Here is a 230,686-nt window from a genome sequence, read left to right as displayed (position 1 = left end):
CAGTGGACGTCATGGCCCGGGGCGCCGGCATGTCGTGCGCGGCCGCTCGGAAGAAGGCATCGACAAGACCGTGGAGCTGACCTTCCACGAGCGTCATCCGGGGCTGGCGGTGCTGCGCACGCGCTACCGCAATGGCGGCCAGACGCCGCTTGAGATCGCCGGGTGGCGCAACGCGGCGCATGCGATGGCCGACGCCGGTGACGGCTTCTGGAGTTTCTCTGGCGCCACGCATACCGACCGTCGCGACTGGGTGCAGCCGCTGACCGAAGGCTTCGCGCAGCGCAATACGCTGGCGATGGATTCCTCCGACTACGGCGGCGGCACGCCGGTCGCCAACATCTGGCGCCGCGACGTGGGGCTGGCAGTGGGCCATGTCGAGCCCAAGCCGCGGTTGCTCGATCTGCCGGTGGCGCGCGAGGCCGACGGCGGGGCGCGCATCGCGATCGAAAGCACGCGCGCCGCCACGCTGGCACCGGGCGAGACGCTGGAGAGCGACCGCTGCTTTGTGGCCGTCCATACCGGCGACTACTTCGGCGTGCTGCAGCACTACAGCCGCTGGATGGCCGACGAAGGCATCGCGGCGCCGGAGGTCCCGGCCTCGGCGTTCGCGCCGATCTGGTGTGCCTGGGGCTATGAGCGCGACTTCACCACCGAACAAGTGCTGGGCACCTTGCCGAAGGTGAAAGAGCTGGGCCTGGAGTGGGTGGTGCTCGACGACGGCTGGCAGACCAACGAGGGCGACTGGCAGATCGACACGCGCAAGTTCCCGCGCGGTGAGGCGGACATGATCGCCTTCGTGCAGGCGATCAAGGCCCAGGGCCTGCGCCCGCGGCTGTGGCTGGCGCCGCTGGCCGCCGATCCGGGCAGCGAAGTCCTTTACCGCCACACCGACATGCTGTTGCTCGACCGCGATGGCGCCAGCCAGAACGTGACCTGGTGGAACGCCTTCACCCAGTGCCCGGGCTATCAGCCGACGGTGGATTTCTACGTGGCGCTGGTCACCAAGATCATCGGCGAATGGGGCTTCGAGGGCCTCAAGCTCGACGGCCAGCATCTCAATGCGGTTGCGCCTTGCTACAACCCCGCGCACCACCACGCCGACCCGATGGAATCGTGCGAAGCGGTCGCGACATTCTGGCAGGCGATCTACGATGCCGCGCACGCGGCCAACCCCGATGCGGTAGTCGAGCTGTGCCCCTGCGGCACCGCGTTCGCGTTCCACAACCTGCCGGCAACCGATCAGTACCCCTCGTCCGATCCGCTGTCGTCGTGGCAGGTGCGCCACAAGGGCAAAACGATCAAGGCATTGATCGGCAAGCGCGGCAGCTACGCCGGCGATCACGTCGAACTGGCCGACGGCGGCGCGGATTTCGCGTCCAGCGTCGGCATCGGTGCGGTGATCTCGACCAAGTTCACATGGCCGGCGGACATCCCCGAGCCGAAGCTGGACATGCCGCCGGGCGGGCTGGTGCTGGGCGCCGAGAAGGAAGCCTTGTGGCGCAAGTGGATCGACCTGTATCGCGCGCACATGCTGCCCAAGGGCGACTATCTGGGCACGCTGTACGACATCGGCTTCGACCGGCCCGAGACCCATGTCATCGGCAAGGACGGCGCGCTGTACTACGCGTTCTACGCCGAGCGCTGGGACGGTCCGCTGCAGTTGCGTGGGCTCGGCCGGGGCCGCTACCGGGTGCGCAATCTGTTCGACGGGACTGAGCTTGGCACGGTCGACGCACGCAGCGACACCTTGGCCTCGGTGCCGTTCGAGACCTTCGCGCTGCTGCAGGCCACGCCGGACGGCGCGGCATGAGCGCGGTCGCCGCAGCGGTGCCCGGTGGCCGCGCCTGGCTGGGCTTTGCGATGGCCACGGTGGTGCTGTGGGGCGTGTGGGGCGCGCTGTCGGGCCTGACCGCCAGCCCCGCCTTTCCCGAAACGCTGGTCTACTGCGTGTGGGCGCTGACGATGGTGCCGCCGGCGCTGTTCGTGCTGTGGCGCAACGGCTGGCGCGTGGACCGCAGTCCGCGGGCGATCGTCTACGGGCTGCTGATCGGTCTGCTCGGCGCCGGTGGGCAGATGCTGCTGTTCAAGGCGCTGGCCGGCGGACCGGCGTACTTCATCTTCCCGATCATCTCGCTGTCGCCGGTGATCACGATCGCGCTGTCGTTCACGCTGCTGCGCGAGCGCACCACGCGGGTCGGCGCGGTCGGCGTGGTGCTCGCGCTGCTGGCGTTGCCGCTGCTGGATCTGTCGCTGGGCAGCGCGGAAGGCGAGGGCGTGGGCTGGTTCGTGCTGTCGCTGTTGATCATGCTCGCCTGGGGCGTGCAGGCCTACTTCATGAAGCGTGCCAACACCGTCGTGCGCGCGGAGAGCATCTTCTTCTACATGATGATCGGCGCTCTGGCGCTGGTGCCGGTGGCCTGGCGGATGACCGACTTCGGCCAACCGATCGCTACCGGCCTGCAGGGGCCGTGGCTGGTTGCCGCGATCCAGGTGCTCAATGCGATCGGCGCGCTGTGTCTGGTCTATGCGTTCCGCTACGGCAAGGCGATCGTCGTCGCGCCGTTGACCAATGCCGGCGGTCCTTTGATCACCGCCGCGCTGTCGCTGCTGCTGGCCGGCGTGGTGCCGGGCCCGCTGAAGCTGGTCGGGCTGGCGATGGCGCTGGTCGCCTCGGTGCTGCTGGCGCTCGAGCCCGAACGCCCGACCCCGGCCGACTGACGCCCTTTTCCAACGACACGAGGACCGCGATGCACGCTCTGCTCGAGCTGGTTGCCCGCCATCGGCGTGGCGACGCCGCCGGCATCACCTCCATCTGCTGCGCCCATCCCCTGGTGCTGGAGGCCGCGCTGCGCCATGCCCAGCGTCACGCCCTGCCGCTGGTGCTGGTCGAGGCGACCTGCAACCAAGTCAACCAGGACGGCGGCTACACCGGCATGACCCCGGCCGACTTCGTCGCTTTCGTTGGCGGCATTGCCGAGCGGGTTGGCATGGACCCGGCGCGCATCGCGCTTGGCGGCGATCACCTGGGCCCCAATCCCTGGACCGCGCTCGACGCCGAGGCGGCGATGGCCAAGGCCGAGACGATGGTCGCCGCCTACGTCGCCGCAGGCTTTCGCAAACTCCACCTCGATTGCTCGATGGCCTGCGCCGACGATCCGGTGCCATTGCCCGAGGCGACGATCGTCGAACGCGCGGTGCGGCTGTGCCGCGCGGCCGAGGCCGCCTATGCGCAGGCCGGCGGCGAGCCGCCGGTCTATGTGATCGGCACCGAAGTGCCGGTGCCCGGCGGCGCGACCGAGGCCATCGAGGGCCTGGCGGTGACCGCGCCCGAGGCCGCGCTGGCGACGATCGACGCTCACCGGGATGCATTCGCAGCCGCCGGCCTGCAGGCGGCGTGGACGCGGGTGATCGCCTCGGTGGTGCAGCCGGGCGTGGAGTTCGACCACCACCAGGTCATCGACTACGTGCCGGCCGCCGCGTGCGCGCTCAGCGCCGCGATCGAGCAGGTCCCGGGCCTGGTGTTCGAGGCGCATTCGACCGACTACCAGACTCCCGATGCACTGGCCGCGCTGGTGCACGATCACTTCGCGATCCTCAAGGTCGGCCCCGGCCTGACCTTCGCGCTGCGCGAGGCGCTGTGGGCGCTGGATGCGATCGAGCGCGAGTGGATCGCCCCGGACCGGCGTGCGCAGTTGCGCGAGACCGCATTGGCCCGGATGCGCGCGCAGCCCGGTCACTGGCAGCGCTACTACCACGCCCAGGGCGATGCACTGACTATCGACCTGCAGTACAGCCTCAGCGATCGCATCCGCTACTACTGGCCGGATCCTGCGATCGAGGCGGCCTGCCAGCAGTTGTTCGCCAACCTGCGCCAGAGCCCGCCGCCGATGCCGCTGGTCGGCCAGTACCTGCCGCAGGCGCTGCGCGCGCTGCGTGCCGACCGCGCATCACTCGATCCCGCCGCCCTCGTGATGGCCCACATCGCCATCGCCCTCGACGACTACCGCCATGCCTGCGTCCCCGATGCCCAGCCCTGAACACCTCGGCCTGCCCGAATCCGACCTGGCCGCCAGCGGCGCGCTGTGGACCGCGCGCGAAATCGAGCAGCAGCCGCGCATGCTCCTGCGTACCCATGCGCTGGTCGCCGAGATGGCCGAATCGCTCGCCGCCTTCATCGCGCCGGTGTCGGGCGACCCGACGGCGCGGGTGATCCTGACCGGCGCCGGCACCTCGGCCTACATCGGCGAATGCCTGGCGCCGTGGCTCGACCGCACACTCGCCGCGCGCGTCGATGCGGTGCCCACGACCGACCTGGTCAGCGCGCCGCAGCTGTATCTCGATCCGGATCGCCCGCTGCTGCTGGTGTCGTTCGGGCGCTCGGGCAACAGCCCCGAGAGCGTCGCGGCGGTGGAACTGGCCGAGGCGCTGGTCGGCGAGGTGCGCCACCTGGTGGTGACCTGCAATGCTGACGGGGCGCTGGGGCGGGTCGCGGTGCGGCAGTCGATGACGCTGCTGCTGCCACCGGAAACCCACGATGTCAGCTTCGCGATGACCTCGAGCTTCAGTTGCATGATGCTCGCGACGCTGGCCGCGCTGTGCGGGCCGCACACATTGGAGACGCGTGTGCACGCGATCGCCGCTGCGACCGAGGGCGTGCTGCAGCAGGCGCGCGGGCTGACCCAGGAATTGGCGCTGTGCGGGTTCGAGCGCGTGGTGTATCTCGGCAGCGCGCTGTTCAAGGGCCTGGCGCGCGAGGCTGCGCTCAAGCTGGGCGAACTGAGCAATGGCGCCATCGCGACCTGCTTCGAATCGCCGATGGGCTTCCGCCACGGCCCCAAGACCTTCGTCACCGCGCGCACGCTGGTGGTGGTGTTCGTGTCCAACGACCCGCTGACCCGGCGCTACGATCTCGACCTGCTCAACGAGCTGCGCAGCGACGGCGTGGCCGCCCGCGTGATCGAAGTCACCGCCGCCGCGCCGCATGGTCCGGCGCGCGATGCGGTGCGCGTGACCGGGCTCGAACGCACCCACGATCTCGACCTGCTGTGGCCCTATGTCGCCGTGGCGCAACTGTTCGCCTTCCACGCCTCGCGGGCGCTGGGCGTGCGGCCCGACAGCCCGAACGCACAGGGCACGGTGAACCGGGTCGTGCAAGGCGTGCGCCTGTACCCGCTGGTGCCATGAGCGGCGCGTCCTACTACCTGGGCGTCGATGGCGGCGGCACCAAGACCCGCTTCGTGCTGCTCGATGGCGAAGGCGGCGTGCGCGCCGAGGTCCAGCGCGGCACGGCCTATCACCCGCAGATCGGCCTCGATGGCGTGCGTGCGTTGCTGGCCGACGGCATCGACGCGGTCACCCGGCAGGCGCAGGCGACACCGGACGGGATCGCCTATGCCTTCTTCGGTCTGCCGGCGCATGGCGAGGACGCCGCGGCCACGCCGCAGCTCGATGCGATGCCCGAGGCACTGCTCGGCCATCGGCGCTATCGCTGCGACAACGACATGGTCTGCGGCTGGGCGGGATCGCTGGCCTGCGCGGACGGCATCAACATCGTCGCGGGTACCGGCTCGATCGCCTACGGCCAGCGGCAGGGGCGCCAGGCGCGGGCCGGCGGCTGGGGTGAGGTGTTCTCCGACGAGGGCTCGGCGTACTGGATCGCGATCCAGGGCCTCAATGCCTTCTCGCGCATGAGCGATGGCCGACTGCCGCGCGGGCCCTTGCATGCAGCCCTGCGTGCGCATTTCGATCTCGCCGACGACCTCGATCTGTGCGCGCGGGTGTACGGCGCGCAGGCGTTGACGCGCGACCGGATCGCGCAGTTGTCGCTGCAGGTCGCCCAAGCAGCTGAGGCGGGCGACGCGGTGGCGCGCGCGATCTTCGAGCGGGCGGGGCAGGAACTGGCGGCGATCGTCGATGCGGTGCGCCGCGCGCTCGAATTCGGCGATGACGCCCAGGTGCCCGTGACCTGCTCAGGCGGTGCCTTCGGTGCGGGGGCGCTGCTGCAGGCGCCGCTGGCGGCGGCCTTGCAGGCCACCGGTGTCGGCTTCGAGCTGCGGGCACCACGTTACGCGCCGCATCACGGTGCGGCGCTGTACGCGATGCGGCTGGCCGGGCATCCGCTGCCCGGCACGATCGCGGCCGCCTGAGCCGGCGGTCGCGCCGGTCAGCCGCGCAGGCGCAGCAACTGCGCCTGCAGTGTCTCGACCTGGGCGCGCAGTTGCGCGTTCTCGCGTTCGAGCGCATCGACGCGCCGCTGCAATGCGCGCGCGTCGGGGGCGGTCTCGCCCTCGGCGGTCTCGCCATCCTCACCTTCGCGGGGGGCGCGCGGGCGCTTCTTTGCATCGCGGGCACGCTTGGCGGCCTGCTTGAGCTCGGCCTTGCCGGCCTGCGCCGCGCTGCGTTGCTCGTCCTCGGGCAGGCTGGCGACCGCGGCTGCGGCACTGATCGAGATCTCGCCGGCCTTCAGCGCTTCGACCACCTCGGGTGTCGCCTGGGCGTGGATGCGCTCGATCATCATGACCTGGTTGGCGCTGAGCCTGGCTTCGCGCGCCAGATCGGCGCGGGTGGCGGGCACGGGCGTGTCGTCCCACGGCGGGCGGTCGTCGTCTTCGGGCGCGGCGGTGGCCGCCTCGTCGTTTGCAGGTGGCGGCGCTTCGAGCCGGGCCTGCTGGCGCGCCTCCAGGATCGTGCGCTTGCGCAGCGCGAGCACGCCGCGCTGGTAGTCCGACACGCTGCGCCGGCCCAGGTGCTGCTCGATCATCCACAGATGGACATCGTCCATCGACTTGAAACGGGTGTTCTGCACGGTCTCGAAGGGAATCCCGTGCTTCTGGCAGATGCCGTAACGGTTGTGGCCGTCGACGAGCACGTTGCCCCACAGCACCAGCGCATCGCGGCAGCCCTCGGCGAGCAGACTGCGCTCGAGCGCCTCGTGCTCGTCGGGCGTCAGCGGATCGATGTAGGCCTTCAGGGCGTCGACGACGACGATGTTCATGCGGCTCCGGGGGCGACGGGGGGCGCGCATTGTAGGCGGCGTGGCCGGCGCCGGGCAGCGGCTGCCTTCGCGCGGGCGGTGCGGGGCCGGCATGACGCACCGCGCCGCGGTGCCTGGGTATGCTCGTCGGCGTGCCGAGCCCAGGATCTGCGCCGCCAATGACGCCGTCTTCCCGCGACCCGTACCCCGACGCGCTGCGCGCTGGCGCCTTGCTGCTGGTCGTGTTCGGGCACTGGATCGCAACCTTGCCGCGCATGGCCGACGGCATGCTGGTCGACACCGACCACCTGCTCGCGGCCTGGGACGCGGCCGGCTGGCTGACCTGGATCGTGCAGGTCGTGCCGCTGTTCGTGTTCGTCTCGGCGGCGGTCAGTGCCGACAGCGTGGCCCGGCGGGCGGCGCAGGGCACGCAGGTGCAATGGTGGGCGGGCCGGGCGCTGGGTCTGGCGCGGCCGACGCTGACCTACCTGGGGGTGCTCGCCGCGATCGCGGTGCTCGCCTGGCTGTCGGGCGGTCATCTGCTGGCGGTGTTCGACCGCTCGCTGACGATCCACCTGTGGTTCCTGTTGATGCTGCTCAGCGTGCAGGCGCTGCTGCCGTGGTGCCTGCGCCTGGATGCGCGCCTGGGCCTGGGCGCGGTCGCCGGGCTGGTCCTCGTGGCCGGCGTTCTCGACATGGTCCGCGCCGGGGCGACATCGGCCGGTGCGCTGCGCACACTCGGTCAGCTGGCGACCGAGCGGCCGGCCGGCATCGCCTGGCTCAACATGCTGGTGGTGTGGCTGATTCCGCAGCAGTTGGGCATCGCGTGGAAGCGCGGGCGCTTCCGCGGCCCGGCGACCGGTGCCGGCCTGCTGCTGCTCGGCGCGGCCTGGCTGGCGCTGGCGATCGCTGTCGGCTATCCGGTCGCGATGGTCGGCGTGACGCTGGCCGGCAACAACATGCTGCCGCCCACGCTGGCGCTGATCGGGGTGATGTGGCTGCAGGTGGGCCTGGTGCTGCTGTGCGAGCCGCTGGCGCGGCGGGTGCTCAGCGGCCGTGCGCCGGCCAGGGCGATCGCGGTGCTCGGCGCACTCGGCATGCCGCTGTACCTGTGGCACAAGCTCGCCGAACTGCCGGCCGCCTGGCTGGGCGAGCGATTGGGATTGCCGATCGATGCCGGACTGCCCGGCGAGGCGGGCTTCTGGCTCGGACGTGCAGGCTGGATCGCGCTGTGCCTGGCGATGGTCGCACCGCTGATCGCGCTGGTCGTACGTTTCGAGCTGCGGCGCGACCGTGATGTGGCGGCGACCGATCGACGCGTCGATGTGATGCTCGGCGGCGTGGCGCTGTATGCCGGCCTGGGCGCTGCGCTGGCATTGGGCGCGTGGCCGGGCGCCGCGATCGGGGCGGTTGCGGTGGCCCTGGCATCGTGGCGCCTACGGCGGCGCGGCGACCGGCATTGACGGCGGCTCAGCGGGCGGGCGCGTCGCCGATCGCGGCCGGCGGCGCCCGATGCGCGGCCAGGCACGTGACCACGCTCAGCGCCACCAGCACGAACGCGATGGCTTCCAGCAATGTGGGCAGGCGGCGTTCCCAGACAAAGCCGTAGAGCAGGGCGAACAGCGTCTCGAACAGGATCATCTGGCCGACCAGGGTCAGCGGCAGCAGCCGACTCATGCGGTTCCACAATGCGTTGCCGACCATCGACGCCAGCAAAGCCACGCCGGCCGACACCCCGATCAGCAAGGCCCAGGCCGAGGGCGGGTGCGGCACGCGGGGAGGGCCCAGGCCAGTGGCAGCAGTAGCGCAGTCAAGCCGCAGGTGACCACGCCGGTGAGCAGGTTCCACTCGTGGACGCTGACGTGCTGCAGCCGCGCCAGCCAGCGCGCATTGTTCACCGCAAAGCACGTCCAGGCGGCCAGCGCGCCCACGCCGCACGCCAGCCCCAGCAACTGCCGACCGACGGTGTCCGCCGCCGGCATCGCCAGGGCCTGCCAGCCGATGCACAGCACGCCGGCCGCAGCCAACAACAGCGACGGCGCAAGCCGGCGCAACGGCACGGCGCCTCGGTCGCGGCTGCCGACCAAGGTGACTGCGACCGGCAGGAAGCCGATGACCAACGAGGTCATCGCGATGCCACCCAACTGCACTGCGCTTGCCAGCAGCAGGTAGTAGAGGACGTTGCCGGTGAATGCCAGCCAGACCAGGCCGCGCCATTCCTTGCGGCCGAGCAGGCCCACCAGCCGCGTCCAGTGCGGTGCGATCAGCAGGATCGAGAACAGGCCATAGAACAGGTAGCGGCCGATGGTCAGGTCCAGCGGCCGGAAGTCGCGTACCAGTGCCGGGGCCAGGAAGACCAGGCCCCACAGCGCGCCTGCGCCGATGCCGCAGGCGACGCCGGCGAGGGTGTTGTGTCGGGGGCGGGTGTGCAGCGTGTCCATGCGCGGCACGATAGGCGCGATCGGTAACGCCGTCTTGACTTGGTCTCGCGTCGTTCTGGGCCGGGACTCGTGTCCGTCAGCCGCGCGTCTGGCGGCGCAGTTGCGCGGGCGTTTGACCGTCCGCGCGCCGCATCGCGCGGGTCAGCGCGCTCTGGTCGGCGTAACCGCAGCAGTAGGCGACCTCGGCGATCGGCAGCGCGGTGCGCACGAGCAGGTCGCGGGCCCGCCCGAGCCGCAGGGCCGACAGCCAGGCACGTGGCGTGGTGCCCAGTTCCTGCTGGAACAGCGCATGCACACGACTGGCGCTCATGCCGAGCTGGGCGGCCATCGTCTGGGCGGTCCAGGCATGCGCCGGCTGTGCCTCGACTCTCGCCAGCAATGGCGCAAGCCGGGCGCGCGGCCGCGGTGGCTCGCCGATCAGGGTGTCGAGCAACAGCGGGATCCACAGCCGGAGGCGATGCGCGGACACGCTGCCGCGCAGGGTCAGCGCTTCCATGTAGTCGACGAGGCTGCGCGCTTCGGGGGCCAGCGCGACATAGGGCCGACGCGCCAGACAATCGGCGATCCGTGGGTCGAGGTCGCCGGCGTGCAGGTCGAGAATGATCGAGCGGTTCGCGGCGTCGCTGATCTGGTCGTGCCGGGCGCCGGCCTCGACGAAGGCGCCGAGACTGCGATTGAGCCGGGCCCCGGCCCCGGCGATGTCCATGTGCAGTTGGCCGTCGAGTGGCAGCACCACCTGCGCGAAATCGTGGCGATCGACCTGACTGTCCGCGCCGTAGGAGCGGATGGCAATCGGCAGGGTGGGAGCGGGGAGGGCCATGGGGATGCGGAAGGCGGGACGGGCCGATGCTAGCGCAGGGGCCCGGCACGATGCAGGCTGGACGGCATGCGGGTTGGTGACCCTGCGGGGCGCGACAGGGACCTGTGCACGGCGCGATCGTCGTCCTTGCGGTACGACATGAACGGGGCAGAGGACGGCGGGTGCGCAGAAAGTGCCGTGGCGCCGGCGCGCGGCTTCACCGCCTGCGGCGGGCATGACGCCCAGCATCGCGTTTCCTGTCCTGCTATGGAGTGCGACCATGAATCTTCGTCCGACCCTGCTGGTGGCTTCGCTCGCGTTCGCGCTGTCGGCATGCGGCGACCGCGCCGCCGATGATCACCAGGCTGCCGCCACACCGGGCACCCCGCCTGCTGCCGGGCCGACCACCGACGACAGCGCGGCCATGGGCACCGGCCCGGCCGACACGATGGCCCCAGGCGATGCCCAGACTGGGACCGGTGCCGCGACTGCATTGGCACCGGCGGATCGCAAGGCGCTGCTGGCAGTGATCGAGGTCGATCGGCACGAGATCGCAGCCGCGCAGGATGCGCTGAAGAAGGGCGTCGGCGAGCGCGCGCGTGCGTACGCCGAGCAATTGCGCACCGACCACGAGCGCAGCATGCAGACCACCCAGGCGATGCTCGACGGCAAAAGCGAGAGCGCAAGCGCATCCCCGCAGCCGGCGGCATCCGACGACCCGGCGCTGACCGCCGAGCGTCGTCAGCACGACACCGAGCGCCAGCGTCTGGAGGGACTCGATGGCGAGGCCTTCGAGACTGCGTGGATCGACGCGATGGTCAAGGGCCACCAGGCCGCGCTGGACAAGCTCGATCGCGAGCTGATCCCGCAGGCCAGTGCCGGCGATGTGCGCAGCCACCTGGAGAGCACGCGCAAGACGATCGCCGGCCACCTCGAGCAGGCCCAGGCGCTGCAGAAGCCCGCGTCCTGAGTTCAACTCGCCATGAGGGGGCAATGCGTGCCGTGCCCACCCAGCCCTCCACCCGCAAAGGGCGCAATGCCGCGCGGGCGGGGAGGGCTCGTACGTACAGTCGCTACCGCCCGCGCGTGCGGGGAAAGGACTGGTAAGCCGGGTAATGAACTCCCCCGCTTGCGGGGGAAGGAGCTCGCAAGCACATCGCGACGGCCGCGCTTGCGCAGAAAGGACTGGCAAGCATCGGGAGTGCCTCCCCCGCCTGCGGGGGAGGTCGGCGCGCCTGGCGCGCCGGGTGGGGGTGAGGCTTTACGCCTCTGGCGCGAACAAGTCATCTTGCGGCGGTGCAGGCGCGCTGTAGTCCAGTCGTCCGTCGACGATGCGCGCGGCTGCGGTCCAGGGATGCGGCTGCGATTTGCCCGGTCCCATCAGATGCACCACCTCCCAACCGCGGGCCTTGAAGTCGTCGGCGATCAGGCTGCGATGGCAACTCCACCACATCGCCTCGGCGCACATGCAGGCGGTGCGCTGCGTATGCGCGAGCGCCATCAGCCGCGTGCGCGCCTGCGCATACTCGGCGGTGTCCATGTAATCGGCGTAGCCACGAAAACTCGCGTTGCGCCAGGCCGTGTGCGGCGAATCGGCAAGCGCCTGCCGACGGCCACCCAGTTCGGGCATCGGCACGAAGACGATGCCGGCCTCGGGCAGGCTATGCGCGAGCGATTGCGCGGAAAAATGCGGATGGCGGCGCGAGCCGGGATGGCGACGGACGTCGACCAGCGCGGTGATGCCGTCGGCGCGCAACATGTCGATGAAGACCTCGATCGGCCGTGTCGAATGGCCGATCGTCCACAACTGAGGTGTGTGCATGCAGGCAGGCTAGCGCGTGTCGTGTGGAGCCGTGCTCAAGCCGTCGGCCCGTCGGCCGCTAACGACAGGCAACCCGCAGGTTTTTTTCGGAGGGCCGGATGGACATCCGCCGCTACCACCACGACCACGGCGAGATCGCCGCCCAGATCGATGCGCTGCGTGCGCTCGCCCATGCCGGCGTCGCCGACAACGCCGAAGCGATCTCCAGCCACATCATCGCCTTCGCCAGTCGCGTCAAGTTCCATCTCGCGGCCGAGGATCAGGTGCTCTATCCCACGCTCGCGCGCGCCGGCGATCCGGCGGTCGCGGCGATGGGCGCGCATTACCAGCAGGAGATGCAGGGGATCGCCGCCGAATTTGCCGAGTTCGTCGGCCAGTGGCGCGTGCCGTCCCGGGTCAAGGCCGACCCGGAGGGCTTCCGTGCCGGCGCCAACACGGTGCTGCGCGGCCTGTTCGAGCGGCTGCAGCGCGAGAACCGCGAGCTCTACCCGGCCGCCGAGCGGGTCTAAGGTCGGCGGTCGTCCGCGCCTTGCGTCGGCCCGTCCTGACGCCCCCGGTCCGCCTGCAGATAACCCGATAGCAGCCGTGTGAGTTCCGCGTCCAGGGTGATCGCGAACGCCGGGGGCGCATGTCCTTCGAGCAGTGCCCGGATCGGCCCGAGCAGGACGTTCAGGACGAAGACGGCAGTGGCCGTCGGATCGGCAATGCGGGCGTCGGGCGCGGTCGCGAGCATCTGCGCGATCGCCGCCACACTCCGTGCCTGCGTGCGCGCAACGAGTTCGATACCGCCGTGTTCGGCGGCGACGGCATACAGCGCCCTGGACTCAGCGGGATTGCGTAGTTTCGCGGCAACGATCGCGGTCACCAGCGCGCCGGCCATGTCCGCGACGGGCGAACCGCGTTTCGCATCGCATGCGCGCTGCACCGCGTCCGCGACGCCGTCAAGATGACGGGTGAGCACATCGGCGAGCAGCGCATCGCGATTGGGGTAGTACTGGTAGAGGCTGCCGACAGACATGCCGGCCCGTTCGGCGACGCGGGTCGTGGTGCAACGCGCCAGCCCCTCGCGCGTCAAAACCTGAATCGTGGCGACGTGCAGCGCATCGACGGTCGCGGTCGACCGGCGCTGGACCGGGCGTTTGCGAGGGGCGAGCGGGTCAGCGGCGGTCGCCATCGAATGCGAATTCCAAAGCTGAAGGAGTCTTCAGATACTACCGCGGTCCCCACACGCGAGGTTCGTCATGTCCCAGTCCCATACCGCCGGCACATTCCGCCTGGGGGATCGATCTGTGAAGCGGCTGGGCTACGGCGCGATGCAACTCGCCGGCCCCGGCGTGTTCGGTCCGCCCAAGGACCCCGCCGCGGCAGTGGCCGTGCTGCGCGAGGCGGTCGCCCTGGGCGTCGACCATATCGACACCAGCGATTTCTACGGCCCGCATGTCACCAACCGGATCATCCGCGAGGCACTGCACCCGTATCCCGACGACCTGACGATCGTGACCAAGATCGGCGCCCGCCGCGGCGACGACGCCTCCTGGCTGCCCGCGTTCTCGGCCGATGCGCTGACCCAGGCGGTGCACGACAACTTGCGCAACCTCGGCCTCGACGTGCTCGACGTGGTGAACCTCAGGATCATGCTGTCCGCGCACGGCCCGGCGGAAGGCTCGATCGAGGCACCGCTCGCGGTGCTGGCCGATCTGCAGCGGCAAGGGCTGGTGCGGCATATCGGCCTGAGCAACGTCACCGCGACCCAGGTGGCGCAGGCGCGCGGAATGGTCGAGGTGGTGTGCGTGCAGAACCTCTACAACATCGCGCACCGTGACGACGATGCGCTGATCGACGCGCTGGCCGCCGACGGTATCGCCTACGTGCCGTTCTTCCCACTGGGCGGATTCACGCCGCTGCAGTCCTCGACCCTGTCGGCGGTCGCCGATACGCTGGGCGCGACGCCGATGCAGGTCGCGCTGGCCTGGTTGCTGCGCCGCGCGCCGAATCTGCTGTTGATTCCCGGCACCTCATCGGTCGCGCACCTGCGCGAAAACCTGGCTGCCGCGGACCTGGTGCTGCCGGCCGCTGCGGTCGCGACCCTCGACGGCATCGCCGCCGGTTCGGCGTAGCGCATCAGGTCGGGCGGGCCGGTCAGCGTCGCCTGGCCAGCCAGCGGTCGAGCTGCCCGGCGAACGCTTGGCGATCGCGGGCGTGAAACGCGGCCGGCCCGCCGGTCTGTACGCCGGCGCCGCGCAGTTCGTCCATGAAGTCGCGGATCGACAGGCGCTCGGCGATGCTGTCGGATGTGAACGGCTGGCCGCGCGGGTCGATGGCCTGGGCGCCCAGCGCGAGCACGCGGGCGGCCAGCGGGATGTCCTGGGTCACCACCAGATCGCCGGCCCTCACGCGGGTGACGATGGCATCGTCAGCGGCATCGGGGCCGCCTTCGACCTGAAGCGCGCGCACGTGGCGCGAGGGTGGGCGCAGCCACTGGTTGGCGACCAGCGTGGCCGCGACCTGGGCGCGTTCGGCGGCGCGAAACAGAATGTCCTTGACCGGGCCCGGACAGGCGTCGGCATCGACCCAGATCCGCACGGGATCCGCGGCCGGCGCGGTCACTCGGCGGCGTCGGGCGTGGCCGGCGTGTCGCTGCGGCTCGCGTCGCGCTCGGCGCGCTTCTTGGCGTCCTTCTCGTCTTTCTTCTTCTTCTTGGCGAGTTCGCGCTGACGTTTTTCGAACGAATAGTTGGGCTTTGCCATGGGGCCTTCGTGGTTGGACGAGCCCCCAGTGTACCGCCCCGCCCAAAGCCGGGGTCAGAGTGCACTTCTCGCTCAACGAAAAATGCACTCTGACCCCGGTTCTGAGTGGGTGCGCTGATCGGTCGCAGCCGGGCGGCAGGGCCGGGCCGGCAAATGAATGGGCGACTGTCTATGATGGGCGCGTTCATGTCCCCGGCTGCCGGGGCATGGACAGGGCACACCGCTCGCAGGGGCACCTTGATCGAGATCAAGGTAGAGCGACATCACGGGCGCCTAACATTCTTCTATCCAAGAAAGGGGGCGGCGAATGCACGCCATGACTGAAACCTATAATGACAAAGTAGTCCGCCAGTTCGCGGTGATGACCGTGGTCTGGGGCATCGTGGGCATGCTGGTGGGGGTGATCATCGCCGCCCAGCTTTACGCGCCTGCGCTGAATCTCGACATCCCGTGGCTGAGCTACGGCCGTCTGCGTCCGCTGCACACCAATGCGGTGATCTTCGCGTTCGGTGGCTGTGCGCTGTTTGCGACCAGCCTGCACGTGGTCCAGCGCACCTGCCATGTGCGGTTGCTGTCCGACAAGCTGGCCGCCTTCGTGTTCTGGGGCTGGCAGGCGGTCATCGTCGCTGCGGCGATCACCCTGCCGCTGGGTCTGACCCAGGGCAAGGAGTACGCCGAGCTCGAGTGGCCGATCGACCTGCTGATCACCGTGGTCTGGGTCGCCTACGCGGTGCTCTACCTGGGCACGATCGCCAAGCGCCGGGTCAAGCACATCTATGTGGCCAACTGGTTCTTCGCGGCGTTCATCATCGCCGTGGCCCTGTTGCACATCGTCAACAACATCGCGATCCCGGTCGGCCCGCTGAAGTCCTATCCGGTCTACAGCGGCGCGGTCGATGCGATGGTGCAGTGGTGGTACGGCCACAACGCGGTCGGCTTCTTCCTGACCGCCGGCTTCCTGGGCATGATGTACTACTACGTGCCCAAGCAGGCCGGCCGGCCGATCTACTCCTACCGGTTGTCGATCGTGCACTTCTGGGCGCTGATCGCGGTCTATATGTGGGCCGGCCCGCACCATCTGCAGTACACCGCGCTGCCCGACTGGGCGCAGTCGCTGGGCATGGTGTTCTCGCTGATCCTGCTGGCGCCCAGCTGGGGCGGTGCGATCAACGGCGTGATGACGCTCTCGGGCGTGTGGCACAAGCTGCGCACCGATCCGATCCTCAAGTTCCTGATCGTCGCGATCTCGTTCTACATGATCGCCACGTTCGAGGGGCCGATGATGTCGATCAAGACCGTCAACTCGCTCTCGCACTACACCGACTGGACCGTGGGCCACGTGCACGCCGGTGCGCTGGGCTGGGTGGCGATGATCTCGATCGGCTCGATCTACGCGCTGATGCCGCGCCTGCTGGGCCTCAAGGAGATGTACTCGACCAAGTGGATCGACCTGCATTTCTGGCTGCACACCGTGGGCGTGGTGCTCTATATCGCCTCGATGTGGATCGCCGGCGTCATGCAGGGTCTGATGTGGCGCGCCACCAATGAGGACGGCACGCTGACCTACAGCTTCGTCGAGGGTCTCAGTGCGACCTACCCGTACTACCTGGTGCGCCTGCTGGGCGGCATCGTGGTCCTGTCGGGCATGTTGCTGATGGCCTTCAACTTCTGGAAGACCTACAGGCAGAGCCAGGTCGTCACGGCGGACCAGCCGGTGCTTCCGCCCGACGTCTCCCACAACCCCGCCCCGGTGGCCGCACAGGTCTCCGCAGGAGGCCAGGCATGAGTGGCGAAAACAAGAACGCGCACGAGAAAGTCGAGAAGAACGTCGGCTTGATGGCGGTGCTGATTGCGGTGGCGGTGTCGTTCGGCGGTCTGGCCGAGATCGTGCCGCTGATGTACCAGGCCGAGGCGATCGAGCCGCTGCCGGGGGTGGAACCGTACCCCGCGCTGGAGCTGGCTGGGCGTGACGTATACGTCCGCGAGGGTTGCTACAACTGCCACTCGCAGATGGTGCGGACGCTGCGCTTCGAGTCCGAGCGCTACGGCCATTACTCGCTGGCCGGCGAATCGGTCTACGACCGGCCGTTCCAGTGGGGCAGCAAGCGTACCGGGCCGGATCTGGCCCGCGTCGGTGGCCGCTACTCCGACGACTGGCACCGGGTGCATCTGAACAACCCACGCGACGTGGTGCCCGAGTCGAACATGCCGGCGTACTCGTGGCTGGCCAAGGCCACGCTGGACGGCGAGCAGGTCAGCCGCCGCATGCGCGCGCTGCAGCGCCTGGGCGATCCCTACTCGGACGAGCAGGTGGCGCAGGCTGCCGAGGACGTCTCGGGCAAGACCGAACTCGATGCCGTGGTCGCTTATCTGCAGGGCCTCGGTCGCCACGCCCCCAAGGGAGGGGACAGCCAATGATTTCCGGAATCGTCACCGCGATCCTGCTGCTGTGCTTCATCAGCGGCTGGGTCTGGGCGTGGAGCCCGAAGCGCAAAACCGAATTCGAGGCAGCCGCGCAACTGCCGCTGGACGATGACGAGGAGCAGGGGTCATGAGCAACGCTTGGTCGTGGTATGTCATCGCCATCGTGGCGTTGAACATCGTCGGCTGCGTCTGGTTGTTGATCTGGACATCGCGGCGCCGCCCCGGCGACCCGAAGCCCGATGACACCAGCCATGTCTGGGACGGCGATATCACCGAGTACAACAAGCCGCTGCCCAAGTGGTGGATCAACCTGTTCTACCTGACGGTGGTGTTCGCGATCGGCTACCTGATCTGGTATCCGGGCCTGGGCAACTTCGCAGGCACCAGCGGCTGGACCTCGGCGCGCGAGCACGATGCCGACAAGGCCCGTCGCGACGCACAACTCGAGGAGACCTTCGGTGCATTCGCCGGCAAGCCCCTCGAGCAGTTGGCCGGCGACCCGCGGGCGATGGACCTGGGCCGTTCGATCTTCGTCAACACCTGTGCGGCCTGCCATGGCTCGACTGCGCAGGGCGCACCCGGCTACCCGAACCTGACCGACGATGTCTGGAACTGGGGCGGTGAGCCGGAGCGGATCCTGGAGACGGTGCTCGATGGCCGCCAGGGCATCATGCCGCCGCTGGGGTCGGTGCTGGCCGGGATCGGCGGCGATGTCGCGGTGACCCAGACGGCCGCCTACGTGCGGGCGCTGCGTTCGCCCGACCTGGAGCAGACGCTGAGCACCGACTACATGGCGGCGCGCGGCGAGCAGCACTTCCAGGGCCTGTGCGTGGCTTGCCACGGTGTCGACGGCAAGGGTAACCAGGCGTTGGGCGCTCCGAACCTGACGGCGCGCAACACCCTCTATCCGAACACGCTCGAGAGCATCCGCCAGACGATCAACGAGGGCCGGCACGGGGTCATGCCCGCGCATCGCGAGCTGCTGGGCGAGACCCGTTCGCGCCTGGTTGCAGCCTACGTCTGGTCGTTGTCCAATAAGCCGGCAGCGGACACCACGGCACGCCAATGACGGATTTCACGGAACCGCGCTTCGACCACCCGCCACGTCCGCTGGCGCAGCGGGTGGGCGCGATTCTGTGGCCGAGCTTCTTCGCGGCGGGCGTGTGCACCATGGTGTTCTTCGCCTTCGTCGATCCCCTCGCGCTTCGCGACATGACCTTCCCGGATCTGTCGATGTCGCGCGAGCTTGGATACACCCTCGGATTCTTCATGTTCTGGCTGGCGACTGCGGCCTCCAGTCTGTTCACATGGATCCTTCTGCGGCCTGCGAGCCGCTTCAACCGACCGTTGTCGCCGGACTGAGCCGGCGGCAACCCTCGGCGTGGCGCGGCCCGTTGCGCGCTGCGACAACGGGTCGCATTCCGACGCCCTGAACGGGGCGGACAATAGCGTTCATCACCGAACGCTCACGTCGGTCGCACCCCTATCGGTAGCCAGATGAATCGCATCCAGCCCAAGTTCCCCTCGTCCTTCGTCCCGCTGCCGGGAGCGACGACGTGAAGGGGTCGATTCCGCTCGAAGTCGTCGATGACGGCGGTTCTGTCTACCAGAGCGAGCGCAAGGTCTATCCGCGCGATGTATCGGGCCGGCTCAACCGGCTGCGCGTGGCGGCGGTGGTCTGGCTGCTGGGCATGTTCTACGTGTTCCCCTGGCTGCGCTGGGACGGGCGCCAGGCGGTGCTGTTCGATCTGCCGGCGCGCAAGTTCCATGTCTTCGGCCTGACCTTCTGGCCGCAGGACTTCCTGTTTCTGGCGTTGCTGCTGATCATCGCGGCGCTGGCGCTGTTTTTCTTCACCGCGCTCGCCGGGCGCCTGTTCTGTGGCTATGCCTGCCCGCAGACGGTGTGGACCGAAGTGTTCCTGTGGATGGAGCGCTGGACCGAAGGCGATCGCTCCAAGCGAATGAAGCTCGACGCCGGCCCCTGGACCGGCGAGAAGGTCATGCGCAAGGGCGGCAAGCACCTGATCTGGGCGGTGTTCGCGCTGTGGACCGGCTTCACCTTCGTCGGCTTCTTCACCCCGATCACCGACCTGGGCGCGCGCGCGATGACGCTGTCGTGGGGCGGCTGGGAAACGTTCTGGGTGCTGTTCTACGCCTTGGCCACCTGGGGCAATGCCGGCTTCCTGCGCGAGCAGGTCTGCAAGTACATGTGCCCCTATGCGCGCTTCCAGAGCGCGATGTTCGACCGCAATACCCTGATCATCGCCTACGACCCGATGCGCGGCGAACCGCGCGGTCCGCGCAAGCGTGGCCTGGGCAGTGTGCTTGAGCGCGGCCGAGGCCTGCTCGACAAGCTGGTTGCCTACGACTACGTGTTCCGCGCCGGGCGCCACCCGTCGGCCGCCAGCCAGAACGCGCAGGCACGCGGCACCATCACCTGGGACGGCGACCTGGGCGCGATCGAACCGTTGCCCAAGTTCGCCCCCGAGGCGCTGGGCGACTGCATCGACTGCACGATCTGCGTGCAGGTCTGTCCGACCGGCATCGACATCCGCAACGGGCTGCAGTACGAGTGCATCGCCTGCGGTGCCTGCATCGACGCCTGCGACAGCGTCATGGACAAGATGGGCTATCCGCGTGGGTTGATCCGCTACTCCACGCAGAATGCGATCGACGGCAAGGCCACCAAGGTGCTGCGCCCGCGCATCTTCGTCTACGGCGCGCTGCTGGTCGCGCTGTGCGTGGCCTGGGCGGTCGGCGTGGGCACCCGCAGCGACCTGATCGTGGAAGTGCTGCGCGACCGCAATGCGCTTTACCGTGAAGCCGGCGACGGCAGCACCGAAAACGCCTACACGCTCAAGCTGGTCAACAAGTCCGACGCGGCGCGCGAGTTCCGCATCCTGGTCGAATCCGCGACGCCGGGCATCGAACTGCGCGACAATGCCCAGGCCGTGCCGGCGCGTGCGGAAGAGGTGGTCTCGTTCCCGCTGGTGCTGGTGGCACCTGAGGGCGTGCGGGGGCGCCACGAGGTGCGATTCGTCGTCGAGGACGACGACGGCACGCGCAAGACAGTCGACAGCAGCTTCTTTGGACCGATGTGATGAATGACAACAAGCGCCCGCTGTGGCGGATCCCGGTGATGTGGCTGGTCATCGGCCTGCCGCTGGCCTCCATCGTCGCCGGCGTGGGGCTGTTGATCGTCGCCACCCGCACCGGCGGCGACGATGTCGTCAACGACGAGGTCCGCCGCGTCTCGCAGATCCAGACCACCGATCTGGGCCCGGACGCGAAGGCGCGGCAACTGGGGCTGAGCGCGATCGTGCGGATCGACGAGACGATGGTCGAGGCGATCCCGGCAACGGGCGAGTTCCCGCGCGAGGCGAACTTGCGGCTGCTCCTGCAGCATCCGACCCAGTCGGAGGACGACCTGACGCTGGAGTTGGCACCGACGGAGACCGGGTGGCGCTCGACCACGCCGATCGATGACGGCCACGACTGGATCGTGCAGCTGGCACCCGCCGACGGCACCTGGCGCCTGCAAGGACGCCTGCCCAAGCAGCAGCACGCCGCCCGCCTGGCGCCGTCGCTGCAGCCCTGATGCAGACGTGAACGCCGCTGCGCATCCCGCGCCCGCGGGCTGCTTCCATTGTGGCGAACCACTGACCGCGCATGCGGTGCAGGCGGCGATCGACGGCGCCACGCAGGCGTTCTGTTGCGATGGCTGCGCGGCCGCGGCGCAGTGGATCCGCCACGCCGATCTCGGCGATTACTACCGCCTGCGCAGTGCGATGCCGGCGCCGGTCGGCAACGAGGCGATCGACTTCGGAATCTGGGATCGCGAGGATCTGCTGCGCGAGCACGCCAACCCGGTGCCCGGTGGACGCGCGCTCACGCTGCTGACCGACGGCATGCGCTGCGCCGCATGTGCGTGGCTGATCGACCGCGCATTGCGCCGCGAGGATGGCGTGCTCGACGTCACCGCCAACGCGGTGACCGGCCGCATCCGCATCGCCTGGGACCCGGCGCGCACGGCGCTGTCGCAAGTGCTGCAGCGGCTGGCCGCGCTCGGTTATCGCCCGTACCTGGCCGGCGGTGAGGCGCGCGAGCGCGCTCGGGTACGCGAGCGCCGGCGCTGGCTGCTGCGTCTGGGCATTGCCGGGCTGGGCACGTTGCAGGCGATGATGTTCGCCGAAGCCCTGTACCTGGACTTCGACCAGCAGATGCCGCTGGCCACGCGCGACTTCTTCCGCTGGATCACCTTCCTGGTGTCGACCCCGGTGGTGTTCTACGCCGGCTGGCCATTCCTGGCGGGCATGGCGCGCGAACTGCGCCAGCGCCACGTCGGCATGGACACGCTGATCGCGACCTCGACCCTGCTGGCCTATCTGGCCAGCCTGTGGGAAACGATCCGCGGCGGCACCCACGTCTGGTACGACGCGGCGGTGATGTTCGTGTTCCTGCTGCTGGCCGCGCGCATGCTCGAGCAACGTGCGCGCAACGTCGCCACCGCCCAGGTCGATGCGCTGGCGCGCGCGCGGCCGTCGCTGGCGGTGCGCGAGCGCGCCGACGGCGCACGCGAGTCGGTGCCGGCTGCCGAGCTCGTTGCCGGCGACATCGTCTGTGTCGCGGCCGGCGATGTCCTGCCCGCCGATGGCGTGCTGCTCGATGGCGAGGCGGTGTTCGAGGAATCGCTGCTGACCGGCGAGTCGGCGCCGGTGCGCCGCATCGCCGGCGAGGCGCTCTACGCCGGTACGGTCTGCCGCGAGTGGCCGGTGCGTGTGCGGGTGACCTGCACCGGCGTCGATACGCGGCTGTCGCAGCTGACCCGGCTCGTCGAACAGGCGCAGTCGCACCGGCCGCGTCTGGCGCGTCTGGCCGATGGCATCGGCAGCCGCTTCGTCGCCAGTCTGCTGCTGACCGCGCTGGCGGTGTACGTGGGCTGGCGCATCCATGACCCGGCGCGTGCGTTCGAGGTCACGCTGGCGCTGCTGGTGGTCAGCTGCCCCTGTGCGCTGTCGCTGGCGGTGCCCACGGCGCTGGCCACGGCGCACGGCGCACTGGCCCGGCTCGGCGTGCTGGCGACCCGGGCCGATGCGCTGGAGACGCTCGCCAGCGCCACCGATATGGTCTTCGACAAGACCGGCACATTGACCGACACGCGCCCCGAGCTCGACGAGGCGACCGGCTTCGACGGCTTCGATCCGGCGCATGCACTGCGGATCGCGGCCGCGCTCGAACGCGATGCCAATCATCCGATTGCCCAGGCCTTCGCGCACGTTGCTGCCGATGCCGCCGCCGACGCGATGGTGGTGGTGCCGGGGCAGGGCGTGGAGGGGAGCGTCGAGGGTGTGCGCTGGCGGTTGGGCCAGGCGGCGTTCGCCGCCGGGCGCGCAGACGATGGCGCGCTATGGCTCGGCGACGGCCACCGCGCGATGGCGCGGTTCACGCTGCGCGAACACGTGCGCGAGGACGCGGCCGCCGCGTTGCAGGGCCTGCGCGAACTGGGTCTGGCGCTGCATCTGGCCAGTGGCGATGCGCAGGCACCGGTCACCGCGCTGGCCGCGCGGCTGGGCATCGACGACGCGCATGCGCGCCAGACGCCGGAGGACAAGCTGGCGCGGGTCCGGGCGCTGCAGGCCGAGGGCCGCACCGTGGCAATGATCGGCGACGGCCTCAACGATGCGCCGGTGCTGGCCGGCGCCGACGTCTCGATCGCGATGGGCGAGGGCGCGTCCTTGGCCCAGCGCGCCGCCGACCTGGTCACCACCGGGCCGACCCTGCGCCGCATTCCGGCGACGATCGCGGTGGCGCGGCGCGCCCGGCGGGTGATCCGGCAGAATCTGGGGTGGGCGCTGGTCTACAACCTGCTGGCGATCCCGGTGGCCGCGGCCGGACTGGTGACGCCGTGGCTGGCGGCGCTGGGCATGGCATTGTCGTCGCTGCTCGTCACCGCCAATGCGCTGCGCTTGACCCGGGTGCCGGCGACCGGAGAACCGAGATGAGAAGTCTGCTGCTGTTGGTCCCGATCAGCCTGGTGCTGCTTGGCATCGCGATCGCCGCCTTCGTCTGGGCGGTCAGGCGCGGGCAGTTCGATGACATGGACACTCCGGCGCTCGACATCCTGGTCGACGATGACGGCCGCGACGAGGCCGGGCACCTCCGGGGCGCGCGGCCCACGGACGCGCCGCCGCCGCCGCAGGATCGGCCGCGTGCCGATTGACTGGCTGGTGGTGCTGGCCGCGCTGACCAGCGGCCTGCTGGGCGGTCTGCACTGCGCGGCGATGTGCGGCGGCATCGCGACCGGCTTCTCGGCTGCGTCGCCGGCCGGCGGCTGGCCGCATGCGCTGCAGGTCAACCTGGGCCGCGTGGGCGGCTATGTGCTGGCCGGTGCGATCGTCGGTGGCTTCGGCCACGGTCTGGTCGGCGTGTTCGGCAATCCGTGGATCGGCTTCGGGCTGCGCATGCTGCTGGGCGTGGCGCTGGTGCTGGTCGCGCTGCGGCTGTTCGGGCGCGGCGGCTTCGACCTGCTGCGGCGGCCGGGCGCCCGCCTGTGGGCGTGGTTGCAGCCACTGCAGCGGCGCCTGTTGCCGGCGGAGACGGCGCCGCGCCGGATCGCGTTGGGAATGCTGTGGGGCTGGCTGCCCTGCGGGCTCAGCCTGAGCCTGCTGACGGTGGCCTGGATGCAGGCCAGCGTGCCGGGCGGCGCGCTGACGATGGCCGCCTTCGGCCTGGGCACGCTGCCGGTGATGTTGCCGCTGACCTGGTCGGGCCAGCGCATGGGCCGGTGGCTGCAGCGCCCGCGGCTGCGCGCGCTGGCAGCGTCACTGGTACTGGCGGCCGGCGTGTTGACGCTGGCCGGGCCGTGGTTGATGCAGGTGCCGGCCTTGCATGGACCGCTGTCGGCGATGGGCTGCATGCCCCCGCCGCTGTAGCGGCGACCCGCTGGCAACGTCAGCGTCCGAACGGCGGCACCGGCCCGGCGGGCACGATGCCGGTCGGATTGATCTGCCGGTGGCTCTGGTAGTAGTGCCGCTTGATGTGGTCGAAGTCGACCGTCGGTGCGACCGCCGGGTGGCGGTACAGCCGTTGGGTGTAGGCGAGCAGGGCGGGGTAGTCGATCAGCCGCCGCAGGTTGCACTTGAAGTGGCCGTGGTAGACCGCGTCGAAGCGCAGCAGCGTGGTGAACAGCCGCCAGTCGGCCTCGGTTAGCGTGTGGCCGCACAGGAACGGCTCGCCCGACAGCCGCAACTCCAGCCAGTCGAGGGTCGCGAACACCGCCTCGACGGCCTCGTCGTAGGCCGCCTGTTGAGTTGCGAAGCCCGCCTTGTAGACACCGTTGTTGAGTCCGTCGTAGATGCGCGCATTGACCGCGTCGATCTCCTCGCGTAGATCGGGCGGGTAGTAGTCACCCTCGGCCGCGCCGATCTCGTCGAAGGCGCTGTTGAACATGCGGATGATGTCGGCCGACTCGTTGCTGACGATCGTGGCGCGCTGGGTGTCCCACAGCACCGGCACGCTGACCCGCCCGGTGTAGCGCGGGTCGGCGGCGGTGTAGAGCTGCCACACCGTGTCCACGCCGTTGACCCGGTCGGGCACGACACCCGGTCCCTGCGCGAAGGTCCAACCGTCGTCGGCCATCAGCCAGTGGGTGACCGACAGCCCAATCATGCCCTGCAGGCCCTTGAGTTCGCGGAACAGGGTCGTGCGGTGCGCCCAAGGGCAGGCGCGTGCCACGTAGAGGTGGTAGCGGCCAGGCTGCGCGGCGAACCCGCCTTCGCCAGTGGGACCGGCGCGGCCGTCGGCGGTGATCCAGTTGCGGAACTGCGTCTGCGGCCGGGCCAGGCGTCCATCGCCATCGACCAGTCCGTCGTCGTCGCGATGCCAGCGGCCTTCGATCAGCATGCCCATCGTGCGGCGTCTCCAAGCGGTGAGGCCTGCAGTGTGCCGGCTGCGGCATCAAGCGCGCGTGCCCTGAAGCGCGGCGACCCGCGCTTGACGCCTCCATGCGCAGACTGCATGTCCGCCACCACGAGCCCACCGATGCATAGTCCGCCGCAGAACCCGCACGACCTCTCGCGTCACGACATCCCCGGCATTCTGGCGACGATCGATGCGGAGGTGCGCGCGCGCTTCGATGCGCGTGAGGGCAAGGTCGCCGATTACATCCCGGCGCTGGCCTCGGTGCCGCGCGAGCGCTTCGGCATGGCGGTCGCCACGCTCGATGGCGATGTCTACAGCGTCGGCGATGCCCAGGTCCCGTTCTCGATCCAGAGCATCTCCAAGGTGCATACACTCACGCTCGGCCTCGACGCGGCGGGCGATGCGCTGTGGAAGCGGGTCGGACGCGAGCCCTCGGGGGATCCGTTCAACTCGCTGATCCAGCTCGAACACGAATGCGGCATCCCGCGCAATCCCTTCATCAATGCCGGTGCGCTGGTCGTGGCCGATGTGCTGCTGTCGCGCTACGACGATCCGGAGGCGGCGCTGCTAGCGTTCATGCGCGAGCGTTCGGGCAACGCCGAGGTCGGCCGCGACGAGGAGATCTGGACCTCGGAGCGCCGCAGCGGCTATCGCAACATCGCACTGGCGAATTTCATCCGCAGCTTCGGCAACATCGACAACGAGGTCGACGCCGTGCTCGACCTGTACTTCTTCCAGTGCGCGCTGCGCATGAACTGTGTGGATCTGGCGCGCAGCGTGCGCTACCTGGCCGGCCGCGGCGTGTGTCCGGGCACCGGCACGCGCGTGACCAGCGTCGAGCGCAGCACGCGCATCAATGCGGTGATGATGACCTGCGGCACCTACGACGCTGCGGGCGAGTTCGCCTTCCACGTCGGCCTGCCGGCCAAGAGCGGCGTCGGCGGCGGCATCGTCGCAGTGGTGCCCAATGTGCTCAGCCTGTGCGTCTGGTCGCCGCCGCTCGACGACAAGGGCAACTCGCTGCTCGGCGCATACGCGCTGCACCGCTTCACGCGGATGACCGGGCTGTCGGTGTTCTAGGACATCGCGCGCACCGCCCGCGGACGGTGCGCGCGTTTGCAATCACGGGCTCTGGTAGTAGACGTCGTCGATGAACAGGTCGACCGGCTGGCCGGGCGCATCGCCGGCGAGCATGAAGAACTGCTTGACCGCGTGCAGGTCGAGGTCATGGAACGCCGAGAACGGAATGCTGACTTCGTGCCAGGCGCCGTCGCGGACCAGGCCGTACTGCTGGCCGCCCGGCGCGAAGGGAATCCAGCTGTCGCCGAATGACGTGTTGATGCCGACGCGGAACGGCGCCTGGCTGGCGGTGCGCATGCGGAACTTCAAGCTGCCGCCGACGTAGGCGCTCATGTTGCGCACTTCGGTGATGATACCCAGCCCGAACCAGTTGCCCGGGTTGGCGCGGAACGCCATCAGTTCATTGCCCTCGAACGGTGCGGCGGCGATCGGGGTGAGGTTGTTCCACAGGAACAGGTCGGTGTTGCTGCCGAAATCCAGCGCGCCGGCCAGGCCGCTGCGCTCGGTGTACACGCCGAACTGCCCGGCCGGCGTGGCGTTGTTGCTGCCCAGGTACAACTCGCTGTCGGGATGGTCCTGGTAGAGCCGGATCCAGTCGACCTCCATGCGGCCGGGCAGCGGCGCGGTGACGTCCTGCGGGGTGTGCACGCCGGTGTAGGTGCCGCCGACGGCGATGTTGAGCAGCAGGAAGTGCGGGGCGTGGAACTCGTGCACCTGCGGCCCTTCGACATCGGAGATGTCGAACTCGAAGTACTGCTGGCCGTCGATCGAGACGCGGATGAAATTCGGGTCCCAGGTCAGCTTGTAGATATGGAAGTCGTCATGCAGCGCGACCGGGCTGTTGTAGACCGTGGCGTGCGAGGCGTACGAGCCGTTGTAGTCCCAGTGCACGGCAGCACCGATCCGGCGATTGGCCATGCCATCGGCGATCGCCTGTGCCGAGCCGGCCTCCATCATGTCGATCTCGCCGCGCGCCGGCCACACGCCCACCGCGCCGAGCATCCAGTAGGCCGGCCACACGCCGTTGCCGGCCTCGGGGATCTTGATCCGCGCCTCGAGCGTGCCGTACTTGAACTGCACACGCCCCTCGGTCTTGAGCCGCGCCGAGGTAAACGGGCTGCCGTCGAAGTTCTCGCGCCGCGCCTCGATGATCAGGCGGCCGTTCTCGATGCGCGCGTTTTCCGAGCGGCTGGTGTAGTACTGCATTTCAGAATTGCCCCAGCCGCACAGGCCGATCTGGCACCCCGTGCCCACATCGTAGGTCCAGGTGTTGCCATCGATCGACGGGCCGTCGAAGTTTTCCTGCCAGACGGGGGTCTGGGCATGGGCGGCAGGGGCGAACGTGGCGGCTGCGCCCAGGCAGGCGACGAGCGGCAGAGCGAACAGGCGTACGCGATCCATGACGGACTCCTTGCATTCGAAAGGGGAACGGCGCGGTGGGGACGGCCGACATCGAGCCTGCGTGTGCTTGACAGCGCTGTCAGCCAACTTGCATCCGGGATGTCGCGTTCCGCGATCGGGGTCACGGATTGGCGTTTGTGTCGGGTGAAATCTCCATCGCGCATGGGGCGAACATGTTGCGCGGCAGCACACAGATGCGCCGATGCCTACGTTTTTGGACACATGGCGCACCGACGCGCACAGCGCGCTGCACGTCGCGCATGCAGCCAGCTAAGCTGGGCGATCCGACTTCCGCCCCTTGCCCCCCAATGCCGATTCGTCTGTGGTTGCTGTGTTGCGGACTGCTCGCCGGATGCGCCGGCAGCACTGCGCTGCGCGACCCGTCGCCGGCGCAGGAGACCGTCTTGCCTACGACCCCGTCCATCTCCGAGACCGCATTCGCTGTACCCAGCGGCTATCCCGCCGCCGTCGCCGCGGCGGCAGCGGCGGTGCCGCCCGCACTGCCTGATGTCGACGGTTTGCGGCTGGGCCGCTATGCCGGCATCGAGGCGCTGCTGGTGGAGACGCCGCTGGCGACGGCTGCGATCGCGCTGCACGGCGGGCATCTGTTGTCGTATGTGCCGGCCGGGCAGGAGGACGCGCTGTGGCTGTCGCCGTCGGTCAAGCCACTGCCGGACGCGATCCGTGGCGGTACGCCCGTGGTGTGGCCGTACTTCGGCCGGCAGGGGCAGACCGGCGAGGTGCCGGCGCACGGATTCGTGCGCACGGTGCGCTGGCGGGTGCTCGCGGCCGCGCGCGCCGACGACGGCAGCGTCGCCATCGAACTGGCACCGCCGGATTTCCCGGAGCTGGGGCTGCAGCTGCGGATGACGCTGCGCATCGGCCAGGCGCTGGAACAGACGCTGACGACCACCAACACCGGCCCGCGTCCGGTTGCGATCACGCAGGCGCTGCACACCTACTTCCGTGTCTCCGATGTCGCCCAGGTCCGTGTCCGCGGGCTCGACGGCCTGACCTATCTCGACAAGAACGACGGCTACGCCGCGCATGTGCAGGCCGGAGACTGGCGGTTCGACGATCCCCGCGACCCCGGTCGTAGCGACTACATCTACGTCGATGCGCGGGGGCGCTACATCCTCGACGACCCGGGCCTGGGCCGCAGGATCGCGCTCGACGTCGCCGGCAGCCGGTCGCTGGTGGTCTGGAACCCGGGCGCGACGGCCGCCGCACGCATGGACGACATCGGTCAGGCCTGGCGCGGGTTTCTGTGTCTGGAGGCGGCCAATGCCGGGCCCGATGTCGTCGCGCTGGCGCCCGGTGCCACGCACCGGCTGACACAGACGGTGCGTGTGCTCGCTGGAGGCTGAGTACGCGGGTGACCAATGGCCGGGGCGCGGTCGCAGCGTGCCCGGTATGCTTGGCAGTCGGCCGCCCGGCACTCGCCGTTGACGGCTTTCCGACCGTGTTTCGATGGAGATCGCGCTTGAAGAAGACCCTGCTGTCCGCGGCGACCGCCGTGGCGATGACGATGGCGGCCACCGCCGCTGCCCACGACCACCGCTGTCTCGAGGAGACCTGCACGCTGCAGGCGTTGTTCGCGAGCGAGCCAAGCGCCGGCGGCACCTCCGCCTCGGGCGCTCCCGTCGCTGCGCAGCGCATGGGCACCTGGGGCATCGACACCGCGGGCATGGACACCTCGGTGCGGCCGGGCGAGGACTTCTTCGGCTACGTGAGCGGCAACTGGGCCAAGACCACGCAGATCCCGTCCGACAAGTCGAGCTATGGCGCGTTCCTGGTGCTGCGCGATCTGTCGGAGGCGCGCGTGCGTCAGCTGGTCGAGGGTTACGACGCGGCCGACACCGCGCATCCCGACCGCGCCAAGGTCGCCACGCTGTATGCGGGCTTCATGGACCAGGCTGCGATCGAGGCGCTGGGCGCGCAGCCGCTCGCGCCCAAGCTCGCCGCGATCCGCGCCGCCGGCGACAAGGACGCGCTGGCCCGGCTGATGGGTCAGAGCCAGGGCGACTTCGGTCGCAGCTTCTTCGGCCTGGGCGTGTCCGACGACCAACGCGACCCCGACCGCTACACGCTGTACATGAGCCAGTCGGGCCTGGGCCTGGGTGATCGCGAGATGTACCTGCGCGAGGCCTTCGCGCCGCAGCGCGAGCGCTACCAGGCCTATATCGCGCAGATGCTCGAACTGGGTGGCTGGGCGGATCCGCAGCGCAATGCCGAAGCGATCCTCGCGCTGGAGACCAAGATCGCCGAGGCGCACTGGACCCGCGCCGAGAGCCGCGACCGCGACAAGACCTACAACCCCGTCGAGCTGTCGGCTTTCGCGACCACCGCGCCGGGCTTCCCGTGGGCGACATATTTCGCCGCCGCCGGCGTGCCGCAGGCGCCGCGTGCGGTCGTGCGCCAGAGCACCGCGATTCCGAAGCTGGCCGCGATCTTCGGCCAGACCGACGTCGCCACGCTGCAGGCCTGGCAGGCGTTCCACACCATCGACAATGCCGCGCCGCTGCTGTCGAAGGCGTTCTCCGATGCGCGCTTCGAGTTCCGCAACAAGTTCCTGTCCGGCCAGCCCGAGGAGCAGGAGCGCTGGAAGCGCGGCGTGGCATTCGCCGAGAACACCATGGGCGAGGCGATCGGCCGCGACTATGTCGCGCTGTACTTCCCGGCCGATGCCAAGGCCAAGATGGACGCGCTGGTCGCCAACGTGAAGGTGGCGATGGGCGCGCGGCTCGAGCAGCTCGACTGGATGGGCCCGGCGACCAAGGCCGAGGCGCGCAGGAAGCTCGACGGGTTCGGCCTGAAGATCGGGCACCCGGATCAGTGGCGCGACTACAGCGGCCTGGTGGTCGAGCCCGGGGACGTGTTCGGCAATGCCGAGCGCTCGATGGCGTTCGAGTGGGATTACCGCCGCAACCGCTTGGGCAAGGAGGTCGACAAGGGCGAGTGGGGCATGACCCCGCAGACGGTCAACGCCTACTACAACTCGGTCAAGAACGAGATCGTGTTTCCGGCCGCGATCCTGCAGCCGCCGTTCTTCGATCCCGAGGCCGATCCGGCGGTCAACTACGGCGCGATCGGCGGGGTGATCGGCCACGAGATCATCCACGGCTTCGACGACCAGGGCCGCAAGTCCGACGGCGAGGGCGTGCTGCGCGACTGGTGGACGGCCGAGGACGCGGCCAAGTTCGAAGCGCAGGCGGCCAAGCTCGGCGCGCAGTACGAGGCCTACACCTTCCCGCAGCTGCCGGGCATGCACATCAACGGCAAGGTCGCGATGGGCGAGAACATCGGTGACCTGGGCGGTATCACGATCGCGCTGGAGGCCTACCGTCGTTCGCTGGACGGCAAGCCGGCGCCTGAGATCGACGGCTTCAGCGGCGAGCAGCGGCTGTTCATGGGCTGGGCGCAGGTGTGGCGCACGCTGTGGCGTGACGATGCACTGCGCCAGCAGCTGGTCAACGGCACTCACTCGCCGGGCCACATCCGCGCCTTCGCACCGCTGCGCAACGTCGATGCGTGGTACGACGCATTCGACGTGCGCGAGGGCGATGCACTGTGGATCGCGCCCGAGGACCGCGTGCGGATCTGGTGACCGCCCGCCCGCAGTGACGGACCCCAAGCCGCCGGACGATCCCCGGCGGCTTTTTCGTGTGCGGCTTTGGTCGCCAAAGTCCCGGCCCCCACCCGCCGCCTTCGGCGTCGACCTCCACCCGCAAGCGGCGGAGGTGGTGCGTCACCCGACGCGCGCAGCGATCCGATCGAGGCTGGGAAAAGCCCTCCCCGCGTGCGGGGGAGGGTTGGGTGGGGGCCGCAGGTCGATGCGATGGCGTTCGGCTTTGGTCGCCAAAGCCCCCGCCCGCCGCCTTCGTCGACCTCCACCCGCAAGCGGGGGAGGTGGTGTGCCACCCGACGCGCGCAGCGATCCGATCGAGACCCGGAGAAGCCCTCGTGGGGGGAAGCGGTTGGCCTTCCGACGCGTCAGGCGAGCAGCAGCACCGCGCCGATGATCACGCCCGATGCGAACAGCAGCATCAGGCAGTAGCCCATGATGTCTTTGATCTTCAGTCCTGCGATCGCCAGCAGCGGCAGCGCGAAGAATGGCTGCAGCATGCTCGTCCACGCATCGCCCCAGGCGACCGCCATTGCCACGCGCGCAAGGTCGGCGTCGAGCGCCTGCGCGGCGGGCACCATCACCGGCGCCTGCACGGCCCACTGGCCGCCGCCGGACGGCACGAACATGTTGATCAGGCCGGCGGACAGGAACGTCCACAGCGGCAGCGTCGACGCGCTTGCGAACGAGACGAACCACTCCGACAGCGTCGTGGCCAGCCCCGAGCCGACCAGGATCGCCATGATCCCGGCGTAGAACGGGAACTGCACCACGATGCCGGCACCGCCCTTGATCGCTTCCTGCAGTGCGGCGAGCAATCGGGCGGGCGTGCGATGCAGCACGATGCCCAGCATCAGGAAACCATAGTTGACGATGTTGAGATTGAGACCGCCGCCGGTGGCGAAGTGGTCGACCAGGTAGACCAGGCCCGCCGCACCGATCGCCAGCGACAGAAGCCAGCCGTGCTCGAGACGCACTGCCGGCGTGGCGTCGTGCGCCAGTGCGGGCGGCGCGGGGTCGTCGGGCGGCGAGAAGAGCACCGCATCGTGTTCGTTGGGCGTCATCGCACGGTTGATCAGTGGCACCGCGATCGCCAGCAGCGCGACGATCATCAGGTTGAACGGCGCGAAGATCGTCTCGCTGGTCGGGATCAGTCCCATCGTCTCCTGGAGGAAGTGGCCCTCGGTCGCAATCGTCAACGGGATCGATCCCGACAGACCGCCATGCCACACGAGGAAACCGGAGTAGGCACTGGCGACCAGCAGGCGGTAATCCACGCGCACATGGCGGGCGACCTCGCGTGCGAACAGTGCCCCGATCACCAGCCCGAAGCCCCAGTTGATCCAGTTGGCAACCAGCGCCACCAGCGTGACGACCACGATCGCATTGCGCGGCGTGCGGCAGCGCGAGGCCAGCGCAGTGAGCATCCGCGCGACGGGCGGGGTGCGGGCGAGGATGAAGCCGGTCACCAACACCAGCAGCATCTGCATCGAGAAACCGAGCAGCTCCCAGAAGCCGTTGCCCCAATGGCGCACGAGCTCCAGGGGCGCTGTGCGTTCGATCGCGAGCGCGGCCGCAGCGGCGATCGCGGTGAAGATCAGGACGAAGACGTAGGCATCGGGCAGGTAGCGTTCGACCAGGCGAACGGACAGGCGCGTGGCGCGCTGGAACATGCGGGCGACTCCGGAACACGGAAAAGCCGCCGACGATACCCTGGGAATGCGATGCGAGGCGTTGGGACGATGGTCGTAGCCGGCGGGTCGCCGCCGTTGCGATGGCCGCGGCGCCGTCGCTCGGCGCCGCAAGCCAATGGTGCTCAGCCGTGCACGCGGAACCGCACCGCGTCGTCGATGAAATCCTTGTCGCCGAACGGCGCTTCGTTCGAGCCGAACGGCATCTGCGCGCGCAGCGTCCAGCTTGCCGGCAGCGACCACTGCGCAGCCGCGGCAGCATCGGGCAGTGGGTTGTAATGCTGCAGGCTGGCGCCGATGCCGGCATTGGCGAGCGCGGTCCAGACCGAGAACTGCGCCATCGCACTCGCGTGCTCGGACCACACCGGGAAGTTGTCCGCATAGAGCGGGAACTGCTGCTGCAGACCGCGGACCACGTCCTGGTCCTCGTAGAACAGCACCGTGCCGGCGCCGGCGGCGAAGCTGTCGATCTTCGCCTCGGTGGCGGCGAAGCCGTCGGCCGGGACGATGGCGCGCAGCGCGTCCTTGACGATGTCCCAGAAGGTCTGGCTCTGATCGCCGAACAGGATCACCGCCCGCGAGCTCTGCGAGTTGAACGACGACGGGCTCAGGCGCACGGCCTCCTGGATCAGCTCGGTGGTCGCCTGCTGCGAGATCGGCAGCGTACGCCCGAGGCTGTACTGGCTGCGGCGACGACGCGAGGCTTCAAGGAACGGATTGTTGGACATGCTGGGCTTTCCTGGTTGAGAGAGAGACGGGCCGCAATGCGGCAACCGGGAAAGTGTGGCGTCAGTGGCGCGCGGCGGTAGCGCGGGGGACGGAAAGGATCGTTTCAGGCACAAAAAAGCCGGCATCCCTGAAGGCATGCCGGCTCGTCTGACGGATGGGGAAGGCTCAGCGATACACGCGATCGCAGCGCGTCTCGACGATGCGGTCGCCGCGGCTTTCCTGACGGTTGCCCTGGACGTTGCGGCCGATCGCACCACCGGCCACGGCACCGCCGACAGTCGCGAGCTTGCGGCCATTGCCGCCGCCGATCTGGTTGCCGATCAGGCCACCGATGACCGCGCCCGCGGCCGTGCCACCAATGCGATTGGGGTCGGAGCTGTTGCGTTGGACTTCGACGTCCTTGCAGACCACGCGGCTGCCGTCGTTGAAACGGCGCCCTTCGTCCTGCGGGCCGTAGTGCTGGGCGTGGGCGGTTCCGGCCGCAGCCAGCGAAAACAGGCCGAGACAGGCAAGTGTGCGCAACGTGTGCATGACGATCTCCACGGGGGTGATGTCGCGATGCTTGCAGCGCACGGGGCAACCGCACATGAAATTCGGCGTCTGGTGGCGTCGCGGTTCAGCCGCGGGCGCGTCGCGTGACGCCCGCGTCGTCGCTTAGGCGTATTGCATCTTGCGGCCCATACCGCCGTCGACGATGACATGCTGTCCAGTCACGAAGCCTGATGCGGGTGAGAGCAGATACACCGCGAGCGCAGCGACATCCTCCGGGGTGCCGACCCGCCCGACCGGATGCTGGGCGTGGTCACGCTTGGACAGCTTCGGACGACGGCGCGCCGCGGGGCGCTGCCAAGCGTCGGTCGCGATCCAGCCGGGGCTGATCGCATTGACACGGACGCGTGGCCCTTCGCTGATCGCCAAGGCATGGGTCAAGGCCACCACGCCGCCCTTGGCGGCGGCGTAGGCTTCGGTGTGGGCTTCGGACTGGAGTACGCGACTGGAGGCGATCGACACGATCGCGCCCTGTCGCGCGCGCAGCGCAGGCAGGGCGTACTTGCAGCACAGGAACGCGCCGGTGAGGTGCGCATCGATGAATCGCTGCCACTGCGACAGCGGCAGGCGTGCCAGGTCCGTCACGTGCGGATTGGCTGGGCCAGCATTGTTGACCAGGCCGTCGAGGCCTTTCATGCGCGCGATGGCCTTGGCGAAGAAACCGCGCACCGACGCCTCGCGAGCGACATCGAGCGGGAAGAAGCAGGCCCGATCGCCGACATCCCACTCGGCCAGGCAGGCGGCACCGGCGTCGCGGTTCAGGTCGCCGATCGCCACGCGACCGCCGGCACCGAGCACGGCCTGGGCGATTGCGCGACCGATGCCTTGCGCGCCGCCGGTGATCGCGACCACGCGGTCGCGCAATGGCGACGGCTCGAGCGGCACCACGGGCGGGGTCAGGGACATGGCGGCTTCCACGGCGAGATCGGCCGCAGGGTCGCACGCCCGGCATCGCGGCCGGGTGCAGGCCTCAGCCGCCGCGGGCCTTCTTCGGTGCGCTGGCGGCGGCCTTCGGCGCTTCGGCGTCGACGCGCATCAGCGTGCGGGTGACGCCCAGCACTTCGATCCGGCCGCCGGCCGCGCGAAAGCGCGCCAGGTCGGCTGCGATCCGGTCGCTGGTCACGCTCGCGCCGCGGTCGCCGGGCTTGCGCGGGCCGGCGAACAGATGGCCGGTGCTCGACGCCGTGGTCGGGGTGGCCGCTGCGGCCGGGGCTGCTGTCTTCTTGGTACGGGACATCGAACGCTCCTTTCAGTACATCGCCAGGGGGATGCCGCGTCGTCCGCGGTCTTCGTAGTCGTCGCGGACCGAGCGGCAGTAGGGGCCTGCCATCTCGAAACGCCGGCAGATCTCCGGTCGGGTGTCGTAGATCGAACAGCACATCCGCGCCGGATCGATGGCCACGCACCAGCCTTCCTCGTCGCGGGCCATCACCTGCAGGCCGGCCTCGGTGACGTCGACGAATCGGGCGGGCACATCGTCGTCGCTCTGCAGCACCACCGTCAGCCGGCAGCAGACCGCGTCGCAGCGCGCGCAGTCGATACTCGACACGGTCATCGGCCCAGGACCGGGCGGCGGATCGGGGACGGTGTGAATGGGGTAGGGACGCAGCGGGTCATCACGCTTCCTGGGGAGCGTCGCCCAGAGCGGGCGGTCACACATGGGGGAAGCGAGGCGGCGGCCAGGGCGGTCGCGCGGGACGCACGGATGGGCCAGGGGCCCGGCGCCTAGCATAACACCGCCCGGCTGTGGAGCCGTTGGCAGCGGGTCGGGCGGTTCAGGAACGCCGGTTCGTGTAGCTGGCGTTGCCCAGACCGGTGCCGATCGTCAGCACGCCCCAGCGGCGCACACCGGTCATGCGTGGGCGCTCGCTCAAGCCCTGAACGACAGCGTCGTTGTGCAAGCGTACCAGGGGCGTGCGGCCGCCAATCCGGTCCAGGTGCGCCTGCAAGGCGTCGGCCACCCGGAAATCGGCGGCCTCCCAGTTGCCGGGCAGATTGTGCGCGCCGTGGAGGATGGCGCCGTCGTGCGCGATTTCGCCCGGACAGGCGACCCCGACGAATGGGGCCAATCGCAGACCGCGCGTGCGGGCGTGGGCGATCAGGCCGTTGAGCATCGCCGCGATCCGGGTCATCGCGGTCTCGCGATCGGGGGCGTCATTGGCATGCCGCCACTGCGTGCGCTCGATCACCTGCGCGCGACTGCCGTCCTCGCGTTGCTCCAGGCGCGGGGCGACCAGGCCACAACGGATGTTGGTGCCGCCGATATCGACCGCGAGGAACGCGTCATAGTGCTGGATCCGCGCGGGCGCCAACGGCACCCAGCCCAGCAGGCCGGCATCGTCGCCATCGTGGCGCAGCAGGGTCAGGTCAACACCGGCGCGCGCGAGCTTGAGCAGGCGCGCGGCACGGCGCACCGACAACGCGCCGGTGCGGTTGCCCGGGAAGCCGCCGCCGATGACGATGCGCTTGACGCCGTCCCATTCGGGCTGCGCGAGGAAGCAACGGATCACGCCCGCCAGTCGCTCGGCGTGGTCTTCGATCGCGGCGTGGACCAGATGCGCCGCGTCGGGGTCGCCGCCGACCAGCACCAGGTCGATCTCCTTCTTGCCGATCGCGTCGGTTGGCGTGCGTCCGAAAGGATCACGGCCGCCGGTGAAATGGTGGCGGCGGCGCTGGTCGAGCAGGGCGCGGAACGCGCGCTGGCTGGCGCGGTCGCCGATGAAGCCCTCGCCCTCGGCATCGCGCAAGGCCAGGTTGCAGCTGTCGATCGTCAGCCCGGGCAGATGGGCGGCGGCGTGGCGGTTGCGATCGTCGCGTGGGCGGGCCATCGGGTCGGGTCGGCCGGACAGAGGCGCACATCGTGCCTGGCATCGTGTCGCGCGGCGTGACGATGGCGCGCCGGCGCAGCGCGCCTAGAATGGCGCCCCCTGCGTGATCGTCCTGCCATGTCCCAGCCCGCTGCCGCCATCGATAGGCCCCTCGACCAGACCGGTGCACGGGCTTGTGCACTGATGGCGCTGGCAAGCTTGGCAACCTTCGGTGCGAGCGCGCTCGCGTTGCACGGCCTGCGCCCCGACCTCGATCCGGTGCACAGCCAGATGAGCCTGTATCTGATCGGCAACTGGGGCCCGCTGCTGCAGGCGGCCTATGTCGTGCTCGCGATCGGGATGGCTGCACTCGGCTGGGGGCTGTGGCAGGCGAGCAGCGAGGGCGCGCGCAGCACCGCGCCGCTGCTGCTGTTCGCGCTGGGTGGCGCGTCGCTGGCGACGACCGCCTACGCCTGGATGGACCTGCCCGGCATCGACAGCACGCTCGAAGGCCTGATCCATGGCGTCTCGGCGCAGGGCGCGTTCCTGTTCGCGACCGCCGGCATGGTGCTGCAGGCGTTGCGCCTGCGCGGCGATGTCGCCTGGCGGACGACCGCGCGCTGGGCGCTGCCGTGGGCCTTGCTGTGTTTCGCATCGATCTGGGTGTTGGCGCTTTGGCGCGACGCACCGCGTGGGCTCGCCCAGAAGACCGTGGTGGTGTTGATCCTGGGCTGGCTGGCCGCCGTCTCGACGGCGTTGTGGCGCAGAGCGGCCGCTTCCCGTGGCGGGGCGTGTTCACGCCAGCCGCACTCCCCCGGTCACAGACTGCGGTCCGCCGACGCGACGAATGCCACGTCGTGCAATTACCGACGTATGGAGAACGACATGATCAAGTGGGCCATTATTTTCGCCGTCATCGGCCTGATCGCAGGTGCCCTTGGGTTCACCGGCGTCGCCGGTGCCTCGATGGGCATTGCCAAGTTCCTGTTCTGGGCAGCGATCATCATCGCCGTCGTGCTGTTCGTGCTCGGCCTGACGGTCGCCAAGAAAGTGACGAGTTGACGACGCTCTCGAGCGCAGCGCCACGACCGCCGGCTTGCCGGCGGTTTTTTTATGTCCATCCCAAACGCGGGCGGGTCTTCGCCGTCAGAAACCGGGGTCAGAGTGCAATTCGCCTTGCGAAATTGCACTCTGACCCCGGTTTTGGGTGCGTCGACGACGCGCCTTTTTTGGCAAGCCGAATCGAGTGGAGCACGTTCGATACTCAAGCCACGTTGACGCGGGCGCGGCTAGGGTGGGCGTCACCGCTTGCCCCACCGAGGATGTCCGTGGAACCGACTGTGCACCCTTTCTCCGAACTCTTCGTCCAGCTCGGGCTGCCCGATGACGAAGCGTCGATCCGCGCCTTCATCGCCCGCCATGCGCCTTTGCCCGACGACATGCGACTGGAGGAAGCGCCGTTCTGGACGCCCGCGCAGGCGCAGTTGCTGCGCGAGGAGCGACTCGAGGATGCAGACTGGATCGTGGTCATCGACCAGCTCAATGTCGCGATGCACGCGACACCCGACCCATGAGGCGGCCCGGCCGGGCGTTGCTGACGCTGTTGACGACCGCGTTCGCTGCGTGCGCTGCGCAAGCCACCGACGTCGCGCCCGTCGCAGCGCGCACGGTTGCCTTTGTCGGTGTGGATGTGCTGCCGATGGATCGCGATCGGCGGCTCGACGACCACACGGTGGTGGTGCGCGACGGTCGCATCGTCGAGGTGGCGCCGTCGGCGCAGGTGCGCGTGCCGGCCGATGCCCAGCGGATCGACGGCACGGGCCGGGTGCTGATGCCGGGCCTTGCGGAGATGCATGGGCACGTGCCCGGCGCAGATCGGCCGCAGGAGGTCGAGGACACGCTGCTGCTGTATCTGGCCAACGGCGTGACGCTGGTGCGCAACATGTCCGGCGATCCGTCGCATCCGGCGTTGCGGTCGCGGATCGAAGCGGGTGAGGTGGCCGGGCCGACGCTCGTGGTCGCCAGCCCCTGGCTCCGTGGCGAGAACGCCGCGGCGGTCGAGGCGGAGGTGCGGGCGCATCATGCTGCGGGCGCGCAATTGATCAAGCTCGGCAGCATCCCCGCCGATGCCTATCCGGCCATGGCGCGCACAGCCGACATGCTGGGCGTGCCGTTCGCCGGGCACATCCCGTCCGGGGTCGGACTTGTGGCTGCGCTCGAGGCTGGCCAGGCGTCGATCGATCATCTCGATCGCTACGTCGAATTTCTGGTCCCCGGTGCGCCGATCACCGATACCCAGGCCGGCTGGTTCGGCAGCGCCTGGATCGACCGTGTGGACCCGACGCGCATCGACGAGGCCGTCAGCCGCACGGTCGCGGCCGGCACCTGGAACGTGCCGACGTTGAGCCTGGTCGAGCACATGGCCTCGACCGAGGCGCCCGAACGCATGATCGCGTGGCCGGAGATGCGCTACATGCCGGCCACCGAGCGCGCGCGCTGGCTGCGCGCCAAGCGCGAGTACGCCCAGCGCCCGGACTTCCAGCCCGAGGCGGCCGCACGACTGGTGGTCTTGCGTCGGCAATTGCTCAAGGCGTTGCACGATGGCGGGGCGCCGATCGCGCTGGGATCGGATGCGCCGCAGTTCTTCAATGTGCCCGGGTTTTCGCTCCATCGCGAGATGACCATGATGCAGGCCGCAGGCCTGACGCCCTACGAGGTGCTGGTCACCGGCACCCGCAATCCGGCACGCGCACTCGGCACGCCGGAGGCCTTCGGCACGATCGAGGTGGGGCGACGCGCCGACCTGGTGCTGCTCGAGGGTGATCCGCGCGAGGACCTGGCGCACGCACGCGTTCCGGTCGGCGTGATGGCGCGCGGTCAGTGGTGGCCGCGCGCGCGACTGCAGGCGTCTCTGGAGGCCATCGCGGCACGCAACGGACCCGATTGAACGCGGTCGCCCCGCATGCCAGCTGCATGCGGGGCGATGGCACGCACGCGGCGCGATCCGCAGCTCAACCCCGTCTGCCGGGAGGCGCGGGGATCAGGGCGTGCCCGGCGTCCCGGTGCATACCCGGTCGGGATGGCCGCTGCGTAGCAGGATCGCGTCGTTCGCGCCGCGGGTCCACAGCACGGTGCCCTGTTCGTCGGCGTATCGGGCGCCTTGCATCGCCGGGTCGCTCTCGGTGCGCAGCACCACATGGGTACCGTCAATGGCCACGCTGGCCTGACCGCGGCCATCGAAGGTCGCATCGACCGGCGTGCCCTCGCAGTCGTAGTGCACCACGCGTGCAATGGGCGCAGCGTCGGTGGACGGCGTTTCGGGATCCGGCGGCGTCATCGCACCGGAGGACGCATCGGTTGCAGGCGGCGGCACGGTGTCGTCGGCTGGCGCCTGTGCAGGCGAGCAGCCGGCGAGGGCGAAACCCAGGACTGCGATGAGCAGGGGTGGGGCGTGGCGCATGATCGTCTCCTTGCGTGTGGACACCTGGGACGGACATGGGGGAGGCGCGTTCGCAGGCTACCCGTCCCCTGCGCGCCGGGTGTGAAGGCCGCGTGGACACCCGGTCAGCCGGCGGTCTCTACCGATGTCCGACAGGTCTGCGCCGGCAGGCCGTCGACGGTGATGTCGGCCTCGTCCGCCCCCTTGGTCCACAGCACATTGCCGTCGTCGTCCGCATAGCGGGCACCGCTTGCGGCCGGCGTCGTGCGCAAGGTCAGGGTGCGGCCGTCCAGCTGCATCAGCGCGGTGTCGCCGTCGTCTTCGTAGGCGACGGTATAGGTGCGGTCGTCGCAGTGGTAGCTGACCGTCGATGGCGGCGCGCCCTCCGCTTCGCGGGCGGCGAGCGAGCCGGTGGGGGTGGTGCCTCCATCGCCGCAGGGGCGGGGGGCGGCGAGGCGGGATTGGCGGGCGTCTGGTCGACGCGGTCGTTCGAACAGGCGGCAAGGGCCAATCCAAGCAGGGCGACGGGCAGGGCGGCGTGGCGCATGGCGAGTCCTCGTTCGTGGTCGAACGCCGCCGGGCGCACCCGGTGACGTGCCGCCATCGTGGACCGGCCCACGTCAATGCCAGGTGCGCAGGGGCCTCGATGGCGTCGTGACCGGATGCGAACATCCTGGCCTGCACCCTCTGTGGCCACCCTGACGAGGCAACCCATGCGCACACATCGTGCTTTCGCCTGTTCCCTCGCGCTGTGCGCGGTGTCGCTGGCCGCCTGCCAGCCGAGCGGCGAGACTGCCGCACGTTCCGACCCATCGGCGGCGACCGAAGACGTCGGCGAACGCGCCGAGGTCGCGGCCGTGGAGGGGGATGTCGTCGTATCGACCAACGAGCCGTTCTGGCAGGCCCGGATCGAAGGCGACACGGTCTTGGTCACCGGCATCGACGGGCCGGCACGCCGGTTCGCGAACGCGTCGTCGTCGATGACCGCGGATGGTCGGCGCATCGAGGCCCGGGACGACGCAGGCGAGGTGGTCCTCATCGTCCGCCGCATGCGCTGCGAGGACGACATGTCCGGCGCACGGTTTCCGCTGACGGCGTTGCTGACGCTCGACGGCGACGGTCCCCACCACGGATGCGCGCGGCCGGCATCGATGCCGCCACCGCAGCCGACCGACGCCGCAGCGCCGTAACCGCCCGATGTCGAACGAGGATGGTCGGGGCAATGGTTGACGCGGCGTGTCGGCGCGAATGCGCCGGTGCGATCGGCCGGCACCGGTGCGCAGCCTGTTCGACGCGTGTGTCGCCTTTCGCTTGAGCCGGTTGCGCAATGGCAGGTCGCCCGCCGCGCGCCTGCGTGTTCAGGCGCTGCCGATCTGCTCGATCGCGACGATGTCGCCGACCCAGACGTAGTGCGGCACCGTCGGGTCTTCCAGGTCGTCGAGCCGCAACCGCGCATTGTGACCTTCGTCGCCGTCGGCGGTGCGGAACGTTTCCAGGGTCGGTCGTACCGACACCACGCCTTCGACCTGCATGCCGTCGGTCAAGGTCACCTGGACGATGGCCTCATCGTGAAGCAGGGCGATGTTGCGTTCGAGCGCATCGATCTCGGTGCGCGCGACGTGGATGCGCGGCGGCGTCTGGCTCATTGCAAACCTCCGGTCGGGAGGCCGCATGATGCCGCAGCGCCAGGCCAACGGCGGGTGAGGACGGCCTGCTTCAGCGCTCGGGTTCGAGCGGTTCGCGCAACAGGCGGTCGTACTCGCTGCGGATGACCTCGTAGCACTCGCAGGCGCGGTCAAGCAGCGAGGCCGGCTCGAGCACCTGGATCAGCCCCCGGCTATAGCGGATGCAGCCTTCGTCCTGCAGCCGGCGTGCGGCTTCGGTCACGCCCTCGCGGCGCACGCCCAGCAGGTGCGCGATCTGCTCCTGGGTCATCTTGATCTCGGTGGTGCCGATGCGATCGTTGACCAGCAACAGCCAGCGCGACAGCTGGCGGTCCACCGTGTGGTGGCGATTGCAGACCCCGGTCATCGCCGTCTGCGTCAGCAGCGCCTGCATGTAGCGCAGAATGATGGCCTGGAACGCGCCGCCGAGCTGGAACTCGCGCTGCGCGGCCTCGGCCCGGAGCGCAAGCGCTTCTCCACCGACCTGGACCACTGCGCGCAACGGCACGCTGCGTGCGCCGGCCAGCAGGCCGGCGCCGACCACGCCCTCGTTGCCGATCATCGCCACTTCGCTGGTGTCGCCGTTTTCCAGTGCGTACAGGATCGAGACGATGCCCTCGCGGGGGAAATACAGCGTGGAGCGGCTTGCGCCCGCCTCGTGCAGGACCTTGCCCACCGGCAGCTCGACCAGCTGCAAATCCTTGCCCATGCGATCGCAGACCTCCGGCGGCAGGTCCTGAAGCAGTCCATTGAGCGGCGCCCAGGGCGCATTCCTGTTCATGCGGTGCACTTGGATCCGAAGCATTCAGTAAACGATGGATTCTCGTTGCTGAATGGGGTGTCGTATGTGCGAAACCGCGCATACGCAGGCTGAATACGTTCGGTAACGCACAGACCCGCCGCACGCAAGCTTGCAGGCTCGAGGCGGGCTGCCGCGGATGGTGTGGTCTCGGGGATCGCGGACGACAGGAGCGTCGCATGGGCACCGATGATGTCGAACTGTGTTGCATCTATGGACAGATGGCGCGCGAGTACCTGGGCACAGTGCCTTGGGAGGACTGCGCCGCGCGCCTGGAGGCTGGTTGGTTGCGCTTGCGCCACGACGACAGCGTGGCCTGGGACGAGGCCGAACCGTTGATCCGCGCCTTCTGGGAACTCGCCGATTGAGTGTCTGCCTGCCATGGCAACGTACTGTCCGGGTGACATGGGTCTGGTCACATCGAGGTGTTCACCGCGATGTGTTCACGTATGCGTGAGCGCCGGCGCGTTAGCGTCAGCTGTCATTCGCTCGTAAGGACGGACGATGGCACAGATCCGGATCGGCGGCTACGAAGGCCCCGCAGGCGGTTGGGGCTCGGTCCAGTCGCTGGCGCGGCACGGCCTGGGTCCCGACGCCCCCAGTGTCGAAGGCGCGCGCCAGTTGGCGCGGCAGAACAAGGTTGACGGCTTTGCCTGCGTCAGCTGCTCTTGGGCCAAGCCTGCCCAGGCGCACGCCTTCGAATTCTGTGAGAACGGCGCCAAGGCGACGATGTGGGAACTCGACGAAGCGCGCGCCGACGCTGCGTTCTTCGAGGCCCACTCGCTGTCCGAACTGCGGCAGTGGGCCGACTACGACCTCGAAGCGCAAGGCCGATTGGTCGAGCCGATGTGCTACGACGCGCAACGCGATCGCTATGTGCCGATCTCGTGGGAAGACGCCTTCGCGCTGATCGGGCGCGAGCTGTGCGCGCTCGAACCCGAGCGTGTGGTGTTCTACGCGTCCGGCCGTGCGTCGCTGGAGACCTCGTACATGTACGGGTTGCTGGCGCGTGTCTACGGCAACAACAACCTGCCCGACAGCTCCAATATGTGCCACGAAAGCACGTCGGTGGGACTGCCCAGAAGCATCGGCGTGCCGGTGGGCACGGTGTTGCTGGACGACTTCGAGCATTGCGATTGCATCCTATCGTTCGGCCAGAATGTCGGCGTCAACAGTCCGCGCATGCTGCATCCGTTGCAGGACGCCAGCCGGCGCGGCGCGGAGATCATCACCTTCAATCCGCTGTACGAGCGCGGCTGGGAGCGGTTCACCAATCCGCAGGAGCCGTTGGCGATGGCGACCGGCCAGTCGACGCGGATCAGTAACGCCTACTTCCAGGTGCGGGCCGGCGGCGACCTGTCGGTGCTGCAGGGCATCGCCAAGGCCGTGCTGGCGCTCGACGATGCCGCGGTGGCGGCCGGCGAGGCGCGCGTGCTCGACGTGGACTTCATCGCCGAGCACACGCATGGCTTCGAGGCGTTCGCAGCGTCGCTGCGCGCCAGCGACTGGGCGGAGCTGGAGCGCGAATCGGGCCTGTCGCGGGCCGACATGGAAGCCGTCGCCGGTGTCTATGCGCGGGCCAAGGCCACCATCCTGGTCTACGGCATGGGCCTGACCCAGCATCGCCACGGCGTCGACAACGTCCGCATGCTGTGCAACCTCGCCTTGATGCGCGGCAATGTCGGCCGCCCGGGCGCCGGCATCTGCCCGGTGCGCGGTCACTCCAACGTCCAAGGCCAGCGCACGGTCGGTATCTCCGAAAAGCCCGAGCTGGTACCGCTCGACCGCCTGGAGGCGCAGTACGGGTTCCAGGCGCCGCGCAAGAAAGGCCGCGATACGGTCTCGACCGTCGAGGGCATTCTCGACGGCTCGGTCCATGCATTCATCGGGCTGGGCGGCAACTTCGCACGGGCCGCACCCGAGACCGGGCCGCTAGAGGCGCACTGGGGCAACATGGCGCTGACCGTGCAGGTGGCCACCAAGCTCAACCGCAGCCATTTGCTGTGCGGGCGTACCGCGCTGTTGCTGCCGTGCCTGGGCAGGCTCGAGCAAGATGTGCAGGCGAGCGGGCCGCAGCGGGTCACTGTCGAGGACAGCACCACTTGCATCCACGGCTCGCTGGGCACCAGTCGTCCGGCCAGTCCGCATCTGCGCTCGGAACCGGCGATCGTCGCCGGCATCGCGCTGGCGACGGTCGCCGATCGATCGCAGGTGCCCTGGCAGGCCTGGGTGGACGACTACGCCAAGATCCGCGACGCGATCGAGGCGACCTATCCCGAGCAGTTCCCGGATTTCAATGCGCGGCTGCACGTGCCCGGCGGTTTCCCGCGTCCGGTCGCGGCGCGCGAGCGGCGCTGGCAGACCGAAAGCGGCAAGGCCGAGTTCCATGTGCCGGAGGTGCTGTCGGCGACCGGCTTCGAGGATCGTGCCGGGCGCTACCGGCTGCTGACGGTCCGCAGCAACGACCAGTTCAACACCACGGTCTACGGCTATCGCGACCGGTTCCGCGGGATCGAGGGCACGCGCCGCGTTGTGCTGATGAATGCCGACGACATCCGTGCGCTCGGCATCGAGGAGGGCGAGCAGATCGCGCTGGTCACCGATGTCGACGATGGTGTGCGCCGCGAAGTCGGCGGCCTGCGCGTGGTGCCGTATCTGATTCCGTCCGGGTGCATCGCCGCCTACTATCCCGAATGCAATCCGCTGATCCCGGTCGCCCACCACGCGATCGACAGCCACGTGCCGGCCGCGAAATCGGTGCCGGTCCGGATCGTGCGCGGACGCAGCGATGCGCCGGTGCCCGCCGGCCCGGCCCCGGAATGATTGGTTGTCGTTGAGGCGGTGCGCGCCGCACGGTCCTGCCACCGTGCGGCGTGCGGCTTTTAGAGCATCGCCAGTTCGGCGTTGCCGAGCGTGCGGCCGTAATGGCGACGCAGACGCAGCTTGCGCTCGAGGTCGTCGAGGATCGCGCCGCTGAAGTCCAGGCCGGTCAGCTCTTCGACCATGTTGATCCCGCCCGGCGTGTCGACGTTCACTTCCATCAACTTGTTGCCGACGATGTCCAAGCCGACAAAGTACATGCCGTCACGGATCAACTTCGGTGCGACCAGCTCGGCCAGGCGCAACGCGTCGGCATCGGGCACCGCCATCTCGTACTTGCCGCCGGCGCTGATGTTGCTGCGTGCATCGCCGCTGTCGTTGTAGCGGCGGATGCAGGCATAGGTTCCATCGACCTCCAGCGGGCGGCCGTTGAGCATCAGCAAGCGCAGGTCGCCGTTCTTGGCGCCGGGCAGGTATTCCTGCGCGATCGCGTAGCCGTCGCGGGTCACCGCATCGATCATCTGGTTGAGGTTGCCGGCGCCGTTGCCGTCGACGACGAATACGCCCTGGCCGCCAGATCCCTGCAACGGCTTGATCACGCCGCAGCCGTCGTGGGCGGCGAGGAAGGCCTTGATCTCCTCGGCGTCGCGGCTGATGCAGGTGACCGGGCGTACGTCCTCGGGGAAATGCTGGAAATAGGTCTTGTTGGACGCGTCGGTCAGGTGCGTGGGGTCGTTGACGACGAGCACATCGTGCAGCGCCACCAACTGAGCGAACAGCAGCGCGCTGCTCGGCGCCCATGGGCGTTCGACCAGTTCTTCGGCCGGGTCGCTGCGCAGCATCAGCACATCCAGGTCCTGCACCGAGATCCGTTCGGTCTGACGCTCGGGACCCTGGAGGTCGGCGAGCAGCGCACGATCATCTTCGTAGCGTTCCAGGCGCGGAATGCGTGCGCAGGCGCGGATGGTGCCGCCAGCATCGTAAGTGAAGTCGCCCAGGCCGATCAGCGCGACCCGATGGCCGCGATGGACCGCCTGACGCGCGAGGCGAATGGTGGTGTAGTTGTCCTGCTCGGTGTCGACGTCGTTGACGACGAAGCCCAATCGCATCGGGGCGTGCTCGCTGGCGCTCATGGTGTGGGTTCCGGGGGGCGGTGGGTCTGATGGAGGCATTCGACCGGCGTGCGGCGGCATGCGTCGAGACGGGCGGAAAAATCGTCGGCCGCGGCGTAGCGCGGCAGCAGTGCGGGCGGCACCACCCAGCCGTCATCGACCAGGCTCTCGAGCAGCTCCAATTGCGACAGGGCGAACTTGCCCAGGAACAGCGCATCGAACTCGCCGTCTGCGGCCAAATACGCCAACAGGTCGCGCACCCCGCGCAGATAGACCGCGTCCTTGGTCAGTCCGCCGCCGCGGCGCGCACGCAGTGCGACATCGAAGGCATCGTCGGTCGGCAGCGCATGGTGGGTATGCAGCCGGTCGAAGATCGCCGGCAGGCCCTCGCCGTTGGCGGCCATCGCTGCGGCGACCACACGGGCGGCGAGCACGCGCAGGCGTTCGCCGGGCAGGTAGCCGGCGAGAAACTCCGCCAGGACGCCCAGGCCTTCCTGGGTCGGGTCGTACTGCGCCAGCCCGACCTGCAATTGACGCAGCGCCTGCTGCTGGCCGTTGTGACGGGTCACGACATGCGTGCCGATTTCGTGCTGGATCAAGGGATCGACGCGCGCGTGCGGCAGACGGATGTTGCCGTCGATGTAGAACGTGCCATGGGACACCATCAGCATCGAGCTGATGTCGGTGTCGACCACGACCTCGATGTGGAAATCGGGCGCTTGCGCGCGATACCAGTCGATCTCCGCCTCCACCGCCGCGCGCACTTCGTCGATCCCGGCATCGGCGACCAGCGGCTCGCCGGCCGGCACGTCGGCGAGGATGCGTCGGGCCAAGTCCAGCAGATCGGACTCGACGTCGCCGAACAGGGCGATGCTGGCCGCGATGAAGTCCGGCTGGTCGCGCGCCTGGACCAGGTCGATCATCCGGCTGAGTTCGCGCTGCTTCTCGGCCAGCAGAGCCTGCAGGGCGGGCGGCGCGACCTCGCCGATCGGGAGGGTATCGAGCATGCGGCGGGCGGCCGCCAGATCGGTTTCCAGATCGACGTAACGCAGTTGCGGCTCGATCATCCGACCGGTGGCGTCGAACTGGCGCCACAAGGCCTCGCCGTCGAGCGGCGACAGGGCGATCAGCCAGTCGATTTGCGCGTCCATGCGCGCCAGGGTTGCGTCGATCTGCGCCGCTACCGGGGGCAGGGCGCGCGCCCGGGGTCGGGCCATCGCGATGGCGTCGGCGCTCATGCCAGGAACTCCGGACGGACCGCCTCCACGGCCTGCTGCAGCCCGTCGCGCAGGGCATAGAGCGCGGGGATGTCGACCTGCCCGGTCCATTCGTCCATGAAGATCTTCTTGTACTCGGGCGAGATCGTGCAGACGCGATCGCCCCAGTGCGCATAGACCCATTCGGGAAAATGGCCGCCGGTCGGGAACCGCACATTGCAGCGCACGTCGGGCAGCACGCCACGCACCGGATGCCGACGCAATACATTGGCGAAGCGACGCGCGGTGCCGCCCCAGCGGGCGTGGTCGAGCGTGGTCACGCCCAGCTCGATATCCGGATTGTCGGCCTGCGGCGCCGGATCGGCGCCCGCACCATCACGGCGATGGTTGTAGCTGTGGAGGTCGATCAGCAGGGCACAGCCCCAGCGGTCGACGGTCCGATCGATCAGCTCGCCGACCATCGCGTAGAAGCGGTCGTACAGCGCCAGCGACGCTGCGCGTTCGGCCTCGGTCAGCGGCGAAGCCCAGACCTGCAGGCCCCAGGCCGCCTCGGGCGTGGCGTAGATGGCCTGGTCGCGGGGCCGATTGAGGTCGACCTCGAAGCGCGAGGTGCGCACACGCAAGCGCACATCACCGACCTGGCCAAGCAGACTGGTCAGTGGATCTTCTTCGCGCCAACGCGCGTCCTCGTCGAGCGCGACACGATCGTGCAATGCCGGACGCAGCAAGTGACCGTCGTGGATCGCAGTCGTGATGACCGGGCCGTCGGCGGCGATCAGATCCCAGGCATCCTCGCGTAGCCGCAAGGCGGGCGGGGTGCTTGGAGTCAGGAACGTTTCGGAATGGGGGCGACGTGGATCGGGAGCGACTGGCATGGCGCGCATGCTCGCAAGCTGCCTATGATGCGGACGTGACCGCACAGGTCGCTGCGCTTGACGGCGCATTAACCGCGGGTGTGACCGATGGGCGTTGTCGGCGCGCGCCGGGCTGGCTATGGTCGCCGGCTGTGCCGTCGTGCTCTTCTCGGATCTTCGCCATGCTGTCCAAACGCCCACTGACTGCCGCCCTCGCGGCCGGCTTGCTGCTGTCCGCCACCGCTCATGCCGATGAAGGCATGTGGTTGCCCGGTCAATTGCCCGATATCGCCGCGCAGATGCGTCAGGCCGGTTTCCGTGGCGACGCGCGTGCGCTGGCCGACGTGACCCGCCCGCCGCTCAGCGCGGTGGTCCGCGTTGGCGGTGGCACCGGCGCCTTCGTCTCCGGCGATGGCCTGCTGTTGACCAATCACCACGTCGCCTACGGCGTGATCCAGTACAACAGCAGCCCCGAGCGCGACATCATCGATGCGGGCTTCATTGCCGACGGCCGCGCCGACGAACGCCCGTCCAATCCCGATTTCCGCGTGCTGGTGACCGTCGGTTTCGACCGGGTGACCGACACGGTGCTCGCCGATGCGCGCGGCCTGGACGGCCGCGCCTACCACGATGCGGTCGAGGCGGCCGGCAAGCGCCTGGTCGCCGATTGCGAGCAGGGGGGTGAGGTCCGTTGCAGCGTCGCCAACATGGACTACGGCAGCGACTTCTACCTGATCCGGCAACTGGAACTGCGCGATGTGCGCCTGGTCTATGCACCGCCGCGCGCAATCGGCAACTACGGCGACGAGATCGACAATTTCATGTGGCCCCGGCACAGCGGCGACTTCACGCTGCTGCGTGCCTACGTCGGGCGCGACGGACGTCCGGCCGACTACAGCCCGGACAACGTTCCCTATGCGCCGCCGGCGCACCTCCAGATCGCCCGCAACGGTCTGCATGCCGGCGACTACGCGATGCTCGCCGGCTATCCGGGCACGACGTTCCGCCATCGCACGGCGGCCGAGTTCGAAGCGCAGGTCGGGCAGGTGCTGCCGCAGCGGGTCGCGGTGTTCGATGCCTTGATCGCGGCCGTCGAGGCGGTCGGCCGCGACGATGCCGAAGTCCGGACGCGCTACGCCGCGCAGTTGCAGACCTTGAAGAACCGCCGCAAGCGTGCGGCCGGCGAGCTTGAGGGCCTGGTGCGTAGTGATGCGGTGCGCCAGCGTCGCGCCGACGAGGACGCGATGCTCGCTGCGACCGGCGGCGAGGACGCGCGCGACATCGCCGCGCTGCAGGCGGTGCTTGCGCAGGGCAATGCCGCCGGCGAGGGCGAGCAACTGCTCGAACTGATTGCCAGTCAGACCCAGGTGCTGCGCAGCGCGCTGCTGCTCGAGCGCCTACGCATCGAATCGGCCAAACCCGACGCGCAGCGCGAGCGCGGTTACCAGCAGCGCGACCACGCGCTGATCGAAGGCGTGCTGCGCCAGGCGCAGCGACGCTACGCGCCCGAGGGCGAGAAGGCGCTGCTGACGGTGCTGCTCGGCCGCTACCAGCAGTTGCCCGACGCGCAGCGGCTGCCGGCGTTCGACGCGGCGTTCGGGCGCACGCCCGCCTCGCTGGCGACCGCGCTCGATGCGCTGTACGCGGGCACCGGATTGGGCGATGAGGCGCAGCGATTGTCGCGTTTCGAGGCCGCGCGCGAAGGCCGGGCGCTGCGTGATGATCCACTCGTCGCGCTGGCCGGGCCGTTGGTCGCCGCGCAACTGCAGGCCGAGGACGCCCGCAAGACCCGCGAGGGCGAGCAGCTGCGGCTGCGCCCGGCCTACATGCGCGCCCTGGTCGCCTGGCGCGCCTCGCAGGGGCGCGCGGTCTATCCCGATGCCAATGGCACCTTGCGAGTCAGCTTCGGCCGGGTCGAACCGCTGGCCCCGCGCGACGCGGTCGCCTACGCGCCGGTCACCACGGTGGCCGGCATCGTCGAAAAGCACACCGGGCAGGCGCCGTTCGATGCCCCGGCCCCGCTGCTCGATGCGATCGCGCGTGGCGACTTCGCCGGCACCGACGAGCCAACGCTGGGCAGCCAGCCGGTCAACTTCCTGACCAACCTCGACACCACGGGCGGCAACTCCGGCTCGCCGGTGCTCGATGCCCGCGGTGAGCTGGTCGGACTGAACTTCGACAGCAACTGGGAGTCGGTCAGTGCCAGCTGGTGGTTCGACCCGCGCACCAAGCGCGCCATCCATGTCGACATGCGCTACATGCGCTGGCTGATGGCCAAGGTCTATCCGGCGCCGGCGCTGCTGGAGGAAATGGGGCTGCCGACCCGATGACCGGGGCCGGGACGCGGGCATGATACGGCGGCCGCTGCCGCTGTACGACGGCGTGTCCGCAAGCCGGTTGCAGCTGCCGCCCGGGCCCTGGCGCACGGTGCTCGAGGCTTTGTGTGCGCGGTTCCCGCAGATTCCGCGATCGACTTGGGAATCGCGCTTCGCGCGCGGACGGGTGCTGGCGACCGACGATGGGATACCGCTGGCGATCGATGCGGCCTATCGCGTGGGCCTGGAGGTCGCCTATTACCGCGAGGTCGAAGATGAGCCGATCGTCGCGGCGGTCGAGCGCATCGTGCATATCGATGCGCATCTGGTGGTCGCCGACAAGCCGCACGGCTTGCCGGTGGTGCCGGCGGGCGGCTTTGTCCGGCAGACCTTGCTGCACCGGTTGATCGAACGGCTGGGCAATCCGCATCTGGTGCCATTGCACCGGATCGATCGCGCAACCGCCGGGCTGGTGCTGTTCTCGGCCGAGCCTGGAACGCGCGCGGCCTATCACGCGCTGTTTCGCGAGGGGCGCATCGACAAATCCTATGAGGCACTCGCGCCGCCGTTGCCGCATCTGACGTTCCCGTACGTTCACCGCAGCCGCATCGAACGCGGCGTGCCGTTCTTTCGCATGTGCGAATGCGCCGGCGCGCCCAACAGCGAGACCCGGATCGACGTGCTCGAACGCGGGCCCGCTTACTGGCGCTATCGGCTCGAGCCGGTCACGGGCCGCAAGCACCAGTTGCGCGTGCATCTTGCCGCGCTCGGTGCGCCGATCCTGCATGACCCCTGGTATCCGGAGCTGCGTGAGGCCGACGACCACGCGCCCATGCTGCAACTGCTCGCCGCATCGCTGGCATTCGACGACCCGCTCGACGGCCGTCGCCGACGCTTCGATTCCCAGCTGCGCCTGCAGCCATGAGGCGGCTCGGGATCGGCGGTCAGAGGCGCGGTGCATAATCGGCGCGCTTGTTCGCTGCCGGATGTCTGCTATGTCGCGCTCGTGTTCGTTGTTGTCGTTGCCCGCCCTGCTCGCATTGCTGGGCGGGATGTCCACGCCCACGCTGGCCTGCGATAGCGGCATCGTGTTCGAGGATCGCAACGGCAATGGCCGGCAGGATGCAGACGAGCCCGGTATCGCGGCCATTGGCGTGTCCGATGGCGTGCGGATCGTCGAGACCGATGCCGACGGACGATTCGGCGGCCTGACCGGTGGTTCGGCGTTCGTCATCAAGCCGGCCGGCTACGCGCTCGCGCGCGACGGTGCGTTGCCGCGGCACTGGGCGTCGCCGGGCCGCGGCGACGATTGTCACTTTGCGCTGCGCCCGCGGACCCCGGCCGCCGATGCGCTGGACGTGCTGGTGTTCGCCGATCCGCAAGCCGGCCGCGAGGCGGAAGTCGACTACTACGCGCGCAGCGTGGTCGCCGCAGCAGCGCGGACACCGGCGGCGCTCGGCCTGGTGCTGGGCGATGTCGGCAACGATGTGCCGGCGCTGTATCCGGCGATCAATGCCGCGACCGCGCAGCTCGATGTGCCGTGGCTGCACGTGCCGGGCAACCATGACCTGGATGTCGAGGCGACTGACGACCCCGGCTCGACGGCGTCCTATCGCGCGGTCTATGGGCCGGAGACCTATGCCTGGGAGGAGCCGCAGGCCAGTTTCCTGATGCTCGACAACGTCCTCCACCAGCCCGGCCAGCGCCCTTCTTATGTCGGTGGTCTACGCGAGGACCAGTTCGCGTTCGTCGAAGCCTATCTGGCGCGCGCCCGCACCGATCGGCTGCTGGTTGTCGGCGCGCACATTCCCTGGTTCGACACCGCCGCAGAGGGTGCGCCAGAGACCGTCCGCAGCGCCGACCGCGCGCGCTTGTTCGCGTTGTTGGCGCGCTTCCCGCGCGTGCTGCTGCTCACAGGGCACCGGCACACTCAGCGCCACGTGCGTCACGGCGCGGCGCAAGGCTGGGAGGGCGCCACCCCCTTGCACGAATACAACGTCGGCGCCGCGAGCGGGGCGTTCTGGAGCGGCGCACCCGATGCCGATGGCATTCCGGCGGCGACCATGGCCGACGGCACACCGAACGGCTTCGCCACGCTGCGCGTCCAGGCCGATGGCAGCTATCAGCTGGCCTGGCAGCCGGCACGGCTGCCGGCCGACGAGCCCGCGACCACTGCGGCGATGGCGCTGCATGCGCCGGGCGTGCTGCGCCAGGGCGCGTATCCGGCCTGGGGTGTCTACGCCAATGTCTACATGGGGCAGCCGGACACGCGGGTCGAGTACCGCATCGGCGATGGCGACTGGCGGCCGATGCGCCGGGTCGAACGCGCCGACCCGCGACTGGTGCTCGAGAATGCGCGCGACGATCTCGCCGACAGCCTGCGCGGACGCGACCGCTCGCCCGAGGCCGACCTGTCGCCGCACCTGTGGCGCGGTGCGCTCGCGACCGATCTGCCGGTCGGCACACATCGAGTGGAGGTGCGCGCGTTCGATCCCTGGCAGGGCGAACAGCGGGCATCGACGGTTTATCGGCTGGCGGCCGCGCCGGGCGATTGATCCGCGCCCGGCGCGCAGGGCCTAAGCGCGGGCGCGTATCGGCCTCGGTCAAACGCAACGGCGGCGCGCGGCCGCCGGTTCACTCCGACAGCGGGCGCCGCTCGGGGCCGGGCCGCTTGGCGAGTTTGCGCTGCAACGACCTGCGATGCATGCCGAGCAGGCGCGCGGTCGCGGAAATGTTGCCGCCGGTCTCGGCCAGCGCCTGCTGGATGTGCTCCCACTCCAGTCGGTGCAGCGGGATCATCGTCGGGCTCTCGACGCTCGGCCCGTCATCGAGGTCGCTCGCGGCGGCGGTCGGCACCGGCTCGGTGTTGTGCAGGATGCGCAGCAGGGTATCGGCCGACACCGGCTTGGGCAGGTAGTCGTCTGCGCCGCGCTTGATCGCCTCGACCGCGGTCGCGATGCTGGCGTAGCCGGTGACCAGCAGGATGCGCATGTCGGCACGGATCGCGCGCAGCGGCTCGATCAACGACAGCCCGGAGGCATCGGCGAGCTTGAGATCGACCAGCGCAAAGTCGGGCGCGATGCGCGCGGCAACCTCGAGCGCGGTCGGGATGTCGGGCGCGACCTCGCAGTCGATCCCGCGGCGGGTCAGGGCGCGCCGCAGCGCTTCCAGGTACAGGGTGTCGTCGTCGACCAGCAGGCCTTTCATCGTGTCGTTTCCTTGGGAGCGTCGGCATGGCGCGCGTCGACCGGGACGCGGAAGTGCAGCACCGCACCGCCGCCGTCCGCCTCCTCCAGGTCGAGTTCGCCACCCAGTTGTTCGATCGCCGCATGCGACAGCGCCAGACCGACGCCGAGGCCGTCGGGCTTGCCGCTGCGGAACAGGACCGGCAGGAACGGCGCCTGGGCGTCGAATCCGGTGCCGTAATCGCGGATCGCACCATCGAGCATGCCGTCGTCGAGCTGCAGGCGCAGATCGACCTGCTGGCTGCCGTTGGCTGCGCTGGCGTCGGCGGCATTGTTGAGCAGCGCCAGCAGCAGGTGGCCGATCGTGCGGTCGACCCGCAGTTGCGGCTCGACGTTGCCGCTGCGCACCAACACCACGGTCGGACGCACGAGTTGCCAGTGGTCGAGCACCCGGCCGATATCGACCAGCCGGCTGGCGGCCGGGTCGGCGGGATTGGCGAGCGAGCGCACGCGATCGCGGCAGGTATCCACCAGCCGCCGCAGCATCGCGATGTCTTCGGCGGTGGTGGCGGGCAGGCCCGCGGTGTCGACGTCGTCGAGCACCAGCGTCATCGTGCCCAGCGGGGTATTGAGCTCGTGGGCGACCGACGCGGCGTGAGTGGCAAGCGCGAGGATGCCCTCGTTGCGGACGAAGCGGTCGCGCAGGTCGCCAAGTTCGCGTTCCCGGCGATCGCGGGCGCTCGCCAGCCGGGTCAGGAAGTACAGCACCAGCGCCACGGAGACGAAGAAGTTGACCGCCATGCCGGCCAGGTGCAGATCGAACCGGTCATGCAGGTGGGGCAAGGGCTGGCCGAAGTGCACCGACAGCATGTAGCCGCTCACGCACGACAACGCCGCGGCGACCGCCCAGGCCGGCGGCAGCGCCATCGCCGTCAGCGCGATCGGCAGCAGGAACAGCGAGGCGAAGGGGTTGGCGATGCCGCCGGTCCAGGCGACCAGCCAGGTCAGCACCGCGGTATCGACCAGCACATGCGCGAAGGCTTCGGCCGGCGCCGCGTCGCGGCTGCTGCGCAGGCGCAGGTGCACCGCGACGTTGAACACCGCCAGCACCGCCACCGCGGTCCACAGCGGCCAGGCCGGCAGGCCCATGTCGAAGCCGCGCGTCGCCCACAGGATGGTCAGCGACTGTCCGCCCACCGCAGCCCAGCGCAGGCTGTAGAGGGTGCGCAGCAGGGCGGTGGCGGGGGGTTGCGATTGCATGGGGCGCCATCGTAGTGCACCGGCGAGCGGGCGCCTATCGCGACGGCGCCGCGACGGCGTTTTGGCGGGCGTCAGCGCCGCTCGGGCCAAGCCGGTAAACTGCGCGGATGTCCGCCCAGCCCGACGCTCCGACGTTCTCCGATCTCCGTCCCGAATCCGCGGCCACGCCGCCGTTCGGGCCCGCGCCGCGCCGCGCCACGCGCCAGGTCCGGGTGGGCAGCGTCGCCGTCGGCGGCGATGCGCCGGTGGTCGTGCAGTCGATGACCAACACCGACACTGCCGACGTGGTGTCCACCGCGCGACAGATCGGCGAACTGTGGCGGGCGGGCTCCGAACTGGTGCGCATCACCGTCAATACGCCCGAGGCCGCCGCCGCGGTGCCGCGGATCGTCGAGCGGCTGGCGATGCAAGGCATCGAAGTGCCGATCATCGGCGACTTCCACTACAACGGTCACCAGTTGCTGGCCGGCGAGCCGGCCTGTGCGCAGGCGCTGGCCAAGTACCGGATCAACCCGGGCAATGTCGGCTTCGGCAAGAAGAAGGACCTGCAGTTCGCGCAGCTGATCGAGTTCGCGATCCGCTACGGCAAGCCGGTGCGCATCGGCGCCAACTGGGGCTCGCTCGATCAGTCGCTCGCCGCGACCCTGATGGACGAGAACGCCCGCCGCGCCGTGCCGTGGGATGCGGGGCGCGTGCTGCGCGAGGCCCTGATCCGCTCGGCAGTCGATTCGGCCGAACGCGCGGTGGAGTTGGGCCTGGGGCGCGACCGCATCGTGCTCTCGGCCAAGGTCAGCGGCGTGCAGGAGCTGGTCGCGGTCTATCGCGACCTGTCGGCGCGCTGCGATTTCGCGCTGCACCTCGGGCTCACCGAGGCCGGCATCGGCAGCAAGGGCATGGTCGCCTCCAGCGCCGCGCTGGCGCTGCTGATGCAGGAAGGCATCGGCGACACGATCCGCATCTCGCTGACCCCAGAACCCGGTGCGTCGCGCACCAAGGAAGTCGTGGTCGCCCAGGAACTGCTGCAGACCATGGGCCTGCGCGCGTTCACGCCGATGGTCACCGCATGCCCGGGCTGCGGCCGCACGACCTCGGAGTTCTTCCAGGAACTGGCCGGCGTGGTGCAGGACCATGTGCGCGAGAAGATGCCCGAGTGGAAGATCACCCACCCGGGGGCTGAGAACATGACGCTCGCGGTGATGGGCTGCGTGGTCAACGGCCCCGGTGAGTCGCGGCACGCCAATATCGGCATCTCGTTGCCGGGGACTGGCGAGGCGCCGTCGGCGCCGGTGTTCATCGACGGCGAGAAGGCCGTCACGTTGCGCGGCGAGACCATCGCCCAGGACTTCGTCGCGCTGGTCGACGAGTACGTGCACCGGACCTACGGTCGCGGTGCCGATGCCGGCTGACCACCCGCTGGCGCGCGAGGCCGCGCACGAAACCGGCGGCCTGTTGCGCCAGCACGGCTGGAAGCTGGCGCTGCTGTTTGCCGGCGTGCTGCTGCCGATGTGGGGCTTCATGGAGCTGGCCGACGAGGTCCACGAGGCCGAGGCGATCCCGTTCGACGAGCCGTTGCTGCTGTACGCCAACCAGATGGCGCGCGACGGCTTCGACCGGGTGTTTCTGTTCTTCTCGCAGATCGGCTATGCGCGCGGCGTGGTGCCGGTCGACATCGGCCTGGTCGTGCTGCTGCTGGCGCTGCGGCGCTGGCGCGATGGCCTGTTCGCGGCCTTGGCGACCGGCGGCTCGGCGCTGCTGAACCTGGGGACCAAGCAGCTGTTCGCGCGGGACCGGCCCAGCCTGTGGGAGTCAATCGCGCCCGAGGCGACCTACAGCTTTCCCAGTGGCCATGCGATGGGCTCGATGACCCTGGCATTGGTGCTGGTGCTGCTGACCTGGCCGACGCGCGCGCGCTGGTGGACGGTCGCGGCGATGGCGGTGTTCGTGCCGATGGTCGGACTGTCGCGCATCTACCTGGGCGTGCATTACCCCTCCGACATCCTCGCCGGCTGGGCCGCGGCCTCGGTCTGGGTGGTCGGTGTGTACCTGCTGCTCTACCACCCGCCGCTGGGCCGCGGCGGGCGCATCGGGCCTTCGGGCCGGTAGTCAGACGGCACAGTCCGCGGTCGGGGCCAGTCCTGCGACGCGTCGCCGCCAGGGGCGGATCTACAGCGGCAACTGGATGTCCGACAGTCGCCAGCGCAGCCCCGTGCGCGTGAGCACGAAAACGATCGGCCGGCCTTCCTCGTCGCGCACGGTGGCGGTGAATCGCGACGGCGAGTGATAGCGCCAGTGCGCATCGGCCAGGGGGTCGGATACCGGCGCGCGCGCCCCACCGATCGGCGGTGTGGCGCCGCTCGACAGGTCCCACAGCCGTTGGCCACGCATCAGCGCGCTCAGTCCGATCGGCGTGACCATCATGTCCACGCCCGTGCCCACGGTGCCGCCGGCCGCCCGCAACGCGAGCGCGCCGAGCAGACCCGATTGCACGTCGACACCGGCATGTCGGACCAGCGCGTCCGACAGCTGCAGACGCAGGCTCTGGCGCAATGCCGGGAAATCCACCTGCTTGGACAGCGCTCTGGAATCCTCGCGCTGGACCGCGTCCCGGATGGCGTGCATCGTCAGGAACGGCCCGGCCGCGGTATACGCCAGCAGCAGGGCGGCGACGAGTGCGGACAACCAGGCGAGCTTCTTCATCGGGCGACGGGCCGAACAGGGGGCGACACCATTGTGGGACCGCGTGCCAGCGAGCGGCTGAACACTGCCGCGCCGGGGCTCAGAACTCCAGGTCCAGCGCCGCGCACAGATAGTCGACGAACGGTGCCAGCACGGCGAGGTCGGCGGCGATCGTGCGGTCGAGGCCGGGCGCGGCCATCGCCGCATCGTCGAGCGGTCGCAGGAACGCCCAGTTGCGATGGCGCAGATCGTCGATGTAGGTGAAGTCGGCAGGAAAGCCGCGCGGCGGGCGGACCAGCATCTGGCTGTCGTCGAGCGCGAAGCGGCGCCGCAACTTGGGCGCGTGCGCGGCTGCCTTCCAACTGCCGGGGTTTTCCAGGATGAACTGGCGCACCTTGAGTTGCGTGTGGGGTTCGGGATGCCAGAGCCCGGCGCCGACGAAGCTCGCGCCCGGCTCCAGGTGCACGTAGAACGAGGGCGCGGCAACTTCGCGACGCCGCTCGTGGAACAGCCGGGCGCCCTGCCAGGTCTTGTACGGCGATTTGTCGTGCGAGAAGCGGGCGTCGCGATAGATGCGGAACAGCGAGCCGCCGACGGTGCGGGTGTCGGCGCGGAAATGCGGGCTGATCGCGGCGACGTCGGGCTGCAGGTCGCCGACCAGCCGCAGAAAAGGCTGGCGCACGTGCGCCTCGTAATCCTTGCGGTGGGCCTCGAACCAGGCCTTGTCGTTGTGGCGCGCAAGCGCGCGCAGGAATCGGAAGCTCTTCTCGCTGAAATAGGCGGTCATGCGGGGGCGGTGGGGTAGAGGTGCGAATGCAGACCACGGCCCCAGTCGACGAGCGCGTCGAGCAAGGCCTGGTGCGTGGGAGACTGCGCATGGTCGGCGCGCAGCGTGTCGATCTGCGTGAAGTAGCCGTCGAAGTCCTGTTCGGACGCGGTCGTGCCGGGCCCGAGCCGCAGGCGACGGTACTCGTCCCAGCGGTGGCGCTCGTCCGGGGACAGCGTGTCGGGCCAGTTGCGGGCGCGGTAGCGGAACAGCAGCTCGTCCAGGCGCGGGTCCTCGAAGCCGAAATCCGCCCCGTGCAACTGCGCCGGCGGCGTGGCCCGTACTCGGGCGACCCGGCGGCGGTCGCCGTCGCCCAGGAAGCCGTCGTACAGCGAGCCGTCGGCATCCGATGGCCCATGCGCGCGCTCGGTCGCGAAGACCGCGCGGATCTTCGCCGCCAGTGCCGGACCGGCTGCGCGCAGTTGCGCGGCGCGGCGCTCGACCAGCGCCGGATCGATCGACAGGCGCGCGAAATCCTCCGCGCGCAAGTGCGCCCAGGCGACCAGGGCCGGGCAACGGTTGCTGTGCACTTCCTTGAGCGGGATGCGGGCGACGCCCTCGGGCAGGTCGGCGCCGCGCACGAACACGCGCGCGGCGATGGTGTCGGCGTCGAGATCGAGCAGGACGTCGGGCTCGGCGTCGAGGTCGAACACCACGATCCGGCTGTCGATCGTCGGGTGGCGCGCCAGCGGCAGTACCGGCGCCGCGCACAGCCGTGCGGCCGGATAGCGCTGGGAGACGTGCAGCACAGGGCTCATCGCGACCGGGTCGAGCATCGCGGCCGCGTGGCGCTTGTCGCGCAGTTTGGCGGCGTAATCCCACAGCCGTGGCTGGGCGCTGCGCATCCGCCGCGCCAGGCCGATCAATGCACGCACGTCAGACAGCGCCTCGTGCGCATCGCCGGTGCGTACGTCGTTGGCCAGTGCCAAGTGTTCGAGCTTGAACGAGGTCGCGCCGTCGTCGCGCGTGGGCCAGACCAGCCCCTCGGGCCGCAACGCATGCCACAGGCGCATCACGTCGAGCAGGTCCCAGCGGCAGTTGCCGCCCCGCCATTCGCGCTCATAGGGATCGTGGAAGTTGCGAAACAGCCCGAAGCGGACGAATTCGTCGTCGAAGCGCAGCGAGTTGTAGCCCAGCGTGCAGGTGCGCGGGCGCGCCATCTCCTCGAAGATCCGCGCGAACGCCTCGGCCTCGGGCATGCCGTCGCGCAGCGCCTGCTGCGGCGTGATGCCGGTGATCAGTGTGGCGACCGGCGAGGGCAGCAGGTCGTCGGCCGGCCGTACGAAGAAGTCGATCGGGTCCTCGATCTGCACCAGATCGGCATCGGTGCGGATCGCCGCGAACTGGGCGATCCGACTGCGGCGCGGGTCGGCGCCGAAGGTTTCGAGATCGTAAAAGAGAAAACTATCAGTCATAAGCAGTGCTATCGGCCCTTCTTTGCTGCAGGCCGTTGCGACGGCCTCATTGCGATGGGGGCGGCAGGTTCGTCGAGGCGCGATCGTAGAAGAGAAAACTATCAGTCATAAGCGGTGTTATCGGCGCTTGGTTACTGCGAGCCGTTGCGACGGCGGCACGATCATGCGGGTGTGTCCTCCAGCGGCGTCAGCTGCGCCCGCACTTCGGCGTCGATCGCCGGCCAGTCCAGCGTATCGAGCGTGGTGTGGCCGGCCGTCGCGCGTTCGAGGATGCCGCGCTGCAGATCGGTGCGGCGCATCGCCAACGAGTACGGAATGCGCATGAAGGTCACCATCGCGTAGTGCGGGACGAAACGGCCGGGGTGGCGCGCCTGCAAGGCGAGTTCGAGTTCGCGCTGCAGCAGGTAGTCGGCATCGTCCACCCGGTCGCGCATCTCCAGGTAGTTGTCGAGCGCCATGCGCTGGATCGCGGCCGCGTCGGGCCGGCGCTGCGCCGCGAACGCGGCGAACGCGTCGGCGGTATCGGCATGCGCGTCGAGTTGATCGGCCAGCGCCACGCAGTCCTCGAACGCGCAGTTCATGCCCTGACCGTGGAACGGCACCATCGCGTGCGCGGCATCGCCCAGCAGCACCGCGCGGCCGTCGAGATGCCAACGGTCGAGGTACAGCGTCGCCAACTGGCCGACCGGATTGGCGGCCCAGTGCGCGCGGAACTCGGGCATCAGCGCCAGCGCATCGGGAAACTCCCGCGCGAAGAACGCCTGCGCCGCGTCGACCTCGTGGATCTGCTCGAACGCCGGACCGCCGTCGGTACCCGCGTGGTGCGGCAGGAATAGCGTGACGGTGAAGGTGCGCTCGTCGTTGGGCAAGGCGATGCACATGTAGTGGCCGCGTGGCCAGATGTGCAGTGCGTGCGGCTCGATGCGGAAACCGCCGTCGGCCGACGGTGGGATCTCCAGTTCCTTGTAGCCATGATCGAGCACGTCGACCCGCTCGCCGAGGTCGCGCACGCGCTGCATCGCCGTGCGCAGCGCCGAGCCGGCACCATCGGCGCCGACCAGTGCGCGGAAGTGGACTTCGCGCGTTGCGCCGCTGCCGGGATCGCGGAACATCGCGTGCCGGGAGTCGAAGTTGACCGCATCCAGGCCGGCATCGAAATGCAGCCGGGCACCGGCGGCCTGCGCCAGGTCGAGCAGCACGACGTTCAGATCGCCACGATGCACCGACCAGATCACCTCGTCGTCGTCGCGACCGTAGCGCTGCAACTGCGGCGCGGCGGCGCCGGTGTGGACCATGCGCCCGCGCATCATGATCGCGTGTTGCATCACCGCATCGTCGGCATCGGCCGCGCGCAGCGCATGCCGGCCGCGCTCGGCCAGCGCCAGGTTGATCGAACGCCCACCAGCGTAGCCCAGACGCCGCGGATCGCCGCGCTTCTCGTACAGATCGACCTCCCAGCTCCGGCGTCGCAGCAGGATGCCGAGCAGCGCGCCGGCCAGTCCTGCGCCGACGATGGTCAGTTGGCGTGCGCTCATGGCGCGGCACCGCTGACGAACGCCGACCCGTCGGGTGCGACGGCGCGGAAGCGGTCCGCGATCGACAGCAGCGCGCGCCGGACGCTCGACAGCGCGTCGGCGAGCGGACGGCGTGCCAACGACACCCGGATCCGGTGGCGCGGCATCGCGTCCGCATCCCCGCGGCTGTGCCAGGCCTCGCTGCGGATGTCCCATGCGTCGGCGTCGACGATCACTGCATCGCCCTGCAGCCAACTGCGGTCGCCAAGGATCGATGCGAGCGTGTCATCGCGGTCCTGTGCGGGTGTCGCAAACGCCTCGGGGCCGGTCGCCGGGCGCGCGCGCAGGCGATCGGCCGCGAGACTGAGCGCATCGAGGTCGGCCACCTGCAGGTCGAGCGCGACCCCGTCGACTTCCGTGTGGCGGTCGGCGACATGGACCTGGATCTGCCAGCAGGGCACGCGCGTGGCGACGTCGAGCCGGTGCGCGCGCGCGGCCGTCCAGGTCTGGGCGAAGGCATCGAACCACGCCTGCCAGCCCGCGGGGTCGGCGTCGAGCGCGAAGGCGTGCCAAGACTGCGTTTCGAGGTGCATCCGCCGCGGGTCGGTGCCGATGCTGACTGCGTCGGCGAGATGCGCGTCCGACAGCGCCGGACGCGGCAGGGCCCGCCAGCCGCGGAACAGGCCCAGGCGACGCGTCGGCAGGCGCATCGGCAGCTGGACGGTGGCCTCGACCCGGCAATCGCGCAACCCGATGTCGCCGTCGACGGCGATCACGCCCGCGGCGGTGCCGCGCGGGTCGCGCAATGGCCGGATGTGTTCGTCGTCGTCGAGCGCCCACGGCGCCACGCCCGCCTCGCGCAGCGCTTGCGTCAGCGCATCGCCGTCCGCATCGGCCTGGTCGGCATCGGCGGTGGGAGGAAAGTCGCCGTCCGCCGTCATCGTGTCTCGCTCCATCGCCTCACCGCGCGCGCGAACCGCAGCACGTCGGCGTGGTCGTTGTAGAGCGGTGCCGGCGAGATACGGATCACGTCGGGTTCGCGCCAGTCGCCGAGCACGCCGTTGTCGGACAGGTGCTCGAACAGGACGCGGCCCTGCTCGCGGCCGCCGCGCACGCGCAGCGACAGCTGCGCACCGCGCCGTGCAGGATCGGCGGGCGTGACGATCTCGAGCACCTCCGACAGCTGCGCGTGAATCAGCGCTTCCAGATACCCGGTCAAGCGCTCGGACTTGGCGCGCAGCGCCGGCATCCCGGCTTCGGTGAACAGGTCCAGCGAGGCCCGCAGTGGCGCCAGGCCAAGGATCGGCGGATTGCTGAGCTGCCAGCCCTCGGCGCCCGGCGTGGGCTGGAAGTCCGGCCCCATGCGGAAGCGCGTCGCCGCGTCATGGCCCCACCAGCCGGCGAAGCGCGGCCGATCGGTCGTGGCGTGGCGCGCATGCACGAAGGCGCCGGCCACGGCCCCCGGCCCGCTGTTGAGGTATTTGTAGTGGCACCACACGGCGAAGTCGGCGTCGCTGTCGTGCAGCCGCAGCGGCAGGTTGCCCGCCGCATGGGCAAGGTCGAAGCCGACCACGGCACCGGCCGCGTGGCCCAGGCGCACGATCTCCGCCAGGTCGAAGGCTTCGCCGGTGCGGTACTGCACGCCAGGCCACAGCACCAGCGCCAGCCGGTGCCCGTGTTCGGCGATCGCCGCGGCGATCGCGTCCATGCCGAACAGGCCGTCGGCGCCGGGCTGCACTTCGATCAGATCGGTGGCCGGGTCGAAGCCGTGGAAGCGGACTTGCGATTCGAGGGCGTAGCGGTCGGACGGAAACGCACCAGCTTCCATCAGGATCGCCGGACGTTCGGCAGTCGGGCAGTAGAAGCCGACCATCAAAAAATGCAGGTTCGCGGTCAGCGAGTTCATCGCGACCACTTCCTCCGGTTGCGCGCCCACGACCTCGGCCAGCTGCGCGCCGACCAGCGCGTGGTAGGTCATCCACTGTGAGTTGCCGCGGAAATGGCCCTCGACCGCCTCCATCGCCCATTTGTCGAGCACGTCCTCGACCTGCGCGCGTACGCCGCGTGGTTGCAGGCCCAGCGAATTGCCGACGAAATACGCCTGCTCCACATCGCCGAAGCGTGGCATGTGGAACTGCGCGCGGAAGCGCCGGAGCGGGTCGGCGGCGTCGGCGGTTGCGGCGTGGTCGTCGGTGAACAGGGCGTGCGTCTCGGTCATCGTGAAAAGCCGGTGGTGTCGCGCGAGGCGATGCGGAAGAGGGGCTCAGGCGAAGCGGTTGGCCGGCAGGCCCAGCCAGTCGAGCGCCGTGCCGTGGTAGAGCCGGGCGCGGGCCGCGTCGTCGAGCGCCAGCTGCTCGATCCCTGCGCCGGGTTCCTGTTCGCCGAGCGGGAAGGGGTAGTCGGTGCCGAGCATCACTCGGTCCGCGCCGCAGGTGTCGAGGAGGTATTGCAGCGCCCGCGGGTCGGCGACCCAGGAGTCGAAGTACAGCCGCTTGAGGTAGCGACGCGGGTTGTGCGGATTGTCGGTGGCGACGAGGTCGGGACGCATGTTGAAGCCGTGCTCGATGCGCCCGATCGTGTACGGGAAGCTCCCGCCCCCGTGCGCCATGCAAATGCGCAGCTTCGGCAGCCGCTCGAGCACACCGCCAAAGACCAGGCAACAGGCCGCACGCGCCTGTTCGGCCGGCATGCCGACCAGCCAGGGCAACCAGTACTTGGGCATCGATTCGCTGCCCATCATGTCCCAGGGGTGGACCAGGATCGCAGCCCCCAGGTCGGCCGCGGCCTCGAAGAACGGGAACAGCTCTGGCGCGTCGAGATTCCAGTCGCCGACATGGCTGCCGATCTGCACGCCCTGCAGGCCGAGCTGATCGACGCAGCGCTCCAGCTCCTGGATCGCCAGCCGCGGCGACTGCAGCGGCACGGTGCCGATGCCGGCGTAATGCCGCGGATGGGCGGCGACCGTGGCGGCCATGTGGTCGTTGAGTGATTGGTGCAGCTCCAGCGCGTGCGCGGGCTTGGCCCAGTAGCCGAACATCACCGGCACGGTGCTGATCACCTGGACCTGCACTCCGAAGCGGGCATAGTCGTCGATGCGCTCGCGCGCGTCCCAGGTCCGCGACCAGATCTCGCGGAAGAACCGCCCGTCCTTGTAGATCCGGTGGCGCCCGTCGGCGGTGTGGTGGATGACCGGGAACCGCGCCTCGCCATACTTGGCCGCCAGGTCCGGCCAGTCGCGCGGCAGGTAATGGGCGTGGATGTCGATCTTCAGCATGGCCCGATTGTAGGCACTGGCGGCCATGGGCACCCGCTGCGGCGCGGCAGGCGGTCGATCATCCGGCGGCCGGCCCGGCCACCTGTTCGTATCGGGCGGGACGCGGGTTGACGTGGCCACAGGCCTCGCAGGTGCGCAGGTCGATCGCGCCGTAGAAGCGGTCGAACACCGGCGGGAAGTCCTGCTCGATGTCGTGAAGCGTGAAGTAGTGCTCGAACAGCGTGTGGTTGCAGCGCTCGCAGAACCACAACAGACCGTCGCGCTCATGCGGCAGGCGCTTGCGCTCGATCACCAGTCCGACCGAGCCGGCGCTGCGCTGCGGCGAATGCGGCACCTTGGGCGGCAGCAGGAAGGTCTCGCCGGCGCGGATCGGGATGTCGCGCGGGCGGCCGTCCTCTTGGATGCGCAGCACCATCTCGCCCTCGAGCTGGAAGAACCACTCCGGGCCCTCGTCGTAATGGTAGTCGGTCCGCGCATTGGGCCCGCCGACGATCATCACGATGAAGTCGCCGTCGTGGATGCACTTGTTGCCGACCGGCGGTTTGAGCAACTCGCGATGCGCGTCGATCCAGGCCTGCAGGTTGATCGGATTGGGCAGCATCGGGCGTCTCCGGTCAGTGGCGCGCGGTGCGCGGCGCGCGGATGTCGGGGCGGGCAGGGCGCGCCACGACGATCATCAGGTGCGTTCGGCCGCGTCGCGCGCGCTCGCCACGCATTTGAGCTCGATCGCGATCGGCGTCGGCAGCGCATCGATGCCGAGCGTCGTACGGCACGGCGCAGTGGCGGGGTCGGGAAAATGCTCGGCCCAGACCGCGTTGTAGGCGGCGAAGTCCGCCATGTCGGTCAGGTAGACGGTCACGTCGACCAGGTCTTCCCAGCACGCGCCGCTGGCCTGGAGCACGGTGCGGACATTGGCGAGCACCGCGCGGGTCTGCGCCGCGATGTCGCGCGCGACCACGCGGCCGTCGGCATCGAGCACGTTGCCCGGCACCGCGTCGGTCGCCGGGTCGCGCGGGCCGATGCCCGACAGGAACAGCAGGCCGCCGGCACGGCGCGCATGCGGGTAGCGCCCGACCGGAGCGGGCGCGGCGGCGGCGTGGACCGCGTCAGTCATCGCGCTCGCCACGCGCGGCGACCGCCGCCACCTTGGCGACCGCGGCGCGGTAAGCCGGCGTGATCTGCTCGGGACCGGAGACGTCCATCGACAGTTCGCGCACGCGGCCGTCGCCCAAGGCATACACCCAGCCGTGGACCGCCAGCGGCTGCCCACGCGCCCAGGCATCGCGGACCACCGTGGTCTGACAGACGTTGAGCGCCTGCTCGATTGCGTTGAGCTCGCACATCCGCGCGTGACGCTGGGTGTCGTCCTGGACCGACGCGAGCAGGTCTTCGTGCTTGTAGGCGAGGTCGGAGACATGGCGCAGCCAGTTGTCGACCAGGCCGACCCGCGCTCCGGTGAGGGCGGCCTGGACGCCGCCGCAGCCGTAATGACCGACCAGCAGGATGTGCTCGACCTTGAGCACGTCGACGGCGAACTGGATCACCGACAGTGCGTTGAGGTCGCCGTGCGAAAGCACATTGGCCACATTGCGATGTACGAAGACCTCGCCGGGGTCGAGCCCCAGGATCTGGTTGGCCGGTACCCGTGAATCGGAACAGCCGATCCACAGGTACTTCGGGGTCTGTTGACTGGACAGACGGTTGAAGAAATCCGGGTCGTCGCGCGAAACGCGTTCGGCCCAGTCGCGGTTGCGTTGCAGGAGGTTGTCGAGTTCGCCCATCGCACCATTATTCCAGAGACAGGCCGATGTTCTTCGCCTCGGTGAAGAATCGCATGGCCTCCAGGCCGCCTTCGCGGCCCAGCCCCGAGTCGCCGCTGCCGCCGAACGGGGTGCGCAGGTCGCGCAACAGCCAGCCGTTGATCCAGACCATCCCCACGCGCAGCGCGGCCGCCAGGCGGTGGGCGCGGGCCAGATCGCGGGTCCACAGCGACGCGGCCAGGCCATAGCGGCCGGCATTGGCGAGCGCGAGCGCCTGGGCGTCGTCGTCGAAGGTCTGCAGCGTGACCACTGGCCCGAAGATTTCCTCCTGGTTGGTTGCGCAGTCCGGTCCCAGGCCGTCGATGACCGTTGGCGCGATGAACCAGCCGGGGCGGTCGAGTGCCTGGCCGCCGCACAGCACCCGGCCGCCGTCGTTGCGGGCGCGCTGCAGTGCGGCGAGGACCTTGTCGAAATGCGCCTGCGACACCAGGGGCCCCATGCGCACGTCCGGGTCCATCGGGTCGCCGACGCGCAGGGCAGCGGCCTCGGCGACGAAGCGCTCGGCGAACTGCACCGCGATCCGCCGTTCGACCAGGATCCGCGAGCCGCACAGGCAGATCTGGCCGCTGTTCTGGAATGCCGAGCGCACCAGGGTGTCGAGCCGGTCCTCCCAGTCGCTGTCGGCGAAGACCAGCGTGGCGTTCTTGCCGCCGAGTTCGAGCGAGGTCTTCTTCAGCAGGCCGCCGGCAAGCGCGCCGATCCGCCGCCCGACCGCGGTGCTGCCGGTGAATGACACCGCCCGCACCCGGGGGTCGATCACCAGCGCCTCGCCAACCTCGGCGCCGGTGCCGTGGACGAGATTGAGCACGCCCGGCGGCAGTCCGGCCTCGGCCGACAGCGCGGCCAGCAATGTCGCTGTCGCCGGGGTGATCTCGGACGGCTTGGCGACGACCGTGTTGCCGGCCGCCAGCGCCGGCGCGATCTTCCAGGTGAACAGGTACAGCGGCAGGTTCCACGGCGAGATCGTCGCGACCGTCCCCAGCGGCTGGCGCAGGGTGTAGTGCAGGCCGGCCTCGCCATGATGCGATTCGCTGGCGAACTGGGTCGCCGCATGCGAGAAGAAACGCAGGTTGGAGACCGCGCGCGGAACCTCGGCATCGCGCGCGAGTGCAAACGGCTTGCCGCCATCCAAGGACTCGGCATGGGCGAACTCGTCGATGCGGGCCTCGAGCAACGACGCCAGACGCTCGAGCAGGGCCGCGCGTCTGCTGTTGGGCAGCGCGGCCCAACCGGGAGCGGCGCGTTCGGCGGCCTGTAGCGCAAGATCGACATCGGTGGCATCGCCCGCGGCGACCTCGGCGTACACCCGGCCGGTCGCGGGGGCGTGGACCGGCAGCCAGCGATCCGCCGCCGGGTCCTGTGCTGCGCCATCGATCCAGTGGGTCAGCCGCTGCATGGCGCCAGCTTAGCCGAATCCGTCTGCGTGCCGTGCCGAGGGCTTGGCCCGGCGGCGACTCAGTGTTGGCAGCCCGGGCACCAGTACAGCCGGCGGCCGGCCAGCCGGATCTCGGCGATGGTGCCGTCGCCGCGTGGGCAGGGCGCGCCGGCGCGCTCGAACACCGCGAAGCCGAAGCTCGTGCGGGTGCGCGCCAGATAATCCTTGCCTGGCGGCAGGGCGTCGTCGAGCTTGGCGCGATAGGCGCGCCGGGGCACGTCGAGCAGGGCATTGGCCAGCCGCCGCCGCTCGCCGACGGTCAGGTCCTGCAGGATGCGATGCGGCGACAGCCGCGCCTGGAACAACACCTCCGAGCGCAGGTAGTTGCCCATCCCCGCCGCGAAGTCCTGCGCCAGCAGCAGTGCGGCCAACGTGCGTTTCCCGAAACGCGGTTCGCGCATGTGCGCCAGCAGCGCTTTGGCGTCGATCCCCGGATCGAGCACGTCGGGGCCGAGCTTGGCGAGGTAGGGCTGATCGCCGAGCGCATCGGTCCGCCACAGCGAGACCGACGGCGCGGCGTAGAGCGCGGCCACCCCGCGCACCGTGATCAGCAGCACGCGCGGGCGGGTCTCGCTGGGCAAGGCCTCGGGCGTGTCGACGAATCGCCAGAAGCCGAACAGATGGCTGTGGGTGTACAGCGTCCAGCCACCGTCGACGGCGGTCAGCAGCGCCTTGCCGCGGGCCTCGACGGCCAGTACCCGATGGCCTTCGAGCAGGCGGCGGCGTCGCTGCAGCACCGGATCGACGAAACGCACCCGGGTCAGCGTCTCGTCGACGAGCAACTGCGACAGGCGGTCAGCGAGGGCGTGGGTTTCCGGACCTTCGGGCATGTGCGCATCGGAGCAGCCCGCGCGTCGCGATCTCGTGACTCTGCTGTGGCGGAAGGGCGGGTGAGTTGCCTGTGTTTCTCAGATCGAGGCCATGCGCCCGCCGTCCACCGGCAGGCTGACGCCGTTGACGTAGGCGGCGGCCGGCGAGCAGAGAAACGCGATCACGCCTGCGGTCTCCTCGGGCTCGGCGAAGCGTCCGGCTGGCACAGCGGCCTGCATCGCGGCGATGACCGCGTCCTCTGACTGGCCACTGCGCGCGGCGCGATCGGCGACGATCTGCGCGATGCGCTGGGTGCGGGTATAGCCGGGCAGCACGTTGTTGACCGTGATCCCGTCCGCAGCCAGTTCCCGGGAGAGCGTCTTGGCCCAGCCGGCCACCGCGCCGCGTACGGTGTTGGACACGCCCAGCCCCATGATCGGCTCACGCACCGAGGTCGACACCACGTTGACGATCCGCCCCCAGCCGGCGGCGCGCATGCCTGGCAGCAGCGTCTGGACCAGGATCTGTCCGGCGAGCAGGTGGCGCCGGAACGCGCTCAGATAGGCGTCGGCCGATGCGGTATGCGCCGGCCCGCCGGGAGGACCGCCGGTGTTGTTGACCAGGATCTGGGCTGGGACTGTGGCGACGTGCGTCTCCAGATGGGTCCGCAGGGTCTCCAGGTCGTCCATGTCGGCGACGAGCGCATGGTGCGCCTGGCCCGCGGGCGCCGGCAGCGATTCGCACACGGCTTGCAACGCGTCGCTGCGCCGGGCGAGCGCCGTGACGCTGGCGCCCAGCAGCGCAAGCTCGTGCGCGGTGGCGCGTCCGATGCCTTCGGAGGCGCCGCAGACGAGCGCGTGGCGGCCGGTCAGGTCGAGGTCCATGGGCGGTTCCCTGCGAGTGGACGGATTCGGTCCTCAGGCTGCCATGGTGGCCGCCGGATGCAAGCGAGACGGCGATCGCAGACGATCGTGTCCGATGTCCAGGCCGCCGCGGCCCGAGTCTGGATCAGGCGCGCGCGCCCAGCGACTGCACCATGCGGTCGCGCAGCCGGATGTCGTCCTCGGCCTGCGGCGGGGCGATCTCGCCGGGCGCGAAACCGCGCTCGAGCGCGTCTTCGGCGTCCAGCCCGTCCCAGGCCACGAACTCGGCATCGAGCAGCATCGAGCGCGCGGTGTCCTCGCTGTCGTAGGGCAGGGTGTTGCCGTCGCTGTCGAAGACTTCGGCGGTGCCGGCCTCGAGCACGCGCAGGCGCGCCCAGATCACCGTCCGCCCGATCGTCGCCAGCCACCATTCATCGCGGGTCATCGAACAGGTCCTTGCAGAGTCAGGGGGCGATCGACCACAGCCACAGCACTGCGCAGGCGGTCAGTGCGCCGAGGATCACGATCAGCGAGATCCGCGCCGGGGTGGCCAGACCGGTGAACTGGCGGTCGGGGACTTCGTAATAGTCGCCGGCCAGCAGCCAGCGCAGCGCCGCCGGCTGCAGGAACGCACCCTCCGCGAACCGCGCCCGCACCTGCGGATGGCGATCGCGCAGGTGCACCAGCGACAACGGCCAGAAGATCACGAACGCGGTCACCCCGCCGATCGCGACGCCGAAGAAGCACAGGGCGAGGAAGAGGGTCACGGCCTGCTCAGTATTCCGCCTGCCCCGGTGCGCGCGGGTAGGGGATTGCGTCGCGGATGTTGGACAGGCCGCAGACGTAGACGATCAGGCGCTCGAAGCCGAGGCCGAAGCCGGCGTGGGGCACGGTGCCGTAGCGGCGGAAGTCGCGGTACCAGCCGTAGTGCTCGCGGTCGAGACCGAACTGGTCCATGCGCGCATCGAGCACGTCGAGGCGCTCCTCGCGCTGCGAGCCGCCGATGATCTCGCCGATACCCGGCGCCAGCACGTCCATCGCTGCAACGGTCTTGCCGTCATCGTTGAGGCGCATGTAGAACGCTTTGATGTGCTCGGGATAGTTCGCGACCACGACCGGCCGGCCGACATGCTGCTCGGTCAGCCAGCGCTCGTGCTCGGTCTGCAGGTCCAGGCCCCACTCGACCGGGAACTCGAACTTCTGCCCGGACTTGCGCAGCAACTCCACCGCCTCGGTGTACTCGATGCGCTCGAACGGGGCGTTGATGAACTTCTCCAGCCGCGTGACCGCATCCTTCTGCACGCGCTCGGCGATGAACGCCATGTCGTCGCTGCGCTCGTCGAGCACCGCGCGGAACAGGAACTTCAAGAAGTCCTCGGCCACGCGTGCGTCCTCGGCCAGATCGGCGAACGCGATCTCCGGCTCGATCATCCAGAACTCGGCCAGGTGGCGGGTGGTGTGGCTGTTCTCGGCGCGGAACGTCGGACCGAAGGTGTAGACCTTGCTCATCGCCAGGCAGAACGCCTCGACGTTGAGCTGGCCCGACACGGTCAGAAACGCTTCCTTGCCGAAGAAGTCGCGCGAGAAGTCAACCTTGCCATCGCGCAGCGGCAGGTTGGCCAGGTCCAGCGTCGAGATCCGGAACATCTGGCCCGCGCCCTCGGCATCGGACGTGGTCACGATGGGGGTGTTGATCCAGTAGTAGCCGTTCTGGTGGAAGTAGCGGTGCGCCGCCTGTGCCAGGCAGTGGCGGATGCGGGTGACCGCGCCGAACAGGTTGGTGCGCGGGCGCAGGTGCGCGACCTCGCGCAGGAACTCCAGCGAATGCGCCTTGGGCTGGATCGGGTAGGTCTCCGGGTCTTCGACCCAGCCCACGACCTCGATCTCGCGCGCCTGGATCTCGAAGCTCTGGCCCTGGCCCTGCGAGCGGACCAGCGTGCCGGTGGCGATCACCGAGCAGCCGGCGGTCAGCCGCCGGATCTCCGACTCGTAGTTGTCCAGCGTCTGCGGCGCCACGACCTGGATCGGCGCAAAGCACGAACCGTCGCTGACGTTGACGAAGCTCAGGCCCGCCTTGGAATCGCGGCGGGTGCGGACCCAGCCACGGACGGTGACGTCGCCGCCTTCGGGAAGATGGCCGGCGAGGGCCTGTTGGACGCTGGTCGTGGTCATGCCTTGAATCCCGGGAATCCGCACCGATGAATGGCTGCACAGTCTACCGTGCCGCCGCCGCGCCGCGGATGCCCGCTCAGCTGCCGCTGCAGACCGCAGGAGTACACTCGTTCCATGGCCATCGCACTCGCTCCCGCCGCCCTCGAACGGGCCCGCCGCTTCCTCGCCGCCAGCCCCGACGCACTCGGGCTGCGCTTCGGCGTGACCAGGACCGGCTGCTCGGGCTGGGGCTATGTCGTCGACCTCGCCCACGAGGAACGGCCGGGGGACGCGGTCTGCGAACAGGACGGCGTACGGATCTACGTCGATGCGCAGAGCCAGCCGATGGTCGACGGCACCGAGATCGATTTCGAGCAGAAGGGGTTGAATCAGGAATTCGTGTTCCGCAATCCCAATGCGGCCGCCGAGTGCGGTTGCGGCGAGAGCTTCACGACCGATCCGGGCAAGGCCTGACGTATCGGGCCGGCAGCCTCGGCCGCCGGGTCAAACGCGTCGGTCGAGGCTGCGCGTGCCTACTCGGCGACGTTGCGCCTGAACTCGCTGCGCAGCACGAAACCGATCGCCAGCAGCGTCAGCAGCGCCATGCCGAACCAGGTCAGCGCATAACTGAGGTGGTTGTCGCGGAACTGGACGATCGTCAGTCCCGGCACCGGCCAGTTGGCGCCGTCGATCGAGGTCTGGGCGTCGATGAAGAATGGCGCCACCGGCGCCGGGACCTGCCGCGCAGCGGTCATTTCCGCCGGAATACGCGCATACCAGCGGTCTTCGGCGGGCACGTTGGTGCGCACGAACAGGCCGGCGCGGTCGGGTTGGCGCAGCAGACCGGTGACTTCGACGACGTCGGCGGCGTCCACCCGGGCGCGGCTGTCGCGTCGGCGATGCGCATTGTCGACGTAGCCGCGGTTGATCCACACCGCGCCGTCCGCGGTCGCCATCGGGGTCATGATCCAGTAGCCGGGTCCACGCTCGGTGGAGGCGTAGACCGCGACTTCCTGATCGTGCAGCAGCCGCCCGCGGGCGGTCACGCGCAGGTATTCCGCATCGGCCGGATCGAGGCCGGCCCAGTCGGCCGCGGCCGGCAAGGGGACCGGGTCCGCATGGATCCGCGCCTCGACCCGGGCGATCAGCTCGCGCTTCCAGCCCAGACGCTCGACCTGCCACAGGCCCAGCGCGATGAAGCCCGCGGTTGCGGCGATCAGGAACACCAGCAACGCCCAGCGTCGGGCCGGGCGTTGCGGGGCGCGTTGCGCAGTCATGACGGAGCGTCGCGCGCGATCAGGGCGCGACGCGCATCTGCTCGGGCGACATCGGCATCATGTTGTAGTTGAGGTGGTACATGACCCACAACGAGCCGACCAGCGCGATGACGATGATGATGCCGGTGAACAACAGCGACATCAGGATCCAGCCGCCCTCCGATTTCCGGTTCATGTGCAGGAAGTAGATCATGTGCACGACGATCTGGATGGCGCCGAACACCATGATCAGTGCGACCGTCCAGACGCGGCTCTCGATCACCTCGCCCATGACCAGCCAGAACGGGATGACGGTGAGGATCACCGACAGCACGAAGCCGATCACATAGTCGCGCATGCTGCCGTGGCCGTGCGCGTCGTGCGCCGCCTCGTGGGCGGGGTGGTGGTTGGTTTCGGTGCTCATCCCACGACTCCCATCAGGTACACATACGAGAACACGCCGATCCAGATCACATCCAGGAAGTGCCAGAACATCGACAGGCACATCAGACGGCGGTGGTTGGCGGCGTTGAGCCCGTGCTTGCGCAGCTGGAACACCAGGGTCACCAGCCAGATCAGGCCGAACGTCACGTGCAGGCCGTGGGTGCCGACCAGCGTGAAGAACGACGACAGGAACGCGCTGCGCTGCGGGGTCGCGCCCAGGTGGGCGAGATGGTGGAACTCGTAGAGCTCGATGCCCAGAAAGCCCAGGCCGAACAGGCCGGTCACCAGCAGCCAGACGATCGTGCCGCGGATGTTCTGCTTGTACGAGTTCAGCATCGCGAACCCGTAGGTGATCGACGAGAACAGCAGCATGAACGTCGCGACCAGGATCAGCTTCAGGTCGAACAGGTCGGCCGGCGACGGGCCGGCCGCGTAGTTGCGGCCGAGCACGGCGTAGATGGCGAACAGGATCGCGAAGATGAGGCAGTCGCTCATCAGGTAGATCCAGAAGCCGAGGTTGGTCCCGGTCTCGGGGTGATGCTCATGCCCGTCATGGGCATGGGGATCCTCGATCACGTGGTAAACGCGGGCGGTGTCGCCGGAAGTGGGTTGAATGCTGTGTGCCATATCAGAGCGCCTGCTGCGCGAGATCGCGCGTGCGTTGTTCCTCGGTGTCGATCACGTCCTGGGCGGGGATGTAGTACTCGCGGTCGTAGTTGAAGGTGTGCGCGATCGCCGCGACCACCAATGCCACGAACGACACGCCCGCCAGCCACCAGATGTGCCAGATCAGGCCGAAGGCCAGGGCGACACTGATCGCCGAGAGCACCACGCCCGCACCGGTGTTGCGCGGCATGTGGATCGGAACGAAACCGGCGAGCGGACGTTTGTAGCCGTGACGCTTCATATCCGCCCAGGCATCGATCTCATGGACCACTGGGGTGAAGGCGAAGTTGTAGGCCGGCGGGGGCGAGGAGGTCGACCACTCCAGCGTGCGGCCGTCCCAGGGATCGCCGGTGACATCGCGCAGCGCCTTGCGCTTCCGCACGGCCTGGACGATCGACATGATGAACGCGCCGATGCCGGCCGCGACCAGCGCCGCGCCGATCGCCGCGACCACGAAGAACAGATGCAGCGAGGTGTCCTCGAACTGGCTCAGACGGCGGGTCACACCCATCAGACCCATGATGTAGAGCGGGGTGAACGCGACCCAGAAGCCGGTCAGCCAGCACCAGAACGACACCTTGCCCCAGAACTCGTCGAGCTTGAAGCCGAACGCCTTCGGGAACCAGTACACCATGCCGGCGAACAGGCCGAAGACCACGCCGCCGATGATGGTGTTATGGAAGTGGGCGATCAGGAACAGGCTGTTGTGCAGCACGAAGTCGGCCGGCGGCACTGCGAGCAGCACACCGGTCATGCCACCGATGACGAAGGTGAACATGAAGCCGATCGTCCACAGCATCGGGACGTCGAAGCGGATCCGTCCCTTGTACATCGTGAACAGCCAATTGAAGATCTTTGCGCCCGTGGGGATCGAAATGATCATCGTGGTGATGCCGAAGAACGCATTGACGCTTGCGCCCGAGCCCATCGTGAAGAAGTGGTGCAGCCACACCAGGTACGACAGGATCGTGATGACTGCGGTCGCGTAGACCATCGATGTGTAGCCGAACAGCCGCTTGCCGCAGTACGTGGACACGACCTCGGAGAAGATGCCGAAGGCCGGCAGTACCAGGATGTAGACCTCCGGATGGCCCCAGATCCAGATCAGGTTCACGTACATCATTGGGCTGCCGCCCAAGTCGTTGGTGAAGAAATTGGTGCCGACGTAGCGGTCCATCGTCAGCAGCGCCAGCGTCGCCGTCAGGATCGGGAATGTCGCGACGATCAGGATGTTGGTGCACAGCGAGGTCCAGGTGAAGATCGGCATGCGCATGTACTTCATGCCCGGCGCACGCATCTTGACGATCGTCACGATCAGGTTGATGCCCGACAGTGTCGTACCGACACCGGCGACCTGGAGCCCCCATAGGTAGTAGTCCATGCCGACGCCTGGACTGTAGTCGGCGCCCGACAACGGCGGGTAGGCCAGCCAACCGGTCCGCGCGAACTCACCGACGAACAGCGACAGCATGATCAGCACCGCACCGGCGGTGGTCATCCAGAAGCTGAAGTTGTTGAGGAACGGGAACGAGACGTCGCGCGCGCCGATCTGCAGCGGCACGATGTAGTTCATCAGGCCGGTCACCAGCGGCATCGCCACGAAGAAGATCATGATCACGCCGTGGGCGGTGAAGATCTGATCGTAGTGGTGCGGGGGCAGGAAGCCCTCGCCGCCGCCCGAGGCCAGGGCCTGGTGGGCGCGCATCAGCAGCGCGTCGGAGAAGCCGCGCAGCAGCATCACCAGCGCCAGGATGCAGTACATGATCCCGATCTTCTTGTGGTCGATGCTGGTGAACCACTCCTTCCACAGGTAGCCCCAGAGGCGGTACCGGGTGACGAGCACGAGCAGCGCGATGCCGCCGAGCGCGGTGCCGATGAAGGTCGCCGCGAGGATCGGGTCGTGGAGGAAGGCCAGGGACTCGAGCGAAAGACGCCCGAGCCATGGTGAGGTGAGTTGGTCCTGGGGTGCGGACATGGGGTTCCTGCCTAGTACTGGATTCGGTGATGCGATCCGGGATCAGCGGCCCGAGGGGCCGCCGTCGTCATCCGGCTTGCCGGGCGCGCCTTGCTGCTGCGGCGCCTGTCCCGGTGGAATGGGCTGCACGCCCTGATCGTCGGCGCCTTCGCTCGAAGGCGTGGGTTGCGGCGTCGGTTCCTCGGGCGAGACGGCCCGCGGCTGGTGGCCCTGGGGCTCGTCGCCGCGCGCCTCGCGGCCGGCCTCGGGGAAGGTCGCGCCGGGCGCGGCTACCGGCTCGTCGGCGTGACGGTTGTCGTAGCGCAGGCGGGCGTAGTTGGCATGGCTGTCGACGCCGCCGCCGCCCGAGCGGTCGATATGCATCATCTCGTGGACGCACATCGAGCCCGGTGCCACGCACATGTTGAGGATCGCCTCGTACAGCGCCGGGTCGACATTGCCGAAGTAGCGCACCGGCTCACGCTCGGACGGCTTCTCGAGCACCAGATACTCCTGGCGGCCCAGCGGCGTCTGGTCGGCCTGCACCTTGCGCACCCAGGCATCGAAGCCGTCCTGGCTCATGCCATGGAAGTTGAAGTGCATGTGCGAGAAGCCGTCGCCGCTGTAGTTGCCCGAGAAGCCCTTGTACACGCCTTCGGCGTTGATCACGGCGTTGAGCTTGGTCTCCATGCCGGTCATCGCGTAGATCTGGCCGGCCAGCGCCGGGATGAAGAACGAATTCATCATCGACGAAGAGGTGATCTTGAACTCGATCGGCACGTTGACCGGCGCGGCGAGCTCGTTGACCGTCGCGATGCCCTGCTCGGGGTAGAGGAACAGCCACTTCCAGTCGAGCGCGACCACTTCGACCACCAGCGGCTTGACGCCCTCGGCGATCGGCGTGTTTGCGTCGATCCGGTCGAGCGGGCGGTAGGGATCGAGTTTGTGGGTGGCGATCCAGGTCACCGTGCCCAGCACCAGGATGATCGCCAGCGGCGCCGACCAGATGATCAGCTCCAGGCGCGTGGAGTGGTGCCAGTCCGGCGCGTACTCGGCGTCCTTGTTCGACGCGCGGTATTTCCAGGCGAAGAAGAACGTCAGGAAGATCACCGGGACGATGACCAGCAGCATCAGGCCGGTGGACAGCAGGATCAGATCGCGCTGCTGCATGGCGATGTCGCCGGATGGCCGCATGAGCACCCAGTCACAGCCAGACAGCAGCAGGGCGGTCCCGAACAGGACCGAGAATCGGAGGAAGGATTTCATTGGCGGGAGATCGACGACTGAAAAGGGAAACGGCTTGACGGAAGCGCCACGTCCGGGCGGCTAGCGTGGAATCAGGGCAGGGCGCGGGCGCGTGCTGCTGCGCACCTTGCGTGGTGGGCCCGTTTGGGGTTCACAATGCGGTGCATTATCCCCCATGACGACCGGAGACAGCGCGCAGATGAGCGACACCGCACAGCAAGCCACCACCGGGCTGGATGACGCGCCGGAGACCGACGACCTGGAGATCTCGCCAGGGAAGATCGCCTTCCCGGTCGTGATGGGCCGCACGTCGGAGTTCTTCGACTTCTTCGTCTACGGCATCGCGTCGGTGATGGTGTTTCCTTATCTGTTCTTTCCCGACAGCGACCCGGTGCAGGCCACGCTCAAGTCGTTTGCGATCTTCTCGCTGGCATTTATCGCCCGGCCGATCGGCTCGGCGGTGTTCATGGCCATCGACCGCAACTTCGGCCGGGCGGCGAAGCTGATCGTGGCGCTGTTCCTGCTGTGCGGCTCGACCATGGCGATCGCGTTCCTGCCCAGCTACGCCCAGGCCGGCCTGCTGGCGCCGGTGCTGCTGGCGGTCTTCCGCTTCGGCCAGGGCCTGGGCTGGGGCGGCGCCTGGGACGGGCTGCCGTCGCTGCTGTCGCTCAGCGCGCCGAGCGAACGCCGCGGCTGGTACGCCATGGTGCCGCAGCTGGGCGCGACGTTCGGCTTCATGCTCGCGGCGGGCATGTTCCTGGTGTTCATCCGGGTCCTCGGCCATGAGGACTTCATGGCCTGGGGCTGGCGCTTCCCGTTCTTCGTGGCGCTGGCGCTGAACGTCGTCGCGCTCTTCGCACGGCTGCGCCTGGTGGTCACGCCGGAGTTCGTGCAGCTGTTCCGGCAGCAGGAACTGCAGCCGCGCCGGATCGGAGAGACCATCCGCACGCATCCGCGCCAGGTGCTGCTCGGTGCGCTGATCCCGTTGGCCAGCTACGCGATGTTCCACCTGGTGACGATCTTCCCGCTCAGCTGGGCCACGCTGTACACCGATCACAACGCCGGCGATTTCCTGGTCAGCCTGATGATGGGCGCGGTGGTCGGCGGGGTGGGCATCGTGCTGTCGGGCCTGTTGGCCGACCGAGTCGGCCGACGCGGGCAACTGGCGATCGCGGCGGTGCTGATCGCGATTTTCAGCTTCTTCGCGTCCGGCCTGCTGGGTGACGACACGACCGCCGGCCGCACGACCTACGTCGTCGTGGGCTTCGCGCTGCTGGGGCTGTCGCTGGGGCAGGCGAGCAATGCGATCGCCTCGCGCTTCGAGAGCATCTACCGCTACACCGGCGCGGCGGTCACGTCGGACATCGCCTGGCTGCTGGGTGCGGGCTTCGCGCCGCTGGTCGCCCTGGGCGTGTGCAGCCGCTTCGGGCTGGAGTACGTCGGTTACTACCTGCTTTCGGGCGCCGTCGTGACGCTGGCCGCGCTGGGCTTCAGCCGGACCCTGGAAACCGTGCGCTGATCGCCACGCGCCGTGCGCCCGGTTGGGCGCGCGGTCGTTTCGGCAATGGGCGGTGGTCTGCACGATGCGGTCGTCCGGGCCCGAGACATCCGGGCATGAGAGGCGGGGGAGGGGCCTGCGGCTCGACCCGGGCGCGTTCCGCTTGGGGTGCGCTCCGATGTCGCGGTGGCCGGGTGTCCATTTCACCATGCCCGCCTGCGACAGGGCTGCGACCGAGTGTCGCACCTGCGCGCAGGCCGGCCTGCGCATGTCCCCGCCCTTGCCCGGAGGCAGCGAATCTGTGAGAATCGCCGGCTCCCTGCGCTCAGGCGCTGAGGAGACCCTTGCCCCACCGCGCACGCGGGGGGCTATCCGGACCGCCGCCGACCGGCGCGGTCGATATCCGAAAGGAAACCACTATGCGTCATTACGAAGTCGTGTTCCTGGTCCACCCGGACCAGAGCGAGCAGGTGCCCGCGATGATCGAGCGTTACAAGTCGATGATCGAAGGCGCCGAGGGCACCATCCACCGTCTGGAAGATTGGGGCCGTCGTCAGCTGGCCTACCCGATCAACAATCTGGTCAAGGCCCACTACGTGCTGTTCAACATCGAGGTCGGCCAGGCCGGTCTCGACGAGCTCGTCGAGGCGTTCCGCTTCAACGATGCCGTGCTGCGTCACCTGGTGATCCGCCGCGAAGAGGCCGACACCGAGCAGTCGCTGATCATGAAGAACAAGGACGACAAGGGCGACAAGCCCGAGCGTGGCGAGCGTCGTCGTCGCGATGACGAGGGCGAGTCCACCGGCGGCGACGCCGACGGCGACAAGTCCGACAAGCCCGACACCAACGCCGAAGCCGCCTGAGGAGCACGTCCATGTCCAAGTTCTTCCGCCGCCGCAAGTTCTGCAAGTTCACCGCCGAGGGCGTCAAGGAGATCGATTACAAGGATCTCAACACCCTGCGCCAGAACCTGACCGAGAACGGCAAGATCGTGCCCAGCCGCATCACGGGCACCAAGTCGCGTTACCAGCGCCAGCTGGCCACGGCCGTCAAGCGCGCCCGTTACCTGGCCCTGATCCCGTACACCGACAACCACAATGTGTGAGTCCGGCGGGTCCCTCCGCTGAAGCCCGGCCTTCCATGGCCGGACTTTAGAAAAAAGCGGATGGCGGCACCGTTTTTCACCATCATTCCGTCCGGTTCGGACAGCACTCGTTGCGGCGCCTTGGGCGCCGCTAACGAATACGGAGCTACACCATGCAACTGATTCTGCTGCAGAAGGTCACCAATCTCGGCAACCTGGGTGACAAGGTCAACGTCAAGCCGGGCTATGGCCGCAACTACCTGGTGCCCCAGGGCAAGGCCGTGCCGGCGACCGAGGCCAATCTGGCCGAGTTCGAGACCCGCCGTGCCGAGTACGAGGCCAAGGCCAAGGCGCAGCTCGACGAGGCGCAGTCGCGTCTGGCCAAGCTCGAGGGCGCCAGCGTGACCGTTTACGCCAATGCGTCGACCGAGGGCAAGCTGTACGGTTCGGTCGGTCCGCGCGAGATCGCCGATGCGCTGACCAAGGCGGTCACGCCGGTCAACAAGTCGGAAGTCGTGCTGGGCGAAGGCGCGTTCCGCAACACCGGTGAGTACGAGGTGGTCGTGCATCTGCACGCCGACGCCGAGACCACGGTCAAGGTGATCATCGAAGGCGAGGTCGCCTGATCCATCGGATCGGGTGGTCCTTAGACGGGCGCCGCAAGGCGCCCGTTTTCGTTTGGGCTGCCCGCAAAACCGGGGGGCAGAGTGCAATTTCGTCTTGTGAAATTGCACTCTGACCCCGGTTTTAACCGAGCCGGCTCACCCGGGACGGGCTCGGCGCGACCGCACCCCGCCAGTCCGCTGCTCGAGAACGTCCGGCTGGGCGACTTCTGTGACGCCTCGACGAAAGCGTGCGCGCACCGGGTTGGTGTTCGGGCGGCCAGTCTTTCGCCCAGTGGAAGGTCGTCCACGGATTCAGAGCGGCCAAGTTCCGGATCGCGAGCGAGGGCTCGGCCGGGCGTTGCGGAGAGCGGACCATGGATGGTCCGCGGCGGCGAGTCAGTCAGGGATGACTGACCGAGCCGAGGAGCAATCCCGGCCGGGTACTCGCAGCCTCCGAAGAAGTCGTCTCAGTCCGCGAGATAACCCGTTGTGAAGCTGCGCATCGTTAGGCTTATCCACAGGTTATGGGGTCGCGTGTCCACAGGCCCGCGCTCTAGCATGCCACTTGCCGTAATCCGTTCTTTCTGAAGTCCACGCCATGTCCGCACGTCCCGAATACCGCAATGACCACCGTGCCGATGCGCGCGTCGAACAGCTGCGCATCCCGCCGCAGTCGGTCGAGGCCGAGCAGGCCGTGCTCGGCGGCCTCATGCTGGTGCCCGATGCCTACGACCGCATCGCCGACCTGCTGGTGTCGGAGGACTTCTACCGGCGCGATCACCAGAAGATCTACGCCGCGATCCAGGAACTGGCCGAAAAGAACAAGCCCTTCGATGCGGTGACGCTGGGCGAGTGGTTCGAGTCCAACGGGCTGTCCGAACTGGTCGCCGGCGGCGCGTATCTGGGCGAGCTGGCGAGCACGACGCCGTCGGCGGCCAACATCCGCGCCTACGCCGAGATCGTGCGCGACAAGGCCATCCTGCGTCAGCTGATCGATGTCGGCACCGAGATCGTCAACGATGGCTTCCAGCCCGAGGGCCGCGACAGCAGCGAGATCCTGGCCAAGGCCGAGCAGCAGGTGTTCAAGATCGCCGAGGCCGGTGCGCAGGGGCGCAGCGACTTCACCGCGATCAACAAGGCGATGGCCGACGCCTTCGACGTGCTGCAGACGCGCTACAACAACGGCGGCGGGGTGACCGGTCTGCCGACCGGTTACACTGAGTTCGACGAGATGACCGCCGGCCTGCAGCCGACCGACCTGATCATCCTGGCCGCGCGCCCGGCGATGGGCAAGACCACGTTCGCGCTCAACATCGCCGAGTACGCGGCGATCAAGACCAAGAAAGCGGTCGGCGTGTTCTCGATGGAAATGTCGGCCAGCCAGCTCGCGCTGCGTCTGATTTCTTCCAATGGCCGCGTGAATGCGACACGTCTGCGTACCGGTCAGCTCGAGGACGAGGACTGGAGCCGGGTGAGCAGTGCGATCCGCATGCTCAAGGAAACCAAGATCTTCATCGACGACACGCCGGGCCTGGGCCCGGATGTGCTGCGCGCCAAGTGTCGCCGCCTCAAGCGCGAACACGACCTGGGGCTGGTGGTGATCGATTACCTGCAGCTGATGTCGGTGCCGGGCAACAGCGAGAACCGCGCGACCGAGATCTCCGAGATCTCACGCTCGCTCAAGGGGCTGGCCAAGGAGCTCAACGTGCCGGTGATCGCGCTGTCCCAGCTCAACCGCTCGCTGGAAACCCGCGCCGACAAGCGCCCAGTGATGGCCGACCTGCGCGAGTCGGGCGCCATCGAGCAGGACGCGGACATCATCATCTTCATCTACCGCGACGACTACTACAACAAGGAAACCTCGCCGGACAAAGGGCTGGCCGAGATCATCATCGGCAAGCAGCGAAGCGGTCCGACGGGGTCGGTGAAGCTGAAGTTCTTCGGTGAATACACCCGCTTCGACAATCTCTCGCACGACTCGATCGGCAGCTTCGAGTAACGCGCAGCAGTCGCGTCATCATTGCGTTGTCGGGGGCGTGCCGCGTCACGCGCCGAGGACGGCAAACAGATCTTGCCGATGCCCAGACCGCCGCCCGTCAGGCGGCGCGCAGCCTCGCGTCCAGCATCGCGTTACGGCTGGACATGATGCAGCCGGACACGGCCGACGTGCAGGCCGGCGCTGGAGGGATCGATCGCGACCGGCATGGCATCCTCGGTGCGGAAGCGTGGCGCGCCGTCGGGCATCGACACGGTGATCTCCAGGGCGGCCGCGCCCGTCAGGCGCGCGCGCGGCACGTCGAGCGCGAACTCGTAGGGCCCGGCGCCGACGGTCGTGCTGCGTTCGGCCAGCACGCGCGCCTCGCCTGTGCGGGCGGGGTCGACCAGGCGGACATCGAGCCGGGACCCTTCTGGCATCAGGATCTTTTCGAAGTAGACGGCCTCGCCCTGCAGGGTGAGCGATGGCTGCGGCACGCTGTCGGTCATCGGCGGAGCTCCTGCGGCGACGGTCGGGGCGGGGGTCTGGCAGGCGCCGAGCAGCGCCACGGGTAGCACTGCGGCAGTGATGCGGGCCAATTTCGGGAACGGGCGGGTCGGGGACATGGGGTGGACTCCACAGCTGTGATGCCGCCCAGCATGCACGCCGCCGGCGCAATGGGCGCGCACTGCCGGGCTGGCGACGGTCACGGGCGCAGGCGTAGCCGGACCCAGGTGCCGAAATGGTCGGACGGCCAGGTGCCCTCGGCATCCGGGGTGTCGAGCACCACCTGCGCGTCGTCGATCTCGAAGCGACCCTGCTGCGCGAGCACCAGATCGATCCGTGACCGGTAGTCGAAGAAGTGCGGGTTGAGCGTGGTCACGCCGGCGCCGTCGGCCTCCGGGTGCTGCGTGCCGTACGCGTCGATGTAGCGCGCGCGCAGCCCCGCGAACTCGGGTGCGCCGGCCGGAGCGTTGAAGTCGCCCAGGATCAGCGACGGCACGTCGCCGGACGTGCGCGACACGAAGTCCAGCGCGTCGGCGACCTGCACTTCGCGGATCGCGCCGCCTTCGAGTGTCCAGTGCAGATGGGTGAAATAGACATCGAGCGGATGGCCGTCGACGTCGAGGCGCGCGTGGCCGATGCTGCGCGAGTCGTCGTGCGGCTGCAGCCGGTGCCAGTCCTGCGCCTTCACCGGCAGCCGAGTGAGCAGGGCGTTGCCGTAACGATGTGCCTGGTCGGCCGGATCGGTGGAAACGAACTGCACCGTGTAGCCGAGTTCGGCGGCGATGGTCTGCGCCTGGTTGTGCAGGGTCTGGGTCTGCAGCACTTCCTGCAGGGCGATGATGTCGGGATCGAGCGCACGCAGTTGCGCGACGATCAGCGGCAGCCGCTTCGGCCAGTCGGCCTTGTCGTGGTAGATGTTGAGCGTGACCACATCCAGTGTGCGTGGTGGCGCCGGTTCGGGCTTCGCGCCGCCGGTGCCGGTGCAGGCGGCGAGGACGAGCAGCGACAACGCCGCGGGCAGGCAGTGACGCATCAGGCGAGACAACGGGGACATGGCAGCTCCAGTCATTCGGGGACGACGTCGGTACGGACGATGGGGTAGAGGTTGTAGCGCGCATCCCAGGCGCTGTGTCGACGATAGAAGTACGTCAGGCGCGCGCTCGGGTCGGCGGCGAAGTCCGGATCGTCGCGCAGCCGGGTGCGGAAGTCCTCGGCGAGCGCCGGGTCGGCGGCCAGCATCTCGCGCGCGACCGCTTCGGCGACGTAGTCTTCCATGTACTCCTTGCGCTCGAAGTGGGTGTTGAAGCGGCCCCATGCGGCCATCGAGTCGGGCGCCTGCGGCTCGAGCAGCGCGGCGACCAGGCGCGCCTTGGGTTGCGCGATCGACACGTACAGTGCGCCGGCGCCGATGTCCTGCGGCTCGGCGCGCCAGCGGCCTTCGAGCGTGAGCCGCTGGTGGCCCTCGACCGGCGCGGTGCCGAATGCGGTGCGCTCGGCGCGGAAGGTCTCGACGGCGAGCTGGGAATGGGCGTGCGTGAGCGTCGAATAGGCGATGCCGTGCCGGTCGAGGGCCTGGGCGACGCTGGCTGCGTGGGCGGCGGGCACGATGTAGCCTGCACGCGGCAGCGTGACGGTCAGAGACGGCACGATCTCGTCGCGCAGCGGCACCCGCCAGATCTGCGGTGTGGTCTCGTCGTAGCGTGTCATCAGCGCGCCCGAGACCTCCGACAGCGTGCGGGTGTAGGCGTAGCCGCGGAAGTCGACCATCCGCGCGCGTGTCGTGGCCTGCCAGTCCAGCGGCAGCGAGGTGCCACCCAGTGCGGCAGCGCGGGCGTCGGCGTCGGCCGCCACCCGCATCCACGCGCGACCATGGCGGGCGATCTGTTCGAGCACCGAGACCACGGTGTTGCGGGTCAAGGCCACGCGGACCGGGTAGGGCTTCCACGAGTGGGTCTCGATCAGCATCGCCACCCGGTTGCGCAACGGGAAGTAGCCGGTCGAAAAGCGCGGCGGCGACACGCCGTCCTCGAAACCCGAGGCCGGATCGTCGGATTCGACGAACGACGGGTAGTAGGGCAGCGGCAGCGCGCCCTGGCGCGCGAGGTCGTCGATGACCGCGTCACGGAACGTGCGCCCGACATCGCGCATCTGCGCATCGCCCGAATGTACCGGCTCGACCTGCACCGCGATGTCGTGCTCGAACTGCGCGCCATTGGTCGCGTGCAGGTCGACATAGGCGATCGGATCCCAGGCCTCGACCAGCGCCAGCATCGCCTGCATTTCCGGCGCGTCGGCCTTGGCGTAGTCGCGGTTGAGGTTGTAATTCTGTGCCGTGGTGCGCCAGCCCATTTCGCGCGGGCCGCGCTGGTTGGGGCGGTTCCAGGCCGCGAAACGCTCGTGGCCATCGGCGCTGAACACCGGTACGAACACCCAGACCAGCGCGTCGAGCGCGCCGGGTGCGGCGTCGCCGTCGAGCACCTGGCGCAGCGCCAGAAAGCCGGCGTCCTTGCCGTCGATCTCGCCGGCGTGGATGCCGCCCTGGATCAGTACGACCGGAATGCCCCGTGCACGCGCCTGCTCAGGATCGAGCGTGCCGCTGCGGCTGACGATCAGCGCCTGCATCGGCCGGCCTTCGGGCGTGGTGCCGAACTGCGTGCAGCGCACCGCATCGGGATGCAGGCGGGCGAAGGTGGCGCACAGGCGCACGACCTCATCATAGCGGCCGGTCTCGACGAAGCCGCTGCGTTCGGACACGGTGATGCGCGGATCGCCGGTTGCCGCCGCGGGCGACAGCGGCGCGGCGAGCGTGGCGGCGACCAACAACGGCAGGAGCGGGCGGCGGAACATGGCGGCGGTCCGGAAGAGAGCGACCGTGCATGATGCCCGGCCGGGCGCGCACGCCCAAGGGCGCGCATCGCGATCGCTGCCCAGCGCCCGGCACTTGCCGTCGATCGGCCGGCATGGCAGTCGCGGGCCGGACGCGAGGATCGGGTAGGCTGTGGGGTTCCCAGACTGCCTTCGACGTGCCGATGACGACCGTCCAGACCACTGCGGGCCGCATGCCCCGCCAGATCTCCTACATCATCGGCAACGAAGCCTGCGAGCGCTTCAGCTTCTACGGCATGCGCAACATCCTGGTGCCGTTTCTGATCAGTTCGGTGCTGTTGGCCTATCTGCCCGAGGGGCCGGAGCGCGACGGCGCGGCCAAGGACATCTTCCACATGTTCGTGATCGGCGTGTACTTCTTCCCGCTGCTGGGCGGGTGGTTGTCCGACCGGTTCTTCGGCAAGTACCACACCATCCTGTGGTTCTCGCTGATCTACTGCGCCGGCCATGCGTGCCTGGCGCTGTTCGAGAACAACGCCGCGGGGTTCTACACCGGTCTGTTCCTGATCGCGCTCGGCTCGGGCGGCATCAAGCCATTGGTGGTCTCGTTCTGCGGCGACCAGTTCGACCAGAGCAACAAGGACAAGGCCAAGCTGGTCTTCGACGCGTTCTATTGGATCATCAACTTCGGTTCGTTCTTCGCGTCGCTGCTGGCGCCGCTGTTCCTGCGCCATTTCGGGCCGGCGGTCGCCTTCGGCATCCCCGGCATCCTGATGTTCATCGCCACGTTCGTGTTCTGGCTCGGGCGCCGGCGCTACATCGACGTGCCCCCGGCCGGTCGCGATCCGCACGCCTTCTTCGAGGTGGTCAAGACCGCGCTGCGCGCCGAGCGCCCGGGGGCAGGCCGTCCTGGCCTGCTGGTCGCGCTGTTCGGCATCGCGGTCGCCGTGCTGCTGCTGGTGCTGTGGGCATTGTCGGCGGTGGGCGTGGTGCCGCCGGCATGGGCCGACTCCTTCAACTTCGTGATCTCGGCCTGCCTGGCGCTGGGTGTGATCATTGCCGCCGGCGGCGTCGGCGCCTCGATGCAGCTCGAGCGCGCGCGCGGGTCGCACCCCGATGCCGCGGTCGACGGCGTGCGCGCGGTGCTGCGGATCCTGATCGTGTTCGCACTGGTCACGCCGTTCTGGTCGCTGTTCGACCAGAAGGCCTCGACCTGGATCATCCAGGGTCGTGAGATGGTGATCCCGCACGCGGCGTGGTGGTGGCCCAGCTGGCTGATCCAGGACGCGGCGCAGATGCAGGCGCTCAACCCCTTGTTGGTGATGCTGCTGATCCCGTTCAACAACCTGGTGCTGTACCCGGCGCTGCGCGCGATGGGGCTGTCGGTGACGCCGCTGCGCCGCATGGGCTGGGGCATCGCGTTCTCGGGCGTGGCGTGGATCGCCGCCGGTGCGATCCAACTGTGGATCGATGGCGGCGAGCAGGTCTCGCTGGCCTGGCAGTCGTTGCCGTATCTGTTGCTGACCTTCGGCGAGGTCCTGGTGTCGGCAACCGCGCTGGAGTTCGCTTACAGCCAGGCGCCGCAGGCGATGAAGGGCGTGATCATGGCGTTCTGGTACCTGACCAGCACCTTCGGCAGCCTGTGGGTGCTGCTGACCAACGCCGGCGTGCGCAACGAGGCGGTGACCGCGTACATCGCCTCGTCGGGGCTGAGCGAAAACGCATTCCTGATGTTCTTCTTCGCCGGATTCGCGTTCCTGGCGGCCTTGGCGTTCGCGGCGTATGCGCGGCGCTATCCCATGCAGGACAACTACCGTGTTGCCTGATTCGTCCTTCCGGAAGCCCGCCCGATGAACCTCGCTCCCGTCACGCTGTTGCTGATCGTCGTCACCGCCGTGGTGTCGTGGCAGGCGTTCGAAAAGCCGCAATTGCTCGCCCGGCTGATCCTGTGGCCGCCGGCGGTGGACCGCTATCGCCAGTACGACCGGCTGCTCACGCACGGCTTCATCCATGCCGACTGGCAGCACTTGCTTTTCAACATGATCACGCTGTTCTTCTTCGGCGGCGGCATCGAGCGCGCGTTCGCGCCGTACATCGGCCCGGTCGGCTTCCTGCTGTTCTACCTGTCGGCGATTCTGGTGGCGATCCTGCCGACCTATCTGCGGCATCGGCGCGATCCGCACTATCGCAGTCTGGGAGCTTCGGGCGCGGTGTCGGCGGTGCTGTTCGCGTCGATCCTGCTCAGCCCATGGTCGATGTTGTTGGTCTTCTTCATCCCGATGCCGGCAATCGTGTTCGGCGTGTGCTATGTCGGCTACAGCATCTGGATGGACCGCCGAGGCGGCGACAACATCAACCACAGCGCCCACCTGTGGGGCGCGGGCTACGGCGTGTTGTTCACCGTGATGATGGAGCCGCGCGTGCTCGGCAGTTTCATCGATCGTTTGATGTCGCCGTCGTTCTTCTAGCGGCGCGCGCAGGGCGCGGCATGCGTTCGCGCTCACCGGCCTTGCATGCGATGCGTGATATCCCTGCACGCACATCCATCAAACGGAGTGCATGTCCATGGCCGTGACCCGAGCGAAAGCCACCAGCCTGCTCAACAAGACCGAGATGGGGTTGTACGACGCCAGCCGCGCCAATGCATTGCGCAGTCTGAGCGACACGCAGCTCGCCAAGCTGGTGACCCGCGCGCGCACCGCCCGCGATCGTGCGCGCGATCTGGAAAAGCGCCAGCGTCTGGCTTTGCGCAAGTCGACCGGCAGCAAGACCGGACGGACCGGGCAGGCGAACGCGCGTACGGGTGAGAAGGCCGAGCTGCTCGCTGACATCCTCGGCCGCCTCGAAACGCGCCAGAAGGAAAACGCGAAGGCAGCCAAGGCGGCGGCGACGGCGGCACGCAAGTCCGTGAAGAAGACGAGCGCGCCGGGCGCACGCAAGCCGGCTGCCAAGTCGGCCGCTGCTGCCAGCGTGACAGGCACGCGGGCCAAGACCGCCAAGACCGCCAAGACCGCGAAGACTGACAAGACCAGCAAGGTCGCCAAGGCAGCGACCAAGACCTCGGCAACGTCGGCCACCTCTCGGCATGCGGCGTCCGCAACGACATCGAGCCGTGTCGGCAAGAGCACGGTCAAGCCGGCATCGACCCGGTCGCGCAAGACGGCCACGGCGCGCACGCCGGACGCCGCGGACAAGCCGGCGGCGTCCGCGCGCAAGTCGCGGCGCGGTTCGCGCATTTCGCCCGAGCGCGCGCTCGACAATACGCGGCAGTTGCTGGAGCAGCACGAAGCGCAGGCGCGCGCGCCCAAGCCCTGGGAGGACATCGGCCACGACGGCGCCCCGTCGGTGGCGCCGGGTTACCAGTCGCCGCAGGCCCGGGCCAAGGCGCTGGAACTGCACGCTGCCGAAAGCCGGCAGGCCTCGATCAACGGCAGCAGCAGTACGCGCGACCGCAAGAACCAGGGCAAGCGCGATCGCCGGGCGGCGACAGACTGAGCGACCTGTTGCTGCGGAGCCGCGGTGTTCCACGCCTCGTCCGCAGCCGGCATGGCGGCGCCGGGCGACCCTGCCCAGGCAGCCGCCGGCCATCCCCTTGGCGCCGACGGGGAGGGCGGCATCGTCGTCCCCCTATTCACATTTCAGTCGATAATTGCGGTATCGTGCGCGGACTGTTCAAGGCGGGATCACGGTACATCGTGGCTCCGATGCGGTAGATCCAATCTCACGACGGCCGGAGCTTTTCGGTCGGGACGATCCGCTCCATCGCTTTCGCGTTACCCCTTGCTAGACAGTCGCGGCAACCCGGCCATCCAAACAACGCCGGTCGTCGTGTTCCAATGACCACACTGCTTCAAGGAGTAACACCATGTCAGAGCGCCAGACCGGAACCGTCAAGTGGTTCAACGATGCCAAGGGCTTCGGCTTCATCACCCCGGAAAGCGGCCAGGACCTGTTCGTCCACTTCCGCTCGATCCAGGGCACCGGCTTCAAGTCGCTGCAGGAAGGCCAGAAGGTCTCCTTCAAGGTCGTGCAGGGCCAGAAGGGCCTGCAGGCTGACGAGGTGCAGGCGATCTAATCGCCCGCAGCGTCTGCCAGATCCGGCCCCGGACGGTAACGTCCGGGGCTTTTTCGTATGCGTCGGCCTGGCGTCCGTCGTTCACGACCAGGCCACGTCGATGCCGTTAGCGTTTCGTGAGTTCCATGCCGCTGGGCGGCCCCGAGGATCGATGATGAGACGGATGGTGCTGTGCGTATTGCCGCTGTTGCTGCTGGCCTGCCAGCGCGAGGCGCCCGTGCCGGCGCAGCCGGCGGCCGGGTCCGGGGACGCCGATGCCGAGGCGGTGCAGCCGCTGGCCGAAACGCCGGTCAAGCTCGAGGATGTGGTCGAGATGGACCCGCGCTACATCGTGGGCATCAGCTACCCGCCCGAAGCCAACAAGTACCCGGGGCTTGCCGCCGAGCTGCATCGCTTCGCCCAGGCGGCCCGCGACGAGCTCAAGCAAGCCTTGCCGGGCACCGAACTGCAGCCGGGCGTGACCTACGATCTGTCGTTGAGCTTCACCACGCTGCTCGACACCGCGCGCGTGCTCGCCATCGCCGCCGATGGCGGCAGCTACACCGGCGGTGCGCACGACAATCCGATCATCGCGCGTTTCTTCTGGCTCGTCCGCGAGGAGCGCTTGCTCACCGCCGACGAACTCGTCACCGACGCGGGCGATTGGCAGGCGATTTCGGACTATGTGCGCGAGCAACTGCATGCCGCACTGTCGCAGCGCATCGACGCCGATGAGCTCGATCCGGCCGAGCGCAGCCGGATGATGCAGACCGCAGGCCGGATGATCGACGAAGGTGCGCGGCCGGATGTGGCCAACTTCCAGCAGTTCGAGCCGATCGCCGGGCAGGGCGGCAAGCTGGCGGGTCTGCGTTTCGTGTTTCCGCCCTACCAGGTCGGCCCCTACTCGGACGGGATGCAGACCGTCGAGGTGCCGGCGTCGGTGCTGGTGCCGCACGTGGCGCCGGCGTATCGCGACCTATTCGTCGCCGGCTGAGGCGTCGCGCGCAAGCGCGCCCAGCGTGCGGCCGATCTCCGCATCGAGCCGCAAAGTGGCCAGTGGGTCGGCGCGCGTGACCCCGCGGTTGAGGATCGCCAGCGGCAGCCCGGCCTCGTGGGCCATCTTGGCGAAACGGAAGCCCGAGTAGACCATCAGCGACGAGCCGACGACGAACATCGCGTCGCTTTCCGCCAATGCCGTCCTTGCGGCCTGCACGCGCGCTGTCGGCACGTTCTCACCGAAGAACACGACGTCGGGTTTGAGCAGGCCGCCGCAGTGCAGGCACTGTGGCGGCACGAACGCGGCTTCGGACTCGGCCGCGATGTCGGCGTCGCCATCGGGGCCATTGCGGCCGCGCCAGGATGCCAGCCGGGGTTGTCGGCGACGAGCCGGGGTTGCAGCGCATCGCGCGGCATCGCCGTGCCGCAACCCAGGCAGACGACGCGGTCGAGCCGGCCGTGCAGGTCGATCACCGAGCGGCTGCCGGCGGCCTGGTGCAGGCCGTCGACGTTCTGGGTCAGGAGGGTCGCGATCGGACCGCCATCGCCCAGTGCCGCCAGCGCGCGATGCGCGACGTTGGGGCGTGCGACGGAGAATCGCGGCCAGCCGACGAAGCTGCGCGCCCAATAGCGGCGGTAGATCGCCGGGTCGCCGGTGAACGCCTGCCAGGTCACCGGGGCAGGGCGCTTCCAGGCGCCATCGGTATTGCGGTAGTCGGGAATGCCCGAGCCTGTGCTGATGCCGGCGCCGGTGAGCACGAAGACACGGCGGAAGCCGCCAAGCCAGTCGCGCAGGCGTTCGGTGGCTTCGGTGTCGTCGAGGCGGATCGCGGACATGCGGCCATGCTACCGCGGACCCTCTGTGTGTCGTAGGCGTGCGCAAGGGATGGCCTCTACGAGACACGCCGGCCGCGCGAATGGACCCGTAGAAGAGAGGGCTCTTTTCCCAAGTGCGGAAGTAGGAGCCCACGTCGGAGAGGCAGCCGCCTGCCAGCCGGAAGCCGCTCTTCCCTCGGTCAGGACATCCTGTCCTGACTCGGGCGCGCGCCATCCCTGGCGCGCTCGACGCGGCCCCCGGCCGCCAGTCTGCTGCGCTGGGCGCTCGCAACCCGACTTCGGATCGACGACGAGTTCCCCGCTGGGAGAAGTCGCCCACTGTCGGCCTCAGTGCCTCGCGCTGGCTGGGGATTGCGATAGCGCGACCGGGGAAGAGATGCCCTGCGTGGCACGCTGCGCATCCATGCAAACGCCACGCGTGTTTCGCGTAGCTGGACCGCGAAGCGGCCTTGACCGAGGGGAGAGCGGCTTCCGGCTGGCAGGCCGCTGCCCATCCGAAGCGGAACGCCCATTCCGGTATTTGGGGAGGAACCAAAAAGAACGCCCGGCGCGGGGCCGGGCGTTGGTCACGCATCGCGATAAGCGATCAGTTCGTCGCGTCCTTCGGATCGGGCGCCAGGCCACGCTTGATCAGCAGAGGCTCGATCTGCGGCTCGTGGCCCGTGAAATCCACGAACAGCTGCTTGGCGTCCTTGCTGCCGCCACGCGAGAGCAGGGTGCTGCGGAAGCGATCGCCGTTGGCGCGGGTCAGGCCGCCGTTCTGCTCGATCCACTGGACGGTGTTGGCGTCCAGCACTTCCGACCAGATGTAGGCGTAGTAGCCGGCCGCGTAGCCGCCGTTGATGTGGCTGAAGTACGGCGTGCGATAGCGCGGCGGCACCGGCGGGTAGTCCAGGCCGGCCGCCTTGAGCGCAGCAGCTTCGGTCGCCATGACTTCCGACGCCTCCGGCAACTGGTCGGCCGGCAGCTGGTGCAGGTACTGGTCGAGCATCGCTGAGCCCAGGTATTCGGTGGTCGCAAAGCCCTGGTTGAACTTCGCGGCCGCCTGCACCTTCTCCAGCAGCTCGGCGGGCATCGGCGCGCCGGTGCGGTAGTCCTTGGCGTAGTTGGCCAGCACTTCCGGCCAGTCGGCCCACATCTCGTTGACCTGCGAGGGGAACTCGACGAAGTCGCGCGGCACACTGGTCCCGCTGAAGAACGGGTACTTCACGTCCGAGAACATGCCGTGCAGTGCATGGCCGAACTCGTGGAACATCGTGGTGACCTCATCCCAGGTCAGCAGCGTTGGCTGGCCGGCCTGTGGCTTGGGGATGTTCTGGTGGTTGGCGGTGACCGTCAGCGTGCCGTCGAGCTCGGACTGCGAGACGTAGGAGTTCATCCAGGCGCCGCCGCGCTTGGACGGGCGCGCGTAGGGGTCGTAGATGAAGATCGCCAACTGGCTGCCGTCTTCATTGAAGACGTCGTAGGTCCAGGTGTCGGGGTGGTACTTGGGCAGGTCAGTGCGTTCCTTGAACGTGATGCCGTAGAGCTTGGTCGCAGCGAAGAACACGCCATTCTCCAGCACGTTCTTCATCTCGAAATAGGGCTTGAGCTGCGCATCGTCGAAGCTGTACTTGTCCTGTCGGACCTTCTCCGAGTAATAGGCCCAATCCCACGGCTCGAGCTGGAACGTGGGCTCGCCCTTGGCCGCCTGTTCGCGGTCGATCATCGCCTGCAGCTCGGCGGCTTCGCGCTTGGCGTTGGCCACGGCGGCCGGCGCCAGCTGGCCGAGCATGCCATTGACGGCCTCGACAGTGCCGGCGGTCGAATCCTCGAGGATGAAGGCAGCTTGGTTCGGATAGCCCATCAGGTTGGCGCGCTCGGCGCGCAGCTTGAGGATCTGGGCGATCACGCCGGTGTTGTCGTACTGATTGCCGCGGCTGCCGCGGGCGACCGAGGCTTTGTGGATGCGCTCGCGCAGCGCCCGGTTGTTGATCTGCGGCAGCGGCGGCTGGCCGGTGGTGTTGAGCAGGGTGATGACGTACTTGCCTTCGAGCCCGCGCGACTTGGCGGCTTCGGCCGCGGTGGCGATCTGCGCCTCGCTCAGGCCGTCGAGCTCGGCCACGGTGTCGACCACGACGGCCGAGTCGTTGACCTCGTTGAGCACGTTCTGGCTGAAGGTCGTCGAGAGCTTGGCCGATTCGGCGTTGATGCGTCGCATCTGCTCCTTCTGCGCATCGCTCAGGTTGGCGCCGGCGCGGACGAACATGGTGTGGTAGCGCTCGACCAGACGCTGGCCCTCGGCGTCCAGGCCGAGCGAGCCGACGTTCTTGTACAGCGTGTCGACGCGGGCGAAGAGCTTGGGATTGAGCATGATCGCGTCGCGGTGCGCGGCGAACTTGGGCGCGTAGTCGGCGTCGATCTGCTTGCGCGTGTCGTTGGTGTCGGTGCCGTTGAGGTTGCCGAAGATCCGGCGTGCGCGCGACAGCAGTTCGCCGGACTTCTCAAGCGCGACGATCGTGTTGTCGAAGGTCGGCGGCTCGGGATTGTTGGCGATCGCCTCGATCTCGCGCAGGTTCTCGGCCATGCCGGCGTCGAAGGCGGGGCCGAAGTGCGCGTCCTGGATCAGGTCGAAGCGCGGGTAGCGCAGATCGAGCGTGCTCTCGACGAACAGCGGATTGTCGGCCGGGCGCTGGGCGCTTGCCGCGGGGGCGGTCGTGGCGGTGCCCGAAGACTGGGCGAAGACGGGCAGGGCGGACACGGCGAGGGCCGCACACAGTGCAGCGGCAAGCGGGTGCTTGAGCAAGGGTGACTCTCCGGGTGACGTGACCGCCTAGGCTAGCCCATCGGGAAACACGATGACCGTGCCGGAAGTCCGCACCGTGTCTTTGCAGTGACTTCAATAGGATGAAGGCCATTGTTCACGTGACGCATGATGGCAATCGGTCGATACGCGGCCTGTGCGACGGTCACCGAGGCAGGATCTGCGGCAGACTGCGAGCCACGTCCCCATCGGTCACCGCCATGACCACGGTCCATGATTTCACTGCCCGTACGCTCGACGGCGCCGACCAGCCGCTGTCGGATTTCGCCGATCGCGTGCTGCTGATCGTCAACGTCGCCTCGCGCTGCGGATTCACGCCGCAGTACGCCGGCCTGCAGCGGTTGTGGCAGGACTACCGCGATCGGGGGTTGGTGGTGCTCGGGTTTCCGTGCGACCAGTTCGGTCATCAGGAGCCGGGCGACGCGGACGCGATCCGCAACTTCTGCGCGCTTAACTATGCGGTCGACTTCCCGATGTTCGCCAAGGTCGAGGTCAACGGTCCGAATGCGCATCCGCTGTGGGCCTGGCTGCGCGGACAGAAGCGCGGACTGCTCGGCAGCCGGCGGATCAAGTGGAACTTCACCAAGTTCCTGGTCGGTCGCGAGGGTTGCGTGCGGGCACGCTACGCGCCATCGACCGCGCCGGATGCGTTGCGTGGACGGATCGAGGCGATCCTGGATGAAGAGTCGAGCGCCCAGCGGCGCTGAGCACCACCGATCGTGGGGCACGGCACGCCTGCGTGTCGCACCGCCGTCCGGCCTTACTTCTCGACGAAGGCGCGCTCGAACACGTACTGCCCCGGCGTGCCGATGCGCGGCGCGGCCTCGAAGCCGCGGGCATCGAGCAGGCCGCGGAAATCGGCCAGCATCTGCGGGCTGCCGCAGATCATCGCGCGATCGAAGGCCGGGTCGAGCGGCGCCAGGCCGAGGTCGGCGGCCATGCGACCGCTGTCGAGCAGTTCGGTCAGTCGGCCGCGGTGGCTGTGGCCGTCGAACATGAAGTCCTCGCGGGTGACGGCCGGGTAGTACAGCAGCTGGCGCGAGATCTGCTCGCCGAGGAATTCATGCCGCGGCAGCTCGTTGACGATGTAGTCGCGGTAGGCCAGGTCCTGCGCCGAGCGCACGCCGTGGGTGACGATCACCTTCTCGAAGCGCTCGTAGGTCTCGGGGTCCTTGATCACCGACAGCCACGGCGCAAAGCCGGTGCCCGTGCCCAGCAGGTAGAGGTTGCGGCCCGGGTGCAGGTCGTGGATCAGCAGGGTGCCGGTCGGCTTGCGGCCGACCAGGATCTGGTCGCCCGGCTGGATGTGCTGCAGGCGCGAGGTCAACGGGCCGTTGTCGACCTTGATGCTGAAGAACTCGAGCTGCTCCTCCCAGTTCGCGCTGGCGATCGAGTAGGCGCGCAGCAGCGGCTTGCCCTCGACTTGCAGGCCGATCATCACGAACTGGCCGTTGTCGAAACGGAAGCCGTCGTCGCGAGTCGTGGTGAAGCTGAAGTACGCGTCCGTCCAATGGCGGACGTCGAGCACCGTTTCGGAACCAAAGGCGGAGGACATAGAAGGCAAGACGAGACGCGGAGCCGCCCATCTTAACAGAGCGATGAGACCGGTTCTCATCTGCGACATGCGGTCGCAGCCCCGTGCCGACGTGAAGCCACAGGGCCGCGCCTAATGCGGCCCGCTTTCCTCGTTCGGGCGGGCACGGCGGTCGCCGAGCAGGGCACTGAGCACGATCGCGATGCCCAGGCCCGCGCCGGTCAGGAACAGCAGCAGCGCGATCGCCGGATAGCCGAACAGTCGCGGGCCGCCGGGGTTGTCCATCATCAGCGCCGAGGCGAGGATCAGCGCGGCGGTGACCACGCCGGCCGCGATGCGGTTGGCGATCTTGTGCAGGCTCTCGAGCAGATGCGATTCCTCGAGCCCGGTCAGGCGCACGCGCAGGCGGTTCTCGGCCAGCAGCGACAGCACATTGGACACCTTGCGCGGCGCTTCGCGGACCAGCTCCTGCAGGTCCATCATCTCGCTGGCGAGATTGGCCGGCGAGAGCGACTTGCGCAGGCGCTGGCGCATCATGTCGTTGAGGTGCTCTTCGACGACCCGCTTCATGTCCAGCTCGGGGGCCAATGTGCGCACGACCGATTCGAGGTGCAGCAGGGTCTTGCCCAGCAGACTCATCTCCGGCGCGGTACGCAGCCCGCAGGCGGTGGCCAGCCGGACCAGGTCGAGCACCAGCCGGCCCTCGGTCTGGCCGGTGGCGCCCGATTGCGCGGCATAGCGCGCGACCAACTGGCCGACATCGCGGTAGTAGCGCTCCTCGTCGAAGTCCTCCAGGCGCGTACCCATCGCGATGCCTTCGGCGGCGACCTGTTCGCCGCGACCATCGACCGCAGCGAACAGCAGCTTGAGCAGGCGCTCGCGGGTCCGGGGCGGCACGTGCGCCACCATGCCCAGATCGAGCAGCGCCAGTCGGCCGTCGCGGGTGTAGAGTAGGTTGCCCGGATGCGGGTCGGCATGGATCTCGCCGTGCACAAATACTTGGTCGAGATAGCCGTGCAGCAGCGCGGTCGCCAGCGGTGCCATGTCGCGCTCGGTGCGCTGCAGGCCGCTGATCGCGGTGACCTTGGTGCCCTCGACCAGTTCCATCGTCAGCAACCGCGGTCGGGTCAGGTCCCAGATCGGCTTGGGCACGAACAGCGACGGATAGGCGGCGAAATGCGCATCGAAGCGGTCGAGGTTCTCCGCCTCGACCCGGTAGTCGAGCTCGGCCAGCAGCGTACGCCGGAACTCGTGCACCCAGTCGGCGAAGCGTACCCGGCGGCCGAGGTCGGTGACCCGGTCGATACCGCCAGCCAGCCGCGCGAGGGTATCGAGGTCGTCGCGGATCTGCTCCACGATGCCCGGGCGCTGCACTTTGACAGCAACGCTGCGGCCGTCGCGCAGCGTCGCGCGATGCACCTGCGCCAGTGAGGCACTGCCCAGCGGGGTCTCGTCGAAGCTGTCGAACACCTTGTTGATGCGCACGCCCAGTGCCTCCTCGACCGCGGCGTGGATCACCTGGAACGGCACTGGCGCAACGTCGTCCTGCATGCGTTCCAGCGCGGCGAGATAGGCCGGCGGCACCATGTCCGGACGCGTCGACAGCGCCTGGCCGATCTTGATGAAAGTCGGGCCGAGCGCCTCGAGATCGTTGACGAACGCTTCCGGCTGGCCGGCGGTGTCGGCGTCGTCGACCTCCACCGTTGCCGCGTCCAGGTCGAAGCCGGTCAGCACGCCGGCCTTGCGGTACTTCATCAGGAAACGCAGGATCTGCGCATTGCGCGCGAGCGCCTGGCGGGTATCGGTCATCGCGGGGCTCCGTTGATGCGGGCAGCGTACGCAGCGCCGCGTCAACGCCGTCTCACGGCAGCGGTGCGGCCGCGGGCGACCTGCGCCGTTTCGACCGGTATCCGCTCAGCGGTAGCCTGCGGCCTGCAGCTCGAACAGCTCGGCGTAGCGGCCGCCCTCGGCCATGAGCTGGGCATGCGAGCCGCTGGCTTCGATCCGCCCCTGCTCGAGTACCAGGATGCGGTCGGCCATGCGCACGCTGGAGAACCGGTGCGAGATCAGCACCGCGGTGCGCTGGTGCGACAGCTCCTTGAAGCGGCGGAACACCTCGTACTCGCTGCGCGCATCGAGTGCGGCGGTCGGTTCGTCGAGGATCATGACCTGGGCCTCGCGCATGTAGGCGCGTGCGATCGCGATCTTCTGCCACTGCCCGCCCGACAGATCGACGCCGTTCCGGAAGCGCCGGCCGATCACCTGATCAAAGCCGTCGGGCAGGCCGGCGATGATCTCATCGGCCATTGCCCGGCGCGCGGCGTCCTGGATGCGTGCGTCATCGCCCATCGCCTCGATCCGGCCCACGCCGATGTTCTCGCCGGCGGTCAGGTGATAGCGCACGAAGTCCTGGAAGATCACGCCGGTGTTGGCCCGCAGCGCATCGAGGTCGTAGTCGCGCAGGTCGCGGCCGTCGAGCAGGATCCGACCCTCGTCGGGGTCGTAGAGCCGCGCCAGCAGCTTGACCAGCGTGGTCTTGCCGGCACCGTTCTCGCCCACCAGCGCCAAGACCTCACCCGCGTGCAGGGTGAAATCCAGATGCCGGACCGCCCAACGCTCGCTGCCCGGATAGCGGAAGCCCACGTTCTCGAACGTGAAGCCCTCGCGGATCGGCTGCGGGAACGGGACCGGATCGCTTGGTGAGGCGATCTCCGGTTCGATTGCAAAGAACGAGAACAGGTCGTCGAGGTACAGGGCCTGGCCGGCGACCTGCGAGAAGCCGACCAGCAGGCCTTCGAGCAACTGGCGCAGGCGCAGGAAGCTGCCGGCCAGAAAGGTCAGATCGCCAATGCTGAAATCGCCGCGCACCGTGCGCCAGGCGATGTAGCCGTAGGCGACGTAGTAGCCCAGCGAGCCGAGTGCCGCCAGCATCGTGCCCCACAGCGCCCGGCGCCTGGCGAGCGCGCGGTTGGCGAGAAAGAACCGGTCGGCCAGCGTGCGGTAGCGGTCGATCAAGAACCGGTGCAGGCCGAAGATCTTCACTTCCTTCGCGGTCTCGACGCTGGCGCCGCTCTGGCGCACATACTCGAGCTGGCGCCGTTCGGGCGTCCACTGGAAGTTGAGCGAGTAACCCAGCGCGTTGAAATGCGATTCGCCGATGAAGGCCGGCACCAAGGCGACGGCCAGCAGCAGGATCAACCAGGGCGCGTAGACCAGCAGGCCGACCGCGAAGCTGGCGACGGTGATCGCATCCTGCACCTGGCCGAACAACTGGCCCATCAGGTTCATGCGGCCCATGGTCTGGCGGCGCGCACGGTCGAGCTTGTCCTGCAGTTCGGGGTCCTCGAAGTCCTCGAGGTCGAGCGTCGCCGCGTGCTCCATCAGCCGGACGCTGGTGGCGTTGGTGAACAACTCCGACAACAAGGTATCGGCGTAGCTGACCAATCGACCGAGCAGGTCGGAGCCGATCGCCAGTGCGAACTCCAGGGCCAGCAGCCCGGCGAGCGTATCGAGCGCGCCGCTGGACCAAGCCTGCGCCAGGGTCGTGAAGCCGCCGTCCAAGCCGACGACGCGGATCGCCTCGTCGATGATCAGCTTGCCGACGTAGAGCATCGCTACCGGCAGGAACGCGCGGACCAGACGCAGGCCGAGGCTGGCAAGGGTCAGCGGCCGGCTGGTCTGCCAGATCATGCGCAGGAACGGCCGCAAGTTGCGCATCGCGTCGAAGCGCTCGCGCAAGGTGGGGCGGCCGTCGGTACGGTGGGGCTTGGCGGGAGCGGAGGGGGGCATGGCCCATTGTCGCGCCGACCGCGTCGACGCGCAGGCATGCCCGCGCATTCTTCTCATGCCGGCCGCTCATGCCGGATACGGAAGACGCCGCCAGCGGCGGCGCGGGGTCGCGGTCAGCCGCTGCAGCCGCCGCAGCACACCGAGGCCACGCGCTCGATCTGGCTCGGGCGGATCGGATGGCCGGCCTTGGCGAGGATCGTGACCAGATCGTCGTCGGAGGCGGTGGTCGAGACCCGCAGCACACCGGTGATATCGACATCGGCCAGACCGGCGGGATCGAGGGTCTGCAGCAGGCGCTCGACGGCGTCGATGTCGATCTGTGGTCGGTCGAGATGGATGTTGAATTGCATCGCGGTGTCCTCTGAACGATGGGAGTGGGCGGTACGGCCATGCTGGGCCGGCCGGCGGCCGGGCGCGCTGATCTGGATCAAGGCATGTTCGGCGGCCGTCGAGCGCTCAGACGGCACGCGGCGCGGCCCGTGCGAATCGGCGTGCATGTCGTGCGCAGCGCAGCGCGCAGGCAAGCGTTGCGCCATGCGCGGCCAGCAACGCGAGGCCGGCGGCGGGCGCCGCTCGGGGCCACAGCACGGCAGCCGGGAGCGCCACTGCACACATCAGATGCGCGCCGAGCGCGGCCGCCTTCCAGCGCGCGGGCAGCAGTTCACCGGTCCCCGGCACACGCACACCACGCGGGCATGCCGCGCGGACCTCCAGCCAGGCCAGGAACGCGACGATCTCCAGCAGCATCCCTGAGAGCATCATCGGCAGCCCGACGCCGAGCCCGAGGGCGCCGGCGAGCAGGCCCGCGGCCGGCGGCAGCAGGTCGGCCGCGACCAGCGGCACCATCGCGCAGGCCGCGCCGGTCGCCAAAGTGCCGCAGCGCCAGAATGCCACCAAAGCCGGATTGCGCCGCCGCGGCGCGCGCGCCGGCAACCCCAGCGAGACCGCGACGAAGGCCAGCGCCGGCAAGGCGGCCGCGACGGCGAGCCCGACCTGTGTATCGAGCGCGATGCGCAGCACGGCGCCTGCGACCAGCGCCACGCCGACTGCGACGTACCAGCCGAGCAGCCAGCGGGATGCGATCGTGGTCGTCCCCTGGAACATCGGCAGCACCACGCTGCCTACCGCGGCCATCAGGCCCAACACCCAGCCCAGCACGCCGATCGCGGCATGGACGTCGGCCAGCGGCGGCAGCGGCAGCGCCAGATCGCCGCGCAGCGTCGCCACCAGCAGGCCGCCCAGGCAGACCGTGACCGCCAGCGCCAGCAGCGACAGCGCAATGCCGCCGCGCAACGCTCGCAACGCGCCGCGGCGCAGCAGGCCCGGCAATGCTGCGGCCGCGAACGCCAACGGTGGCGCGGCGAGCAACAGGGCGGCCAGGCCCAACAGCGCGGGCGCGGGCAGCAGCAGTCCGGCGATGAACAGCACCAGCCCGGCGTTGAATGCGATGTGCAGCCACGCGGCCGATCGCTGCAACGGCATCGGTACGCCCGCGGCGACCGGCAGGAACTGCAACAGACTGCCGAGCATCGCGTTGCCGAGCACGCCGAGCGTGAACGCGTGCACCAGCGCGACGGTCTGCGGCGTCCATCGGCTGGTGAACGCGGCGTCGCCCAGCACCAGCACACCGACGCCTGCAGCCAAGCCCCACAGCGGCGCGCTCAGCAGCCAGCGCAATGGGCGCGCAGGCGGCGGCGCCTGCGCCAGGTCGAGTGCGGTCACGGTGGTGCGAACGCGGCGCTTGCGGCTGCGGCTGCGGCATCGGCCTGTCGCCAGATCGCCATGCGCGCATGGCCCGGCGCCTCGTCCAGCAGACGCCACGCAAACCCGTCGCGCGCGAGCAACGCCCACAGCGGCACGGGACGCATGGGCGTGGAGGCGTCCAGCCAATGCCCGGGCGACAGTGTGGCCAACGCGTCGAGGATGCGTTCCATCGGCTCGGGCGGCGGCAGGTCACGCAGATCGAGGCGAATGCGCATGGCGCGGAGTCCGGGAGGCGGCGCACGACTGTGCGCCGCGCATGCCGGCAGCGCCTTGACCTGGGTCAGCGTTGCCCGCGCCGGGCTCAGCCCAGGCGTCGTCCGATCTCGCGCGGCAGCGCCAGTTCCTGCCAGCCTTGCGCCTGGACATGCCGCAGCACCGCGACCACGTCGTCGCAGGCGCGGCGCACGGCATCGCCGAGCGCGGCGCCGGTCATCATCCGGCCGCCGACCAGCGCAGCGAACATGTCGCCAGTGCCCTTGACCGCATGCGCGACCGCGGGGTGCTCGAACGTCTCCCAGCCCTGCGTCGAGACCGCGAGCACCTGGACCACGCCAGGCGGGCAGGTCTCGGGCGCGGCGCTGGTCACCACGACCCATTCGGTGACCGGGCCGAGCAGGCCGGCCGCGGCCTGGGCGCAGTCCTCGAGCGTGCGCAGTGCGCGGCCGCAGAGCTGTTCGAGCTCGAAATGGTTCGGAGTCAGGCCATGGGCGCGTGGCAGCAGATGGTCGCGCCACACCGGGACCAGCGCCGGATCGGTGTAGATGCCGGTGTCGTGGTCGCCGATGACCGGGTCGATCTGCATCCGCAGTGCCGGGTTGCGCACGCGCATGCGATCCAGCCAGGCCGCCAGCGCCAGGCCCTGGGCCGGCGAGCCGAGATAGCCGACCAGCAGATGCCGCGCGCGGGTGACCACTTCGCGCGCCTCCAGGTCCTCGAGCAGGCCCTCGAACCAGTCCAGCGGCAAGGGCGCGCCATGCATCGTCGGATAGTGCGGCGTGTTGCCGAACACCACGGTCGGCACCGGCGCCACCTGCAGCCCGAGCGCCTGCAGCACGGGCACCGCAATGCTGTTGCCGACACTGCCGTAGACGACCTGCGACTGCACCGACACGACGTCGATGATGCGCGTGCCGACGGGCGGCGCATGGAGCAGGGCGCTCATCGGGTCTGCGCCGAGGAGGCGAGCCCCGGCCAGTAATGGCTGTCGGGCAGGCCGCGGTCGCCGAAGATCGCCGTGCCCACGCGCACCGTGGTCGCGCCCTCGGCAATCGCCAGTGCGAAATCGCCGGACATGCCCATCGACAACTCGTCCATCGTCACGCCTGCCGGCGCCTCTTGGCGCAGCCGGTCGCGCAACGTGCGCAGGCGCACAAAGCAGGGGCGCACCAGTGCCGGATCGGGCGAGAACAAGGCCAGCGTCATCAGGCCGCGCACGCGCAGCGACGAGAACGCACCCAGTTGCCGCACGAAGCCTGCGACCTCGTCGGGCGCCAGCCCGAACTTGCTCGGCTCGGCCGAGGTGTTGACCTGGACCAGCACGTCCAGCGCACGTCCCTTGGCCTGCAACTGGCGGTCGAGCGCTTCGGCGACCCGCAGGCTGTCGAGCGCCTGGAACTCGCTGGCAAAGCGCGCGACATACTTGGCCTTGTTGGTCTGCAGATGGCCGATCAGCACCCAGCGCAGGTCGTCGAGATCGGCCATCGCCTCGGCCTTGCCCAGCGCTTCCTGCACCTTGTTCTCGCCCAGCTCTCGCAGGCCGATCGCGTGCGCCAGGCGCAACCGCGTCTCGTCGACGGTCTTGCTGACCGGCAGCAGGCGCACCTGCGCCGGGTCGCGTCCGGCGGCATGGCAGGCATCGTGGATGCGCGCGCGCACCGTGTCGAGGCGGCTGCGCAGCGCGGCGGCGGGGTCGTTCGGGGTATCGGTCATCAGAACGGGGGCGTGGTGGATCGGCGCCGGCCGCAGGCTGCAGCCGGAAGCCGACAAGGATACGCCTGGCGGATTGGCGCCGCGCGGGGCCGGGTCGTTGCGCCGGCGGTGTGGACGGTCGGCTGCCGTGGCCGGTCGGAAGGCCTAGAATGGGCGGGTTTTCCGCCAGCCTCGAGCCAGCCGTGTCCGCAAGCCACTCCCCGCATGCCGCGCCGTCGGGCGCGCCCGTGTCGATCCGCCAGGACGACCTGATCCAGTCGGTCGCCGATGCGCTGCAGTACATCAGCTACTACCATCCGGTCGATTACATCCGCAATCTCGCCGATGCCTATGAGCGCGAGGCCTCGCCCGCGGCGAAGGATGCGATGGCGCAGATCCTGATCAACTCGCGCATGTGCGCCGAGGGCCACCGCCCGATCTGTCAGGACACCGGCATCGTGACCGTGTTCCTTGCGATCGGCATGCAGGTGCGCTGGGACGACGCCACGATGGGCGTCGAGGACATGGTCAACGAGGGCGTGCGCCGCGCCTACAACGATCCCGACAACAAGCTGCGTGCCAGCGTGCTGGTCGATCCGGCCGGTGCGCGCCGCAACACCCGCGACAACACGCCGGCGGTTGTCAACGTCAAGGTCGTGCCCGGCAACACGGTCGAGGTGATCGTGGCCGCCAAGGGCGGCGGCTCGGAGGCCAAGTCCAAGTTCGCGATGCTCAATCCGTCCGACTCGATCGTCGACTGGGTGCTCAAGACCGTGCCGACGATGGGCGCGGGCTGGTGTCCGCCGGGCATGCTCGGCATCGGCATCGGCGGCACCGCCGAGAAGGCGATGCTGCTGGCCAAGGAATCGCTGATGGAGCCGATCGACATCCAGGATCTGATTGCGCGCGGGCCGTCGAACCGGATCGAGGAGCTGCGCGTCGAGCTCTACCAGAAGGTCAATGCGTTGGGCATCGGCGCGCAAGGGCTCGGCGGCCTGACCACCGTGCTCGATATCAAGATCAAGGATTACCCGACCCATGCGGCAAACCTGCCGGTGGCGATGATCCCCAACTGCGCCGCGACCCGGCATGCGCATTTCACCCTTGACGGCAGCGGGCCGGTGACCCTCGACCCGCCGTCGCTCGCCGACTGGCCCGAGCTCACCTACAACCCACGCAACGCGCGCCGGGTCGATCTGGACACGATCACCCGCGAGGAGGTCGCCAGCTTCCAGCCGGGCGAGGTGGTGCTGCTCAACGGCAAGCTGCTGACCGGGCGCGACGCCGCCCACAAGCGCATGGTCGACATGCTCAACCGGGGTGAGACGCTGCCGGTGGACTTCACCAACCGCTTCATCTACTACGTCGGCCCGGTCGACCCGGTGCGCGAAGAGGTCGTCGGCCCGGCCGGGCCGACCACCGCCACGCGCATGGACAAGTTCACCCGGCAGATGCTCGAGCAGACCGGCCTGCTGGGGATGGTCGGCAAGGCCGAGCGCGGCCCGGCCGCGATCGAGGCGATCCGCGACAACCGCGCGGTGTACCTGATGGCGGTCGGCGGCTCGGCCTATCTGGTGTCCAAGGCGATCAAGGCCAGCCGCGTCGTCGCGTTCGAGGACCTGGGCATGGAAGCGATCTACGAGTTCGAGGTCAAGGACATGCCGGTGACGGTGGCCGTGGATGCGAACGGCGAATCGGTGCACGAGACCGGCCCGCGGACCTGGAAGGCCAAGATCGCCGGCATCCCGCTCGAAGTCGTGTGATCGGCGACGACGCGACAGCGGATCGGACGGCGCCTGCGGGCGCCGTTCGCACTTGCGCAGGCGACCTTCGCGTTCAGTCGACGTAGTCGTCGAAGGTCTTGCGCCGACGGAACGGCATCAGATGCTGGCTGACGATGCCGCGCGGCACCGTCTCGAGCTTCATCACGCCGTACTCCTGCGGCCAGGCATCGCGCTCGCGCGGCAGCTTGAACGTGCCCATCAGCATGTCGACCAGCGGCAGGTGGATCGCGTAATTGACGTCGATGTAGTCCTGCTCGCGGGCGTGGTGCCAGTGGTGATAGCGCGGCAGCACCAGCACGTACTCCAGCCAGCCGAAGCGCACGCCGATGTTGGCGTGGGCGACGACCGCCTGCAGGCCGACGAGGATGACGTAGGCATTGATCGCCGCGGTCGAGAAGCCGAGCACCAGCAACGGCAACAGCACCACGCTGCGCGTGAGCACGATCTCGACGAAATGGATCCGCGAGCCGGCCAGCCAGTCCATCTGGCGGCTGGAGTGATGCACCGCATGGAAGCGCCAGAGCCAGGGAATGTTGTGGTAGGCGCGGTGCAGCAGCGCCTGGGCCATGTCGGCCACGAACACCGCGATCAGGAACTGCGCCCAGACCGGCAGCGACTGGATCGCCCGCTCGAGCGCCGGGAACGCGGCGAAGCTGGCAGTCGTGGAGGTCGAGGCCGTGACCAGGATCAGGATGAACTGCACCAGCACATGGCTCATGAAGAAGTACGTCAGGTCGGTGCGCCAGCCCGGGCGCAGCGGCGAGACACGACGCTTGCCCAGGTAGTGCTCCAGCGGCACGAACACCAGCGCCGAGAAGAACAGCGAAATCACGAACCAGTCCAGGCCCAGGGAGTACGGTGTGTGGCCAATGGCATCGAACTGCACATTGGTGCCGCCCAGCAGCACCGCCAGCGTCGCACTGGCGACGCCGATCGTGGCGATGCGCTTGTTGCGGTCGCGCAGGATCGCCAGCGTGCCCAGCAAGAATGCCGCGACCAGGCCGATCAGCAACAGGTTGCGCGCGAAGCCCTCGTCGTAGACCGCGCGGAACTCCTTGCTGGTCAGCAACTCGGGAAAATGGAAACAGACGACGCCAAAGACGCTCAGCAGGCCCAGCAGCGCCGATGCGTAGGCGAAGAACGAGCGGCGCGGACGCGCGACCGGAGTGGCGTCTTGCGGTGGGGGCGGGGTGGCAGCGGCCTCCATACGCGGATCCTGGCATGCGGCAGCGCCGCGGGCGAGCCGATCATAGCCGCTTGCCGCGGCGGCGCCGCAAGCCCGTGATCGGCGCGCCGCGGCGCCTGGTGGCGCGGGCCAGGCGCCCGCGCCGTCCCAGTCAGAACCAGTCCATCAGCGAGATGCCAAGGCCGACATAGGTGGCCTTGTGGTTGTAGTCGATCAGGCTTTCGCCGTAGCCGTCGAACACCTGCAGATGGCCGCGGAAATTGCGGTGGATCGGAAAGCCCCAGTCGAACTGCAGCGCGCCGTGCGAGCGGTCGCCGCCGCGCAGCGAATGCCGGGCCATCAGCGTGAACTGGTGGCCGTCGCGGACGTGGCTCAGGGTCAGGTCGCCGCGCCCCATGTAGTCGGCGATATCGGGGTTGTCGCTGTCGCTGCCTTCGCCGAGCACGATCCACGGCCGCGCGGTCAGCGCCCAGTTCTGCCGGTCGAAGCCGAAGTTGAACATCACCCGGTTCCAACTGCGCGACAGCGGGTCGCCGCGGCCGTTGGACTGATGGTTGATGCCGATCCCGGTCATGCGCCCGCGCCAGCCGCCCGGCAGGCCATAGTTGTTGCGGAAGACCATCAGGATCTCGGGCTCGTAGTTGGTCTCGCGGAACGGGCGCGAGGCCTCGCTGTTGTAGACCTGCCAGCGCGAGCTCTGGGTGTAGCCCATCCAGATGTCGCCGTTGTTGCCGAACAGGTTCTCGACCGCCTTTGTCTTGAAGCTGATCTGGAACTTGGCCTCGGTGCTGTCGAGCGCGATCGGATCGGTGACCGTATTGGCCGGATTGGGCGAGCTGGGCGTGCGGTTGACGTCCGAGGTCCAGAACACCGGCAGCAGATACAGCGGCTTGTAGGCACGCAGGTTGAAGATGCCCAGCTTGGAGTCCTTGGCCAGTTCCCAGCGGCTGTCGAGCAGCGAGCCCTGGCCCGCGTTGGCGATGGCGTCCTCCAGGCCGCGGGTGGTGTCGCGCGCGTAGAGGTTGCGGCTGGCCGATTCGGCGGACAGCACCTCGGCAAGCGCGGCCGGATCGCGGCGCAGCTCGCGCGCGCGCTCGGCGGTGACGTCGGCCTGCGGCGTCGGCGGCGCCTGGCGGCCGGCAAAGGCGTCGTAGCACGCCAGACGCTGCGCGTCCTGCTCGACCGCCAGGCAGGCCTCCAGGCTGGCGGGGGCCGACGGTGCGACCGATGGCGCCTGCGCCAGGGCGTGTGTGGACAGGCTCGCGAGCGCGGCCGGGAGCAGGGCGAGACGGACATTCATTGCGGGGCGTCCTTTGCGATCAGCAGGTTCTGGGGATCGGCATTGACGACTTCGGCGACGTGCTCGTCGATGTCGCGGTTGACCGAGGTGTCGACGCCGACGCTGGTCGCCGGTTCGATGTCGTGATGATCGGGGAGCGCGTCCGTGTCCCGCGTGAGGACGACGTGGGTGGTGCTGCGCGGGCCCTGGATGCCGGCGCGCCAGAAGGCGCCCTTGACCCGGCGGATCGCCTCGCCGCGGGTCTTGCCCAGGTCGCTCTTGCGCTGGTCCACCCAGCCGAAGAAACGCAGCACGCTGCCCGAGGGGCCGAACTCGACCAGTGTCCACGACGGACCGGGATCGGTGAGCACGTCATCGATCGCGGCGATCTCGGCCAGACCGATCGCCTGCGCCTGGCGGATCGAATGGCTGGCGTCGATGTTCATCGCAAAATCGAAGCGACGGCGCGGGTTGCTGCTGTAGTTGAGGATCACGGCCTTGAACACCAACGCATTGGGCAGGCGCAGCTCGTTGCCTTCGGCGGTGACCAGCACCATCGCGCGTGCGCTCAACGAGGCGACCCGGCCCTCGTAGCTGTCGATCTTGACGGTCTCGCCCGGCTCGAACGGCCGGCGCAGGCTCAACAGGATGCCGGCGATGTAGTTCTCGGCGATGTCCTTGAACGCGAAGCCCATTGCGATGCCCAGCACGCCGGCCGAGCCGAACACCACACCGATCACCGCGGTCGCGTTGAGCAGGTCCAGTGCGATCACGATGCCCAGTAGCAGGATCGCGGCCTGCACCATGCGACGCAGCAGACTGTCGAGATAGGGGTTACGCGTGCGCAGGTGCAGCCAATGCAGGCGCTGGGAGACCACGCGGCCCAGCCATGCGGCGAGTGCCACGACCACCAGCGCGGCCAGCAGCAACGGCAGGTTCGCGAGCAGGCGCATGAAACGGTTGACGGTTTCGTCGTACACCGCGTCGAAACGACCGCGCACGTCGGCCTCCTCGAACGCTTGCGCCGCGCTTGGTGGTGGGGCATCGACCGCTTGAGCGCCGGCGGCCGCGCCGGGATCGGTGGTTGCCGGTGCGGCCGGCGCCGCGCTCGGTGTGGCCAGGCTTGGCCCGGCAATGAGGCCGGCCATGAGCGCCAGCAGCAGAACGGCCAACAGGCCGAGGAATCGCCCGCGACGGGGCGGCAGGGAAGCGGTATGGGGGTAATCGGTCATCGGGGGATTGTGGACTCAGAACCACCAAGCGAATGCGAAGATCGCCAGCATCGAGACCGCCAATGCGAGTTTCAATGCCACGCCCAGCGCGATGCCCAGCCACGTGCCGATGCCGACCTTGGCCGCATGGCCGAGGCCGGCAGGATACAGAGTGCGGCGGCTGATCAACTCGCCCACCACCGCGCCGACGAAGGGACCGGCGAACAGGCCCGGCAGGCCGAAGAACAGACCGACGAAGGTGCCGACCACCGTGCCCAGCAATGCCAGCGGACTGGCGCCCACGCGCTTGGCGCCGACCGTGGTGGCCCAAAAGTCCACCGCGAACGAGACCGCGGTCAACAGCCCCAACACGACGAGCGGCATCGCGCCCACGCGCTGGAAACCGTCCGCCCAGGCCGCCGTCAGCAGGCCCGCGAATACCAGTGGCAGGCCGGGTAGGGCCGGCAACACGACGCCGGCCAGGCCGATGGCGACCAGCAGGCCGGCGAGCAGGTAGAGCGGCACACTTATGTCCATGCGCGCCCCGCTGGATCGGGGCCACGGGCCCCTGGAACGGGCCTTTGGGGGGCGATTGCATTTTCATAAATGCCGGGTTACTTTGCAGGCGCTGTGTTTGTCAAGGTCACCGTGAATCGTGACCCTGCATCAAGTCGCTGGCTCGTTCCACCGGTCCGCTGCATCGTCGCACCCGTGTTCTCCTTGCAACCAGCCGCCCGACAGGCGTAATCGCTCGATACATCGAACAGTTTCAGGGAGAGAGAGCAACATGGCAGAGCGCGAGACCGGTACCGTGAAGTGGTTCAACGATGCCAAGGGATTCGGATTCATCAGCCGTGAAAGCGGCGAAGACGTTTTCGTGCATTTCCGCGCCATCCAGGGCACGGGCTTCAAGAGCCTGCAGGAAGGCCAGAAGGTCAGCTTCACCGTCGTCCAGGGCCAGAAGGGCCTGCAGGCCGACGCCGTGACGCCGCTCTGACCAGCTGCGATGCTTCAAGAAAAACCCGGCCAATGGCCGGGTTTTTTTATGTCCTCTTCTTAATTCGGAAATGCGGCGCACTTCGGATGGGCAGCGGCCTGTCAGCCGGAAGCCGCTCCTCCCTCGGTCAGGACATCCTGTCCTGACTCGGGCGCGCGCCATCCATGGCGCGCTCGACGCGGCCACCGGTTGGCAGGCCGCTGCTGCGGGTATTGGCAACCTGACTTCGGGTAGACACAGAGTCGCCGGCCGAACAAGCGCACCGCGGGTCAGTAGGCGTAGGCGCGTCCGTTCTGGACGCGGACCGGCGAGCCTTCGCGGATGCCGTCCAGATCGCCCTGACTGAGCACGATCGTGCGGCCGTCCTGCATGCGCACATGCACATTGAAATGACGCGCGCCCTCGACTCGATTCTGGATCGCGTTGCCGGCCACCGCACCGCCGACCGCACCGGCGCCGATCGCGACATTCCGGCGACCGTGACTGTCGGTGTTGTGTCGTGCGAGTTCCTTGGCCGCCACCGCGCCGACGATGCCGCCGATCAGCGGTCCGGCGACATTCGGGCCACGGTCGCCACCGACCACCTCGATGCGGGTCACGGTGCCGCAGTCGTAGCACTCACCACGATAACCGCCGCCATAACCGCTGCCGTAGCCATCGTAACGGCCGTAATCGGAATAACCGGGCGAGGACGCGCAGCCGGCGAGTGCCAACGAGACGGCGACCGCTGCGGTACCGATCAGACGAGATTTCATGGGATCTCCTAGCGTGAGCGGGCCCGCTGCCCGACGTCGCCAACGCTATGCGGGCGACGTGAATGAGGCAGCAATTCGTCGCGTCCAACGACGCGACCGAGGCGGACGTCCAGCCTCGATTCAGACCCGTATTCAGGACTCAGCGCAGATCCCGATGGCACCCGCTGCAGGTCTCACCGACCGCATCGACCGCGACGCGCAGCTCGGCGCAATCGCTCGGCGGCGTGGCCAGAGCCGTATCGAGGGCGCGTCGCGCCGCGTCGGCATGCGCACTGAAACCGCGATGGTCGCGCAGGTCGGGAAACGCCGGTTCCAGATCATCAGACAGCAAGCGCAGCGCGCGCAGATGGGCCGTGCTGTCGGCCGATGGGCAGCGGCCCGTGTCGACCGCCGTCTGCAGGCCCGCCATGTGGGCCTGGTAGAGCCGCATCAGCGCACCGGGATAGTGGTCCTGCCAATCGCGCCGGCTCTCGAGCGCGCGCAGCACGACGACGAGCGCGAACACCCCGACCACCAGGCCCAGGACAAACACCACTGCATAGCGTGCGGCAGCCGATGGCGGCGTGCGCGCGGAAGACGAGGGCTCGGGCGTCGGCATCGTGCGCTCCTGGCGGTGGCGAAAGGCGGCGCGACCTTAGCATGGGCGGCCGGCGGGGCAGGGCGCCCGGTAGAATGCGCACCATGGACGAACACGCACGCGCCCGCTTCGCCGGAATCGAACGCCTGTACGGGCAGGGCGCGGTCGCGCGCCTGTTGCAGCGGCACGTCGCGGTGGTCGGGCTGGGCGGGGTCGGTTCGTGGGTGGCCGAGGCGCTTGCCCGCAGCGGTGTCGGCACGCTGACGCTGATCGACGCCGACGATCTGTGCGTGTCCAACACCAATCGGCAGTTGCCGGCGCTCGAGGGCCAGTACGGGCGCAACAAGGCAAGGGTAATGGCCGAGCGCTGCCTGGCGATCCATCCGCGCATGACGGTGCATGCGCTGGAGGACTTCGTGACCCCGGCCAACCTCGAGGCAATGCTGGGGCGGGGCTACGACCTGGTGATCGATGCCTGCGACAGTTTCCGCAGCAAGGTCGAGTTGATCGCCTGGTGCCGGCGACGCAAGCTGCCGGTGATCACGGTGGGCGCCGCCGGTGGCCGTATCGACCCGACGCTGGTGCGCGTGCGCGATCTGTCGCGGACCGAGCACGATGCGATGCTCGCGCTGATCCGCAAGAAGCTGCGCGCCGAATTCAATTTTCCCAAGGGCCCCAAGCGCTATTTCGGGGTGCCGGCGATCTATTCGCTGGAGAACGTCCGCTATCCGCAGGCCGATGGCAGTGTCTGCGGCCTCCGCCCGCAGTTGGGGCCCGATGCCGCGCTCAATCTCGATTGCGGCAGCGGCCTGGGGGCGGCCACGCACATCACCGGTGCGTTCGCATTCGCCGCGGCCGGCAAGGCGCTCGAACTGCTGTTGCGGCCGGCGGCCGATGCCGCCGCCTGATCAACGCGGCGGCTAGAGCGGCGGCAGACCGAACAACCGCGCAGCGTTGTCGCGCGTCTGCGCGGCCACGATCTCCGGCGGTTCGCCGCGCAGGCGCGCGACCGCCTCCAGCACGTGGACCAGGCGCGCCGGTTCGTTGCGCTGGCCGCGGTGGGCACTGTCGGGCTGGTCGGGGGCGTCGGTCTCGAGCAGCAGGTGTTCGATCGGCATCGTTGCGGCCAATCGGTGCAGACGGCGGGCGCGGTCATAGGTCAACGGCCCGCCGAGCCCGATCATGAAGCCGCGTTGCCACAGCTGGCGCGCCTGTTCGGCGCTGCCGCCGAAGCTGTGCACCACGCCACGCAGGCCGTCGAACCGTTTGAGCGCTGCGATCACCGGATCGACCGCCCGCCGCGCGTGCACGATCACCGGCAGGTCGTGGGCATGCGCCAGGCGCAATTGGCTTTCGAAGTAATGCGCCTGGGCTGCGTGGTCGAGCCCGTCGACGAAATGGTCCAGGCCGCACTCGCCCACCGCCACCGGCCGCTCGCGCACGATCCAGTCGGCCAGGGCGTCGAGGTCTTCGGGCTGATGCTCGGCCAGAAACATGGGATGCAGGCCGTAGGCGGGGAACAGCCCTGCGTCTGCGGCGCAGACCGCACGCAAGCCCGGCCACCCGGCGCGGGCGATGGCCGGCACCACTTGCTGAACAACGCCCGCCGCCCGCGCGCGGGCCACGACCGCCGCGCGGTCGTCGTCGAACTGCGGTGCGTCGAGATGACAGTGGCTGTCGATCAGCCTCAAGGGCGGCGCGCCTGGCCATCGATCGGCGGACGCGGATCGGCCTGTGTCGGCGCGTCGGACGTGCGCTTGCGCCGGGCCAGGGCGACCGTCGCCAGCCCCAGCAGGACTTCGTCGATCAGGATGATCGGATCGGGGATGACCAGATTGATGCCGAACAGGATGGCCACGACCACGAACAGGCGCGGGTGACTCAACCGGGACAGCCACGACACGAGCGGCACGGTAAAGGGACTGGGCATCGTGGGCCTCGCGAGGGGGGCGGGATGCGGCACACGCTAGCACGGCCTGCTGACGTCCCGGTTTAGCGCCGGGTCAGCCTGAGTCGCCCTTGTTCGTGTGCCTGTTCAGCTTGGCAATGGTGCAATCACTGTCACGACGTACAGGCCGATGGCCGCAAGGAGATCCCATGAAGAGCAACACGATCGCGATTGCGCTGGCGTCTTTGCTGGTAGGTGGCGTGGCCGTCGGCGCGTACCACAACAGCCGCGATGGCGCGGGGACATCGGTCGCCGGCGATACGACCGCGGGCGCCGAGGACAAGCGCGTCGAGGACAAGCTCGACTATGCCGACGTCGTGGCGACCCGCCCGGTCACCGAGACCGAACAGGTCTATGCGACCGTGCTGGGCAGCGAGCCGATCCGCGAGACGATGACCTCGACCTCGCCGCGCCAGGTCTGCGAGGACGTGGTGGTGCAAGACCGTCTGCCCGAGCGCGACGGCAACGTCGGCGGGACCGTGGTCGGCGCGCTGGTCGGCGGTCTGGTGGGCAACCAGGTCGGCGGCGGCAATGGGCGCAAGCTCGCCACCGCGGCCGGCGCGACCGCCGGCGGCTTCATCGGCAACCGGATCGACCGTAACCATGTCGGCGGCCGCGTCGTCGAACGTGTCGACCGTCAGTGCCGCACCGTGCAGGATTCCTCGCAGTCCTCGCGCGTGGTCGCCTACAACGTGACCTATCGCAATCCCGACGGCACCACCGGCTCGATGCGCACCGACAGCAAGCCGGGCAACCGGATCCTGCTGGGCGACGAGGAAAAGACGGTCGGCTACGACGTCACCTATCGCTACGAAGGCACCGAGCACACGCTGCGCATGCGCGAAGCCCCGGGCGAGCGTCTGCCGGTGCTCAATGGCCGGGTGATGACCGCAGCGCTCGACGACGCGCCCGTGCGCGGCTGAGCAACCGCGCCATCGCTGTCTTGCAGGAAGGCCGGCACATCGCCGGCCTTCCTGCGTGGAGGCCCCCGACGACGCCGGCGCGTGGATCGCTACAATGGCCGGCATCCCGCCCAGACCGGACCGCCATGGCCCTGCATCCCTACGATCTGTACGACGTGCGTTCGCTGCTCGATGAAGACGAGCGCGCGGTCCAGGACGCCGTCGCCCGCTTCACCGACGAGCGTGTGCTGCCGATCATCGGCGCCTGCTTCGACGAGGGGCGGTTTCCGACCGAACTGATTCCCGAGATGGCCGAACTCGGCCTGCTCGGCGCCACGTTGCCGACCGAGTACGGCTGCGCCGGCCTCAACGCGGTCAGCTACGGCCTGATCTGCCAGGAACTCGAGCGTGGCGACAGCGGCCTGCGCAGCTTCGCCAGCGTGCAATCGTCGCTGTGCATGTATCCGATCTATGCCTACGGCAGCGAGGAGCAGCGCCGCCGCTGGCTGCCCGACATGGCGGCCGGCCGGGTCATCGGTTGCTTCGGTCTGACCGAGCCCCATGGCGGCTCGGACCCGGCGAACATGAAGACCCATGCGCGCCGCGACGGCGGCGACTGGATCCTCAACGGCGCCAAGATGTGGATCACCAACGGCAACCTGGCCGACATCGCGATCGTCTGGGCGAAGACCGACGACGGCATCCAGGGGTTCGTCGTGGAGAAGGACTTCGCCGGCTTCACGGCGCAGGAGATCAAACACAAGATGAGCCTGCGTGCCTCGGTCACCAGCGCGCTGTACTTCGACGATGTGCGCGTGCCCGATGCCAACCGCCTGCCGAACGTCAAGGGACTCAAGGGTCCGCTGGGCTGCCTGACCCAGGCGCGCTACGGCATTACCTGGGGGCCGATCGGCGCGGCGATCGCGTGCCTGGACGAGGCGCTGGGCTATTCCAAGGAACGCATCCTGTTCGATCGCCCGGTGGCCGCGACCCAGAGCGCGCAGATCAAGCTTGCCGACTGGGCGCGTCGGATCACCAGCGCGCAGTTGCTGTCATTGCAACTCGGACGCCTGAAGGATGCCGGCAAGATGCAGCCGACCCAGGTCTCGCTGGCGAAGTGGAACAATTGCCGCATGGCGATCGACATCGCCCGCGAGGCGCGCGATCTGCTGGGCGGCGCCGGCATCACGACCGAGCACTCCCCGATCCGTCACGCGCTCAACCTCGAGTCGGTCATCACCTATGAAGGCACCGAGACCGTGCACCAGCTCGTCGTGGGGCGCGAGTTGACCGGCATCAACGCGTTCTGACCATGCGCACGATTCGATCTCGCGAGTTCACCGCCGACAGCGCGTGGGGCGCGCTGGATGTCGCCGCCATCGAGGGCGCCACCGTCCGCCTGCACTGGACCGATCGTCCCTACCAGTGGCACGTCAATGACGGCGAGGAAGTCTTCGCCGTACTCGATGGCCGCGTGGAGATGCGCTATCGCCAGGGCGAGGCCGAGCGCGCGGTCGTGCTGGAGGCCGGCGACCTGTTCCATGCCGGCAGGGGCGACGCGCATGTCGCCCATCCGATCGGCGAGGCCCGCATCCTCGTGATCGAGAAGGCCGGCAGTCTCTGAGACCTGCACCATGTCGACGATCCCTTCTTTTGCTGCCTCGCCGATCCTCGAAACCGAACGCCTGATCCTGCGCCTGCCCAAGGCCGAGGATTTCGACCGGTATGCCGAACTGCTGGCCGACGAGACCGCGGCGCGCTACATCGGCGGGTGCCAGCCGCGCGCGGCCGCATGGCGCAAGTTCCTGCAGCAGCCCGGCGCCTGGCTGCTGCAGGGCTTCGGCATGTTCTCGGTCGTCGAGCGGGCAGGGGGGCGCTGGCTCGGTCAACTCGGGCCCTGGCGCCCGGAGGGCTGGCCGGGCAACGAGATCGGCTACGCGTTCCATCCCGATGCCTGGGGCCAGGGCTATGCCGTGGAAGCAGCGGTCGCCGCCATCGACTGGGCATTCGAGGCACTGCACTGGGACGACATCATCCACTGCATCGATCCGGAGAACCTGCCGTCGCAGAACGTCGCTCGGCGGCTGGGCGCTGTCTGCCACGGGCCGGGCCGGCTCCCGGCGCCGTTCGAGGACCACCCGATCGAGATCTGGGGCCAGACGCGCGCGCAATGGCGCGAGCACCGAAAGCGCTTTGCATGACCGCGATTTACGGCTACTCGCCATCCGGCAATTGCCACAAGCTGCGGCTGCTGCTCGAACAGCTCGGCCGCCCGTATCGCTGGATCGAAACCGACAGTAGCCGCGGCGCGACCCGCACCCCGGACTATCTCGCCAAGAATCCCAACGGCAAGGTACCGATGCTCGAGCTCGACGACGGCCGCGTGCTGGTGGAGTCGAACGCGATTCTGCACTGGCTGGCGGTGGGCACCGAGTTCGTGCCGGACGATGCCTGGCAACGGGCGCAGGCGCTGTCGTGGATGTTCTTCGAGCAGTACAGCCACGAACCCTGTCTCGCCGTTGCTCGCTTCATCTGTGGCTGGACGCCGCTCGATTCGCCGCGCCGCGCCGAACTGCCGCGCCTGCACGAACGCGGCGTGCAGGCCCTGGCGGTGATGGAGACACACCTGTCGGCGCATCCCTGGTTCACCGGCCCGCGCTATGGCATTGCCGATATCGCCCTGTTTCCTTACACCGATGCGGCTGGCGACGGGGGATTCGACCTGTCGCCGTACCCGGCGCTGCGCGACTGGCTGGCCCGCGTGCGCGCGACGCCGCGGTTCGTTGCCATGCCGGCGCCCGCGCCCGAACACGCCGCGCTGATCGCGGCATCCCGCCAGTAGGTCCCGACCGCATGTTCGCCACCGTCCCGAACCCGATTCCCGCCCGCATGAAGGGCCTCAACCGCGCCGAGATCTGTGACGCGAACTTCCAGCAGTTCGTCCGTGACTGGCGCGGCCCGGTGCAGGCACGTCCGGCCGATGCCGACGCTGTGCTGCCCGGCAGTGCGTTGAATGCACGCGGGTTTGTCGAACTGCTTCAATCGCAGCTGATCAGCCGGCACCTGGACCTGATGGCGCGCGTGCTGCGCGTGCAGAACAAGGTCTTCTATACGATCGGGTCCAGTGGCCACGAGGGCAATGCGATGGTCGCGCGCCTGACCCGGCATACCGATCCGGCGTTCTTGCACTACCGCAGCGGCGGCTTCATGGCCGAGCGCTTCCGCAAGCTGCCCGGCATGGATCCGGTGATGGACTCGGCGCTGTCGTTCGCGGCCAGCCGCGAAGACCCCGCCAGCGGCGGCCGCCACAAGGTCTGGGGCAGCAAGCCGCTGTGGGTGCTGCCGCAGACCTCGACGATCGCCTCGCACCTGCCCAAGGCCTTCGGCACCGCGGTCGCGATCGAGCAGGCACGGCGCATCGGCCATGCGCTGCCGGTGCCCGACGACAGCATCGTCGTGTGCTCGTTCGGCGATGCGTCGAGCAACCACGCGACCGCGCAGACCGCTTTCAACGCCGCCGCCTGGACCGCCTACCAGAAGCTTCCCGCGCCGGTACTGTTCGTCTGCGAGGACAACGGTATCGGCATTTCGGTCAAGACCCCCGATGGCTGGATCGCGCGCAACTTTGCCCAGCGCCCCGATCTGGACTACTTCGCCGCCGACGGCCTGGATCTCGCCTCGGGCTACGGCGAGGTCGAGCGCGCGGTGGCGCATTGCCGGCGCACGCGCAGGCCGACCTTCCTGCACCTGCGCACGACCCGGATCATGGGTCACGCGGGTACCGACTTCGAGATCGAGTGGCGCTCGCTCGAGGAACTGTGCGCGGTCGAGGCCACCGATCCCTTGCTGCGTTCGGCCGCGATCGCGCTCGAGTCGGGCCTGATGAGCGCCGATGCGCTGCTGGCACTGTACGAAGACACGCGCGCGCGCTGCTTCGCGGCCGCGCACGACGCCGACAGCCGGCCGCGGCTGGAGACTCTGGCCGAGGTCATGCAGCCGTTGGCCCCGTATTCGCCGGCCCAGGTCCAGGCCGAGGCCACGCGGTATGAGCACGCCGCCGCGCGCCCGGGTGTGTTCGGCGGCGAGGCCAAGCTGCCCGAGGCGCAGCCGCCGCGGCACCTGGCGATCCAGATCAACCAGGCATTGCACGACCTGTTCGCCAAGTATCCCGAAGCGCTGCTGTTCGGCGAGGACGTGGCGCAAAAGGGCGGCGTATACACCGTCACCAAGGGCCTGCAGAAAGCCTTCGGCCCACGGCGTGTGTTCAACACGCTGCTCGACGAGACGATCGTGCTCGGGCTGGCGCAGGGCTACGCCAATATGGGGCTGCTGCCGCTGCCCGAGATCCAATATCTGGCGTACTTCCACAACGCTGGCGACCAGATCCGCGGCGAGGCGGCGAGCCTGCAGTTCTTCAGCAACGGCCAGTACCGCAACCCGATGGTCATGCGCATTGCCTCGCTGGGGTATCAGCGTGGCTTCGGCGGTCACTTCCACAACGACAACTCGATCACCGCACTGCGCGACATTCCAGGACTCGTCGTCGGCTGCCCGTCGCGCGGTGACGACGCGGCGACGATGCTGCGCACGCTGGCCGCGCTGGCGAAGGTGGACGGCCGGGTCTGCGCGTTTCTCGAGCCGATCGCGCTGTACATGACCAAGGACCTCTACGAGGCCGGTGACGGCGGTTGGTTGACCGCGTATCCGCCGCCCGACCAGGCGATGGCGTTCGGCGAAGAGCGGGTATACGCGCCCGAGGCGACCGATCTGCTGGTGCTGACGTTCGGCAATGGCGTGCCGATGAGCCTGCGTGCGGCGCGCACGATCGAGGCCGAGCGCGGCTGGCGCGTGCGCGTGGTCGACCTGCGCTGGCTGTTGCCGCTCAACGAAGGAGCGATTGCCCGTCACGTGGCCGAATGCGACCGGGTGCTGGTGGTCGACGAGGGGCGGCGCAGTGCCGGCGTGGGCGAGGGCATCGTGACCGCGATCACCGAAGCGGGCTTCGGCGACCGGCCGTTGCGCCGGGTGGTCGGGGCCGACACGTTCACGCCACTGGCCGGGGCCGCATTCTTGGTGATTCCGTCGGAGGCGGACATCGTCGCCGCCGCATCGGCGATGGCCTGACCCAAAAAAGGCCGGCGCAACGCGCCGGCCGTTCGGCTGATACGCGGCGTCCGATCAGTCGGTGAAGCGGGCCCGGACCTCGACGCGGCGGTTCGGTGCCAGGCAATCGATCAGGGCCTGGCCGCGCTCGCTGCGGCATTCGACCACCGGCTCCACATCGCCGCGCCCCACCGCCGTGATCCGATCGGCCGGCACGCCGTGCTCGATCAGATACGCACGTACCGCTTCGGCCCGCTGGTTGGACAGCCGCAGATTGCCCTTGGCATTGCCGATGCGGTCGCTGTGGCCGATGACGTGGACGATGTCCAACTGGTGCGCGCTGCCCGAGAGCCGGGCGGCGATCGCGTCGAGTGCGGCCCGGCCGTCGGGGCTGAGGTCGCGGATGCCGGCCTTGCCGAATGCGAACAGGCCGTCTGCATCGAGCTTTTCGATGAAGGCGCTCGATGGTGCGGGCGGCTGCGGTGCCGGTGCCTGCACGTCGGGTGTGGACGAGCAGGCCGCCAATGCGAGCGAAATGACGGACGCGGCGAAGGCCGCGGACAAGATAGTGCGCTTCATGACATTCCCTTTGAGCTTTCCAGTTCCCCTGCCACCGGACCGCAGCCGGTCCGGCGACTGCCTCGACATTCCCCAGCGCTTGCGCGCCCTGTCAGCAGCCGAGCATAGCAGTCGCACATGGCATGAAAAGGGGGGAGGCTTCTCCGATATGCGAGATGGGAATCCCACTTCGGACAGGCAGCGGCCTGTCAGCCGGAAGCCGCGCTTCCCTCGGTCAGGACCGCTCGCGGTCCGGCCACGCGAAGCACGCGCGGCGTTCGCATGCCTGCGCGGCATGCCGCGCAGGCAGAGCTGGCTCACCCATGGCGCGCTTGACGCGGCCACCGGCCGCCAGTCCGCTGCTTCAGACCGATGGACTCTGACTTCGGACGGAAAAGACGGGGTCCTTCGTCTCAATGCGTCGCGCTGGTAAGCGGATAGAAGCTAAAAAGACAGGCAGACGCTCAGCGCGCCAGGCCGTCGCACAGTGGTACGGCCGTCACTGGATGGGTATCGATGGCCAGCGACGCAGGTCCCAGATCCAGCGGCAGCACCGCAAGCTGGACCTGCGTTGAGACTGCGACGATCCGGCCCACCGGCGCACCGTCGGCGGCGACGTCCTGCCCGGCCTGCGCCGTCGACGCACCATGCAGCGCGACCAGGCCGCGCTTGCTCTGGCCCAGGAAATGCGTCCGCGCCACGATCTCCTGGCCCGGGTAGCAGCCTTTCTTGACGCTGTAGGCTTGCAGGCGGTTGAGCGAGAGTTGCTGCGGCGTCCAGCGGTCGAACTCGCTGGCGGCCAGTCGCGGCAGCCCGTGCGCCAGGTCGATCGCGCGCCAGTGCGCATCGGCCTCGACATTGGGCTGCGGCGCGGCATCGGCTGCGGTCGTCGTGGCCGCATCCGGCGCGTCCGGCTGCAGGCACAAGGTGCGCGGTTGCGACGGTACGCCCAGGTCCAGTTCCACTGCCTGGCCAGCGAATGCGGCCTGGGCGCCGCGCGCGGCCACCGGGGCGGCGAATCGGCCGGTGACGGGCGCGCCGGCCATCACGATCGCGACCTTGCTGCGGAATACGAATCGTTTCAGCGCATCGGCGAACAGGGTTGGGTCCGCGTCGTGCAGGACCAGGTCGAGCGTTTGCGCGTCACGACGCAGCAGCGCGAACAGCGCGACGAGGCGGCCCTTGGGCGTCAGCCAACCGCTCCATTGCCACTGGCCGTCAGCGAGTGCGGACACGTCGTTCATGAACTGGGCTTGCGCGAATGCGAGCGCATCGCGGCCCGACAGCCGCAGCACATGCAGGCCGGAAAGGGCGAAATCCGCGTCGGGCAGGGGGTGTGGCTTGTTTACCATGGGTGTGGGAACTAAAATTGAACGAATGATCACCCCGGACATCATAGGCGACGACGCGGCAACGCCGCGGTCGGAACCGGCGGTCACGCCTGTTCCGGCACCCGAGCCGGAGCCAGCGGTCGAGATCGGGGCCGTGACGGTCTCGATCCCACCCGTTACGGCGACTGGGAAAAGAACGGCCGCTGCATCGATTTCTGATCGCCGCCGCATCGCGTCGGCGCGAGCGGCCCTGTGTACCACCAGCCACGCGGCGCGACGCCGCCAGCGAGGAGACCAGCCAGCGATGGCACATCCCAACCGTCCTCTGTCGCCGCATCTGCAGGTCTATCGACCGCAGATGACCTCGACCATGTCCATCCTCCACCGCATCACCGGCGTGTCCTTGGCGGTCGGCGGTATTTCCCTGGTGTGGTGGCTGATGTCCATCGCCGCAGGCGGCGAAGCCTACGAGTTCGCTTCCCGGCAGTGGGCCTCGCCGATGGGGCTGATCTTCCTGTTCGGCTTCACGCTGGCGCTGATCTACCACCTGCTCAACGGCATCCGCCACCTGCTGTGGGATGCGGGCTGGGGCTTCGAGATTCCCAAGGCCTATGCCTCGGGCTATGCAGTGTTCGTGGTCGGCTTTCTGATCACCGGCATCATCTGGTTCTTCGGCCTGCGGGGTGCGGCATGAGCGGCGGCGGTGGAGAGACCTCGCGCGCAGTGCCGCTGCGCACGCCGGTCAAGCGTGCCCAGGGTCTGGGCTCGGGCAAGTCGGGCACGACGCACTTCTGGAAGCAGCGGGTCACCGCGATCATCCTGGTGCCGCTTGTCGTCTGGTTCGTGCTGACGCTGCTGTCGCTGGTCGGCGCGGAGCTGGACACCGCACGCGCGATCATCGCCCGGCCGTGGAACGCGATCCTGTTCTCGATCTTCCTGGTCACGCTGTTCTGGCACGCCAAGCTCGGCCTGCAGGTCGTGATCGAGGACTATGTGCACAAGCGGTCCTTCGAGCTGGCGCTCCAGCTGCTCGTGACCTTCCTCTGCGGGCTCGGCGCCATCGCCTCGCTGTACGCGATCGCCCGCATCGCCTTCACTGCCTGAGTCCGTGATGACCGCTTACCCGATTACCGAACACAAGTACGACATGATCGTCGTCGGCGCCGGTGGCGCCGGCCTGCGCGCGACCTTCGGCCTGGCCCACAAGGGCCTGCAGACCGCGTGCCTGACCAAGGTCTTTCCGACCCGCTCGCATACCGTCGCCGCCCAGGGCGGCATCTCGGCCGCGCTCGGCAACATGGGCGAGGACGACTGGCGCTTCCACTTCTACGACACGATCAAGGGCTCGGACTGGCTGGGCGACCAGGACGCCATCCAGTACATGTGCCGTGAAGCGATCCCGGCGATCATCGAGCTCGAGCACCAGGGCGTGCCGTTCTCGCGGACCCAGGAAGGCAAGATCTACCAGCGCCCCTTCGGCGGCATGACCACGCACTACGGCCAGGGCATCGCCCAGCGCACGTGCGCGGCCGCCGACCGCACCGGCCACGCGATCCTGCACACGCTCTACCAGCAGTCGCTCAAGCACGATGCGCGCTTCTTCGTGGAGTATTTCGCACTCGACCTGATCATGGACGAGGAGGGCGCCTGCCGCGGCGTGCTCGCACTCGACATGGCCGAGGGCACGCTGCACCTGTTCCGCGCCCAGGGCGTGGTGCTGGCGACCGGCGGCTACGGCCGCGCCTACTTCTCCGCGACCTCGGCGCACACCTGCACCGGCGACGGCGGCGGCATGGCGCTGCGCGCCGGTCTTGGCCTGCAGGACATGGAGTTCGTGCAGTTCCACCCGACCGGCATCTACGGCGCGGGTTGTCTGATCACCGAGGGCGTCCGCGGCGAAGGCGGCATCCTGCGCAACGCCAGCGGCGAGCGCTTCATGGAGCGCTACGCGCCCAATGCCAAGGATCTGGCTTCGCGCGACGTGGTCAGCCGTTCGATGACGATGGAGATCCGCGAGGGTCGCGGCGTCGGCGAGCACAAGGACCACATCCATCTTGACCTGACCCATCTGGATCCGGCCGATATCCACAAGAAGCTGCCCGGCATCGCCGAGAGCGCGCGGATCTTCGCCGGCGTCGACGTCGAGAAGCAGCCGATTCCGGTCATCCCGACCGTGCACTACAACATGGGCGGCATCCCGACCAATTACCACGGCGAAGTCGTGCAGTTGAAGGACGGCAACCCGGATGCGGTCGTGCCCGGCCTGTACGCGATCGGCGAAGCCGCCTGCGTGTCGGTACACGGCGCCAACCGCCTGGGTTCGAACTCGCTGCTCGACCTGGTGGTGTTCGGCCGCGCCGTGGCCAACCGCTGCGCGGAGACGATCAAGCCCGATGCGCGTCACAAGCCGCTGCCGGCCGACGCCTGCGACAAGTCGCTGGCGCGCCTGGACAAGCTGCGCAATGCCAAGGGCGACACCGCGACCGCGGTGATCCGCGACCGCATGCAGCGCACGATGCAGAACGACGCGGCGGTGTTCCGCACCAGCGAAACGCTCAAGCAGGGCGTGGACAAGATCCGCGAGATCCACGCCTCGTTCGCCGACGTCAAGGTCAGCGATCGCTCGCTGGTCTGGAACTCGGACCTGATCGAGACGCTGGAGCTGGAGAACCTGCTGGGTCAGGCGCTGGTGACGATCGTCTCGGCCGAGAACCGCAAGGAATCGCGCGGCGCGCACGCCCACGAGGACTACCCGGACCGCGACGACGAGAACTGGCACAAGCACACGCTGTGCTGGGCGGACGAGGCCGGCAACACCAAGATCGACTACCGTCCGGTGCATATGTACACGCTCGACGACGAAGTCGAAGTCGTGCCCCCCAAAGCACGCGTCTACTGAGCCGGGAGACCCCACATGGCCGAATTCACGCTCCCGAAGAACTCCAAGATCAAGAAGGGCCGGCACTTCCCGGCCGCGCCGGGCGCCAAGCGCACGCGCACGTTCAAGATCTATCGTTGGAATCCCGATTCCGGCGAGACCCCCAGCACCGACACCTACGAGCTCGACCTCGACAAGTGCGGGCCGATGGTCCTGGACGCGCTGATCAAGATCAAGAACGAGATCGACCCGACGCTGACGTTCCGTCGCTCGTGCCGCGAGGGCATCTGCGGCTCGTGCGCGATGAACATCGACGGCACCAACACGCTGGCGTGCACGCGCGCGATCGACGACTGCAAGAAGAACGAGGTGCCGATCTACCCGCTGCCGCATATGAGCGTGGTCAAGGATCTGGTGCCCGACCTGACGCATTTCTATGCGCAGTACGCGTCGATCCAGCCCTGGATCCGCACTCAGACCGCAGCGCCGCCGGATCGCGAGCGGCTGCAGTCGCCTGAGGACCGCGACAAGCTCGACGGTCTCTACGAGTGCATCCTGTGCGCCTGCTGCTCGACCAGTTGTCCCAGCTACTGGTGGAACGGCGAACGCTACCTGGGTCCGGCGATCCTGCTGCAGGCCTACCGCTGGATCATCGACAGCCGCGACGAGGACACCGGTGCGCGTCTGGACGATCTGGAAGACCCGTTCAAGCTCTACCGCTGCCACACGATCATGAACTGCGCGCGGACCTGTCCCAAGGGGCTGAACCCGGCCAAGGCGATCGGCCAGATCAAGCAACTGATGCTCGCACGACGTGGGTGAGCGGGCGCGCCAAGCCGACGCATCCGCGTCGGCTGCGCTCGCGAACGCCCGCACACGGACGTGCGGGCCGGCCTTTCCGGAGTCGGCCATGCCACGCCATGGATGGCATGGGAACTGTCCAAAGAAATGGGAGCGCCAAGCCGACGCATCCGCGTCGTCTGCGCTCGCGAACGCCCGCACACGGACGTGCGGGCCGGTCTCTCCGGAGTCGGCAATGTGCCGCCATGGATGGCATCGGACAAGCCTGATGCGTCATGAGCGCCAAGCCGACGCATCCGCATCATCTGCGCCCGCGAACGCCCGCACCCAGGACGCACACCCGTGACCGACCACGACGACACCACCGAACTGCGTCGCCTGCGCTGGCGCAGCCGCCGCGGCATGCGCGAACTCGACCGGCTGTTCGAGCGCTGGCTCGACCGGTGCTGGGCGACATCCTCCGAAAGCGAGCGGGATGTTTTCCGACGGCTGCTCGAATGCGAGGACGATAGGCTCTGGAAGTGGTTCCTCGGCCATGAGCGTTCGCCCGATGCGCAACTCGACGCCCTCGTCCAATCCATCCGGGCGCTCCCGCCCGACCTCTGAGCCCGCCCGGCTGCACTGGCGGCCGTCGCGCCTGCTGATCGCCGCGTTGGGCCTGATCACGCTTGCCGCCTGCGGTGCCTTGCTGCTGTCCGAACTGCCGGGCCCGGTGGCCGGACTCGGCATCGCCTGCGTCCTGGTCAGCGGCCTGCGCACGATCGTGCTCACCGCACGACAACCGCCGCATCGCGTCGTGGTGCAGGCGACGGGGCAGGTGCTGCTCGATGGACGGCGGCTGGAGGCACCTTGCCTGCACTGGCGTGGTCCGATCGTGCGCCTGAGCTGGCGCGAGGGCCGACACACGCACAGGCTGCTGTGGTGGCCCGACACCCTGCCTGCACCGCAACGCCGTGAACTGCGTCTGGCCGCAGCGATGTGTCCGCTGCCACGCGCAACGGAATCGGTGGCACCATAGCCACTGCCCAGCGGGACGGGCACGGCGATCGCGCCATCGCCGACGACCCGCATCCATCGACGGACGTCCATGCTCAGACCCATTCCCGCCGCCATCGGCCTGCGTTATCTCCGGGCGAAACGGCGCAACGGCTTCATCTCTTTCATCTCGCTGGCTTCGATCTTCGCGATCGCGATCGGCGTCACCGTGTTGATCACGACCTTGGCGGTGATGAGCGGGTTCCAGAAGGAAATCCGCGACCGCATGCTCGGCATGGTCGCGCACGCGACGGTGAGCGCCGAGGGCGACACGCTGCACAACTGGGGGCGTGCGGTCGAGGTCGCGCGCGAGGACCCACGCGTGGCCGGCGCGGCGCCGTACATTGACACGCAGGCGCTGCTGCGCGGCCGCCGCAACGAGCCGGCCGCGGTGCGTGCGATCTCGCCCGAGGACGAGGGCCAGGTCTCCGACCTGGCGACCTCGATGGTGGTCGGCCAGCTCTCGGACCTGCAGCCGGGCAGCTTCAACATCGTGCTCGGCCGCGAACTCGCGCTGTGGCTCGGCGTCGGCGTCGGCGACAGCGTCATCGTGACCACCGATTTCCAGGTCACGCCGATGGGCGCAGTGCCGCAGCTCAAGCGCTTCACCGTCAGCGGCCTGTTCGAGGCTGGCTACCAGGATTTCGACCGCCGGCTGGCGGTGGTCAACCTGCAGGACGCGCAGCGGCTGCTGCGCATCGGCGATGGCGTCACCGGCGTGCGCCTGAAGCTGCACGACATGGATCTCGCCCAACAGGTCACCCGCGACCTCGTGCACAGGCTGGGCGGGGTCTACCGGGTCAGCGACTGGAGCACCGAGAACGCCAACATGTTCCGTGCGCTCAAGCTCGAGAAGACCATGATCGGCATCCTGCTGTCGCTGATCATTCTGATGGGCGCGTTCTCGCTGTTGAACTCCCAGGTCATGCTGGTCACCGACAAGCATGCCGACATCGCGATCCTGCGCACGCTGGGCCTGACCCCGCGCGGCGTCATGCAGGTGTTCATGGTGCAGGGCACGATGATCGGCGTCATCGGTACCGTGCTCGGGGTCTGCGGCGGCCTGCTGCTGACTTTCAATCTCGAACACATCCTGCGCGCCCTCGAGCGTCTGTTCGGCGTGGTGCTGATGCCTGAGGACGTCTACTACGTCACCGGCCTGCCGATCGACCTGCAGGCCAGCGACGTGACGATGATCGGCGTGATCGCGCTGCTGATGGCGTTCCTGGCCACCCTGTATCCGGCATGGCGCGCGGCGCGCACTGCACCGGCGGAGGCGCTGCGTTATGAGTGAGAACCCGCAAGCAGCCGATACCGTCGTGCTGGCGGCCGAGGGCCTGGGCAAGACCTACGCCGAAGGCAAGCTGCATACGCCGGTCTTCGACGGGCTCGACTTCGCCGTGCAGGCGGGCGAGACCGTCGCCATCCTCGGCGCCTCGGGCGCCGGCAAGAGCACGCTGCTGCACCTGCTCGGTGGGCTGGATGTGCCAAGTGCGGGCGAGGTGTTCGTCACCGGGCAGCAGATGAGCGCGCTGTCGAATGCGGCGCGCGGCACCTTGCGCAACCGCGCGCTCGGCTTCGTCTACCAGTTCCATCACCTGCTGCCCGAGTTCACCGCGCTGGAGAATGTGATGCTGCCGGCGCTGCTCAACGGTGCCAGCGACGGTGAGGCGACCACGCGTGCGCGCAGCCTGCTGGAAACGGTCGGGCTGGGCCATCGCCTCGGTCACAAGCCGGGCGAACTGTCGGGTGGTGAGCGCCAGCGCGCGGCCGTGGCGCGGGCGCTGGTCAACAAGCCAGCCTGTGTGCTGGGCGACGAACCCACCGGCAACCTCGACGAGCGCACCGCTGCGACCGTGTTCGAGCTGATGCTGGAGATGAACCGCGCGCAGCGCACGAGCCTGGTGCTGGTGACCCACGACCGCCGGCTGGCGCGTAAGCTCGACCGGGTAATGGAGCTGCATCAGGGCAAGCTGCGCGAGGTCGCGCGCGACGACGTCTGAGGGCGAGCCGCGCACGTCTCGCTTGGCGGCGCTGTGCGGCTGTCCCGAAGCCGGCGCTACTCGCTGGGTTTCGCCGCCTCGGCCGGACGCTGCGAGGCGGCGCGACGCGCGAGCACCGCTTCGCGATGGGCGATGTAGCCGTTGGCGCCGAACACGATCGCCGCGCCGATCATCGTCCACAGGTCGATCGTTTCGCCGAACAGCCACCAGCCGAATACCACGACGATCGGCAACTGCACGAAGCTGATCGGCTGCAGCGCGGAGACCTCGCCCAGGCGCAGCGCGCGTGTCCACAGCCACTGGCCGAGCGTGCCCAGCACGCCCGTGGCGATCAGCCACAGCCAGGTCACCGGACCGGGCCACACCCACTGGAACAGTGCCGGCACCAGCGACAGCGGCACCCACAGCAGATAGGTATAGAAGACGATCGTGTCGGGCGGATCGATCTTCGACAGCTGTTTCATCTGGATCGCGACCAGCGCCGCGAGCAGGGCGCCGAGCACCGGGATCAGCATCGGCAGCGAGAACGCCACGCCCGGGCGCAGGATCACCAGCACGCCGACGAAACCCGCCGACACCGCCATCCAGCGCCGCACGCGCACGATCTCGCCCAGCCACAGCACCGCGGCAATGGTCGCGAATAAGGGCGCGGCATACGACAGCGAGATCGCCTGCGACAGCGGCAGGTGGCCGATTGCCCAGAACGCGCACAGCATCGAGCCCAGGCCGACGAGCGTGCGCACCAGGTAGCGGCCGAGATGGCGCGTGCGCGGCAGGCCGTTGCCGGCGCGCAACAGGATCGGCAGCAGCGCGAGCAGACCGAAGAAGTTGCGGAAGAACGCGACCTCGGTCGTCGGGACGGTCGCCGACGCGAAGCGGATCGTGATCGCCATCAGCGCGAATGCCGACGTGCTGCCGAGCATGAGCAGCGCCGCTTTGCCTGCGGCCGAGGTCGGCTGCCAGCGTTGCGGCAGGCTGTTCACCATGTCGTTCCCACGATCCGTGGCTCGGGGACCAGGTCCACGCCGAATCGGGCGCGCACCGAGGCGGCGATGCGCCGCGCCAACGCCAGCAGGTCGCGGCCATGCGCGCCGCCGTGGTTGACCAGCACTAACGCGTGTCCGGCCGAGACGCCGGCATCGCCGTCGCGGTGGCCCTTCCAGCCGCAGCGGTCGATCAGCCACGCGGCCGAAAGCTTGCAGCGGTCGCCATCGACCGCAAACACCGGCAGCTCGGGGTGCGTGTCGCGCAGGGCCGCGGCGATCGCGGCGTCGACAATCGGATTCTTGAAGAAGCTGCCGGCGTTGCCGATCACGGCCGGGTCGGGCAGCTTGCTGCGGCGGATCGCGATCACGGCCTCGGCGACATCGGACGGCGTCGGCGCGGCGACACCGCGCGCGGCGAGGGCGTCGCGGATGCCGGCGTAATCGAGCACCGGCGCGGCGCGGCGCGAGAGCGCAAAGGTGACCGCGGTGACGATCCAGCGCTCAGGCGTCTGCTTGAACACGCTGTCGCGGTAGCCGAAGCCGCAAGCAGTCGCGTCGAGTGCGACCAGTTCGCCGCGCGTACGGTCGAAGGCCTCGACTGCATGGATGCGGTCGGCAACCTCGACACCGTAGGCGCCGATGTTCTGGATCGGCGCCGCGCCCACGGTGCCAGGGATCAGCGCCAGGTTTTCCAGGCCGCCCAGGCCTTGGGCCAGCGACCACATCACCACGTCGTGCCAGGACGCGCCGGCGGCGGCGCGGACCTGCGCCTGGACGCCGTCGTCGGCGACGATGGCCCGGCGGGTGTCGACGATCGCCAGCGCCGCATCGACATCGTCGACGAACAGCAGGTTGCTACCGCCGCCGAGCACCAATGGCGGCGCCTCGCCGAGCGCGTCAAGCGCCTGCGGCAATGCCGCGGTGTCGCCGACCTCGAGCAGTCGGCGCGCCTGCGCCGGGACGCCGAAGGTGTTGCGGGTGCGCAGGTCGACGCGTTCGCGCAGATCGAACGGGGCGGACATCGGCGGCTCAGCGCTCCGACGCAGGACTAGGGTCGTTGGCATCGCGGCGCCCGCGGATCGCCTCCACGCAGTCGCCGACCAGCGCCGGCCCGCGATAGACCAAGCCCGAGTAGACCTGGACCAGCGACGCGCCGGCCGCGATCTTGCTGGCGGCGTCGGCGCCGCGGACGATGCCGCCCACGCCGACCAGCGGGATGGTCGCGGGCAGCTGCGCGCGCAGCTTGCCCAGCACTGCGGTGGCCCGATCCATCAGCGGCGCACCGGACAGGCCACCGGCCTGCGCGGCGGTCGCGTCGCTTTCGACGCCTGTGCGCGCGATGGTGGTGTTGGTCGCGATGACACCGTCCACCGCCAGGTCGCCGAAGACCCGGGCCGCGGCCTCGATGCCGCCGTCGTCGAGATCGGGTGCGATCTTCACCAGCACCGGCACGCGGCGCCGATGCTGGGCGGCCAGTCGCTCCTGTGCCTCGCGCAGGGTGCCGATCAGGCGCTGCAGGGCCTGCGCTTCCTGCAGGTCACGCAGCCCCGCGGTATTGGGCGAGGAGATGTTGACGGTGACGTAGTCGGCCAGCGGATAGACCCGCTGCAGACAATGCAGGTAGTCGTCGGCGGCCGCCTCGTTGGGGGTGTCCTTGTTCTTGCCGATGTTGATGCCGAGCACGCCGTCGCGGCGTGCGCGCTCGACATTGGCGACCAGCACATCGACCCCCGCATTGTTGAAGCCCAGCCGGTTGATCAGTGCGCGATGCTGCGGCAGCCGGAACATCCGCGGCTTCGGGTTGCCGTCCTGCGGGCGCGGGGTCACCGTGCCGATTTCGACGAAGCCGAATCCCAGCGCGAACAGCGCATCGATGTGCGCGCCGTTCTTGTCCAGCCCCGCGGCGAGGCCGACGGGGTTGGGGAAGCGCAGGCCGAAGACCTCGGTCGGCAGCGGTGCCGGCGCGCCGCCGAGCATCGACGACAGGCCGGCGCGGTGCGCGGCATCGAGCGCGGCCAGCGTCAGATGGTGGGCGCGCTCGGCATCGAGCCGGAACAGCAGCGGTCGGGCGAGTCCGTACACCTCAGCTCGCCGTCCCGAGCCAGAACAGGCCGCCGAAGAACAGCATCAGCACCACGATGCCGACGACCGTCGCGACGAACTGCACATAGCCCAGCACCAGCCCGGCCACGGCCATGCCGTCGCCGTCGAGCTCGGGCGTGCGGCGGATTTCCGCACGCGCCAGATGGCCGGTGATCACCGCCACCAGGCTGCCCAGCCAAGGCAGCAGGCTCCAGCCCAACAGGCCGCAGACCAGGCTGGTGACTGCCAGGGCGCTGGTCCGTCTCACAGGTCGAACTTGATGCCCTGGGCCAGGGGCAGGGCGTCGGAGTAGTTGATGGTGTTGGTCTGCCGGCGCATGTAGGCGCGCCAGGCGTCGGAGCCCGACTCGCGGCCACCGCCGGTCTCCTTCTCGCCGCCGAATGCGCCGCCGATCTCGGCGCCGGACGTGCCGATGTTGACGTTGGCGATGCCGCAGTCCGAACCGCGCGCCGACAGGAAGCGCTCGGAGGCCTTGAGGTCGTTGGTGAAGATCGCCGACGACAGGCCCTGCGGCACGTCGTTCTGCATGTCGATCGCCTCGTCGAGCTGCTCGTACTTCATGACGTAGAGGATCGGCGCGAAGGTCTCGGCCTGCACCACCTCGGCATCGTTCGACAGCCCGGTGACGATGGTCGGCAGCACGAAGAAGCCCTTGCGGTCGTCGAGCGCCTTGCCGCCGCTCTCGATCGTGCCGCCCGCGGCCTTGGCCTTCTCGATCGCCGCCAGGTAGGCGTCGACCGCGTCGCGCGAGTTCAGCGGCCCCATCAGATTGGCCGCATCGGTGGGGTCGCCGATCCGCGATTCGACCTGGGCGTAGGCGGTCTTGAGCTTGGCCAGCACGTCGTCGAAGATCGAAGCGTGCACGAACAGCCGGCGCGTGGTCGTGCAACGCTGGCCGGCGGTACCGACCGCACCGAACACGATCGCCGGGATCGCCAGCTTCAGGTCGGCGGTCGGGTCGACGATGATCGCGTTGTTGCCGCCCAGTTCGAGCAGCGAGCGCCCCATGCGGCGCGCGACGCGCTCGCCGACGTGGCGGCCGACCTGGGTCGAGCCGGTGAAGCTGACCAGCGCGATGCGCTTGTCGTCGACGAACGCCTGGGCCAGATCGCTGCCGGCGTCGTTGAACAGGAAGAAGATGTCCGGGAAGCCGCCGGCCCGCAGCGCTTCGTTGCAGATCTTCATCGAGGCGATCGCCGACAGCGGCGTCTTCGGCGACGGCTTCCAGATCGTGACATTGCCGCAGACCGCGGCGACGAAGCTGTTCCAGGCCCAGACCGCGACCGGGAAATTGAACGCGCTGATCACGCCCACCAGGCCCAGCGGGTGCCACTGCTCGTACATGCGGTGGCCGGGGCGCTCGGAATGCATGGTCAGGCCGTAGAGCTGACGCGACAGACCGACGGCGAACTCGCCGATGTCGATCATCTCCTGCACTTCGCCGTCGCCTTCGGGCTTGGACTTGCCCATCTCCAGCGCGACCAGCGAACCGAGCGCGTCCTTGTGCGTGCGCAGCGCCTCGGCGCACAGCCGGATGGCCTCGCCGCGGCGCGGCGCCGGCGTCGTGCGCCATTCGCGGAACGCGGCCTGGGCGCGGGTCACGATGGTCTCGTAGTCGGCCTGCGAGGTCGCCAGCACCTGCGCCAGCGACTCGCCGCTGGCCGGGTTGACCGGAGTCAGCGTGCCGGCACCGGTATCACGGGCCCATTCGTTGTTGCCGAGGTAGGTGCCCGATTCGGTGGTCTCGAGGCCGAGCGCGGTGAGGACGGGATGGGACATCGCGGAAAACTCCTGGTGTGCGCCGGCGCCGCTGGGCGGCGCTGGCGAAGAAGGGGGTGCGACGCGGCGGGACCGCCGCTGGGGGATGGTCGCGGAACTGGCGACCCCGGCACGATTCGAACGTGCGACCTTCCCCTTAGGAGGGGGATGCTCTATCCAGCTGAGCTACGGGGCCATCGGGGTATTGTAGGTCACCTGTGCGAACGGTGTGCTGGACGCGGACGTGTCCGAGCGCGTTAGGCGCAGCTGCGCAGGGCCGTCCGCGCCTGCGTTGCGGGGCCGCTGGCGGCCTTGCGATCGTGTGGCAGACCGTCAGTCCAGCTCGAATCGCGTCACCTCGGCTACCAGTTGCCGGCTGCGCCGGATCGCATGCGTGCCGTCGCTGCAGCGTGTGCCGGGCGCATCGGATTCCGCTCCCGAGGGCCGGGTCGCCGAGCGCCAGATCCAGCCCCAGGTCGCGAGCATCCCGAGCGCGCCGACCGCGAGGCTGCCCCAGACCCAGGCTGCGGCCGTCGCGCCTGCGCCGGAATCGCGCAGGCCTGCGACCGCGACCACCACCAGCACCCAGGCGATCCACCAGGGCGTGCCGCACAGTGCCATGTTGAGCGTCTGCGCGCGCAGCAATTGCGCGAGCCGCTTCTGGATCCTGACCACCGGCGCGTCGTAGTCGACGGCGGCCGCGAGCGACAGCGTGGTGACGGCGCCGATCAGGGTCAGGACCCCGAATACGTGGACGGCCAGACCGGCGACCAGGAAGGCCGGGGTGTCGAGCTGCTGCGTCCAGCAGGCGGCGCCGAGCCAGGCCAGCGCGGCACCGAGCGACAGCTGCAGCCATTGGCCGACGAGCAGGGGGCGCAACCGGCGACGCGCCTGCAGCAGCCGGTCCTCGCGCAGCAGGTCGGTCTGCAGGCGTTCCTGTTGCGCCAGGCGGCGTTCGAGCGCCTGCCAGGCCATCTTGAGGTCGTCGTGTTCCATCGCAGGTTCCCGGGTCAGAGTTCGTCGCGGATGCGCTGGCGCAGCCGGCCGATCTTGGTGGCGACATTGGTTTCGGTCAGGCCGAGCACCTCGGCGGTCTCGCGGTGGCTGCGGCCGTCGAGGTAGAGCAGCAGCAATGCGCGGTCGAGCGGCCGTTGCGCATGGATGAAGCGGTACAGCGCGCGAACCTGCTGCTCGGCCTGTGGATCGGCGGCGTTCGGATCGGCGATATCGTGCAGCGCGGCGTCGAATGGCGCCGCATGGCGGCTGCGCAGCCCGACGCGGCGGACACGTGTGATCGCGACGTTGAGCGCAATCCGATACAGCCACGTCGGGAACGGCCGCGCCGGGTCGTAGCGCGGCCAGGCCAGCCACGCCTGGGCCGCGATTTCCTGCATCAGATCGGCGCGATCGTCCGGATCGCGGCAGTAGCTCGCCGTGACGGTGGCGACGAGGCCGCGATGCGCATCGAACAGCTGCGCGAATCGCGCGCGATCGTCCTTGGGCAGCGCTGCCGGAGACGGGGCCATAACGGGGTCGAAGGTGTCGGGCATGCAGGATGGTTCGCGCCACGGCGTCGGACATCACACCACGGGCGCGAGGATCGTCGACCGGGCGCCACCGCTCAATGGAAATCGCGCGAGGGCAGCGGCATCGTGCCGAGCAGGTCGCTGAGGTCGTGCAGGTCGCCGGCGATGAGGTGGGCGACGCCGTCGACCCGCTCCCAGCGGCCGCGCACGGCGAGCAGCCGCGATTCGAGCAGGGCGCGCCGGCGGCGGATCGCCAAGTGCGACCAGACGATGACGTTGATCATGCCGGTCTCGTCTTCGAGGGTGACGAAGATGGTGCCCTTGGCGGTGGCCGGGCGCTGGCGCTGGGTCACCAGGCCAGCAACGTGCACGCCGCTGCCGTGGCGCCGGGCTTGCAGGTCGCGCAGGCCGATGATCCGGCGTGCGGTCATCTGCGGACGCAGCAGCGCCATCGGATGCGGGCCCAGGCTCAGGCCCAGGGCGCGGTAGTCGGACAGGATCTCCTCGCCAGCGGCGGGCGCGGGCAGGGCGACCGCGGCCTCGTCGGGACTGCCGGGCAGCAACGGCCGCCGCTGCTCGATGCCGGCGACCGCCCAGCGCGCGGCATTGCGGTGGCCGGCCAGGCTGCGCAGCGCATCGGCCTCGGCCAGCGCCTGGCGCGCCTTGGCCTCGAGCCCGGCGCGCAGGACCAGGTCGGCGATGTCGGCGAACGGCCGCCGGTCGCGTTCGGCGACGATGCGATGCGCGGCCGCCTCGGGCAGCCCCGCGACCAGGCGCAGGCCGAGCCGGATTGCCGGCTGAACGCCCGGATCGGCGTCGCTGCGCCAGGGCCGGCCACCGACCAGCGTGCTGTCGTAGTCGCTGTGCAGCACGTCGACCGGCAGCACCTCGACGCGGGCGCGCTGCGCGCTGCCGCGGCGGGCGTCCTGCACGATCTGGCTGGGCGAGTAGAAGCCCATCGGTTGGGCATTGAGCAGGCCGCAGGCGAACGCGGCCGGCTCGTGGCGCTTGAGCCAGCAACTGGCGTAGACCAGCTTGGCGAACGAGGCGGCGTGGCTCTGCGGAAAGCCGTAGGAGCCGAAGCCCTTGATCTGGTCGAAGATCTGGTCGATGAATTCCTGCGAATAGTCCTTCGCCAGCATGCGCTCGCGCACCCGCACCCGGTGCTGTTCCATGTCGCCGCCGCGCCGCCAGGCCGCCATCGAGCGCCGCAGGTGGTCGGCCTCGCTGTCGGTGTAGTTGGCTGCCTTCATCAGCAGTTCCATGACCTGCTCCTGGAACAGCGGCACGCCAAGCGTGGGTTCGAGGATGCTGCGGATCTCGTCGTTGGGATAGTCGACCGCTTCGCGGCCCTGCCGCCGGCGCAGATAGGGATGCACCATGTCGCCCTGGATCGGGCCGGGGCGCACGATCGCCACTTCCACCACCAGATCGTAAAAGCGCGCCGGCTTGAGCCTGGGCAGCATCGCCATCTGTGCGCGCGACTCGATCTGGAACACGCCGACGGTGTCGGCGATCTGGATCATCTTGTATGTGGCCTTGTCCTCGGCGGGAAGGGTGGCGAGCTCGAACCGCCGCCCGCGATGGCCGCGCACCAGGTCCAGCGTCTTGCGGATGCAGGTCAGCATGCCCAGCGCAAGGCAATCGACCTTGAGCAACTGCATCGTCTCCAGGTCGTCCTTTTCCCACTGGATGATCGTGCGATCGGCCATCGCCGCGTTCTCGACCGGGACCAGATGCGAGAGCGGGGCATCGGAAATGACGAAACCGCCGACGTGTTGCGACAGGTGTCGCGGATGGCCGCGCAAGCCCTCGGTCACCAGCAGGATCTTGCGGATCAGCGGGTTGTCCAGGTCGAAGCCCGCCTCGGCGATGCGCTGTTCCATCGGCGTGTCGCCATTGCCCCAGCCATAGCAGGTGGCCAGCAGCGCGATCTGGTCGTCGGGCAGGCCGAAGGCCTTGGCGACATCGCGCACCGCGCTCTTGCCGCGGTAGCTGATCACCGTCGCGGCGAGGGCGGCCCGCTCGCGGCCGTACTTGGCGTAGACGTACTGGATGACTTCCTCGCGTCGCTGGTGCTCGAAGTCGACGTCGATATCGGGCGGCTCGTCGCGCTGCTCGGACAGAAAGCGCGCCATCAGCAGCCGGGTCTCGTCAGGGTTCACCGCGGTGATGCCCAGCGCGTAACAGACCGCCGAGTTCGCCGACGAGCCGCGGCCCTGGCACAGGATCTCCTGCTTGCGGGCAAAGGCGACGATGTCCGCCACGGTCAGGAAGAAGGCCTCGTAGCCCTTCTTGGCGATCAGTGCGAGCTCGAATTCGATCAGCTCGCGCACCTGGGGCGTCGGGCCGTCGGGCCAGCGCTCAACGATGCCGCGCTCGGTCAGCGCCCGCAGCCAGGTGGTCGGGGTGTGGCCGTCGGGGACGAGCTCGACCGGGTAGTCGTAGCGGATGCTGCGCAGGTTGAAGCTGCAACGGCGCGCCAGCGCTGCGGCTGCCTCCATCAGCGCCGCGCCGTAGATGTTGCCCAGCGCGCGCCGGGTGCGCAGGTGGCGCTCGCCATTGCGGAACAGGTGCGTGCCGCAGTCGGCCAGCGGGGTGTTGCGGGCGATCGCGGTGAGTGTGTCCTGCAGCATGCGCTCGCGCCGGGTGGCCATGTGCGCATCGCCGCTGGCCAGCGCCGGCAGCCCCAGCGTGCGCGCCAGTGCCAGCAACGCGTCCAGGCGCGCGGCGTCATCGCGTTCGCGGTGCAGCTCCACGGCCAGGTACGCGCGCGCGCCGAACAGGCCGTGCAGCCAGCGGCCCTCGTCCGGATCGGGGGTTTCGCCCGGCAGCCACAGCGCGAACAGTCCGTCGGCCGCGCCCTGCAGCACGGTGGCCATGTCCTCGCGTGTGAGCCGGTAATGGCCCTTGGCGGCAGCGCGCCGTGCCTGGGTGATCAGTGCGCAGAGCGTGCGGTAGCCGGCGATCGTCTCGACCAGCAGCACGCAGCGCAGGCCGTCGACGAGCCGGAATTCGCTGCCGACGATCAGCTTGAGCCCGGTGCCTTCGGAGGCTTCGAGCGCGCGCACGATCCCGGCCAGCGAGCACTCGTCGGTGATCGCCAACGCCTCGTAGCCGCAATGCACCGCACGCTGGAACAACTGTTCGGCATCGGAGGCGCCGCGCAGGAACGAGAAATCCGACAGGCAGTGCAATTCGGCGTACGGCGGCGATCCGGCGTCGCGCGCATCGGGGGCGACCGCATCGTTGGCCGCTTCGCGCAGCCGGTGCGCGACCGTCCAGGCCCGCGGCGGCTGGCCGCCGGGCGTGTCGCGGTCGACGCCGTCGATCGTGCTCATCGCCGCTGGTCCGAAGGCGCCGCAACCGGCCTGCGCGCGCCGGTCATGCGAACCACCCGTGCAGCATCCAGCCGTCGCGTTCGCCGACCGGCACGAAGGCCCAGGCGCGCTGCCCGTTGGAGGTCTCGACGCAGTAGTAGTCCCGGCGTGCGTCGCCATCGTCCCACCAGCCGCTTTCCAGCCGTTCCGGACCTGACAGCACGCGCAGCCGCGGGTCGCGCAACGGGACCGGTTCGGGCAACAGCCACGCCGGGCGCGGCGGCCGGGGCGGGGCGGCCTCAATGGTGGCGGCGTCGCCGGACACCCGCCGCCAGGCGCGTTCGGGCCGTGGATCGCCGGCCGGGGCGACGCGATGCACGGCGTCGTCGCCGAGCCGCGCGCGCAGACGCTCACGTAGCTGCGGCCAGTCCACGGCCTGCTGCGGACGCGGGTCGAACAGATCGCGGCTGGCCGGCACGAATGGCGGCAACTGGTGGGCGACCAGCCCCAGCGCGACGACCGGGCGGTCGACCTCGGTGCGCTCGAGCCGGCTGCGTGCCAGTTCGAACAGCAGCGCCGGGTCGCGCTCGGGCGCGAGCAGACCGACCTCGACATCGGTGCGGCCGCTGGCGTGCTCGAGCCGCAGCGTGAAGCGCTGCACCCCGCCGTCGCGGATCGACAGGTAGGTCGCCAGGTCGCCAGTCAGCCGGCGCAGTGGGAACAGCAGCGCGGTGTGACTCTCGACCTCGTAGCCCAGCTCGACGCGGGCATCGAAGCGGTCGGGCGGGGTGTAGCAGTCGAGCGGGTCGTCGACATCGCCATAGAGCCGGTCGAGATGCTCGAGCACCGCGACCCCGCAACGGCGCCGCAGCGCATCGCGCGGCAGGCTGCGCACGTCGGCCAGGTGGCGCAGGCCCATGCGGTGCAGGCGTTCGCCGGCATCGTCGGGCAGCGCCGCGCGCCGGATCGGCGCGCGGTCGAGCAGGGCCCGCAGCGCGCCCGGCTCGGTTACCGCCAGGCCGTCGCGCAGCCCGGCGAGCACGCGCGCCGCACGCGGTGTCGGCGCCAGCGCGATGCGGTGCCGGAAGCCGAGCGTGTCGAGTTCCTGGCGCAGCCGGCGCTCGAACGTCGGCCAGGGCCCGAACAGGCGGAAGCTCGCCTGGGCCTCGAGTACGATCGCGCGCGGCCACTGCGCGCTGACCAGCGAGCTGTGGCGATAGGCCCAGGCGGCGAGGAAGCGCTGGCAGCGCGCTTCGGCCCCGGCATCGTGATCGACGGTGCGCACGTCGGCCAGCAGTGCATGCGCGGCCGACAGCCGCATGCCGGATTTCAGGCCGGCGGCAGCGGCGGCGGCGTTGACCGCGTGCAGGCGCCGCAACTGCGCCGGGCCTTCGACCAGCGCCAGCGGAGCGTCGGGATCGTCGAGGCGGCGCAGGACGGCGTCGAGCGCCAGTTGCGGCAGCAGCAGGCAGGTCCAGAGCATGGCGGGCTCACGCGTGCGCGCAGGCGACGGTGCGCAGCCGGCGCCCCGAAAGCCGACGGGCAGGCGGCCATGCGGTCGGGGCTTGGCTGCGTGTGGGCGGGCGCGGCGGCATCAGTGGGCCAATCGGATCGGGCGCGCCGGCGGCTGCGCGCCGCGGCACTTGCGCACCTGCCACGCGTCGTCGGCGGGCAGATATTCCAACCGCAGTGCGGCGGGGGAGGCGTTGACCGCATGCCGGCGGTCGCGCAGGGCGAAGGCGCAACAGTCGCCGGCGTCGGCCGCGACCTGCAGCCGGCGCAGCGCTCGGTCGTCGGCCGTGCGCGGCCAGCCGAGCACCGCCGCGCAGGCGCCGCTGCGCAGGCACTGCTCGAAGGCCCACAGGGCATCGCGCGGTGGCGCGACCACGATCTCCAGCCGGGCCAGGTCGACCCCGCCGGCCTGCCAGGCCGGCGCATAGGCGATGTAGGGCGGATCGACCAGCACCACCCGGCCGCCGGCTGCGGTCATGCGCGCCAGCGCCGGCAGCAGCAAGGCGATCTCGCCGACGCCATCGGCCGGCAGCAGCAGTTCGGTCAGCGCACCGCGCGGCCAGCCGCGGTCGGGCAGCACCGCATCGAGCGCGGCCATCCCGGTCGGTTCGCCATCGCCGGCCGTCGCCGTCCCGCGACCGGCGTGCCAGACCGTGCGTGCGGCCAGCAAGGCGTCCAGGGGCAGAACCTGGCCCATCAGCCCTGCCGCACCAGTCCGCAGAACAGGCCCTCGATCGCGAAGTCGGCGCCCGGCGGTACCACGATCGGTGCGTACGCCGGGTTGCGCGGCAGCAGGCGGATGCCGTCGGCGCTCCGCTGCAGCCGCTTGATCGTCAGTTCGCCATCGAGCCGGGCGACCACCGTCTGTCCGTCGCGGGCATCGGCGCTGCGGTGCACCCCGACCAAGTCGCCGTCGAGGATGCCGTCGTCGATCATCGAGTCGCCTTGCACCTGCAGCAGGTAGTCGGGTCGAAGCGAGAACACGCCGCGGTCGAGCCACAGCTGGCGATCGAGCCCGATGTCAGCACCGATCGGCACGCCAGCCGCGACCCGGCCCAGCACCGGCAGCGCCAGCAACGGCGGGCGCGCGTCCTCGCCGGGCAGGGTCAGGCCGCGCTTGTGATGCGGATGCGCCTCCAACAGGCCGGCCGCGGTCAGCGCCTGCACGTGCTTGTGCGCGGCGCTGCGCGAGGCGAAACCGAAGTGCGCGGCGATCTCGGCCAGGCTCGGGGGGCGGCCGGCACGGATCCGGTCGCGGACGAAGGCCAGCACAGCGGCGCGTTGGGGGGGAGAGAGAGCATGGTGTACATTTGTACACCTTCCGCGCCACGTTGACGAGAGGGCAGGACCCCGACCCGCGCGGCGCCGGCAAAACCGGGGTCAGAGTGCAATTTTGCAAGGCGAAATTGCACTCTGACCCCGGTTTTCCTGATGTCGGCAAAGACCTTTTTCACCTGCCGGCCATCGCGCCGGTCCTATGGTCGGGGCCCACCGCGGCGGTCGTCCGATGCCTCGGCCACGCACGCAGTCCCGTCACCGGAGCCCGGCGTCATGGCGCGCAAGAAGACCCTCAAGCTGGCCACGTTCAACGTCAACGGCATCGGCAAGCGGTTGCCGCAGTTGCTGGCCTGGCTGGAAGCGGCGCGCCCCGACGTGGTGGCGCTGCAGGAACTCAAGGCCGCCGATGCCGCGTTCCCGGCCCAGGCGCTGGAGGCGGCCGGCTACGGGGCGATCTGGCAGGGGCAGCGGGCCTGGAACGGCGTGGCGCTGCTGGGCCGCGACACGATGCCGGTCGAAAGCTGCCGCGGCCTGCCGGGCGATCCGGACGACGACCAGAGCCGCTACATCGAGGCGGCGGTGCATGGCATCGTGGTCGGCGCGCTGTACCTGCCCAACGGCAATCCGCAGCCCGGTCCCAAGTTCGACTACAAGCTCGCGTGGATGCAGCGCCTGGCCAAGCATGCGCGCACGTTGGTCGGCCTGGCCCATCCGGTCGTGCTGATGGGCGACTACAACGTCATCCCGACCGATGCGGATGTCTACGATCCCAAGGCCTGGCGCAAGGACGCGCTGATCCAGCCCGAGGTGCGGGATGCCTTCGAGCGGCTGCTGGCGCAGGGCTGGACCGATGCGCTGCGGCATGTGCTCGGCGATCAGGCACAGGTCTACACGTTCTGGGACCATTTTCGGCAGCACGCCGAGCGCGACCGCGGCCTGCGCATCGATCATCTGCTGGTCAATGCGGTGCTGGCCGACCGGCTGCGCAAGGCGGGCGTGGACCGTTGGCTGCGGCTCGAGCCGGGCGCCAGCGACCATGCGCCAACCTGGATCGAGGTCGCGGCCGGCTGAAGCGGTTCACGCACGGCCCACGCCCGCAGCGGGAAGGTGGCGCCACCGCAGCCTTTGGAGATCACCATGTCGGACGACAAAAGCAAGACCGGCGCCGCCGATCGCGATCGCATCAACGTCGACGAGGATTACGAGCTTCGTTACTGGACCCAGGCGCTGGATGTCACGCCCGAGCAGTTGCGCGAAGCAGTCGCGGCCGTGGGGCCGATGGCCAGGGATGTGCGTCGCCATCTGGGCAAGTAGCACGCACGGCTTACGACCCGGCGCGCACCTGTGCCACAACGACGAAGGGTTGGACGGCGAACCGTCCAACCCTTCGTTTCGAACCGGGAATGACTTGGTGGAGCGGAGGAGGATCGAACTCCCGACCTTCGCATTGCGAACGCGACGCTCTCCCAGCTGAGCTACCGCCCCACGATGGGCGCAATTATACGGAGCGTTCGACCAACCCGCCAGCCTTTTCTAGCAACGGTGCGAGCGTGGGTTCGAGCTGGGCGCGGCGCCAGCCCGACAACGCGCCGGGCCAGTCGGCGCCTTCGACCAAGGCTTCGAGCCACTTGCGCGAGGCGAGCACGCCGTCAGGCAAGCCGAGCTCGGCACTGCGCGCGGCTACCGCCTGTTGCAGTTGCTTCAGGCGCTTGCGGTCGGGCTCCTCGGCGCGTGCGATCGGCGCCTCGGCCTCGTCGGGCAGTTCGGTGACGAGCGCCTCCCAGATCGCGGCGCCGAGTTTGCGCGGGGCTTTGGGATGGGCATCGAGCCGGCGCTGCAGCACGGCCGGATCGGCCGGCGGATCGCGTGCGAGCAGCGTGGCCAGTTCGTTGTCGAGAATCCAACTGCGTGGCCGGTCGTGGCTGCGGGCGTAGTGCTCGCGCCAGCGCAGCAGGCGCAACAAGCGGCGCTGCGCGTCGGCGTCGAGAAACAGACCGGTGCGCCCACCCAGTTGTGGCCAGCGCTCGCCTTCCATGTTGCCGGCCGTCGCGACCAGCCGCGCGCAGTCCTCCTCCAGCCAGGCCTCGCGGCCGAGCACGGCGATCTTCGCGGCCAGCGTTTCGTGCAGCGCGAACAGGTGCTCGACATCGTCGGCGGCGTATTCGAGCTGGGTCGGCGACAGCGGCCGCCGCAACCAGTCCGAGCGGGTTTCGCCCTTGGGCAGTGCGATACCGAGCGTGTCCTGCACCAGCCGCTGGTAGCCCATCCCTGAGCCGGTGCCGGCCAGGGCCGCGGCGATCTGGGTGTCGAACAGCGGCGCCGGCGCCACGCCGCAGGCATGGCCCAGCGCGATCAGGTCCTCGCTGGCGCTGTGCATGATCTTGACGATGGTCGGGTCGGCCAGCAGCGGGCGCAGCGCGTCGAGCATGCCGGGGACCAAGGGGTCGACCAACAGCACGTCGATGCCGCCGTCGTCGCGTTCGAGCGCGACCTGCACCAGGGCCAGTTGGGGCCAGAACGTCCGCTCGCGGATGAATTCGGTGTCGAGCCCGACGCGGGCGGATGCCGCCTGGAGTCGGGACTGGAGAGTCGCCGGATCGTCGATCCAGCATGCAGGGGAAGAAGGCATGCGCGACAGCCTAACGGCGGCATGCGGGAGCGGCAATCGTGAAGCCGGCGCATCGTCGCCCCGGCTGTGATCGATTAATCTGACGCGATGCGGTCATGGGAGCCAGCGTTGCGCGCAGTCGTCGTGGTCGGAGTGCTGGGCGCGTTGCTGCTGCTGGGCAGCGGCTGCGACGGCGACACCCGCAGCGAAAAGGCCTCGGGCGGCGACGGCAGCGTGACCATCAGCGGCGACGACCGGATCGCCGGCGAGCTCAACTGGCAGCCGCCATTGGTTGCGATTCCCCCCGAAGCGGCGGACGAGGCTCGCACGCGCGCGGCCGATGCCCTGGCCGCCGACGACCTGTACGCGACCGCCGATTCGGCGATCCCGCTGTATCTGGCCCTGCAGCAGTTGCCCGGCCACGAGCGCGTGGCGCGGACCGGGCTGCGCCGCGCGCAGGCCCGGCTGCTCGTACTGGGCGATCGCGCGTTGGACGAGGCCGACAACCGCGATTCGATCGCCGGCCTGCGCGCTGCGCACGAGTTCGCCGCGGTCGCGCGTTATCTCGCCGCCGACGACGAGGCCGTGGTCCGGTATCTGGAACGCGTCGACGAGAGCGATCGGCTGTGGGACCTCAACCGCGAGGCCGAGCGCGCGCTCGTCGCTGGCGAACTGGGCGAGGAAGGCGGCGGCGCACTGGCCGGCTTCCGCGAGGCGGCGGCGTTGCGCCCCGGCCAGCCGCGTGCGCTGCAGGGGTTGGCCGCGGTCGAGAGCGCGCTGATCCGGCGCGCCGAGGACGCCGGCACGCAAGGCGATTTCCGCACCGCCGCGCGTTGGTTGGCCTATGCCACGACTGTCCGGCCCGGGTTCGCGACCGTGCCCGATGCCGAGCGGCGCATCGCGCACATGCGCGCAGTGCGCATCCAGCGGCTGCGCGATGCCGGCGTCGAGGCGCTGCCGAAGATCAACGGCGTGGCGACCGCGCGCGCGCGGCTGGCCGAGATCCTGGCGATCGCCTCGCCCGGCGATCCGGTGGCGCTGGATCTGCGCGAGCGCATCGACCGGGCGGTCCACTACGGCGACTTCCGGCCCGGTCAGGTGTTCACCGATGCGCTGGAAGGCGGTGCGCGCGGGCCGCAGCTGGTCGTGCTGCCGCACGGCGGTTTCATGATGGGTGCGCTGCCCGGCGACGAGACTGCCGACGACAATGAAAAGCCGCGCCATGCGGTGCGCTTCGAGCGCGGCTTTGCGATGGGCGTGCGCGAAGTGAGCGTCGGCGAATTCCGTCGCTTCATCGAGGCGACGGGCTACCAGACCCGTGCCATGCGCCGCGGCTTCTCGATGGTCTACGACGAACGCACCGGCAACTTCCTGCGCCGCAGCAACGTCGACTGGCGCTCGGACTACGTCGGCCGTCCGGCCGGCGAAACCATGCCGGTGCTGCATGTCAGCGCCAAGGACGCGCAAGCCTATGTCGACTGGCTGTCGGCGCAGAGCGGGCAGCGCTACCGGTTGCCGAGCGAGGCCGAGTTCGAATACGCCTATCGCGCCGGCACCAGCGAGCGCTGGCCCTGGGGCGAGGGCACGCCACCGCCCGAAGCCGGCAATGTCACCGGCGCGCTCGACCGCTCACCGTCGGGGCGGACCTGGGGCAATGCATTTCCCGGTTACGGAGACGGGTACTGGGGCCCGGCCCCGGTGGCCAGCTTCCCGCCCAATCGTTGGGGCGTATACGACCTGGCCGGCAATGTCAGCGAGTGGATGGCCGATTGCTGGCATGCGACCTACCGCCGGGCGCCGGAGGACGGCTCGGCCTGGGTCAATCCAGGCTGCCGCGACCAGGTGATCCGGGGCGGCTCGTGGGCAAGCTCGCCGGCGCAGACCCGGGCCAGCTGGCGGGCACTCGCTTCCGTCGACACGACCAATGCCAGAATCGGCTTCCGCGTCGTCCGCGACCTTTGACCGCCGCCGGTCCTGCCGGCACTGGAGAACGAGATGAGACAGGATCCCTTCGGTCGCGGCCGGCAGCAGCCCGGCCGTGCGCCGCGTCGTGGCTTCAACCTGCGGTGGGTAATCCTGCTGCTGTTCGGGCTCTACGGCGCGTACTACTACATCTCCAACCGCTCGGTCGATCCGGTCACCGGCGAGACGGTGCTGATCGACCGCGGCCTGAGCGTCGACGACGAGAAGGCACTCGGTCTGCAGGCCTACCAGGAGATCCTGGGCCAGGAGCGGGCGGTGGCGCCCGACAGCCCGGTCGCCCGCGACGTGCGTGCGATCGCTGACCGGCTGATCGCCAAGGTCGGTGTGGTCGAGGCCGAGCTGGCGCGCGAGAACGGGCTGGCGCCGACGCGCTTCTCCGAGACCTTCGACTGGGAGGTCAATGTCATCGAGTCCGACCAGGCCAACGCCTTCTGCCTGCCTGGCGGCAAGATGGCGGTCTACACCGGGCTGGTGCCGGTGGCACAGACCGCGGATGCGATGGCGGTGGTGATGGGCCACGAGATCGCGCACGCGCTGTTGCGCCACGGCGCCCAGCGCATGGCTCAGCAGCGGCTGACCCAGATCGGCCAGACCGCCGGCGCGATGAGCGGCATGGACCCGCAGCAACAGCAGATGGTCATGGCGGCGATGGGCTATGGCTATCTGCTGCCCTATGCCCGCAAGCACGAGACCGAAGCCGATGCGGTCGGGCTGATGCTTGCCGCGGCGGCGTGCTTCGATCCGCGCGAAGCGGTGCCGCTATGGCAGCGCATGGGGGAGGCCAGCGGCGGGCAGGCGCCGCCGGAGTTCTCGTCGACCCATCCCAATCCCGGCACCCGCATCCAGACCCTGGAAGCGCTGATGCCCAAGGCGCTCGAGTACCGCGCGAAGTTCTGCGAGGACGCGCAGACCGCCGCGCGCTGAGCGCGCGGCCGGGCTTCAGAAGCTCATGAACAAGCCGCCGTTGACCGGCAGGTTGACGCCGGTGATGTAGCCGGCATCGTCGGCCGCCAGGAACGCGACCGCACGGGCGATGTCCTCGGGCTGGCCGACGCGGCCCACCGGCACGCTGGCGACGGTGCGCGCGAGTACTTCAGGCGGCATCGCCGCGGTCATCGGCGTGGCGATGTAGCCGGGCGACAGACTGTTGACGGTGATGCCCTTGGCGGCGACCTCACGTGCGAGCGACATCGTGAATCCGTGCAGGCCAGCCTTGGCCGCGGCGTAGTTGGTCTGGCCGAAATTCCCGGTCTGGCCGCTGACCGAACTGATGTTGACGATGCGTCCGAAGCCGCGCGTCGCCATGCCCTCGACCGCGTGGCGGCAGAGATTGAACACGCTGCCCAGATCGATGTGCAGCACTTCGTCCCACTGCGTACGCGTCATCTTGCGCAGGGTGGCATCGCGGGTGATGCCAGCGGCATTGACCAGGATGTCGAGCCGGCCATGCCGTGCCTCGATGTCGGCGACCGCCGCCGCGCAGGCGTCGAAGTCGCCGACGTCGAGCGCCAGCGTCTCCACTTGTGGTGCCGCCGGATCGCGGCCGGTCTCGAGCCGCGCAGGATCGCGCGCCAAGTCGGCGGCGATCACGCGGCAGCCATCGGCGGCCAGGCGCATGCAGATTGCGCGGCCGATCCCGCCCAGGCCGCCGGTGACCAGCGCGATCCGAGGCGACGCGCTCATGCGAACGGGCGCCCGCTCGGGCACGGATGCGGCGCGCGCTGGATCAACGGCCGCGCTTGTCGCCCGGGCGGTCGGTGTGGACGCCGCCGGTCATGGTCTTCTGGAATTCCTTCCACATTTCCAAATTGCGCTCGGTGAGCTGGTTCATCATCGCCCATGGCGTCTGCCCGAGCAGGCCGCCCATCTGCTGGCGGAACTGCTGCTGCTGGTCGAGGAAGACCTGCATCGAGCGTTCCAGGTAGCTGCCCATGAACCCCTGCATCGAATCGCCGTAGAAGCGGATGATCTGGCTCAGCAACTGGGTCGAGAGCACCGGCTCGCCGTCCGACTCCTGGTCGGAGATGATCTGCAGCAGGACCGAGCGGGTCAGGTCCTCGCCGCTCTTGGCGTCGCGCACCTCGAAGTTCTCGCCGTCGACGATGAGTTGGCGCACGTCCTCGATGGTGATGTAGCTGGAGATTTCCGTATCGTAGAGTCGACGGTTGGGGTACTTCTTGATGATGCGCGTGGCGCCCATGAAGCCGGTACTCAAGTCTTTGATGCCGCGCAGCATGGCGCAGCGAGGAAGGGGGCGCAACTGGAACAAGGCATGAATGCGGCCGGCCGCAAGGCGCTGCCGACCGTCCGCCGCGGTATGGACACGCGGCGCGGCCGCCCCCTCACCAGCCCATGTGGTGGCCGCCGTTGATGTCGAGGTTGGAGCCGGTGATCCACGATGCTTCCTCAGCCACCAGGAAGTTGACCGCGTAAGCGATCTCCTCCGGGCGTCCCAGCCGGCCGGTCGGGATGTCGGCGGCGATCTTGGCGCGGACTTCTTCGGGTACCGCCATCACCATGTCGGTGGCGACGTAGCCGGGCGAAACCGTGTTGACGGTGATCCCGAGCTTGGCGTTCTCACGCGCCAGCGAAATCGTGAAGCCGTGCATGCCAGCCTTGGCCGCGGCGTAGTTGGCCTGGCCGTACTGCCCCTTGAGGCCGTTGATCGAACTGATCTGGATGATTCGGCCCCACTTGCGCTCGCGCATGCCCTCGATCACCGGTCGGGTGACGTTGTAGACCGAGTTGAGATTGGTGTTGATGACGTCCTGCCACTGCAGCGCGTGCATCTTGTGGAACGTGCCGTCGCGGGTGATGCCGGCGTTGTTGATCAGGATGTCGATGGGCCCGAGCTGGGACTCGACCTCGCGCACCATGCGCTCGGCCTCGACGTGGTCAGACACATCCCCGGCCGCGATCGCGACCTGGTAGCCGGCCTCGCGCAGCTGTTGTTGCCAGGCCTGCGCCTTCTCCGCGTTGCGGTAATTGGTGGCGACGCGATAGCCGCTGTCGGCCAGGCGCCTGACGATGGCCGTGCCGATACCGCCGGTGCCGCCGGTGACCAATGCCACGCGTGCGCTCATTGCCGCCCTCCCGTTGCGATGCAGGCGTCGCCCCATGGCGACGACAAGCCAGTCTAGCCATGACGCGGAGCGCGTCCAGTGTGCGATGCACCAACCGGATCGGCGATCGGAATACGCGCCGGATCGAAGCGCTCGAGCGCGTCTGCACGCCAAGCCGGCACGCTGTCGGCGGTGAGTGGCGACTGCCCTAATGCCTGCCAGGCTGCGCGCAGCGCGGGCAGGGGATCGGCTGGGTCGGGGGCCTGCGCACCGAGGGACTTGGACAGCTTGCGCCCGGCGGCGTCGCGCAGCAGCGGCAGGTGCACATGGCGCGGAGTGGGCAGCCCGAGCCGCTGCTGAAGCAGGATCTGCCGCGGCGTGGAATCGAGCAGATCGGCGCCGCGGACCACCTCGGTGATGCCCTGGTCGGCATCGTCGACGACCACCGCCAACTGGTAGGCCCACAGTCCGTCGGCCCGGCGCAGCACGAAGTCGCCGACCTCTGCCCACAGGTCCTGCTCGATCCGGCCGCGCAGTCCATCATCGAAGGCGATCCGCGTGCCCGGTGGCACGCGCAGGCGGATCGCAGGATCCGGGCGTGGGCGGCTGGCGACGCAACGCCCGCGATGGATCCCACCGGCGGCTGCCAGCGCACTGCGGCTGCAGTGGCAGACGAACGCGTGGCCGTCGGCCAGCAGCCGGTCGAGCGCTGACTGGTAGAGGGCGTCGCGCGTGCTCTGGCGCACGATCTCGCCGTCCCACTCCAGGCCGCAGGCGCGCAGCATCGCCAACTGCGCGTCGGCGGCGCCGGCGACCTCGCGTGGCCGGTCGACATCCTCGATCCGCACCCGCCACTGCCCGCCGCTGCGGCGGGCCATCAGCCAACTGCCGAGCGCGGCGACCAGCGAGCCGGCATGCAGGGGGCCGGTCGGGGAGGGCGCGAAGCGGCCGCAGGGTCGGGAGGCGGGGGAAAGGGCCGACATCGCGCCGGAACTGTCTCGAACATGAACTGTCACGGGGCGCACACTGTGGCATCGCCGCCCGTGAATTGAAATCATGGGGGTGCGTGCGCAGATTCTTCGCACTCATTCCAATCCCGCCAGACGCAGGCAGACCTTCAAAAGGCCCCCGATGCTCAAGCGCTACGCCCTCCTCATCGCCACCAACTTCGCCGTGCTGGCCCTGGTCAGCATCGTCATGGCCGTTCTCGGCATCAATCCATCGACCTACGCCGGCTTGCTTGTGTTCGCCGCCCTGTTCGGGTTCGGCGGCGCATTCTTCACGCTGGCGATCTCCAAGTGGTCGGCCAAGCGCTTCACCGGGGCGCAGGTGATCACCGAGCCGCGCAACGAGGCTGAGCGCTGGCTGCTGACGACCGTGCAGCGGCAGGCGCAGATGGCCGGCATCGGCATGCCCGAGGTCGCGATCTACGACGCACCGGAGATCAACGCGTTCGCCACCGGCGCTCGTCGCGACGCGTCGCTGGTGGCGGTGTCGACCGGTTTGCTGCGTGCGATGACGCGCGAGGAGGCCGAGGCGGTGCTGGCGCACGAGGTCAGCCACGTCGCCAATGGCGACATGGTGACGATGACCCTGCTGCAGGGCGTCCTCAACACCTTTGTGATCTTCCTGGCCCGCGTGGTCGGCCGGGCGATCGACGGCTACCTGAGCGGCGGCCGCGACAACGGCGGCGGCATTGCCTACTTTGCGATCGTCTTCGTGCTCGACATGATCTTCGGTCTGTTCGCGTCGATGATCGCGATGTGGTTCTCGCGCCATCGCGAGTTCCGTGCCGACGCCGGCGGTGCCCAACTGGCGGGTCGCGAGAAGATGATCGCCGCGCTCGAGCGCCTGGCGCAGACCTACGGCGAGAGCACGCTGCCCAAGCAGGTCGCGGCGTTCGGCATCAGCGGTGGCGTCGGCGGCGGCCTGAAGCGCCTGCTGATGAGCCACCCGCCGCTCGAGGAGCGCATCACCGCGCTGCGCAACGCCAATCTCGATGGCAGCAGCGTCCGGCAGGGCGTGGTGGCCTGAGCCTCATGTTCTAGTGGAACGAAAAGCCCGCCTCTTCGGCGGGCTTTTTCTTTTGGCTTTCTCTTGATTGGCCTTCTTCAGATGAGGGGTATTGCCGAGAGAGCTATCTTCCTTCGGATGGGCATCGGCCTGCCGGCCGGAAGCCGCTTTCCCCTCGGCAGGACATCCTGTCCTGACTCGGGCGCGCGCCATCCATGGCGCGCTTGTCGCGGCCACCGCCCGCCAGTCCGCTGCTGCGGGCGTTCGCAGCCTGACTACGGGGGACGGCGTCGTATTGGAAGAAGTCGCGCGCTTCCGGTCTCAGTGCGTCGTGCTGGTCGGGGATTGCGATAGCGGGCCATGGATGGTCCGCGGCGGCGAGTCATCCATGGATGGATGACCGAGCCGGGGAGCAGTCCCCGGCCGGCGCGACGCGCGTTCCGGAGAAGAAAGCCCCCTGATCGAGTGATCGAGTGGGCACAAGCCAGATTCCCCTGACGTCGGCCAAGAACCTTTGGAACGCGGATTCGCGCCGCGTGGCGACTACTCGAAATCGTAGTGCATGCCTGGCCCGGCCGGGGCGAGGAAGTTGCCTTGCACGTAATCGATGCCGGCGGCGAACAGGATCGACATGCTGGCCGCGTCCTGGACGAATTCGGCGATCGTGCGGATGCCGATTTCGCGCGCCCGCGCCGCGATCTCGCCCAGACGCGCCTGGTTCTCCGCATTGCTCGGCAGCCCCTGGGTGAAACTGCGGTCGAGCTTGAGCAGGTTCGGCTGCAGATGGGTCAGCAACTGGAACGAATCCAGCCCCGCACCGAACTGCTCGAGCGCGAACGCGCAATCGAAGCGCGCGACATGCGCCGCGAAGGCCTGCGTCGCCTTGAGATGCGTGAACACCTTGGACTCGGGCAACTGCAGCACCAGGTACTTGCCCGGCACCTGGTGATGCGCCAGTTGCTCACCGATGAACGCCGCCAGCCCCGCGGCCTCGAGCGAGGCCTGACTGACCTTCACCAACAGCGTCGTGGGCCGCCCCTCGTGCAGGCGCCGGGCAATCGCAGCGATCGCCCGACTGACCACATACCGGTCGATCTGGGCCAGCATGCCGTGGTCCTCGGCGATCTGCAGGAACGTGCCCGGCGCGACGAGCTCGCCATCGCCGCCGTCGAGCCGCAGCAGGCATTCGTAGACCGGCGCGGTATCGCCCTGCAGGTTGATCACCGGCTGGTAGTGCAGCACGAACCCGTCGTGGTCGAGCGCGGCGCGCAGCCGCGCGATCCAGATCTGCAGCCGCTCCTGCTCCAGGCGGTCGGCTGCGCCCGGGTCGAAGACCTCGCACTGGTCGCCGCCGGCGCCGGACGCCGACTCCAGCGCCTGCGTCGCGCGTGCCAGTACCTGGCCGACGTTGGCGCTGGTTTCGCCGATCTGGATGCCGCCGATGCTCAGCGTCACCACGGTCGAGCGCGCGCCCATGTCGAACACATGATCGGCGAAACCCGCCCGCAACCGCTCGGCCAGCGCGGCCGTGGCGTGGTAGTCGCCGTCGCGCAGCAACACGGCGAAGGTCGTGCCGCCGTAGCGCGCGGCGATGGCCGGCGCATCGAGCAGCGATTCGAGCCGTGCGGCGGCCGCGGCAAGCAGATCGTCGGCATGGTCCAGGCCGATATCGGCCAGCAACTGCTGGTGCCGATCGGGTTCGATCATCAGAAAGCCATGCCGCGATTGCCCGCGCGCGGCATCGTCGACCGCATCCTCGAGCTCGCGCAGGAACGCCGGGCGATTGAGCAGGCCGGTGACGTGGTCGCGCTGACGGAGTGCTTCGAGCTCGTGCGCGAGCTCCGGATCGATCAGCTCCCGGCGCCGGAACACGACCTGCAGGCAGGGCTCGCCCTCGTACTGGGCAGCGGTGAACTCCATCGCGGCGGGAAACGCGTTGCCATCCGCGTCGCGAGCTTCGATCTCGTGGCGCAGCGGCGGCGGTTCGCCCCGGCTGAGCGACTTGAGCAGGGTCTTGAAGGCATCGACATGCTGTGGCGCCACCATGTCCAGCAGCGAGACGCCCTCGATCTGCTGGAAGTCGCCGTAGCCGAACATCTCCAGGTACGCCGCGTTGGCGCGGATGTGCATGCCCTCGTGGATGTAGGCGATGGGATCGCGCGAGGAGTCGATCAGCGCGTCGCTGCGGCGCTCGCTCTCGCGGACCCGGGCCTCGAGCCGTCGCAGATTGCGCCGCGCCTGGCGATCGGCCCAGGCATCGCGCACCGCGGCCAGCAGCTGCTGCGGCGCGTGGCGCAGCGCCACCGTGCGCGCGCCGCCCAGCATGACGTCGATGAAGGCGGTCTCATCGAGCGCATCGACGAGCGCGATGACCGGGATGTCCTGGCCGCTGTCGGCAATGCACTGCAGCGCCTGTGCGAAGGGCAGGGTGACCGCGGCATGGGCGGCGATCGCCACATCGATCACCTGGCCGGTCAGCAGGCGGCCCAGTTCCTCGGAAGAGGTCGCCCGCAACGGGCGGACCGCGATGCCGGCATTGCGCAATCCGCTCACGACCGCCTCGGCATCCTCGACGCGGTCGTCGACGATCAACAGGCGCAGCGCGGACTCGGCGTTGCTGTCGGGCATGGCGGCCTCCAGTGAAGTGCGCCTTATGCCACGGGGGGCGCCGGGCGTCCATCCGGCACGCCGGTCAGGGCACGCTTGGAGGCGTCGCCGGCGACCTCGCGGACCAGACGCGGCACCAGATAGCCCGATTGCCTGGCGACCAGCGCCGCGTGCAGCGCGAGTGCGGTGGCATCGTCGACTTCGAAATGAGCCGCACCGGCGACGCGGTCGAGCTGGTGCAGGTAGTAGGGCAACACGCCGGCCTCGAGCCCACGCTCGGCCAGGGCCGCCAGCGTCTCGACGCGGTCGTTGACCCCCTTGAGCAGGACCGCCTGGTTCAGCAGCACCGCGCCGGTGGCGCGCAGGCGCCGCATCGCCGCATCGACCTCACCGTCGAACTCGTTGGCGTGGTTGGCGTGGACCACGATCACCAGCGGCCAGGGCAGTGCGGACAGCCAGTCGGTCAATTCGGTATCGACCCGCTCGGGCAGCACGATCGGTAACCGGGTGTGGATGCGCAGGCGCCGCACATGCGGGATGCCGCGCAGCGCGTCGGTCAGTTCGACGAGCTTGGCGGTCGATAGCGACAGCGGATCGCCGCCCGACAGCAGCACCTCTTCGATCGAGGCATCGTCGCGGATCGCCGCCAGCGCCGCGCCCCAGCCGCCAGCCGCCGCGGTCTCCTCGGCATAGGGAAAGTGGCGGCGGAAGCAGTAACGGCAATGCACCGCGCAGCTGCCGGTCGCGACCAGCAGCGCTCGCCCCGCGTACTTCTGGATCACGCCATGGCCGGCCTTGGCCGCGCCATCGCCGACCGCATCCAGACCGAAGCCCGGCGCCGGGCGCAGTTCCGCATCCAGCGGCAGGACCTGACGCAGCAGCGGGTCGAACGGGTCGCCCGGGCGCATCCGCGCCACGAAGCCGCGCGGGACCCGCAGCGGGAACTGGGCGGCGGCCTCGGGCGACAGGCCCAGTGCCTGCGCCTGCAGCCCGAGCAGCTCGAGCAACTCGCGCGGATCGCGCACGGCATCGCGCCAGAGTTGCTGCCAGCGGCGCGGCTGCGTCGGAAGGGGGGCTGCGGGTATCATGTACGACTGCGATCCAATTCGAGCCGGCCGCGTGCACCGCTGCCGGGAAACCCCATAGTGTAGCCGCCGGCGACGCCGGCCCAGCAGGAGCGAGCGATGGCCAGTTATGGCATGAACGACGTCAAGAATGGCCAGAAGATCCTGGTCAACAACGAGCCCGCGGTCATCACCGACACCGAATACGTCAAGCCGGGCAAGGGCCAGGCGTTCACGCGCGTGAAGTACCGCCAGATCCGCACGGGCCGGGTACAGGAAATCACCATGAAGAGCACCGATTCGGTCGAAGCGGCCGATGTGCTCGACACCGACATGCAGTACCTCTACAGCGACGGCGAGTACTGGCACTTCATGAATCCCGAGTCGTTCGAGCAGGTGCAGGCCGACAAGGCCGGCATGGGCGGCGCGGAGAAGTGGCTCAAGGGCGAGGAAGAGTGCGTGGTGACGCTGTGGAACGGCACGCCGATCGCGGTCCAGCCGCCGAACTTCGTCGAGCTGCAGATCACCGAGACCGATCCGGGCGTGCGCGGCGACACCTCGGGCGGCGGCGGCAAGCCGGCGACCCTGGAAACGGGCGCCGTGGTCCGCGTGCCGCTGTTCGTCGGGCAGGAGGAAGTCATCAAGGTCGACACCCGGTCCGGCGAGTACGTCAGCCGCGTCAAGTGATCGATCCGCAGCGCCATCGCCGCGCGATCCGCGACGCCACGCCATCGCCCACGCGCAGGCGGGGATCTGGCGCCTTGGCGATCGTGCGCGTCATCGCGACGCCGTCGCGATGGCGGCGCAATGGTGGCGCGCTGATGCTGTTGGCGGCTGCGAGTACCGCGGCCACAGCGGACGAGATGCCCGTGCGCGATGCTTGCGCCGGGCAGACGCTTCACGCCCTGTCCGAAGCCGGTCTGCGGCCGGCCGGCGAGGGCGTGTCGCTTGCCGCGCAAGCCTGCCGGGCCTGGCCCTACGATCCCGCGCTCACCCTGGCCGCGGTCGCGTATCCGCTGCCGGGTTCGGACGAGGTCGGCGAACGTGCATTGCGGCTGGTCGTCGCGGTCCTGGGCACGGCGGATGCGCAGGTACATGCCGTGCACGAGACGAGTCTGGAAGAGGATGCGGCCTTCGCCCTCATCGAAGGCGGGCTCCGGCTCGATACCGCGCGCTACGACCTGGCCGAGGGCGTGCGTGCGTTCGGCGTCGTGGTGCGCAGTTCGGCGCCCGGGCCGAGCTGCCCCGATGCGCGCGCCAACGACGAGCTGACGCTGTATGTCCGCGACGGCGCGGCCTTGCGCCCGGTCTTCACCTCCAACCTCGAATTCTGGGCCCGCGTGGAAGGCGAGCCCTGCAGTTGGAGCCGTGGCCAGTACGTGGTGACCGACAATGCCAAGCTCACGATTGCCATCGAGAACACCGCCCATCATGGATTTGCCGACCTGCGCGTGCAGGCGGACGTGACCCGGACCCATACCGTGGTCGGCAGCGATCGGGATGACACGTCCCGCCGACGCGCCAGCCGTGTCCTGCGTTACGACGGGACGCGTTACGACCAGACTGCCCTGGAAAGCGGCTTTTTCTGGGCTCAGAAGCCATCGGACGAATGAGCATGCAAGATCCATCGCCCCAGTCCATCGACTTGTTGATCGAAGCCGGCCATGTCGTGCCCGTGGAGCCGCACGCGATCGTGCTCGACGACCACGCTGTCGCAGTCCACCGCGGCGAGATTGTGGCCGTGCTGCCGATCGCCGAGGCGCGGCAACGTTTCGCGCCCGCGCAGACGGTCAGCCGCCCACAGTCGGCGCTGCTGCCCGGCCTGGTCAACGCGCACACCCACAACCCGATGACGTTGTTGCGCGGGATTGCCGACGACCTGCCGCTGATGGTCTGGCTGCAACAACACATCTGGCCGGTCGAGGCCGCCGTGATCGGACCGGAGTTCGTCGCCGACGGCATCACGCTGGCGCTGGCCGAGATGCTGCGCGGCGGTACGACCTGCGTCAACGAGAACTACTTCTTCCCCGATGTGCAGGCGGCGGTCTACCGCCAGCACGGGTTCCGTGCGCGCATCGGCTTGCCGGTCATCGATTTTCCGACCGCCTGGGCCAGCAGCGACGACGAGTACTTCGACCGCGCCGGTGAGGTCCACGACCAGTGGCGCGACGATCCGCTGATCGCGACCGCGTTCGCGCCGCACGCACCGTACACGGTCAACGACGCCAATTTCGAGCGCGTGCGCATGCTCGCCGACCAGCTCGACGTGCCGATCCATCTGCATCTGCACGAGACCGCCCAGGAGGTCGAACAGTCGCTGCAGCAGTATGGCCAGCGGCCGATCGCGCGGCTCGACCGGCTCGGCCTGATCAACGACCGCCTGATCGCGGTGCACATGACCCAGCTGACCGAGGGCGAAATCCACCTGTGCGCCGAGCGCGGCGTCAGCGTGGTGCATTGCCCCGAATCCAATCTCAAGCTCGCCTCGGGCTTCTGCCCGGCCTGTGCGCTCGAGCGCGCGGGCGTCAACGTGGCGATCGGCACCGATGGCGTTGCCAGCAACAACGACCTGGATATGTTCGGCGAGACCCGCACCGCCGCGATCCTCGCCAAGGCGGTGGCTGGCGACGCGGCCGGCTTCGATGCGTTCACCGCGCTGCGCGCGGCCACGCTCGGCGGCGCGCGCGCGATCGGCTTCGGCGACCGGATCGGCTCGATCGAGGTCGGCAAGCAGGCTGACCTGATCTGCGTCGACCTGTCGCCGATCGAGACCCAGCCGCTGCACCATGTCGTCTCCCAGCTGATCTACGCCGCCGGCCGCCACCAGGTCAGCGATGTCTGGATCGCCGGGCAGCCCAAGCTGCGCGCGCGCGCGCTGGTCGGGTTCGACCTCGAGGCGATCGCCGCCAATGCCCGCCAGTGGCGGGACCGCATTTCAACGCTACGCACCGGTGCATGACGAGGCCCGCATGAACGCCCGACACGACAACTACGATCAGGCTGAGCTCGACAAGTTCGGCGCACTGGCCAGCCGCTGGTGGGATGTCGACGGGCCGCAACGCCCGCTGCATGCGCTCAACCCGGCGCGGCTCGAATACGTGCGTGCCCGCGCCCGGCTCGATGGCGCCGACGTGCTCGATGTCGGCTGCGGCGGTGGCCTGCTCAGCGAAGCCATGGCCCGGGTCGGCGGCAAGGTGACCGGCATCGATCTGGCCGAGGATCTCGTCAAGGTCGCGCGCCTGCATGGGCTGGAAACCGGCATCCAGGCCGACTACCGCGTGCAGTCGGTCGAGGCCCTGGCCGCCGAGCGTCCCGGCAGCTACGACGTCGTGACCTGTATGGAGATGCTCGAGCACGTGCCCGATCCGGCGGCGATCCTGCAGGCCTGCGCGACCCTGCTGCGTCCCGGCGGCCACCTGTTCGTGTCCACGCTCAACCGCACGCCCGCCGCATTTGCATTGGCGATCGTTGGCGCCGAGTACGTCGCCCGGCTGCTGCCGCGCGGCACCCATCGCTACGACAGCTTCATCCGGCCGTCCGAGCTTGCCGGCTGGCTGCGCGAAGCCGATCTGCAACTCAAGGACGTCAGCGGCCTGATGTACGAGCCGTGGCGCAACGCCGCCCGGCTGGTCCGCCGGACCGACGTCAACTACGTCGCCTGGGCGCGGAAGCCAGCGTGAGCGGCGCAGCGGCAGCGCAGGTCCCGATGGCGTTCCCGGCCGGTGCGTTGTTCGATCTCGACGGCACCTTGCTCGACAGCGCGCCCGACATGCTGGCGACGGTCAACCGGATGCGGGACGCCCGCGGCCGCCCACCGCTGGCGTTGGCCGATGTTCGCCCGGTGGTCTCGCGCGGTGCGAGAGCGATGGCCGCCGTCGCATTCCCCGAGCTCGATGCCGAGGGCGTGGTCGCCCTGGTGCCGGAGTTCCTGGCGGTCTACGGCGAGGAACTGGGTCGGCATAGCCGCCCCTTCGATGGCATCGAGGCGATGCTGGCCGCACTCGAGGCCGCCGGCACACGCTGGGGCATCGTCACCAACAAACCCGAAGGGCTGGCGCAACGCATCCTGCCGCAGCTCGGTTGGCAGGACCGCTGCGCCGTCCTGATCGGCGGCGACACGCTGGCCGAGCGCAAGCCGCATCCGTTGCCGCTGCTGCACGCGGCCAGCGCGATCGACATTCCGGCACGCGATTGCGTCTACGTCGGCGACGACGCGCGCGACATCCTCGCCGCGCGTGCGGCCGGCATGCCATCGATCGTCGCGCTGTGGGGGTATCGCCTGGACGATGACGATCCGATCGCCTGGCAGGGCGATGCGATGCTCGACACGCCCGATGCCCTGTTGCAACCCGCCGCCTGGCCGCGCCCGACATGAGCGCCGCCCCGCACGACGACGACTTCCTCGCCAAGTGGCAGGCGCGATGGCCGGAATGGCGCATCGGCCTGGCCTTCGTGGCCCCGGACCTGCGCGAGCGGGTGCAGGCCTGGTTCGCATTGCTCGACGAGTTCGGCGAGGCCGCCTGGGGCGGCAGCGACCCGACACCCGGGCTGGCCAAGCTGGCCTGGTGGCAGGAAGAACTGCAGGGCTGGGACAAGGGCGCACGCCGGCATCCGTTGGCCGTGCATCTGCAACGGCACGCCGCCCCCTGGGGCACGTTGGCGCTCGCGCTGCGACTGTTGCCGGCCACGCGTGAGGCTGTCCCCGAGCCGGCCGCGCACCTGGAGCGGCTGCACGACCTCGCCCTTGCCGTGGCTGCGTGCGAGATGGCGCTGTTCGGCGATGGACGCCGCGACAGCGGGGCCGGGCGCATCACTGCGGCACCGCTGCTGGCACCGCAGGCGATGCTGCGCGGCGACCAGTCGCTGGCCGCGCGTCTGCTTGCGCGGTGGCCGCAGCGCGACGGTGGGACCCGGCCGCGTCGGATCGGCAACGCGATCCTCGCCGCACGCCTGCGGACGCTCGCGCGCCACGGACAACTGCGTCCGGCGAACGGACTGGCCGTGCTCTGGCTGGGCTGGCGCGCGGCGCGCGGCTGAGCGCCGCGGCCCGTGCGACACGCTGCGTTGCAGGGCGGTCGCCGGCCGAGCCGTTAAACTGCGTGGCCCACGCCCGCAAGGGTGTCGTCCCGTCCCCCGCGAGCGCAGCCTTGAGCGATTCCATCCGTCCCCCCGTCCTTCCCGATGTCGCCGGCGACCAGGCCCAGGCGGCGCGCCTGCTCGACTGGGTCGGCATGGCGGAGATCGCGTTGCCATTGCGCATCGAGGATGGCGACGGGCAGGCGGTCACCGTGCCGGCCCGCGCCGATATCGGCGTCAACCTGATCGATCCCGATGCGCGCGGCATCCATATGTCGCGGCTGTACCTGCACCTGCAGGACGCACTGGCGCGCGAGACCCTCGGGCGCGACACGCTCGCACGCGTGCTGGCCGATTGCATCGACTCCCAGCGCGGCCTGGCCGATCGCGTGCAACTGACCTTGAAGTACGGCCAGTTGCTGCGCCGCGCGGCGCTTGCCAGCGATCACAGCGGCTGGAAGACCTATCCGATCGAACTCGATGCGGTGCTGGGCCCGGATGGTCTGGCGCTGACGTTGACCCTCTCGGTCGAGTACTCCAGCACATGCCCGGCCTCGGCGGCGCTGTCGCGCCAGCTCAATGCGGCGCGATTCGCCACCGATTTCGCCGTCAGCACGCCGAGCTTCGACGCGGTGCACGACTGGCTGGCCTCGCCGCGCGGCCTGGCGGCGACCCCGCATGCCCAGCGCAGCCGCGCGACCGTGCGCCTGCGGCTGTCGCCCGATGTCGATGCATTGCCGGTCCTGTCGCTGATCGACGCACTCGAACTCGCACTCGGCACGCCGGTGCAGACTGCGGTCAAGCGCGAGGACGAGCAGGCATTCGCCGCCCTCAACGCCGAGAATCTGATGTTCTGCGAGGATGCCGCCCGTCGTGTCGCCGCGGTGCTGACCGCCGACCCGCGCGTTGCGCGATTCGAGGCAACCGTCGCCCACTTCGAAAGCCTGCACGCGCACGACGCGGTGGCGCGCGTCAGCGGCTGAGCGCGGACCTTCGCCGCGAGATCCCTCGTGTCGTGGCCCGCCGTCGCAAAGAGAAGGGGCGGCCGAAGCCGCCCCTTTTCGTGATGCCGATTGCCGTCGCTCAGAACTGCAACGAGAACCGGGCGCTGGCGCCGTGGTCGCGGGCGTCGTCCGACAACGCGCCGCTGTAGCCGAGCTCCAGCAGGCTGTTGGCCGACGTGCGGGCAGCGATACCCAGCTCGACGAGCGTGGCTTCGTCGGCGATCGACGGGCTGGTCACCCCGTACCAGCGGCTTCCGTCGAACGACAACTGCGCGTCATGCACCTGGTTGCCACCTGCGTAGCGATAACCCAGGTTGCCGCGCAGGCTCAACCAGCTCTGGTCCTGGGCGGTACCGCGCAGGTTGACGTTGAAGCGCACGCCGGCCGTGGTCAGGTCGACACGGGTGTCGCCGTCGCGGCCGCGCAGCGCTGCAGCGCCGCCGTCCTCGGCGAAGCCATCGTGGTCGAGTTCGACATGGGCGTACTGCAGGTACGGTTCCAGTTCCCAACGCTCGTTGCCGAACCGGTAGCCCAGTTCCGCGAAGACCTGCCATGCAGTCGCGTCGTAGCGGCCGTGCACGCCATCGGCGAAGCCGGCGAACGCGACGTCGCGCTCGACGTCCAGCTCATGCCACGCATACGTATAGCCCACGCGCAGGCCCAGGCCGTCCCAGACCTGGCTGCCGTAGACACCCACGTGACGCGTATCGGCATCACCCTTCGAGGCACGGCTGCGCACGTCGAAGTCAGTGCTGCCGACACCGCCAAAGGCGCCGACCCGCCAGCCGCCGTCGAACTGGCGGTCGATACCGACCAGCGCCGCCGTGCCGTTGTACTGCGCGCGCGCGGCATTGCCGTCGCCGCCGACCCGGCCGCCCTGGCGATGCACTTCGACCCATGCCCCGGTGTTGGCGTCGGCGTCGCGCTGACCGCGGAAGCCGTCGTGTCCGGCCGAGGCCCGGGCGAGGGCAGCATCGCGGACCAGGCGACCGCTGTCGATCAGGACCTGCTGCGCGCTGGCGTGGATTTCACCCGAGAGCTGGTCGAACGCGTTGCGTGCGCCGGCCTCGCCGAGCTGGGTCAGCGGGACCAGCAGACCCTGATCGTCGGGTAGTGCATCGAGCGCCGCCGCTGTGGCGCGCTGGTTGCCGCTCTGTGCCGCGGTCGCGAGCGCCACACCGCGCGCCACGCCCACATCGATGGCGTTCGGCCCGTACAGCAGCGACAGCGACAGGAACGGCGACAGCGCACTGGTGTCGATGGTGTCGAAGGTACCGGTCACGCCGCCCTGTGCCGACACGATGCGGTACTGCTGGCCGAGCAGGTAGGTGCCGGGCAAGCGGCTGGCGACGAGCGTGCCGCCGTACAGCGTGGCCGAGCCGGTGACTGACAGCAGGTCGGACAGGTCTGGCGGCTGCAGTTCGGCGACCAGCGTGGCATCGGCGGTCTGCACATAGTCGCCATCGACGACCAGCGTGCCGATCGAGTTGCCTGGCGCGATCGTACCGGCGACCCAGGTGTCGCCGAGCGTGCCGCTGCCACCCAGCGTGCCGAGTGCCTCGACGCGCGTCTGCCCCCCCTCGACGGTGCCGTTCACGACCGCGACACCGCGTCCGAGGATCGCGCCGGTCTGCGCATCGACCACGCCGGTCACCGTCAGCGCGGTGTCCTGCAGACGCCCATCCTCGGCAATCAACAGACGCCCGCCTTGCACGAGCACGTCGTCGGCCAGCGTATTGCGCCCGGTCAGCTCCAGCGTCCCGCCGGTCACCGTGGCGCCGTTGAAGCTGTTGTCACCCGACAGGCGCAGCCAGCCGCCGGTATTGGAGTGGAAGCCGAGCCGGCCAGGGCCGCCGATGTCATTGGTCCAGTCGTCCCAGGCATCGCCGTCCCAGACCTTGGTGCCACCTGCAGCCTGGTCCATGACGATGTCGGTGTCGACGCGCAGCTGGCCGTAGCCCTCGATCGCCTTCTCCAGGTTGAGCAGACCCCAGCCATAGATGTCGTCGACGCCTTCCTCGCCCAGGTCGGTCGCAGTGGTCAGCATGACGTCGCGGATCTGGTGGCCTTCCAGATACGGGAAGCGCTCGAACAGCAGCCCGAGCGCGCCGGTGACGTGCGGGGCGGCCATCGAGGTGCCCGAATAGTCGGCGAATCCGGGCAGCCCTTCTCGGCTGGAGAACTCGTAGCGCAGGTTGCCCGCGTCGTCCACGAACCAGTCGCCCTCGAGCAAGTCGTTGTCGTAGACGGTCGAGGTGATGACGCTGCCGGGTGCGGCGATGCACCACTGCGCCGAGATGCCGCATTTCATCGACTGGTTGCCGAGCACGCCTTGGTCGTTGAGATTGACCACGCTGATCCAGTACTGCTCGATGTCCGGGAAGATGGCCGGCAGTGTTGCGGGTGCCGATGCCTGCGGACTCTCTTCGGGCGAAGGATTCACACCGCTATTGCCTGCGGCGACTACCTGCAGCATGCCCGACACGCGCGAGGCCTCGGCCATCGTCTCCAGGGTTGCGGCGACCGACGCGATACTCATGAGCGCATCGTGATATGCCTGCGCCTCCTCCGGCGTGTACGCGGTGTACGTGTAGCCCCAGCTGTGATTCATCGCACGGACGCCATGGTCGATCGCCTGCTCGTACATCTGCGCGAATGCCGAGCTGTCGGCCGAAGTGGTCAGCGTCGTGCACTCGTTATAGAAGATGCATGGGATGTCGACGATGGTGAGACTGTCGTTGAACAGGCGCGCCGAACTCAGGTCCGCGCCCCATGCCACTCCATGCATGCCGCTGCCGTCGCGGTTGGCGGCGATCGTGCCTGCGACATGGGTGCCGTGGCTATTGAAGGACAGCAGCGTATTGCCCCACAGGTAGTCGTTGGCGGGGTTGGGGAACAGCGGCGCCAGCGACGGATCGTAGTACTCGCCCTCCACCGCGACCTGATCGCCTTCGGAGTAGAAGCAGGCATCGGGGCCATCGAGCAATTCGGTCTGAGCGCAGCGCGAACCGTCGGCAAGCAGCTCGGCCATCGTGATCGCTCGATGATCCTTGCCCGCGAACTCCGGATGGTCGAAGCCGGCGCCGGAATCCAGCAGCCCCAGTCGCACGCCAGCGCCGCTGAGACCGCGCGCATAAGCGTGATGGGCGTTGATGACTTCCAGTCCCCAGTCCGCCTTGAACTCCTCGGTGACCCAGGACGTGGAATCAGTGGGTTGCGACGGCACGGCGGCCGACGTGGAGCGGGGCGCGATGTCGGTCGAAGCCGATTTGGCCCGGGCATCGTCGCGCAGGCGCCAGCGTGCGGTGAACCCATCAGCGAACAGGACCGGCTGTGTGGTCGAGGCCGTCGCTCTGCTCCCAAAGAATGCCCGGGAAACCGCGGACTCGATCGCGGAATGCGTGTTTCCGGACGAAAATGTCTGTGCTGCAACCGGCAACGAGGCCAGTGCCATAACGCCACAGGAAATGGCCAGTGCGAGACGCGAGCGCGAAATGCGCGTGCTGCGTGAGCGTGAAACGGTGTTGCGTCGAGTCATGCTGCTTCCCTAAGTTGACTGAACAAACGCCACTGGCGATGTGAATCATCCAGCTGGCGTTCATCTATGTTAGCCGGGATGCTTGGCAAAAGATCGGGGCAGACCCCATGTCGATCAGTTGTCCGCATCGATGACGCGAACACGGATCGTCAATGCGCGTGCCGATCCGGGGCGGTCGACCCGTAGCATCCAGTCGCCCATGCGGTCGGGGGCCTGCAGGACGGCGCGGCCATCGGCGCCGACCGTCGTGACGCCATGGCCGTCGTGGATCGTGCTGCCTGGGGGCGCGCGACCTTCCAGCCGCGTGCCACGCACCACAGTGGAAGGAAAGCGCACGCGTGATTGCGTCACTTCTTCGCCGGGCTGGGTCAATCGCAGCCCCGGCGTCTTGGTGATGTCGCCCCTGGCGACGGGAGGAGCCGGGAGCGGCTTCGATGCGCACCCGGCGACCGTGGGTGCTGCGAGCAGTACAAGAAGAATGCTGTTGAACGCCGACATGGTGCGAGGAAGTCTAATCAAGCGCGCCTCCATGATCCCAACGCCTCGCAACTCTGACGAACGCGTCGCCGCGCGAGGGAAAGGCGAGCAACGTGGAGACCCGTCTTCAGCGCTCCAAGACAAGCTGGGGATCGATCCGGACGTCGAACCAGCTCATCCCCCAATGCAGGTGCGGCCCGGTCGCACGCCCAGTCGCCCCGACCGCGCCGATCACCTGGCCCTGTTCGACGCGGTCGCCAACCTTGGCGTCGAGCCGCGAGAGATGCAGGAAGTTCGAGCTCACGCCATGGCCGTGGTCGAGCAGCAGCGTGCCGCCGGTCAGATAGAGATCGGGCGCGGCGAACGTCACGATGCCGGCGGCAGGCGCCTTGACCGGCGTGCCGGTCGGCGCGGCGATGTCCATGCCCGAGTGCGGTGCGCCCGGCTGCCCGTTGTAGGAACGCGCACGCCCGAAGCGCCCGCTGATCCGCCCTTCGACCGGGCGAAGGAAACGACCGCCGAAATCGACGCGTGCGTCGTCGCGCGTCCGCGCCTGGGTCACTTGCGCCTGTTCGCGGCGGATGCGCTCGGCGATCGCCGGCGGCGGGTTGACGGTGGTCGGCGGCACCCCATTGACGCGTTCGATCGGCCAGTCGCGCGGCGCGACGTTGATCGTGGCGACATGCTCGCGACCTTCGGGGTCGATCACCTGCACTTGCACCGGGCCGACCTCGTCGCGACCGATGCCCAGTGCCACCGTCCCGTAGCCGCTGACGCGCAGCGCGCGGTCGCGATAGCGCACCTGGCTGCCCGCCGGCACCTTGCCCACGACCAGGCTGCCTTGCTCGACGCGCTCTGGAAAGCGCAGCGCGTCGGTGTCCTGGGCGGCGAGCGGCAGTGCGAACAGGGCGCAGAGCAGCAGCAGTACGAAACGTGTCGGCATCAGGAAGCGCAGTGCAGCGGAAGGGGCGGGCAGAATAGGTGAGCGCGCATGAAGCTGCGGTGGCCTGGCGCCCAGGCAGGCCCCGGCGCTCAGCGCGAGAAGGCCAGGCGCTGGCCGGCTGGGTCGCCCACGAGTTGCGTACCGTCCCAGGCCAGTTGGCCATTGACCCAGGTCGAGGCGATCTTCGAGCGGAACGTCGTGCCCTCGAACGGCGACCAGCCGCATTTGGACAGCACCTGCTCGCGCTGCACGGTGAACGGTGTGTCCTCCACCAGCACCAGATCGGCGAAATAGCCTTCGCGCAGGAAGCCACGCTCGGAGACGTCGAACAGCTGCGCCGGTGCGTGCGCGAACTTCTGCACCACACGCGTGATGTCGAAATGTCCCTCGTGGACGCATTCGAGCGCGGCGACCAGCGCGAACTGCACCAGCGGCAGCCCGCTCGGCGCACGGGTGTAGGGGTTGTGCTTCTCGGCCAGCGTGTGCGGCGCATGGTCGGTGGCGAGCACATCGATGACGTCGTCGGCCAGCGCCGCCAGCAGCGCGCTGCGATCGGAGGCGTCCTTGATCGCCGGGTTGCACTTGATCAAATGCCCGAGCCGCGCGTAGTCGGCACGGTCGAAGCGCAGGAAGTGGATGCAGGTCTCGGCGGTGATGCGCTTGCGCAGGCGTCCATCTGCGTCCACCAGCGGGCCGGCCTCGAACAACGCCAGCTCCTCGGCGGTGGAGATGTGCAGCACGTGCAACCGGGTGTCGTGCCGACGCGCCAGCGCCAGCGCCAGCCGCGTCGACTTGATGCAGGCCTCGCGCGAACGGATGTCGGGGTGGCACTGCGCCGGGATGTCGTCGCCGTACTTGGCCACATACTCGCGCTGGATCGCGTCGATCGTCGGCGTGTCCTCGCAATGGGTGATGATCGGCACCGGCGTCTCGCGGAAGATGCCGTCGAGGGTGTCGGGGTCGTCGACCAGCATGTTGCCAGTCGAGGCGCCCATGAACACCTTGACGCCCGGCGTGGTCAGCGGGTCGATCCGCCGCACGTGATCGAGGTTGTCGTTGCTCGCGCCCATGTAGAAGCCGTAGTTCGCGCGCGCGCGGCCGGCGGCACGGTTGTACTTGTCCTGCAACGCGTCCGCATTCAAGGTCGGCGGGCTGGTGTTGGGCATGTCCATGAAGCTGGTCAGGCCGCCGGCGACCGCCGCGGCCGATTCGCTGGCGATGTCGGCCTTGTGCTCCAGGCCCGGCTCGCGGAAATGTACCTGGTCGTCGATCATGCCCGGCAGCAGCCAGCGCCCGGCGGCGTCGACGACGCGCTCGCCCTCGCGTGCGGACAGGTCGCCACCGATCGCGGCGATGCGGCCGTCGGCGCCGATGCGCAGATCGCCCTCGACGATGCGGCCCTCGTTGACCAGGCGGGCGTTGCGGATCAGGGTTTGAGTCATGGCTTGGGGTCCATTTCGGGCATCGGCACCGGATCGTGCCCGCCGGGGTGGAGGGGGTGGCAGCGCGAGAGCCGGCGCAGGGCCAGCCAGCCGCCGCGCCATGCACCGAACCGGGCGATGGCGATCATGGCGTACTGCGAGCAACTGGGATGGAAGCGGCAGCGTTGGCCGAGCAACGGACTGACGAACCGTTTGTAGCCCTGCAGCAGGACGATGAGGAGACGCTCGATCACGGCAGGTCGGCAGAGGCGATGAATGCGGCGGCCGGTCCGGTTGCCGCTGCAGGGTTTGCAGGGTATAACAGCCCGCTTCCCCGTCCAAGGGAATGACAAGGATCGCAGCTCGTGGCAGCCAAGAAACCCGTAAAAAAGGCCGTCAAGAAGGCCGTCAAGCCCGCAGCCAAGGCGCCCGCCAAGGTTGCGACCAAGAAGTCTGCCCCCGCGAAGAAGGCCCCGGCCGTCAAGAAGGTGGCCAAGTCTGCGCCCGTGACCAAGAAGGCCGTCGCCAAGAAGGCCGTGGCCAAGCCGGCGACCAAGAAGACGCCGGTCACCAAGACGCCTGCCAAGAAGGCGGCGCCGTCGAAGGCCCCGGCCAAGAAGATCGCCAAGGCCGCTCCGGTCAACAAGACCGTGGCGCCGAAGCCGGCGACGAACGCCAAGGCCGCCGCTCCGTCGGTGGCCACTAAGTCCGTCGCCAAGAAGGCGGCACCGGCGAAGTCGGTCATCGACAAGCCTGTCGCCAAACCGGAGGCTGCGTCTGCGAAGGCGACGTCGGCGCCGGCGAAAACCGCCGCACCCAAGCCGGTGCCGGCTTCCACTCCCACAACACGTCCGCGTCCGGCCGGCAAGGTCGCCGTCGCGGTCGTGGCGCGCCAGCCGGAGCCGGCGCCCAGAACGAAGGTGAAGGTCGTGCAGTACAAGACCGATGAAGAGACAGGTCGTCCCATCCTCCCGGCGGGCTACAAGCCCTCCGCCGACGAGGAGTACATGAGTCCGTTGCAGCTCGAGTATTTCCGCCAGCGCCTGCTGCAGTGGCGCGCGGACCTGGTCGAGGAATCCAAGCAGACGATCGAGAACCTCAAGGACGAAGTCCGCGATGTCGGCGACGAGGCGGAACGTGCGACGCGGGAGACCGAGAACTCGCTCGAGCTTCGCACGCGCGACCGCTACCGCAAGCTGATCGGCAAGATCGACAGCACGCTCAAGCGTGTCGACTCGGGCGAGTACGGCTACAGCGTGGACTCGGGCGAGGAGATCGGTCTCGACCGTCTCGAGGCGCGCCTGACGGCCGAGCGCACGATCGACGAGCAGGAACGCTGGGAACATCTGCAAAAGCAGATGGGGGATTGACGGCTTCCGCCGATCGCTCCAGAAAAAGCCGGTCGATTCGACCGGCTTTTTCTTTGCGCGCCCGTCAGGGAATCAGGCAACAACCGACACGACCGCCGTACTGGCAACCGGGCTTGCAGGGACAGCCGGTCTCAGGATGCGTACACCGGCTGCCCGCGGCGTTGGACTGGAACGCCTGGGCAGCCCCGAACCCGAGGGACCCGATGATCGCCAACGCGACCAACGCATTCTTCATCTTGCTCGTGACCTTCTTCATCTGCCTTCTCCTGGAGTGAGACCAGCGTCTGCGACGTCCAGGCCACGGATGCCGGTCATGAGGGATGCAGCTACGTCCTTGTCCAAAGGCCCGACATGCGAGAAGACCACGCGTCCATCGTGATCGACCGCGACGAGCAGCGGTACTTGCTGCAGACCAAGCAGCGACACCAGCTTTTCCGATTGTGGAAAGACGGGGAAGTCGAATGCGGCGTCCTCCGGGTAGGCCGCCATATTGCGTCCGCCACCGATGCCCACCAGCGAGACAGCGCGTGGGCCGTCCCGCAGCTGACGCTCGATCTCCCGCACCACCGGCACCGAGGCCTTGCACGCCGGGCAACCGGTGTCGAAGACATAGATGACCTGTGCCCGGCCTGCGCCGCCCAGCGTCTCGGTGTGCCCGTCGAGGGTCTGCAGTTCGAGGGCCGGCCACCATGCGCCTACCGGCGGTGCCAGATGTGCGGTCTGAAGGTCGGTCAGCGTCGTCTGCAGCCGGCGGTTCTGGATGCCGAGCACGACAACGAGCGCGCAGGCGACTAGCAGGGCGATCGATACCAGAACGGGTGCGCGCATGGCCGGTTCCTTGGCGAAATCCGCGCGATCCCGAGCGCGGACGACTTGCGGTGGCAGGTCACGTGTTCGGGCGAGTATTCCGGGGATCGGGCAGGGCGACTCGGTCGCCCGTCACAGTTCCGCGTTACTGCAGTTCGCGCAGGTCCAGGCGGCGCAGGCGCGGTGCCTTCCATGCCGTCGTCGCGACCACGCCCATCGTCATGAAGCCGCCGAGCACGACGGCCGGCACCAGGCCGAGCAGGCGGGCCATCGAGCCCATGTAGAACGCGCCGATCTCGTTGGACGAGCCCACGAACAGGCCATTGATCGACGACACCCGGCCGCGCATGTGGTCGGGCGTCGCCAACTGCATGATCGTCGAGCGCATGACCACCGACACCCCGTCGCACATGCCCGACAGCAGCAGGAAAAACGCTGACAGCCAGAACGCAGTGGACAGGCCAAAGCCGATCATGCACAGACCGAAGCCACCGACCGCGAGCAGCAGGAAGCGGCCGGCGTTGCGCTGGATGGGATGCCGAGCCAGCCAGATGCCCATTGCCACCGAGCCCAGTGCCGGCGCGCCGCGCAGGATGCCCAGGCCCTCGGGGCCCCAGTGCAGGATGTCGTGGATGAAGGCAGGCGCCAGCGAGATTGCGCCGCCGAACAGCACCGCGAACATGTCCAGCGCCAGCGCGCCGAGCAGGATCTGGTGGCCGAATACGAAGCGCGCGCCTTCGGCGATGCTGGCGAAAATCGGGGCGCGTTGCAGCATGCGCGGCGGCTCGGTCACGCGCATCCGCGCCAAGAACACGATCACGCCCAGCGCCAGCACCGAGGCCAGCGCATAGGCGCTGGCTTCGCCGGCCCACCCGACGACGAATCCGCCGATCGCCGGGCCCACCACGACCGCGCTCTGGAAGGCGATGCTGCCCAGGCTGGCGCCCCGCGCGAACTGCTCGCGCGGCAGCACACGCGCGAACAGCGCGTTGTAGACCGGTCCCAGAAACGCCCGCACCATGCCGGTCAGCATGATCGGCAGATAGATCAGCCAGACGTGGTCGCCCAGCCCGTCGAGTGACAGCAGGGCGAGCAGCACCGGTGTGATTGCCAGGCCTGCGGCCGCCGCCATGCCCAGCTTGCGCCGGGGCAGGTGATCGACCAGGTAGCCGGCGAACGGCGCTACGCAGAAGTAGGGCAGCACTTCGGCCAGCCCCACCAGTCCGAGCATCCACGGGTTCTGGGTTGCGGCGTAGATCTGCCAGCCGACGGTGACCGCAACGATCTGGTAGGACAGGATCGTCAGGATGCGATAGCCCAGCAATGCACGAAAGCCTGGATTGCGCAGCGGCGCGGCCCGGCTGTCGGAAGACTTGTCGCCGGGTACGCTCACGCCAACGCGGACTGAGCGCGATCGCGGATGAAGGCGAGCAGGGCGGCCAGGCCGTTGCTGCGGGTGGGCGAGAGGTGCTTGGCCAGCCCGATGTCGCCGATGTAACTGGCGTCGGTATCCACGATCTCGCGTGCGCTGCGGCCCGAATACACGCGCAAGGCCAGGTAGATCAGGCCCGAGACGATCGCCGAGTCGCTGGCCGCCGCGAAGTCCAGCCGATCCGCATCACCCGAGGCCACGATCCAGACCATCGACTGGCAGCCATGCAGGCGGTTGGCTTCGGTCTTATCGCTGTCGGGAAACGGCGGCAGCTTGCGGCCGAGGTCGATCAGGTACTGATAGCGTTCCGACCAGTCGCCGAAGAAGGCGAATTCGTCGGCGATGGCGCGTTGCGCCTGTTCGGGCGAGGCTTCGAGCGGGAAGGGCGAATCGGTCACAGGCGCGGTCGGGAAACGGGCGGCGTCGCAGGGCGGGCCAGAACGCAATAGTGTGAAGCAAAAGCGCGCGAAGGGGATGTAGCGGTCTTCTCGCCGCCATCATCGCGGTCGGCTAGGCTTGCCGGCGACGCGCGAGGAGGAGCGCATGGCGAACGCGATCGTCTGGTTCCGCAACGACCTTCGGCTCGACGACAACCCCGCGCTGCACGCAGCACTCCAGGCCGGCCTGGCGCCGGTGTGCGTCTATATCCACGCCCCCGACGAGGAAGGCGACTGGGCACCGGGCGCAGCGTCCAACGCCTGGCGTCATCGCGCACTGGCCGCGCTCGACCAGGCCTTGCGCCGTCATGGCGCACGCCTGCGCCTCTTCCACGGCCCGACCTTGCCGACCCTGCGCACGCTGGTGGAGACCTGCGACGCGGAGGCGGTGTTCTGGAACCGCCGCTATGAGCCGGCGATCGAACAACGCGACGCCCGCATCAAGCGGACCTTGCGCGGCGACGGTGTGCGTGCCGAAAGCCACGACGGCGCCTTATTGTTTGAGCCGTGGGCCCTGCAGACCGGGCAGGGCGGCCCGTACAAGGTATTCACGCCGTTCTGGCGCAAGGCCCTGTCGACCTGGCGCATGCAGGCGACCTGGTCGCCGCCGCCGTTGCTGCCGACGGCCGAGGCCGGGCCCAACGGCGTCGCGCTCGCCGACCTGAAGCTCGCGCCCGAACCCGACTGGTCCACCGGCTTCTGGTCGTCGTGGACGCCGGGCGAGGACGGCGCAAGGGAGGCCCTCGAAGTCTTCGTCGACGGGCACTGCGCGACTACGCCAGTGGCCGCGACCGCCCCGATCAGGTCGGCACTTCGCGCCTGTCGCCACACCTGCATTTCGGCGAGATCGCGCCGTGGCGGATCGTTGCCGCGCTGGAGGCCGAACGTCGCGCCGCCACTGCGCCGCAGATCGATGCCTACATCCGGCAGTTGGGCTGGCGCGAGTTCGCCCACCACCTGCTGCACCATTTCCCCGACAGCATCGGCCGCGACCTCAACCCCCGCTTCGCGCGCTTCCGCTGGGCGCGGCCCGACGCCGGTCGCCTCGAAGCCTGGCAGCAAGGCCGGACCGGCGTGCCGATCGTCGATGCCGGCATGCGCGAGCTCTGGCACACCGGCTGGATGCACAACCGCGTGCGGCTGATCGTGGGCAGCTGGCTGTGCAAGCACATGCGCGTCCACTGGCGCGAAGGTGCGCGCTGGTTCTGGGACACGCTGGTGGATGCGGATCTGGCCAACAACACGCTCGGCTGGCAGTGGATCGGTGGGACCGGCGCCGACGCTTCGCCGTACTTCCGGATCTTCAATCCCGTCACCCAGGCGCAGCGCTTCGACCCGGACGGTGCCTACATCCGGCGCTGGCTGCCCGAACTGACTGACATGCCGGCGCCCTTGTTGTTCGCGCCCTGGACCGAGCCTGACCGCCTGGCGGCGCTGGCGCCAGACTATCCGCGCAAGCCGATGGTGGATCTGGATGCAGGCCGGGAGGCGGCACTCGCCGCCTATCGCGCATCACGCTGAGCGTTTGACCGAGCCGCACGCTCGTGATGCGGGGTGGCGCGCGCGAAACTGAACAGGCCTTGGACACCGTCACATCCGTCACCCTATTTGCATCAGGCAACGGGTACTTTCGCTCCCGCCATCACCATTCGCGGACATTCGTGTCCTGACCTAAGGGAGATCCAAGACATGCGCAAACTGAGCACCGCAGGCCTGACCACGGCCATCGCAGGCGTCCTGTTGCTGACCAGCTGCGCCAGCTACACCGGCCAGACCAACGCGCCCGACGATCCGAATCGCACGCGCAACAATGCCCTGATCGGTGCCGGCATCGGCGCAGTTGCGGGCCTGCTCAGCGGGTCGGATGCAACCGAACGCCGCCAGCGTGCGCTCGTCGGCGCCGGTGTCGGTGGCCTGGCCGGTGGCGCGATCGGTGCCTATCAGGATCGCCAGGAAGCCGAACTGCGTCGCCAGACCCAGGGCACCGGTATCCAGGTCGATCGCGAAGGCGACGTCATCAAGCTCAATCTGCCTGACGGCGTGACCTTCGACTTCGGCAAGGCCGATCTGAAGGCCCAGTTCTATCCCGCGCTCAACAACGTCGCGCGCACGCTGGCCGAGTACGACAAGACCATCGTCGAGATCTCGGGCCATACCGACAGCGTCGGCAGCGATGCGGTCAATCAGCGACTGTCGGAACAGCGCGCCAATGCGGTGGGCAACTACCTGATCGGCCAGGGCCTGCTGCGCCAGCGCTTCGAGATCGTCGGCTTCGGCAAGACGCGTCCGATCGCCGACAACAGCACCGAACAGGGCCGGGCGGCCAACCGCCGCGTCGAGGTCCGTGTGGTGCCGCTGCAGGGCTGATCGCCACGCGATCACGCTTGAAGAAACGCCCCGGCAGTGCCGGGGCTTTTTTTGGCTGCCAATCCGGGGGCGAGGCGACGGACAGGCGGCACCCGTCAGCAGTCGCGGCCTCGTGAATCGGAGGCCGCACACATGCCGTGGTGCGTTACAGCGCCTCGATCACGCCTGCAGCGCCCATGCCGGTGCCGATGCACATCGTCACCAGGCCGTAGCGCTTCTTGCGGCGGCGCATGCCGTGCACGATCGTCGCGGTCCGGATCGCGCCCGTCGCACCCAGCGGATGGCCCAGTGCGATCGCGCCGCCCAGCGGGTTGACCTTGTCCGGGTCCAGCTTGCTGTCGCGGATCACCGCCAGTGCCTGCGCGGCGAATGCCTCGTTGAGCTCGATCCAGTCGATGTCGTCGAGCGTCAGCCCGGCCTGCGCCAGCGCCTTGGGAATCGCCGCGATCGGTCCGATGCCCATGACCTCGGGCCGCACGCCGGCGACGGCGAAGCTGACGAAGCGCGCCAGCGGCTTGAGGCCGTGGTCGTTCACCGCGCGCTCGGACGCGAGCAGGATGCCGGCCGCGCCATCGCTCATCTGCGAGCTGTTGCCGGCGGTCACCGAACCGCCGAACTGGCCGTTGCGGAACACCGGCTTGAGCTTGGCCAGCCCCTCGAGCGACGAATCCGGGCGCGGGCCCTCGTCGGTATCCACTAGCCGCTTCTTCAGCTGCACAGTGTTGCCGGCCAGATCCGGCTGATGCGACAGGATCTCGTAGGGGCTGATCTCGTCCTTGAACTCGCCGGCCTGGATCGCGGCGATCGCCTTCTGGTGCGAGGCCAGGGCGAACGCGTCCTGATCCTCGCGCGAGACCTTCCATTCCTCGGCGACCTTCTCGGCGGTGATGCCCATGCCATAGGCGATCGCGACATGGTCGTCCTTGAACACCGACGGCGACAGCGCGACCTTGTTGCCCATCATCGGCACCATGCTCATGCTCTCGGTGCCGCCGGCGAGCATCAGGTCGGCATTGCCCAGCCGGATCTCGTTGGCGGCCAGCGCCACTGCCTGCAGGCCAGAGGAGCAGAAGCGGTTGACGGTCTGTGCGGCGACGGTATCGGGCAGGCCGGCCAACAGCACGCCGATGCGTGCCACGTTCATGCCTTGCTCGCCCTCGGGCATCGCGCAGCCGATGATCGCATCGTCGATGCGCCCCGGATCGATGCCCGGCGCCTGCGCGACGACGGCCTTGAGCACGTGCGCGAGCATGTCGTCGGGACGGGTGTTACGGAACACGCCCTTGGGCGCCTTGCCCACCGGGGTGCGGGTGGCAGCGACGATATAGGCGTCCTGGATCTGCTTGGTCATTGGAAACTCCGGAATGCGATGTCGAGGTTCGGGACGGGGACACGGCGTGGCCTGACACGCGGGCCACGCACGAACCTCAGTTCCTGAGCGGCTTGCCGGTCTTGAGCATGTGCGCGATGCGGGCCTGGGTCTTGTCCTGCTGCGCCAGCTCGACGAAGTGCTGGCGCTCCAGACGGATCAGCCAATCCTCGTCGACCAGCGCGTTGCGGTCGACATTGCCGCCGCACAGCACAGTCGCGATGCGCTCGGCGATCTCGTAGTCGTATGGGCTCACGAAGCGGCCTTCGAGCATGTTGACCAGCAGCATCTTGAAGGTCGCGATGCCGACATCGCCGGCGACCCGGATCGCACGCGCGGGCAGGGGCGGGCGATAGCCCGACTCGGCTAGCGCGGCAGCTTGCTGGCGGGCGACATGCAGCAGCTCGTAGGCGTTGAACGTCACCACGTCGTCTGCGCGCAGCAGCCCCAGTTCCTTCGCGTGCACGGCCGAGGTCGAGACCTTGGCCATCGCGACGGTCTCGAAGGTCTTCTTGAGCTCGGCGAACACGTCGCCGCCAGCACCGGCCGCGTTCGACGCGCGCACCGCCAGTTCCTTCAGACCGCCGCCGGCCGGCAGCAGGCCGACCCCGGCCTCGACCAGACCGATGTAGCTCTCCAGGTGCGCGACCGTGCGCGCGCTGTGCATCTGGAACTCGCAGCCGCCGCCCAGCGCCAGGCCGCGCACTGCCGAGACCACCGGCACCAGCGAATACTTGATGCGCTGGCTGGTCGCCTGGAAGTTGGCGACCATCGCCTCGAACGCGTCCACCTTGCCGGCCTGCAGCAGGCCCAGCGCGCCGGCGAGGTCGGCACCGGCGGAGAACGGCTCCTTGGGCTGCCAGATCACCAGGCCCTTGAAGTCCTGCTCGGCGATGCCGATCGCCTCCTGGATGCCGTCGAGCACCTGGTCGGAGACGGTGTGCATCTTGGTCTTGAAGCTGATCACGCCGATGTCGTCGCCATCGCTCCACAGCCGGATGCCATCGTTCTCGAAGCGGGTCTCGCCCTGATCGAAGCGCTCGCCAAGCAACGGGTCGGGGAAGCGCTGGCGGCGATAGACCGGCAGCGCGGAGCGCGGCAGCTTGGCATTCTGGGCCGGGCTGTAGCTGCCCTCGGCCGCGTGCACGCCCTCGCGGCCGTCGAACACCCAGTCGGGCAGCGGCGCGCTGCTCATGGTCTTGCCAGCAACGATATCCTCGGCGATCCAGTCGGCGACCTGCTTCCAGCCCGCCGCCTGCCACAGCTCGAACGGCCCCTGCTGCCAGCCGTAGCCCCAGCGGATCGCCAGATCCACATCACGCGCGGTCTGGGCGATATCTTCCAGGTGCACGGCGCTGTAGTGGAACAGGTCGCGCAGGATCGCCCAGACGAACTGCGCCTGCGGGTGCGCGCTGGCGCGCAGCTTGGCCATGCGCTCGGCGGGATCCCGGGTCTTGAGGATCTCCACGACCTCGTCGGCCGCCTTGCGGTCGGCGGGGCGGTAGTCCTGCGCCTCGAGGTCGAGGACGGTGATGTCCTTGCCGGCCTTGCGGAAAATGCCGGCCCCGGCCTTCTGGCCGAGCGCGCCCTTGTCGATCAGTGCCGACAGCCACTTGGGCGTGGCGAAATAGTCGTGCCACGGGTCGTCGGGCAGGGTGTCGGCCATCGTCTTGATGACATGGGCCATGGTGTCGAGCCCGACCACGTCGGAGGTGCGATAGGTCGCCGACTTCGGCCGGCCGAGCAGGGGACCGGTCAGCGCGTCGACCTCGTCGAAGCCGAGGCCTGACTCCTGGGTATGGTGGATCGTCGACAGAATCGAGAACACGCCGATCCGGTTGCCGATGAAGTTCGGGGTGTCCTTGGCGTAGACCACGCCCTTGCCGAGCTGGGTGGTCAGGAAGGTTTCCAGACCCTCGAGCACCGCCTTGTCGGTGGTCTTGGCCGGAATCAGTTCGGCCAGATGCATGTAGCGCGGCGGGTTGAAGAAGTGCACACCGCAGAAACGATGACGAAGTTCCTCTGGAAGAACTTCCGCCAACTTGTTGATTCCCAAGCCTGAGGTGTTGCTGGCAAGCACGGTGTGCGCCGGCACATGCGGGGCGATCTTGCGGTACAGGTCCTGCTTCCAGTCCATCCGCTCGGCGATCGCCTCGATGATCAGATCGCAGCTTTCGAGCAGCGCCAGGCCGGTCTCGTAGTTCGCCGGCACGATCGCTTCGGCCAACGCGCGCGAGGCCAGCGGGGCGGGGCTGAGCTTGCCCAGATTGGCCAGCGCCTTGCGGACGATGCCGTCGGGGTCGCCGTCCTTGGCCGGCAGGTCGAACAGCACCGTGTCGATGCCGGCGTTGGTCAGGTGGGCGGCGATCTGCGCGCCCATGACCCCGGCGCCCAGGACCGCGGCGCGACGTACAAGCAATTTCTCGGACATTTGCTCCATCCCTTTGTTCGATAAGGGCCGGGTCGAGCCCGGCATGGGGGTCAGGCGCGGAAACCGGCGGCAGAGAAGCGAATCAGTTCGCCGGCGATCCGGGTGCGGTGTTCGGCCTCGGTGGTGCCGTGCGGCCGCTTGATCAAGCCGAAGTCCGCCATCGCATAGGTCAGTGCGCCGGCCAGGAAATCCAGCCGGCCATAAAGCTCGGCCTTGCCCAGTCCCGGCAGACAGGTGGACAGGGCCGAGGCGAACTCGCGCGGCACGTGGCCGTACTGCTCGGACAGGAACTTGCGCAGCGCATCGTTCTTCTCGACATAGGCGCGTGCGATCACCCGCACGAACCCGCCGTTGCCGTTGCGACCGATCGCCATGTCCAGCGCCGGATCGACGAAGGCGGCGATGATCGGCTCGATCTGCCCGGGCTGCTCGGCCAGCGCCCGGCGCAGTTGGGCCAGGCGCTGCGCGCTCATCTGGTCCATGCGCCGGCGGAACACCTCGTTGACGAGGTTCTCCTTGCTGCCGAAGTGGTAGTTGACCGCGGCGATATTGACGTCGGCGCGGCTGGTGACCTGCCGCAGCGAGGTGCCGGCAAATCCATTGGCCGCGAACAGCTCCTCGGCTGCGCCCAGGATCTTGTCCTTGGTCGAAAACTGCCGCGTACCGCTCATCCGCTCTCCGCTGAATCAAACGCTTGTTTGATGCTAGAGCGCAGCGGGGCGATGCGTCAATGACCGCGCCTTCGATCGCGGCTTGCATCGCGTCTTGGATCGCTTCTTGGATCGCTTCTTGGATCGGCGCGCTGCGGCTTGCCTCGCAATGCGGTAGAATCACTGCAGCCGTATCGGCTAAACCCGCGCCCAGACGCGGGTTTTTCCATGCTAACTTCGACCAGCCCGCCGGGATGGTCGTCCCCATTGTCCGGAGAATTCGCAGATGGCGCTCGAGCGCACCCTGTCCATCGTCAAGCCCGATGCCGTTGCCAAGAACGTCATCGGTGAGATCTACAGCCGTTTCGAGAAGGCGGGCCTGAAGATCGTGGCCGCCAAGTACAAGCAGCTCACCCGCGAGGAGGCCGAGGGCTTCTACGCGATCCACCGCGAGCGTCCGTTCTTCAACGCGCTGGTCGAATTCATGACCTCCGGCCCGGTGATGATCCAGGCCCTGGAAGGCGAGAACGCCGTGGCTCTGCACCGCGAGCTGCTGGGTGCCACCAACCCGAAGGACGCCGCGCCGGGCACGATCCGCGCCGACTTCGCCGATTCGATCGACGCCAACGCCGCCCACGGCTCGGATTCGGTCGAGAACGCGCAGACCGAGATCGCGTACTTCTTCAAGAACGACGAAGTCGTCTCGCGCTGAGTGATGCCATCGTGACCGGGGTCGCCATCGACGTTGCTGTCGCCAAGCAGAACCTGCTCGACCTCGATCGCGAGGGACTGGAGCGCTTTTTCGCCGAGATCCTCGGCGAAAAGCGCTTCCGTGCCCACCAGGTGATGAAGTGGATCCACCACCGGTACGTCACCGATTTCAACGAGATGACCGACCTGGGCAAGGGGCTGCGCGCCAAGCTCGAGGCGCACGCCGAAGTCCGCGTGCCGCAGATCCAGTTCGAAAAGCCCTCCACCGACGGTACCCACAAGTGGCTGCTGGCGATGGATGGCAAGAACGCCATCGAGACCGTCTACATCCCTGACAAGGGCCGCGGCACGCTGTGCGTGTCGTCGCAGGTGGGCTGCGCGCTCAACTGCCAGTTCTGTTCCACTGCGACCCAGGGCTTCAACCGCAACCTGTCGACCGCCGAGATCATCGGCCAGGTCTGGGTGGCGGCGCGCCACCTGGGCAACGTGCCGCACAAGCAGCGCCGCCTGACCAACGTGGTCATGATGGGCATGGGCGAGCCGCTGATGAATTTCGACAACGTCGTGCGTGCGATGAGCATCATGCGCGACGACCTGGGCTACGGCCTGGCCAACAAGCGCGTCACCCTGTCGACCGCCGGTGTGGTGCCGATGATCGACAAGCTTGGCGAGGTCAGCGATGTGTCGCTGGCGGTCTCGCTGCACGCGCCCAACGACGCGCTGCGCAGCGAGTTGGTGCCGCTCAACAAGAAGTACCCGATCGCCGAGCTGATGGAATCGTGCGTGCGCTACGCCCAGCGCAAGCGCGGAGAGTCGGTGACGTTCGAGTACACGCTGATGCGCGATGTCAACGACCAGCCCCAGCATGCCCGTGAACTGGTGCGGCTGATGCGCGATTTCGACAACCGCCTGCAGATGAAGGACGCGGCGAAGGTCAACCTGATCCCGTTCAACCCGTTCCCGGGCACCCGGTACGAGCGCCCGGACGACGCCGCGATCCGGCGGTTCCAGAAGCTGCTCAATGAATCGGGCCGCATCGCGCCGGTCCGCCGCACCCGCGGCGACGACATCGACGCGGCCTGCGGCCAGCTCAAGGGCCAGGTCGCCGACCGCACGCGGCGCCAGGCCGAACACCTCAAGCGGCTGCGCGCCGAGGGTGGCGACGGTGTCGATGCGGTGGCCTGAGGCCGTCGTCCTGGTGATGCTCGGCATGGCGCTGGCCGCCTGCTCGCGCTCGGGGTTCGTCAAGCCGAACACCGACCGCCCGACCTACGATATCAGTGGCACCCCCGAGTTCCGCCGTGCCGAGGCCGCGCGCGAACAACTGGCACTGGGCGTGCGCGCCTACCAGCAGGGCGACGATCGAGCCGCCGAGCGCCAGGCCAAGGCGGCCTTGCGCAACGAGCAGACCGCGGCCGACGCCAATACGCTGCTGGCGCTGGTCAGCGAGCGTCAGGGCCGCTCGGCGCAGGCCGGCGCCTACTACCGCGCCGCGGTCGAGCGCGCGCCCCACCGCGGCGCGACCCTCAACAACTACGGCGCCTGGCTGTGCCGCAGCGGCCGTGCGGGCGAATCGCTGGCGCAGTTCGACGCCGCGCTGCAGGATCCGGGCTACGGCGACCGCGCCGGCGCCCTGGCCAATGCCGGCGCCTGTGCACTCGAGGCCGGTGACGCCGTGCGCGCCGAACGCGATCTGCGCGCCGCGCTGGAACTCGAACCTGCGAGCGCGGTCGCGCTCGATGCCATGGCTCGGTTGCTCGCCAGCCAGGGGCGATGGTTCGAGGCGCGCGCTTTTTCGCAACGATGGCTTGCCGTGGCCCCCGCAACTGCGGCAGCATTGCATCTGGCGGCCCGCATCGAACAGGGGCTCGGCGACGGAGCCGCCGCCGATCGACTCATGCGGCGTCTGGCGAGCGAATTTCCGGACGCGCCGCAACTCCAGCCAAGGGAAACCAGTCCACCATGAGTTCTTCGCACCAGGCCATGCCAGAGACCACGTCTGGGGTCGGAGAGCGCCTGCGCGTCGCGCGCGAGCAGGCCGGGTTGCGCCTTGCCGATGTCGCCTCGCGACTGCGGATGCAGATTCGCGTGGTCGAGGCCCTCGAGGCCGAGGATTGGGGGCGCCTGGGCGCGCAGGTGTTCGTCCGCGGTCAGCTGCGCAGCTATCTGCGTCTGCTCGGGCTGCCCGAGTCGCTGGCCGACACCGTGCCGGCGGCCACCGAGGTGCGCCCGCCAGAACTGACCCCGCGCACCTACACCCCGCCGATGCAGCGGGTGCTGGACAAGGCCATGGGCCGCGCGGTCTATGTCGTCATCACCGCACTGATCGTCGTGCCGGTCTGGGTGGCGACGCGCCAGCATGTCGACGACACCGGTGAGATCACCGCTTCGCTGGGCGTGCTCGGAGACGACGCCGCGCCCGCGCAGCCTGCCGGCCCGCGGCCGGTCACCGCATCCTTGGGCGCACTGCCCAAGCGTGCGAACGCGCCCGTGCCGGCGGCCGAGCCCGCCGCACGCGCTCAGACGGGTCGGTTGACGCTGCGTTTCAGCGGTCCGAGCTGGGTGGAAATCGTCGGCCACGACGGCCGCCGGATCGAGTCGGCCGAAATCCCGGCCGGCCAGCAGCGCGAATTCGCGACTGCGGATGTCCACCGCATCGTGCTGGGCAATGCCGGCGCGGTCGAGGTGCTGCGCGATGGGGTCGTTCAGGATCTGTCCGAGTTTCGCCGGTCGAACGTCGCGCGCTTTGAGGTATCCTCCGATCGCGGTTTTGCGCCCGTCGCCGAGTAGTCGCGACCCGCGCTGCACACAGGACCGGCACGGCGCGCGAGCGCTGCCGCCGGTCTGTCGTTTTCCAATGGCAAAGACCCGTCGCCGGCGACGGGCGCAGAGAACATATGGCACTTGATGAGCTGCTCGACGAGCGCGAACAGGGGGAGCGGGTCAAGGCCTGGCTTCGCGACAACGGCCTGGGGCTGGTCGGCGGCGTCGTTGTCGGCGCGGTCCTGATCTTCGGCTGGCAGTACTGGAAGCAGCGGACCCACGACCAGGCGGCTGCCCAGCACGCCGACTACCAGGCCGCGGTGTTGGACATCCGCGCCGGTACGCTCGACAAGGCCGGCGAGCGCGTCGCCGCGCTGCCCGATTCCACCTATGGCGAACTGGCCGCGCTGCAACTGGCCAAGGCGCAGCTCGACGCCGGCGACCGCGACGCCGCGATCGCCACGCTGCAGGGCGTCGAGGGCGCCGAACCCGGCGTGGCGGCGGTCGTGCGCCAGCGTTTGGCACGGTTGCTGATCGACGCCGGCCGCGGCCAGGAGGCCGTCGCACTGCTCGACGGCGTCGACGATGCGGTCTCGCTGGAAGTGCGCGGCGATGCGCATTTCGCGCTCGAGCAGGTCGAGCAGGCCCGCGCCGACTACGCCAGTGCGCTGCGCGGCCTCGACAGCGCCGCGCCGCAGCGCGGGCTGGTCGAGCTCAAGCTTTCCCAAGTCGGCGGTGCGCCGGACGAACCCGAGGTTGAATCCTGATGACCGAGCACACGGCCCCCGCCGCGGCTTCCCCCGTTCCGTCCCGCGCGTTGCGGTTCGCGGCGATCGCGCTGTGCGCGGTCGCGGTGAGCGGCTGCAGCACCGTGCGCGGCTGGTTCGGCAACAGCGAGAAGGCCGATGCCAAGGCGCTGTCGGAACCTGCGAAGCTGACCGACATCACCCCGTCGGTGACGGTGACCCGGCTGTGGCGGACCAGCGCCGGCAAGGGCGAAGGACGGCTGGGCGTGCGTCAGGGGCCGGTGGTCGCCGATGGCCGCGTCTACGTCGCCGCGATCAAGGGCGGCGTGCGCGCACTGGACCTACAGAGCGGCGCTTCGGTCTGGCGCCATGAATCGGACCTGCGCCTGAGCGGTGGTCCGGGTGTCGGCGATGGCCTGGTCGTGGTCGGCAGTCTGGACGGCGACGTGCTGGCGCTCGATGCGGCGACCGGTGAGCAGCGCTGGACCGCCAAGGTCACCAACGAGGTCATCGCCGCACCGACGATCGGGCAGGGCCTGGTGCTGGTGCGCTCCAACGATGGTCGCGTCACCGCGTTCGACATCGCCAGCGGCGAGCGCCGCTGGTTCTGGGTGCGCGAACTGCCGTCGCTGACCGTCCGCGGCAACGACGCGCCGGTGCTCGGGCCGGGCTTCGTCTTCGTCGGCAACGACGACGGCACGCTGGCCGCACTCGCGCTGGCCGACGGCCGCACGCTGTGGGAGCAGGCGGTCGCCCAGCCCGACGGCCGCACCGAGCTCGAGCGCATGGCCGACGTCGACGGCACCCCGGTGCTCGAGGAAGCCGTGCTGTTTGCCAGCAGCTACCGCCACCGCACGATGGCACTGGAAGGCCCGAGCGGGCGCCCGCTGTGGGTCAGCGACCATGGCGGCTCCAACCGCCCGGCGCTGTCGCCGCATCGCGTGGTCGTGACCGACGCCAACGGCACCGTCTGGGCGCTGGACAAGTTCAGCGGCACGGCGGCGTGGCAGCAGCCGGCGCTGGCGCGGCGCAATCTCAGCGCCGCGGCGGTGCAGGGCGACTACGCCGTGGTCGGCGACTTGGACGGCTATCTGCACTGGCTGCGCCTGGACGACGGCGAGTTCGCCGCGCGCGAGCGCGCCGGCCGCGACCCGATCAAGGGCGCCCCGGTCGTCGCCGACGGCGTGCTGGTGGTGCAGACCGTCGACGGCGACGTCAGCGCCTGGCGCCTGAACCAGTAAAGTTTCGGCGCCGCCAATGCGACACTGACGTGACCCAGGTGGTCGCCGGGCATGGCCCGGCGATACCGCGGCAGCGATGACCTGGTAGAGGCCGATCTTGGTCGGCATTCGCCGCAACGACGGCAGTTCAACGCGCCTGCTCCCTCAACCGCTGCAGGATCGGGGCAAACAGTGGCGCCTGCATCGAGCGCGGTGGCTGCACAGCCTCGCCTTTCTCCACTGCCTGCCAGTATGACCACGGCAGCGCTGCGTCGCCCAACTCGTAATCCATGCCATCCCAGCCGTCCTCGCGGAACGCGTAGAACGCCCAGTGCACGCGCTGCTGCTCTGCCACCGCCAGCACGTCGTGGAGATAGGCAGCGCAATCGGGCCAGCGGCGCATGCAGCCGAACTCACCGATCACCATCCGGTTGGCGCCGATGCCATGGGTTTTCGCCCAGTCCATCGGCTGCTGCAGATAGCGGCGTATGCGTGCCGCATCCCAGTGCTGTTGCCCCGAACCGAACGGCACCGTGGCCGGGTAGCGGTACGGCGTGGCGCGTTTCTGGTTAGGCGCACTGGTCGCCGCATAGGGTTCGTACATGTGCACGCTGTACAGCAGCTTTGCGTCGTCCAGCGGCGCCGGCCAGTAATCGAACGCATCAGCCGCCGCATACCAGCCGGCATCGAGCATCAGCGGCATGTCTGCATCCACCGCGCGGATACTGTCGATCAGCTCGCGGTACAGCACGCGCAGATCGCGCGGGCCGCCCTGCACGCTGGTGTACCACTCCTGCATTGCCGCGCGTGGCGCATGCTCGGCAAGCGCGGTGCCGTACTCGGGTGCCGGCTCGTTGATCAGGTTGTAGGCGGCGAGCGCCGGATGCCCCTTCAGGGCCGCAGCCAGATCACGCCAGAAGCGCTGCGCCGGAACGTGGTTATCCATCGACTGCCATAAACGCGGGTCGACCACGTCGCCGTTCTTCTGTTTCCAGCGCAGCAGGGGCAGCGACAATGGCACCAGCACCACCTTCAGGCCAGCGGCATCTGCGTCATCCAGCGCACGGCGCAGGGTCACCACATCAGCCTGCACCAGCCCTTGGTAGTGGTCGGCATCGCCCAAGAGGAAATCGCGACCTCCGGCACTTTTCCACTTGTCCGGGGTCAGCCGCACCCAGGTCGCGCCGGTGTCACGCAGCGCCTGGAAGTAGGCACGGTCCGGCGGATTCTCGTTGAAACTGTTGCCGCCGCGCTGCGGCGTTTCCCAGAAGGTGATGTCGGCGGCGAACGCCGGGGGGGCGGTGGCGAAGGCTAGGCACAGCAGGCTGCGGCGCAGAAACATGAGGGTCTCCATGAAGAGGGAGATTCAACGTGCGGGGCGCAAGCCGAACGGCGGGTGAGTGTTGCCATATCCGCCAGGCATGGCCAGGCGCTCGCAACGCGCTGCAACCCGACAAGTCAGGCAACAAACCTCAGAGCGCGCCCAGATCACCCAGCGCACGGGACAACCGCCGTACACACTTGCCCGGTTCGTGCTCGGGCGGTTGCAAGCGATCGCGTGCGGCGACGCGCAGGGCATGCTGATCAGGACGATGCGCGCGAGCGCGCCGGCCGCGACCCGATCAAGGGCCCCGGTCGTCGCCGAGGCGTGCTGGTGACGCAGACCGTCGATGGCCATGCCAGCGCCTGGCGCCTGAACCAGTAGGGTTTCGACGCCACCAATGCGACACTAGGGGCCCTGGGCGGTGTGACCGCCCGGGCCCGTCCGTTTTGTGGCCGCCGCTCCGGTGCCGGCCCGCCTTCCCGTTCTCTCGTTCCGGATCCTGCCGCATGCTCCCGCTCGTCGCCCTCGTGGGCCGCCCCAATGTCGGTAAGTCGACGCTGTTCAACGCGATGACCCGCACTCGCGACGCGCTCGTCCACGACGAGCCGGGCGTCACCCGTGACCGTCACTACGGCGTGTGCCGGCTCGGCGCGCGCCCGTTCGCGCTGGTCGACACCGGCGGCATCGCCGGCGAGAGCGTGCACCTGGAAGAGGCCGGGCTGGCCGGCCCGACTGCCAAGCAGTCGCGCGCCGCAGCGGCCGAGGCGGATCTGGTGCTGTTCGTCGTGGACGGCCGCGAGGGGGCCTCGGCGCTCGACGACGAACTGCTGCGCTGGCTGCGCAAGCTCGGCAAGCCGACGTTCCTGATCATCAACAAGACCGACGGCCTCGACGCGCGCGCGGCGATTGCCGACTTCTCGCGCTACGGCTTCACCGATGCGCACGCCGTGTCCTCGGCGCACCGCCACGGTATCGACGAACTCGTCGACGACGTGCTCGAGAAACTCCCCGAAACCGGGCAGGCCGAGCAGCTCGATACCGACCCCACGCGGATCCGGGTGACCTTCGTCGGCCGCCCGAACGTCGGCAAGTCGACCCTGGTCAACCGCATCCTCGGCGAGGAGCGGATGATCGCCTCGGAGGTCGCCGGCACCACCCGCGACTCGATCGAGGTCGATCTCGAGCGCGACGGCCGACGCTATCGTCTGGTCGACACCGCCGGCATCCGCCGCAAGTCGAAGGTCGACGAGGCGGTGGAGACGTTCTCGATCATCAAGACCCTGCAGGCGATCGAAGCCACCCAGGTCTCGGTGGTGATGATCGACGCCAGCGAGGGCGTCACCGACCAGGACGCGAGCGTGCTCGGCGCAGTGCTCGACTCGGGGCGCGCCCTGGTGGTCGCGGTCAACAAGTGGGACGGGCTCAGCGAGTACCAGCGCGAGCAGACCGAAGCGCTGCTGTCGCGCAAGCTCGCCTTCGTGCCCTGGGCCGAGGCGGTGCGCATCAGCGCCAAACACGGCTCGGGCCTGCGCGAGCTGTTCGCCGCGATCCATCGCGCGCACGCCTCGGCCAACTACAAGTTCGGCACTGCCGATGTGACCCGCGCGCTCGAGATCGCCGCCGAGACCAACCCGCCGCCGGTCGTGCGCGGGCACGCGCCCAAGCTGCGCTTCGCGCACCCGGGCGGCGAGAACCCGCCGACGATCGTCGTGCACGGCAACCGCCTGCGCACGCTGCCCGACAGCTATCGCCGGTATCTGGAGAACTTCTTCCGCAAGCGCTTCAAGCTGGTCGGCACGCCGGTGCGCTTCGTGTTCCGCGAGGGCGACAACCCCTACAAGGACAAGAAGAACGTGCTCAGCGAACGCCAGGTCGCCAAGAAGAAGCGGCTGATCCGGCACGTCAAGCGCAAGTGAGCGCACCGCCCACTGCGGCGGCGCTGACCGTCGGCGTGATCGCCGGCGGTCGCGGCTCGCGTCTGGGCGGCCTCGACAAGGCCTGGCTCGAGCAGGGCGGCACGGCGCAGGTGCTGCGCTGGCACGCACGCTTCGCCCCGCAGGCGGCGCGGTTCGTGGTCAGCGCCAATCGCGATCTGGAGCGCTACGCGGCCCACGGTATCGAGACCGTGGTCGATCGCACGCCCGACGCCGGACCGATGTCCGGGCTCGACGCACTGGCCGCCGCCGTCGATACGCCCTGGCTGCTGACCCTGCCGGTCGACCTGTGCGATGCCGATGCCCGGCTGCTGCCGATGCTCGCGCTGCTGGCAGGTGAGACCGGCGCCTGCGCGCAGGACGACGACGGCGTGCAGCCGCTGGTCGCGTTGTGGCCGACCGATGCACTGCGCCGCGGCGCCGCCGAGGCGCTGACCAGCGGCGACTACGCCGTGCGTGCGCTGCAAGGCCGGCTCGGCATGCGGGTGGTTCGTTTGCAGGGTGTACGCTTCGGCAACCTCAATACGCCTGACGATCTGATCGATGCCGGAATCGCCGCACCCTGACACCCCGTCCTTTCCGTACCGCGTGCCGTTCGACGAGGCCTGCGCGATCGTCGATGCGGTTGCCGCCGAACGCGTGCTCGAGGTGCAGACGCTGTCGCTGGGCCGCGCGCACGGCCACGTGCTTGCGCGTGATGTCATCGCCACGCTGCCGCAGCCGCCGTTCGACAATTCGGCGATGGACGGCTTCGCACTGGACCACCACGACCTGGCGGGCGAGGGCGTTGTGACGCTGCAACTGGTCGGCGAGCAGTTCGCCGGCCCGCGTGCCGATGTGCGCATCGCGCGCGGGCAGTGCCTGCGCATCACCACCGGCGCGCCGATCCCCGAAGGCGCCAACACCGTGGTGATGAAGGAGAACACCCGGGTCGACGGCGACCGTGTCGAGATTCTGGTGCCGCCGCGGCCGGGCCAGCACGTGCGCCGCGCCGGCGAGGATTCCAAGGTCGGCGATCGCCTGCTGCATGCCGGCGACGTGCTGACCCCGAGCCGGGTCGCGCTGGCGGCCTCGCAAGGCTTGGCGCAGTTGGAGGTCGTGCGGCGGCCGACGGTGGCGGTGTTTGCGACCGGCGACGAACTCATCGAGCCGGGCATGCCGTTGCAGCCCGGGCAGATCTACAACTCCAACCGCGAGCAGCTGATGGGCCTGCTGCGCGCCGAAGGCCTGGAGCCGGTGGCGTTCCCGACGCTGCCCGACGACCCGGCGCAGATCGCCTCCGCGCTGCGCCATGCCGGCGAGGCCTTCGATCTGGTGCTGACCTGCGGCGGCGTGTCGGCCGGCGAGAAGGACCACCTGCCCGAACTGCTGCAACGTCGCGGTCGGGTGCGGCTGTGGAAGACGATGATGAAGCCGGGCATGCCATTGCTGCTGGCCGAGGGCGACACCCTGGGCCCAGCGCTGTTCCTGTGCCTGCCGGGCAATCCGGTTTCTGTGCTGGCCACTTGGCTCGCGGTCGGCCGGCGCCTGATCGACGGCATGCAGCGGCGCGCCCCGCGTCCGGTCCGCCGCGCGCGGCTGCGCGGCGCCTGGAGAAAGAATCACGAGCGGCTGGAATTCCTGCGCGGGCGCTGGTCGATCGACGAGGACGGCGTGTCGCGGGTCGAACCCAACCCCGCCGACGGCTCGCACCGGATGCAGGCAGCGGCCGATTCGGACGTGCTGATCGTGCTCGAGGCCGGCGCGCGCGAGTACCCGGTCGATAGCGTGGTCGAGGTCGTGCCGTACTGAGCGATCCGTCCATGCACACAGTGCATCGCGGTGGACCGGCGATAATCGGTGCATGAGCATTCCCGAGATTTCTCCCGACGAGGCCCTGCGCCGACGTCGGGCCGGTGCCCGCCTGATCGACGTGCGCGAGGCCCACGAGCGCGTGACCGGCATGGCCGAGGGCGCTGAGGGCATCGACCGCGCGACCCTGGAAGCCGCGCCGCAGACCCACGTGCCCGATCGCGCGGCGCCGCTGCTGCTGATCTGTCAGAGCGGCCGGCGCTCGTTGCAGGCCGCCCACGCGCTGGCCGCGGCCGGCTACACGGATGTCGCCTCGGTCGCGGGCGGCACCAGTCGCTGGCAGGCGGACGGCCTGCCGACCACGCCGCCCGACGGCGACATCGACCTGGATTTCCACGACCGCTACTCGCGTCACCTGCGCCTGCCCGAAGTCGGCCTGGACGGCCAGCGCCGGCTGGCCGAGGCCACAGTGCTGGTGACCGGCGCCGGCGGCCTGGGGTCGCCAGCGGCGTATTACCTCGCCGCGGCCGGCGTGGGCACGCTGCGCATCGCCGACGACGACGTCGTCGACCGCAGCAACCTGCAGCGGCAGATCCTCCACGCCGAGGACCGCATCGGGCAGCCCAAGGTCGCCTCGGCCGCGGTCACGCTCAGCGCGCTAAATCCGCGTACGCGAATCGAGGCAGTCGCCGAGCGCGTGACCAGCGCCAACATCGACCGGCTGATCGACGGCGTCGATGTCGTGCTCGACGGCGCCGACAACTTCCCGGTCCGCTACCTGCTCAACGACGCCTGCGTGCTGCATCAAAAACCCCTGGTCTATGGCGCCGTGCATCGCTTCGAAGGCCAGGTCAGCGTGTTCGACGCCGGACGCGAGCGCGGCCGCTGCCCCTGCTACCGCTGCCTGTTCCCGGAGCCGCCGCCGGCCGAGGCTGCGCCCAACTGTTCGGAAGTGGGCGTGCTCGGCGTGCTGCCCGGCGTGATCGGCCTGCTGCAGGCGACCGAGGTACTCAAGCTGCTGATCGGCATCGGCGAACCGTTGCGCGGGCGCCTGTTGCAGTTCGATGCGCTGCGCATGCGCTTCCGCGAAACCCGGCTGGGCGCCGACCCCGACTGCCCGCTGTGTGCGCCGGGTCGCGAATTCCCCGGTTACATCGACTACGCGGCGTTCTGCGCCGGCTGAGCGCCTTCAGGACGTGGGGCGCGGCGTGGCCAGGGGTGCGATGACGCCGTCGAGCCATTCGATCAGCACCTGCAACAGCCGCGAACCGCGCTGCGGACCCGGATAGAGCACCGTCACCGGCAACTCCGGCGGCGGCGTGTCCGGCAGCACCTCACACAGCCGACCGGCTGCGAGCAGCTCGGCGACGTCGTAACGCGGCACCTGGATCGCGCCCAGGCCCGCCAGGGCGCAGGCGATGTAGGTCTCGGCATTGCCGACCCCGACCCGGCCGGTCATCGGGCGGGTGACGAGGCCGTCCGCGGTCTGGAACTCCCAGGGCTCTGCCCGCCCTCCGGGCGACTGGCCGAAGTGGATCGCCGGCAGCGACGCCAGGGCGTCCAGGTCGGCGACCGGCCCGTGCCGGGCGAGCAGCGCGGGCGCGGCGCAGGTCACTTGTTGCAGTTGCCCGATGGGGTGCGCGACCAGGTCGAGGTCGCCGATCGGTCCGACCCGCAGCACGCAGTCGATGCCGTCGCCCACCAGGTTGCTCAGGCGGTCGCTGCCGCCCAGTTCGATCGCGATCCCGGGATAGGCCGCAAGAAAGGCGGGCAGAGCGGGGGCGAGCAGCAACCGGGCCATTCGCGCCGGCGCCTCGACCCGCAACAGGCCGCTGGGCTGGGCGGCCGGCCGGAACAGTTGCGCGATGCCCTCGGCGTCGGCCAGCAGCTCGACACCGCGCGCGTACAGCCGCTCGCCGTCGCTGCTGAGCCGGACCTGTCGGGTCGTGCGCTGGAACAGCCGCGTGCCCAGATGGCGCTCCAACTGGCCGATCGCGCTGGAGACCGAGGAAGGCGCCAGGCCCTCGAGCTCGGCCGCGCGGCTGAAACTGCCGCAGTCCGCGACCCGGCGGAACAGCGCGAGATGGCGCAACAGATCCATGATTATTCGACCACGTCGAATTCAAAGCTTCGATTCATCGTGTTTATTCGAGCCAGGGCCTGCGGTCAACTGGGCGCTCCCCATTGCAGGAGCACGGCATGTCCAAGATCGACCATTCGCTGCACGGCAAGACCGTGCTGATCGCCGGTGGCGCGAAGAACCTCGGCGGGCTGATCGCCCGCGACCTGGCCTGGAACGGTGCCGGCGCGGTGCTGATCCACCATCACGACGAGGCCTCACTGCCTGCTGCGCAGGAGACTGCGCGCGCCGTCGAGGCGGCCGGCGCCAAGGCCGCACTGTTCGCAGGCGATCTGACCCGTCCTGACAACGTCGCCGCGCTGTTCGACGCCGGCATGTCGGCCTTCGGTCGCATCGACATCGCCATCAACACCGTCGGCATGGTGCTCAAGAAGCCGCTGACCGAGATCGGCGAGGCCGAGTACGACAAGATGTTCGACATCAATGCCAAGGCGGCGTTCTTCTTTCTGCAGCAGGCCGGCCTGAAAGTGGCCGACCACGGCAAGGTGCTGACCCTGGTCACTTCGCTGCTCGGCGCCTTCACCCCGTACTACGCCGCCTACGCCGGCGCCAAGGCGCCGGTGGAGCACTTCACTCGCGCGGCCGCCAAGGAGTTCGGGGCGCGCGGCATCTCGGTGACCGCGATCGGCCCGGGGCCGATGGACACGCCGTTCTTCTACGGCCAGGAGGACAAGGACGCCGTGGCCTATCACCGCTCGGCGGCGGCGCTGTCGGGCTGCAGCCGCACCGGCCTGACCGATATCGAGGACGTGGTGCCGTTCGTCCGGCATCTGGTCAGCGAGGGCTGGTGGATCACCGGGCAGACCCTGCTGATCAACGGCGGCTACACGACCAAGTAAGCCCGGCGCGCCAGCCTGCCGGCCTTCACACGGGGCGGGGCACGATGGGGCCCATCCTGCCCCCGCCCCCGAGGTTGCGCATGTCGTCACGCTGGCTCTGTCTGTTCGTCCTGGCCTGGCTGCTGGCATGGCCGCTGGGCGCCTTCGCCGCCGATCCCTGTCCCTTGCTGCGCATGCAGGTGGCGGCGCCGGACCCTGCAACGCGGCTGGCCGCGGTCGCCTGCGAAGAGCACCAGACCTGGCACCGGCCGTTCATCGATGCGGACGGGCGTTACGCGGGGTCCACCGTGCGCGAGGCCGAAACCGCGCTGCTGACCAATGGCGAGCAGGCCTGGCGCCGGGTCGCGGGCTATTGGGTGGGCGCGGGCCTGCTGCCCCGGCTGCAGCACCGGCCGGGCGCCGGCGAATGCGCCTACGCGGCCTACGGCGGTGCGCCGTCGCCCGGGTGCCGGGCATTCCTGGTCGATGTGCCGTGGTCGGCGGCGTTCGTGTCCTGGACCGCACGGCGTGCCGCGCTGCCCGGCTTCGAGGGCTCGCCCAGCCACGTCGACTACGTGCGCGCGGCCTACCGCAACCCCGAGACCAGCGCCTACCGCGTCGCCAACCCGGTGAGCGCACGACCGGCGCGCGGCGACCTGCTGTGCTACGTGCGCGCCGCCAACCGCGTCTTCGGCTTCGCCGGCCTGGCGACATTGCTCAGCAGCGAGGACAGCGGCCTGGGCATGCACTGCGATGTCGTCGTCGGCGCCGCGGCCGAGGGCAGCAATGTCGCGTACCTGGTCGGCGGCAACGTGCTCGACGGCGTGACCATGCGGATGCTGCCTCTCTCGGCCGGCGGACAGTTCGCCAGATTGCCGATGCGCACGCTCGACGATGTGCCATGCACGCCCGACACGCCGGACGCCTGCAGCGCCAACCGCCAGGACTGGGCCGTGCTGCTGCAGTTGCGGCCGGCGCAGGAGCTGGCCGCGTTGCAGCCGGCGATGCCGCTGGTCTCGCCGACCGCGCCCACGCCGGTGCTGCCCACGCCCGGCCAGCCCTCCGCGCCGATGTGCTGCGTGGAGTGCAGCGTCGGCGACGGCCTGCCGCGCTGCCCGTGATGCGCGCGCTTCAGCCCGCGTGCGCGCGCTGGCTGGCGGCGAACGCGGCCTGCTGCTCCGGTGTCGCCTCGCGCTGGTGCTGCGCCTTCCAGGTCTCGAACGGCATGCCGTAGAACGCCTCGCGCGCCGCGGCCTTGTCGAAGTCCACGCCCTCGGCGCGGATCGCGTCGCCGTACCAGTCGGCCAGGCAGTTGCGGCAGAAGCCGGCCAGGATCATCAGGTCGATGTTCTGCACATCGGGCCGGGCCTCGAGCAGATGCGCGCGCAGGCGCCGGAACGTCGCGGCCTCGGCGCGGATGCGGGCGTCGTCGGACAGCGGAGCGGGCGTGGGCGCGGGCGTATCGGTCATGGTCGATCCAGGGGCAGGGGAGGCCCACAGCATCGGCAGTGCTGCCGACGTCTGCAAGCCGGACCCCGAATCGGAGACAATGGGCCGCTCTTTCGCCGCACGACGCCCGCATGACCGCCGCAGACCCCGTTCCGGCCCGAATCCTCGACGGCAAGCGCATTGCCGACACCCTGCTCGACGAACTGCGCGTGCGCGTGGATGCGCGCATCGCCGGCGGCGGGACGCGCCCGGGGCTGGCGGTGGTGCTGGTCGGCAGCGACCCGGCCTCGCAGTCCTACGTGCGCAACAAGCGCCGCGCCGCGCAGAAGGTCGGCATCCAGGCCTTCGACTTCGACCTGCCGGTGGGCACGACCGAGGCCGAGCTGGTCGCGCTGATCGACCGCCTCAATGCTGACCCCGCCGTGCACGGCATCTTGGTGCAGCTCCCGCTGCCGGGCATCGAGGATGCCAGCCGGCTGATCGAGCGCATCGACCCGCGCAAGGATGTCGATGGCTTTCATCCGGCCAACGTCGGCCACCTGGCGCTGCGTCAGTTCGGCCTGCGCCCGTGCACGCCGCGTGGCATCACCACGCTGCTGGCCTACACCGACCGCCCGGTGCGCGGCGCGAGCGCCACGATCGTCGGCGTCAGCAACCACGTGGGCCGGCCGATGGCGCTGGAACTGATGATCGCCGGCTGCACGGTGACCACCTGCCACCGCTTTACGCCGCCGGACGTGCTGCGCCGCCATGTCGGCGAGGCCGACATCCTGGTCGTCGCCGTCGGCCGCCCGGGGCTGATTCCCGGTGACTGGGTCAAGCCCGGCGCGGTGGTGATCGATGTCGGTATCAACCGCCTCGACGACGGCCGCCTGGTCGGCGATGTCGGCTTCAGCGAGGCCGCCCAGCGCGCCAGCTGGATCACGCCGGTGCCCGGCGGCGTCGGCCCGATGACCGTGGCCACGCTGATGCAGAACACCATCGAAGCGGCCGACGCCGCGGATGCGGCCGGCCCCCAGGCGTAAGGCTTCGCGCTCGCCGACGCGACCGGTGGGGCAATCTGTCGCGGAAGCGTTCCATCCCGGACCTCCAATCCGCAATGCCGGGGGTTTACAATGGCGCGCTTCCTCCTCCCCGGCACCCCGCATGCTGCGCATCCAGGCCGAAGCACTCACCTACGACGACGTCTCGCTCGTCCCCGCTCACTCGATCGTCCTGCCCAAGGACGTCCGCCTCGCCACGCGGCTGACCCGTGACCTGCGCCTGAACCTGCCGATCGTCTCGGCGGCGATGGACACGGTCACCGAAGCGCGCCTGGCGATCGCGATGGCGCAGATGGGCGGCATCGGCATCGTGCACAAGAACCTGAGCGTCGAGCGCCAGGCGGCCGAGGTGGCCCGGGTCAAGAACTTCGAAGCCGGCGTGATCCGCGAACCCTTCACCGTGGGCCCGGACACCAGCATCGGTGAAGTGCTGCGCCTGACCCGCGCGCGCAACATCTCCGGCGTGCCGGTGGTCGACGGCGGCAAGCTGGTCGGCATCGTCACCGGGCGCGACATGCGCTTTGAGACCAAGCTCGACGACCCGGTGCGCAACGTCATGACCAAGCACGACCGCCTGGTCACCGTGCGCGAGGGTGCGGGCGAGGACGAAGTGCTGGCGCTGCTGCACAAGCACCGCATCGAGAAAGTGCTGGTGGTCAATGACGACTTCGCACTGCGCGGCCTGATCACCGTCAAGGACATCCAGAAAGCCCACGACAACCCCAACGCCGCCAAGGACGCCGACGAGCAGTTGCTGGTGGGCGCGGCGGTCGGCGTGGGCGGCGACACCGAAGCGCGCGTTGAGGCGCTGGTCGCCGCCGGCGTGGACGTGATCATCGTCGACACCGCGCATGGCCACTCGCAGGGCGTGCTCGACCGCGTGAACTGGGTCAAGAAGACCTATCCCAAGGTCCAGGTCATCGGCGGCAACATCGTCACCGGCGACGCGGCCAAGGCGCTCGAAGACGCCGGCGCCGACGCGGTGAAGGTGGGCGTGGGTCCGGGCTCGATCTGCACCACGCGCGTCGTCGCCGGTGTCGGCGTGCCGCAGATCACCGCGATCGACTTCGTCGCCGAAGCGCTGCAGGACCGCATCCCGCTGATCGCCGACGGCGGCATCCGCTACTCGGGCGACATCGGCAAGGCCCTCGCGGCCGGCGCCTCGACGGTGATGATCGGCGGCCTGTTCGGCGGCACCGAGGAATCGCCCGGCGAGGTCGAACTGTTCCAGGGCCGCAGCTACAAGAGCTACCGTGGCATGGGCAGCCTGGGCGCGATGGAGCAGGGCAGCAAGGACCGGTATTTCCAGGATTCGTCCGACGCCGACAAGCTCGTGCCCGAGGGCATCGAAGGCCGCGTGCCGTATCGCGGCCCTCTGGCCGGCATCGTCCACCAGCTCGCCGGCGGCCTGCGCGCCACGATGGGCTACGTGGGCTGCGCGACGATCGAAGAGATGCGCACCAAGCCGCAGTTCGTGAAGATCACCGGCGCCGGCCAGCGCGAGAGCCACGTCCACGACGTGACGATCACCAAGCAGCCGCCGAACTACCAGGCCGGCTGACGCTCCGTGAGAGCCGCGCCCATTGCGATTGGCGCCGTGGCCGCGATCGTGCTGGCAGGCTGCCAGCACGACAACGCGCATCACGACGCCGCGCAGCGCGGTGATCCGGCCGCGCCAGCGACGAGTGCCGCGGCCATCGCAGCAAGCGCAGACGCCCACCGCGTCAGCGCCTGCGGCGCCAGCTTCGAGCTGCCCAGCGACTGGGCACCCGAGCCAATCGCCGCCGGCCAGTGGCGGGCCGGTGCCGGCACGGCGGCGGGCAGGGGGCTGACGCTCTCCATCCGCTGCCTGCCCGATGCGGTGATCTTGCCCGGGACCCCGTTCACCGAGATCGACGCCGTGCGCGACGAACTTGGCTATGGCCCCGAGACGCTGTATCGCGGTACGTCGTATTACCAATCCTGGGTGGATGGATTGCCCGATCGCCCCAGCGTGATCGCGCTGCTGCAAGCGGACGACGACGGCCCCGGCCGCATCGAAGTCGCCGTCTGGGCTGACCCCAACAGGCGCAGCGCAGGCGACCCGCCCTCGACCTCCCAAGGCTTGCTCGCGGTGCACTGGTCCGACGACGACCCCACGCAGCGCGCCCAGTACACCGCACTCCGCACCCAGATCACTTCCACCTTCTCAGCGCCGTTGCCCGATACGCACGGCCGGACCCGAGCCCCATGACCGACCTGCACAGCGACAAGATCCTGATCCTCGACTTCGGCGCGCAGTACACGCAGCTGATCGCCCGCCGCATCCGCGAGCTGGGCGTGTACTGTGAGATCTGGGCCTGGGACCACGATCCGGAGCAGATCGCCGCGTTCGCGCCCAAGGGCATCATCCTCTCCGGCGGGCCCGAATCGACGACTGAGCACGGATCGCCGCGCGCGCCGCAGCAGGTGTTCGACAGCGGCCTGCCGCTGCTGGGCATCTGCTACGGCATGCAGACGATGGCCAAGCAGCTGGGCGGGGAGACCGAAGCTGCCGACGCGCGCGAGTACGGCCATGCCGAAGTCGCCATCGTCGCCCAGGACCGCCTGTTCGAAGGCCTGAGCGACCACGCAGGCAGCCAGCGCCTGGACGTGTGGATGAGCCACGGCGACCACGTGTCCGAGGCGCCGCCGGAGTTCACCGTCACCGCCAGTACCGACCGCGTGCCCGTGGCCGCGTTCGCCCATGAGGCCAAGCGCTGGTATGGCGTGCAGTTCCACCCCGAAGTCACCCACACCAAGCAGGGCCAGGCGCTGCTGCGCCGCTTCGTGGTCGACATCTGCGGCTGCGCCACGCTGTGGACCGCGGCCAACATCATCGACGACCAGATCGCGCGCGTGCGCGAGACCGTGGGCCAGGACGAAGTGATCCTGGGCCTGTCCGGCGGCGTGGACTCATCCGTCGTCGCCGCACTGCTGCACAAGGCCATCGGCGACCAACTGACCTGCGTGTTCGTCGACACCGGCCTGCTGCGCTTCCAAGAAGGCGACCAGGTGATGGCGACCTTCGCCGATGCCTCCAGCGCGCATGGCCTTGGCATCCGCGTCATCCGTATCGACGCGCGCGAACGCTACTTCAAGGCGCTGGCCGGCGTCAGCGACCCCGAAGCCAAGCGCAAGATCATCGGCAACCTGTTCGTCGAGATCTTTGACGAAGAGTCCGGCAAGCTCAGCAACGCCAAGTGGCTGGCGCAGGGCACCATCTACCCCGACGTGATCGAATCGGCCGGCAGCAAGACCGGCAAGGCGCACGTCATCAAGAGCCACCACAACGTGGGCGGCCTGCCCGAGCACATGAAGCTGGGCTTGGTCGAACCGCTGCGCGAACTGTTCAAGGATGAAGTGCGGCGCCTGGGCGTGGAACTGGGCCTGCCGCGCGAGATGGTCTACCGCCACCCGTTCCCGGGCCCCGGCCTGGGCGTGCGCATCCTGGGCGAAGTGAAGGCCGAATACGCCGAGATCCTGGCCCGCGCCGACCACATCTTCATCGAAGAACTGCGCAAGGCCGATCTCTACGACAAGACCAGCCAGGCCTTCGCGGTGTTCCTGCCGGTCAAGTCCGTCGGCGTCGTCGGCGATGCCCGCGCCTACGAGTGGGTGATCTCGCTGCGGGCAGTCGAGACCATCGACTTCATGACCGCCCACTGGGCGCACCTGCCGTACGACTTCCTGGGCCGGGTCTCCAACCGGATCATCAATGAGGTGCGTGGGGTGTCGCGGGTGGTGTACGACATCAGCGGGAAGCCGCCGGCGACGATTGAGTGGGAGTGAGGGGAGCTAATCCCGACCGCTTAAGTCATTTGCGCTCGCCGCTTGTGTGCGGTAAATCTCCGTGCACAGGAGAATTTCTATGTGGAATGCGCCGGGCTTCAGCTATGCCGTCGCTCGCTATATCTGCCTGAAACGCATCTTCGAGAACAACAAACGACGGTTGTTCAGGACGCTGGAAGCCAGTCCGCAAGGGCGACACCACGGGAAAGCGCGATGTTAATCCTTGGCTCGACTACGCCTGGGCGCCTTGCTGCGGGCGTACAGTGAGTTCGAGGAACGTGTCGGCGCCATCGAACGTGGCCGTGGCAAGGGCGGGTGCGGGCAGAAGTTCTGGGACGCAGCTTGCCATTCTCGATTTCCGAGATTGAAGGAGCTTGTCCGGGCGTGAGCCAGGACATGGTTCGACCAGTGCTGCGAGCGATGAAATCAGAGGGGTTGATCGAATCGACTGGCAAGGGGCGAGGTGCGAAATGGAAGCGCATCACAGCAGGCACTTATGTTAGTACAGCGGTTCTGGCGATTGGCTACAAGATGGATCAATGAGGACTCTCGATGGATAACGTTTTCCAATTCCGCGACCAGCTCATCGAACGATACGGAAGCTTTTCCCGCAGCTTCGTTCGCATCGCTGCGCCAGATATCCAGGCCGAGGTCGAGTGCCAATATGCGCAAGGCCGCTACTGGCCTGAACCGCTGGTGCAGATTAACCCGAATTACCGACGCCAGGGCACGGTGCAGAACTTGGCGGCGCAGGGAGTATTGCACGCTACCTGCGCAGAGATCTTCCAGGTCGGGAAGTCTGCAGGTCCGCCAGAACCCCTGCATCTTTACACGCACCAGATGGAAGCCTTGGCCAAAGGCCAGGAACGCCAAAGCTATGTGGTCACGACCGGAACGGGGTCGGGGAAGTCCCTGTCCTTTTTCATCCCGATCATCGACCGCATTCTCAAGGCCAAGCAATCTGATGGCAAAGCACGTACCAGGGCCATTGTCATCTATCCGATGAATGCCCTGGCCAACAGCCAGCTGGAAGAACTCGACAAGTTTCTGCATGGCTATGCGCCAGAGCTTCGTCCCTTCACCGTCAAGCGCTACACCGGCCAGGAAAGCAAGGCGGAACGCAGCGCCATTGCGGATTACCCGCCCGATATCCTGCTCACTAACTTCATGATGCTGGAGTACATCCTCACGCGCTTCGACGAAGTGGATCGGCGTGTGGTGGAACACTGCGAGGGACTTGAGTTCCTGGTGCTGGATGAGTTGCATACCTATCGTGGCCGTCAAGGGGCGGACGTTGCCTTGTTAGTGCGGCGCCTGCGAGAGCGCTTGAAAGCCAAGCAACTGGTCTGCATCGGCACGTCGGCCACCATGTCAAGCACAGGTAGCCAAGCCGATCGCAACCGCGTGGTGGCCGATGTGGCTAGCAAACTTTTTGGCACCCAGATCAGCGAGCATGACGTCATCGGCGAGACCTTGGAGCGCGTCACCAACCCGCTCAAGGACGTCAACGCCATCCGCACAGAACTACCGGCGGCCATTATGCGAAAGCAGGATATCTGGGCTGACTTCGACGCCTTTCGCAATGATCCGTTATCCATCTGGGTGGAGTTGAACCTGGGTATCGAACTACCTGCCGACGAGCCTCCCAGGCGGGCGAGACCCATGATGTTGGAAGAGGCCAGCCGCCGTCTCGCCGAAGACGCCGGTTGCCAGCCTGAAGCGGCTCGCACCGCCCTGCAGCGCTTTCTAGTGGCTGCCCATGATGTGCGCACGCCCCAGGGCAGGCCGCCTTTCGCGTTCAAGCTGCACCAGTTCATCAGCGGTCCCGGCAAGGTGCTCACCACCCTGGAAGCGCGCGGCAAGCGCCATGTCACGCTGGATGCCCAGCGTTTCGCACCGGGTCGCCAGCAAGAAAATGTGCTGCTTTACCCCACGCACTTCTGCCGCGATTGCGGCCAGGAATACCTACCTGTCTGGCACGCACAGCAACCGGTCAGCTTCAGCTCACGTGAAATCGACGATATCGCAGCAGAAGACGACGCCAGCTATGGCTTCCTGTGTCCTCTGGTGCCCGGGCAGCAATACGGTGGCCTGCTCGAAGACCTGCCGGAAATCTGGATCGACCTCAGCCGTAGCGAACCTAAAATCAAGCCAGCCTACAAGAATGCCGTTCCCTATATGGTCACGGTCGATGCCAAAGGGCAAACGGGCTCGGGGACGGAGTTCTGGTTCATTCCGGGAAAGTTCCGCTTCTGCCTGAACTGCGGCACGACACACGAAGCCCACGGCAAGGATGCCAACCGCCTCTCCAGCCTGTCCGGCGAAGGCCGCTCTTCGGCCACTACCATGATTGCCCTAGCGGCCTTGCAGCAATTGTTCGAACTTTCCGAACTTGCGCCAGGGCAGCCTGACCCACGCAAGTTGCTTGGGTTTACTGACAACCGCCAGGATGCCGCTCTGCAGGCGGGACATTTCAACGACTTCATTTTCCTGCTGACGCTGCGTGCCGGCTTGATCGGCGCACTACAGGGCAGCGGCAGCCAACTCGATGAGGAGCACCTGGCCGAAAGCGTCTTCAAGGCCCTCGGCTTTCAAAGGGTCGATGAAGCGACCTTGGTGGAGTATCTGCGCACCCCCAAGCTCATGGGACTGGCCCGACAAGAAGCGCAACGCACATTGCGCTTCATCATTGCCTACCGGCTACTGCGTGATCTGCGGCGTGGCTGGCGCTTCAATAATCCGAATCTGGATCAACTCGGCCTGTTGCAGATTCGGTATCGAGACCTAGATGCCTTTTGCGCTGACGCCAGCATCTTTGCTGCAAACAGCACCTTGACCAAATTGACGGCAGTGCAGCGTACAGTTTTGTTCGAACTACTGTTCGACGCTTTGCGGCGCCATCTGTGCCTGGAAAGTCGTTACCTCGACCCGGTCGAGCAGGATAAGGCACGCACCAGCGCCCACACCTACCTGAATGAGCGTTGGGCCTTCGCCCCCGACGAGAAACTCGATACCGGCCGCTATCTCATCCTCGGCAAGCGCCCGGAATACAAGGGCAAGCCGCGCACCGACCTGGTGACAGGTGGTCCACGCTCTCGTCTGCTACGGCAAATAAAGACGGCCGCCTTCTGGCGCAACAGCGCCTGCGCCAGCGAGGTCGCGCAGTGGAAAGATGTCGAGTGGGCTAAGCTGACGGAAGCGCTGCTGGAGTCCGCCAAGGACTATGGCTATGTGCAGCGCCAACCTATCGACGCCCAGCTCGCAGGCTGGCGCCTGAACGCGGCTGCCCTGGACTGGTGCTTGATTGCCGATCAGCCGCAAACTGATAGCAATCGAATCAACCAGTATTTCCGCACCCTGTATCTCGGCATTGCTGACCTGCTGCGTCAGCCCTCGCATCCGCTGTTCGACTTCGAGGCCCAGGAACACACAGCCCAGGTGGATGCGCCACGTCGGCAGCTGCTGGAGCAGCGTTTTCGCTACACCGAAAAAGACAGGCAGGATTGGGCGCAGAACCCGGCCCACGAAGCACCGTTGGAGCGGCTGCCGGTGATGTTCTGCTCCCCCACGATGGAGCTGGGCGTGGATATCTCCGCGCTCAACACCGTGTACCTGCGTAATGTGCCGCCGACCCCCGCCAACTACGCCCAGCGCAGCGGCCGTGCCGGTCGCTCGGGTCAGCAGGCGCTGGTCATCACCTATTGCGCGGCGCTCAGTCCGCATGACCAGTGGTTCTTCCACAATGCTGAACAAATGGTGCATGGCGTCGTGCGCGCGCCAACCCTCGATCTGAGCAACCGTGATCTCATCGACAGCCACCTGCAAGCGGTCTGGCTTGCCAGTACCCAGGTGCCGCTGGACGACAGCATTGCGCCGATGCTGGATCTCGACCAGCCCGGTAAACCACTGAAACAGCCCTTACACGAAGCACTGCGGGCGCAGGCTGTCCAGCAGCGGGCCTTGGCCAGTGCCGACCGGGTCATCAACCAGCTTGAGGGCGAGCTTGAAGGCAGCGCCTGGTTCACGCCTGACTATGTGCGCCAGGTCATCGACAACGCGGCGCAGGCGTTCTCTGGGGCGCTGGAGCGCTGGCGTGTGCTGTTCGACGCTACCCGCCAGCAGATGGATATGGCCGATCGCATCGTCAAGAGCCATACCGCCTCGCATATGGAGCGCCAAAATGCCCAGCGCCGCTACGGCGACGCCGCGCGCCAGTACGCCGTATTGCTCAAGTCCGGCAACGGCCAGAACAATGACTTCTATACCTATCGCTACTTAGCCAGCCAAGGTTTTTTGCCAGGCTACAACTTCCCGCGCCTGCCGCTGATGGCCTGGATTCCCGCCCGTGGCGGCCAGGCCGTCAATGGCAAGGATGACGAAGGCAGCATGGTCAGCCGGCCGCGCTTCCTGGCCCTGTCCGAATTCGGCCCCCGTAGCCTCATTTATCACCAGGGTCGCATGTACCGCGTGGTGCGTGCCAAACTCAACGTAGGCAATACAGACCACATTTCCGGCAACAGCCAGTTAGCCACCATTGCCTCGTTGGTGTGCAGCCAATGCGGTTACGGCCATCTCGGCGAGCCCGGCGGCGAACAACCGCTGGTCAATCGCTGCGAGAACTGCGACGCCTTGCTTACCGAGCACGATTGGGTGCGCGAGCTCTACCGCATCGAAACCGTGGAGACCGTGGCCACCGAGCGCATCTCCATCAACGACGAGGAGCGCCAGCGTCAGGGCTTCGAGCTGCAAACCACCTACCGCTTTCTGCCCGGCCCCGATGGCCGTATCCAGCAGCAGAAGGCCACGATCCAACAAGGCGAGGACGTGCTAGGCGAGCTCACCTACGCGCCCGCTGCGCAAATCTGGCGCATTAATCGCGGCTGGCGCAGGCGCAAAGACAAGGAGCAACTGGGCTTCTACATCAATCCCATCACGGGCACCTGGAGCAAACAGGACGCACCGGATGCGGAAGACGACCAAGGCGGCGACGATGCTTTGCTGGAGAAGGTGCCCAACCAGCGCATCGTTCCTTTTGTGGAAGATCATCGCAATCTGCTGATCTTCGCTCCCGTACATGCCCTGTCGCTGGAGGCCATGGCCACTTTGCAGGCCGCGCTCAAGCGCGGCATCGAAATGACTTTCCAGATCGAGGAATCCGAACTGGTGGTCGAGCCACTGCCGAAGTCCGACGAGCGCCGCGCCTTGCTGTTCTACGAAGCGGCGGAAGGCGGTGCGGGTGTGCTCACTCGCCTGGCAAACAATCGCGACGACCTTGCACTCGTAGCCAGCAATGCCCTGCAACTGATTCACTATCGCAAACCGCAGAGCAGCATTTGGACGCTGGACGATCTGCCGTCACTGGAACAGACCGATGCACTTGGCAATCATCAGTGCGAAGCCGGCTGCTATCAGTGCCTGCTGTCCTACTTCAACCAGCCGGATCACGAACACATCAACCGCCGCAATGCGGATGCGCTCAAGCTGCTGGTCGCGCTGGCCAATGCTCGGGTACAGCCTGTGGGATGCAGCGCGCCCCCCGTTGCAGCGACGATCTTGGCAGACGAGCCCCTCGACGCCTGGCTGTCCGCGCTCAGCCAGGCAGGGGCCGTGCAACCTGATGCGGTCAACGTGTCCGTCAACAATGGCGTAGCCACTGCGGCGGCCCAGTACAAGGCATCTCGTGCTTTGGTGTTTCTGTCCGCTGTGGATGATCAGACCACCAGCGTACTGCAGGACAAAGGCTGGCAGGTGCTGGATTTCTCGGACGCTTCACGCTGGCCACAACAATTCGCCGCGCACGCCGATGTGTTCGGTTCCAAGGAATAAAGGCGCATGACGATCCTCGAACACGACTTTCTACCCGGCAACCTGGTGCGCGCCCGAGGCCGCGAATGGGTGGTGCAGAGCGACTCCCGCCGCGACTGGCTGCGCCTGCGCCCATTGAGCGGCGCCGATGACGAAAGCATCGCCCTGATCCCCGAGTTGGAACTGCATCCCGTCGAACCCGCCACCTTCGACTGGCCCGATCCTGCACGCGCCGGCAACCATGCCGCCGCGCTGTTGCTACGCGATGCCTTACGCCTGACCTTGCGCGCAGGCGCCGGCCCGTTCCGCTCCTTTGGCAATATCGCGGTGGAGCCTCGCGGCTACCAACTTGTGCCGTTGCTGATGGCACTGCGCCTGTCCACTGTGCGCCTGCTGATCGCTGATGACGTTGGCATCGGCAAGACCATCGAAGCCGGCCTGATCGCACGAGAGCTCATGGACCGTGGCGAAATCGCCCGCCTGGCCATTCTCTGCCCGCCACACCTTGTCGAGCAGTGGCAAAGTGAGTTGGAAACCCGCTTCAACCTTCAGGCCGTGGCGTTGACTTCGTCTTCGGCCTCCCGCATCGAACGTGATCTTCCGCATGGAGTGCGCCTGTTCGACCATCATCCCGTGGTGGTCGTCAGCCTGGACTACATCAAGAGCGAACGCCACCGCGAACAGTTTCTCGCTGCCGCCCCCGAATGCATCATCGTTGACGAGGCCCACACCTGCGCCAGCAGCGGCGCAGGCAAGCAATTGCGCTTCGAGTTGCTGCAACGCCTTGCCCGTGACGCGCAGCGACACCTGATTCTGCTGACCGCCACCCCTCACTCTGGTGACGAAACCGCCTTCTACAACTTGCTGTCGCTGCTCGATCCGCGCTTTGCGGCCTTGCAAGGCCGAATGACGGCCTCCGACCCGCTGCGTCAGGAATTGGCCCGCCACTTCGTCCAGCGCCGTCGCAAGGACATCGTTGAATGGCAGGCCGAGACCCATGACGGACGAGGTTTTCCCCGCCGCATGAAAACCGAGCTTACCTATCAACTCAGCGGCGAATGGGGCGCGTTCTTCGACGCCGTGCAGGATTATTGCCGCGAACTGGCTGAAACCGTTGAGCAGCAAGAACAGCAAGGCGGCGCGCGCCTCATCTGGTACGCCACCCTGGCATTGTTGCGCTGCGTGGCATCGTCGCCCGCAGCCGCCGTCAAGGCGTTGACCACACGGCTGGAAGGGACTGTGCCGGATGAGGCGCTTCTCGGCGATGAGCGCCTGCACGATGGCGAGGCCGATGACCTCTCCGGCAGTGATCTGGAGCCGCCAGCCCAGGTGCAGGACGCTGCGCCCCGCCTGCAAGCCTTGATCGCCGACGCGCAACGTCTTTCCGGCAAGGCCGGTGATCCAAAGCTGGCTGCGCTCATCCGGCATATTGACCTCCTGGTGAAGGATGGCTTCCACCCGGTGGTTTTCTGCCGCTACATCGCCACCGCCCATTACGTGGCCGAACACCTCAAGGCCGCTTTCCCCAAAGCCACCGTCGATGCCGTCACCGGCGAACTCACCCCCGAAGAACGCCGCGAGCGCGTGGACGACCTAGAGAATGCTGAGCAACGCATCCTGGTCGCCACCGACTGCCTCTCCGAAGGCATCAACCTGCAACATTTGTTCACCGCTGTCGTCCACTACGACCTGGCTTGGAACCCCACCCGCCACGAACAGCGCGAAGGCCGCGTCGATCGTTTCGGTCAGCAGGCCGATGAAGTGCGTTGCACCATGCTCTACGGGCAAGATAACCCGGTGGATGGCTTCGTGCTCAACGTCATCCTTAAGAAGGGCGAGGCCATTCAGAAGGAGCTCGGCGTGCTCGTTCCCATGCCCGAGGATGAAGCCCGCATCAATCAGGCCTTAGTCAAGGCGGCATTGATGAAACGCAGCGACAATCGCACCGCATCGCCGCAGGCCGTATTCGACTTTGGTGAGCCGGAGCAATTGCTCGCTCCACTGCAAGCCCGATGGCGTGACGCGCTGGAAAAGGCTAAGGCCAATCGCACTGTGTTCGCCCAGCGTCGCATCAAGCCAGACGAGGTGCTGCCCGAATGGCACAAACAACAACAGGCTCTGGGCACCCAGGCTGACGTGCAGCGTTTCCTGCAAAGCGCTTGTGTGCGGCTGGGGGCGCCGCTGGAAATCGGCCGCAAACAGACCGCACGTTTCTTGCCGCAGCACCTGCCCGAAGCCCTGCGCCAGCGCTTGGCCGATGAGGGCATCAACACACCCCAACTCATCGACTTTAGCGAACTGCATCGCAGCCATCCGTTGGTTGGCCTGCTGGCCCAGCATTTGCTGGAAGACGCACTCGGTGGCGAACGTCCGCTGGCCGCCCGTTGCGCTGCCACTCTTACCAATGACGTGGAGGTTGTCACCACCCTTTACCTTCTGCGTCTGCGCCACCAGCTCAGCTACGTGCGCCGCCGCGAACCCTTTCAGATGATGGCGGAGGAAACCGTTGCTCTGGCTGTGCAGGGCCGCAACGCTCCTCAATGGCTGGCTGACGACGGCGTGAGTCGCCTGCTCGAATGCACGCCCAGCGGTAACCTGCCGCCAGAGGCGGCACAGCGCGAAATCCGCACCGCGCTCGACTTCCTCGCCGCGCGCCCGCAGCAACTGCAAGCGGTAGCCCAACAGCGGGCCGATGCCCTGCTGGCCGACCACGAGCGCGTGCGCGAAGCCACCCGTGACGTCGGCCAGTACAGCGTCAGCCCCTGCCTGCCGGTCGATGTGATGGGCGTGTACGTACTGCTGCCTGACTCGCTGTAAGCCTCGGCCTGGAGAAGAACAACCATGAAACGCATCCGCAAGGCCCAGGCCACGCTCAACCTGCCCACCCTCAAGCTCGAAGGCGGCCTGTTCCTGCCCGATCAACTGGAAAAAGCAGCACAGGGTCGCGCCAGTGCCCAGAGCGAGGCCGACTACGTTACCCCCAAGGGCGTCAAGCTCAAGGACGAATACAGCCGCGCTTTCCAGATCGCCTGCGCCCAATGGCAGCACTTTGCCGCGCAGTTGGAGCGCGCCGACGTCGATGCTGCGCAGCTCACCACCGCCTTCGTCCACGAACTGCTGCGCGACGCCTTTGGCTACGCCGCCTTGCAAGCCGCGTCAGCGCAGCAAGTGGGTGAACTGCGTTACCCGGTCAGCCTCATGGCAGGCACATTACCCGTGCTGGTGGCCCCGCACACTCTGTGCCTGGATGAGGCCGACGCGCGATTTGCCGTGCAGGGCGGTGGCAACCGCAAGAAAGGCCCGTTCCAGGCGATGCAGGAATTGCTCAACGCCAGCGCAGCGCTGCAATGGGGCATCATCAGCAACGGCAAGCAACTGCGTCTGCTGCGCGACGCTGCCTCGCTCACCCGTCCCAGCTTTCTCGAAGTCGATCTGGCCGACCTTCTGGGCGGCCAGCGTTATGCCGAATTCGCCAACGTTTGGCGTCTACTGCATGCCAGTCGCGCATTCCGCCCCGGCCAAAGCGCTACGGCGTGCATCTGGGAACAATGGCGTAGCGAAGGCCAACAGGAAGGTACTCGCGTGCGCGATGGTCTGCGCAACGGCGTCGAGCAGGCCCTGCTGACCCTAGGTGCAGGCTTCCTGCAACACCCCGCCAACCATGCCCTGCGTGCCGCTCTGAACGACGGCACGCTCAGCAAGGATGAATATTTCCAACAACTGCTGCGCCTGATCTACCGGCTCATCTTCATGTTCACCGTGGAAGAGCGCGGCGTGCTGCACCCGCAGGAAGATAGCGCCGAAGCACAGGTTGCCCGCCGTGCCTATGCCGAAGGCTACGCCCTGGCCCGCCTGCGCGAACTCTGCCTCAAGCGCCGCGCCCGCACCCGTCATGACGACCAGTGGCAAGCCATCCGCATCGTGTTTCGCGGCCTGGCGCAAGGCGAGCCGCGCCTGGCGCTGCCCGCGCTGGGCGGCCTGTTCGCACCGGAGCAATGCCCCGATCTGGATAACGCCAGCCTGGATAACGCCCACTTGCTCGCCGCCCTGCAACACCTGCGCTGGGCAGTGGTCGCGCAAGGCAAGGGCAGCAGCCTCACCCCGGTGGACTACCGCAACATGGGGCCGGAAGAGCTGGGCAGCGTCTATGAAAGCCTGCTGGAACTGGTGCCCGCCATCGACCTGCCCGCGCGCACGTTCGGCTTCGTCGGCCGCACCGAAGAGGGCAGCACCGCCGGCAACGCACGCAAGCTCACCGGCAGCTACTACACCCCCGACAGCCTGGTGCAGGAGCTGATCAAGAGCGCGCTTGATCCCGTCATCGAACAGCGCCTGGCCGCGCAGCCGACCAACCCCACCGAGGCGCTGCTGGCCATCCGCGTCATCGACCCGGCCTGCGGCAGCGGCCATTTCCTGCTGGCCGCCGCCCGCCGTCTGGCGGAAAAGCTGGCCCAGTTGCGCAGCCTTGAAGGTGGGCAGGAAGGCGCCATGCAGCCGCAGGACTACCGCCACGCCCTGCGCGAAGTGGTGAGCCACTGCATCTACGGCGTGGACCGCAACCCCATGGCCATCGAACTGGCGCGCATGGCCTTGTGGCTGGAGGGCTACGAGGAAGGCCGCCCGCTGGGCTTTCTCGACCACCACCTGCAAGTGGGCGACGCCCTGCTGGGCCTGACCGACCTGACTGTGCTGGAACAAGGCGTCGCCAAGGATGCCTTCAAGCCCTTGAGCGGCGACGACAAGGACGTCTGCAAGGAACTGGCCAAGGCCAACGCCGCCGGTCTCAAGCAGATCGCCAAAGACCTGCAAGGCAAGCAGATGCTGCTGGGCGTGGACAACCGCAGCGGCCTGGAAGCCCTGCGCGCCATCGAAACCCTGCCCGCCGACACGCCCGAACAGGTCGCCGCCAAGGAACAAGCCTGGCGGCGCTTCCTAGAGGACTCCGCCCACAGCCCGCTGGCCCACGCCGCCGATGCGCTAGTAGGTGCCTACCTGCTGCCCAAGACGGAGGACACGGCAGAAACCGTACCCACCAGCATCACCCTGCATGCGCTACTGACAGCACCGGAACGCGCCCAGACCGAGCACGCCGACCCCATCGCCACTGCACGCACGGCCTGCGAGCAGGCCCGCGTGTTCCACTGGCCGCTGGCATTTCCGCAGGTATTCGCGCAAGGCGGCTTCGACTGCGTGCTGGGCAATCCGCCGTGGGAACGCATCAAGCTGCAAGAGGAAGAATTCTTCGCCACCCGCCACCACGACGTGGCGCAAGCCCGCAACAAGGCTGAACGCGCCCAGCGCATCCAGTGGCTCAGCGAAGGCATGCTAGCGCGCCACCTGTACCCCGACCTGGCCCACGAGGTGCATGAAGACGAGGCCGAAAAACGCCTCTACCGCGAATTCGTTAGCGCCCGCCGCACAGCGGAGGCAGCCAGCGTGTTTGCCCATGTGAAAGGCGTCGACGGGGGCCGCTATCCGCTGACCGGCGTGGGCGACGTGAACACCTACGCGCTGTTTGCCGAAACCATCCTGCAAATCCATGCCGACAGTGGCCGCGCCGGTTTCATCGTGCCCACCGGCATTGCTACCGACGACAGCACCAAGGAGTACTTCGGCCACATCACCCAGAACCGGCGGCTAGTCAGCCTGTACGACATCGAAAACCGCGAAGCGGTGTTCCCCTCCGTACACCGCAGCTACAAGTTTTGCCTGCTCACCCTGGGCGCGGCGGAACAGGCCGAGTTCGTCTGCTTTGCCACCCAGGTCAGCCAACTGGCCGACCCGCGCCGCCGCTTCACCCTGACGCCCGACGAATTTCGCCTCATCAACCCCAACACGCTCACCTGCCCGGTTTTCCGCAGCGAGCGCGATGCAGAACTGACCAAGAAGCTATACCGTGCCGCCCCGGTGCTGATGAGCGATGCCGTAACCGCAGGCGAGGGCAAGCAAGCCAAAGTGGTGGAACCTGAGCAAAACCCGTGGGGCATTTCGTTCATGCGCATGCTGGACATGTCCAACGACAGTCACCTGTTCAAAGACGAGCTAGCCGCCGACCACCTGCCGTTGTACGAGGCCAAGCTTATACACCAGTTCGACCACCGCTGGGCCACCTACACGGCGGACGGCAACAGTCGCGATGTCACAATGCCTGAAAAGGCCGACCCGGATTTCACCGTCACCCCGCGCTATTGGGTCAGTCGCGCCGAAGTGGAAGAACGTCTATGCAAACGCGACCGCGATGGCCGCGTGATCTGGCAATGGGAGCGGGATTGGTTGATGGGCTGGCGGCGCAATGCGAGAGCTACGGATGAACGTACAACTATTGCAACAGTGATGCCCTTAAGTGCCCAAGGAGACAGTGTTTTCCTGTGGCTTGTAAATGAGGCAATTTCAGTCGAACACTCTGCTGCGCTCCTTGGTAGCTTAGGAAGCCTTGCATTTGACTTTGTCGCAAGACAGAAAGTGGGGGGAGTTAATTTTAGTTTCTACTACTTTAAACAGCTCCCTGTACTCGCTCCCACTGGCTACACCGAAGCCGACCTCGCCTTCATCGTCCCGCGCGTACTGGAGCTGACCTACACTGCCCATGACCTCTCCAGTTGGGCACAAGACTTGGGCTACGACGGCGAACCCTTCCCTTTCGACCCCGACCGCCGCGCCACCCTGCGCGCCGAGCTCGATGCCTACTACGCCAAACTCTACGGCCTCACCCGCGACGAACTCCGCTACATCCTCGACCCCGCCGACGTCATGGGCGCCGACTACCCCAGCGAAACCTTCCGTGTGCTCAAGAACAAGGAACAGAAGGAGTTCGACGAATACCGTACTCAACGGCTGATCCTTGCAGCTTGGGATAAGCTGGAACGCGGAGAACTCAGATGAAGATCCTTGATCTGCAGAACGAATTCCGCGAACTGATCGCGCAACTCCGGCATGAGATCGAAGCCGCCAGTGCGATGGGGCAGTTTGATGCGCATAAGATTTCCGAGAACCTTATGTGCGGCCTTCTGCGAGAGCTGTGTGGCTGGACTGACTTGCGGAATCTGAACCACGAGCAAGCGAATTTTCCCGGAATTGATCTCGCAGACGATACGTGCCGAGTGGCGTTGCAGATAACGGCCACCGCAGACATCGGCAAGGTCAAATACACGCTGGAGCAATTTCTCAGTCGTGATTTGCACCAGCGTTACGACCGATTGATTGTCTATGTACTCACCTCCAAGCAAGGCAGTTACTCGCAAGCGGCCGTTGATTCGGTGTGCGAGAGCAAGCACAAGTTTTCAGCTGGCGATGATGTTTGGGACTACAAGGATCTGTGCACCCTGGCAGCCGATGCTGAACCACACAAGTTGCAAGCTGCGCTCAATCATTTGAAAGCCTATCTGCGCGGAGTGCCTGTTGGTTTCGCGGACGAGGACATCGATCCACCGTTGACACCATCGGAATCGCTGACCGCCAACCTCGTGGAACTCTATTTTCCGAGCAAGCTCTTCATTGCTCGATTGAGTGAGGATCTACTGAAAAAGCATGGAAAAAGAAGACCAGGCTTGTGGCGAACTACCATTAGAGAGTTTAACCAGGATAATGAACTCGCAGTTCCGTCTGCTTACGTAATCCACAGTGGTAATCTGGTGACGTTTCTTGATCTGACCGAGCGGAACAATCCCTATCAGCACTTGTGTGAGCTAGGGGCGGCAGAAGAACACCGCGCTTCTGATTACTGTTCGATCGACGATGACCACGAGCGTGTCTTTAAGTCACTGTTGAGATTTTCCCTGCAGCATCGCCTGTTCAAAGAACGTGTACGGTGGGAAAACGATATCGGTGAGTTTATATTCCTGCCTTTGGAAGATGGCTTCAACCAACGGGAGGTGGTGTGGCAAGGAGAGAAGAAAGCCAAGCGCAATGTCTTTTCAAGGCAATTCAACAAAAAAGACCCTTCAAAGGTTTTTCTGCAAAAGCATCTCTCGTTCGCTGTAGATTTTTTGCGTCTGGATGGTCATTGGTTCATGGCCATAACCCCCAGTTGGTTCTTTAGCTATGGGGCCAATTTCGAGCAGTCTGGTTTCAGTCACGACAACCTCAGCTGGATCAAGCGCCAGGAAAATAACCAGCAGGTGCTGAATCATTTTCGATTTATATCTGCTTGGCTGTCCTCAATTGACGACGAGGATCTTTTCTCAGATAAAGGGACAACGGACTCCTTCCTCTCATTTGGGCCTCCACTCATGCTGAACGGTGCCCCTCTCTGGAGGAGTCTGGCTGGAAAGCGCTGCCTACGATCAATGAAGAAGATTCGGCGCAGCCGAGAAGGATGTTCGGTTCATGAAACTGGTGCATGTCAACGAGCCAAGGCTTGAGTTTTTTGAGGGCTCACATGTTTGTCCTAGGCGCGGGATTGCAGCCTATGGGGTGTATGACAAAGGCTCTCTCACCCGGAGAACTCGAATCCTAATGGGAGCCATCGGCACTAGCAAAGACCTCGAAGATTTTTCGAGTCTGATCGAGCGAATGAAGTCTCCTATATCGGCTGATGTGGATGAACACAAGGGCAATCTTTTTCCAGACTTCTGTGGATTCAATGAGCGGGTTGGGTTTCATGCGGAACTTGCGTTCAACCAAGATTTAGGTCGCCCATTGAGACAATTGGATATCGAGAAAATTACGAAAATAAATAATAGAACGAAGCGTATAGAAGCAGTCCTCGACCTGTACTATGAGGAGATCAAGTTCCTCGCACAGAACAGGCCTGTCGATGTGATCGTTTGCGTGCTTTCCAAATCTGTTTACGATGCAGTCAGCAAAGATTCGGCGATAGAAGGCGACGAAAAGCTGGAAGAGAGTATCGAGGTTCAATCAGAGTTTAATTTCCGGCGGGCCTTGAAGGCGAAGGCCATGCACTTGGGCAAGCCGCTTCAATTGGTGCGTGCAGATTCACTGGCATCCGGCGCAAAGGGTCAGCAGGATGACGCAACCAAGGCTTGGAATCTCGCGACCGCGCTGTATTACAAGGCTGGCGCGACTAACCCATGGCGCCTTGAAAAGGCTGAAGGCAACACACTTTCTTGTGCCTTGGGTATCGCATTCTACCGAAGCAGAGACAAGAAGACGCTTAACACCAGCTTGGCTCAGGTTTTCGATGAATTGGGTAATGGATTGATTTTGCGGGGCACGCCTGTGCATCTCGACAAAGGAGATAGAGTCCCAAAGCTATCGGAGGAGCAGGCATATACCTTGTTCAAGGCTGCGCTTGAGGAGTATCGCAATGCGATGCGAACGTACCCTGGCAGGGTCGTTGTTCACAAGACATCAAATTTCTCTGACCTGGAGATTTCAGGTCTCATGAGTGCGGCCTCGGATTTGCGTATCGATACAGTTGATTTTGTGACGGTGATGGATTCTCGACTTCGACTCTTTAGGACTGGAGCATATCCTCCTTATCGAGGTACATCCCTAGTCCTTGATGACCAGCGGCAGTTGCTCTATACCCGAGGCTCAATCTGGTACTACAAGACCTATCCTGGGATGTACATTCCTCAGCCACTTGAGTTGCGCGTGATCCGCTCGGAGCAAAGCCCCGCCTTTCTGGCTAGGGAAATCCTCGGACTAACAAAAATGAACTGGAACAACACCCAGCTTGATGGAAAGTACCCCATCACGCTTAGTTGCGCCAGAAAGGTGGGGGAGATCATGAAGTATTTGGATGAACATGATCGACCACAAATTCGCTATGGCTACTACATGTAATCTGCGGGACAGAACATGCTTACTCATCTCAAACTGGAGAACTTCAAGATCTGGCGCACAACGGGGCCTGTGCGACTCGCCCCTATCACTCTGCTGCTGGGTGCCAATTCATCGGGTAAGTCCAGTCTGATCCAAAGCCTGCTGCTCATCCGTCAGACCGTCAAGGGCGATGATCCGAATCTGGATCTCAATCTAGGTAACCCCGATACCAGCGACTCCGTCACACTCGGCCAGTTCAAGGACGTGCTGTGTCGCCATGGTGCAGCAACAGAAAGCACGGCGTCCAATCAAGTAGGTATCGAGTTTCGCTGGAGCGAAACGGGAAATGCTGCTGAATCGGCGATTTTCTCGGCACGCTACCGCAAAGGTCAGTCCGGTAGTGCTGAATTGGAGTTCCTGCGCTTGGGTAAAGACGGTCAAGGCTTCAGTGTGGAACGTCGCAAGCCCGGGATTTATCGCCTCACGCTGGGCAATCAAATCAAACCTTTGGGGCAAAGCGCGGATTTTCGTCCGCAGCGTTCGTTTGCATTTTCAGCCTCTACGCTCAACAAGCTGGGTGTGCAGGGTGAGGTGATTCGGCCGGTTGGTCCGGCGCTGCTGAACGAGTTGGGCCGCATCATCTACCTTGGCCCCGTGCGCCGCTTGGCCCAGCGTGACTATGTATGGGCGGGGCGTACGCCTGCCCATATCGGTGACGACGGCGCCAAAGCCGTGGATGCGTTGATTGCCAGCGGTGTAGCGTGCCAGCAGGCCAATAGGCGTAGTCAAGCCTTGCCAACGGAAGCCTATCTCTTTGAGCAGACGGTTCATTGGCTGAAGGAGATGAATCTGGCGCACGGTCTTTCCATCCGAGCCCTTGGCAATTCAGCGCGTCATGAGTTGCTGGTGGAAGCCGATGGCCAGGCCAGTAACCTCAAAGACGTTGGAGTTGGAGTGTCGCAGGTGCTTCCTGTCATTGTGGCCGCCCTGTTCGCACAGCCCGGCCATATCGTGATCGTCGAAGAGCCGGAAAGCCATCTACACCCTCTGGCACAGAGCAAGCTGGCTGAATTGCTGGCTAAGGTTAGCAAGGAGCGCAACGTTCAGTTCATCGTCGAGACGCATTCAGAACATTTGTTCCGCCGCATGCAGACCTTGATTGCCCGCGAAGAAGTGTCCGTTGCTGACGCCGCCATGTATTTCGTTGAACGTGATGGCAAAAATGCCAACCTTCTGTCTTTGGAAGTTGATGATCTTGGGCGGGTAAAAAACTGGCCCAAGCATTTTTTTGGAGACACCTTGGGGGAGACTCGCGAGCAAACGGCGCTAGCCATCAAACGAGCGAAAGAGTTGAGAGCAAAAGATGGCGATGTTCCTAATTGATACCAACGTGATGCTCGCCGCCAGTGCGATCTCCGAGCTGTCCAACGTCGCTACACGCGCCATGCCGCGCGAGATTGAACTGCGTGAGTCGGTCTACGAGTGGCTGGTGCAGTTCGATCAGTCGGACGACCATATGGTGCTGGATGACGCCGGGTTGGTGCTGGCGGAGTACGAGCGCAACATGCCGTACAACTGGCAGGAACAGGAATACGGGCTGCAGGTGTTGCAGAGCAAGCGTGATCGGATGCAGGTCGATGATGTGCCAATCGACACGTTCGAAGGCAACGGGGAACATATCGCCGTGTTGGCAGCTGAACACGAAGCTATCGTCACCGACCGTGAGGATCGCAAGTGGGTTGCTTGTGCATTGGCCGCGATGATTATGTTCGAAGAATCACCTTCTATCGTCTACGGTGCGGAAACTGACTGGCATATCGCAAGAACGCAATTGGAGGAATTCGGAATTTTCTTTCTGCCCTTGCTGCCTGCTGCGTGGTATCAGGACAGGGTTAGGTGCCTATGACGACCGACTTCTTCCGCTTCCCTACCACTCCGCACCTCGCGTGGCTGGCCAAAGACGGCATGCCACGCGATGACAAGGTGTTGTCGCCCGCAGAAGCGCAGGTGCTGTTGTCCGGCGATGTGGTCGTGGAGGAGAAGCTCGACGGTGCGAACCTCGGCCTGTCTCTATCACCCGACGGCACCGTGCTTGCTCAGAATCGCGGCCAGTATCTGGGCGAGCCCTATGTTGGTCAGTTTGCGCGTTTACCCGCCTGGCTGGCGCAGCAAAAATCCAGCTTGCTTGCCGTGCTGCGTCCTGAGTTGATGCTGTTCGGCGAATGGTGCGCCGCACGCCATTCACTGGATTACGACACGTTGCCCGACTGGTTTCTGTTGTTCGATGTCTATGACCGCAGAAAGAGGCGTTTTTGGAGCACCTCCCGGCGCAACGCGCTGGCCTCAGAAGTCGAATTGTTCACTGTGCCGCGGATATCGAGTGGCCGCACCACCCTGGCGGCGCTGAAGCAATTGGTTATGGATACAGCTAGTCACTATCGCGCCGAGCTGCCGCTGGAAGGTGTGGTGGTACGGCGCGAATCAGTTGACTGGTGCGAGGCGCGTGCCAAGTTGGTGCGCCCGGATTTCGCCCAAGCGATCGACACCCATTGGCGCAAGCGCGCCATCGAGTGGAACCGGGTAGATTGGACGCGGACATGAATCCTCTGCAACGCACCATCATCGAAAAAGCCGGCCACGACAACGGCTTCGAGCACGTGCTGTCATCCGCTGGCGATGCGGTCATACTGGCTTCGGCTCGTCATCGAAGCCAGGCGGCGGTGACAGCATTGGTCGGAGGCTTCGAGGTGCGCTTTCAACCAGCCACGCCCGCGCTGCTGCCGGAGTTGTTGCGCAGCTTCCAACCTTGGGTCGGAGCCGATGACGTGTTTTTTGTGCCGACTCTGCCAGATTTGGCGGCTCTCTTGCGTCGCACGGCCAGCCTGTCGCAGGCCTTGCCGAATCAGCCCGTGCGCGACTACCACGTGGCCGTGGTGCAAGCTGTCGAGACGATGTCTGCCGAAGCCCGGGGCACGGAAGTCGAACGCCTGGTTCGTCAGCGTGTGGGGCAGGCGCGTTACCGTGATGCCTTGCTGACCTACTGGGGCGGTTCCTGCGCAGTGACTGGCGTCGCGGTGACTGAAGCCCTGCGTGCCAGCCATGCCAAACCCTGGGCCGAATGTGCCGACGATGCCGAGCGGTTGGATGCCTTCAACGGCTTTCTGCTGGTGGCCAATCTCGATGCGCTGTTCGATCGCTTTCTGATCAGCTTCGACGATGCCGGGTATCTGCTGACCAGCACCCGCCTGTCCCAAAGCGATCTACCTGGGCTTGGCGTTCATTCGGGAATGACGTTGCGCTGGCTGGCCAGCGAGCACCGGCATTATTTACAGTGGCACCGCGAGCGCTTCCTGCTCGGTGCCTGATCGAAGGAAAAACATGGCCAAGGCCGAAGCAAGCGTTGAAGAACTGGTATCAATGATCGAGCGGGGCGAACTGCGCTTGCCAGAGATGCAGCGCCAGTATGTGTGGCGCTCCACGCGAGTGCGCGATCTGCTGGATTCGCTGTATCGCGGCTACCCATCGGGCGCAATCCTGCTTTGGGAAACGGATGAAGCTGTGCCGCTGCAGGATTTCGCGGTCAGCCAGAGCACGAATCCTTACCAGAGCACGCGGCTTCTGCTGGATGGTCAGCAGCGTCTGACATCGCTCTCTGCCGTTATTCGCGGCGAGCCAGTATCGGTGCGCGGCCGTCGTCGGCCTATCGACTTGCTGTTCAACTTGGAGCATCCCGACCAGTTGGCGGTCGTGACCGAAGTGGAAGAGAACGGCGACGATGAGGACGATGCCGACGACGATAGCGAACTGATTGGCGATGAGACGGACTCGACCGAGGACGAACTGCTCAAGCGCTTCAACAAGATGACTTTCGTTGTGGCCACGAGGAAGCTGGAGCGGTTGCCGCATTGGGTGAAAGTGTCGGAAGTGTTCAAGACCGACAACGATGCGCCTTTCCTCAAACGTGCCGGTATCAGTGGTTTTGACGATCCGCGGTACGAGAAGTACAGCCAGCGCCTGGCCCGGTTACGTGGCATCCGCAAGTACGTTTATCGGATGGACGTGCTGGAACGCACGCTTTCCTACGATGAAGTCACGGAAATCTTCGTCCGGGTCAATTCACTGGGCGCCAAGCTGCGCAGTTCCGACTTGGCTCTGGCTCAGATCACCGCCAAGTGGCGGCACTCGCTGCAGACTTTCCAGGATTTCCAGAAGGCATGCGCCAAGACGGGCTTTGACCTTGATCTCGGTTTGCACTTAAAGAATCTGATGGCGTTTGCCACCGGTCAATCACGTTTCCAGATCGTGGGTAGCCTGAATGTGGAGAAGCTGCAGAAGGCATGGAAAGAAGCCTGCGATGGCATGGAATTCGCGCTCAACTTCCTGCGCAGCAATCTTGGCATCGATAGCCCGGCACTGTTGTCGTCGCCTTTCCTGCTGGTAGTGCTGGCGTATTTCGGGCATAGCCGCAACTATGCGCTGAGCAACGATGAGGCCCGCCAACTGCGCTACTGGGCGCTGATGGCCAATGCCAAAGGCCGCTTCTCCCGAGGCTCCAGCGAAACCATTCTGGATCAGGATTTGGCAAGTATTCGTCAGGGCGGAGCGGTGAGCGAGCTGATCGACCGACTACGTCTGCAGTTCGGCCGCCTGGACATTACCGCGGAGGAGTTGGAAGGCCGCAACCAGCGCAGCGCGCTGTTCAAGACCATGTTCCTGGCTTTCCGCGCTGCCGGTACGAAAGATTGGCGCAGCCATCTGGCCATTGCTCTGGATCATTCGGGCGTCCAGCATCGCTTGCAGTTCCATCACATCTTTCCCAAGGCCGTACTGAAGACCAGCTTCACTGCCCGCGAGGCGGATGACATCGCCAATCTTGCCTTCATCGGCGGCAAGACGAATCGCGCGATCAGCGATAAGGCTCCGGCGGTTTACCTGCCCCGCTGGTGGACCAGCTTGGCGAGCCAGCGTTCGCAGCACAGTGCATCCCGGTTGAGGCATCGCTGCTGGAGGTGGAAAACTACAAGGCTTTCTTACTTGAGCGACGCAAGAGGATTGCAACGGCGATCAATGCGTTTGTTGGGCCTGCAGATTGAGCCAGCGGATGGCTGTGTTTGTGTAGTCTTATGGCCGCCTATTGAAGTAATCACGCAGTGTTGGCGCCCGCACGCATTGAACATCGAGAGCTACGAACTTCTGACGTACCCCGTCGGCTACAACCCGGTGCTCGAACGCTAGCGCGCCGGGCACCAGCTAGGCTGGGCTTATGTGTTGCTTAGCGGCGCCTAGATCTAAGAGAGCTTGCGATTTGCCTCAGCAACCGCCTCCTCAAAGCGCCTGACGAACTCGACCAGATCCAGGCCGCAGTGCATGCAGATGTCCCGCAACTCCAGAAGGTCGAGCCGGCGCTGACCCCGTTCGACGTTGCTGACGTAGGACTGCGGACGCACCAACAGGACCGCAAGGTCCGCCTGATCGAGCTTGGCCTCGTCTCGCATCTTGCGAACGAGCTTGGTCAGGATCTTGTACTCCGGTCGATGGATCGATTTCTTGGCCATGTGGTGTCCCTCCGTTGGTAGCCACATAGACCATAAATCTGCTTTTCACATATCCGAAAAACGGATATGCTCGGGTCGGGGCGTCCTTGGGTGTGACCACCAGCCAGGCAGCGCAGTCGCGACGGCGCCCCCGAAATGCCGGCGTACGCGGACGCACCGACCAGCAACGGAAGATGTCACATGCCTTGGGACACGGTAGGTAGTGGGCGGAGCTTTGCCTTTGAGGATGGTTCGGGTGTGCGGGTGAAGCTGGGGGACTGCGCCGGTGGGGCAGTGGACGTGTCGCGCCGGCTTTCTTCTACGACACATAGAGTGAGCTGGAACGACCGTCGATGGAGAGCGAAGCAGCGCCCAAGCGTGCTCGCGGTCGCAATCGCGACAGTCGTGGCAGCCCTCTGCACGCCGGCAGTGGCCGCGCAGCAGAGTCGCGAGCGTGATCCGCAAAAGGACGATAAGCAGACTGAAGCCAACGCCACCCAACTCGACACCATTCAAGTCACCGGCACCCGCATCCGCGGCGGCACGACGCCGTCGCCGGTGGTGAGCATCGGGATCGAGGCCATCCGGCAGGAGGGCTTTTCCGATTTAGGGGAGGTGACCCGCAGCCTGCCGCAGAACTACGCCGGCGGGCAGAATCCGGGCGTCGTGCCATTCACGGTCTCGGGGGCGGGTGGGCAGAACACCAATGTCACCGGCGGATCGTCGCTGAACCTCCGTGGCTTGGGCCAGGATGCCTCACTGACGCTGCTCAATGGTCGCCGCATGGCGTACGGCGGCGTCTCGCAAGGGGTGGACATCTCGGCAATTCCGGTCGAGGCGGTGGAGCGTATCGATATCGTCCCGGATGGGGCCTCTGCGATCTACGGCTCCGATGCGGTCGGCGGTGTGGCCAACGTGGTGCTGCGGCGCAGCTTCGATGGGCTCGCGGTGGGCGCGCGGTACGGCGGCGCGACATCCGGCGGCCTGGCCACGCGGGAGTACGCAGCCACCGCCGGCACCACCTGGAACAGCGGCGGGCTCATCGCCACGTTCAAGGATGTCGCCACCGATGCCATCTACGCGCGTCAGCGGGCCTATACCGCGCACCTGCGCGACCCGTGGACGCTGTACCCCGAGAGCGACCAGCGCAGCGGGCTGCTCAGAGTGCATCAGCAGTTGGGCGCGTCGGTGGAAGTCGGTCTGGATGCGCTCCGGACCACGCGTACCCAGGACTATGGCGTCTACAACGATGTCGGCAACCAGTTCGTCCGCGCCATGCCAAAGACCACCACATGGCTGGCCTCGCCCAGCGTGACGTGGTTCCTGCCCAACGACTGGACGGTCAGCACCTCCGCGGCCTGGGCCCGTACCCGTCACGAACAGGTCCAGACCACCGAGCGGCTGACGACGGGTACGCGCTCGGTCACGGACCTGTGCGTCTGTTCCGGTAGCCGAGTTGTGGAGGTGGGCGCGGAAGGGCCGCTGTTTGCGCTGCCGGCAGGTGATGTCCGCGTGGCGATGGGTGCCGGAGAGCGACAGAACGATTTCCGGGAATACAACCGTGTCGCCGATGTCGCGACGATCGACGGGGAAGACTCCAGCCGCTTTGCGTACGCGGAGTTGAACCTGCCGCTGCGTCGGCCGGGGCAGGATGGGGCAGGGCGGCTCGAGCTTTCGGCTGCCGTGCGCGGTGAGGACTACGCGAGCTTTGGCAGCGTGCAGACTCCCAAGCTCGGGCTGATTTATACGCCCAGCGCGGACCTCACACTGAAGGGCTCGTGGGGACGGTCGTTCAAGGCGCCTACGCTGTACCAGTTGCTGCGCAGCGAGCAGGTGGTGCTGCGCTCGGCGGCAAGTAGCGGGGGCACAGAGTTACCGCCCTCGGCCACCGTGATGTATCTCGATGGCGGCAATCCGGACCTGCAGCCGGAGCGGGCACGCACCTGGACGGCCTCGGTCGCGCTGCATCCGCGGACGTTGCCCGGCTTCGACGCCGAGTTGACCTGGTTCGATATCGACTTCACCGATCGCGTGGTGCAGCCGATCACTGATCCCACGCAGGCGCTGAGCAATCCGGCGTATGCCGAGTTCGTACAGTGGGCGCCCTCGGCAGAAGCACAGGCGGCGCTGATCGCCCGCGACGGCGACGGCCTGATCACCAACCAGGCGGGGCGCCCCTACGTGCCGGCCGACGTAGCGGCCGTGGTGTTCTTCCAGTTCCGCAATGCGGCGGCGCAGCGGATACGTGGGCTGGATGTCTCCGGTGCGTACCGCTGGGACCTGGCGTCCGGGCGGCTCACGCTGCGCGGTGCGGCGAGTTGGCTCGATAGCGTGCAGCGGTTCTCCACGGCGGACTTCGATCTTGCCGGCACCCTGCACAACCCCCTGCGTTCTCGGGGCGCCTTGGTGCCGTTTGGGCCGCGGGCCCGGTGACGGCGTCGACGTTCATCAACCACAAGCAGGGTTTGAAGAACGTGGTGGCCGAGACGCGGACGGCCTCCTACACAACGGTCGATGCGACTTTTCGCTATGCCTGGGAGGGGGCGGGTGGGCGAAGCCCGGGCTGGGTGGTCGCGCTCAATGTGCAGAACCTCTTCAACCGCGCGCCGCCGCTGCACGACATCGCCACGGTCACGCCGTTCCAGGTGCCGCCCTACGACGCCACCAATTTCTCCCCGATCGGCCGCTTCGCCAGCGTGTCCGTGACCCGGCACTGGTGAGTCGCCATGAGATATGAATGGAACGCTGGACCGATGAAGCAGCGGGGCAGGGCACGCGGTCACCTTTACATGGGCCTCCTCGCACTGGCCGCGAGCGTGGGTAACGCGGGTGCGGTGACGCCGCGGGCCTTGGTCGAGGTCACCGATCTGGCCGGTCCGGTGGTGTCACCCGACGGGCGCTGGGTGGCCGATCGCACGGAGCGGGCCTCCGTGGAGCGGAACACATACGAAACGGCCTGGTATGTCGCGAGCCTCGTCGATGCGTCGCCGCCGCGTCGGGTGGCCGATGGCGGCACGCCGCTGCGGAACTCATCCGGCGTGCCACTGCCGCCGGACGTGGTGTGGTCGCCCGACAGTCGGTGGCTCCACTATCGCGCCCTGATCGATGGCAAGGTCGAGGTGTGGCGCGCTGCCGTGGATGGGGCCGCGGTGCGCCGGACGACGCGCGATCCGGCGGATGTCCGGGCCTTCCATCTGAGTCAGGACGGTCGCACGCTCCATTACGCGGTGGGCGCGACGCGCGATGAGGTGCTCGACGCAGACTTGCAGGACTACGACGCTGGTATTCGCCTGGATGCCGCGATCGCAGTGGGGCAAGGCTTGTTCCGTTCCGGCTACCTGGGTGAGCAGCCGGCCACCCAGCGGCTGCGCGACAACGAGGTCATCCGGTATCCGCTGCTTTCGGATGCGCCGGACCGTTGGCATGCGGTCGATCTGGCGACAGGGGCGCAGCGGCCCACAGACGGGCAGCCCGCCGAGGATGCCGATAGTCGGCTCGCCACCGCGGATGTGCGCAACGCGTGGAAGCGGGCGTTAGAGCCGGGTGGTCCGCGGACTGTGCTGGTCACGCGTGTCGGCAGTCGCGACGGGTTGCGTGAGTCGCCCGACGTGGTGCTCTCGGTCGTTGACGCCACCAAGCCGTCGGCCCGGATCGTCTGCCGCGCGCCCGCCTGCACGGGGGCGGCGATCACTTCCGTGCAGTGGCGGCCAGAGACCGACGATGTGCTGTTCACGGTGACCGAGCCGGAGACTGGCTACGCGCAGTCGATCTTCCGATGGAACACCGCGACTGGTGCAGTGCAGCCTGTGGCCGTGACCGATGGTTTGATCGGCGGCGGGCGCGACCGCGCGAGCATGTGTGGGGTCTCGACAGCAGCCCTGGCCTGTGTCGTCGCCGAGCCGAACCAACCGCCCCGGCTCGAGCGCGTGGATCTGACATCGGGTGAGCGCCGGGTGCTCCATGCCCCGAACGCACGGCTGACATGGGATACGCAGGCGACACCGGCACGGATGGTCCAGTGGACCGATGCGCATGGGGTGCGCTTCACAGGCCAGTTCTACCCACCCGCGCAGGCGCGTGCTGCTCCGGCGCCGCTGGTAATCAGCTACTACTGGTGCCTCGGCTACGTGCGTGGTGGTCTCGGCGACGAGATTCCATTTGCCGCTCTTGCCGCGAACGGCATCGCCTCGCTCTGCATCAACCGGGCGCGGGTGCGTATGGATGCGGTGGAACGTTACGAGTTGGCGCGTTCTGCGGTGGAGAGCGCGGTGGACTATCTGGCTTCACAGGGCCTGGTAGATCGGGGCAAGGTCGGCATGGGCGGGTTGAGTTTCGGCACCGAAGCCACCCTGTGGACGGCGATGTATTCCGATGTGCTGACGGCCGCGTCGGTGAGTTCACCAATGATCTCGCCGCAGTTGCGCCTGCTGCTGGGCCTGCAGGGCGAGGCTTTCGAATCACGCCTTGAGATGTACTGGCAACTTGGGGGCTGGATACGAGCCATCCGCGCTGGCAACAGATGTCGCCGCTGTTCAATCTCGACCGGTTCCGCATTCCGATCCTGATGCAGATGCCAGAGCAGGAGTACATGCACGTACTGGATTACGCGATTCCGCTGATCCGGTCCGGGCGCGCAGACATGTACGTCTTTCCGCATGAGCCGCACCAAAAGTTCCAGCCCCGCCACAAGCTTGCTGTGTACGAGCGCAATCTGGACTGGTTTCGCTTTTGGCTGCTTGGGAAAGAGGAGGAGGGGCCGGACAAGGCGGCGCAGTACGCGTCCTGGCGTGCCATGCGGGAGGCACTGGCGGTGGCGAGACCGCGCGATGCCCGGGTCGCGCCTTCAGCCCTGCTGCCGGGCCCAGTTCTCCGCGGTGCAAAGATCGAACAGTCGAATGAACCCGCGGTCCCGTAACGGGCGGTCGTCGTCGAGGACGCGCCGGAGCTCAACCGTGTCGAGAAGCCCCTGGGCGTGCAGCTTGCCGTCCAACAGGAACGCGCGCATGTCGCGTCTGTTGCGGTCGTAGACCATCCCGATGTAGCTCATGAAACTGCCCTTGCTGCGCCGTCGCACGATGTCCTCTGGCAGAACGTCGGCAAAGGCATCGCGCGCGACGGCGCGATTGCGACCACCGGCAACCCACATCCAGCTTGGGACACGCAGACACGCTTCCACCACGGGCTGGGAGAGAAGAGGCATTTCCATATGGCGAACCTTGGCGCGTGGGGCGCTGTCGCGGAACATCTGCGTTACCGTAAGGGCGAATACGCGTTCGCGGTCGCCAGGCAACGCGTCGTCCGCGCCGTCGAGCCATGGATGGGGGGCAGGTGGCGGCAGGACGGCCTGGCTGGCGAGAAAGCGCGTGTCGGGCGCCAGCAAGTCACGCGGCCGCTTGAAGAGCTTGGCCAGGGTGAGTTTTCCTGCCTTCCAGCGCGTGCAGCCGTGCAGGGTGGCGAGATCGCGAACCGCAGCGGTACCGCAGGCCACGCCTCGACTGCGGAAGGCGTCGGCTGCTGGCGCGGCCGACTTGAGGTAAGCGAATACGGCATCGCCGCCGCCACCCGTCAGGAAAGTACCGGAACCAAGCTGCTCTGCCACCGCCTGAACTGTGGCATCGATGGTCTGCTGCAGTGCGCCCACGCGTGGTAGCGGGGTCCTCACGGGCAGGGGAAAGTGATGGTGGGCCGCATCGAGCCGGAGTTCGGCGATATGCAGCGGTGCGCCGAGCCGATCGGCAATTTGGGCCGCGTAGTGCTGCTCGTCTGCGCCTGGTGTGGGGGCGCGTAGCGTGCTACAGACCACCCGATCCGATCGGCCCTTCAGACAGATGCCGACGACGGACGAGTCGAGGCCGCCCGAAAGTTCGAGGAGCAAAGTGCCTGCATCGCTGGCGGCAGCCGTCACTGCACGCGTGACTGCACTGCGGACATCCGCCGCCGCCTCGCGCGGATCGGTGTGCCGCTGGTTCGCTTCTGTAAACGTCCAGGGCGACCACGTCTGCGTGATCCGGCAGGTAGTGCCGACATGCAGGGTGCTGCCCGGAAGAAGCTCTCGCACACCCTCGATACCCGTGCGATCCAACTTGGCCTGCGGGTAGGCGAGGCAACGGGTGATCGTCTCCCAGTCGATACGTCCCGCCTGAAAAGGCACCTCACGCATGAGCGCAATGTCAGAGGCAAAGATCGCGCCCTGCTGGTGCTGCGCGTAGATGCAGGGAAAGGCGCCGGCGGGCGCCGGGTCGCGTGTGAGGCGCACTCCTCCGTCTGCTGCCCGCAGTGCCAACAGGTACTCGCCCCAGCAGCGACGCGCCAGCCACGTGGGCAAGGCGTCTTGCTCAACGCCGGTAGCGAGGCGCCTCAGGTTTTCGACACGAGCCCCCGAACCGTCGAACAGACGCCCAAGCAGGAGACCGTCGTCTGGGGCATGCAGAACCGGCGTGTCGTCTGAGACGAACAGCGCGGCCGCGCCCACATTGAGACGCTTCTGAAGGCCGAGCGCTGCGAGCTTTGGCGTCAGCGCATCCGCCGCTGCTGGGTCACCGATCAAGCCGAGGTATCGGTAGCGCATCAGATCACCCGAATTGGTGTGTGCGCCATGGCATGCCCGACGCTGTCGTTGAGGACCAGATCACCGGCCTGTACCCAGCAGTGAGCGGAGAACGGCGAGCCGGTTACGCCCATCACGAGGCGCGCGAACAGGCCGCGGCCAGAGAGAAAGCGCAGGAGGCTCAGCGAATCGAGTAGGCAGCAGGTCTCAATGGGGACGGCGAGACGTGCGCGGGCAAATGTCCCCGCTGCATCGATTAGCCCACTTTCGTCGATGCTCCGGGCAGTCTCGGCACCAGGCGTTCTCGCGGCGCGCTCGTTCGATACCGAAGCAAGAATGTTGATTAGGGCGCGGGTCTTGAGTGCGATGCTCAGCTTCGCGACGAGTACCAGCGTCCGCAGTTGCGCGCCAAACGGTATTGCCGCCGACAAGGGCGCCTCTTCCAGCGCGCTTCGCCGTGGCGGCGTCGGCGCGACCCGGTCGAAGAACGGGGTCTGTTGCGCGTCTTCAGTGAGGACGCCCAATGCTGCCAGGTGCGCCAGTTCGTCTTCCGTGCAGTCCGCGCCTTCGACAAGATGCGCGACGAGGACCCGCTCCAATTCAGGCTGCAGGCGGAAGTAACGATCACCGGTCAAATCGAGCAGGACGACGCGCCCGTCGACACGACAGAACGAGTGATCGGAGCGGAGCTGGTATGGCATGGCGGTCACGGGCGAGGGGCGCGCCATGGGTGGCGCGCCCCGTTGCCGCCTCACTGCTCGGAGATGCCACGTGCGGGGTCGTCCCCCATGAACTCGACGCCGATCAGTTCGCCCTTGGTCTCGACGCTGGCGGCGCCGAGTTCGACGACGTCGTTCGGCGACGTGGCGTGGGTCTTCTCTTGAGTCTTCATCACTGTCTCCTTTCGGTTATGTCATGGACCATCCATGACGCAGCCAGTGTTGAAGCGCCTGCGAGTGTTCTCAAATGATTTTTGTTGTGTACTTCCAAAATTCCCTGGAAGTGTGATGCGCAACCGCAAATTGCGGTGCATCGCGCATTCCGTCTAGTGCGGCGCGTGGCGCGCTTCGTTCAACAGCGCCACGATGTCCGGCACCCGGTTGAGGCGACGGTCGTGGTAGGCGTGCAGCGCACGTGCCAGGCGTGCGATGTCGGCGCACTCCCAGGCCGTGATCAATTCGTCCAGCTCGGCGTGTGCGTCGGGAAACAGGCTGCGCTTGGCAACACGGATCGGCGCGAGTCGGTCGTTGGCCTGTTGGGTGATATACCGTGTCTCGACAACGCGCGTCTTGAGCGCAATGGTGTCGAACAGCAGCCACGTCGCCTCGGCGGCGCCATCGTGTGGGGTGGGGCGCTTGTACGGTCTGTCACCGGGCAAGGCGCCACGGGCCAGGCAGGTCAGCAGCCGCTCTTCCATGCAGTCGTAGAGCTCGCGCAGGGCGGCCTCGGTGGGCAGGGGCACGTAGAAGCCGTCTCGCGAATGCGCATCGACCAGGCGTTCGCCGCTCAGCCGATACAGCGCGTTCCGGATCGGGGTGAGGCTGGTGGTGAGCTCATCGGCCAATGTGGCCGGTTCCAGACGCTGCCCTGGGACGAATCGCCCACGCACGATCGCGTGCCTGATCTTGTCGCACGCGTCCCAGACCTTCGGAAGGGTCCCCATCATCATTGCTGTCCTCCGTGGCTGCTTGCTCCCCTCTCCTTGGGCCGATCTTACTAATCGGGGACCGCGCTGCAACTGCGTGGCCACGGCGCGTGTTCGAGCAAATGGCCTATGTTTTCGACTCGGCTAGTCTGTTCCTGCTGTGCTTGGCCGGAGCGCGTCGATTGATCTGGATGGCGGTGACGCATTCTGAGCGGTCATAGAAGAACTTGATTTCGCCGCGAGGTGTTCTGCTCGTCATCCAGTCGATGAGCTTAACGCTCTGGATTCCTCCTGATGTTGCATGCACCACTTGTTGAGAGGTTCCCGTGTCATCAATTGAAAAATCGTGACGGACCTGCGCTGTCGAATAGCATGGCATCTGATCGACGCTCATCACGATGGACGAAGATCCCGAATAGTGAGGGAGTCCTCGCCGAACCGATATGTTGGTCAGTGTGACCCCGTCCTTGGATAACAGAGGCCCCAGTTCGATCGTGGCGTCAGGCGATTCAATCTTGCTGCTGAGCCTTGAGATTAGAGTCTGGTGCAGTGAGGTTGGCGGAGCGTCAATCTCGCGCACCAGCGTCGCCAAATCGACATCCAAGTGGACACTATGGGTGGCATCGGTGGCGCACGCTGCGGCGGAGAGCAGTATCAGTGCCGGGGCGATGAGTGGGGTGGTCATTTTATTGCGATCCGCTGCCATACCGGTCATCCATGCATGCCGTCGTGTTCCACTAGCTTAGCCCGCGCGCGGTTGTTTTGCGGTCGCATACGTCTCATGAGCGTGCCTAGGCGGCAGCGAAGAAATCTGGAACAAGTGCTTGGCGTCAACCGCCGTCTTCACTTGAGGGTGGTCAGGCAGGCCGGGTACTGGCTGGGAATCTTGCCTTCGCACGTGCCTGTGTAGCGGTAGCCCTTGCCCATCAAGCAGCGCTGGATTTTGTCTAAGTTGTCCCTAGACAGCTTTACGCGCTCCGCATCCGTGCTGCGGACACACCTGCATAGCCGCCATCAGCGCTGCCACCGCAGGCGATCCAATCCTGGGGGCGCTCGATCTGCTGGGGTGCGGGGTGCTGCCATCTTTCCGTGAGCGAAGGCCGGTTGTGCAGGCTGTCGAATGCCTCTTTGTCGCAGTAGATCCTCAGCGTTTGCGGCCCGCAGATTCTTCCATTGCCGATCACGCAGCCCGACATGCCGAGAGGCAGCAACAGGATCGCGACTCTGACAAGCGCCTTCATTCGGGCTCGGCCTTCAATAGGTTGCGTGATGGCTTGCCCTACGGGAGCAGGCCACCACGCTACGTCGCTACGCTCGGCACCGCTCAGCGTCCCAAGCCAGACTCACCCTGCCAGGCGCGAAAATCCGCGGCCAGGTCCGCGACGGACACGCTGCCCAGATGGTCCTCGAACTGCTGCTGCGCATGGGCCAGCGCATGGGCGGTGGCCGCGTTCGCGGCGCGGGCCAGCAGGCAGGTGGTCTGCTCGTCATCGCTGCCGATGGCGAACAGCGTGGGCGCGCCGAGTGCGTGGTAGATCTCGAGCAGCGAGACGTCGGTCAGTGGCTTGGCGAGCGACCAGCCGCCGCCATGACCTTTCACTGAGACCACGATGCCGGCCTCGCGCAGGCCCCCCATCGTGCGGCGGACCACGGACGGATTGGTGCCCAGCATCTGGGCAATCAGCTCCGAGGTCGCTGGGCCCTCCATGTGCTCGAGATGCAGCAGCGCGTGCAGGACCCGGGGGAGGCGGCTGTCTCGACGCACGGCTTGACTCCTTCTGTAACAAATGAACGCACGAGGGTTGACGCCCGCACACTTACGGTACATCGTATGTTACATGACTTCCTCGAACCGACATCCAGCGCCCTCCGCAGGGGAACACACTGACGACACCGCGCACGCTTTCTGGGAGCGCGTCTACGCCGGCAGAACCACGCCGACCAGCGGGCGGCCGTCTGAAGTGTTGACGCGCTTTGCCGAAGGGCGCCCCCGGGGCGCGCCTTGGAACTGGGCTGCGCCCGCGGCGACGATGCGATCTGGCTGGCGCAGCGCGGCTGGATGGTCACTGGGGTCGATATCTCCGAGACGGCCCTCGAAGCGGCGCGAGTGGCGGCCAGCGCCGCGGGGGTGGCCGGCCATGTCCAGTTCGCACGTCACGAGCTGGGCGAGAGCTTCCCGGAAGGCACGTTCGATCTGGTGACGGCGCTGTTCCTGCAGTCGCCGATGCCCTTTGGCCGCACCCAGGTGCTGCGGCGCGCCGCGCAGGCGGTCGGGGCAGGGGGCTTGCTGCTGCTCGTCACCCATGGCTCGCGGGCGCCGTGGTCGTGGAGTGCGCCGGACACGGTGTACCCGAGCGCCGCCGATGAACTGGCCGCACTGGCATTGGCGCCTGCGCAGTGGCGGGAGGTGTTCGTCGGTTCGCTTTCGCGCACGGCGTTCGGCCCGTCCGGCGAGCAGGCGAGCGTGCTCGGCACGATCGTGGCGATCGAGCGTCGCTGAGCATGTTCGAACCGGAGCCGCGTCGATGACGGGATCCATCAACTTTGCGCGCGTTGTCCTGGCCTCGCTGTTCGGGTTCGCGCCGGCGTCGACGCACACGCGATTGCATTGACGACATCTCCGAGGACACCGCGATGGCCGACTCCAATCCCGGCGTGCGCGCCAGCTGTCACTGCGGTGCGGTGGTGATGCATGTCAACCACGCACCCGTCGAGGTCATCGACTGCAACTGCAGCCTGTGCCGGCGCTACGGCGTGCTGTGGGTCTATTACGAGGCCGCCGACATCACTGGGCTGCCGGTGGACGGTGGCACCGACACTTATGCCTGGAACGGGCGCCATGTCGACTTCCACCGGTGTCGGACCTGCGGGTGCGTCACCCATTGGGCGCCGCGTGCCTCCAGCCGCACGCGACATGGCATCAATGCCCGACTGCTGGCGCCCGAGATTCTGGCGCAGTTGCGCGTACGCCATAAGGATGGGGCGGGCTCGGGGAAGTACCTTGACTGATGCTCGATCGCGGCGAGGGGCCGCGCTCGGCCTTGGGTATGCCGGCTCCGGTCATTGCATTGGGCAGGCGTGACCAATGGCACCTGTGAAGCCCCCGCGCCGGCCGAAGAATCCGATCTTCCCGTCGGAGTCGCCCATGGCCGTCCGCTACGCAGTTCTTCCTGGCCTTCTTGCTGCGCTGCTCGGCCTCCACGCGACGACGTCGACTGCGCAGACGCCTGAAGCGCTCGCCGCTGTGCCTGCCGACGTCGCGACGCTCGACGCCGAGATCCAGCGCCAGATGGCCGAGGGCCACTTGGTCGGGGTTGCCGCCGCGGTCATTGTGGATGGCAAGGTGGTGTGGCGGGGCGGCTATGGCCTGGCCGATCGGGAATCGGGCCGGCCGTTCACCACGGACACGGTGATGAACATCGCGTCCATCAGCAAGTCCGTCGTGGGTGCGGCAATGATGCGGGCCCAAGAGGAGGGGCGGTTGTCGCTCGATGCGGACGTGAGCGGCTACATGCCGTTCGCGGTCCGCAACCCGCATCATCCGGATCAGCCGATCACGCTGCGACAGCTGGCGACCCACACCTCCAGCATCAGCGATCGCTGGCCGGTGTACGCGGCCAGCTATTACTTCGGACGCGACGCGCCGCAGCCCTTGGGAGAGTTCCTCAAAGGCTACTTGGCTGTCGGTGGCGCCGACTACGCGCCCGAGAATTTCCTGTCCGCGGCCCCGGGCGCGGCGCGCGACTATTCCAACATCGGGGCCGGCCTGGCCGGCTACATCGTCGAGCACGTCACGGGCGAGCCGCTGGCGCGCTACACGCAACGCCATCTGTTCGAGCCGCTGGGCATGCGCAGCACGCGTTGGCACTTGGCCCCCGCCGGCTCGACGCCGGACGCGACGCTGTACCTGGCGCAGGACGAGATGGCGATTGCGATCCAGCCCTACACCGTGACCACGTGGCCCGATGGCGGTCTGCGGACCTCGGTC

202 protein-coding genes, 2 tRNA genes and 7 pseudogenes (2 of these 211 running past the window's edge) are annotated in these 230,686 nt (G+C 68.0%); 104 read left to right on the top strand and 107 right to left on the bottom strand.

The window, feature by feature from the left end:
- The 5 genes in view from BEN78_16190 to BEN78_16170 are tightly spaced (at most 29 nt apart) and all read left to right on the top strand, a layout consistent with a single transcriptional unit that may run on beyond the window.
- Positions 1–1,810, top strand: partial view of a glycoside hydrolase gene (locus BEN78_16190; protein ASR44676.1) — the 3' portion only. Its footprint begins 287 nt before the window's first position; the window shows 1,810 of its 2,097 coding nt (coding positions 288–2,097); its start codon lies off the left edge, out of view; its stop codon occupies positions 1,808–1,810.
- Positions 1,807–2,718, top strand: a complete 912-nt coding sequence (locus tag BEN78_16185; protein ID ASR44675.1) for an EamA-like transporter family protein — start codon at positions 1,807–1,809, stop codon at positions 2,716–2,718. The genes BEN78_16190 and BEN78_16185 overlap by 4 nt, the downstream gene beginning before the upstream one ends.
- A 29-nt stretch (positions 2,719–2,747) precedes the next feature.
- Entirely contained in the window at positions 2,748–4,037 is a 1,290-nt protein-coding gene (locus BEN78_16180) for a D-tagatose-bisphosphate aldolase, class II, non-catalytic subunit (GenBank protein ID ASR44674.1), read from the top strand.
- Positions 4,024–5,184 carry a sugar isomerase gene (locus tag BEN78_16175; protein ASR44673.1) on the top strand — a complete coding sequence of 387 codons (1,161 nt, stop codon included), beginning with the start codon at positions 4,024–4,026 and terminating at the stop codon, positions 5,182–5,184. The genes BEN78_16180 and BEN78_16175 overlap by 14 nt, the downstream gene beginning before the upstream one ends.
- The gene (locus BEN78_16170; GenBank protein ID ASR44672.1) at positions 5,181–6,146 is read left to right on the top strand and encodes an N-acetylglucosamine kinase; all 966 of its coding nucleotides are present in this window, start codon (positions 5,181–5,183) and stop codon (positions 6,144–6,146) included. The genes BEN78_16175 and BEN78_16170 overlap by 4 nt, the downstream gene beginning before the upstream one ends.
- A gap of 17 nt (positions 6,147–6,163) precedes the next feature.
- Here the strand turns inward: BEN78_16170 and BEN78_16165 are convergent, their stop codons facing one another.
- Positions 6,164–6,994, bottom strand: a complete 831-nt coding sequence (locus tag BEN78_16165; GenBank protein ASR44671.1) for a plasmid replication/partition related protein — start codon at positions 6,992–6,994, stop codon at positions 6,164–6,166.
- Positions 6,995–7,152: 158 nt separating this feature from the next.
- On the opposite strand from BEN78_16165, the gene BEN78_16160 reads away from it, so the two are divergent.
- Positions 7,153–8,436, top strand: coding sequence for a hypothetical protein (locus tag BEN78_16160; GenBank protein ASR44670.1), 1,284 nt, complete (start codon positions 7,153–7,155; stop codon positions 8,434–8,436).
- 7 nt (positions 8,437–8,443) lie between these two features.
- Here the strand turns inward: BEN78_16160 and BEN78_16155 are convergent.
- Positions 8,444–9,414: pseudogene (locus BEN78_16155) on the bottom strand (multidrug DMT transporter permease).
- A gap of 76 nt (positions 9,415–9,490) precedes the next feature.
- Positions 9,491–10,240, bottom strand: a complete 750-nt coding sequence (locus BEN78_16150; GenBank protein ASR45199.1) for a transcriptional regulator — start codon at positions 10,238–10,240, stop codon at positions 9,491–9,493.
- Between the two features lie 253 nt (positions 10,241–10,493).
- Between BEN78_16150 and BEN78_16145 the strand changes: the two genes are divergently transcribed.
- Positions 10,494–11,183, top strand: coding sequence for a hypothetical protein (locus BEN78_16145; protein ID ASR44669.1), 690 nt, complete (start codon positions 10,494–10,496; stop codon positions 11,181–11,183).
- A gap of 291 nt (positions 11,184–11,474) precedes the next feature.
- Here BEN78_16145 and BEN78_16140 read toward each other — a convergent pair whose 3' ends face one another.
- Positions 11,475–12,035 carry a hypothetical protein gene (locus BEN78_16140; GenBank protein ASR44668.1) on the bottom strand — a complete coding sequence of 187 codons (561 nt, stop codon included), beginning with the start codon at positions 12,033–12,035 and terminating at the stop codon, positions 11,475–11,477.
- Between the two features lie 98 nt (positions 12,036–12,133).
- Between BEN78_16140 and BEN78_16135 the strand changes: the two genes are divergently transcribed.
- On the top strand, positions 12,134–12,544 hold the full coding sequence (locus BEN78_16135; GenBank protein ASR44667.1) for a hemerythrin: 411 nt from the start codon (positions 12,134–12,136) through the stop codon (positions 12,542–12,544).
- On the opposite strand, the gene BEN78_16130 is transcribed toward BEN78_16135, so the two are convergent.
- Positions 12,541–13,209 carry a transcriptional regulator gene (locus BEN78_16130; GenBank protein ID ASR44666.1) on the bottom strand — a complete coding sequence of 223 codons (669 nt, stop codon included), beginning with the start codon at positions 13,207–13,209 and terminating at the stop codon, positions 12,541–12,543. The genes BEN78_16135 and BEN78_16130 overlap by 4 nt on opposite strands.
- 67 nt (positions 13,210–13,276) lie before the next feature.
- Between BEN78_16130 and BEN78_16125 the strand changes: the two genes are divergently transcribed.
- On the top strand, positions 13,277–14,152 hold the full coding sequence (locus tag BEN78_16125; protein ASR44665.1) for an oxidoreductase: 876 nt from the start codon (positions 13,277–13,279) through the stop codon (positions 14,150–14,152).
- Positions 14,153–14,174: 22 nt separating this feature from the next.
- On the opposite strand, the gene BEN78_16120 is transcribed toward BEN78_16125, so the two are convergent.
- A complete protein-coding gene (locus BEN78_16120; protein ID ASR44664.1) occupies positions 14,175–14,642 on the bottom strand; it encodes a hypothetical protein in 468 nt (155 codons plus the stop codon).
- 447 nt (positions 14,643–15,089) lie between these two features.
- Here BEN78_16120 and BEN78_16115 point away from each other — a divergent pair, with 447 nt between their 5' ends.
- The 9 genes from BEN78_16115 (at position 15,090) to BEN78_16075 (ending at position 24,138) form a co-directional block, all read left to right on the top strand.
- Positions 15,090–16,568 (top strand): cytochrome-c oxidase, cbb3-type subunit I, encoded by a 1,479-nt coding sequence (locus BEN78_16115; protein ID ASR44663.1) that lies wholly within the window; start codon positions 15,090–15,092, stop codon positions 16,566–16,568.
- Complete coding sequence (locus BEN78_16110; protein ID ASR44662.1) at positions 16,565–17,200, top strand: cytochrome-c oxidase, cbb3-type subunit II; 636 nt, start codon at positions 16,565–16,567, stop codon at positions 17,198–17,200. The genes BEN78_16115 and BEN78_16110 overlap by 4 nt, the downstream gene beginning before the upstream one ends.
- Positions 17,201–17,333: 133 nt before the next feature.
- On the top strand, positions 17,334–18,275 hold the full coding sequence (locus BEN78_16105; protein ID ASR44661.1) for a cytochrome-c oxidase, cbb3-type subunit III: 942 nt from the start codon (positions 17,334–17,336) through the stop codon (positions 18,273–18,275).
- Positions 18,272–18,568, top strand: coding sequence for a hypothetical protein (locus tag BEN78_16100; protein ASR44660.1), 297 nt, complete (start codon positions 18,272–18,274; stop codon positions 18,566–18,568). Before BEN78_16105 ends, BEN78_16100 begins: the two co-directional genes overlap by 4 nt.
- Before the next feature lie 206 nt (positions 18,569–18,774).
- Positions 18,775–20,307, top strand: a complete 1,533-nt coding sequence (locus BEN78_16095; GenBank protein ASR45198.1) for a cytochrome c oxidase accessory protein CcoG — start codon at positions 18,775–18,777, stop codon at positions 20,305–20,307.
- On the top strand, positions 20,307–20,804 hold the full coding sequence (locus BEN78_16090; GenBank protein ASR44659.1) for a nitrogen fixation protein FixH: 498 nt from the start codon (positions 20,307–20,309) through the stop codon (positions 20,802–20,804). Before BEN78_16095 ends, BEN78_16090 begins: the two co-directional genes overlap by 1 nt.
- A 7-nt stretch (positions 20,805–20,811) precedes the next feature.
- Positions 20,812–23,208, top strand: a complete 2,397-nt coding sequence (locus BEN78_16085) for an ATPase P (protein ID ASR44658.1) — start codon at positions 20,812–20,814, stop codon at positions 23,206–23,208.
- Entirely contained in the window at positions 23,205–23,426 is a 222-nt protein-coding gene (locus BEN78_16080) for a cytochrome oxidase maturation protein, cbb3-type (GenBank protein ASR44657.1), read from the top strand. Before BEN78_16085 ends, BEN78_16080 begins: the two co-directional genes overlap by 4 nt.
- Positions 23,416–24,138, top strand: a complete 723-nt coding sequence (locus BEN78_16075) for a hypothetical protein (protein ASR44656.1) — start codon at positions 23,416–23,418, stop codon at positions 24,136–24,138. Before BEN78_16080 ends, BEN78_16075 begins: the two co-directional genes overlap by 11 nt.
- Before the next feature lie 19 nt (positions 24,139–24,157).
- Here BEN78_16075 and BEN78_16070 read toward each other — a convergent pair whose 3' ends face one another.
- Complete coding sequence (locus tag BEN78_16070) at positions 24,158–25,114, bottom strand: glutathione-dependent reductase (GenBank protein ASR44655.1); 957 nt, start codon at positions 25,112–25,114, stop codon at positions 24,158–24,160.
- Positions 25,115–25,246: 132 nt separating this feature from the next.
- Between BEN78_16070 and BEN78_16065 the strand changes: the two genes are divergently transcribed.
- Positions 25,247–26,206 (top strand): glutaminase, encoded by a 960-nt coding sequence (locus BEN78_16065; GenBank protein ID ASR44654.1) that lies wholly within the window; start codon positions 25,247–25,249, stop codon positions 26,204–26,206.
- A gap of 42 nt (positions 26,207–26,248) precedes the next feature.
- On the opposite strand, the gene BEN78_16060 is transcribed toward BEN78_16065, so the two are convergent.
- The gene (locus tag BEN78_16060; protein ID ASR44653.1) at positions 26,249–27,607 is read right to left on the bottom strand and encodes a 1,3-beta-glucanase; all 1,359 of its coding nucleotides are present in this window, start codon (positions 27,605–27,607) and stop codon (positions 26,249–26,251) included.
- A 308-nt stretch (positions 27,608–27,915) separates the two neighbouring features.
- Here BEN78_16060 and BEN78_16055 point away from each other — a divergent pair, with 308 nt between their 5' ends.
- Positions 27,916–28,974 (top strand): D-hexose-6-phosphate mutarotase, encoded by a 1,059-nt coding sequence (locus tag BEN78_16055; protein ASR44652.1) that lies wholly within the window; start codon positions 27,916–27,918, stop codon positions 28,972–28,974.
- 116 nt (positions 28,975–29,090) lie between these two features.
- Positions 29,091–31,214, top strand: a complete 2,124-nt coding sequence (locus tag BEN78_16050) for a peptidase M13 (GenBank protein ASR44651.1) — start codon at positions 29,091–29,093, stop codon at positions 31,212–31,214.
- A gap of 386 nt (positions 31,215–31,600) precedes the next feature.
- On the opposite strand, the gene BEN78_16045 is transcribed toward BEN78_16050, so the two are convergent.
- The 7 genes from BEN78_16045 to BEN78_16015 all read right to left on the bottom strand — a co-directional run bounded on the left by BEN78_16045 (position 31,601) and on the right by BEN78_16015 (position 37,029).
- Positions 31,601–32,905: a short-chain fatty acid transporter gene (locus tag BEN78_16045; protein ASR44650.1), complete on the bottom strand. Its 1,305-nt coding sequence runs from the start codon at positions 32,903–32,905 to the stop codon at positions 31,601–31,603.
- A 143-nt stretch (positions 32,906–33,048) separates the two neighbouring features.
- On the bottom strand, positions 33,049–33,651 hold the full coding sequence (locus BEN78_16040) for a nitroreductase (protein ASR44649.1): 603 nt from the start codon (positions 33,649–33,651) through the stop codon (positions 33,049–33,051).
- A 166-nt stretch (positions 33,652–33,817) separates the two neighbouring features.
- Entirely contained in the window at positions 33,818–34,183 is a 366-nt protein-coding gene (locus tag BEN78_16035; GenBank protein ID ASR45197.1) for a hypothetical protein, read from the bottom strand.
- A 123-nt stretch (positions 34,184–34,306) separates the two neighbouring features.
- On the bottom strand, positions 34,307–35,107 hold the full coding sequence (locus BEN78_16030) for a hypothetical protein (GenBank protein ID ASR44648.1): 801 nt from the start codon (positions 35,105–35,107) through the stop codon (positions 34,307–34,309).
- A gap of 64 nt (positions 35,108–35,171) precedes the next feature.
- Complete coding sequence (locus tag BEN78_16025; protein ASR44647.1) at positions 35,172–35,438, bottom strand: hypothetical protein; 267 nt, start codon at positions 35,436–35,438, stop codon at positions 35,172–35,174.
- A 12-nt stretch (positions 35,439–35,450) separates the two neighbouring features.
- Entirely contained in the window at positions 35,451–35,756 is a 306-nt protein-coding gene (locus tag BEN78_16020) for a hypothetical protein (protein ASR44646.1), read from the bottom strand.
- Positions 35,757–35,976: 220 nt separating this feature from the next.
- On the bottom strand, positions 35,977–37,029 hold the full coding sequence (locus tag BEN78_16015; GenBank protein ASR44645.1) for a hypothetical protein: 1,053 nt from the start codon (positions 37,027–37,029) through the stop codon (positions 35,977–35,979).
- A 183-nt stretch (positions 37,030–37,212) separates the two neighbouring features.
- Here BEN78_16015 and BEN78_16010 point away from each other — a divergent pair, with 183 nt between their 5' ends.
- The 3 genes from BEN78_16010 to BEN78_16000 all read left to right on the top strand — a co-directional run bounded on the left by BEN78_16010 (position 37,213) and on the right by BEN78_16000 (position 39,955).
- Positions 37,213–38,070: a hypothetical protein gene (locus tag BEN78_16010; protein ID ASR44644.1), complete on the top strand. Its 858-nt coding sequence runs from the start codon at positions 37,213–37,215 to the stop codon at positions 38,068–38,070.
- A 266-nt stretch (positions 38,071–38,336) separates the two neighbouring features.
- Positions 38,337–38,582 carry a hypothetical protein gene (locus BEN78_16005; GenBank protein ASR45196.1) on the top strand — a complete coding sequence of 82 codons (246 nt, stop codon included), beginning with the start codon at positions 38,337–38,339 and terminating at the stop codon, positions 38,580–38,582.
- Entirely contained in the window at positions 38,579–39,955 is a 1,377-nt protein-coding gene (locus BEN78_16000; GenBank protein ID ASR44643.1) for a hypothetical protein, read from the top strand. Before BEN78_16005 ends, BEN78_16000 begins: the two co-directional genes overlap by 4 nt.
- Positions 39,956–40,048: 93 nt before the next feature.
- On the opposite strand, the gene BEN78_15995 is transcribed toward BEN78_16000, so the two are convergent.
- Positions 40,049–40,492 carry a hypothetical protein gene (locus tag BEN78_15995; protein ASR44642.1) on the bottom strand — a complete coding sequence of 148 codons (444 nt, stop codon included), beginning with the start codon at positions 40,490–40,492 and terminating at the stop codon, positions 40,049–40,051.
- A 713-nt stretch (positions 40,493–41,205) separates the two neighbouring features.
- Here BEN78_15995 and BEN78_15990 point away from each other — a divergent pair.
- Positions 41,206–41,637 carry a hypothetical protein gene (locus BEN78_15990; protein ASR44641.1) on the top strand — a complete coding sequence of 144 codons (432 nt, stop codon included), beginning with the start codon at positions 41,206–41,208 and terminating at the stop codon, positions 41,635–41,637.
- Positions 41,638–41,805: 168 nt separating this feature from the next.
- Here BEN78_15990 and BEN78_15985 read toward each other — a convergent pair whose 3' ends face one another.
- Complete coding sequence (locus BEN78_15985) at positions 41,806–42,093, bottom strand: hypothetical protein (GenBank protein ASR44640.1); 288 nt, start codon at positions 42,091–42,093, stop codon at positions 41,806–41,808.
- Positions 42,094–42,163: 70 nt separating this feature from the next.
- Positions 42,164–42,892 (bottom strand): Crp/Fnr family transcriptional regulator, encoded by a 729-nt coding sequence (locus tag BEN78_15980; protein ID ASR44639.1) that lies wholly within the window; start codon positions 42,890–42,892, stop codon positions 42,164–42,166.
- 197 nt (positions 42,893–43,089) lie between these two features.
- Between BEN78_15980 and BEN78_15975 the strand changes: the two genes are divergently transcribed.
- Together BEN78_15975 and BEN78_15970 are read left to right on the top strand one after the other, a co-directional pair.
- Positions 43,090–43,278, top strand: coding sequence for a hypothetical protein (locus BEN78_15975; protein ASR44638.1), 189 nt, complete (start codon positions 43,090–43,092; stop codon positions 43,276–43,278).
- 136 nt (positions 43,279–43,414) lie between these two features.
- The gene (locus BEN78_15970) at positions 43,415–45,733 is read left to right on the top strand and encodes a formate dehydrogenase (GenBank protein ASR44637.1); all 2,319 of its coding nucleotides are present in this window, start codon (positions 43,415–43,417) and stop codon (positions 45,731–45,733) included.
- A gap of 59 nt (positions 45,734–45,792) precedes the next feature.
- Here BEN78_15970 and BEN78_15965 read toward each other — a convergent pair whose 3' ends face one another.
- Genes BEN78_15965 through BEN78_15955 form a run of 3 tightly spaced genes read right to left on the bottom strand, consistent with a single transcriptional unit; the run spans position 45,793 to position 48,865 of the window.
- The gene (locus BEN78_15965) at positions 45,793–46,839 is read right to left on the bottom strand and encodes a glutathione synthetase (GenBank protein ASR45195.1); all 1,047 of its coding nucleotides are present in this window, start codon (positions 46,837–46,839) and stop codon (positions 45,793–45,795) included.
- Positions 46,840–46,859: 20 nt separating this feature from the next.
- Positions 46,860–48,080: a hypothetical protein gene (locus tag BEN78_15960; protein ASR44636.1), complete on the bottom strand. Its 1,221-nt coding sequence runs from the start codon at positions 48,078–48,080 to the stop codon at positions 46,860–46,862.
- On the bottom strand, positions 48,077–48,865 hold the full coding sequence (locus BEN78_15955; GenBank protein ASR44635.1) for a hypothetical protein: 789 nt from the start codon (positions 48,863–48,865) through the stop codon (positions 48,077–48,079). The genes BEN78_15960 and BEN78_15955 overlap by 4 nt, the downstream gene beginning before the upstream one ends.
- Before the next feature lie 230 nt (positions 48,866–49,095).
- On the opposite strand from BEN78_15955, the gene BEN78_15950 reads away from it, so the two are divergent.
- The 3 genes from BEN78_15950 to BEN78_15940 all read left to right on the top strand — a co-directional run bounded on the left by BEN78_15950 (position 49,096) and on the right by BEN78_15940 (position 53,783).
- Positions 49,096–51,243, top strand: a complete 2,148-nt coding sequence (locus tag BEN78_15950) for a peptidase S46 (protein ID ASR44634.1) — start codon at positions 49,096–49,098, stop codon at positions 51,241–51,243.
- A 19-nt stretch (positions 51,244–51,262) separates the two neighbouring features.
- Positions 51,263–52,153: a pseudouridylate synthase gene (locus BEN78_15945; GenBank protein ID ASR44633.1), complete on the top strand. Its 891-nt coding sequence runs from the start codon at positions 51,263–51,265 to the stop codon at positions 52,151–52,153.
- Between the two features lie 70 nt (positions 52,154–52,223).
- Positions 52,224–53,783: a calcineurin phosphoesterase gene (locus BEN78_15940; protein ASR44632.1), complete on the top strand. Its 1,560-nt coding sequence runs from the start codon at positions 52,224–52,226 to the stop codon at positions 53,781–53,783.
- Between the two features lie 79 nt (positions 53,784–53,862).
- Here the strand turns inward: BEN78_15940 and BEN78_15935 are convergent, their stop codons facing one another.
- Both BEN78_15935 and BEN78_15930 read right to left on the bottom strand, forming a co-directional pair.
- On the bottom strand, positions 53,863–54,435 hold the full coding sequence (locus BEN78_15935; protein ASR44631.1) for a two-component system response regulator: 573 nt from the start codon (positions 54,433–54,435) through the stop codon (positions 53,863–53,865).
- A complete protein-coding gene (locus tag BEN78_15930) occupies positions 54,432–55,673 on the bottom strand; it encodes a hypothetical protein (GenBank protein ASR44630.1) in 1,242 nt (413 codons plus the stop codon). The genes BEN78_15935 and BEN78_15930 overlap by 4 nt, the downstream gene beginning before the upstream one ends.
- Positions 55,674–55,780: 107 nt before the next feature.
- Here BEN78_15930 and BEN78_15925 point away from each other — a divergent pair, with 107 nt between their 5' ends.
- Positions 55,781–57,079, top strand: a complete 1,299-nt coding sequence (locus tag BEN78_15925; protein ID ASR44629.1) for a 4-hydroxy-3-methylbut-2-en-1-yl diphosphate synthase — start codon at positions 55,781–55,783, stop codon at positions 57,077–57,079.
- Positions 57,069–57,776 carry a hypothetical protein gene (locus BEN78_15920; GenBank protein ID ASR44628.1) on the top strand — a complete coding sequence of 236 codons (708 nt, stop codon included), beginning with the start codon at positions 57,069–57,071 and terminating at the stop codon, positions 57,774–57,776. Before BEN78_15925 ends, BEN78_15920 begins: the two co-directional genes overlap by 11 nt.
- Before the next feature lie 60 nt (positions 57,777–57,836).
- Here BEN78_15920 and BEN78_15915 read toward each other — a convergent pair whose 3' ends face one another.
- The 16 genes from BEN78_15915 to BEN78_15840 form a co-directional block, all read right to left on the bottom strand.
- Positions 57,837–58,370, bottom strand: coding sequence for a hypothetical protein (locus BEN78_15915; protein ASR44627.1), 534 nt, complete (start codon positions 58,368–58,370; stop codon positions 57,837–57,839).
- Between the two features lie 79 nt (positions 58,371–58,449).
- The gene (locus tag BEN78_15910) at positions 58,450–59,136 is read right to left on the bottom strand and encodes a TIGR02453 family protein (GenBank protein ID ASR44626.1); all 687 of its coding nucleotides are present in this window, start codon (positions 59,134–59,136) and stop codon (positions 58,450–58,452) included.
- Positions 59,133–60,590 carry an exodeoxyribonuclease I gene (locus BEN78_15905; GenBank protein ID ASR44625.1) on the bottom strand — a complete coding sequence of 486 codons (1,458 nt, stop codon included), beginning with the start codon at positions 60,588–60,590 and terminating at the stop codon, positions 59,133–59,135. The genes BEN78_15910 and BEN78_15905 overlap by 4 nt, the downstream gene beginning before the upstream one ends.
- 161 nt (positions 60,591–60,751) lie before the next feature.
- Positions 60,752–62,125 (bottom strand): kynurenine 3-monooxygenase, encoded by a 1,374-nt coding sequence (locus BEN78_15900; GenBank protein ASR44624.1) that lies wholly within the window; start codon positions 62,123–62,125, stop codon positions 60,752–60,754.
- Positions 62,122–63,045, bottom strand: a complete 924-nt coding sequence (locus tag BEN78_15895; protein ID ASR44623.1) for a hypothetical protein — start codon at positions 63,043–63,045, stop codon at positions 62,122–62,124. Before BEN78_15895 ends, BEN78_15900 begins: the two co-directional genes overlap by 4 nt.
- Complete coding sequence (locus BEN78_15890; protein ID ASR44622.1) at positions 63,042–64,322, bottom strand: kynureninase; 1,281 nt, start codon at positions 64,320–64,322, stop codon at positions 63,042–63,044. The genes BEN78_15895 and BEN78_15890 overlap by 4 nt, the downstream gene beginning before the upstream one ends.
- 45 nt (positions 64,323–64,367) lie before the next feature.
- Positions 64,368–65,378 (bottom strand): 2-amino-3-carboxymuconate-6-semialdehyde decarboxylase, encoded by a 1,011-nt coding sequence (locus tag BEN78_15885; protein ID ASR45194.1) that lies wholly within the window; start codon positions 65,376–65,378, stop codon positions 64,368–64,370.
- 58 nt (positions 65,379–65,436) lie between these two features.
- On the bottom strand, positions 65,437–65,979 hold the full coding sequence (locus BEN78_15880) for a 3-hydroxyanthranilate 3,4-dioxygenase (GenBank protein ID ASR44621.1): 543 nt from the start codon (positions 65,977–65,979) through the stop codon (positions 65,437–65,439).
- A 75-nt stretch (positions 65,980–66,054) separates the two neighbouring features.
- The gene (locus BEN78_15875; protein ASR44620.1) at positions 66,055–66,492 is read right to left on the bottom strand and encodes a 2-aminomuconate deaminase; all 438 of its coding nucleotides are present in this window, start codon (positions 66,490–66,492) and stop codon (positions 66,055–66,057) included.
- A complete protein-coding gene (locus BEN78_15870) occupies positions 66,485–67,159 on the bottom strand; it encodes a carbonic anhydrase (GenBank protein ASR44619.1) in 675 nt (224 codons plus the stop codon). Before BEN78_15870 ends, BEN78_15875 begins: the two co-directional genes overlap by 8 nt.
- A gap of 7 nt (positions 67,160–67,166) precedes the next feature.
- The gene (locus BEN78_15865; protein ID ASR44618.1) at positions 67,167–68,594 is read right to left on the bottom strand and encodes a 2-hydroxymuconic semialdehyde dehydrogenase; all 1,428 of its coding nucleotides are present in this window, start codon (positions 68,592–68,594) and stop codon (positions 67,167–67,169) included.
- A 59-nt stretch (positions 68,595–68,653) separates the two neighbouring features.
- Entirely contained in the window at positions 68,654–69,463 is an 810-nt protein-coding gene (locus BEN78_15860; protein ASR44617.1) for a hypothetical protein, read from the bottom strand.
- A 78-nt stretch (positions 69,464–69,541) separates the two neighbouring features.
- Complete coding sequence (locus tag BEN78_15855; GenBank protein ASR44616.1) at positions 69,542–70,327, bottom strand: short-chain dehydrogenase; 786 nt, start codon at positions 70,325–70,327, stop codon at positions 69,542–69,544.
- 124 nt (positions 70,328–70,451) lie between these two features.
- A complete protein-coding gene (locus tag BEN78_15850) occupies positions 70,452–70,751 on the bottom strand; it encodes a hypothetical protein (protein ASR44615.1) in 300 nt (99 codons plus the stop codon).
- 19 nt (positions 70,752–70,770) lie between these two features.
- On the bottom strand, positions 70,771–71,073 hold the full coding sequence (locus BEN78_15845; protein ASR44614.1) for a hypothetical protein: 303 nt from the start codon (positions 71,071–71,073) through the stop codon (positions 70,771–70,773).
- A 7-nt stretch (positions 71,074–71,080) separates the two neighbouring features.
- Entirely contained in the window at positions 71,081–72,478 is a 1,398-nt protein-coding gene (locus BEN78_15840) for an asparagine--tRNA ligase (GenBank protein ASR44613.1), read from the bottom strand.
- Positions 72,479–72,592: 114 nt separating this feature from the next.
- Between BEN78_15840 and BEN78_15835 the strand changes: the two genes are divergently transcribed.
- Positions 72,593–72,931 (top strand): Fe-S cluster assembly protein HesB, encoded by a 339-nt coding sequence (locus BEN78_15835; protein ID ASR44612.1) that lies wholly within the window; start codon positions 72,593–72,595, stop codon positions 72,929–72,931.
- Positions 72,932–72,990: 59 nt separating this feature from the next.
- Here the strand turns inward: BEN78_15835 and BEN78_15830 are convergent, their stop codons facing one another.
- The 5 genes and pseudogenes from BEN78_15830 to BEN78_15810 all read right to left on the bottom strand — a co-directional run bounded on the left by BEN78_15830 (position 72,991) and on the right by BEN78_15810 (position 78,043).
- Positions 72,991–73,734: a hypothetical protein gene (locus BEN78_15830; GenBank protein ASR44611.1), complete on the bottom strand. Its 744-nt coding sequence runs from the start codon at positions 73,732–73,734 to the stop codon at positions 72,991–72,993.
- A 19-nt stretch (positions 73,735–73,753) separates the two neighbouring features.
- Positions 73,754–74,137 carry a cytochrome o ubiquinol oxidase subunit IV gene (locus tag BEN78_15825; GenBank protein ASR44610.1) on the bottom strand — a complete coding sequence of 128 codons (384 nt, stop codon included), beginning with the start codon at positions 74,135–74,137 and terminating at the stop codon, positions 73,754–73,756.
- On the bottom strand, positions 74,134–74,784 hold the full coding sequence (locus tag BEN78_15820) for a cytochrome o ubiquinol oxidase subunit III (protein ID ASR44609.1): 651 nt from the start codon (positions 74,782–74,784) through the stop codon (positions 74,134–74,136). The genes BEN78_15825 and BEN78_15820 overlap by 4 nt, the downstream gene beginning before the upstream one ends.
- A 1-nt stretch (position 74,785) precedes the next feature.
- On the bottom strand, positions 74,786–76,798 hold the full coding sequence (locus BEN78_15815; protein ID ASR44608.1) for a cytochrome o ubiquinol oxidase subunit I: 2,013 nt from the start codon (positions 76,796–76,798) through the stop codon (positions 74,786–74,788).
- Between the two features lie 207 nt (positions 76,799–77,005).
- Positions 77,006–78,043 (bottom strand): annotated as a pseudogene (locus tag BEN78_15810) (ubiquinol oxidase subunit II).
- Between the two features lie 178 nt (positions 78,044–78,221).
- On the opposite strand from BEN78_15810, the gene BEN78_15805 reads away from it, so the two are divergent.
- The 5 genes from BEN78_15805 (at position 78,222) to BEN78_15785 (ending at position 83,208) form a co-directional block, all read left to right on the top strand.
- Positions 78,222–79,541 (top strand): arabinose ABC transporter permease, encoded by a 1,320-nt coding sequence (locus BEN78_15805; protein ID ASR45193.1) that lies wholly within the window; start codon positions 78,222–78,224, stop codon positions 79,539–79,541.
- A gap of 398 nt (positions 79,542–79,939) precedes the next feature.
- Positions 79,940–80,383, top strand: a complete 444-nt coding sequence (locus BEN78_15800; GenBank protein ID ASR44607.1) for a 30S ribosomal protein S6 — start codon at positions 79,940–79,942, stop codon at positions 80,381–80,383.
- 11 nt (positions 80,384–80,394) lie between these two features.
- On the top strand, positions 80,395–80,625 hold the full coding sequence (locus BEN78_15795; protein ID ASR44606.1) for a 30S ribosomal protein S18: 231 nt from the start codon (positions 80,395–80,397) through the stop codon (positions 80,623–80,625).
- A gap of 152 nt (positions 80,626–80,777) precedes the next feature.
- On the top strand, positions 80,778–81,230 hold the full coding sequence (locus BEN78_15790; GenBank protein ASR44605.1) for a 50S ribosomal protein L9: 453 nt from the start codon (positions 80,778–80,780) through the stop codon (positions 81,228–81,230).
- A 577-nt stretch (positions 81,231–81,807) separates the two neighbouring features.
- Complete coding sequence (locus BEN78_15785; GenBank protein ID ASR44604.1) at positions 81,808–83,208, top strand: replicative DNA helicase; 1,401 nt, start codon at positions 81,808–81,810, stop codon at positions 83,206–83,208.
- Between the two features lie 131 nt (positions 83,209–83,339).
- On the opposite strand, the gene BEN78_15780 is transcribed toward BEN78_15785, so the two are convergent.
- The 3 genes from BEN78_15780 to BEN78_15770 form a co-directional block, all read right to left on the bottom strand.
- A complete protein-coding gene (locus tag BEN78_15780) occupies positions 83,340–83,693 on the bottom strand; it encodes a hypothetical protein (GenBank protein ID ASR44603.1) in 354 nt (117 codons plus the stop codon).
- A gap of 197 nt (positions 83,694–83,890) precedes the next feature.
- Positions 83,891–84,745, bottom strand: coding sequence for a hypothetical protein (locus BEN78_15775; GenBank protein ASR44602.1), 855 nt, complete (start codon positions 84,743–84,745; stop codon positions 83,891–83,893).
- Between the two features lie 11 nt (positions 84,746–84,756).
- Complete coding sequence (locus BEN78_15770) at positions 84,757–86,538, bottom strand: peptidase M14 (GenBank protein ID ASR44601.1); 1,782 nt, start codon at positions 86,536–86,538, stop codon at positions 84,757–84,759.
- 182 nt (positions 86,539–86,720) lie between these two features.
- Between BEN78_15770 and BEN78_15765 the strand changes: the two genes are divergently transcribed.
- From BEN78_15765 to BEN78_15745, 5 genes are all read left to right on the top strand, one after another.
- Positions 86,721–88,343 (top strand): MFS transporter, encoded by a 1,623-nt coding sequence (locus tag BEN78_15765; GenBank protein ID ASR44600.1) that lies wholly within the window; start codon positions 86,721–86,723, stop codon positions 88,341–88,343.
- A 24-nt stretch (positions 88,344–88,367) separates the two neighbouring features.
- Positions 88,368–88,985 carry a rhomboid family intramembrane serine protease gene (locus tag BEN78_15760; protein ASR44599.1) on the top strand — a complete coding sequence of 206 codons (618 nt, stop codon included), beginning with the start codon at positions 88,368–88,370 and terminating at the stop codon, positions 88,983–88,985.
- Positions 88,986–89,082: 97 nt separating this feature from the next.
- On the top strand, positions 89,083–90,012 hold the full coding sequence (locus BEN78_15755) for a hypothetical protein (protein ID ASR44598.1): 930 nt from the start codon (positions 89,083–89,085) through the stop codon (positions 90,010–90,012).
- 370 nt (positions 90,013–90,382) lie between these two features.
- Positions 90,383–90,592 carry a cold-shock protein gene (locus BEN78_15750; GenBank protein ID ASR44597.1) on the top strand — a complete coding sequence of 70 codons (210 nt, stop codon included), beginning with the start codon at positions 90,383–90,385 and terminating at the stop codon, positions 90,590–90,592.
- 154 nt (positions 90,593–90,746) lie between these two features.
- Positions 90,747–91,565, top strand: a complete 819-nt coding sequence (locus BEN78_15745) for a hypothetical protein (GenBank protein ASR45192.1) — start codon at positions 90,747–90,749, stop codon at positions 91,563–91,565.
- On the opposite strand, the pseudogene BEN78_15740 reads toward BEN78_15745, so the two are convergent.
- Together BEN78_15740 and BEN78_15735 are read right to left on the bottom strand one after the other, a co-directional pair.
- Positions 91,548–92,404, bottom strand: a pseudogene (locus BEN78_15740) (NAD-dependent deacetylase). The gene BEN78_15745 and the pseudogene BEN78_15740 overlap by 18 nt on opposite strands.
- Positions 92,405–92,990: 586 nt before the next feature.
- Entirely contained in the window at positions 92,991–95,162 is a 2,172-nt protein-coding gene (locus BEN78_15735; protein ASR45191.1) for a dipeptidyl carboxypeptidase II, read from the bottom strand.
- Positions 95,163–95,407: 245 nt separating this feature from the next.
- Here BEN78_15735 and BEN78_15730 point away from each other — a divergent pair, with 245 nt between their 5' ends.
- On the top strand, positions 95,408–95,914 hold the full coding sequence (locus BEN78_15730) for a glutathione peroxidase (protein ASR44596.1): 507 nt from the start codon (positions 95,408–95,410) through the stop codon (positions 95,912–95,914).
- A 53-nt stretch (positions 95,915–95,967) separates the two neighbouring features.
- On the opposite strand, the gene BEN78_15725 is transcribed toward BEN78_15730, so the two are convergent.
- From BEN78_15725 to BEN78_15690, 8 genes are all read right to left on the bottom strand, one after another.
- Entirely contained in the window at positions 95,968–96,762 is a 795-nt protein-coding gene (locus BEN78_15725) for a ferredoxin--NADP(+) reductase (GenBank protein ID ASR44595.1), read from the bottom strand.
- 111 nt (positions 96,763–96,873) lie between these two features.
- On the bottom strand, positions 96,874–98,550 hold the full coding sequence (locus tag BEN78_15720) for an ABC transporter substrate-binding protein (protein ID ASR44594.1): 1,677 nt from the start codon (positions 98,548–98,550) through the stop codon (positions 96,874–96,876).
- A gap of 105 nt (positions 98,551–98,655) precedes the next feature.
- Positions 98,656–100,530, bottom strand: a complete 1,875-nt coding sequence (locus tag BEN78_15715; protein ASR44593.1) for an ABC transporter ATP-binding protein — start codon at positions 100,528–100,530, stop codon at positions 98,656–98,658.
- A 113-nt stretch (positions 100,531–100,643) separates the two neighbouring features.
- Complete coding sequence (locus BEN78_15710) at positions 100,644–100,880, bottom strand: hypothetical protein (GenBank protein ID ASR45190.1); 237 nt, start codon at positions 100,878–100,880, stop codon at positions 100,644–100,646.
- Between the two features lie 106 nt (positions 100,881–100,986).
- On the bottom strand, positions 100,987–102,252 hold the full coding sequence (locus tag BEN78_15705) for a hypothetical protein (GenBank protein ASR44592.1): 1,266 nt from the start codon (positions 102,250–102,252) through the stop codon (positions 100,987–100,989).
- Positions 102,249–102,509: a hypothetical protein gene (locus BEN78_15700; protein ID ASR44591.1), complete on the bottom strand. Its 261-nt coding sequence runs from the start codon at positions 102,507–102,509 to the stop codon at positions 102,249–102,251. The genes BEN78_15705 and BEN78_15700 overlap by 4 nt, the downstream gene beginning before the upstream one ends.
- A gap of 86 nt (positions 102,510–102,595) precedes the next feature.
- Entirely contained in the window at positions 102,596–103,456 is an 861-nt protein-coding gene (locus tag BEN78_15695) for a pyridoxal kinase (GenBank protein ID ASR44590.1), read from the bottom strand.
- Positions 103,453–104,223, bottom strand: coding sequence for a YggS family pyridoxal phosphate enzyme (locus tag BEN78_15690; protein ID ASR44589.1), 771 nt, complete (start codon positions 104,221–104,223; stop codon positions 103,453–103,455). The genes BEN78_15695 and BEN78_15690 overlap by 4 nt, the downstream gene beginning before the upstream one ends.
- A 227-nt stretch (positions 104,224–104,450) precedes the next feature.
- Here BEN78_15690 and BEN78_15685 point away from each other — a divergent pair, with 227 nt between their 5' ends.
- Complete coding sequence (locus BEN78_15685) at positions 104,451–105,965, top strand: fumarate hydratase (protein ID ASR44588.1); 1,515 nt, start codon at positions 104,451–104,453, stop codon at positions 105,963–105,965.
- Positions 105,966–106,038: 73 nt separating this feature from the next.
- Here BEN78_15685 and BEN78_15680 read toward each other — a convergent pair whose 3' ends face one another.
- The 4 genes from BEN78_15680 to BEN78_15665 form a co-directional block, all read right to left on the bottom strand.
- The gene (locus BEN78_15680) at positions 106,039–107,193 is read right to left on the bottom strand and encodes a hypothetical protein (GenBank protein ASR44587.1); all 1,155 of its coding nucleotides are present in this window, start codon (positions 107,191–107,193) and stop codon (positions 106,039–106,041) included.
- A 130-nt stretch (positions 107,194–107,323) separates the two neighbouring features.
- Positions 107,324–108,472: a phospholipase gene (locus BEN78_15675; GenBank protein ASR44586.1), complete on the bottom strand. Its 1,149-nt coding sequence runs from the start codon at positions 108,470–108,472 to the stop codon at positions 107,324–107,326.
- Positions 108,469–109,683 carry a hypothetical protein gene (locus tag BEN78_15670; GenBank protein ID ASR44585.1) on the bottom strand — a complete coding sequence of 405 codons (1,215 nt, stop codon included), beginning with the start codon at positions 109,681–109,683 and terminating at the stop codon, positions 108,469–108,471. The genes BEN78_15675 and BEN78_15670 overlap by 4 nt, the downstream gene beginning before the upstream one ends.
- Before the next feature lie 15 nt (positions 109,684–109,698).
- Positions 109,699–110,199, bottom strand: a complete 501-nt coding sequence (locus BEN78_15665; protein ID ASR44584.1) for a hypothetical protein — start codon at positions 110,197–110,199, stop codon at positions 109,699–109,701.
- A 250-nt stretch (positions 110,200–110,449) separates the two neighbouring features.
- Between BEN78_15665 and BEN78_15660 the strand changes: the two genes are divergently transcribed.
- Positions 110,450–110,659: a cold-shock protein gene (locus tag BEN78_15660; GenBank protein ID ASR44583.1), complete on the top strand. Its 210-nt coding sequence runs from the start codon at positions 110,450–110,452 to the stop codon at positions 110,657–110,659.
- A 269-nt stretch (positions 110,660–110,928) separates the two neighbouring features.
- Here BEN78_15660 and BEN78_15655 read toward each other — a convergent pair whose 3' ends face one another.
- Entirely contained in the window at positions 110,929–111,414 is a 486-nt protein-coding gene (locus tag BEN78_15655) for a hypothetical protein (GenBank protein ASR44582.1), read from the bottom strand.
- Positions 111,415–111,553: 139 nt separating this feature from the next.
- On the bottom strand, positions 111,554–112,012 hold the full coding sequence (locus tag BEN78_15650) for a hypothetical protein (GenBank protein ID ASR44581.1): 459 nt from the start codon (positions 112,010–112,012) through the stop codon (positions 111,554–111,556).
- Between the two features lie 83 nt (positions 112,013–112,095).
- Here BEN78_15650 and BEN78_15645 point away from each other — a divergent pair, with 83 nt between their 5' ends.
- A complete protein-coding gene (locus BEN78_15645) occupies positions 112,096–112,899 on the top strand; it encodes a tRNA threonylcarbamoyladenosine dehydratase (protein ASR44580.1) in 804 nt (267 codons plus the stop codon).
- Positions 112,900–112,911: 12 nt separating this feature from the next.
- On the opposite strand, the gene BEN78_15640 is transcribed toward BEN78_15645, so the two are convergent.
- Both BEN78_15640 and BEN78_15635 read right to left on the bottom strand, forming a co-directional pair.
- Entirely contained in the window at positions 112,912–113,682 is a 771-nt protein-coding gene (locus tag BEN78_15640) for a DNAase (GenBank protein ID ASR44579.1), read from the bottom strand.
- Complete coding sequence (locus BEN78_15635) at positions 113,679–113,921, bottom strand: hypothetical protein (protein ASR44578.1); 243 nt, start codon at positions 113,919–113,921, stop codon at positions 113,679–113,681. The genes BEN78_15640 and BEN78_15635 overlap by 4 nt, the downstream gene beginning before the upstream one ends.
- A 167-nt stretch (positions 113,922–114,088) precedes the next feature.
- Here BEN78_15635 and BEN78_15630 point away from each other — a divergent pair, with 167 nt between their 5' ends.
- The 6 genes from BEN78_15630 to BEN78_15605 all read left to right on the top strand — a co-directional run bounded on the left by BEN78_15630 (position 114,089) and on the right by BEN78_15605 (position 119,965).
- Positions 114,089–114,862, top strand: a complete 774-nt coding sequence (locus BEN78_15630) for a hypothetical protein (GenBank protein ASR44577.1) — start codon at positions 114,089–114,091, stop codon at positions 114,860–114,862.
- Positions 114,863–114,987: 125 nt separating this feature from the next.
- Positions 114,988–116,151, top strand: a complete 1,164-nt coding sequence (locus BEN78_15625; GenBank protein ID ASR44576.1) for an acyl-CoA dehydrogenase — start codon at positions 114,988–114,990, stop codon at positions 116,149–116,151.
- Positions 116,152–116,153: 2 nt separating this feature from the next.
- On the top strand, positions 116,154–116,465 hold the full coding sequence (locus tag BEN78_15620) for a cupin (protein ID ASR44575.1): 312 nt from the start codon (positions 116,154–116,156) through the stop codon (positions 116,463–116,465).
- 10 nt (positions 116,466–116,475) lie between these two features.
- The gene (locus tag BEN78_15615; protein ASR44574.1) at positions 116,476–117,042 is read left to right on the top strand and encodes a GNAT family N-acetyltransferase; all 567 of its coding nucleotides are present in this window, start codon (positions 116,476–116,478) and stop codon (positions 117,040–117,042) included.
- Positions 117,039–117,683, top strand: coding sequence for a glutathione S-transferase (locus tag BEN78_15610; protein ID ASR44573.1), 645 nt, complete (start codon positions 117,039–117,041; stop codon positions 117,681–117,683). The genes BEN78_15615 and BEN78_15610 overlap by 4 nt, the downstream gene beginning before the upstream one ends.
- An 11-nt stretch (positions 117,684–117,694) precedes the next feature.
- Positions 117,695–119,965, top strand: coding sequence for an MFS transporter (locus tag BEN78_15605; protein ID ASR44572.1), 2,271 nt, complete (start codon positions 117,695–117,697; stop codon positions 119,963–119,965).
- 54 nt (positions 119,966–120,019) lie between these two features.
- Here the strand turns inward: BEN78_15605 and BEN78_15600 are convergent, their stop codons facing one another.
- Positions 120,020–120,442, bottom strand: coding sequence for a hypothetical protein (locus tag BEN78_15600; GenBank protein ID ASR44571.1), 423 nt, complete (start codon positions 120,440–120,442; stop codon positions 120,020–120,022).
- A 524-nt stretch (positions 120,443–120,966) separates the two neighbouring features.
- Complete coding sequence (locus BEN78_15595) at positions 120,967–121,854, bottom strand: hypothetical protein (GenBank protein ID ASR44570.1); 888 nt, start codon at positions 121,852–121,854, stop codon at positions 120,967–120,969.
- A 283-nt stretch (positions 121,855–122,137) separates the two neighbouring features.
- On the opposite strand from BEN78_15595, the gene BEN78_15590 reads away from it, so the two are divergent.
- The 8 genes from BEN78_15590 to BEN78_15555 all read left to right on the top strand — a co-directional run bounded on the left by BEN78_15590 (position 122,138) and on the right by BEN78_15555 (position 128,550).
- A complete protein-coding gene (locus BEN78_15590) occupies positions 122,138–122,527 on the top strand; it encodes a succinate dehydrogenase, cytochrome b556 subunit (protein ASR44569.1) in 390 nt (129 codons plus the stop codon).
- The gene (locus BEN78_15585; protein ASR44568.1) at positions 122,524–122,937 is read left to right on the top strand and encodes a succinate dehydrogenase, hydrophobic membrane anchor protein; all 414 of its coding nucleotides are present in this window, start codon (positions 122,524–122,526) and stop codon (positions 122,935–122,937) included. Before BEN78_15590 ends, BEN78_15585 begins: the two co-directional genes overlap by 4 nt.
- Positions 122,938–122,944: 7 nt before the next feature.
- A complete protein-coding gene (locus BEN78_15580) occupies positions 122,945–124,732 on the top strand; it encodes a succinate dehydrogenase flavoprotein subunit (GenBank protein ID ASR44567.1) in 1,788 nt (595 codons plus the stop codon).
- A 15-nt stretch (positions 124,733–124,747) separates the two neighbouring features.
- The gene (locus BEN78_15575) at positions 124,748–125,533 is read left to right on the top strand and encodes a succinate dehydrogenase iron-sulfur subunit (protein ID ASR44566.1); all 786 of its coding nucleotides are present in this window, start codon (positions 124,748–124,750) and stop codon (positions 125,531–125,533) included.
- A 381-nt stretch (positions 125,534–125,914) separates the two neighbouring features.
- Positions 125,915–126,118 (top strand): hypothetical protein, encoded by a 204-nt coding sequence (locus BEN78_15570; GenBank protein ASR45189.1) that lies wholly within the window; start codon positions 125,915–125,917, stop codon positions 126,116–126,118.
- Between the two features lie 46 nt (positions 126,119–126,164).
- Entirely contained in the window at positions 126,165–126,530 is a 366-nt protein-coding gene (locus BEN78_15565; protein ASR44565.1) for a hypothetical protein, read from the top strand.
- Positions 126,531–126,599: 69 nt separating this feature from the next.
- The gene (locus BEN78_15560; protein ASR44564.1) at positions 126,600–127,841 is read left to right on the top strand and encodes a cell division protein FtsX; all 1,242 of its coding nucleotides are present in this window, start codon (positions 126,600–126,602) and stop codon (positions 127,839–127,841) included.
- Positions 127,834–128,550, top strand: a complete 717-nt coding sequence (locus BEN78_15555; GenBank protein ASR44563.1) for a lipoprotein releasing system, ATP-binding protein — start codon at positions 127,834–127,836, stop codon at positions 128,548–128,550. Before BEN78_15560 ends, BEN78_15555 begins: the two co-directional genes overlap by 8 nt.
- Positions 128,551–128,606: 56 nt before the next feature.
- Here BEN78_15555 and BEN78_15550 read toward each other — a convergent pair whose 3' ends face one another.
- The 12 genes from BEN78_15550 to BEN78_15495 all read right to left on the bottom strand — a co-directional run bounded on the left by BEN78_15550 (position 128,607) and on the right by BEN78_15495 (position 141,027).
- Positions 128,607–129,536: a hypothetical protein gene (locus tag BEN78_15550; protein ID ASR44562.1), complete on the bottom strand. Its 930-nt coding sequence runs from the start codon at positions 129,534–129,536 to the stop codon at positions 128,607–128,609.
- Positions 129,530–130,558, bottom strand: a complete 1,029-nt coding sequence (locus tag BEN78_15545) for a UDP-N-acetylenolpyruvoylglucosamine reductase (protein ID ASR44561.1) — start codon at positions 130,556–130,558, stop codon at positions 129,530–129,532. The genes BEN78_15550 and BEN78_15545 overlap by 7 nt, the downstream gene beginning before the upstream one ends.
- A 7-nt stretch (positions 130,559–130,565) precedes the next feature.
- A complete protein-coding gene (locus BEN78_15540) occupies positions 130,566–131,618 on the bottom strand; it encodes a dihydroorotate dehydrogenase (quinone) (protein ASR44560.1) in 1,053 nt (350 codons plus the stop codon).
- A gap of 1 nt (position 131,619) precedes the next feature.
- Positions 131,620–131,886, bottom strand: coding sequence for a hypothetical protein (locus BEN78_15535; protein ASR44559.1), 267 nt, complete (start codon positions 131,884–131,886; stop codon positions 131,620–131,622).
- On the bottom strand, positions 131,883–133,418 hold the full coding sequence (locus BEN78_15530; GenBank protein ID ASR44558.1) for an aldehyde dehydrogenase: 1,536 nt from the start codon (positions 133,416–133,418) through the stop codon (positions 131,883–131,885). Before BEN78_15530 ends, BEN78_15535 begins: the two co-directional genes overlap by 4 nt.
- A gap of 98 nt (positions 133,419–133,516) precedes the next feature.
- Positions 133,517–133,593, bottom strand: a tRNA-Arg gene (locus BEN78_15525).
- Between the two features lie 137 nt (positions 133,594–133,730).
- The gene (locus BEN78_15520) at positions 133,731–134,393 is read right to left on the bottom strand and encodes a hypothetical protein (GenBank protein ASR44557.1); all 663 of its coding nucleotides are present in this window, start codon (positions 134,391–134,393) and stop codon (positions 133,731–133,733) included.
- Positions 134,394–134,407: 14 nt separating this feature from the next.
- Complete coding sequence (locus tag BEN78_15515; GenBank protein ID ASR44556.1) at positions 134,408–134,947, bottom strand: RNA polymerase subunit sigma-70; 540 nt, start codon at positions 134,945–134,947, stop codon at positions 134,408–134,410.
- A 71-nt stretch (positions 134,948–135,018) separates the two neighbouring features.
- Positions 135,019–138,264, bottom strand: a complete 3,246-nt coding sequence (gene dnaE2, locus BEN78_15510) for an error-prone DNA polymerase (GenBank protein ID ASR44555.1) — start codon at positions 138,262–138,264, stop codon at positions 135,019–135,021.
- 43 nt (positions 138,265–138,307) lie between these two features.
- On the bottom strand, positions 138,308–139,726 hold the full coding sequence (locus BEN78_15505) for a DNA repair nucleotidyltransferase (protein ASR44554.1): 1,419 nt from the start codon (positions 139,724–139,726) through the stop codon (positions 138,308–138,310).
- A gap of 111 nt (positions 139,727–139,837) precedes the next feature.
- Positions 139,838–140,452 (bottom strand): CDP-6-deoxy-delta-3,4-glucoseen reductase, encoded by a 615-nt coding sequence (locus tag BEN78_15500; protein ID ASR44553.1) that lies wholly within the window; start codon positions 140,450–140,452, stop codon positions 139,838–139,840.
- Entirely contained in the window at positions 140,452–141,027 is a 576-nt protein-coding gene (locus BEN78_15495) for a repressor LexA (GenBank protein ID ASR44552.1), read from the bottom strand. Before BEN78_15495 ends, BEN78_15500 begins: the two co-directional genes overlap by 1 nt.
- Before the next feature lie 279 nt (positions 141,028–141,306).
- Here BEN78_15495 and BEN78_15490 point away from each other — a divergent pair, with 279 nt between their 5' ends.
- Positions 141,307–142,104, top strand: a complete 798-nt coding sequence (locus tag BEN78_15490; protein ID ASR44551.1) for an exodeoxyribonuclease III — start codon at positions 141,307–141,309, stop codon at positions 142,102–142,104.
- A 66-nt stretch (positions 142,105–142,170) separates the two neighbouring features.
- Entirely contained in the window at positions 142,171–142,347 is a 177-nt protein-coding gene (locus BEN78_15485; protein ASR45188.1) for a DUF3606 domain-containing protein, read from the top strand.
- A gap of 95 nt (positions 142,348–142,442) precedes the next feature.
- On the opposite strand, the gene BEN78_15480 is transcribed toward BEN78_15485, so the two are convergent.
- A tRNA-Ala gene (locus tag BEN78_15480) sits at positions 142,443–142,518 on the bottom strand.
- A 13-nt stretch (positions 142,519–142,531) separates the two neighbouring features.
- Positions 142,532–143,662: a ribonuclease D gene (locus BEN78_15475; protein ID ASR44550.1), complete on the bottom strand. Its 1,131-nt coding sequence runs from the start codon at positions 143,660–143,662 to the stop codon at positions 142,532–142,534.
- Between the two features lie 153 nt (positions 143,663–143,815).
- On the opposite strand from BEN78_15475, the gene BEN78_15470 reads away from it, so the two are divergent.
- Together BEN78_15470 and BEN78_15465 are read left to right on the top strand one after the other, a co-directional pair.
- Positions 143,816–145,603: a serine/threonine kinase gene (locus tag BEN78_15470; GenBank protein ASR45187.1), complete on the top strand. Its 1,788-nt coding sequence runs from the start codon at positions 143,816–143,818 to the stop codon at positions 145,601–145,603.
- A gap of 33 nt (positions 145,604–145,636) precedes the next feature.
- Positions 145,637–146,548, top strand: a complete 912-nt coding sequence (locus BEN78_15465; protein ASR44549.1) for a peptidase — start codon at positions 145,637–145,639, stop codon at positions 146,546–146,548.
- A gap of 15 nt (positions 146,549–146,563) precedes the next feature.
- Here the strand turns inward: BEN78_15465 and BEN78_15460 are convergent, their stop codons facing one another.
- From BEN78_15460 to BEN78_15445, 4 genes are all read right to left on the bottom strand, one after another.
- The gene (locus BEN78_15460; GenBank protein ASR44548.1) at positions 146,564–147,307 is read right to left on the bottom strand and encodes a beta-ketoacyl-ACP reductase; all 744 of its coding nucleotides are present in this window, start codon (positions 147,305–147,307) and stop codon (positions 146,564–146,566) included.
- A gap of 43 nt (positions 147,308–147,350) precedes the next feature.
- On the bottom strand, positions 147,351–147,824 hold the full coding sequence (locus tag BEN78_15455; GenBank protein ASR45186.1) for a polyhydroxyalkanoate synthesis repressor PhaR: 474 nt from the start codon (positions 147,822–147,824) through the stop codon (positions 147,351–147,353).
- Between the two features lie 142 nt (positions 147,825–147,966).
- Complete coding sequence (locus BEN78_15450) at positions 147,967–148,707, bottom strand: beta-ketoacyl-ACP reductase (protein ASR44547.1); 741 nt, start codon at positions 148,705–148,707, stop codon at positions 147,967–147,969.
- Between the two features lie 53 nt (positions 148,708–148,760).
- Positions 148,761–149,669 carry a tRNA glutamyl-Q(34) synthetase GluQRS gene (locus BEN78_15445; GenBank protein ID ASR44546.1) on the bottom strand — a complete coding sequence of 303 codons (909 nt, stop codon included), beginning with the start codon at positions 149,667–149,669 and terminating at the stop codon, positions 148,761–148,763.
- A 148-nt stretch (positions 149,670–149,817) separates the two neighbouring features.
- Between BEN78_15445 and BEN78_15440 the strand changes: the two genes are divergently transcribed.
- The gene (locus BEN78_15440) at positions 149,818–150,720 is read left to right on the top strand and encodes a zinc metalloprotease HtpX (protein ID ASR44545.1); all 903 of its coding nucleotides are present in this window, start codon (positions 149,818–149,820) and stop codon (positions 150,718–150,720) included.
- Positions 150,721–151,242: 522 nt separating this feature from the next.
- On the opposite strand, the gene BEN78_15435 is transcribed toward BEN78_15440, so the two are convergent.
- On the bottom strand, positions 151,243–153,327 hold the full coding sequence (locus BEN78_15435; GenBank protein ASR44544.1) for a PAS domain S-box protein: 2,085 nt from the start codon (positions 153,325–153,327) through the stop codon (positions 151,243–151,245).
- A 23-nt stretch (positions 153,328–153,350) separates the two neighbouring features.
- Positions 153,351–154,394 (bottom strand): EF-P beta-lysylation protein EpmB, encoded by a 1,044-nt coding sequence (locus tag BEN78_15430; protein ID ASR44543.1) that lies wholly within the window; start codon positions 154,392–154,394, stop codon positions 153,351–153,353.
- Positions 154,395–154,490: 96 nt separating this feature from the next.
- On the opposite strand from BEN78_15430, the gene BEN78_15425 reads away from it, so the two are divergent.
- From BEN78_15425 to BEN78_15395, 7 genes are all read left to right on the top strand, one after another.
- Positions 154,491–155,057 carry an elongation factor P gene (locus BEN78_15425; GenBank protein ID ASR44542.1) on the top strand — a complete coding sequence of 189 codons (567 nt, stop codon included), beginning with the start codon at positions 154,491–154,493 and terminating at the stop codon, positions 155,055–155,057.
- Between the two features lie 254 nt (positions 155,058–155,311).
- The gene (locus BEN78_15420) at positions 155,312–155,983 is read left to right on the top strand and encodes a hypothetical protein (protein ID ASR45185.1); all 672 of its coding nucleotides are present in this window, start codon (positions 155,312–155,314) and stop codon (positions 155,981–155,983) included.
- A gap of 2 nt (positions 155,984–155,985) precedes the next feature.
- Positions 155,986–157,329: an N-ethylammeline chlorohydrolase gene (locus tag BEN78_15415; protein ID ASR44541.1), complete on the top strand. Its 1,344-nt coding sequence runs from the start codon at positions 155,986–155,988 to the stop codon at positions 157,327–157,329.
- Between the two features lie 10 nt (positions 157,330–157,339).
- Entirely contained in the window at positions 157,340–158,050 is a 711-nt protein-coding gene (locus BEN78_15410) for a bifunctional 3-demethylubiquinol 3-O-methyltransferase/2-polyprenyl-6-hydroxyphenol methylase (protein ID ASR44540.1), read from the top strand.
- Between the two features lie 26 nt (positions 158,051–158,076).
- Positions 158,077–158,745 (top strand): phosphoglycolate phosphatase, encoded by a 669-nt coding sequence (locus BEN78_15405; protein ASR44539.1) that lies wholly within the window; start codon positions 158,077–158,079, stop codon positions 158,743–158,745.
- On the top strand, positions 158,742–159,407 hold the full coding sequence (locus BEN78_15400) for a hypothetical protein (protein ID ASR44538.1): 666 nt from the start codon (positions 158,742–158,744) through the stop codon (positions 159,405–159,407). The genes BEN78_15405 and BEN78_15400 overlap by 4 nt, the downstream gene beginning before the upstream one ends.
- 122 nt (positions 159,408–159,529) lie before the next feature.
- Positions 159,530–160,429, top strand: a complete 900-nt coding sequence (locus tag BEN78_15395) for a GTP cyclohydrolase (protein ID ASR45184.1) — start codon at positions 159,530–159,532, stop codon at positions 160,427–160,429.
- Positions 160,430–160,529: 100 nt separating this feature from the next.
- On the opposite strand, the gene BEN78_15390 is transcribed toward BEN78_15395, so the two are convergent.
- The 5 genes from BEN78_15390 to BEN78_15370 all read right to left on the bottom strand — a co-directional run bounded on the left by BEN78_15390 (position 160,530) and on the right by BEN78_15370 (position 167,083).
- Positions 160,530–163,988 carry an autotransporter outer membrane beta-barrel domain-containing protein gene (locus BEN78_15390; protein ASR44537.1) on the bottom strand — a complete coding sequence of 1,153 codons (3,459 nt, stop codon included), beginning with the start codon at positions 163,986–163,988 and terminating at the stop codon, positions 160,530–160,532.
- A 114-nt stretch (positions 163,989–164,102) separates the two neighbouring features.
- On the bottom strand, positions 164,103–164,306 hold the full coding sequence (locus BEN78_15385) for a hypothetical protein (protein ID ASR44536.1): 204 nt from the start codon (positions 164,304–164,306) through the stop codon (positions 164,103–164,105).
- Positions 164,307–164,592: 286 nt separating this feature from the next.
- Positions 164,593–165,408, bottom strand: coding sequence for a peptidase M23 (locus BEN78_15380; protein ID ASR44535.1), 816 nt, complete (start codon positions 165,406–165,408; stop codon positions 164,593–164,595).
- Between the two features lie 89 nt (positions 165,409–165,497).
- Entirely contained in the window at positions 165,498–166,850 is a 1,353-nt protein-coding gene (locus tag BEN78_15375) for a dihydroorotase (protein ID ASR44534.1), read from the bottom strand.
- A complete protein-coding gene (locus BEN78_15370; protein ASR44533.1) occupies positions 166,847–167,083 on the bottom strand; it encodes a membrane protein insertion efficiency factor YidD in 237 nt (78 codons plus the stop codon). Before BEN78_15370 ends, BEN78_15375 begins: the two co-directional genes overlap by 4 nt.
- A 570-nt stretch (positions 167,084–167,653) precedes the next feature.
- Here BEN78_15370 and BEN78_15365 point away from each other — a divergent pair.
- On the top strand, positions 167,654–168,199 hold the full coding sequence (locus tag BEN78_15365) for an RNA polymerase-binding protein DksA (protein ASR45183.1): 546 nt from the start codon (positions 167,654–167,656) through the stop codon (positions 168,197–168,199).
- Positions 168,200–168,451: 252 nt separating this feature from the next.
- Here BEN78_15365 and BEN78_15360 read toward each other — a convergent pair whose 3' ends face one another.
- The 3 genes from BEN78_15360 to BEN78_15350 all read right to left on the bottom strand — a co-directional run bounded on the left by BEN78_15360 (position 168,452) and on the right by BEN78_15350 (position 170,836).
- Positions 168,452–169,027: a hypothetical protein gene (locus tag BEN78_15360; protein ASR44532.1), complete on the bottom strand. Its 576-nt coding sequence runs from the start codon at positions 169,025–169,027 to the stop codon at positions 168,452–168,454.
- Between the two features lie 124 nt (positions 169,028–169,151).
- Positions 169,152–170,399 (bottom strand): multidrug transporter, encoded by a 1,248-nt coding sequence (locus tag BEN78_15355; GenBank protein ASR44531.1) that lies wholly within the window; start codon positions 170,397–170,399, stop codon positions 169,152–169,154.
- Positions 170,396–170,836 carry a Fe-S cluster assembly protein SufE gene (locus BEN78_15350; GenBank protein ID ASR44530.1) on the bottom strand — a complete coding sequence of 147 codons (441 nt, stop codon included), beginning with the start codon at positions 170,834–170,836 and terminating at the stop codon, positions 170,396–170,398. The genes BEN78_15355 and BEN78_15350 overlap by 4 nt, the downstream gene beginning before the upstream one ends.
- Positions 170,837–170,981: 145 nt before the next feature.
- Between BEN78_15350 and BEN78_15345 the strand changes: the two are divergent.
- Positions 170,982–172,396: pseudogene (locus BEN78_15345) on the top strand (deoxyribodipyrimidine photolyase).
- 168 nt (positions 172,397–172,564) lie between these two features.
- The gene (locus tag BEN78_15340) at positions 172,565–173,242 is read left to right on the top strand and encodes a cell envelope biogenesis protein OmpA (protein ID ASR44529.1); all 678 of its coding nucleotides are present in this window, start codon (positions 172,565–172,567) and stop codon (positions 173,240–173,242) included.
- 145 nt (positions 173,243–173,387) lie between these two features.
- Here the strand turns inward: BEN78_15340 and BEN78_15335 are convergent, their stop codons facing one another.
- From BEN78_15335 to BEN78_15325, 3 genes are all read right to left on the bottom strand, one after another.
- The gene (locus BEN78_15335; GenBank protein ASR44528.1) at positions 173,388–174,593 is read right to left on the bottom strand and encodes an acetyl-CoA acetyltransferase; all 1,206 of its coding nucleotides are present in this window, start codon (positions 174,591–174,593) and stop codon (positions 173,388–173,390) included.
- A gap of 76 nt (positions 174,594–174,669) precedes the next feature.
- Positions 174,670–177,042 carry a 3-hydroxyacyl-CoA dehydrogenase gene (locus tag BEN78_15330; GenBank protein ID ASR44527.1) on the bottom strand — a complete coding sequence of 791 codons (2,373 nt, stop codon included), beginning with the start codon at positions 177,040–177,042 and terminating at the stop codon, positions 174,670–174,672.
- A 50-nt stretch (positions 177,043–177,092) separates the two neighbouring features.
- Entirely contained in the window at positions 177,093–177,713 is a 621-nt protein-coding gene (locus BEN78_15325; GenBank protein ASR44526.1) for a TetR family transcriptional regulator, read from the bottom strand.
- Between the two features lie 265 nt (positions 177,714–177,978).
- Here BEN78_15325 and BEN78_15320 point away from each other — a divergent pair, with 265 nt between their 5' ends.
- From BEN78_15320 to BEN78_15295, 6 genes are all read left to right on the top strand, one after another.
- Positions 177,979–178,404 (top strand): nucleoside-diphosphate kinase, encoded by a 426-nt coding sequence (locus BEN78_15320; GenBank protein ASR44525.1) that lies wholly within the window; start codon positions 177,979–177,981, stop codon positions 178,402–178,404.
- Positions 178,401–179,588 carry a 23S rRNA (adenine(2503)-C(2))-methyltransferase gene (locus tag BEN78_15315; protein ASR44524.1) on the top strand — a complete coding sequence of 396 codons (1,188 nt, stop codon included), beginning with the start codon at positions 178,401–178,403 and terminating at the stop codon, positions 179,586–179,588. The genes BEN78_15320 and BEN78_15315 overlap by 4 nt, the downstream gene beginning before the upstream one ends.
- Positions 179,575–180,369: a type IV pilus biogenesis/stability protein PilW gene (locus tag BEN78_15310; protein ASR45182.1), complete on the top strand. Its 795-nt coding sequence runs from the start codon at positions 179,575–179,577 to the stop codon at positions 180,367–180,369. The genes BEN78_15315 and BEN78_15310 overlap by 14 nt, the downstream gene beginning before the upstream one ends.
- Positions 180,366–181,193 (top strand): hypothetical protein, encoded by an 828-nt coding sequence (locus BEN78_15305; GenBank protein ID ASR44523.1) that lies wholly within the window; start codon positions 180,366–180,368, stop codon positions 181,191–181,193. The genes BEN78_15310 and BEN78_15305 overlap by 4 nt, the downstream gene beginning before the upstream one ends.
- Before the next feature lie 107 nt (positions 181,194–181,300).
- Positions 181,301–181,933 (top strand): hypothetical protein, encoded by a 633-nt coding sequence (locus BEN78_15300; protein ASR44522.1) that lies wholly within the window; start codon positions 181,301–181,303, stop codon positions 181,931–181,933.
- Positions 181,933–183,153, top strand: a complete 1,221-nt coding sequence (locus tag BEN78_15295) for an outer membrane protein assembly factor BamB (protein ASR44521.1) — start codon at positions 181,933–181,935, stop codon at positions 183,151–183,153. The genes BEN78_15300 and BEN78_15295 overlap by 1 nt, the downstream gene beginning before the upstream one ends.
- 127 nt (positions 183,154–183,280) lie before the next feature.
- Here BEN78_15295 and BEN78_15290 read toward each other — a convergent pair whose 3' ends face one another.
- Positions 183,281–184,474, bottom strand: a complete 1,194-nt coding sequence (locus tag BEN78_15290) for a glycosyl hydrolase (protein ASR45181.1) — start codon at positions 184,472–184,474, stop codon at positions 183,281–183,283.
- A gap of 488 nt (positions 184,475–184,962) precedes the next feature.
- On the opposite strand from BEN78_15290, the gene BEN78_15285 reads away from it, so the two are divergent.
- Genes BEN78_15285 through BEN78_15270 form a run of 4 tightly spaced genes read left to right on the top strand, consistent with a single transcriptional unit; the run spans position 184,963 to position 189,364 of the window.
- Positions 184,963–186,372 (top strand): ribosome biogenesis GTPase Der, encoded by a 1,410-nt coding sequence (locus BEN78_15285; GenBank protein ASR44520.1) that lies wholly within the window; start codon positions 184,963–184,965, stop codon positions 186,370–186,372.
- Positions 186,369–186,956, top strand: a complete 588-nt coding sequence (locus BEN78_15280; protein ID ASR44519.1) for a hypothetical protein — start codon at positions 186,369–186,371, stop codon at positions 186,954–186,956. The genes BEN78_15285 and BEN78_15280 overlap by 4 nt, the downstream gene beginning before the upstream one ends.
- Positions 186,934–188,181 carry a molybdopterin molybdenumtransferase MoeA gene (locus BEN78_15275; GenBank protein ASR44518.1) on the top strand — a complete coding sequence of 416 codons (1,248 nt, stop codon included), beginning with the start codon at positions 186,934–186,936 and terminating at the stop codon, positions 188,179–188,181. The genes BEN78_15280 and BEN78_15275 overlap by 23 nt, the downstream gene beginning before the upstream one ends.
- Before the next feature lie 52 nt (positions 188,182–188,233).
- Positions 188,234–189,364 (top strand): molybdopterin biosynthesis protein MoeB, encoded by a 1,131-nt coding sequence (locus tag BEN78_15270; protein ASR44517.1) that lies wholly within the window; start codon positions 188,234–188,236, stop codon positions 189,362–189,364.
- A gap of 6 nt (positions 189,365–189,370) precedes the next feature.
- Here BEN78_15270 and BEN78_15265 read toward each other — a convergent pair whose 3' ends face one another.
- The gene (locus tag BEN78_15265) at positions 189,371–190,282 is read right to left on the bottom strand and encodes a hypothetical protein (protein ASR44516.1); all 912 of its coding nucleotides are present in this window, start codon (positions 190,280–190,282) and stop codon (positions 189,371–189,373) included.
- A gap of 98 nt (positions 190,283–190,380) precedes the next feature.
- Between BEN78_15265 and BEN78_15260 the strand changes: the two genes are divergently transcribed.
- Both BEN78_15260 and BEN78_15255 read left to right on the top strand, forming a co-directional pair.
- Complete coding sequence (locus BEN78_15260) at positions 190,381–191,160, top strand: short chain dehydrogenase (GenBank protein ID ASR45180.1); 780 nt, start codon at positions 190,381–190,383, stop codon at positions 191,158–191,160.
- 80 nt (positions 191,161–191,240) lie between these two features.
- Positions 191,241–192,260, top strand: coding sequence for a hypothetical protein (locus BEN78_15255; protein ID ASR44515.1), 1,020 nt, complete (start codon positions 191,241–191,243; stop codon positions 192,258–192,260).
- Between the two features lie 10 nt (positions 192,261–192,270).
- On the opposite strand, the gene BEN78_15250 is transcribed toward BEN78_15255, so the two are convergent.
- A complete protein-coding gene (locus BEN78_15250) occupies positions 192,271–192,609 on the bottom strand; it encodes a hypothetical protein (GenBank protein ASR44514.1) in 339 nt (112 codons plus the stop codon).
- 110 nt (positions 192,610–192,719) lie between these two features.
- Between BEN78_15250 and BEN78_15245 the strand changes: the two genes are divergently transcribed.
- From BEN78_15245 to BEN78_15195, 11 genes and pseudogenes are all read left to right on the top strand, one after another.
- Positions 192,720–193,613 carry a bifunctional methylenetetrahydrofolate dehydrogenase/methenyltetrahydrofolate cyclohydrolase gene (locus BEN78_15245; GenBank protein ID ASR44513.1) on the top strand — a complete coding sequence of 298 codons (894 nt, stop codon included), beginning with the start codon at positions 192,720–192,722 and terminating at the stop codon, positions 193,611–193,613.
- Between the two features lie 121 nt (positions 193,614–193,734).
- On the top strand, positions 193,735–195,192 hold the full coding sequence (locus tag BEN78_15240) for an IMP dehydrogenase (protein ID ASR44512.1): 1,458 nt from the start codon (positions 193,735–193,737) through the stop codon (positions 195,190–195,192).
- A gap of 36 nt (positions 195,193–195,228) precedes the next feature.
- The gene (locus tag BEN78_15235; protein ASR44511.1) at positions 195,229–195,864 is read left to right on the top strand and encodes a hypothetical protein; all 636 of its coding nucleotides are present in this window, start codon (positions 195,229–195,231) and stop codon (positions 195,862–195,864) included.
- Positions 195,861–197,441 (top strand): glutamine-hydrolyzing GMP synthase, encoded by a 1,581-nt coding sequence (locus BEN78_15230; GenBank protein ID ASR44510.1) that lies wholly within the window; start codon positions 195,861–195,863, stop codon positions 197,439–197,441. The genes BEN78_15235 and BEN78_15230 overlap by 4 nt, the downstream gene beginning before the upstream one ends.
- A 552-nt stretch (positions 197,442–197,993) precedes the next feature.
- Positions 197,994–203,267, top strand: a complete 5,274-nt coding sequence (locus tag BEN78_15225) for a DEAD/DEAH box helicase (protein ID ASR44509.1) — start codon at positions 197,994–197,996, stop codon at positions 203,265–203,267.
- A 6-nt stretch (positions 203,268–203,273) separates the two neighbouring features.
- Positions 203,274–206,063 carry a helicase SNF2 gene (locus tag BEN78_15220; protein ID ASR44508.1) on the top strand — a complete coding sequence of 930 codons (2,790 nt, stop codon included), beginning with the start codon at positions 203,274–203,276 and terminating at the stop codon, positions 206,061–206,063.
- Between the two features lie 24 nt (positions 206,064–206,087).
- The gene (locus tag BEN78_15215; protein ASR44507.1) at positions 206,088–210,128 is read left to right on the top strand and encodes a restriction endonuclease; all 4,041 of its coding nucleotides are present in this window, start codon (positions 206,088–206,090) and stop codon (positions 210,126–210,128) included.
- A gap of 4,207 nt (positions 210,129–214,335) precedes the next feature.
- The gene (locus tag BEN78_15210; protein ASR44506.1) at positions 214,336–214,878 is read left to right on the top strand and encodes a hypothetical protein; all 543 of its coding nucleotides are present in this window, start codon (positions 214,336–214,338) and stop codon (positions 214,876–214,878) included.
- Complete coding sequence (locus BEN78_15205) at positions 214,875–215,573, top strand: DNA ligase (protein ID ASR44505.1); 699 nt, start codon at positions 214,875–214,877, stop codon at positions 215,571–215,573. Before BEN78_15210 ends, BEN78_15205 begins: the two co-directional genes overlap by 4 nt.
- Entirely contained in the window at positions 215,570–216,337 is a 768-nt protein-coding gene (locus tag BEN78_15200; GenBank protein ASR44504.1) for a restriction endonuclease, read from the top strand. The genes BEN78_15205 and BEN78_15200 overlap by 4 nt, the downstream gene beginning before the upstream one ends.
- A 13-nt stretch (positions 216,338–216,350) precedes the next feature.
- Positions 216,351–218,065 (top strand): annotated as a pseudogene (locus tag BEN78_15195) (hypothetical protein).
- A gap of 195 nt (positions 218,066–218,260) precedes the next feature.
- Here BEN78_15195 and BEN78_15190 read toward each other — a convergent pair.
- Complete coding sequence (locus tag BEN78_15190) at positions 218,261–218,527, bottom strand: transcriptional regulator (GenBank protein ID ASR45179.1); 267 nt, start codon at positions 218,525–218,527, stop codon at positions 218,261–218,263.
- Positions 218,528–219,016: 489 nt separating this feature from the next.
- Between BEN78_15190 and BEN78_15185 the strand changes: the two are divergent.
- Both BEN78_15185 and BEN78_15180 read left to right on the top strand, forming a co-directional pair.
- Positions 219,017–221,226, top strand: a pseudogene (locus BEN78_15185) (TonB-dependent receptor).
- A gap of 69 nt (positions 221,227–221,295) precedes the next feature.
- Positions 221,296–223,071 (top strand): hypothetical protein, encoded by a 1,776-nt coding sequence (locus tag BEN78_15180; protein ID ASR44503.1) that lies wholly within the window; start codon positions 221,296–221,298, stop codon positions 223,069–223,071.
- A gap of 278 nt (positions 223,072–223,349) precedes the next feature.
- Here the strand turns inward: BEN78_15180 and BEN78_15175 are convergent, their stop codons facing one another.
- From BEN78_15175 to BEN78_15155, 5 genes are all read right to left on the bottom strand, one after another.
- Positions 223,350–225,074 carry a hypothetical protein gene (locus tag BEN78_15175; protein ID ASR44502.1) on the bottom strand — a complete coding sequence of 575 codons (1,725 nt, stop codon included), beginning with the start codon at positions 225,072–225,074 and terminating at the stop codon, positions 223,350–223,352.
- Positions 225,074–225,754 (bottom strand): hypothetical protein, encoded by a 681-nt coding sequence (locus BEN78_15170; protein ASR45178.1) that lies wholly within the window; start codon positions 225,752–225,754, stop codon positions 225,074–225,076. Before BEN78_15170 ends, BEN78_15175 begins: the two co-directional genes overlap by 1 nt.
- 344 nt (positions 225,755–226,098) lie before the next feature.
- Positions 226,099–226,716 (bottom strand): hypothetical protein, encoded by a 618-nt coding sequence (locus BEN78_15165; GenBank protein ASR45177.1) that lies wholly within the window; start codon positions 226,714–226,716, stop codon positions 226,099–226,101.
- 950 nt (positions 226,717–227,666) lie between these two features.
- Positions 227,667–227,939, bottom strand: a complete 273-nt coding sequence (locus BEN78_15160) for a hypothetical protein (GenBank protein ASR44501.1) — start codon at positions 227,937–227,939, stop codon at positions 227,667–227,669.
- 83 nt (positions 227,940–228,022) lie between these two features.
- Positions 228,023–228,463, bottom strand: a complete 441-nt coding sequence (locus tag BEN78_15155) for a transcriptional regulator (GenBank protein ASR44500.1) — start codon at positions 228,461–228,463, stop codon at positions 228,023–228,025.
- Between the two features lie 73 nt (positions 228,464–228,536).
- Here BEN78_15155 and BEN78_15150 point away from each other — a divergent pair.
- From BEN78_15150 to BEN78_15140, 3 genes and pseudogenes are all read left to right on the top strand, one after another.
- A pseudogene (locus tag BEN78_15150) lies at positions 228,537–229,198 on the top strand (methyltransferase).
- 134 nt (positions 229,199–229,332) lie between these two features.
- On the top strand, positions 229,333–229,707 hold the full coding sequence (locus BEN78_15145) for a hypothetical protein (GenBank protein ID ASR44499.1): 375 nt from the start codon (positions 229,333–229,335) through the stop codon (positions 229,705–229,707).
- 280 nt (positions 229,708–229,987) lie between these two features.
- A protein-coding gene (locus BEN78_15140) for a hypothetical protein (GenBank protein ASR45176.1) crosses the window boundary here: on the top strand, positions 229,988–230,686 show its 5' portion. It continues 369 nt past the right edge of the window; the window shows 699 of its 1,068 coding nt (coding positions 1–699); the start codon lies at positions 229,988–229,990; its stop codon lies off the right edge, out of view.

This window comes from Xanthomonas citri pv. mangiferaeindicae (assembly GCA_002240395.1).
In the GTDB taxonomy this organism is placed as follows: domain Bacteria; phylum Pseudomonadota; class Gammaproteobacteria; order Xanthomonadales; family Xanthomonadaceae; genus Luteimonas; species Luteimonas citri_A.
This window is presented reverse-complemented; position numbering and strand designations above follow the sequence as displayed.

Coding starts and splice junctions, on each gene's coding strand:
- BEN78_16185 (ASR44675.1), top strand. CDS start 1,807: ATGAGCGCGGTCGCCGCAGCGGTGCCCGGTGGCCGCGCCTGGCTGGGC.
- BEN78_16180 (ASR44674.1), top strand. CDS start 2,748: ATGCACGCTCTGCTCGAGCTGGTTGCCCGCCATCGGCGTGGCGACGCC.
- BEN78_16175 (ASR44673.1), top strand. CDS start 4,024: ATGCCCAGCCCTGAACACCTCGGCCTGCCCGAATCCGACCTGGCCGCC.
- BEN78_16170 (ASR44672.1), top strand. CDS start 5,181: ATGAGCGGCGCGTCCTACTACCTGGGCGTCGATGGCGGCGGCACCAAG.
- BEN78_16165 (ASR44671.1), bottom strand. CDS start 6,994: ATGAACATCGTCGTCGTCGACGCCCTGAAGGCCTACATCGATCCGCTG.
- BEN78_16160 (ASR44670.1), top strand. CDS start 7,153: ATGACGCCGTCTTCCCGCGACCCGTACCCCGACGCGCTGCGCGCTGGC.
- BEN78_16145 (ASR44669.1), top strand. CDS start 10,494: ATGAATCTTCGTCCGACCCTGCTGGTGGCTTCGCTCGCGTTCGCGCTG.
- BEN78_16140 (ASR44668.1), bottom strand. CDS start 12,035: ATGCACACACCTCAGTTGTGGACGATCGGCCATTCGACACGGCCGATC.
- BEN78_16135 (ASR44667.1), top strand. CDS start 12,134: ATGGACATCCGCCGCTACCACCACGACCACGGCGAGATCGCCGCCCAG.
- BEN78_16130 (ASR44666.1), bottom strand. CDS start 13,209: ATGGCGACCGCCGCTGACCCGCTCGCCCCTCGCAAACGCCCGGTCCAG.
- BEN78_16125 (ASR44665.1), top strand. CDS start 13,277: ATGTCCCAGTCCCATACCGCCGGCACATTCCGCCTGGGGGATCGATCT.
- BEN78_16115 (ASR44663.1), top strand. CDS start 15,090: ATGCACGCCATGACTGAAACCTATAATGACAAAGTAGTCCGCCAGTTC.
- BEN78_16110 (ASR44662.1), top strand. CDS start 16,565: ATGAGTGGCGAAAACAAGAACGCGCACGAGAAAGTCGAGAAGAACGTC.
- BEN78_16105 (ASR44661.1), top strand. CDS start 17,334: ATGAGCAACGCTTGGTCGTGGTATGTCATCGCCATCGTGGCGTTGAAC.
- BEN78_16100 (ASR44660.1), top strand. CDS start 18,272: ATGACGGATTTCACGGAACCGCGCTTCGACCACCCGCCACGTCCGCTG.
- BEN78_16090 (ASR44659.1), top strand. CDS start 20,307: ATGAATGACAACAAGCGCCCGCTGTGGCGGATCCCGGTGATGTGGCTG.
- BEN78_16080 (ASR44657.1), top strand. CDS start 23,205: ATGAGAAGTCTGCTGCTGTTGGTCCCGATCAGCCTGGTGCTGCTTGGC.
- BEN78_16070 (ASR44655.1), bottom strand. CDS start 25,114: ATGGGCATGCTGATCGAAGGCCGCTGGCATCGCGACGACGACGGACTG.
- BEN78_16065 (ASR44654.1), top strand. CDS start 25,247: ATGCATAGTCCGCCGCAGAACCCGCACGACCTCTCGCGTCACGACATC.
- BEN78_16060 (ASR44653.1), bottom strand. CDS start 27,607: ATGGATCGCGTACGCCTGTTCGCTCTGCCGCTCGTCGCCTGCCTGGGC.
- BEN78_16055 (ASR44652.1), top strand. CDS start 27,916: ATGCCGATTCGTCTGTGGTTGCTGTGTTGCGGACTGCTCGCCGGATGC.
- BEN78_16045 (ASR44650.1), bottom strand. CDS start 32,905: ATGTTCCAGCGCGCCACGCGCCTGTCCGTTCGCCTGGTCGAACGCTAC.
- BEN78_16040 (ASR44649.1), bottom strand. CDS start 33,651: ATGTCCAACAATCCGTTCCTTGAAGCCTCGCGTCGTCGCCGCAGCCAG.
- BEN78_16035 (ASR45197.1), bottom strand. CDS start 34,183: ATGCACACGTTGCGCACACTTGCCTGTCTCGGCCTGTTTTCGCTGGCT.
- BEN78_16030 (ASR44648.1), bottom strand. CDS start 35,107: ATGTCCCTGACCCCGCCCGTGGTGCCGCTCGAGCCGTCGCCATTGCGC.
- BEN78_16025 (ASR44647.1), bottom strand. CDS start 35,438: ATGTCCCGTACCAAGAAGACAGCAGCCCCGGCCGCAGCGGCCACCCCG.
- BEN78_16020 (ASR44646.1), bottom strand. CDS start 35,756: ATGACCGTGTCGAGTATCGACTGCGCGCGCTGCGACGCGGTCTGCTGC.
- BEN78_16015 (ASR44645.1), bottom strand. CDS start 37,029: ATGGCCCGCCCACGCGACGATCGCAACCGCCACGCCGCCGCCCATCTG.
- BEN78_16010 (ASR44644.1), top strand. CDS start 37,213: ATGGCGCTGGCAAGCTTGGCAACCTTCGGTGCGAGCGCGCTCGCGTTG.
- BEN78_16000 (ASR44643.1), top strand. CDS start 38,579: ATGAGGCGGCCCGGCCGGGCGTTGCTGACGCTGTTGACGACCGCGTTC.
- BEN78_15985 (ASR44640.1), bottom strand. CDS start 42,093: ATGAGCCAGACGCCGCCGCGCATCCACGTCGCGCGCACCGAGATCGAT.
- BEN78_15980 (ASR44639.1), bottom strand. CDS start 42,892: ATGAACAGGAATGCGCCCTGGGCGCCGCTCAATGGACTGCTTCAGGAC.
- BEN78_15975 (ASR44638.1), top strand. CDS start 43,090: ATGGGCACCGATGATGTCGAACTGTGTTGCATCTATGGACAGATGGCG.
- BEN78_15970 (ASR44637.1), top strand. CDS start 43,415: ATGGCACAGATCCGGATCGGCGGCTACGAAGGCCCCGCAGGCGGTTGG.
- BEN78_15965 (ASR45195.1), bottom strand. CDS start 46,839: ATGCGATTGGGCTTCGTCGTCAACGACGTCGACACCGAGCAGGACAAC.
- BEN78_15960 (ASR44636.1), bottom strand. CDS start 48,080: ATGAGCGCCGACGCCATCGCGATGGCCCGACCCCGGGCGCGCGCCCTG.
- BEN78_15950 (ASR44634.1), top strand. CDS start 49,096: ATGCTGTCCAAACGCCCACTGACTGCCGCCCTCGCGGCCGGCTTGCTG.
- BEN78_15945 (ASR44633.1), top strand. CDS start 51,263: ATGATACGGCGGCCGCTGCCGCTGTACGACGGCGTGTCCGCAAGCCGG.
- BEN78_15940 (ASR44632.1), top strand. CDS start 52,224: ATGTCGCGCTCGTGTTCGTTGTTGTCGTTGCCCGCCCTGCTCGCATTG.
- BEN78_15935 (ASR44631.1), bottom strand. CDS start 54,435: ATGAAAGGCCTGCTGGTCGACGACGACACCCTGTACCTGGAAGCGCTG.
- BEN78_15930 (ASR44630.1), bottom strand. CDS start 55,673: ATGCAATCGCAACCCCCCGCCACCGCCCTGCTGCGCACCCTCTACAGC.
- BEN78_15925 (ASR44629.1), top strand. CDS start 55,781: ATGTCCGCCCAGCCCGACGCTCCGACGTTCTCCGATCTCCGTCCCGAA.
- BEN78_15920 (ASR44628.1), top strand. CDS start 57,069: ATGCCGGCTGACCACCCGCTGGCGCGCGAGGCCGCGCACGAAACCGGC.
- BEN78_15915 (ASR44627.1), bottom strand. CDS start 58,370: ATGAAGAAGCTCGCCTGGTTGTCCGCACTCGTCGCCGCCCTGCTGCTG.
- BEN78_15910 (ASR44626.1), bottom strand. CDS start 59,136: ATGACCGCCTATTTCAGCGAGAAGAGCTTCCGATTCCTGCGCGCGCTT.
- BEN78_15905 (ASR44625.1), bottom strand. CDS start 60,590: ATGACTGATAGTTTTCTCTTTTACGATCTCGAAACCTTCGGCGCCGAC.
- BEN78_15900 (ASR44624.1), bottom strand. CDS start 62,125: ATGAGCGCACGCCAACTGACCATCGTCGGCGCAGGACTGGCCGGCGCG.
- BEN78_15895 (ASR44623.1), bottom strand. CDS start 63,045: ATGACGGCGGACGGCGACTTTCCTCCCACCGCCGATGCCGACCAGGCC.
- BEN78_15890 (ASR44622.1), bottom strand. CDS start 64,322: ATGACCGAGACGCACGCCCTGTTCACCGACGACCACGCCGCAACCGCC.
- BEN78_15885 (ASR45194.1), bottom strand. CDS start 65,378: ATGCTGAAGATCGACATCCACGCCCATTACCTGCCGCGCGACTGGCCG.
- BEN78_15880 (ASR44621.1), bottom strand. CDS start 65,979: ATGCTGCCCAATCCGATCAACCTGCAGGCCTGGATCGACGCGCATCGC.
- BEN78_15875 (ASR44620.1), bottom strand. CDS start 66,492: ATGACTGACGCGGTCCACGCCGCCGCCGCGCCCGCTCCGGTCGGGCGC.
- BEN78_15870 (ASR44619.1), bottom strand. CDS start 67,159: ATGGGCGAACTCGACAACCTCCTGCAACGCAACCGCGACTGGGCCGAA.
- BEN78_15865 (ASR44618.1), bottom strand. CDS start 68,594: ATGCAGCGGCTGACCCACTGGATCGATGGCGCAGCACAGGACCCGGCG.
- BEN78_15860 (ASR44617.1), bottom strand. CDS start 69,463: ATGCCCGAAGGTCCGGAAACCCACGCCCTCGCTGACCGCCTGTCGCAG.
- BEN78_15855 (ASR44616.1), bottom strand. CDS start 70,327: ATGGACCTCGACCTGACCGGCCGCCACGCGCTCGTCTGCGGCGCCTCC.
- BEN78_15850 (ASR44615.1), bottom strand. CDS start 70,751: ATGACCCGCGATGAATGGTGGCTGGCGACGATCGGGCGGACGGTGATC.
- BEN78_15840 (ASR44613.1), bottom strand. CDS start 72,478: ATGACCACGACCAGCGTCCAACAGGCCCTCGCCGGCCATCTTCCCGAA.
- BEN78_15835 (ASR44612.1), top strand. CDS start 72,593: ATGGCCATCGCACTCGCTCCCGCCGCCCTCGAACGGGCCCGCCGCTTC.
- BEN78_15830 (ASR44611.1), bottom strand. CDS start 73,734: ATGACTGCGCAACGCGCCCCGCAACGCCCGGCCCGACGCTGGGCGTTG.
- BEN78_15825 (ASR44610.1), bottom strand. CDS start 74,137: ATGAGCACCGAAACCAACCACCACCCCGCCCACGAGGCGGCGCACGAC.
- BEN78_15820 (ASR44609.1), bottom strand. CDS start 74,784: ATGGCACACAGCATTCAACCCACTTCCGGCGACACCGCCCGCGTTTAC.
- BEN78_15815 (ASR44608.1), bottom strand. CDS start 76,798: ATGTCCGCACCCCAGGACCAACTCACCTCACCATGGCTCGGGCGTCTT.
- BEN78_15805 (ASR45193.1), top strand. CDS start 78,222: ATGAGCGACACCGCACAGCAAGCCACCACCGGGCTGGATGACGCGCCG.
- BEN78_15800 (ASR44607.1), top strand. CDS start 79,940: ATGCGTCATTACGAAGTCGTGTTCCTGGTCCACCCGGACCAGAGCGAG.
- BEN78_15795 (ASR44606.1), top strand. CDS start 80,395: ATGTCCAAGTTCTTCCGCCGCCGCAAGTTCTGCAAGTTCACCGCCGAG.
- BEN78_15790 (ASR44605.1), top strand. CDS start 80,778: ATGCAACTGATTCTGCTGCAGAAGGTCACCAATCTCGGCAACCTGGGT.
- BEN78_15785 (ASR44604.1), top strand. CDS start 81,808: ATGTCCGCACGTCCCGAATACCGCAATGACCACCGTGCCGATGCGCGC.
- BEN78_15780 (ASR44603.1), bottom strand. CDS start 83,693: ATGACCGACAGCGTGCCGCAGCCATCGCTCACCCTGCAGGGCGAGGCC.
- BEN78_15775 (ASR44602.1), bottom strand. CDS start 84,745: ATGTCCCCGTTGTCTCGCCTGATGCGTCACTGCCTGCCCGCGGCGTTG.
- BEN78_15770 (ASR44601.1), bottom strand. CDS start 86,538: ATGTTCCGCCGCCCGCTCCTGCCGTTGTTGGTCGCCGCCACGCTCGCC.
- BEN78_15765 (ASR44600.1), top strand. CDS start 86,721: ATGACGACCGTCCAGACCACTGCGGGCCGCATGCCCCGCCAGATCTCC.
- BEN78_15760 (ASR44599.1), top strand. CDS start 88,368: ATGAACCTCGCTCCCGTCACGCTGTTGCTGATCGTCGTCACCGCCGTG.
- BEN78_15755 (ASR44598.1), top strand. CDS start 89,083: ATGGCCGTGACCCGAGCGAAAGCCACCAGCCTGCTCAACAAGACCGAG.
- BEN78_15750 (ASR44597.1), top strand. CDS start 90,383: ATGTCAGAGCGCCAGACCGGAACCGTCAAGTGGTTCAACGATGCCAAG.
- BEN78_15745 (ASR45192.1), top strand. CDS start 90,747: ATGAGACGGATGGTGCTGTGCGTATTGCCGCTGTTGCTGCTGGCCTGC.
- BEN78_15730 (ASR44596.1), top strand. CDS start 95,408: ATGACCACGGTCCATGATTTCACTGCCCGTACGCTCGACGGCGCCGAC.
- BEN78_15725 (ASR44595.1), bottom strand. CDS start 96,762: ATGTCCTCCGCCTTTGGTTCCGAAACGGTGCTCGACGTCCGCCATTGG.
- BEN78_15720 (ASR44594.1), bottom strand. CDS start 98,550: ATGACCGATACCCGCCAGGCGCTCGCGCGCAATGCGCAGATCCTGCGT.
- BEN78_15715 (ASR44593.1), bottom strand. CDS start 100,530: ATGCCCCCCTCCGCTCCCGCCAAGCCCCACCGTACCGACGGCCGCCCC.
- BEN78_15710 (ASR45190.1), bottom strand. CDS start 100,880: ATGCAATTCAACATCCATCTCGACCGACCACAGATCGACATCGACGCC.
- BEN78_15700 (ASR44591.1), bottom strand. CDS start 102,509: ATGCGCATTCGCCTCGATCTGCGTGACCTGCCGCCGCCCGAGCCGATG.
- BEN78_15695 (ASR44590.1), bottom strand. CDS start 103,456: ATGAGCGCCCTGCTCCATGCGCCGCCCGTCGGCACGCGCATCATCGAC.
- BEN78_15690 (ASR44589.1), bottom strand. CDS start 104,223: ATGACCGATACCCCGAACGACCCCGCCGCCGCGCTGCGCAGCCGCCTC.
- BEN78_15680 (ASR44587.1), bottom strand. CDS start 107,193: ATGGAGGCCGCTGCCACCCCGCCCCCACCGCAAGACGCCACTCCGGTC.
- BEN78_15675 (ASR44586.1), bottom strand. CDS start 108,472: ATGAATGTCCGTCTCGCCCTGCTCCCGGCCGCGCTCGCGAGCCTGTCC.
- BEN78_15670 (ASR44585.1), bottom strand. CDS start 109,683: ATGACCGATTACCCCCATACCGCTTCCCTGCCGCCCCGTCGCGGGCGA.
- BEN78_15665 (ASR44584.1), bottom strand. CDS start 110,199: ATGGACATAAGTGTGCCGCTCTACCTGCTCGCCGGCCTGCTGGTCGCC.
- BEN78_15660 (ASR44583.1), top strand. CDS start 110,450: ATGGCAGAGCGCGAGACCGGTACCGTGAAGTGGTTCAACGATGCCAAG.
- BEN78_15655 (ASR44582.1), bottom strand. CDS start 111,414: ATGAAATCTCGTCTGATCGGTACCGCAGCGGTCGCCGTCTCGTTGGCA.
- BEN78_15650 (ASR44581.1), bottom strand. CDS start 112,012: ATGCCGACGCCCGAGCCCTCGTCTTCCGCGCGCACGCCGCCATCGGCT.
- BEN78_15645 (ASR44580.1), top strand. CDS start 112,096: ATGGACGAACACGCACGCGCCCGCTTCGCCGGAATCGAACGCCTGTAC.
- BEN78_15635 (ASR44578.1), bottom strand. CDS start 113,921: ATGCCCAGTCCCTTTACCGTGCCGCTCGTGTCGTGGCTGTCCCGGTTG.
- BEN78_15630 (ASR44577.1), top strand. CDS start 114,089: ATGAAGAGCAACACGATCGCGATTGCGCTGGCGTCTTTGCTGGTAGGT.
- BEN78_15625 (ASR44576.1), top strand. CDS start 114,988: ATGGCCCTGCATCCCTACGATCTGTACGACGTGCGTTCGCTGCTCGAT.
- BEN78_15620 (ASR44575.1), top strand. CDS start 116,154: ATGCGCACGATTCGATCTCGCGAGTTCACCGCCGACAGCGCGTGGGGC.
- BEN78_15615 (ASR44574.1), top strand. CDS start 116,476: ATGTCGACGATCCCTTCTTTTGCTGCCTCGCCGATCCTCGAAACCGAA.
- BEN78_15610 (ASR44573.1), top strand. CDS start 117,039: ATGACCGCGATTTACGGCTACTCGCCATCCGGCAATTGCCACAAGCTG.
- BEN78_15605 (ASR44572.1), top strand. CDS start 117,695: ATGTTCGCCACCGTCCCGAACCCGATTCCCGCCCGCATGAAGGGCCTC.
- BEN78_15595 (ASR44570.1), bottom strand. CDS start 121,854: ATGGTAAACAAGCCACACCCCCTGCCCGACGCGGATTTCGCCCTTTCC.
- BEN78_15590 (ASR44569.1), top strand. CDS start 122,138: ATGGCACATCCCAACCGTCCTCTGTCGCCGCATCTGCAGGTCTATCGA.
- BEN78_15585 (ASR44568.1), top strand. CDS start 122,524: ATGAGCGGCGGCGGTGGAGAGACCTCGCGCGCAGTGCCGCTGCGCACG.
- BEN78_15580 (ASR44567.1), top strand. CDS start 122,945: ATGACCGCTTACCCGATTACCGAACACAAGTACGACATGATCGTCGTC.
- BEN78_15575 (ASR44566.1), top strand. CDS start 124,748: ATGGCCGAATTCACGCTCCCGAAGAACTCCAAGATCAAGAAGGGCCGG.
- BEN78_15570 (ASR45189.1), top strand. CDS start 125,915: ATGCGCGAACTCGACCGGCTGTTCGAGCGCTGGCTCGACCGGTGCTGG.
- BEN78_15560 (ASR44564.1), top strand. CDS start 126,600: ATGCTCAGACCCATTCCCGCCGCCATCGGCCTGCGTTATCTCCGGGCG.
- BEN78_15555 (ASR44563.1), top strand. CDS start 127,834: ATGAGTGAGAACCCGCAAGCAGCCGATACCGTCGTGCTGGCGGCCGAG.
- BEN78_15550 (ASR44562.1), bottom strand. CDS start 129,536: ATGGTGAACAGCCTGCCGCAACGCTGGCAGCCGACCTCGGCCGCAGGC.
- BEN78_15545 (ASR44561.1), bottom strand. CDS start 130,558: ATGTCCGCCCCGTTCGATCTGCGCGAACGCGTCGACCTGCGCACCCGC.
- BEN78_15530 (ASR44558.1), bottom strand. CDS start 133,418: ATGTCCCATCCCGTCCTCACCGCGCTCGGCCTCGAGACCACCGAATCG.
- BEN78_15520 (ASR44557.1), bottom strand. CDS start 134,393: ATGGAACACGACGACCTCAAGATGGCCTGGCAGGCGCTCGAACGCCGC.
- BEN78_15515 (ASR44556.1), bottom strand. CDS start 134,947: ATGCCCGACACCTTCGACCCCGTTATGGCCCCGTCTCCGGCAGCGCTG.
- dnaE2 (ASR44555.1), bottom strand. CDS start 138,264: ATGAGCACGATCGACGGCGTCGACCGCGACACGCCCGGCGGCCAGCCG.
- BEN78_15505 (ASR44554.1), bottom strand. CDS start 139,726: ATGCTCTGGACCTGCCTGCTGCTGCCGCAACTGGCGCTCGACGCCGTC.
- BEN78_15500 (ASR44553.1), bottom strand. CDS start 140,452: ATGGGCCAGGTTCTGCCCCTGGACGCCTTGCTGGCCGCACGCACGGTC.
- BEN78_15490 (ASR44551.1), top strand. CDS start 141,307: ATGGCGCGCAAGAAGACCCTCAAGCTGGCCACGTTCAACGTCAACGGC.
- BEN78_15485 (ASR45188.1), top strand. CDS start 142,171: ATGTCGGACGACAAAAGCAAGACCGGCGCCGCCGATCGCGATCGCATC.
- BEN78_15475 (ASR44550.1), bottom strand. CDS start 143,662: ATGCCTTCTTCCCCTGCATGCTGGATCGACGATCCGGCGACTCTCCAG.
- BEN78_15465 (ASR44549.1), top strand. CDS start 145,637: ATGAGACAGGATCCCTTCGGTCGCGGCCGGCAGCAGCCCGGCCGTGCG.
- BEN78_15460 (ASR44548.1), bottom strand. CDS start 147,307: ATGAGCGCGTCGCCTCGGATCGCGCTGGTCACCGGCGGCCTGGGCGGG.
- BEN78_15455 (ASR45186.1), bottom strand. CDS start 147,824: ATGGGCGCCACGCGCATCATCAAGAAGTACCCCAACCGTCGACTCTAC.
- BEN78_15450 (ASR44547.1), bottom strand. CDS start 148,707: ATGAGCGCACGCGTGGCATTGGTCACCGGCGGCACCGGCGGTATCGGC.
- BEN78_15445 (ASR44546.1), bottom strand. CDS start 149,669: ATGTCGGCCCTTTCCCCCGCCTCCCGACCCTGCGGCCGCTTCGCGCCC.
- BEN78_15440 (ASR44545.1), top strand. CDS start 149,818: ATGCTCAAGCGCTACGCCCTCCTCATCGCCACCAACTTCGCCGTGCTG.
- BEN78_15435 (ASR44544.1), bottom strand. CDS start 153,327: ATGCCCGACAGCAACGCCGAGTCCGCGCTGCGCCTGTTGATCGTCGAC.
- BEN78_15430 (ASR44543.1), bottom strand. CDS start 154,394: ATGATACCCGCAGCCCCCCTTCCGACGCAGCCGCGCCGCTGGCAGCAA.
- BEN78_15425 (ASR44542.1), top strand. CDS start 154,491: ATGGCCAGTTATGGCATGAACGACGTCAAGAATGGCCAGAAGATCCTG.
- BEN78_15415 (ASR44541.1), top strand. CDS start 155,986: ATGCAAGATCCATCGCCCCAGTCCATCGACTTGTTGATCGAAGCCGGC.
- BEN78_15410 (ASR44540.1), top strand. CDS start 157,340: ATGAACGCCCGACACGACAACTACGATCAGGCTGAGCTCGACAAGTTC.
- BEN78_15405 (ASR44539.1), top strand. CDS start 158,077: ATGGCGTTCCCGGCCGGTGCGTTGTTCGATCTCGACGGCACCTTGCTC.
- BEN78_15400 (ASR44538.1), top strand. CDS start 158,742: ATGAGCGCCGCCCCGCACGACGACGACTTCCTCGCCAAGTGGCAGGCG.
- BEN78_15390 (ASR44537.1), bottom strand. CDS start 163,988: ATGACTCGACGCAACACCGTTTCACGCTCACGCAGCACGCGCATTTCG.
- BEN78_15380 (ASR44535.1), bottom strand. CDS start 165,408: ATGCCGACACGTTTCGTACTGCTGCTGCTCTGCGCCCTGTTCGCACTG.
- BEN78_15375 (ASR44534.1), bottom strand. CDS start 166,850: ATGACTCAAACCCTGATCCGCAACGCCCGCCTGGTCAACGAGGGCCGC.
- BEN78_15360 (ASR44532.1), bottom strand. CDS start 169,027: ATGCGCGCACCCGTTCTGGTATCGATCGCCCTGCTAGTCGCCTGCGCG.
- BEN78_15340 (ASR44529.1), top strand. CDS start 172,565: ATGCGCAAACTGAGCACCGCAGGCCTGACCACGGCCATCGCAGGCGTC.
- BEN78_15335 (ASR44528.1), bottom strand. CDS start 174,593: ATGACCAAGCAGATCCAGGACGCCTATATCGTCGCTGCCACCCGCACC.
- BEN78_15330 (ASR44527.1), bottom strand. CDS start 177,042: ATGTCCGAGAAATTGCTTGTACGTCGCGCCGCGGTCCTGGGCGCCGGG.
- BEN78_15325 (ASR44526.1), bottom strand. CDS start 177,713: ATGAGCGGTACGCGGCAGTTTTCGACCAAGGACAAGATCCTGGGCGCA.
- BEN78_15320 (ASR44525.1), top strand. CDS start 177,979: ATGGCGCTCGAGCGCACCCTGTCCATCGTCAAGCCCGATGCCGTTGCC.
- BEN78_15310 (ASR45182.1), top strand. CDS start 179,575: ATGCGGTGGCCTGAGGCCGTCGTCCTGGTGATGCTCGGCATGGCGCTG.
- BEN78_15305 (ASR44523.1), top strand. CDS start 180,366: ATGAGTTCTTCGCACCAGGCCATGCCAGAGACCACGTCTGGGGTCGGA.
- BEN78_15300 (ASR44522.1), top strand. CDS start 181,301: ATGGCACTTGATGAGCTGCTCGACGAGCGCGAACAGGGGGAGCGGGTC.
- BEN78_15295 (ASR44521.1), top strand. CDS start 181,933: ATGACCGAGCACACGGCCCCCGCCGCGGCTTCCCCCGTTCCGTCCCGC.
- BEN78_15290 (ASR45181.1), bottom strand. CDS start 184,474: ATGTTTCTGCGCCGCAGCCTGCTGTGCCTAGCCTTCGCCACCGCCCCC.
- BEN78_15285 (ASR44520.1), top strand. CDS start 184,963: ATGCTCCCGCTCGTCGCCCTCGTGGGCCGCCCCAATGTCGGTAAGTCG.
- BEN78_15275 (ASR44518.1), top strand. CDS start 186,934: ATGCCGGAATCGCCGCACCCTGACACCCCGTCCTTTCCGTACCGCGTG.
- BEN78_15270 (ASR44517.1), top strand. CDS start 188,234: ATGAGCATTCCCGAGATTTCTCCCGACGAGGCCCTGCGCCGACGTCGG.
- BEN78_15265 (ASR44516.1), bottom strand. CDS start 190,282: ATGGATCTGTTGCGCCATCTCGCGCTGTTCCGCCGGGTCGCGGACTGC.
- BEN78_15260 (ASR45180.1), top strand. CDS start 190,381: ATGTCCAAGATCGACCATTCGCTGCACGGCAAGACCGTGCTGATCGCC.
- BEN78_15255 (ASR44515.1), top strand. CDS start 191,241: ATGTCGTCACGCTGGCTCTGTCTGTTCGTCCTGGCCTGGCTGCTGGCA.
- BEN78_15250 (ASR44514.1), bottom strand. CDS start 192,609: ATGACCGATACGCCCGCGCCCACGCCCGCTCCGCTGTCCGACGACGCC.
- BEN78_15245 (ASR44513.1), top strand. CDS start 192,720: ATGACCGCCGCAGACCCCGTTCCGGCCCGAATCCTCGACGGCAAGCGC.
- BEN78_15240 (ASR44512.1), top strand. CDS start 193,735: ATGCTGCGCATCCAGGCCGAAGCACTCACCTACGACGACGTCTCGCTC.
- BEN78_15230 (ASR44510.1), top strand. CDS start 195,861: ATGACCGACCTGCACAGCGACAAGATCCTGATCCTCGACTTCGGCGCG.
- BEN78_15225 (ASR44509.1), top strand. CDS start 197,994: ATGGATAACGTTTTCCAATTCCGCGACCAGCTCATCGAACGATACGGA.
- BEN78_15220 (ASR44508.1), top strand. CDS start 203,274: ATGACGATCCTCGAACACGACTTTCTACCCGGCAACCTGGTGCGCGCC.
- BEN78_15215 (ASR44507.1), top strand. CDS start 206,088: ATGAAACGCATCCGCAAGGCCCAGGCCACGCTCAACCTGCCCACCCTC.
- BEN78_15210 (ASR44506.1), top strand. CDS start 214,336: ATGGCGATGTTCCTAATTGATACCAACGTGATGCTCGCCGCCAGTGCG.
- BEN78_15205 (ASR44505.1), top strand. CDS start 214,875: ATGACGACCGACTTCTTCCGCTTCCCTACCACTCCGCACCTCGCGTGG.
- BEN78_15200 (ASR44504.1), top strand. CDS start 215,570: ATGAATCCTCTGCAACGCACCATCATCGAAAAAGCCGGCCACGACAAC.
- BEN78_15190 (ASR45179.1), bottom strand. CDS start 218,527: ATGGCCAAGAAATCGATCCATCGACCGGAGTACAAGATCCTGACCAAG.
- BEN78_15180 (ASR44503.1), top strand. CDS start 221,296: ATGGGCCTCCTCGCACTGGCCGCGAGCGTGGGTAACGCGGGTGCGGTG.
- BEN78_15175 (ASR44502.1), bottom strand. CDS start 225,074: ATGCGCTACCGATACCTCGGCTTGATCGGTGACCCAGCAGCGGCGGAT.
- BEN78_15170 (ASR45178.1), bottom strand. CDS start 225,754: ATGCCATACCAGCTCCGCTCCGATCACTCGTTCTGTCGTGTCGACGGG.
- BEN78_15165 (ASR45177.1), bottom strand. CDS start 226,716: ATGGGGACCCTTCCGAAGGTCTGGGACGCGTGCGACAAGATCAGGCAC.
- BEN78_15160 (ASR44501.1), bottom strand. CDS start 227,939: ATGAAGGCGCTTGTCAGAGTCGCGATCCTGTTGCTGCCTCTCGGCATG.
- BEN78_15145 (ASR44499.1), top strand. CDS start 229,333: ATGGCCGACTCCAATCCCGGCGTGCGCGCCAGCTGTCACTGCGGTGCG.